General features: G+C 73.2%; 205 protein-coding genes, 3 tRNA genes, 1 pseudogene and 1 riboswitch (1 of these 210 cut by a window edge). Of the genes and pseudogenes, 115 read left to right on the forward strand and 94 right to left on the reverse strand.

What is annotated here, in order from left to right:
• Positions 1-71 precede the first annotated feature (71 nt).
• The 5 genes from sigE to CP977_RS22660 all read left to right on the forward strand — a co-directional run bounded on the left by sigE (position 72) and on the right by CP977_RS22660 (position 4,838).
• On the forward strand, positions 72-830 hold the full coding sequence (sigE, locus tag CP977_RS22640) for an RNA polymerase sigma factor SigE (protein WP_079131043.1): 759 nt from the start codon (positions 72-74) through the stop codon (positions 828-830).
• Positions 827-1,759, forward strand: a complete 933-nt coding sequence (locus CP977_RS22645) for an anti-sigma factor family protein (RefSeq protein WP_062756882.1) — start codon at positions 827-829, stop codon at positions 1,757-1,759. Before sigE ends, CP977_RS22645 begins: the two co-directional genes overlap by 4 nt.
• A 76-nt stretch (positions 1,760-1,835) precedes the next feature.
• A complete protein-coding gene (locus CP977_RS22650) occupies positions 1,836-3,560 on the forward strand; it encodes a S1C family serine protease (RefSeq protein ID WP_152370727.1) in 1,725 nt (574 codons plus the stop codon).
• Positions 3,561-3,651: 91 nt separating this feature from the next.
• A complete protein-coding gene (locus CP977_RS22655) occupies positions 3,652-4,119 on the forward strand; it encodes a sec-independent translocase (protein WP_062752381.1) in 468 nt (155 codons plus the stop codon).
• 74 nt (positions 4,120-4,193) lie between these two features.
• A complete protein-coding gene (locus tag CP977_RS22660) occupies positions 4,194-4,838 on the forward strand; it encodes a hypothetical protein (RefSeq protein WP_062752380.1) in 645 nt (214 codons plus the stop codon).
• 55 nt (positions 4,839-4,893) lie between these two features.
• Here the strand turns inward: CP977_RS22660 and CP977_RS22665 are convergent, their stop codons facing one another.
• The 3 genes from CP977_RS22665 to CP977_RS22675 are packed head-to-tail and all read right to left on the reverse strand — an operon-like array spanning position 4,894 to position 7,926.
• Positions 4,894-6,027, reverse strand: coding sequence for an Mrp/NBP35 family ATP-binding protein (locus tag CP977_RS22665; protein WP_062752379.1), 1,134 nt, complete (start codon positions 6,025-6,027; stop codon positions 4,894-4,896).
• A gap of 44 nt (positions 6,028-6,071) precedes the next feature.
• Entirely contained in the window at positions 6,072-6,641 is a 570-nt protein-coding gene (locus CP977_RS22670; RefSeq protein WP_062752378.1) for a DUF1003 domain-containing protein, read from the reverse strand.
• On the reverse strand, positions 6,631-7,926 hold the full coding sequence (locus tag CP977_RS22675) for a magnesium transporter MgtE N-terminal domain-containing protein (protein ID WP_062752377.1): 1,296 nt from the start codon (positions 7,924-7,926) through the stop codon (positions 6,631-6,633). The genes CP977_RS22670 and CP977_RS22675 overlap by 11 nt, the downstream gene beginning before the upstream one ends.
• Positions 7,927-8,212: 286 nt before the next feature.
• Between CP977_RS22675 and CP977_RS22680 the strand changes: the two genes are divergently transcribed.
• Positions 8,213-8,968, forward strand: coding sequence for a hypothetical protein (locus tag CP977_RS22680; protein ID WP_062752376.1), 756 nt, complete (start codon positions 8,213-8,215; stop codon positions 8,966-8,968).
• Between the two features lie 20 nt (positions 8,969-8,988).
• On the opposite strand, the gene CP977_RS22685 is transcribed toward CP977_RS22680, so the two are convergent.
• Positions 8,989-9,498, reverse strand: a complete 510-nt coding sequence (locus tag CP977_RS22685) for a hypothetical protein (RefSeq protein WP_030207133.1) — start codon at positions 9,496-9,498, stop codon at positions 8,989-8,991.
• Between the two features lie 28 nt (positions 9,499-9,526).
• Complete coding sequence (locus CP977_RS22690) at positions 9,527-10,654, reverse strand: magnesium and cobalt transport protein CorA (RefSeq protein ID WP_030207137.1); 1,128 nt, start codon at positions 10,652-10,654, stop codon at positions 9,527-9,529.
• 471 nt (positions 10,655-11,125) lie between these two features.
• On the opposite strand from CP977_RS22690, the gene CP977_RS22700 reads away from it, so the two are divergent.
• Entirely contained in the window at positions 11,126-11,710 is a 585-nt protein-coding gene (locus CP977_RS22700; RefSeq protein WP_062752375.1) for a suppressor of fused domain protein, read from the forward strand.
• 79 nt (positions 11,711-11,789) lie between these two features.
• Here the strand turns inward: CP977_RS22700 and CP977_RS22705 are convergent, their stop codons facing one another.
• Entirely contained in the window at positions 11,790-12,065 is a 276-nt protein-coding gene (locus CP977_RS22705) for a hypothetical protein (protein ID WP_152370728.1), read from the reverse strand.
• A 197-nt stretch (positions 12,066-12,262) separates the two neighbouring features.
• Here CP977_RS22705 and CP977_RS22710 point away from each other — a divergent pair, with 197 nt between their 5' ends.
• The 3 genes from CP977_RS22710 to CP977_RS22720 all read left to right on the forward strand — a co-directional run bounded on the left by CP977_RS22710 (position 12,263) and on the right by CP977_RS22720 (position 14,990).
• Entirely contained in the window at positions 12,263-12,901 is a 639-nt protein-coding gene (locus tag CP977_RS22710; protein WP_109185318.1) for a DUF6758 family protein, read from the forward strand.
• A 400-nt stretch (positions 12,902-13,301) separates the two neighbouring features.
• Complete coding sequence (locus tag CP977_RS22715; RefSeq protein WP_062756881.1) at positions 13,302-14,168, forward strand: PHP domain-containing protein; 867 nt, start codon at positions 13,302-13,304, stop codon at positions 14,166-14,168.
• A 216-nt stretch (positions 14,169-14,384) separates the two neighbouring features.
• Positions 14,385-14,990 (forward strand): MarC family protein, encoded by a 606-nt coding sequence (locus CP977_RS22720; protein ID WP_062752370.1) that lies wholly within the window; start codon positions 14,385-14,387, stop codon positions 14,988-14,990.
• Positions 14,991-15,089: 99 nt separating this feature from the next.
• Here the strand turns inward: CP977_RS22720 and CP977_RS22725 are convergent, their stop codons facing one another.
• Positions 15,090-15,242 (reverse strand): hypothetical protein, encoded by a 153-nt coding sequence (locus CP977_RS22725; RefSeq protein ID WP_104860408.1) that lies wholly within the window; start codon positions 15,240-15,242, stop codon positions 15,090-15,092.
• A gap of 175 nt (positions 15,243-15,417) precedes the next feature.
• Between CP977_RS22725 and CP977_RS22730 the strand changes: the two genes are divergently transcribed.
• The gene (locus CP977_RS22730; protein WP_152370729.1) at positions 15,418-16,347 is read left to right on the forward strand and encodes an NYN domain-containing protein; all 930 of its coding nucleotides are present in this window, start codon (positions 15,418-15,420) and stop codon (positions 16,345-16,347) included.
• Here the strand turns inward: CP977_RS22730 and CP977_RS22735 are convergent.
• Positions 16,331-17,218 (reverse strand): alpha/beta fold hydrolase, encoded by an 888-nt coding sequence (locus tag CP977_RS22735; RefSeq protein WP_109185319.1) that lies wholly within the window; start codon positions 17,216-17,218, stop codon positions 16,331-16,333. The genes CP977_RS22730 and CP977_RS22735 overlap by 17 nt on opposite strands.
• Before the next feature lie 109 nt (positions 17,219-17,327).
• On the reverse strand, positions 17,328-19,946 hold the full coding sequence (locus tag CP977_RS22740; protein ID WP_208420828.1) for a DEAD/DEAH box helicase: 2,619 nt from the start codon (positions 19,944-19,946) through the stop codon (positions 17,328-17,330).
• Between the two features lie 487 nt (positions 19,947-20,433).
• Here CP977_RS22740 and CP977_RS22745 point away from each other — a divergent pair, with 487 nt between their 5' ends.
• Complete coding sequence (locus CP977_RS22745) at positions 20,434-21,156, forward strand: ferritin-like fold-containing protein (protein WP_062752367.1); 723 nt, start codon at positions 20,434-20,436, stop codon at positions 21,154-21,156.
• A gap of 81 nt (positions 21,157-21,237) precedes the next feature.
• Here the strand turns inward: CP977_RS22745 and CP977_RS22750 are convergent, their stop codons facing one another.
• From CP977_RS22750 to CP977_RS22765, 4 genes are all read right to left on the reverse strand, one after another.
• Positions 21,238-21,510, reverse strand: a complete 273-nt coding sequence (locus tag CP977_RS22750) for a hypothetical protein (RefSeq protein WP_062752366.1) — start codon at positions 21,508-21,510, stop codon at positions 21,238-21,240.
• A gap of 169 nt (positions 21,511-21,679) precedes the next feature.
• On the reverse strand, positions 21,680-21,907 hold the full coding sequence (locus CP977_RS22755; RefSeq protein WP_062752365.1) for a DUF3107 domain-containing protein: 228 nt from the start codon (positions 21,905-21,907) through the stop codon (positions 21,680-21,682).
• Between the two features lie 145 nt (positions 21,908-22,052).
• Complete coding sequence (locus CP977_RS22760; protein WP_062752364.1) at positions 22,053-22,712, reverse strand: TetR/AcrR family transcriptional regulator; 660 nt, start codon at positions 22,710-22,712, stop codon at positions 22,053-22,055.
• A gap of 219 nt (positions 22,713-22,931) precedes the next feature.
• Positions 22,932-23,147: a hypothetical protein gene (locus CP977_RS22765; protein ID WP_062752363.1), complete on the reverse strand. Its 216-nt coding sequence runs from the start codon at positions 23,145-23,147 to the stop codon at positions 22,932-22,934.
• Positions 23,148-23,286: 139 nt separating this feature from the next.
• Here CP977_RS22765 and CP977_RS22770 point away from each other — a divergent pair, with 139 nt between their 5' ends.
• The 12 genes from CP977_RS22770 (at position 23,287) to moeZ (ending at position 37,813) form a co-directional block, all read left to right on the forward strand.
• Positions 23,287-24,249 carry an alpha/beta fold hydrolase gene (locus CP977_RS22770; RefSeq protein WP_062752362.1) on the forward strand — a complete coding sequence of 321 codons (963 nt, stop codon included), beginning with the start codon at positions 23,287-23,289 and terminating at the stop codon, positions 24,247-24,249.
• Positions 24,250-24,257: 8 nt separating this feature from the next.
• Positions 24,258-25,637 (forward strand): DUF3152 domain-containing protein, encoded by a 1,380-nt coding sequence (locus CP977_RS22775; RefSeq protein ID WP_152370731.1) that lies wholly within the window; start codon positions 24,258-24,260, stop codon positions 25,635-25,637.
• A gap of 113 nt (positions 25,638-25,750) precedes the next feature.
• Complete coding sequence (locus CP977_RS35360; RefSeq protein ID WP_311736874.1) at positions 25,751-25,846, forward strand: Ms4533A family Cys-rich leader peptide; 96 nt, start codon at positions 25,751-25,753, stop codon at positions 25,844-25,846.
• 214 nt (positions 25,847-26,060) lie between these two features.
• On the forward strand, positions 26,061-27,791 hold the full coding sequence (locus tag CP977_RS22780; RefSeq protein WP_152370732.1) for an ABC transporter substrate-binding protein: 1,731 nt from the start codon (positions 26,061-26,063) through the stop codon (positions 27,789-27,791).
• Complete coding sequence (locus CP977_RS22785) at positions 27,788-28,765, forward strand: ABC transporter permease (RefSeq protein WP_183953234.1); 978 nt, start codon at positions 27,788-27,790, stop codon at positions 28,763-28,765. Before CP977_RS22780 ends, CP977_RS22785 begins: the two co-directional genes overlap by 4 nt.
• The gene (locus tag CP977_RS22790) at positions 28,762-29,751 is read left to right on the forward strand and encodes an ABC transporter permease (protein ID WP_109185323.1); all 990 of its coding nucleotides are present in this window, start codon (positions 28,762-28,764) and stop codon (positions 29,749-29,751) included. The genes CP977_RS22785 and CP977_RS22790 overlap by 4 nt, the downstream gene beginning before the upstream one ends.
• A complete protein-coding gene (locus CP977_RS22795; protein ID WP_372460611.1) occupies positions 29,748-31,448 on the forward strand; it encodes an ABC transporter ATP-binding protein in 1,701 nt (566 codons plus the stop codon). Before CP977_RS22790 ends, CP977_RS22795 begins: the two co-directional genes overlap by 4 nt.
• 190 nt (positions 31,449-31,638) lie before the next feature.
• Positions 31,639-33,360, forward strand: coding sequence for a glycosyltransferase (locus tag CP977_RS22800; RefSeq protein WP_152370733.1), 1,722 nt, complete (start codon positions 31,639-31,641; stop codon positions 33,358-33,360).
• A 13-nt stretch (positions 33,361-33,373) separates the two neighbouring features.
• Positions 33,374-34,726 carry a hypothetical protein gene (locus tag CP977_RS22805; protein ID WP_229991389.1) on the forward strand — a complete coding sequence of 451 codons (1,353 nt, stop codon included), beginning with the start codon at positions 33,374-33,376 and terminating at the stop codon, positions 34,724-34,726.
• 139 nt (positions 34,727-34,865) lie between these two features.
• A complete protein-coding gene (locus tag CP977_RS22810; protein ID WP_062752357.1) occupies positions 34,866-35,837 on the forward strand; it encodes an NAD-dependent epimerase/dehydratase family protein in 972 nt (323 codons plus the stop codon).
• Positions 35,825-36,571, forward strand: coding sequence for a spherulation-specific family 4 protein (locus CP977_RS22815; RefSeq protein WP_062752356.1), 747 nt, complete (start codon positions 35,825-35,827; stop codon positions 36,569-36,571). The genes CP977_RS22810 and CP977_RS22815 overlap by 13 nt, the downstream gene beginning before the upstream one ends.
• Positions 36,572-36,634: 63 nt before the next feature.
• Positions 36,635-37,813, forward strand: coding sequence for an adenylyltransferase/sulfurtransferase MoeZ (gene moeZ / locus CP977_RS22820; protein ID WP_062752355.1), 1,179 nt, complete (start codon positions 36,635-36,637; stop codon positions 37,811-37,813).
• A gap of 140 nt (positions 37,814-37,953) precedes the next feature.
• Here the strand turns inward: moeZ and CP977_RS22825 are convergent, their stop codons facing one another.
• Complete coding sequence (locus tag CP977_RS22825) at positions 37,954-38,412, reverse strand: winged helix-turn-helix transcriptional regulator (protein ID WP_062752354.1); 459 nt, start codon at positions 38,410-38,412, stop codon at positions 37,954-37,956.
• Positions 38,413-38,498: 86 nt separating this feature from the next.
• On the opposite strand from CP977_RS22825, the gene CP977_RS22830 reads away from it, so the two are divergent.
• Positions 38,499-39,692 carry an MFS transporter gene (locus CP977_RS22830; protein ID WP_152370734.1) on the forward strand — a complete coding sequence of 398 codons (1,194 nt, stop codon included), beginning with the start codon at positions 38,499-38,501 and terminating at the stop codon, positions 39,690-39,692.
• A 314-nt stretch (positions 39,693-40,006) separates the two neighbouring features.
• Here CP977_RS22830 and CP977_RS22835 read toward each other — a convergent pair whose 3' ends face one another.
• From CP977_RS22835 to CP977_RS22850, 4 genes are all read right to left on the reverse strand, one after another.
• A complete protein-coding gene (locus CP977_RS22835; protein ID WP_062756878.1) occupies positions 40,007-41,626 on the reverse strand; it encodes an MFS transporter in 1,620 nt (539 codons plus the stop codon).
• Between the two features lie 160 nt (positions 41,627-41,786).
• On the reverse strand, positions 41,787-41,972 hold the full coding sequence (locus tag CP977_RS22840; protein WP_062752352.1) for a CsbD family protein: 186 nt from the start codon (positions 41,970-41,972) through the stop codon (positions 41,787-41,789).
• A 195-nt stretch (positions 41,973-42,167) separates the two neighbouring features.
• On the reverse strand, positions 42,168-42,593 hold the full coding sequence (locus CP977_RS22845) for a DUF7144 family membrane protein (RefSeq protein ID WP_062752351.1): 426 nt from the start codon (positions 42,591-42,593) through the stop codon (positions 42,168-42,170).
• 158 nt (positions 42,594-42,751) lie between these two features.
• Complete coding sequence (locus CP977_RS22850) at positions 42,752-43,204, reverse strand: SHOCT domain-containing protein (RefSeq protein WP_062752350.1); 453 nt, start codon at positions 43,202-43,204, stop codon at positions 42,752-42,754.
• 1,091 nt (positions 43,205-44,295) lie between these two features.
• Between CP977_RS22850 and CP977_RS22855 the strand changes: the two genes are divergently transcribed.
• A complete protein-coding gene (locus CP977_RS22855; RefSeq protein WP_062752349.1) occupies positions 44,296-44,661 on the forward strand; it encodes a PRC-barrel domain-containing protein in 366 nt (121 codons plus the stop codon).
• Positions 44,662-44,816: 155 nt separating this feature from the next.
• On the opposite strand, the gene CP977_RS22860 is transcribed toward CP977_RS22855, so the two are convergent.
• Both CP977_RS22860 and CP977_RS22865 read right to left on the reverse strand, forming a co-directional pair.
• Entirely contained in the window at positions 44,817-46,391 is a 1,575-nt protein-coding gene (locus CP977_RS22860) for an alpha/beta hydrolase (protein ID WP_062752348.1), read from the reverse strand.
• A 94-nt stretch (positions 46,392-46,485) separates the two neighbouring features.
• Entirely contained in the window at positions 46,486-49,206 is a 2,721-nt protein-coding gene (locus CP977_RS22865; RefSeq protein WP_062752347.1) for a lysylphosphatidylglycerol synthase transmembrane domain-containing protein, read from the reverse strand.
• Positions 49,207-49,463: 257 nt separating this feature from the next.
• Between CP977_RS22865 and CP977_RS22870 the strand changes: the two genes are divergently transcribed.
• The 5 genes from CP977_RS22870 (at position 49,464) to nudC (ending at position 60,084) form a co-directional block, all read left to right on the forward strand.
• Positions 49,464-49,913 (forward strand): MGMT family protein, encoded by a 450-nt coding sequence (locus CP977_RS22870; protein WP_372460610.1) that lies wholly within the window; start codon positions 49,464-49,466, stop codon positions 49,911-49,913.
• A 185-nt stretch (positions 49,914-50,098) separates the two neighbouring features.
• Positions 50,099-53,551: an ATP-dependent helicase gene (locus CP977_RS22875; protein WP_079131038.1), complete on the forward strand. Its 3,453-nt coding sequence runs from the start codon at positions 50,099-50,101 to the stop codon at positions 53,549-53,551.
• Positions 53,552-53,805: 254 nt separating this feature from the next.
• Positions 53,806-57,402: an ATP-dependent helicase gene (locus tag CP977_RS22880; protein WP_152370735.1), complete on the forward strand. Its 3,597-nt coding sequence runs from the start codon at positions 53,806-53,808 to the stop codon at positions 57,400-57,402.
• A gap of 114 nt (positions 57,403-57,516) precedes the next feature.
• On the forward strand, positions 57,517-58,935 hold the full coding sequence (locus CP977_RS22885) for a dipeptidase (protein ID WP_109185332.1): 1,419 nt from the start codon (positions 57,517-57,519) through the stop codon (positions 58,933-58,935).
• Positions 58,936-59,172: 237 nt separating this feature from the next.
• Positions 59,173-60,084, forward strand: a complete 912-nt coding sequence (nudC, locus tag CP977_RS22890; RefSeq protein ID WP_062756876.1) for an NAD(+) diphosphatase — start codon at positions 59,173-59,175, stop codon at positions 60,082-60,084.
• Between the two features lie 88 nt (positions 60,085-60,172).
• Here nudC and CP977_RS22895 read toward each other — a convergent pair whose 3' ends face one another.
• Positions 60,173-60,415: a mycoredoxin gene (locus CP977_RS22895; protein WP_062752343.1), complete on the reverse strand. Its 243-nt coding sequence runs from the start codon at positions 60,413-60,415 to the stop codon at positions 60,173-60,175.
• 237 nt (positions 60,416-60,652) lie between these two features.
• Here CP977_RS22895 and CP977_RS22900 point away from each other — a divergent pair, with 237 nt between their 5' ends.
• The 5 genes from CP977_RS22900 to CP977_RS22920 all read left to right on the forward strand — a co-directional run bounded on the left by CP977_RS22900 (position 60,653) and on the right by CP977_RS22920 (position 64,504).
• Positions 60,653-62,833 (forward strand): ATP-dependent DNA helicase UvrD2, encoded by a 2,181-nt coding sequence (locus CP977_RS22900; protein WP_062752342.1) that lies wholly within the window; start codon positions 60,653-60,655, stop codon positions 62,831-62,833.
• A gap of 172 nt (positions 62,834-63,005) precedes the next feature.
• Positions 63,006-63,353 (forward strand): hypothetical protein, encoded by a 348-nt coding sequence (locus CP977_RS22905; protein ID WP_152370736.1) that lies wholly within the window; start codon positions 63,006-63,008, stop codon positions 63,351-63,353.
• Between the two features lie 172 nt (positions 63,354-63,525).
• Positions 63,526-63,894, forward strand: a complete 369-nt coding sequence (locus CP977_RS22910) for a WhiB family transcriptional regulator (protein WP_109185334.1) — start codon at positions 63,526-63,528, stop codon at positions 63,892-63,894.
• On the forward strand, positions 63,891-64,214 hold the full coding sequence (locus CP977_RS22915) for a hypothetical protein (protein WP_062752340.1): 324 nt from the start codon (positions 63,891-63,893) through the stop codon (positions 64,212-64,214). The genes CP977_RS22910 and CP977_RS22915 overlap by 4 nt, the downstream gene beginning before the upstream one ends.
• 107 nt (positions 64,215-64,321) lie before the next feature.
• Positions 64,322-64,504 (forward strand): hypothetical protein, encoded by a 183-nt coding sequence (locus CP977_RS22920; RefSeq protein WP_152370737.1) that lies wholly within the window; start codon positions 64,322-64,324, stop codon positions 64,502-64,504.
• Positions 64,505-64,536: 32 nt separating this feature from the next.
• Here CP977_RS22920 and CP977_RS22925 read toward each other — a convergent pair whose 3' ends face one another.
• Together CP977_RS22925 and CP977_RS22930 are read right to left on the reverse strand one after the other, a co-directional pair.
• Entirely contained in the window at positions 64,537-65,910 is a 1,374-nt protein-coding gene (locus CP977_RS22925) for an ABC1 kinase family protein (protein ID WP_062752338.1), read from the reverse strand.
• Positions 65,911-65,951: 41 nt separating this feature from the next.
• On the reverse strand, positions 65,952-67,202 hold the full coding sequence (locus CP977_RS22930; RefSeq protein ID WP_152370738.1) for a TOMM precursor leader peptide-binding protein: 1,251 nt from the start codon (positions 67,200-67,202) through the stop codon (positions 65,952-65,954).
• A gap of 259 nt (positions 67,203-67,461) precedes the next feature.
• Here CP977_RS22930 and CP977_RS22935 point away from each other — a divergent pair, with 259 nt between their 5' ends.
• The 4 genes from CP977_RS22935 to CP977_RS22950 all read left to right on the forward strand — a co-directional run bounded on the left by CP977_RS22935 (position 67,462) and on the right by CP977_RS22950 (position 71,334).
• Complete coding sequence (locus CP977_RS22935) at positions 67,462-68,049, forward strand: M48 metallopeptidase family protein (RefSeq protein WP_062752336.1); 588 nt, start codon at positions 67,462-67,464, stop codon at positions 68,047-68,049.
• A gap of 132 nt (positions 68,050-68,181) precedes the next feature.
• Positions 68,182-69,864, forward strand: a complete 1,683-nt coding sequence (locus tag CP977_RS22940; RefSeq protein WP_152370739.1) for a TerD family protein — start codon at positions 68,182-68,184, stop codon at positions 69,862-69,864.
• A gap of 14 nt (positions 69,865-69,878) precedes the next feature.
• Positions 69,879-70,559, forward strand: a complete 681-nt coding sequence (locus tag CP977_RS22945; protein ID WP_062752335.1) for an AIM24 family protein — start codon at positions 69,879-69,881, stop codon at positions 70,557-70,559.
• 19 nt (positions 70,560-70,578) lie between these two features.
• The gene (locus CP977_RS22950) at positions 70,579-71,334 is read left to right on the forward strand and encodes an AIM24 family protein (protein ID WP_152370740.1); all 756 of its coding nucleotides are present in this window, start codon (positions 70,579-70,581) and stop codon (positions 71,332-71,334) included.
• Between the two features lie 76 nt (positions 71,335-71,410).
• On the opposite strand, the gene CP977_RS22955 is transcribed toward CP977_RS22950, so the two are convergent.
• Positions 71,411-71,932 (reverse strand): NUDIX hydrolase, encoded by a 522-nt coding sequence (locus tag CP977_RS22955; protein WP_062752333.1) that lies wholly within the window; start codon positions 71,930-71,932, stop codon positions 71,411-71,413.
• Positions 71,929-73,407: a zinc-dependent metalloprotease gene (locus CP977_RS22960; protein ID WP_062752332.1), complete on the reverse strand. Its 1,479-nt coding sequence runs from the start codon at positions 73,405-73,407 to the stop codon at positions 71,929-71,931. Before CP977_RS22960 ends, CP977_RS22955 begins: the two co-directional genes overlap by 4 nt.
• A 214-nt stretch (positions 73,408-73,621) precedes the next feature.
• Between CP977_RS22960 and CP977_RS22965 the strand changes: the two genes are divergently transcribed.
• The 4 genes from CP977_RS22965 to CP977_RS22980 all read left to right on the forward strand — a co-directional run bounded on the left by CP977_RS22965 (position 73,622) and on the right by CP977_RS22980 (position 76,921).
• Entirely contained in the window at positions 73,622-74,731 is a 1,110-nt protein-coding gene (locus CP977_RS22965) for an SDR family oxidoreductase (RefSeq protein ID WP_062752331.1), read from the forward strand.
• A 136-nt stretch (positions 74,732-74,867) separates the two neighbouring features.
• Positions 74,868-75,329: a molybdenum cofactor biosynthesis protein MoaE gene (locus CP977_RS22970; RefSeq protein WP_062752330.1), complete on the forward strand. Its 462-nt coding sequence runs from the start codon at positions 74,868-74,870 to the stop codon at positions 75,327-75,329.
• Positions 75,330-75,562: 233 nt separating this feature from the next.
• A complete protein-coding gene (locus CP977_RS22975) occupies positions 75,563-75,745 on the forward strand; it encodes a hypothetical protein (RefSeq protein WP_062752329.1) in 183 nt (60 codons plus the stop codon).
• 87 nt (positions 75,746-75,832) lie between these two features.
• Positions 75,833-76,921: a YlbL family protein gene (locus tag CP977_RS22980; protein ID WP_109185338.1), complete on the forward strand. Its 1,089-nt coding sequence runs from the start codon at positions 75,833-75,835 to the stop codon at positions 76,919-76,921.
• 90 nt (positions 76,922-77,011) lie between these two features.
• Here CP977_RS22980 and CP977_RS22985 read toward each other — a convergent pair whose 3' ends face one another.
• Positions 77,012-77,563 carry a PPA1309 family protein gene (locus CP977_RS22985; RefSeq protein ID WP_062752327.1) on the reverse strand — a complete coding sequence of 184 codons (552 nt, stop codon included), beginning with the start codon at positions 77,561-77,563 and terminating at the stop codon, positions 77,012-77,014.
• Between the two features lie 172 nt (positions 77,564-77,735).
• Between CP977_RS22985 and CP977_RS22990 the strand changes: the two genes are divergently transcribed.
• From CP977_RS22990 to CP977_RS23005, 4 genes are all read left to right on the forward strand, one after another.
• A complete protein-coding gene (locus tag CP977_RS22990; protein ID WP_109185339.1) occupies positions 77,736-80,642 on the forward strand; it encodes a UPF0182 family membrane protein in 2,907 nt (968 codons plus the stop codon).
• Positions 80,643-80,687: 45 nt separating this feature from the next.
• A tRNA-Met gene (locus tag CP977_RS22995) sits at positions 80,688-80,761 on the forward strand.
• Positions 80,762-80,968: 207 nt separating this feature from the next.
• Positions 80,969-82,951 carry a tetratricopeptide repeat protein gene (locus CP977_RS23000; protein ID WP_104860404.1) on the forward strand — a complete coding sequence of 661 codons (1,983 nt, stop codon included), beginning with the start codon at positions 80,969-80,971 and terminating at the stop codon, positions 82,949-82,951.
• 75 nt (positions 82,952-83,026) lie between these two features.
• Positions 83,027-83,100, forward strand: a tRNA-Met gene (locus tag CP977_RS23005).
• A 109-nt stretch (positions 83,101-83,209) separates the two neighbouring features.
• Here CP977_RS23005 and CP977_RS23010 read toward each other — a convergent pair.
• On the reverse strand, positions 83,210-83,629 hold the full coding sequence (locus CP977_RS23010) for a Fur family transcriptional regulator (RefSeq protein ID WP_079131036.1): 420 nt from the start codon (positions 83,627-83,629) through the stop codon (positions 83,210-83,212).
• A 142-nt stretch (positions 83,630-83,771) separates the two neighbouring features.
• Between CP977_RS23010 and CP977_RS23015 the strand changes: the two genes are divergently transcribed.
• Complete coding sequence (locus CP977_RS23015; protein WP_062752324.1) at positions 83,772-85,241, forward strand: catalase; 1,470 nt, start codon at positions 83,772-83,774, stop codon at positions 85,239-85,241.
• 73 nt (positions 85,242-85,314) lie between these two features.
• On the opposite strand, the gene CP977_RS23020 is transcribed toward CP977_RS23015, so the two are convergent.
• Positions 85,315-85,704: a CBS domain-containing protein gene (locus tag CP977_RS23020; RefSeq protein WP_062752323.1), complete on the reverse strand. Its 390-nt coding sequence runs from the start codon at positions 85,702-85,704 to the stop codon at positions 85,315-85,317.
• A gap of 146 nt (positions 85,705-85,850) precedes the next feature.
• Complete coding sequence (gene hisN / locus CP977_RS23025; RefSeq protein ID WP_109185341.1) at positions 85,851-86,663, reverse strand: histidinol-phosphatase; 813 nt, start codon at positions 86,661-86,663, stop codon at positions 85,851-85,853.
• 157 nt (positions 86,664-86,820) lie between these two features.
• On the opposite strand from hisN, the gene CP977_RS23030 reads away from it, so the two are divergent.
• Entirely contained in the window at positions 86,821-87,471 is a 651-nt protein-coding gene (locus CP977_RS23030) for a TetR/AcrR family transcriptional regulator (protein ID WP_062752321.1), read from the forward strand.
• Here the strand turns inward: CP977_RS23030 and CP977_RS23035 are convergent.
• The 4 genes from CP977_RS23035 to CP977_RS23050 form a co-directional block, all read right to left on the reverse strand.
• Entirely contained in the window at positions 87,363-87,686 is a 324-nt protein-coding gene (locus CP977_RS23035) for a DMT family transporter (RefSeq protein ID WP_062752320.1), read from the reverse strand. The two genes, CP977_RS23030 and CP977_RS23035, sit on opposite strands and share 109 nt — an antisense overlap.
• A 129-nt stretch (positions 87,687-87,815) precedes the next feature.
• Positions 87,816-88,829, reverse strand: a complete 1,014-nt coding sequence (gene rsgA, locus CP977_RS23040) for a ribosome small subunit-dependent GTPase A (protein WP_062752319.1) — start codon at positions 88,827-88,829, stop codon at positions 87,816-87,818.
• A gap of 3 nt (positions 88,830-88,832) precedes the next feature.
• The gene (gene aroA / locus CP977_RS23045) at positions 88,833-90,164 is read right to left on the reverse strand and encodes a 3-phosphoshikimate 1-carboxyvinyltransferase (RefSeq protein WP_104860403.1); all 1,332 of its coding nucleotides are present in this window, start codon (positions 90,162-90,164) and stop codon (positions 88,833-88,835) included.
• Between the two features lie 21 nt (positions 90,165-90,185).
• A complete protein-coding gene (locus CP977_RS23050) occupies positions 90,186-90,872 on the reverse strand; it encodes a M50 family metallopeptidase (RefSeq protein WP_062752318.1) in 687 nt (228 codons plus the stop codon).
• A gap of 50 nt (positions 90,873-90,922) precedes the next feature.
• Between CP977_RS23050 and CP977_RS23055 the strand changes: the two genes are divergently transcribed.
• The 8 genes from CP977_RS23055 to def all read left to right on the forward strand — a co-directional run bounded on the left by CP977_RS23055 (position 90,923) and on the right by def (position 98,442).
• Positions 90,923-91,738, forward strand: a complete 816-nt coding sequence (locus CP977_RS23055) for an SOS response-associated peptidase (protein WP_062752317.1) — start codon at positions 90,923-90,925, stop codon at positions 91,736-91,738.
• A 78-nt stretch (positions 91,739-91,816) separates the two neighbouring features.
• Entirely contained in the window at positions 91,817-92,482 is a 666-nt protein-coding gene (locus CP977_RS23060; RefSeq protein ID WP_109185343.1) for an alpha/beta hydrolase family protein, read from the forward strand.
• Between the two features lie 271 nt (positions 92,483-92,753).
• Entirely contained in the window at positions 92,754-93,410 is a 657-nt protein-coding gene (locus tag CP977_RS23065; protein WP_030207302.1) for a sigma-70 family RNA polymerase sigma factor, read from the forward strand.
• The gene (gene rsrA / locus CP977_RS23070) at positions 93,407-93,724 is read left to right on the forward strand and encodes a mycothiol system anti-sigma-R factor (protein WP_062752315.1); all 318 of its coding nucleotides are present in this window, start codon (positions 93,407-93,409) and stop codon (positions 93,722-93,724) included. The genes CP977_RS23065 and rsrA overlap by 4 nt, the downstream gene beginning before the upstream one ends.
• A gap of 156 nt (positions 93,725-93,880) precedes the next feature.
• Positions 93,881-95,389, forward strand: coding sequence for an HD-GYP domain-containing protein (locus CP977_RS23075; RefSeq protein ID WP_311736876.1), 1,509 nt, complete (start codon positions 93,881-93,883; stop codon positions 95,387-95,389).
• Positions 95,386-96,678, forward strand: a complete 1,293-nt coding sequence (locus CP977_RS23080) for an HD-GYP domain-containing protein (RefSeq protein WP_062752314.1) — start codon at positions 95,386-95,388, stop codon at positions 96,676-96,678. The genes CP977_RS23075 and CP977_RS23080 overlap by 4 nt, the downstream gene beginning before the upstream one ends.
• A 79-nt stretch (positions 96,679-96,757) precedes the next feature.
• Entirely contained in the window at positions 96,758-97,738 is a 981-nt protein-coding gene (locus CP977_RS23085) for a tetratricopeptide repeat protein (protein WP_104860402.1), read from the forward strand.
• Positions 97,739-97,806: 68 nt separating this feature from the next.
• Entirely contained in the window at positions 97,807-98,442 is a 636-nt protein-coding gene (def, locus tag CP977_RS23090; protein ID WP_062752313.1) for a peptide deformylase, read from the forward strand.
• Here the strand turns inward: def and CP977_RS23095 are convergent.
• The 19 genes from CP977_RS23095 to CP977_RS23185 all read right to left on the reverse strand — a co-directional run bounded on the left by CP977_RS23095 (position 98,418) and on the right by CP977_RS23185 (position 119,379).
• Complete coding sequence (locus CP977_RS23095) at positions 98,418-98,846, reverse strand: ribosomal maturation YjgA family protein (protein ID WP_152370741.1); 429 nt, start codon at positions 98,844-98,846, stop codon at positions 98,418-98,420. The genes def and CP977_RS23095 overlap by 25 nt on opposite strands.
• 136 nt (positions 98,847-98,982) lie before the next feature.
• Complete coding sequence (locus CP977_RS23100; protein ID WP_062752311.1) at positions 98,983-100,002, reverse strand: ribonucleotide-diphosphate reductase subunit beta; 1,020 nt, start codon at positions 100,000-100,002, stop codon at positions 98,983-98,985.
• Positions 100,002-102,377: a ribonucleoside-diphosphate reductase subunit alpha gene (locus CP977_RS23105; RefSeq protein ID WP_062752310.1), complete on the reverse strand. Its 2,376-nt coding sequence runs from the start codon at positions 102,375-102,377 to the stop codon at positions 100,002-100,004. Before CP977_RS23105 ends, CP977_RS23100 begins: the two co-directional genes overlap by 1 nt.
• 130 nt (positions 102,378-102,507) lie before the next feature.
• A riboswitch (cobalamin riboswitch) is annotated at positions 102,508-102,630 on the reverse strand.
• A 178-nt stretch (positions 102,631-102,808) separates the two neighbouring features.
• Positions 102,809-104,434, reverse strand: a complete 1,626-nt coding sequence (gene mctP, locus CP977_RS23110) for a monocarboxylate uptake permease MctP (RefSeq protein WP_062752309.1) — start codon at positions 104,432-104,434, stop codon at positions 102,809-102,811.
• A complete protein-coding gene (locus CP977_RS23115) occupies positions 104,431-104,685 on the reverse strand; it encodes a DUF3311 domain-containing protein (RefSeq protein ID WP_109185347.1) in 255 nt (84 codons plus the stop codon). The genes mctP and CP977_RS23115 overlap by 4 nt, the downstream gene beginning before the upstream one ends.
• Positions 104,686-104,804: 119 nt before the next feature.
• A complete protein-coding gene (locus CP977_RS23120; protein ID WP_062752307.1) occupies positions 104,805-105,785 on the reverse strand; it encodes a helix-turn-helix transcriptional regulator in 981 nt (326 codons plus the stop codon).
• An 88-nt stretch (positions 105,786-105,873) separates the two neighbouring features.
• Entirely contained in the window at positions 105,874-107,787 is a 1,914-nt protein-coding gene (locus CP977_RS23125; RefSeq protein ID WP_152370742.1) for an MMPL family transporter, read from the reverse strand.
• Positions 107,777-108,742, reverse strand: a complete 966-nt coding sequence (locus CP977_RS23130; RefSeq protein WP_062752305.1) for an aldo/keto reductase — start codon at positions 108,740-108,742, stop codon at positions 107,777-107,779. Before CP977_RS23130 ends, CP977_RS23125 begins: the two co-directional genes overlap by 11 nt.
• A complete protein-coding gene (locus CP977_RS23135; protein ID WP_062752304.1) occupies positions 108,742-109,782 on the reverse strand; it encodes an endonuclease/exonuclease/phosphatase family protein in 1,041 nt (346 codons plus the stop codon). The genes CP977_RS23130 and CP977_RS23135 overlap by 1 nt, the downstream gene beginning before the upstream one ends.
• A 4-nt stretch (positions 109,783-109,786) precedes the next feature.
• Entirely contained in the window at positions 109,787-110,950 is a 1,164-nt protein-coding gene (locus CP977_RS23140) for an endonuclease/exonuclease/phosphatase family protein (RefSeq protein WP_152370743.1), read from the reverse strand.
• On the reverse strand, positions 110,943-112,058 hold the full coding sequence (locus CP977_RS23145) for a glycosyltransferase family 2 protein (protein WP_152370744.1): 1,116 nt from the start codon (positions 112,056-112,058) through the stop codon (positions 110,943-110,945). Before CP977_RS23145 ends, CP977_RS23140 begins: the two co-directional genes overlap by 8 nt.
• An 11-nt stretch (positions 112,059-112,069) precedes the next feature.
• Complete coding sequence (locus tag CP977_RS23150) at positions 112,070-113,125, reverse strand: NAD-dependent epimerase/dehydratase family protein (protein WP_109185352.1); 1,056 nt, start codon at positions 113,123-113,125, stop codon at positions 112,070-112,072.
• The gene (locus CP977_RS23155; protein ID WP_062752301.1) at positions 113,119-114,549 is read right to left on the reverse strand and encodes an aspartate aminotransferase family protein; all 1,431 of its coding nucleotides are present in this window, start codon (positions 114,547-114,549) and stop codon (positions 113,119-113,121) included. Before CP977_RS23155 ends, CP977_RS23150 begins: the two co-directional genes overlap by 7 nt.
• An 8-nt stretch (positions 114,550-114,557) precedes the next feature.
• Complete coding sequence (locus CP977_RS23160) at positions 114,558-115,532, reverse strand: lysylphosphatidylglycerol synthase domain-containing protein (protein ID WP_159072870.1); 975 nt, start codon at positions 115,530-115,532, stop codon at positions 114,558-114,560.
• Positions 115,523-116,491, reverse strand: coding sequence for a UbiA prenyltransferase family protein (locus CP977_RS23165; RefSeq protein WP_062752299.1), 969 nt, complete (start codon positions 116,489-116,491; stop codon positions 115,523-115,525). Before CP977_RS23165 ends, CP977_RS23160 begins: the two co-directional genes overlap by 10 nt.
• 96 nt (positions 116,492-116,587) lie before the next feature.
• Positions 116,588-117,619: a glycosyltransferase family 2 protein gene (locus tag CP977_RS23170; RefSeq protein ID WP_062752298.1), complete on the reverse strand. Its 1,032-nt coding sequence runs from the start codon at positions 117,617-117,619 to the stop codon at positions 116,588-116,590.
• 66 nt (positions 117,620-117,685) lie between these two features.
• Positions 117,686-117,964 carry a hypothetical protein gene (locus CP977_RS23175; RefSeq protein WP_062752297.1) on the reverse strand — a complete coding sequence of 93 codons (279 nt, stop codon included), beginning with the start codon at positions 117,962-117,964 and terminating at the stop codon, positions 117,686-117,688.
• A gap of 26 nt (positions 117,965-117,990) precedes the next feature.
• Positions 117,991-118,194 carry a hypothetical protein gene (locus CP977_RS23180; RefSeq protein WP_152370746.1) on the reverse strand — a complete coding sequence of 68 codons (204 nt, stop codon included), beginning with the start codon at positions 118,192-118,194 and terminating at the stop codon, positions 117,991-117,993.
• Between the two features lie 420 nt (positions 118,195-118,614).
• Positions 118,615-119,379: a GntR family transcriptional regulator gene (locus CP977_RS23185; protein WP_053649500.1), complete on the reverse strand. Its 765-nt coding sequence runs from the start codon at positions 119,377-119,379 to the stop codon at positions 118,615-118,617.
• A 515-nt stretch (positions 119,380-119,894) separates the two neighbouring features.
• Here CP977_RS23185 and CP977_RS23190 point away from each other — a divergent pair.
• From CP977_RS23190 to CP977_RS23205, 4 genes are all read left to right on the forward strand, one after another.
• On the forward strand, positions 119,895-121,187 hold the full coding sequence (locus tag CP977_RS23190) for an extracellular solute-binding protein (protein WP_062752295.1): 1,293 nt from the start codon (positions 119,895-119,897) through the stop codon (positions 121,185-121,187).
• A gap of 132 nt (positions 121,188-121,319) precedes the next feature.
• On the forward strand, positions 121,320-122,342 hold the full coding sequence (locus CP977_RS23195; RefSeq protein WP_062752294.1) for a carbohydrate ABC transporter permease: 1,023 nt from the start codon (positions 121,320-121,322) through the stop codon (positions 122,340-122,342).
• Between the two features lie 26 nt (positions 122,343-122,368).
• Positions 122,369-123,205 carry a carbohydrate ABC transporter permease gene (locus tag CP977_RS23200; protein WP_079131283.1) on the forward strand — a complete coding sequence of 279 codons (837 nt, stop codon included), beginning with the start codon at positions 122,369-122,371 and terminating at the stop codon, positions 123,203-123,205.
• A gap of 8 nt (positions 123,206-123,213) precedes the next feature.
• On the forward strand, positions 123,214-124,737 hold the full coding sequence (locus CP977_RS23205) for a glycoside hydrolase family 3 protein (RefSeq protein WP_062752293.1): 1,524 nt from the start codon (positions 123,214-123,216) through the stop codon (positions 124,735-124,737).
• A gap of 97 nt (positions 124,738-124,834) precedes the next feature.
• Here the strand turns inward: CP977_RS23205 and nagB are convergent, their stop codons facing one another.
• Complete coding sequence (gene nagB, locus CP977_RS23210) at positions 124,835-125,620, reverse strand: glucosamine-6-phosphate deaminase (RefSeq protein ID WP_062752292.1); 786 nt, start codon at positions 125,618-125,620, stop codon at positions 124,835-124,837.
• A gap of 469 nt (positions 125,621-126,089) precedes the next feature.
• Positions 126,090-126,881, reverse strand: a complete 792-nt coding sequence (locus CP977_RS23215) for an SDR family oxidoreductase (protein WP_062752291.1) — start codon at positions 126,879-126,881, stop codon at positions 126,090-126,092.
• Between the two features lie 82 nt (positions 126,882-126,963).
• Between CP977_RS23215 and CP977_RS23220 the strand changes: the two genes are divergently transcribed.
• Positions 126,964-127,572, forward strand: a complete 609-nt coding sequence (locus tag CP977_RS23220) for a TetR/AcrR family transcriptional regulator (protein ID WP_062752290.1) — start codon at positions 126,964-126,966, stop codon at positions 127,570-127,572.
• A gap of 359 nt (positions 127,573-127,931) precedes the next feature.
• A complete protein-coding gene (locus CP977_RS23225) occupies positions 127,932-129,398 on the forward strand; it encodes a sensor histidine kinase (RefSeq protein ID WP_062752289.1) in 1,467 nt (488 codons plus the stop codon).
• 195 nt (positions 129,399-129,593) lie between these two features.
• Here the strand turns inward: CP977_RS23225 and CP977_RS23230 are convergent, their stop codons facing one another.
• Together CP977_RS23230 and CP977_RS23235 are read right to left on the reverse strand one after the other, a co-directional pair.
• Positions 129,594-129,851 carry a WhiB family transcriptional regulator gene (locus CP977_RS23230; protein ID WP_003953983.1) on the reverse strand — a complete coding sequence of 86 codons (258 nt, stop codon included), beginning with the start codon at positions 129,849-129,851 and terminating at the stop codon, positions 129,594-129,596.
• Positions 129,852-130,168: 317 nt separating this feature from the next.
• Complete coding sequence (locus CP977_RS23235) at positions 130,169-131,137, reverse strand: diacylglycerol/lipid kinase family protein (protein ID WP_062752288.1); 969 nt, start codon at positions 131,135-131,137, stop codon at positions 130,169-130,171.
• Positions 131,138-131,332: 195 nt separating this feature from the next.
• Here CP977_RS23235 and CP977_RS23240 point away from each other — a divergent pair, with 195 nt between their 5' ends.
• On the forward strand, positions 131,333-131,803 hold the full coding sequence (locus tag CP977_RS23240) for a hypothetical protein (protein WP_208420654.1): 471 nt from the start codon (positions 131,333-131,335) through the stop codon (positions 131,801-131,803).
• A 55-nt stretch (positions 131,804-131,858) separates the two neighbouring features.
• On the opposite strand, the gene CP977_RS23245 is transcribed toward CP977_RS23240, so the two are convergent.
• From CP977_RS23245 to CP977_RS23255, 3 genes are all read right to left on the reverse strand, one after another.
• Positions 131,859-132,854 carry an RNA polymerase sigma factor SigF gene (locus CP977_RS23245; protein ID WP_372460607.1) on the reverse strand — a complete coding sequence of 332 codons (996 nt, stop codon included), beginning with the start codon at positions 132,852-132,854 and terminating at the stop codon, positions 131,859-131,861.
• Positions 132,855-132,931: 77 nt separating this feature from the next.
• On the reverse strand, positions 132,932-133,345 hold the full coding sequence (locus tag CP977_RS23250; RefSeq protein WP_019889334.1) for an ATP-binding protein: 414 nt from the start codon (positions 133,343-133,345) through the stop codon (positions 132,932-132,934).
• A 273-nt stretch (positions 133,346-133,618) separates the two neighbouring features.
• On the reverse strand, positions 133,619-133,879 hold the full coding sequence (locus tag CP977_RS23255; protein ID WP_152370748.1) for a UBP-type zinc finger domain-containing protein: 261 nt from the start codon (positions 133,877-133,879) through the stop codon (positions 133,619-133,621).
• Between the two features lie 47 nt (positions 133,880-133,926).
• On the opposite strand from CP977_RS23255, the gene CP977_RS23260 reads away from it, so the two are divergent.
• Entirely contained in the window at positions 133,927-135,525 is a 1,599-nt protein-coding gene (locus CP977_RS23260) for a Na+/H+ antiporter (protein ID WP_062752284.1), read from the forward strand.
• On the opposite strand, the gene CP977_RS23265 is transcribed toward CP977_RS23260, so the two are convergent.
• A complete protein-coding gene (locus CP977_RS23265; RefSeq protein ID WP_062752283.1) occupies positions 135,501-136,421 on the reverse strand; it encodes a 1-aminocyclopropane-1-carboxylate deaminase/D-cysteine desulfhydrase in 921 nt (306 codons plus the stop codon). The genes CP977_RS23260 and CP977_RS23265 overlap by 25 nt on opposite strands.
• Positions 136,422-136,478: 57 nt before the next feature.
• Positions 136,479-137,069: a peptidoglycan recognition protein family protein gene (locus CP977_RS23270; RefSeq protein ID WP_183953278.1), complete on the reverse strand. Its 591-nt coding sequence runs from the start codon at positions 137,067-137,069 to the stop codon at positions 136,479-136,481.
• Between the two features lie 254 nt (positions 137,070-137,323).
• On the opposite strand from CP977_RS23270, the gene CP977_RS23275 reads away from it, so the two are divergent.
• From CP977_RS23275 to CP977_RS23295, 5 genes are all read left to right on the forward strand, one after another.
• On the forward strand, positions 137,324-138,739 hold the full coding sequence (locus tag CP977_RS23275; RefSeq protein WP_062752281.1) for a family 2B encapsulin nanocompartment shell protein: 1,416 nt from the start codon (positions 137,324-137,326) through the stop codon (positions 138,737-138,739).
• Positions 138,740-138,957: 218 nt separating this feature from the next.
• Positions 138,958-140,001, forward strand: a complete 1,044-nt coding sequence (locus CP977_RS23280; RefSeq protein WP_183953286.1) for a family 2 encapsulin nanocompartment cargo protein polyprenyl transferase — start codon at positions 138,958-138,960, stop codon at positions 139,999-140,001.
• A gap of 128 nt (positions 140,002-140,129) precedes the next feature.
• Positions 140,130-140,711: a dihydrofolate reductase family protein gene (locus CP977_RS23285; protein WP_152370750.1), complete on the forward strand. Its 582-nt coding sequence runs from the start codon at positions 140,130-140,132 to the stop codon at positions 140,709-140,711.
• Between the two features lie 48 nt (positions 140,712-140,759).
• Complete coding sequence (locus tag CP977_RS23290) at positions 140,760-140,987, forward strand: hypothetical protein (RefSeq protein ID WP_109185359.1); 228 nt, start codon at positions 140,760-140,762, stop codon at positions 140,985-140,987.
• A gap of 86 nt (positions 140,988-141,073) precedes the next feature.
• The gene (locus CP977_RS23295; protein ID WP_062752277.1) at positions 141,074-141,487 is read left to right on the forward strand and encodes a DUF6304 family protein; all 414 of its coding nucleotides are present in this window, start codon (positions 141,074-141,076) and stop codon (positions 141,485-141,487) included.
• A 101-nt stretch (positions 141,488-141,588) separates the two neighbouring features.
• Here the strand turns inward: CP977_RS23295 and snpA are convergent, their stop codons facing one another.
• Entirely contained in the window at positions 141,589-142,242 is a 654-nt protein-coding gene (gene snpA, locus CP977_RS23300; RefSeq protein WP_062752276.1) for a snapalysin, read from the reverse strand.
• 185 nt (positions 142,243-142,427) lie between these two features.
• Between snpA and CP977_RS23305 the strand changes: the two genes are divergently transcribed.
• The 3 genes from CP977_RS23305 (at position 142,428) to CP977_RS23315 (ending at position 145,739) form a co-directional block, all read left to right on the forward strand.
• Positions 142,428-143,396 carry a LysR family transcriptional regulator gene (locus CP977_RS23305; RefSeq protein WP_183953277.1) on the forward strand — a complete coding sequence of 323 codons (969 nt, stop codon included), beginning with the start codon at positions 142,428-142,430 and terminating at the stop codon, positions 143,394-143,396.
• A 211-nt stretch (positions 143,397-143,607) separates the two neighbouring features.
• Positions 143,608-144,252 carry a hypothetical protein gene (locus CP977_RS23310; protein WP_062752274.1) on the forward strand — a complete coding sequence of 215 codons (645 nt, stop codon included), beginning with the start codon at positions 143,608-143,610 and terminating at the stop codon, positions 144,250-144,252.
• 59 nt (positions 144,253-144,311) lie between these two features.
• On the forward strand, positions 144,312-145,739 hold the full coding sequence (locus CP977_RS23315) for a serine/threonine-protein kinase (protein WP_152370751.1): 1,428 nt from the start codon (positions 144,312-144,314) through the stop codon (positions 145,737-145,739).
• A gap of 106 nt (positions 145,740-145,845) precedes the next feature.
• On the opposite strand, the gene sodN is transcribed toward CP977_RS23315, so the two are convergent.
• Positions 145,846-146,241 (reverse strand): superoxide dismutase, Ni, encoded by a 396-nt coding sequence (gene sodN, locus CP977_RS23320; RefSeq protein WP_053640538.1) that lies wholly within the window; start codon positions 146,239-146,241, stop codon positions 145,846-145,848.
• A 174-nt stretch (positions 146,242-146,415) separates the two neighbouring features.
• Here sodN and sodX point away from each other — a divergent pair, with 174 nt between their 5' ends.
• Positions 146,416-146,841, forward strand: coding sequence for a nickel-type superoxide dismutase maturation protease (gene sodX / locus CP977_RS23325; RefSeq protein WP_152370752.1), 426 nt, complete (start codon positions 146,416-146,418; stop codon positions 146,839-146,841).
• On the opposite strand, the gene CP977_RS23330 is transcribed toward sodX, so the two are convergent.
• Positions 146,754-147,374, reverse strand: a complete 621-nt coding sequence (locus CP977_RS23330; protein ID WP_152370753.1) for a CGNR zinc finger domain-containing protein — start codon at positions 147,372-147,374, stop codon at positions 146,754-146,756. The genes sodX and CP977_RS23330 overlap by 88 nt on opposite strands.
• Positions 147,375-147,468: 94 nt before the next feature.
• Between CP977_RS23330 and CP977_RS23335 the strand changes: the two genes are divergently transcribed.
• Positions 147,469-148,218, forward strand: coding sequence for a class I SAM-dependent methyltransferase (locus CP977_RS23335; protein WP_152370754.1), 750 nt, complete (start codon positions 147,469-147,471; stop codon positions 148,216-148,218).
• Between the two features lie 62 nt (positions 148,219-148,280).
• Here CP977_RS23335 and CP977_RS23340 read toward each other — a convergent pair whose 3' ends face one another.
• From CP977_RS23340 to CP977_RS23350, 3 genes are read right to left on the reverse strand one after another with little or no spacing between them, the layout of a single operon-like run.
• Complete coding sequence (locus CP977_RS23340; protein ID WP_152370755.1) at positions 148,281-149,048, reverse strand: amino acid ABC transporter ATP-binding protein; 768 nt, start codon at positions 149,046-149,048, stop codon at positions 148,281-148,283.
• Complete coding sequence (locus CP977_RS23345; protein ID WP_062752269.1) at positions 149,045-149,995, reverse strand: amino acid ABC transporter permease; 951 nt, start codon at positions 149,993-149,995, stop codon at positions 149,045-149,047. Before CP977_RS23345 ends, CP977_RS23340 begins: the two co-directional genes overlap by 4 nt.
• A 29-nt stretch (positions 149,996-150,024) precedes the next feature.
• Positions 150,025-150,993 (reverse strand): ABC transporter substrate-binding protein, encoded by a 969-nt coding sequence (locus tag CP977_RS23350; protein ID WP_062752267.1) that lies wholly within the window; start codon positions 150,991-150,993, stop codon positions 150,025-150,027.
• 537 nt (positions 150,994-151,530) lie between these two features.
• Between CP977_RS23350 and CP977_RS23355 the strand changes: the two genes are divergently transcribed.
• From CP977_RS23355 to CP977_RS23365, 3 genes are all read left to right on the forward strand, one after another.
• Positions 151,531-152,739, forward strand: a complete 1,209-nt coding sequence (locus CP977_RS23355; RefSeq protein ID WP_062752265.1) for an NAD(P)-dependent malic enzyme — start codon at positions 151,531-151,533, stop codon at positions 152,737-152,739.
• Positions 152,740-152,966: 227 nt separating this feature from the next.
• Positions 152,967-153,932 (forward strand): zinc-binding dehydrogenase, encoded by a 966-nt coding sequence (locus CP977_RS23360; RefSeq protein ID WP_152370756.1) that lies wholly within the window; start codon positions 152,967-152,969, stop codon positions 153,930-153,932.
• Between the two features lie 105 nt (positions 153,933-154,037).
• Positions 154,038-155,453, forward strand: a complete 1,416-nt coding sequence (locus tag CP977_RS23365; protein WP_183953276.1) for a cellulase family glycosylhydrolase — start codon at positions 154,038-154,040, stop codon at positions 155,451-155,453.
• A 160-nt stretch (positions 155,454-155,613) separates the two neighbouring features.
• Here CP977_RS23365 and CP977_RS23370 read toward each other — a convergent pair whose 3' ends face one another.
• Entirely contained in the window at positions 155,614-156,522 is a 909-nt protein-coding gene (locus tag CP977_RS23370) for a PadR family transcriptional regulator (RefSeq protein WP_062752261.1), read from the reverse strand.
• A gap of 1 nt (position 156,523) precedes the next feature.
• The gene (locus tag CP977_RS23375) at positions 156,524-157,399 is read right to left on the reverse strand and encodes a DUF4097 family beta strand repeat-containing protein (protein ID WP_109185363.1); all 876 of its coding nucleotides are present in this window, start codon (positions 157,397-157,399) and stop codon (positions 156,524-156,526) included.
• 150 nt (positions 157,400-157,549) lie between these two features.
• Between CP977_RS23375 and CP977_RS23380 the strand changes: the two genes are divergently transcribed.
• Positions 157,550-158,365 carry a hypothetical protein gene (locus CP977_RS23380; RefSeq protein ID WP_152370757.1) on the forward strand — a complete coding sequence of 272 codons (816 nt, stop codon included), beginning with the start codon at positions 157,550-157,552 and terminating at the stop codon, positions 158,363-158,365.
• Between the two features lie 30 nt (positions 158,366-158,395).
• Here the strand turns inward: CP977_RS23380 and CP977_RS23385 are convergent, their stop codons facing one another.
• Positions 158,396-158,578 carry a DUF6104 family protein gene (locus CP977_RS23385; RefSeq protein ID WP_005312030.1) on the reverse strand — a complete coding sequence of 61 codons (183 nt, stop codon included), beginning with the start codon at positions 158,576-158,578 and terminating at the stop codon, positions 158,396-158,398.
• Between the two features lie 120 nt (positions 158,579-158,698).
• On the opposite strand from CP977_RS23385, the gene CP977_RS35250 reads away from it, so the two are divergent.
• The 7 genes from CP977_RS35250 to fxsT all read left to right on the forward strand — a co-directional run bounded on the left by CP977_RS35250 (position 158,699) and on the right by fxsT (position 170,804).
• A complete protein-coding gene (locus CP977_RS35250) occupies positions 158,699-159,373 on the forward strand; it encodes a CU044_2847 family protein (protein WP_269145149.1) in 675 nt (224 codons plus the stop codon).
• Entirely contained in the window at positions 159,370-161,415 is a 2,046-nt protein-coding gene (locus tag CP977_RS23395) for a VMAP-C domain-containing protein (protein ID WP_062752255.1), read from the forward strand. Before CP977_RS35250 ends, CP977_RS23395 begins: the two co-directional genes overlap by 4 nt.
• A 121-nt stretch (positions 161,416-161,536) precedes the next feature.
• Positions 161,537-162,553, forward strand: a complete 1,017-nt coding sequence (locus CP977_RS23400) for an AAA family ATPase (protein ID WP_062752253.1) — start codon at positions 161,537-161,539, stop codon at positions 162,551-162,553.
• A 7-nt stretch (positions 162,554-162,560) separates the two neighbouring features.
• A complete protein-coding gene (locus CP977_RS23405; RefSeq protein ID WP_152370758.1) occupies positions 162,561-165,743 on the forward strand; it encodes an SAV_2336 N-terminal domain-related protein in 3,183 nt (1,060 codons plus the stop codon).
• Between the two features lie 128 nt (positions 165,744-165,871).
• Complete coding sequence (locus CP977_RS23410) at positions 165,872-166,153, forward strand: hypothetical protein (RefSeq protein WP_229991438.1); 282 nt, start codon at positions 165,872-165,874, stop codon at positions 166,151-166,153.
• A gap of 138 nt (positions 166,154-166,291) precedes the next feature.
• Positions 166,292-167,722, forward strand: coding sequence for an aKG-HExxH-type peptide beta-hydroxylase (locus CP977_RS23415; protein ID WP_152370759.1), 1,431 nt, complete (start codon positions 166,292-166,294; stop codon positions 167,720-167,722).
• 58 nt (positions 167,723-167,780) lie between these two features.
• Entirely contained in the window at positions 167,781-170,804 is a 3,024-nt protein-coding gene (gene fxsT, locus CP977_RS23420) for an FxSxx-COOH system tetratricopeptide repeat protein (RefSeq protein ID WP_062752247.1), read from the forward strand.
• 89 nt (positions 170,805-170,893) lie between these two features.
• Here fxsT and CP977_RS23425 read toward each other — a convergent pair whose 3' ends face one another.
• The 5 genes from CP977_RS23425 to CP977_RS23445 form a co-directional block, all read right to left on the reverse strand.
• Positions 170,894-174,718, reverse strand: coding sequence for a multifunctional oxoglutarate decarboxylase/oxoglutarate dehydrogenase thiamine pyrophosphate-binding subunit/dihydrolipoyllysine-residue succinyltransferase subunit (locus CP977_RS23425; protein ID WP_152370760.1), 3,825 nt, complete (start codon positions 174,716-174,718; stop codon positions 170,894-170,896).
• A 290-nt stretch (positions 174,719-175,008) separates the two neighbouring features.
• Positions 175,009-176,058: a HAMP domain-containing sensor histidine kinase gene (locus CP977_RS23430; protein WP_372460604.1), complete on the reverse strand. Its 1,050-nt coding sequence runs from the start codon at positions 176,056-176,058 to the stop codon at positions 175,009-175,011.
• Between the two features lie 272 nt (positions 176,059-176,330).
• Positions 176,331-177,068 carry a response regulator transcription factor gene (locus CP977_RS23435; RefSeq protein ID WP_062752240.1) on the reverse strand — a complete coding sequence of 246 codons (738 nt, stop codon included), beginning with the start codon at positions 177,066-177,068 and terminating at the stop codon, positions 176,331-176,333.
• A gap of 71 nt (positions 177,069-177,139) precedes the next feature.
• Positions 177,140-177,811 (reverse strand): spermidine synthase family protein, encoded by a 672-nt coding sequence (locus tag CP977_RS23440; RefSeq protein WP_062752238.1) that lies wholly within the window; start codon positions 177,809-177,811, stop codon positions 177,140-177,142.
• 250 nt (positions 177,812-178,061) lie between these two features.
• Complete coding sequence (locus tag CP977_RS23445) at positions 178,062-179,027, reverse strand: helix-turn-helix domain-containing protein (RefSeq protein ID WP_152370761.1); 966 nt, start codon at positions 179,025-179,027, stop codon at positions 178,062-178,064.
• An 84-nt stretch (positions 179,028-179,111) separates the two neighbouring features.
• Here CP977_RS23445 and CP977_RS23450 point away from each other — a divergent pair, with 84 nt between their 5' ends.
• Positions 179,112-180,191 (forward strand): alpha/beta hydrolase family protein, encoded by a 1,080-nt coding sequence (locus CP977_RS23450; protein ID WP_152370762.1) that lies wholly within the window; start codon positions 179,112-179,114, stop codon positions 180,189-180,191.
• 176 nt (positions 180,192-180,367) lie between these two features.
• Here CP977_RS23450 and CP977_RS23455 read toward each other — a convergent pair whose 3' ends face one another.
• Positions 180,368-180,940 carry a hypothetical protein gene (locus CP977_RS23455; protein ID WP_152370763.1) on the reverse strand — a complete coding sequence of 191 codons (573 nt, stop codon included), beginning with the start codon at positions 180,938-180,940 and terminating at the stop codon, positions 180,368-180,370.
• Positions 180,941-181,034: 94 nt separating this feature from the next.
• A complete protein-coding gene (locus CP977_RS23460; RefSeq protein WP_109185372.1) occupies positions 181,035-181,673 on the reverse strand; it encodes a GNAT family N-acetyltransferase in 639 nt (212 codons plus the stop codon).
• A gap of 131 nt (positions 181,674-181,804) precedes the next feature.
• Here CP977_RS23460 and lon point away from each other — a divergent pair, with 131 nt between their 5' ends.
• Positions 181,805-184,216, forward strand: a complete 2,412-nt coding sequence (gene lon, locus CP977_RS23465) for an endopeptidase La (RefSeq protein ID WP_152370764.1) — start codon at positions 181,805-181,807, stop codon at positions 184,214-184,216.
• Between the two features lie 110 nt (positions 184,217-184,326).
• Positions 184,327-184,923, forward strand: a complete 597-nt coding sequence (locus tag CP977_RS23470; RefSeq protein ID WP_229991387.1) for a DUF4240 domain-containing protein — start codon at positions 184,327-184,329, stop codon at positions 184,921-184,923.
• Between the two features lie 79 nt (positions 184,924-185,002).
• Here CP977_RS23470 and CP977_RS23475 read toward each other — a convergent pair whose 3' ends face one another.
• Both CP977_RS23475 and CP977_RS23480 read right to left on the reverse strand, forming a co-directional pair.
• Positions 185,003-185,887 carry a lytic polysaccharide monooxygenase auxiliary activity family 9 protein gene (locus CP977_RS23475; RefSeq protein WP_109185627.1) on the reverse strand — a complete coding sequence of 295 codons (885 nt, stop codon included), beginning with the start codon at positions 185,885-185,887 and terminating at the stop codon, positions 185,003-185,005.
• A 217-nt stretch (positions 185,888-186,104) separates the two neighbouring features.
• Positions 186,105-186,935 carry a lysozyme gene (locus tag CP977_RS23480; RefSeq protein WP_152370766.1) on the reverse strand — a complete coding sequence of 277 codons (831 nt, stop codon included), beginning with the start codon at positions 186,933-186,935 and terminating at the stop codon, positions 186,105-186,107.
• A 585-nt stretch (positions 186,936-187,520) separates the two neighbouring features.
• Here CP977_RS23480 and CP977_RS23485 point away from each other — a divergent pair.
• Entirely contained in the window at positions 187,521-187,952 is a 432-nt protein-coding gene (locus CP977_RS23485; RefSeq protein ID WP_062752216.1) for a MarR family winged helix-turn-helix transcriptional regulator, read from the forward strand.
• 4 nt (positions 187,953-187,956) lie between these two features.
• Here the strand turns inward: CP977_RS23485 and CP977_RS23490 are convergent, their stop codons facing one another.
• Positions 187,957-188,754, reverse strand: a complete 798-nt coding sequence (locus CP977_RS23490; RefSeq protein ID WP_152370767.1) for a hypothetical protein — start codon at positions 188,752-188,754, stop codon at positions 187,957-187,959.
• 371 nt (positions 188,755-189,125) lie between these two features.
• Between CP977_RS23490 and CP977_RS23495 the strand changes: the two genes are divergently transcribed.
• The 5 genes from CP977_RS23495 (at position 189,126) to CP977_RS23520 (ending at position 195,135) form a co-directional block, all read left to right on the forward strand.
• Positions 189,126-192,167, forward strand: coding sequence for a sensor histidine kinase (locus tag CP977_RS23495; RefSeq protein WP_229991386.1), 3,042 nt, complete (start codon positions 189,126-189,128; stop codon positions 192,165-192,167).
• Entirely contained in the window at positions 192,164-192,655 is a 492-nt protein-coding gene (locus tag CP977_RS23500) for a roadblock/LC7 domain-containing protein (protein ID WP_062752214.1), read from the forward strand. Before CP977_RS23495 ends, CP977_RS23500 begins: the two co-directional genes overlap by 4 nt.
• A 5-nt stretch (positions 192,656-192,660) precedes the next feature.
• Positions 192,661-193,092: a DUF742 domain-containing protein gene (locus tag CP977_RS23505; RefSeq protein ID WP_062756869.1), complete on the forward strand. Its 432-nt coding sequence runs from the start codon at positions 192,661-192,663 to the stop codon at positions 193,090-193,092.
• Positions 193,093-193,213: 121 nt separating this feature from the next.
• The gene (locus CP977_RS23515; RefSeq protein WP_062756868.1) at positions 193,214-193,858 is read left to right on the forward strand and encodes a GTP-binding protein; all 645 of its coding nucleotides are present in this window, start codon (positions 193,214-193,216) and stop codon (positions 193,856-193,858) included.
• 41 nt (positions 193,859-193,899) lie between these two features.
• Positions 193,900-195,135: a styrene monooxygenase/indole monooxygenase family protein gene (locus tag CP977_RS23520; protein WP_062752212.1), complete on the forward strand. Its 1,236-nt coding sequence runs from the start codon at positions 193,900-193,902 to the stop codon at positions 195,133-195,135.
• Between the two features lie 7 nt (positions 195,136-195,142).
• On the opposite strand, the gene CP977_RS23525 is transcribed toward CP977_RS23520, so the two are convergent.
• The 5 genes from CP977_RS23525 to CP977_RS23545 all read right to left on the reverse strand — a co-directional run bounded on the left by CP977_RS23525 (position 195,143) and on the right by CP977_RS23545 (position 198,983).
• Complete coding sequence (locus tag CP977_RS23525; protein ID WP_062752210.1) at positions 195,143-195,568, reverse strand: hypothetical protein; 426 nt, start codon at positions 195,566-195,568, stop codon at positions 195,143-195,145.
• Positions 195,569-195,616: 48 nt separating this feature from the next.
• Positions 195,617-196,903 carry a C40 family peptidase gene (locus tag CP977_RS23530; protein ID WP_062752208.1) on the reverse strand — a complete coding sequence of 429 codons (1,287 nt, stop codon included), beginning with the start codon at positions 196,901-196,903 and terminating at the stop codon, positions 195,617-195,619.
• 77 nt (positions 196,904-196,980) lie between these two features.
• Positions 196,981-197,277: a hypothetical protein gene (locus tag CP977_RS23535; RefSeq protein WP_152370768.1), complete on the reverse strand. Its 297-nt coding sequence runs from the start codon at positions 197,275-197,277 to the stop codon at positions 196,981-196,983.
• A gap of 25 nt (positions 197,278-197,302) precedes the next feature.
• Positions 197,303-198,025, reverse strand: a complete 723-nt coding sequence (locus CP977_RS23540) for a TetR/AcrR family transcriptional regulator (RefSeq protein ID WP_062752206.1) — start codon at positions 198,023-198,025, stop codon at positions 197,303-197,305.
• Between the two features lie 193 nt (positions 198,026-198,218).
• Positions 198,219-198,983 carry a MerR family transcriptional regulator gene (locus tag CP977_RS23545; RefSeq protein ID WP_109185378.1) on the reverse strand — a complete coding sequence of 255 codons (765 nt, stop codon included), beginning with the start codon at positions 198,981-198,983 and terminating at the stop codon, positions 198,219-198,221.
• Positions 198,984-199,255: 272 nt separating this feature from the next.
• Between CP977_RS23545 and CP977_RS23550 the strand changes: the two genes are divergently transcribed.
• On the forward strand, positions 199,256-200,374 hold the full coding sequence (locus CP977_RS23550) for a ferritin-like domain-containing protein (RefSeq protein WP_062752204.1): 1,119 nt from the start codon (positions 199,256-199,258) through the stop codon (positions 200,372-200,374).
• 36 nt (positions 200,375-200,410) lie between these two features.
• Here CP977_RS23550 and CP977_RS23555 read toward each other — a convergent pair whose 3' ends face one another.
• The 5 genes from CP977_RS23555 to CP977_RS23575 all read right to left on the reverse strand — a co-directional run bounded on the left by CP977_RS23555 (position 200,411) and on the right by CP977_RS23575 (position 207,807).
• Complete coding sequence (locus tag CP977_RS23555) at positions 200,411-201,886, reverse strand: penicillin-binding transpeptidase domain-containing protein (RefSeq protein WP_062752203.1); 1,476 nt, start codon at positions 201,884-201,886, stop codon at positions 200,411-200,413.
• Between the two features lie 31 nt (positions 201,887-201,917).
• The gene (locus tag CP977_RS23560) at positions 201,918-203,297 is read right to left on the reverse strand and encodes an FtsW/RodA/SpoVE family cell cycle protein (RefSeq protein WP_062752202.1); all 1,380 of its coding nucleotides are present in this window, start codon (positions 203,295-203,297) and stop codon (positions 201,918-201,920) included.
• Positions 203,298-203,410: 113 nt separating this feature from the next.
• Positions 203,411-204,688 (reverse strand): sensor histidine kinase, encoded by a 1,278-nt coding sequence (locus CP977_RS23565; RefSeq protein WP_109185382.1) that lies wholly within the window; start codon positions 204,686-204,688, stop codon positions 203,411-203,413.
• Positions 204,685-205,482 (reverse strand): hypothetical protein, encoded by a 798-nt coding sequence (locus CP977_RS23570; protein WP_152370769.1) that lies wholly within the window; start codon positions 205,480-205,482, stop codon positions 204,685-204,687. The genes CP977_RS23565 and CP977_RS23570 overlap by 4 nt, the downstream gene beginning before the upstream one ends.
• A gap of 102 nt (positions 205,483-205,584) precedes the next feature.
• Positions 205,585-207,807, reverse strand: a complete 2,223-nt coding sequence (locus tag CP977_RS23575) for a HEAT repeat domain-containing protein (protein ID WP_152370770.1) — start codon at positions 207,805-207,807, stop codon at positions 205,585-205,587.
• Positions 207,808-208,293: 486 nt separating this feature from the next.
• Between CP977_RS23575 and CP977_RS23580 the strand changes: the two genes are divergently transcribed.
• Positions 208,294-208,725: a PPOX class F420-dependent oxidoreductase gene (locus CP977_RS23580; protein WP_062752199.1), complete on the forward strand. Its 432-nt coding sequence runs from the start codon at positions 208,294-208,296 to the stop codon at positions 208,723-208,725.
• Between the two features lie 44 nt (positions 208,726-208,769).
• On the opposite strand, the gene CP977_RS23585 is transcribed toward CP977_RS23580, so the two are convergent.
• From CP977_RS23585 to CP977_RS23600, 4 genes are all read right to left on the reverse strand, one after another.
• Entirely contained in the window at positions 208,770-209,534 is a 765-nt protein-coding gene (locus tag CP977_RS23585; RefSeq protein ID WP_152371626.1) for a thioesterase II family protein, read from the reverse strand.
• Between the two features lie 151 nt (positions 209,535-209,685).
• Positions 209,686-210,099 carry a PIN domain-containing protein gene (locus tag CP977_RS23590; protein ID WP_152370771.1) on the reverse strand — a complete coding sequence of 138 codons (414 nt, stop codon included), beginning with the start codon at positions 210,097-210,099 and terminating at the stop codon, positions 209,686-209,688.
• Positions 210,096-210,359: a hypothetical protein gene (locus CP977_RS23595; protein ID WP_062752197.1), complete on the reverse strand. Its 264-nt coding sequence runs from the start codon at positions 210,357-210,359 to the stop codon at positions 210,096-210,098. The genes CP977_RS23590 and CP977_RS23595 overlap by 4 nt, the downstream gene beginning before the upstream one ends.
• A gap of 278 nt (positions 210,360-210,637) precedes the next feature.
• A tRNA-Arg gene (locus CP977_RS23600) sits at positions 210,638-210,709 on the reverse strand.
• Between the two features lie 160 nt (positions 210,710-210,869).
• Here CP977_RS23600 and CP977_RS23605 point away from each other — a divergent pair.
• The 17 genes and pseudogenes from CP977_RS23605 to atpB all read left to right on the forward strand — a co-directional run.
• Positions 210,870-211,442: a response regulator gene (locus tag CP977_RS23605; RefSeq protein ID WP_229991384.1), complete on the forward strand. Its 573-nt coding sequence runs from the start codon at positions 210,870-210,872 to the stop codon at positions 211,440-211,442.
• Between the two features lie 43 nt (positions 211,443-211,485).
• A pseudogene (locus CP977_RS35555) lies at positions 211,486-211,752 on the forward strand (hypothetical protein); the annotation flags it as partial.
• 834 nt (positions 211,753-212,586) lie between these two features.
• A complete protein-coding gene (lysA, locus tag CP977_RS23615; protein ID WP_109185386.1) occupies positions 212,587-213,978 on the forward strand; it encodes a diaminopimelate decarboxylase in 1,392 nt (463 codons plus the stop codon).
• Positions 213,979-214,121: 143 nt separating this feature from the next.
• Complete coding sequence (locus tag CP977_RS23620; protein WP_183953275.1) at positions 214,122-215,423, forward strand: homoserine dehydrogenase; 1,302 nt, start codon at positions 214,122-214,124, stop codon at positions 215,421-215,423.
• A gap of 6 nt (positions 215,424-215,429) precedes the next feature.
• Entirely contained in the window at positions 215,430-216,500 is a 1,071-nt protein-coding gene (gene thrC / locus CP977_RS23625; RefSeq protein ID WP_062752196.1) for a threonine synthase, read from the forward strand.
• Between the two features lie 313 nt (positions 216,501-216,813).
• Positions 216,814-217,731 (forward strand): homoserine kinase, encoded by a 918-nt coding sequence (gene thrB / locus CP977_RS23630; protein WP_062752195.1) that lies wholly within the window; start codon positions 216,814-216,816, stop codon positions 217,729-217,731.
• 412 nt (positions 217,732-218,143) lie between these two features.
• Entirely contained in the window at positions 218,144-220,228 is a 2,085-nt protein-coding gene (rho, locus tag CP977_RS23635) for a transcription termination factor Rho (protein WP_275431378.1), read from the forward strand.
• A gap of 172 nt (positions 220,229-220,400) precedes the next feature.
• Entirely contained in the window at positions 220,401-221,465 is a 1,065-nt protein-coding gene (locus tag CP977_RS23640; protein WP_062752194.1) for an LCP family protein, read from the forward strand.
• 196 nt (positions 221,466-221,661) lie between these two features.
• Positions 221,662-221,886 (forward strand): 50S ribosomal protein L31, encoded by a 225-nt coding sequence (rpmE, locus tag CP977_RS23645; protein ID WP_030218896.1) that lies wholly within the window; start codon positions 221,662-221,664, stop codon positions 221,884-221,886.
• A gap of 95 nt (positions 221,887-221,981) precedes the next feature.
• Positions 221,982-223,058 carry a peptide chain release factor 1 gene (gene prfA / locus CP977_RS23650; RefSeq protein WP_062752193.1) on the forward strand — a complete coding sequence of 359 codons (1,077 nt, stop codon included), beginning with the start codon at positions 221,982-221,984 and terminating at the stop codon, positions 223,056-223,058.
• A gap of 75 nt (positions 223,059-223,133) precedes the next feature.
• A complete protein-coding gene (gene prmC / locus CP977_RS23655) occupies positions 223,134-224,015 on the forward strand; it encodes a peptide chain release factor N(5)-glutamine methyltransferase (RefSeq protein WP_062752192.1) in 882 nt (293 codons plus the stop codon).
• Positions 224,016-224,073: 58 nt separating this feature from the next.
• Positions 224,074-224,721, forward strand: a complete 648-nt coding sequence (locus tag CP977_RS23660; RefSeq protein ID WP_062752191.1) for an L-threonylcarbamoyladenylate synthase — start codon at positions 224,074-224,076, stop codon at positions 224,719-224,721.
• Entirely contained in the window at positions 224,718-225,365 is a 648-nt protein-coding gene (locus CP977_RS23665; protein ID WP_062752190.1) for an arsenate reductase/protein-tyrosine-phosphatase family protein, read from the forward strand. The genes CP977_RS23660 and CP977_RS23665 overlap by 4 nt, the downstream gene beginning before the upstream one ends.
• Positions 225,366-225,583: 218 nt before the next feature.
• On the forward strand, positions 225,584-226,831 hold the full coding sequence (locus tag CP977_RS23670; protein WP_062752189.1) for a serine hydroxymethyltransferase: 1,248 nt from the start codon (positions 225,584-225,586) through the stop codon (positions 226,829-226,831).
• Positions 226,832-226,938: 107 nt separating this feature from the next.
• Positions 226,939-228,258, forward strand: coding sequence for an MraY family glycosyltransferase (locus CP977_RS23675; RefSeq protein WP_062752188.1), 1,320 nt, complete (start codon positions 226,939-226,941; stop codon positions 228,256-228,258).
• A gap of 262 nt (positions 228,259-228,520) precedes the next feature.
• Positions 228,521-228,934, forward strand: coding sequence for a Cg1360 family ATP-synthase-associated protein (locus CP977_RS23680; RefSeq protein WP_062752187.1), 414 nt, complete (start codon positions 228,521-228,523; stop codon positions 228,932-228,934).
• A gap of 222 nt (positions 228,935-229,156) precedes the next feature.
• Positions 229,157-229,775 carry the 5' portion of a F0F1 ATP synthase subunit A gene (gene atpB, locus CP977_RS23685; RefSeq protein WP_030218874.1) on the forward strand. The gene runs 191 nt beyond the window's last position, so the window shows 619 of its 810 coding nt (coding positions 1-619); the start codon lies at positions 229,157-229,159; the stop codon falls past the right edge of the window.

Genomic DNA, 229,775 nt, shown 5'->3' on the forward strand with positions numbered 1-229,775 from the left:
GGAGGCAGCCGGGCGAGCCGGTTCCAAATTCGCGTAAAGATTCTTATCCGGAACTAACGGGCGAGGTGGCTATGGTAGGGGCTCCACTGGACACCACCAGAGCCGACAGGGGAGGTGCGGCTGCGCCTGTGGATCGGGGAGGAGTGCTTCGGCGTCTTCTCAGGTCGGCGGGTGAGCCGAAATCCGTGACCGACACCGCTGACCGTTCTCGCACCGCCGACTCCGCACCCACCACCGCGACCTTCGCATCGGATGCGGAATCGCAGGCGTGGACGCCTCCCACGTGGGAGGAGATCGTCAGCACGCACAGTGGCCGGGTCTACCGCCTCGCCTACCGCCTCACGGGCAACCAGCACGACGCCGAGGACCTCACCCAGGAGGTCTTCGTCCGCGTCTTCCGCTCGCTGTCGACGTACACTCCCGGCACCTTCGAGGGCTGGCTCCACCGCATCACCACCAACCTCTTCCTCGACATGGTCCGCCGCAAGCAGCGCATCCGCTTCGACGCGCTCGCCGACGACGCCGCCGAGCGGCTGCCCAGCCGCGAGCCCTCGCCGCAGCAGGTCTTCAACGACACGCACTTCGACGCCGACGTGCAGCAGGCCCTCGACACCCTCGCGCCCGAGTTCCGCGCGGCCGTCGTCCTCTGCGACATCGAGGGGCTGTCCTACGAGGAGATCGCCGCGACCCTCGGCGTGAAGCTCGGCACCGTCCGCAGCCGCATCCACCGCGGGCGCTCCCACCTCCGCAAGGCCCTCAAGCACCGCTCCCCCGAGGCCCGGGCGGAGCGTGCGCTCGCCTCCGTCGGATGGGAGGCGGGCACAGCGTGAGCGGCACACTCCCCACGTCACCGACCCCCGCGGAGCACCACCTCGGGGACCGGCTCGCCGCGCTCGTCGACGGCGAGCTGGGCCACGACGCCCGCGAGCGGGTCCTCGCGCACCTCGCGACCTGCGCCCGCTGCAAGGCCGAGGCCGACGCGCAGCGCACCCTCAAGAGCGTCTTCGCCTCCGCCGCGCCCCCGCCGCCCTCCGAGGGCTTCCTCGCACGGCTCCAGGGCCTCCCCGGAGGGCCCGGTGGACCGTCGGGAGATCCCGGGGGGCCGGAAGGTCCCGGAGGACGGAAAAGCCCCCTGGAAGAGCTCCTCGGCGCCCGGGGGGTGAAGTCGGACGGTTTCGCCACGGCGGCGGTCGTCACCCCGCACCCGGTGCGGCCCGCCTCCGGCTTCCGCATACACGAGGTCGGTGACCGCGCGCCGGGCTCCGGCGGGCGCGGCCGGCGCTTCGCCTTCGCGGCGGCCAGCGCCGTCTCGTTCGCGGCCATCGCCCTCGGCGGCACGCTGCCGCTGGACGCGTCGGTGAACGCGGGCGGGCGCGGGTCCCAGGGCACGGGCAGCGCCGTCACCCCGCTGCGCACCACCGCCGCGGGCGGCACCGGCACCGGCACGTCCCTCGGCCGCGGCACGCGCTCCGGCGAGCGCACGGGTGCCCAGGCCGTCGCAGCCCAGCCGCTCGGGCCCGGCGCGGTCGTCCCGGTGGCGGTCCCGCAGGGGCCGGTGGCGGCCGTGGTCCCGCTGACGGTCGGGCACTCCTTCGCCCCGCCCCGGGTGGCCGTGGGCCTCTCGTACCCGCCTTCCCGTTCCCTACTCCCCTTCTCGCCGTTCGTCCGGGCGACGAGACCGGCCCTCCCGCCGGCCTTCGCTCCCGGGCCCAGCCCGGCGCCGAGCCCGACGACCACGCCGCTCGGCTCCCCCCGTTGAGCCACTACCTGGTTGAATCCAGGGACAGTGGCGTCCGCTCCAGGGGCGCGGACGGGTCAGCGGTTGCGGGGAGAGCATGAACAACGGGAAGCCGAACTGGTGGAGCCGTCCTTCGAGCGCACCGGAGGCGGCGCGGATACCCGCGCCGCCTCCGTCCGGTGACGGCGACGGCGACTTCCCCCTGCCCGCGCCGCACCCGCCGACGACACCCCCGGCCCAGGCTCCCGAGCCCGCCGGGACCGACCTCCGGGCCGCCGGGCCCGCAGGAGCCGACGCCCGGGCCGCCGAAGCCGAAGCCGAAACCACCGGCACCGGCCCCCAGGCCCCCGAGCCCGTCGCGGCCGGTTCTCCGGACCCCGCACCCTGCGTCGTCCTGACCAAGGGCGAGCCCCGGGACCCGGCCCCGGAAGAGGTACCGCACGTCCAGGACCCGGCTCCCGTCCCCGCGCCGCAGGCACAGACGCAGGCACAGCCCCTGCACGCCCCCGACGAGTACCGGACGCCGCCCTACGGCGAGCCCGGGCCGTGGGCGCCCGCGCCGCCCGTGCAGCGGCCCCCGGCCCCCGTACCGCCCCACCAGCAGGGGCCCGTGCCGCCGCACCCGCAGGGGCCCGCGCCCTGGACGCAGTACGACCCCTGGGGCGTCGGCGGTCCCGCGCTGCCGCCCCCGCCCGCGAAGAGGTCCCGCAAGGGGCTCGCCGTCGCCGGGGCGCTCGTCTTCGCGCTGATCACCGGCGTCATCGGCGGCGGGATCGGCGCGTACGTCGAGCGCAACGGCGGACTCACCACCGTCGAGCTGCCCCAGTCCGACGCCAAGGACACCGGCCGCGCCCCGGAGAGCGTGGCCGGGATCGCCGCCAGCGCCCTGCCCGGCGTGGTCACCCTGCACGTCAGGGGCGGCGGCTCGTCCGGCACCGGCACCGGCTTCGTCCTGGACACCAAGGGCCACATCCTCACCAACAACCACGTCGTGGACGGGGCCCGGTCCTCCGCGGACATCTCGGTGACCTTCTCCAGCGGCGAGACCGCCCGCGCCAAGCTCGTCGGCAAGGACACCGGCTACGACCTGGCCGTCGTCCAGGTCACCGGCGTCTCCGGCCTCAAGCCCCTGCCGCTCGGCAACTCCGACGGCGTCCGCGTCGGCGACCCCGTCGTCGCCATCGGCGCCCCCTTCGACCTCTCCAACACGGTCACCTCCGGCATCATCAGCGCCAAGGAGCGCCCGATCACCGCCGGCGGCGAGAAGGGCGACGGCAGCGACGTCAGCTACGTCGACGCCCTCCAGACCGACGCCCCCATCAACCCCGGCAACTCCGGCGGCCCCCTCCTCGACTCCAAGGCCCGGGTCATCGGCATCAACAGCGCGATCCGCGCGGCCGGCGGCTCCGGCGGCGACGGCGAGGGCGGCGGCGCCAGCCAGCCCGGCTCCATCGGCCTCGGCTTCGCCATACCGATCAACCAGGGCAAGCGGGTCGCCGAGGAGCTCATCAACACGGGCAAGGCCACCCACCCGGTCATCGGCGTCAGCCTCGACATGCAGTACAACGGCGACGGCGCCCGCGTCGGCCAGAAGGGCAAGGACGGCACCGCCTCCGTCACGCCCGGCGGCCCGGCCGCCAAGGCGGGGCTCCGGCCCGGCGACGTCATCACCAAGGTCGACGGCCAGCGGGTGCACAACGGCGAGGAGCTGATCGTGAAGATCCGCGCCCACCGTCCCGGCGACCGCCTGGAGCTCACCCTGGAGCGCGACGGCAAAGAGCTGACAAAGACGTTGACGCTCGGCTCCTCGCAGGGCACCTGAGCGCCATGCGGCGGACATCGCGAGGTACCCGCCCGGAGGTTTCGGCGGGTACCGTGGACCGGGCCCCGGACCGGCGTGAAGGAGCGACAAGGTGTTCACCGACATAGGCGCACTCGAGCTGGTGACGCTCGTGGTCCTCGCCGTGCTCGTCTTCGGGCCGGACAAGCTCCCGAAGGTGATCCAGGACGTCTCGCGCTTCATCCGGAAGATCCGCGAGTTCTCCGACAGCGCGAAGAGCGACATCCGCAGCGAGCTGGGCCCGGAGTTCAAGGACTTCGAGTTCGAGGACCTCAACCCCAAGACGTTCCTCCGCAAGCAGCTGGAGAACAACGAGGACCTCAAGGAGCTCAAGGACCTGCGCAGCACCTTCGACCTCAAGAAGGAGATGAACGAGGTCGCCGACGCGGTCCACGGCCGCGAGACCCTGCCCGCCGTCAACGGCTCGGCGGGCGCCGGGACGACGGCGAACGGCTCCCCGGCCGGCACCCCCGACCTCCTCAAGAAGCAGGACGGGCCGGCCGCCGCCGAGCGCCCGCCGTACGACTCCGACGCGACCTGACGACGGGCCGTCACCGATCCGGCGCGCCCCGGTGGCTATCCTCGCTCTGTCGACGGAACGAGGAGGCGGCCGAGATGGAGACCACGAGCCGGGTGGAGACCACCAGCCGGGCGGAGGGCAGACCCGCGGCCCGGCGGGCCGACGAGGACTACCTGCGGGCGCCCTTCGCCTGGTACGGCCTCGACGAGGCGTTCACCGGACCGCGCCGGCTGATGCAGGTCGGCACGGCCGCGGACGGCAGCGTGCAGCACGGATCGACCGGGCACGGCGAGGCGCCGTCGATAAAGTCCGACGCGAGCGGCACGGAGAAGGAGCGTTTCGCCGTCGTCGTGACGGTCGCGGCGAGCCCCGTGCGGCGGACCGGCGACGGGACGGGCGTCCTCGAGGCCACCACGGTCTCCACCGCGGCCTGGCTGGCCGGATCCGGACTGCTCGTCCACACCTGGCCGGCCTCGCTCGACCACATGACGCGCGACAACTGGCTGGACCAGCAGACCGAGACGGCCTTCGAGCTGGCCGACGACCTCGACGGGCCCGCCTGGACGACGCTCTCGCTGCCAGTGGACGGGGTGCCGGTGCCGTTCCACTACCGCGAGACCGAGTTCGGCTGGGTCCTGGCCGGCTCGGCGGCGGGCGTGCACCTGGGGGCGTACGGGCGGGGGATGAGCGCGTACGGGCTCGGCTTCTCGCAGATCAAGGACCTCGGCGCGTACGCCTGAGGACATGAGGAAGGGGCGCCCCTCGTAGGGGCGCCCCTTCTCCGTGCGTCAGGACTCAGAACTTGTTCCGCGGCGTGATGCCCAGGCTCATGCCCGACAGGCCGCGCTGGCGGCCGCCCAGCTTGCCCGCGATGGCGCGGAGCGCCGCGCCGGCGGGGGAGTCCGGGTCGGACAGGACGACCGGCCTGCCGTCGTCGCCGCCCTCGCGCAGCCGCACGTCGATCGGGATCGAGCCGAGGACCGGGACCGTCGCGCCCGTGGTCTGCGTCAGACCGTCCGCGACCTTCTGGCCGCCGCCGGTGCCGAACACGTCCACCATCTCGTCGCAGTGCGGACACGGCAGGCCCGCCATGTTCTCCACGACGCCGACGATCTTCTGGTGCGTCTGGACGGCGATCGAGCCGGCCCGCTCGGCGACCTCGGCCGCCGCCTGCTGCGGGGTGGTGACGACCAGGATCTCGGCGTTCGGCACGAGCTGCGCGACCGAGATCGCGATGTCACCGGTGCCCGGGGGCAGGTCGAGCAGGAGGACGTCCAGGTCGCCCCAGTACACGTCCGCGAGGAACTGCTGGAGCGCGCGGTGCAGCATCGGGCCGCGCCACACCACCGGCGCGTTGCCCGGGGTGAACATGCCGATGGAGATGACCTTCACGCCGTTCGCCGACGGCGGCATGATCATGTTCTCGACCTGGGTCGGAAGACCGTCCGCGCCCAGCATCCGGGGCACGCTGTGGCCGTAGATGTCGGCGTCCACGACGCCGACCTTCAGACCGTCGGCGGCCATCGCGGCCGCCAGGTTCACGGTCACGGAGGACTTGCCGACGCCGCCCTTGCCGGACGCCACCGCGTACACCCGGGTCAGCGAGCCGGGCTTCGCGAAGGGCACCTCGCGCTCGGCGGTCGTGCCGCGCAGCGCCGCCGCCAGCTCCTTGCGCTGCTCGTCGCCCATCACGTCCAGCGTCACGTCGACGGCGGTGACGCCCTCGACCCGGGACACGGCCTCGGTCACCCGCTGGGTGATGGTGTCGCGCATGGGGCAGCCGGCGACGGTCAGGTAGACCGTGACGGCGACCCTGCCGTCCGGTTCGATCTCCACCGACTTGACCATGCCGAGCTCAGTGATCGGCTTGTTGATCTCAGGGTCGTTCACCGTCGCCAGTGCTTCGAGCACCGCGTCTTCCGTAGCCATACCGACGATGGTACGGCGCCGACCACCGGCCCATGAAAGAGCTGTCAACGGTCGGGTACGTCACGTCCCCGGGTGTCGCCGGACGGGAATAGATCCCGGCGCTCCTCCATCTCCTTGAGGAGGTCCTGGAGCTCGGAGCGGATCCAGTCGCGCGTGGCGACCTCGCCGAGCCCCATGCGCAGCGCCGCGATCTCCCGCGTCAGGTACTCGGTGTCCGCGATCGACCGCTCGTTCTGCTTCCGGTCCTGTTCGAGGTTGACCCGGTCCCGGTCGTCCTGCCGGTTCTGCGCGAGCAGGATCAGCGGCGCCGCGTACGAGGCCTGGAGGGACAGGGCGAGGGTCAGGAAGATGAACGGGTACTCGTCGAACTTCAGCGGCCCCGGCGCGAAGATGTTCCACAGCACCCAGACGACGATCGTCAGCGTCATCCAGACCAGGAACCGGCCCGTCCCCAGGAAGCGGGCGATCCGCTCCGACATGCGCCCGAAGGCCTCCGGGTCGTACTCCGGCAGCAGTCTGGCCCGGCGCTCGCGCGGCAGGTCGAGCCGGATCCGGGGCACGGCCCGCTCCCGGTCCCGCTCGCGCTCCCGGTCCTGCGTGCGTTCAGCGGCCATGCCCCGCCCCCTCCTCCTCGTGCTCCTCGTGGAACTCGGTCTCGCGCCAGTCGTCCGGCAGCAGGTGGTCCAGTACGTCGTCGACGGTCACCGCGCCGAGCAGGGAGCCGCTCTCGTCCACGACGGGCGCGGCCACCATGTTGTACGCGGCGAGGTAGCTGGTGACGGCCGGCAGCGGGGTGTCCGGGCCGAGCGGCGGCAGGTCGCTGTCCACGATCGAGCTGACCAGGGTGAACGGCGGGTCCCGCAGGAGCCGCTGGAAGTGCACCGTGCCCAGGTACTTCCCCGTCGGCGTCTCGTCCGGCGGCCGGCACACGTACACCTGCGCGGCGAGCGCCGGGGACAGGTCCTGCTGGCGGACCCGGGCGAGCGCGTCCGCGACGGTCGCGTCCGGCCGCAGCACGATCGGCTCCGTCGTCATCAGACCGCCCGCCGTGCGCTCCTCGTACGCCAGGAGGCGCCGCACGTCCGCCGCGTCGTCCGGCTGCATCAGGGTCAGCAGCCGCTCCTGGTCCTCCTCGGGCAGCTCGGACAGCAGGTCGGCCGCGTCGTCCGGGTCCATCGCCTCCAGGACGTCGGCCGCGCGCTCCTCCTTCAGCTTGCCGATGATCTCGATCTGGTCGTCCTCCGGCAGCTCTTCGAGGACGTCCGCGAGCCGGTCGTCGTCGAGGGCCGCGGCCACCTCGGCGCGCCGCTTGGGGGAGAGGTGGTGCAGGGCGTTGGCCAGGTCGGCCGGGCGCAGCTTCTCGAAGGTGGCGAGCAGGTTCTCGGCGCCCTGACCGTGCTCCTCCAGGGAGAAGCCGGTGACGGCCGACCACTCGACGGTCAGCGTCTCGCCCTTGCGGCGCAGCGCCCCGCCCTTGCCCTTGCGGACGAAGACCTTGTCGATCTCCCAGTCGCGGCGGGCGGGCAGCTGCTGGATGGCGATGTCGAGGACGGTGACCTCCTCGCCCTCCCGGCCGTCGGCCTCCACGAGCCGGACCCGCCGGTCCAGGAGCTCGCCGAGGACGAGCCGCTCGGTGGGGCGCTGTTCGAAGCGGCGCATGTTGACCACGCCGGTGGTGATGACCTGGCCGGACTCGACGCCGGTGATCCGGGTCATGGGCACGAAGACCCGGCGGCGGCTCAGCACCTCCACGACCATGCCGAGCAGGCGCGGCGGGCGGCGGCCGACCCGGAGCATGGCCACCAGGTCGCTGACCCGGCCGACCTGGTCGCCGACGGGGTCGAAGACGGGGACCCCCGCCAGGTGGGAGACGAAGATCCGGGGGGCGCCTGCCGCCATGCCACGCGCCTCCTCGGTGTCGCACGATTCCAGTCCTCGCAGCGCCCCGCCGGTGATCACGGAGCCCTACCGGTTCAGGCTAGCCCGTGCCGGTACGGGCCGCCCCGGCAGTGCCTCCGTACGGCTGCCCGTGAGGGCCGCCGGCCGGCCCGGGTACGCTGCGGTCTGCTGTTACCCCGGTACCGGAGCCGGAACCCCCGGTACCGGTACGGGTGCAGGATCCCGCCCTTCCGCCCGGCCGGGTCCCGGCGCCCGTACGCCCGCACGATCACGAGAGGCAGCGCAGATGACCGTCCGCACCCCGGCATCGCGTATCCGCGGGGCCGTCGTGCCCCTGGCGCTCTGCGCCGGACTGGTGGCGGGGCTCGCGGCCTGCGCCGAGGACCCGGACGAGGGGACCAACGGGGTCGGGAGGCTCGCCGCCCCCGAGATCGAGCGCGAGGCGCGGACGGTGGCGGACGGGGCGACGTCGGTGCGCCTGGCCGGCACCCTGGTCAGCAAGGGCGGCACCTTCAAGCTGAACATGCGCCTCAAGCAGGACGGCGCCATCGGCTCGGTGACGACGAAGAACAGCACCTTCGAGCTGATGCGGGTCGGCGACGTGCTCTACCTGAAGGCCGACGCCGGCTTCTGGTCCCACGACAAGGGGGACGCCAAGCCGACGAAGGAGGACGTCGAGGCCGCCGAGAAGCTCGACGGCAAGTACGTGAAGGTGCCGCAGGACGACCCCTCGTACAAGCAGCTGCGCGGCTTCACCGACATGAAGCCGCTGCTCGACGGGCTGATCGGGCTGCACGGCGAGAAGGTCAAGGGGGACCGCACGCGGGTCGGCGCGGTCCGCACCATCAAGGTCAAGGGCGGCGCGGACGGCGGGGGCGGCGTCCTCGACGTGTCCCTGGACGGCTCCCCGTACCCCGTGCAGTTCGCGCGCGGCGGCGGCGGGGGCGTGGTGACGCTCTCCGACTGGAACAAGGACTTCCCGCTCGCCGCGCCGACGAAGGACGAGATCGTGGACTACGGGAAGCAGCTGCCCCGCGGCTGAGGACCCCGGGGGCCCGCCGCTCAGCGGCGCTTGCGGCGCTTCAGGAGCAGCCGCGGGAGCGCGGCCGGCACGGGGCGGCGGGTCGTGGCCGCCGTGGGCAGCGGTACGGCCGCCAGGGAGCCGTCCGGCAGCCCGGCGGCGACCTCGCGCGGGTCGAGCCGCAGCACCCGGCATTCGCGCGCCCAGCGCTCCGGCATCGCCTCGCCGTCGGGCGCGTTGAGCCGCTTGCCCTTCAGCTCCGCGACGGCCGCGTCCCACTCCTCCGTACCGGCGGCGAGCTCGCGCACGGCGGCCGTCCAGGCGACGATCCGGCCGCCCTTGTCCTTGCTGCGGACGGTCACCTCGGCCGTCCCGCCGTCCACCAGGCCCGGCAGCGGCTGCTCGCCGGGGCCGTCGCCGACGACGAGCGCGGCGCCGTCGTGCCAGACGTGCCAGAGCGCGCGGGCGGGCCCGGTGCCGCGCACCCACACCAGGCCGGACTTCTTGGTGGCCTCCTCGACGAGGGCGGGCCCGAGCGACTGATCGGTCATGCCCGCAGCCTATCGATCCGGGCCGGGGCTACAGCCAGCCGTTGCGCTTGAGGGTGCGGTGGATGGTGAGGCAGACCAGGACGATGCCGGTGAGCACCATCGGGTAGCCGTACTTCCAGTGCAGCTCCGGCATGTGGTCGAAGTTCATGCCGTACACCCCGCAGACCGCCGTGGGGACGGCGACGATCGCCGCCCACGAGGTGATCTTGCGCATGTCCTCGTTCTGCGCGACGGTCGCCTGCGCCAGGTTGGCCTGGAGGATCGAGTTGAGGAGTTCGTCGAAGCCGACGACCTGCTCCTGGACGCGGGCGAGGTGGTCGGCGACGTCCCGGAAGTACTTCTGGATGTCGGGGTCCACGAGCCGCATCGGCCGCTCGCTGAGCAGCTGCATCGGCCGGAGCAGCGGGGTGACGGCCCGCTTGAACTCCAGTACCTCGCGCTTGAGCTGATAGATCCGGCCGGTGTCCGTGCCGCGCGTGGAGCCCTTCACGGCCGGCGAGAAGACGTCGATCTCCAGCTGGTCGATGTCCAGCTCGACGGCGTCGGCGACCGCGATGTAGCCGTCCACGACGTGGTCCGCGATGGCGTGCAGGACGGCCGAGGGGCCCTTGGAGAGCAGTTCGGGCTCGCCCTGGAGGCGGTGGCGGAGGTTGCGCAGGGAGCCCTGGCCGCCGTGCCGGACGGTGATGACGAAGTCGGGGCCGGTGAAGCACATGACCTCGCCGGTCTCCACGACCTCGCTGGTCGCGGTGAGTTCGGTGTGCTCGACGTAGTGGATCGTCTTGAAGACGGTGAAGAGGGTGTCGTCGTACCGCTCCAGCTTGGGCCGCTGGTGGGCGTGGACGGCGTCCTCGACGGCGAGCGGGTGCAGCCCGAACTCGGCGGCGATACCGGCGAATTCGGCCTCGGTCGGCTCGTGCAGGCCGATCCAGGCGAAGCCGCCCTTCTCCCTCACGCGCCGCATCGCGCCGCGCGGGGTCAGGCACGCGTCGTCCTCGACCCGCCGCCCGTCGCGGTAGACGGCGCAGTCCACGACGGCGGTGGACGCCGAGTGGTCGCGGGTGGGGTCGTACGCGGTGTACGTGGTGGGGGTCTTGCGCAGGGGGTGCCGCAGGCTCGGACGGACGGCGGCACGCAGGTCACGGATCATCGACATGGGCATGCTCCTTCACGGAGAGGCCGTCGGCGAGCGTGGCACAGCCCGGAATGGGGACGTGGAGCTACGTCGTCCACAAAGCGGGCGGCACCGGAGGGATCGCGGTGACGGCGTTCGCTACAGACATTCGCTACAGACAGGCAAGGACGAAGTGCTCTTCCGTCGTGCGAGATGCCGGGGAAGGAGGGCCGCGCGGTCCGTACGGGCTGTCGGACCGGGGAGATCACGCGGACCCGGGATCACCGGGAGGAGAAGCGCACCGGGCTCGGGTGCGGGGCGGAAGAGCCGCTGGTACTGCCCGACCGACTTCGGTCCATCGCAGCCCCACCTCCTCCGGCCGGTCCCTCGTGAGGGATGACGTGTGACGAGTGGTCGGGGGATACCACGCTCCCGGCCAGCGCCCCACACTATCAGCCGACAGAGGGTCAATCCCTTCCTTTGCCCGTTCCGTACGCGCTTTATGCTCAAGTCATGGGAGAAGTTCTTGCTCTGGTCGAGGCCCGGTTGCGAACGGCCCTCGGGGAACCGGACGCGCGCGCCGCGGTGACGTTTCTCGGCACGGACCGGATCGAGGTGCTCCGCTTCGTCGAGGGCGATCTCGTGCGGTACGCGACCCTCGGGATGTCCGCGCAGCCGATGGCCGATCCGACCGCCGTCCTCGCCGATCCGGTGAAGGGCCCGCGCGCGGAGCTCGTCCTCACCGTACGGGCCGGTCTCGCCGACACCGACAAGGTGCTGCGCCCGCTCGCGGTGCTCGCCTCCACCCCGCAGGTCGAGGGCGTGGTCGTGGCCCCGGGCGCCTCGCTCGACGTGGGCGAGCCGCTCTGGCCGGGCGCCCCCTTCAGCTCGGTCCTGGTCGCCGGGTCGGGAGGCCTGGTGGAGGACCTGGAGCTGGACGAGCCGCTGGACCCGGTGCGCTTCCTGCCGCTGCTGCCGATGACCTCGAACGAGGCGGCGTGGAAGCGGGTGCACGGGGCGCAGGCCCTGGAGGAGCGCTGGCTGGCCCGGGGGACGGACCTGCGCGATCCCCTGCGCAGGTCGGTGGAGCTGGACTGAGGACGCGTACGGTCCGGGGCCCGGTCCCGGCTTCGGGCCCGGTCCCGGCTTCGGTCCCGGTTGTGGGGCTCGGTCCCGTTCACCGGATCCGGGGCGAGGCCGCGCGGGCGATCAGGCCGGCGATCACCACGTACACGACGGCGGGGACGCCGTAGTCGAGCAGCACCTGAAGGGTGTGCCCGGAGACGTCGAACAGCCCGATCGACCAGGCGGCGAGCCAGTCGGCGGCGCTGTGGAACCAGCCGACGACCGTGTTGCCCCGGTTGGCGTCGAGCAGGTCGAGGGCGATCCACACGACGAGGATGCCCGCGAGCACGTTGGCCACGGTTCTTATGACGGAGTCGATGCCTCTCATGGAATCCGTTTTGCCCGTGCCCGCCAAGGCAAACGGGCACCCGCGCCACCCGGCTGATACGTGCAAACTACACCTATATGCGGAGGTGCTGCGCGGGTATAGCGGAAGGGATGTGCGAGTGGGCGGCCCGTGCCGGACGGGTGATCGTTCGGGGTCGTCCTTGACGCGGGACGGAAGGGGTAGGACCGTTGAGCCCTATGAGGGGCGAACCCAGTTGCCCGAAGTGCGGTGGCCGGGTCAGAGCGCCCGGTCTCTTCGCCGACTCCTGGCAGTGTGACGTGCACGGCTCGGTGCACCCGCTCCAGCCCGTCGTCCCGCCCAGCGTCGAAGCCCTCGGCGTCGTGGTGCACCGCTCCCAGGTGCCCGTGTGGATGCCGTGGCCCCTGCCGGTCGGCTGGCTCTTCACCGGCGTCGCGTACGCGGGCGACGACCGCAGCGGCGGACGCGCGACCGCCGTCGCCTGCTCGGGCCCCGGCCCCCTCGGCGGGATCGGGGAGCTGCTCCTGGTCGCAGAGGAGCTCGGCGTCGGCCTCGGCGCCCGGTACGCCGGCATCGACGGGCTCGACCCCGGCGCCGGGATGGCCATCGAGAAGCCGCCCCAGACGAAGGTGCTCGCCGCCGGGCGCCCCACCCCGCTCTGGCACGTCAACGGCGCCCCGCACGACCGCGCGGTCTTCGCGGGCGAGGCGCGCGGCCTGTGGCTGTGGGCGATCGTCTGGCCCGAGCAGTCCGGCCTCCTGATGTACGACGAGCTGGTCCTGACGGACCTGCGCGACGCCGGCGCCGAGGTCGAACTGCTGCCGTGCGGGGCGCTCACACCGAGACTGCTGGGCTGAGACGGCCACCGGGCGCGGGGCTTCACCACCCCGAGGCCCCGCCCGGCCCGGGGTTCCACCGCGCTTGGGGCGTGTCCGGCGGATCATGGCCGGGGCCGCGACGCCCGGCACGGCTCCCCCGTAACCCTTCGGGCACGGGAGGTGCCCCCGCGCCGCGTTGCCGAAACGCCCCGACAGCTCCGCCATCGAGGCGCTCCGGCGCCTTGCGAGCCTTCCCCTGGGCCCTTGCGGGCCCGGGAAGACCCCATGCACCGGACGTCGCGTACTACCCGCCCCCGATCCGCCGGACACGCCCTGGGTCCCGCCGGACACAGCGCGTTCCTTCCGTACGGGCGTGTTCGATTCGCCCGTTATGCTGAAGCGTCCCTACGTCCGTCCCGAGCCCCCGGAGTACCGCGTCGTGCGCATCGACCTGCACACCCACTCCACGGCCTCCGACGGCACGGACTCCCCGGCCGAGCTCGTCCGGAACGCGGCCGCCGCCGGGCTCGACGTCGTCGCCCTCACGGACCACGACACCACCCGCGGCCACGCCGAGGCGATCGCCGCGCTGCCCGAGGGGCTGACCCTCGTCACCGGGGCCGAGCTGTCCTGCCGGATCGACGGCATCGGCCTGCACATGCTCGCGTACCTCTTCGACCCGGAGGAGCCCGCGCTCCTCGCCGAGCGCGAACTCGTCCGCGACGACCGCGTGCCCCGCGCCCGCGCCATGGTCGGCAAGCTCCAGGAACTCGGCGTCCCCGTCACCTGGGAGCAGGTCGCCCGGATCGCCGGCGACGGCTCCGTGGGCCGCCCGCACGTCGCCGAGGCGCTCGTCGAACTCGGGGTCGTACCCGACGTGTCCGGCGCCTTCACGCCCGACTGGCTCGCCGACGGCGGCCGGGCGTACGTCGGCAAGCACGAGCTGGACCCGGTCGAGGCGATCCGCCTCGTCAAGGCGGCCGGCGGCGTCACCGTCTTCGCGCACCCCCTCGCCGTCAAGCGCGGCCAGGTGCTCCCCGAGGCCTCGATCGCCCGGCTCGCCGAGGCCGGTCTCGACGGCATCGAGGTCGACCACATGGACCACGACGAGGCGACGCGGGCGCGCCTGCGCGGCCTCGCCAAGGAGCTGGGGCTGCTGACCACCGGCTCCAGCGACTACCACGGCAGCCGCAAGACCTGCCGCCTCGGCGAGTACACCACCGACCCCGAGATCTACGGCGAGATCACCCGCCGCGCGGCGGGCGCCTTCCCGGTCCCCGGCGCCGGGGGACCCGTCACCGCCTAGGCCCCCTCTCCGCCACGGAACCCGGCGGTCCGCCGGGGCGCGTCCGCGCGCCCGTGCCGCGGAGGCGCCCGCAGGCCTTCCCGCTCCTGGTCCACCCCCGTACGGCCGCGTGCCGCGCGCGGGGCGGCACACCCCCTGCCCCGGTGACGGAATCCCTCATTCCGAACCCCGTGGGCGACACCCCACCGTTCCACCTCTCCCGCAAGGCACCCCACCGTGTTCGACGTCGCCGTCTTCGGCTCGCTGTTCCTGACCCTCTTCGTGATCATGGATCCCCCCGGGATCACCCCGATCTTCCTCGCCCTCACCTCCGGCCGCGCGGCCAAGGTGCAGCGCCGCATGGCCTGGCAGGCCGTCGCCGTCGCCTTCGGCGTCATCACCGTCTTCGGCATCCTGGGCCAGCAGATCCTGGCGTACCTGCACGTCTCCGTCCCCGCCCTGATGATCGCGGGCGGACTGCTCCTGCTGCTCATCGCGCTCGACCTGCTCACCGGCAAGACCGACGAGCCCAAACAGACCAAGGACGTCAACGTCGCCCTGGTCCCGCTCGGCATGCCGCTGCTCGCCGGGCCCGGCGCGATCGTCTCGGTCATCCTCGCCGTGCAGCACGCCGACAGCGCGGCCGCGCAGGTCTCCGTCTGGGCCGCCATCGCCGCCATGCACGTCGTCCTCTGGCTGACCATGCGGTACTCGCTCGTGATCATCCGGATCATCAAGGACGGCGGCGTGGTCCTGGTGACCCGGCTCGCCGGCATGATGCTCTCCGCCATCGCGGTGCAGCAGATCATCAACGGCGTCACCCAGGTCGTCCAGGGCTCCTGACCCCTCCCGGGGCGGGCCCGGACACCACTGCGCCCCCGTACGGATTCCGCTGTCGCGAAGTCCGTGCGGGGGCGCGGTGCGTGGTGTGGACCGGGCCTGTTACGAGGCCGAGGTCTCGGCGGGGCGGATCCAGATGCGCTGGCCGATCGAGGCGGCCTGCTGCACGATCCGGTTGACGGAGGCGGCGTCCACGACCGTCCGGTCGACGGGCGTGCCGTCGACGTCGTCGAGTCGCAGGATTTCGAAGCGCACGGGCTTCTCCCTTCGTCTGAGTTGATCCTCCTGGTGGAGAACTGCGTTACGTACCTCTACAACGACATGCATCCTGCAAACATTCCTTACGCTAAGGAAAATTTTCGGATGACTAAATACTGGCGAGTAAGGGGGTGTGGCGGCCGGACCGACGTCGGCGGACAATGAGCCGCGTATGAACGACGCAGACACCCCACAGGTGACCGAGACCGACACCCGCCTCCGCGCGCTCGACGCACGCCTGGAGCACACCAACGAACTCCTCCGGCGGATGCTGGCCGAGGTCGCCAGGACCCCTTCCACCCACGCCATCTTCGTCGACGCCGGTTACGTCCATGCTGCGGCCGGGTTGCTGGTAGCCGGCACCGAGGACCGGCGCTCCTTCGACCTCGACGCGGAAGGGCTCATCGAGGCCTTCATCGACAAGGCCCGCACGATCTTCGCGGACAGCCGCCTGCTGCGCGTCTACTGGTACGACGGCGCCCGCCGCCGCATCCACACCCCCGAGCAGCAGGCCATCGCCGAACTCCCCGACGTCAAGGTCCGCCTCGGCAACCTCAACGCCAACAACCAGCAGAAGGGCGTCGACTCCCTCATCCGCACGGACCTGGAGTCCCTGGCCCGCCACCGCGCCATCAGCGACGCCGCCCTCGTCGGCGGCGACGAGGACCTGGTCTCCGCCGTCGAGGCCGCCCAGGGCTACGGCGCCCGTGTCCACCTCTGGGGCATCGAGGCCGCCGAGGGCCGCAACCAGGCCGAGGCCCTCCTCTGGGAGGTCGACAGCCAGCGCACCTTCGACCTGGACTTCTGCCGCCCGTACGTCACCCGCCGCCCCGTCACCACGTACGAGAACGAGGGCGAGCCGCCGCCCTCCCGCGAGGAGGTGCGCTTCGTCGGCGCGCAGATCGCGGCGACCTGGCTCGCCGAGCGCGGCCGGGACCGGCTCGCCGAGCTGCTGCCGGGCGCGCCCTACCTGCCCGGATCGTTCGACCAGGACCTGCTGGTCGAGGCCGAGCGCCTGCTCGGCCGCTCCCTGCGCGGCCACGCCGCGCTCCGGCGCTCCCTGCGGGACGGCTTCTGGCAGCACCTCAAGGCGCAGTACTGACCTCCGGGGACGCGACCACGCGTTCCCAGAAGCCGAGGAGACGGGCCGTCAGCTCCTCGGGGTGCGACACGTTGGGGGAGTGGCCCGCGCCCGCGAGCACCGTGTGGTGCGCGCCGGTCCGGGCCGCCGCCGCGGCGAGGTCCGCCGTCGACCAGACCATCTCGTCCGTCCCGTACGCGAAGTGCAGCGGCGTCCGCAGCGCCAGCAGCTCCTCCGTACCGTCCCTCCGGTCGAGCAGCAGCCGCCCGGCGCCCCGCAGCTGGGCGATCCGGGTGCGGTTCCAGCGCCGCAGCAGGAAGTCCGCGAGCCCCGGCACGTCGGACGTGTCCGGCTCCTCGCCCCGGCTGTCCAGCCAGCACATCGTCCGCCAGACGTGCTCCTTCGACAGCAGCGCGAGCCCGGCCCGCAGCGCCCGCACCCGGACCCGCTGCGGCCGGGAGACCCGGCCGACGCCCGAGGAGAGCAGGGTGAGCGAGCGGAAGGCGTCCGGCGCGACCGCCACCGCCGCCCGGGCCACCAGACCGCCGAACGAATGCCCCACCAGGTGCACCGGACCGTCCCCGAGCGCGGCGGCCTGCGCCACCGCGTCGAGCGCGAGCGCCCGGCGGCGGTAGGCGGCCCGGCCCCGGGGGCCCGGGGAGTCGTGCTGCCCGCGCCCGTCCACGGCCACCGCCCGGTACCCGGCGTCGGTCAGCGGACCGAGGAGGGCCAGGAAGTCCTCCTTGCTGCCGGTGTACCCGGGCAGCAGCAGCACCGTCCCCCGCCGCTCCCCGTCCGGCTCCGCGTCGAGCACGGCGAACGGCCCGCGCGCGGTGTCGAGACGGCGGGCACGGGTGCGCGGCGGCAGGACCAGGGACCTGGGCTTACTCATACCCGGACTGTAATCCCCGGGCGGCGGGACGGCGCGGCCCGGGGACGCCACGGCGGCCCGCCCCGGGAAGGGGACGGGCCGCCGTGGTGGTACGGGGCGGGGCCGGGCCTCAGCTCTCGGCCGGGGCCGCCGCCGTCTTCTTGGTGGTGCGGCGGCGCGGGGCCGCCTTCTTCGGCTCCTCGGCCCCGGCAGCGGCCTCGGCGGCCGGCTCGGCGACGGCCTTCTTGACCGTACGGCGCCGGGGGGCCTTCGGGGCCTCCTCGGCGACGGGAGCGGCCTCGGCGACCGGTTCGGCCACGGCCTTCTTCGTGGTGCGGCGGCGCGGGGCGGCCTTCTTGGGGGCCTCCTCGACCGCCGGAGCGGCGACCGGCTCCGCGACCTGCTCGGCCGGGGCCTCGGCGGCCACCGGCTCGGCGGCCTTGCGGACGGTACGGCGGCGGCGCGGGGAGGGCTCGGGAGCCTCCTCGGCCACCGGCGCGGGCGTCACGGCCGGTACGACGATGATCGCGGCCTCGGCGGACACCGGGGAACCGGCGGCGCGCGTGGCGGCACGGCGACGGCGCGGGGCCGGCGCCTCCTCGACGACCGGAGCCACGACCGGCTCGGCCACCGGCTCGACGGCCGGCGCCTCGGCGGTCACCGGCGAACCGGCGGGCCTGCGGGCCGTACGGCGGCGGCGCGGGGCCGGAACCTCGGCCGGGGCCTCGGCGGCGACCGGCTCGGCCGTCACCGGGGCGGCCACGGTCTCGACGGGCTTGACGGTCTCGACGGGCGTCCGGACGGCCTCGGGGGCCTCGACGGCCTTGGCGGCCGTACGGCGGCGCGGGGCCTTCTTCGGCTCCTCGACCGCGGCCGGGGCCTCGGTCTTGGGCGCCTCGACGGCCGACTGCGCCCGCAGGGCGGCCGCGGCGGTCTCGGGCGTCTGGAAGGAGACGGTCTCCTCGACCGGGCGCACCCGGGCACGGCGACGACGCACGACCGGAGCGGGCTCCTGGACGGCGGGGGCCGCAGGGGTACGGACCGCCGGAGCGGCCTGGACGGCCTCCGGGCGGGCGGCGCGGGTACGGCGACGGGGGGCCTTCGGCTCCTCGGCCTTCGGCTCCTCGGCCTTCCGCTCCTCGGCCTTCCGCTCCTCGACCTTCGGGGCCTCAGCCTTCGGCGTCTCGGTGACGACCGGAGCCGGGGCCGGGGCCTCGGTCTTCGGCGTCTCGGCCGCCTTCGGCGCCTCGACGACGGCGACCGGAGCCGCCTGGGCCACCGGAGCCGCCGGGGTCGTCTGCGCGACCGGCGCGGAGCCCTGGGCGCCGACCCGGGTGCGGCGGCGACGGCGCGGGGTGCGCGGGCCGGACTCGGTCCGGGCCTCGTCGCCCGCCGGCACGGCGGCCGGAGCGGCCTGGTCGGCGCGCTCCACCACCGCCGGGGCGTCGGCGGCGTCACCGCCACCGCGGGTGCGCCGGCGCTGGCGCGGGGTCCGGGTGCGCTCCGGGCGCTCCTCGGTCTTCTCAGCCGCCTTCGGGCCGCGACCACGGCGTCCGCCGGGCTCGCCCAGGTCCTCCAGCTCCTCCGCGCCCAGACCCGCGCGGGTCCGCTCGGCGCGGGGCAGGATGCCCTTGGTGCCCGCCGGGATGTCCAGCTCCTCGTACAGGTGCGGGGAGCTGGAGTAGGTCTCGACCGGGTCGTGGAAGTCCAGGCCGAGCGCCTTGTTGATCAGCTGCCAGCGCGGGATGTCGTCCCAGTCGACCAGGGTCACCGCCGTACCCTTCGCGCCCGCGCGGCCGGTGCGGCCCACGCGGTGGAGGAAGGTCTTCTCGTCCTCCGGCGACTGGTAGTTGATGACGTGGGTGACGCCCTCGACGTCGATGCCGCGCGCGGCGACGTCGGTGCAGACGAGCACGTCGACCTTGCCGTTGCGGAAGGCGCGCAGCGCCTGCTCGCGGGCGCCCTGGCCCAGGTCGCCGTGGACGGCGCCGGAGGCGAAGCCGCGGCGCTCCAGCTGCTCGGCGATGTCGGCCGCCGTGCGCTTCGTGCGGCAGAAGATCATCGCGAGCCCGCGGCCGTTGGCCTGCAGGATGCGGGAGACCATCTCCGGCTTGTCCATCGAGTGCGCGCGGTAGACGTGCTGCTTGATGTTGGCGACGGTGACGCCCTCGCCGTCGGGCGAGGTGGCGCGGATGTGCGTCGGCTGCGACATGTAGCGGCGGGCGAGACCGATGACCGCGCCCGGCATGGTGGCCGAGAACAGCATGGTCTGGCGCTTCGCCGGAAGCATGTTCATGATCTTCTCGACGTCGGGCAGGAAGCCCAGGTCGAGCATCTCGTCGGCCTCGTCCAGGACGAGGACCTTGACGTGGGAGAGGTCGAGCTTGCGCTGGCCGGCCAGGTCGAGCAGGCGGCCGGGGGTGCCGACGACCACGTCGACGCCCTTCTGCAGCGCCTCGACCTGCGGCTCGTACGCCCGGCCGCCGTAGATGGCGAGGACGCGCACGTTCCGCACCTTGCCGGCGGTCAGCAGGTCGTTGGTGACCTGGGTGCACAGCTCGCGGGTGGGCACGACGACGAGCGCCTGCGGGGCGTCGGTCAGCTGCTCGGGCTTCGCCCGGCCGGCCTCGACGTCCATGGGGACGGTCACGCGCTCCAGGATCGGGAGGCCGAAACCGAGGGTCTTGCCCGTACCGGTCTTGGCCTGGCCGATGACGTCGGTGCCGGTGAGGGCGACCGGAAGGGTCATCTCCTGGATGGGGAAGGGGGTCACGATGCCGACGGCCTCCAGGGCCTCGGCCGTCTCGGAAAGGATTCCGAGCTCTCGGAAAGTCGTAGTCAGGGTGCTGCCTCTTCTGTGAGACGCGGCGCGAGGCGAACGAAGGGGGTCGTACCGTGCCGGATCACTGTCGGCGCGATCGGTGAAGACCGCCGCCGGGTGGCACGGGACCACTGCCGTCGCTCGAGCGTCGTACCGCTGAGGGTGACCCTTCCGCGGGTCCGCCGGAAGGGCTGTCGGGCCGGAGCCGATCGGGCCACCGACCGGGCATCCTCATTCATGAGTCGGCCCACCGGATACGTCCGAACGTGCGAAAGCATGTCCGCATACTCAGCAGGCGCCTTACCACTGTACCCCGGAATCGCGCATGTGTGTCGGGGGAAAACGTGATGAGGGCACGGTCACACTGACTGACCAGGGCCTTCCCGGGCCCTGCGGGCGGGCTATTGTGCGCTGCATGGAGACGCCTGACAACGCCACACCCACCGGGATCGCCGCCAAGGACTGGGCGACGGCTTCCGCCGAGCCGCAGTACCGCGCCGCCGTGATCGACCTCCTCGGCGCCCTCGCCTACGGAGAGCTGGCGGCCTTCGAGCGGCTCGCCGAGGACGCCAAGCTGGCGCCGACCCTCGCGGACAAGGCGGAGCTGGCGAAGATGGCCTCGGCCGAGTTCCACCACTTCGAGCAGCTGAGGGACCGTCTCGCGACCGTCGAGGCGGAGCCGACGGCGGCCATGGAGCCCTTCGCGAAGGCGCTCGACGACTTCCACCGCCAGACCGCGCCGTCGGACTGGCTGGAGGGCCTGGTCAAGGCGTACGTGGGCGACTCGATCGCCAGCGACTTCTACCGGGAGGTCGCGACCCGGCTCGACTCCGACACCCGCGCCCTGGTGCTCTCCGTCCTCGACGACACCGGCCACGGCAACTTTGCCGTGGAGAAGGTCCGCGCCGCGATCGACGCCGACCCGCGCGTCGGCGGCCGCCTCGCGCTCTGGGCGCGCCGCCTGATGGGCGAGGCGCTGTCCCAGGCCCAGCGCGTGGTCGCCGAGCGGGACGCGCTCTCCACGATGCTGGTCGGCGGCGTCGCGGACGGCTTCGACCTCGCGGAGGTCGGCCGGATGTTCTCCCGGATCACCGAGGCGCACACCAAGCGCATGGCCGCGCTGGGCCTCGCCGCCTGATCAAGCGGGGCCCGATCGCACGGGCCTGATCAAGCGGGTTTGATCACGCGGGGCGGCGTCGCCCGCTCGGACCGCCGCCGCTCAGACCGTCGCCGATCGGCGCAGCCGGCGCGCGGCGCGGGGGCGGATCAGGAGCGAGAGCAGGACCGCCGCCACCGCCACCGCGCCCACCAGGGTCGCGAAGGGGTGGCCGGGGCCGATCGCCCCGTGGGTGACGAGCGCGCCGAACACCCCGCCGAGCGCGCCGGTGACGAGGACGAGCCCCCGGCCGGGCAGACGGTCGGGCAGCCGGCGGACGGCGGCCCAGGCCAGAACGAGACCGAGCAGGGCGGAGCCGAGGGCTTCCAGGTACATCGGGGGATCACCTCGCGAGGGGTGCGGGGCGGGTGGTGCGGTCGAGGTCGTACCTACCCGTGGCGCCCGGCGCGCAATCCTCCCGTACCGCCCGACGAGGGCATACGGGCACACGAAGGGCCCGGTGGACCGAAGCCGGTCCACCGGGCCCTTCCCGTAGATCCTGGGCTCAGAGCGCGCCGAAACCCACGCGGCGGACGGCGGGCTCGCCGAGCTCCACGTACGCGATCCTGTCGGCCGGAACGAGGACCTTGCGGCCCTTCTCGTCCGAGAGGCTGAGCAGCTGCGCCTTGCCGGCCAGCGCGTCGGCAACCGCGCGCTCGACCTCCTCGGCGGACTGCCCGCTCTCCAGAACGATCTCCCGGGGCGCGTGCTGCACGCCGATCTTGACCTCCACGGCTATGTCCCTCCGAACGGTCAGCGTTGCGCGATTCATCCGCGCCGTACGCAGCACACATTAGCCCGGTGAGGGGACGATCACGGTGCGGCCGCCGCACGCCAGGAGCGAACACGCGCCGGGACCGGGCGACCGCCCGGACGGGTCAGTGGCCCTCGGCGCTCAGCTGCCCGTCGACCGGGTGCAGCGGGAAGCCCGCGATGCCGCGCCAGGCGAGCGAGGTCAGCAGCCCCACCGCCTTGTCGCGCGGGATGGCGGACCCGCTCGACAGCCAGTAGCGGGCCACGACCTGCGAGACGCCGCCGAGGCCCACGGCGAGGAGCATCGACTCGTCCTCGGACAGGCCGGTGTCCTCGGCGATCACCTGGGAGATCGCCTCGGCGCACTGGAGGCTGACCCGGTCCACGCGCTCGCGCACGGCCGGCTCGTTGGTCAGGTCGGACTCGAAGACCAGCCGGAACGCGCCGCCCTCGTCCTCGACGTAGGCGAAGTACGCGTCCATGGTCGCCGCCACCCGGAGCTTGTTGTCCGTGGTGGAGGCCAGGGCCGTGCGCACGGCCAGGAGGAGGGACTCGCAGTGCTGGTCGAGGAGGGCCAGGTAGAGCTCCAGCTTCCCCGGGAAGTGCTGGTACAGCACCGGCTTGCTGACGCCCGCCCGCTCGGCGATGTCGTCCATGGCGGCGGAGTGGTACCCCTGGGCGACGAAGACCTCCTGGGCCGCGCCGAGCAGCTGGTTCCGTCGGGCACGTCGCGGCAGGCGCGTGCCCCGAGGGCGTGCTGCCTCTGTCTGCTCGATGGCGCTCACGCGGCCTCCCAAGTTTCGATCCATGCGCGCTGTAGCGACGCGCCGCCATCGTACTTTTGGGTAACCCGGCTGTGCGCGGTGCGGACGCAGAATTTCACGGACCGGACACCGGGGTCGACAGGCGGTTCGGGACGGAACCGGACGGATCGGCGGGGGCGCGGCCCGGCGGGGCCGTTTCCGCCGTCCCCGCGGCCGCTCACCCGCGCCCCCGCCGGTCCCTCAGCGGTAGTCGTCCTCGTCCAGGGTGACGACGCGCGCCTGCTCGGACGCGTCGGCCTCGTTCGCCGACTCGCGTTCGACGTGGGTCAGCGGCTCGTCCTCGCGCGGCCGGAGTTCCGCGTGCTGCTCGGCGGCGTCGGCCTCGGGCGTCTCCTCGTCCAGCTCGACGACCTCCTCCTCGGCGAACGTGTCCGGCTCGGTCGGATCGACAGTCATGCGGTTCCTTCCGGTACGCGGGTCGAGGTCCTTCCCGACGGCTTCCCTTCGAGCCTAGGAGTACACGTGTCCCGCCGCACACGGACTTGTGACCGCACCCACACGCGGGGGCGCGTGATCGTCTCGTAATATTGCGGCCATGTCCTCGACCGAGCTGCCGGAAACCCGGACCGCCGCGCCACCCGCGTCGCGGAACCGCCCCGTACGGGTCGCCGACGGCGAGGAGCTCCGCTCCGTCGCCCTGCCCGGCCTCAGCCTGACCGTCCGCTCCCGGCCGGGGACCCGGCCCGGCCTGCCGCCCGCGCTGTACGTCCACGGCCTCGGCGGCTCCTCGCAGAACTGGTCCGCCCTGATGCCGCTGCTCGCGGACGTCGTCGACGGCGAGGCGGTCGACCTGCCCGGCTTCGGCGTCTCCCCGCCGCCCGAGGACGGCAACTACTCGGTCACCGGGCACGCCCGCGCCGTCATCCGGCTCCTCGACTCCGGGGGACGCGGACCGGTCCACCTCTTCGGCAACTCGCTGGGCGGCGCCGTCGCCACCCGCGTCGCCGCCGTCCGGCCCGACCTGGTCCGCACCCTCACCCTGGTCTCGCCGGCCCTGCCCGAGCTGCGCGCCCAGCGCACCGCCTGGCCGACCGCGCTCCTCGCGCTGCCCGGCGTCTCCTCCTTCTTCGCGCGGCTCACCCGGGACTGGACGGCCGAGCAGCGGGTCCGCGGAGTCATGGCGCTCTGCTACGGCGACCCCGGCCAGGTCACCGACGAGGGCTTCCTGCACGCGGTCGAGGAGATGGAACGGCGCCTGGAGCTCCCGTACTTCTGGGACGCGATGGCCCGTTCCTCGCGCGGCATCGTCGACGCGTACACCCTCGGCGGGCAGCACGGACTGTGGCGCCAGGCCGAACGGGTCCTCGCCCCGACGCTGCTCGTCTACGGCGCGCGCGACCGGCTCGTCTCGTTCCGGATGGCCCGGAGGGCGGCCACCGCCTTCCGCGGCTCGCGCCTGCTGACCCTGCCCGACGCGGGGCACGTGGCGATGATGGAGTACCCCGAGACGGTCGCCCAGGCCGCCCGGGAACTGATCGCCGACCACGGCGGGAGCTGATCCGGGGCGTGGGACGACACAGCCGCAAGGGCTCCGCGCCCTCGCCGGCCGACACCGGCCGGCCGACGTCCGCCGAGCAGCGGCGGACCGCACCGGAACCGGGCGCGGCCGGGCCGGGCGCCGGCACGGGCCGCCGCCGCAGGACCACGGCCGGGGACGGCCAGGACCCGACGGGCACACCGTCCGGCGGGACGCCACGGTACGGCGCACCCCCGCAGGGCGGCGCACCGCCGTACGGGACACCCGCGCACGGCGTCCCCGCGTACGGGGGCCAGGGGTACGGCACGCCCGCGCACGGCACCCCGATGTACGGGACTCCCGCGCACGGCACCCCGGCGTACGGGGCCCCCGGCACCCCCGCCCACGGCATCCCCGTCCACCGGACCGGCGCCGTGCGGGGCGGGCACCCGCAGCACGACGAGGGCGGCGCGCGCCCCGCGCCGTACGACGGCCGGCGCGGCCGCACCCTGACCGCCGAGCCCGAACAGGGCGACGAGCAGGGGACGTTCGTCCCAGCCCCCCGTCACGACGACGACGATCCCGACGCCGAGGCCCCGGCCGCCCGGGGCGGGCTCGGCCGCACCCTCGCCGGGGTCGGCGCCGCGGCCGTCGCCACCGTCCTCGCCGTCGTCGTCACCGGACAGGTCACCGGCGAGGAGGCGCCCGAGGCGGCCCCGCGCGCCGCCGGGGAACCGGCCGAGCGGGCCGTGGACGACTCCTCCGCCTCCCGCTCCGAGGGCCGGACCACCCCGTCGCTCCCGACGGCGCCCCCGGAGCCCCCGGCGCCCACGTATGAACAGTTGATGAACCGTCAGTTCCCCATCGATCCGAAGCTGAAGGGGTCCGGTGCCTTCGAGGCCGTCCAGGGCTTCCAGAAGGCGCCGGGGAAGGGGAAGCTCATCCGCTACCGCGTCGACGTCGAGAAGGGGCTCGGGCTCGACCCGAAGCTCTTCGCCGACGCCGTGCAGAAGACCCTCAACGACCCGCGCAGCTGGGCCGGCAACGGCGCGATGACCTTCGAGCGGATCTCCGGCGGAGAAGCGCAGTTCGTCATCACGCTCGCCAGTCCCGGCACCACCGGCGTCTGGTGCCGGAAGTCCGGGCTCGACACGACGGTCGACAACGTCTCCTGCGACTCCGCCTCCACCGAGCGCGTGATGATCAACGCGTTCCGCTGGGCCCAGGGCGCCGACACCTTCGGCCCCAAGGCCATCCACGCCTACCGCCAGATGCTCATCAACCACGAGATCGGCCACCGGCTCGGGCACAACCACGTGAACTGCCGCACCCCCGGCGCGCTCGCCCCCGTGATGCAGCAGCAGACGAAGTCCCTGGACATCGACGGCGTTCGCTGCCGTCCCAATCCCTGGGTGCACCCCGGAAGTTGAGACGGCACCCGGCCGGCGGCCCGTTCCGTGGCCGATCGCATGTCGAGACGCATGTCTCAAAAGCAAGGCGCATCGCGTTGACATCGCTCGCGCGTTCGTCCATATTTCTCGGCATGTCGCACCGACACGCCACCACCGAGCGCGCCGCCATCGAGCTGGCGCTCATCGGCGTGTCCGGACATGCCGTGTCCGACGTTCTCTGTCGCTGACCCCTGCCCGAGCGCACGTCGGCCCCTTCGCGTTTCCCGCACCAGCCGACGCCTTTCCGCGCCCGGGTTCCCGCCCCGTGGGCGCGGCTCCTCCGTGCGTCAGGAATGCTCGGCACTTCCCCTGCTCGGCACCTCCCCGGAAACGCCGTCTCTTGCCGCTGCCCGCGCGGAACTCCCCTTCCTTCCGCCGCAGTTCTCCGAGAGGTCTTCTCCGATGCGTCAACCGTCCGTCATTTCCCGCCGCGTGGCAGCGGCCGCCGTCAGTGTCGTCCTGGCCTCGGGCACCGCCGCCTGCGCGGGACCCGAGGACGCCGGCGCCGAGAGCGGCACCTCCGGCAAGGGCTCGGCCGCCCCGCAGAAGGGCGGCACCCTCACCGTCCTCAACGCCGAGGCCCAGACCGACTTCGACCCCGCCCGCCTCTACACCTCCGGCGGCGGCAACGTCCCCTCCCTCGTCTTCCGCACGCTCACCACCCGCAACCGCGAGGCGGGCGCCGCCGGCACCCAGGTCGTCCCCGACCTCGCCACCGACATCGGGCGTCCCAACAAGGACGCCACCGAGTGGACGTACACCCTCAAGGACGGGCTGAAGTTCGAGGACGGCACGCCCATCACCAGCGCCGACGTCAAGTACGGCATCGAGCGCTCCTTCGCCGCCGAGCTCTCCGGCGGCGCGCCCTACCTGCGCGACTGGCTGGTCGGCGGCGACACCTACCAGGGCCCCTACAAGGACCCCGAGGGCCTCGCGTCCATCGTCACCCCCGACCCGAAGACCATCGTCTTCAAGCTGCGGAAGCCCGAGGGCGAGTTCCCCTTCGTCGCCACCCAGACGCAGTTCGCCCCCGTGCCCAAGGCCACGGACAAGGGCGCCAAGTACGAGGAGCACCCCGTCTCCTCCGGCCCGTACAAGGTCGTGAGCAACGAGAACGACGGCGAGCGCCTCGTCCTGGAGCGCAACGAGCACTGGGACCCGAAGACCGACGAGGAGCGCAAGGCCTACCCGGACAGGATCGACGTCCGGTCCGGGCTCGACGAGGCCGTCATCAACCAGCGCCTCGCCACCTCCTCCGGCGCCGACGCCGCCGCCGTCACCACCGACACCAACCTGGGCCCGGCCGAACTCGCCCAGATCGGCTCGGACAAGGCGCTCGCCGCCCGCGTCGGCACCGGCCACTTCGGCTTCACCAACTACATCGCCTTCAACCCGAAGGTGAAGCCCTTCGACAACCCGAAGGTCCGCCAGGCCATCGCGTACGCGGTCAACCGCACCAGCGTCGTCAACGCCGCCGGCGGCTCCGCGCTCGCCGAGCCCGCCACCACCTTCCTGCCCGAGCAGAAGGCCTTCGGCTTCACGCCGTACGACCACTTCCCGGCCGGCAGGACGGGCAACCCGGAGAAGGCCGAGCAGCTCCTCGAGGAGGCCGGGTTCCCGAACGGGCTGACCGTCACCCTGCTGCACTCCACCGCCCAGAACCGCACCACCAGCCCCGAGATCGCCACCGCCGTCCAGGAGGCCCTGGGCAAGGCCGGCATCACCGTGAAGCTCGACGGCCAGGAGCCCAACTCCTTCAACGAGAAGCGCTGGAGCGTCAAGGACGCGCCCGGCTTCTTCCTCTCCCGCTGGGGCGCCGACTGGCCGGCCGGCGGCCCGTTCCTCGCGCCGATCTTCGACGGGCGCCAGATCGTCACCAACGGCTCCAACTACAACCACGCGCAGCTGAACGACCCGGCGGTCAACAAGGAGATCGACGAGATCAACAAGCTGACCGACCTCAAGGCCGCCGCCGCGCGCTGGGGCGCCCTCGACAAGAAGATCGGCGAGCAGGCCCTCGACGTCCCGCTCTTCCACCCGGTCTACAAGCGGCTCGTCGGCAAGGACGTCAAGAACGTCGTCATCAGCGACTGGACCGGCGTCCTCGACGTCTCGCAGGTCGCGGTCAAGTGACCACCCCGACCGACGCACCGGCGCCCGTGGCGGGCATCCCCGTCACGGGCGCCGCCCGGCGGGTGTGGCGACGGCTGCGCACCCGCCCGGCCGCCCTCGCCTCCCTCGCCGTCCTGCTCCTGCTCGTCCTCCTCGCCCTGGCCGCGCCGCTGCTCGCCGCCCTGGAGGGCCAGGACGCGTACGCGTACCACGACGACCTCGTGGACTCGGCGCGCGGCGGCGTCCCGTACGGCTCCTTCGGCGGCGCGAGCGCCGACCACTGGCTCGGCGTCGAACCGGGCACCGGCCGCGACCTGTTCGTCCGGCTCCTGTACGGCGCCCGGATCTCGCTGCTCGTCGGCATCGGCGCCACCGTCGTCCAGATCCTCATCGGCGTCCTCGTCGGCCTCGCCGCCGGGCTCGGCAACCGCTGGGTCGACACCGTCCTCGGCCGCGCCACCGACGTCCTCGTCGCCCTGCCGATGCTGGTCCTCGCCATCGCGCTGACCGCCGTCGTCCCCCGCGACTTCCCCCGGCCGCTGCTCCTGATCCTCGTCATCGGGTTCCTCGGCTGGGCCGGCACCTCCCGGATCGTGCGCGCCCAGACGCTCACCCTCAAGAGCCTCGACTTCGTCGCCGCCTCCCGTCTCGCCGGCTCCGGGCGGTGGCGCACCGCCCGCCGGGAGCTGCTGCCCGCCCTCGCCGCCCCCGTCATCACCTACGCGGCGATCCTCGTCCCCACCAACATCGTCGTCGAGGCCTCCCTGTCCTTCCTCGGCGTCGGCGTCACCCCGCCCACCCCGTCCTGGGGGCAGATGCTGTCGACCGCGCAGACCTGGTTCCGCGCCGACCCGGCGTACGTCCTGCTGCCCGCCGGACTGCTCTTCACCACCGTGCTCGCCTTCACCGTCCTCGGCGACGCGGTCCGCACGGCCCTCGACCCGCGCGAGGCGAGCCGGCTGCGCGTGGGCACCCGTAAGGAGTCCTCCCGATGACCCGCTTCGTCCTCAAGCGGCTCGCGGGTGCCGCGCTCGTCCTCCTGGCGCTCTCGGTCCTCGTGTACGGCCTCTTCTACCTGGCCCCCGGCGACCCCGCCCGGCTGGCCTGCGGCGAGCGCTGCAACCCGCAGCAGATCGCCCAGGTCCGTGAACAACTCGGCCTGAACGAAAGCGTGTTCGCCCAGTACCTGCACTTCCTCCAGGGCGTCTTCACCGGCCGCGACTACTCCACCGGCACCTCCGTCGTGCACTGCGACGCGCCCTGCCTCGGCCTCTCGTACCAGAGCGACCAACAGGTGACCCGGCTCGTCCTGGAGCGCCTGCCCGCGACCGCCTCCCTGGCCCTCGGCGCCATGGTGGTCTGGCTGCTCGTCGGCATCGGCACCGGACTGCTCTCCGCCCTGCGCCGGGGCGGGATCACCGAGCGCGCCCTGACCGTCCTCACCCTCGCCGGCACCGGCACGCCCGTCTTCATCCTGGGCCTGCTCCTCCTCATGGCCGTCTGCGCCCACCTCCAGTGGCTGCCCTTCCCCAGCTACGTGCCGCTGGGCGAGGACCCCGAGCAGTGGGCCTGGAACATGCTGCTGCCCTGGATCACCCTCGGCCTCTTCGAATCCGCCAAGTACGCCCGGCTCACCCGCAGTTCCACCCTGGAGACGCTCGCCGAGGACCACATCCGCACCTTCCGCGCGTACGGCGTGGGGGAGCGGACCGTCGTCACCCGGCACGCCCTGCGCGGCGCCGTCCCGCCCGTGATCGCGATCAGCGCCGTGGACCTCGGCTCGATGTTCGGCGGGGCCGTCCTCACCGAATCCCTCTTCGGCATCCCCGGCCTCGGCAAGACCCTCATCGACGGCGTGCGCGAGATCGACCTGCCCGTGGTGGTCGGCGTGGTCATGGTGATGGGCACGGCCGTCGTCCTCGCCAACGTCCTCGCGGACCTGCTGTACGCGGCCGCCGACCGAAGGGTGGTCCTGACGTGACGACGGAGAAGGGTGGTCCTGACGTGACCGCGCCCGAGACCGAAGCCCCCCTGGTCGACGTACGGGACCTGTCCGTCTCCTTCGACCGCGACGGAGACCCCGTACGGGCCGTCGACGGGCTCTCCCTCACCCTCGCCGAGGGGCGGGCGCTCGCCCTCGTCGGGGAGTCGGGCAGCGGCAAGTCCACCGTCGCCGGCGCCCTCCTCGGCCTCCACCGGGGCACCGGCGCGCGGGTCACCGGCACCGTGCGCGTCGGCGGCGTCGACGTCGCCACCGCCGGCCCCGCCGACCTGCGGCGGCTGCGCGGCGGGATCGCCGCCATGGTCTTCCAGGACCCGCTGTCCTCCCTCGACCCCTACTACGCCGTCGGCGACCAGATCGCAGAGGTGTACCGGATCCACGCCGGGGGCACGCGGAAGGCCGCCCGCGCCCGCGCCGTGGACGTCCTCGACCGGGTCGGCATCCCCGACGCGGCCCGCCGCTCCCGCTCCCGCCCGCACGAGTTCAGCGGCGGCATGCGGCAGCGCGCCCTCATCGCGATGGCCCTCGCCTGCGAGCCCCGGCTCCTCGTCGCCGACGAGCCGACCACCGCCCTCGACGTCACCGTGCAGGCCCAGATCCTCGACCTGCTGCACGAGCTGCGCCGCGAGACCGGCACCGCGCTGCTCCTCGTCACCCACGACGTGGGCGTGGCCGCCGAGAGCGCCGACGAGGTACTCGTCATGCGCGACGGGCGCGAGGTCGAACGCGGCCCCGTCGCCGGCCTCCTGGGCGCGCCCTCGGAGCCGTACACGCGCAGGCTCCTCTCCGCCGTGCCCCGGCTCGACGGGCCGGTCAGGGCCCCTTCGGAGGAAGGGGAGATGCTGCTCGAAGCGGTCGGCCTGCGGCGCGAGTTCGGGCGCGGCGGGCGGACCGTGACCGCCGTCGACGACGTCTCGCTCACCGTCCGCGCGGGCGAGACCCTCGGCCTCGTCGGGGAGTCCGGCAGCGGCAAGACCACCCTCGGCCGGATGCTCGTACGGCTCCTCGACCCGACCGGCGGTCGACTCCGCTACGGAGGCGTGGAGATCGGCGCCCTGTCGGAGCGGGAGCTGCGCCCGTACCGCCGCGAACTCCAGATGGTCTTCCAGGACCCCGTCGCCTCCCTCAACCCGCGCCGCTCCGTCGGCGAGTCGATCGCCGACCCGCTGCGGACGGCGGGGGAGCGCGACGAGAAGCGGATCCGGGACCGGGTGGGGGAACTCCTCGACCGGGTGGGGCTCGACCCCGACCGGTACGAGGCCTACCCGCACGAGTTCAGCGGCGGCCAGCGCCAGCGCGTCGGCATCGCCCGCGCGCTCGCCGCCGAACCCCGCCTGATCGTCTGCGACGAACCCGTCTCCGCGCTCGACGTCACCACCCAGGCCCAGGTCACCGCACTGCTCGCCGAACTCCAGGCCGAACTCGGCCTCGGGCTCGTCTTCATCGCCCACGACCTCGCGGTCGTCCGGCAGGTCAGCGACCGGGTCGCCGTCATGCGCGGCGGCCGGATCGTGGAGCAGGGCACGGTCGAGGAGGTGTACGGGACGCCCCGGGACCCGTACACCCGGCAGCTGCTCGCCGCCGTCCCCTCCCTGGACCCGGCCCTCGCGGCGGCGCGCCGGGAGCGGCGCGGGGAACAGCGCGCGGAGCGGGACGGGGAACTGGCCGTCGCCTGACGCTCCGTGACCGTTCCGCCGCCTACCGCGACGGAACGCGACCGGGGTGGGAAAGTTACGAGCATTCACCCCTTCCGGTGGTACGACGGACAACCGTCCGTCGTACCACCGACTTCTTTGTTTACGTTCTTCCCGCTGCGAGTCACCGGACCAACGGTGGCCGCCGTCAAGGGAGATCGGGGGTGCACTCGTGCGGATCGGACTGCTCACGGAGGGTGGCTACCCGTACGCCGTCGGTGAGTCCGGGGTCTGGTGCGAGCGGCTCGTGCGCGGACTCGGGCAGCACCGCTTCGACCTGTACGCCGTCGGCCGCCCGTCCGCCGCCGGCGCCTCCCTCCCGCTGCCCCCCAACGCCCGGCTCGTCCGCGCCGCCGACCCCGAGGGCGCCTCCGGGAACCTCCTCGAACGCGCCGCGCTCGGCACGGCCCGCGCCGCCCGCCGCGCCTACGGCCGCCGCGACCGGCGCCGCTTCACCGAGGCGTACGAGCGCCTCGCGACGGGCCTCTGCGCGGAGGAGGCGGAGGGTACGGGGGGCGCGCGGGGAGTGAGCACGGCGGGTGCCGGGGGCTCGGGCGCGGCCGACGTGGGGGAGCCGGGAGGCGCGGCCGCCTTCGCCGAAGGGCTCTACGCGCTCGCCGAACTCGCCCGCGAGCGCGGCGGACTGCCCGGCGCGCTCCGCTCCGACGACGCCGTCCGCGCCCTCGAAGCCGCCTGCCGCGCGCCCGGCGCGCGCCGGGGCGCGGCCGCCGCCGGACTCCCCGACCACCTCGCCTTCGCCGAGCACCTGGAAGGGGTCCTGCGCCCCCTCTCCCTCGACTGGTACGAGGAGGACGCCCTCGGCGCGGCCGACCTCTGCCACGCCGCCGCCGGAGGCACCACCGCCCTCCCGGGACTCCTGGCCGGACACTTCTTCGGGACCCCGCTGCTCGTCACCGAGTACGGCGTCCAGCTCCGCGCCCACTACCTCTCGGCCGCCGGCGCCGACCGCTCCGCGCCCCTGCGCACCCTGCTCGCCGCCCTCCACGGACGGCTCGCCGCCGAGGTCTACCGGCAGGCCGCCCTGCTCACCCCCGGCAACGCCCACACCCGCCGCTGGCAGGAGAGGTGCGGCGCCGACCGGGACCGCGTCCGCACCGTCCACCCCGGCATGGCCGCCGACCGCTTCGACGGGGTCGGCGAGGACGAGGAGAGCGGCGACCCGGCCACCCTGGTCTGGGTCGGCCGCGCCGAGCCCGCCAAGGACCTCGTCGCCCTGCTGCACGCCTTCGCCGAGATCAGGACGCGGCAGCCCGACGCCCGGCTGCGGATCGTCACCGTCCCCGTACGGGACCCGGGTGCCGAGCCGTACCTCGCCCAGTGCAGGGCGCTCGCGGCGCAGCTCTTCCCCGACGAGGCCGCCGGGGCGCACGCCGTCGGCGAGAACCCCGTCTCCTTCGAGGAGCTGGGCGGCCCCGAGGCGCCCACCCTGGAGGACACCTACGCCTCCGGCGCGGTCGTCGTCCTCTCCAGCGTCGTCGAGGGCTTCCCGGCCGGGCTCGTCGAGGCGATGTTCTGCGCGCGGGCCACCGTCTCGACCGACGTCGGCGCGGTCGTCGAGATCATCGGCGGCACCGGGCTCGTCGTGCCCCCGCGCAACCCCCGGGCGCTCGCCGACGCGTGCCTCGCGCTGCTGCGCGACCCCGAGCGGCGGTACCGGCTCGGGGCCGCCGCCCGCGCCCGCGCGCTCGAACTCTTCACCGTCGAGCAGAACCTGGCCGCGTTCCGCGGCATCTACCTCGAACTCCTCTCCCACGCGCCGGTCCGCCACCGGCCCGGGGACGGAGCCCTCTTCGCCCACCCCGCCGAGGCGCACGTGCCGGGCAGCTGGACCCCCCGGGCCGTGACCGCGGGCACGGGAGCGCCCGATGCCTGAAGGAGACACCCCCATGCGCGGCCCCGCCGCCCCGACGAGCCCCGGAGCCCGGGACGCCCGCGCCGAGGTCCTCCTCGGCACCCCCGCCCTCACGGCCGCCGTCGAGGAACCCCCGTCCGGGATAGTCCGGGCCCCGGGGGCGGCCACGGCGACACCCCCGCGGCCCCACCCGACCGACCCCGCGCTCCAGGAGAACCGCGAGGAACGCCCCGCCGAACCGCCGCCCGCCCACGAACCCCCGATGGACCGCGCCACACCGAGCACGCCGCCCACGCCTCCGGCCGTGAAGCCCGAGGCCCCGGCTGTAAAGCCCGCGCCCCCCGCCCCCCGCCCCCGGCACGGCACCGCCGACCCCGTCAAAGTGCTTCTGCACCGGCACCGGGAGTTGTGCGAGCGGGCCGTCGATCCGCTGGAGGTGGCCGCCGGGCTCGAAGCGCAGGGGTTCACCGACCGGACCGCCGCACGCTACCGGCACCGGGACGTGTTCTCGCTCGCCGAGGAGCTGTACGCGCGCGTGCCGCGCCGCCCGGAGGAGGTCCGCGTCGCCGAGGACCGGCCCGAGCCCGTCGCCCCCTGGGCGCTCGCCGTGCTCGCGCCCGGCGCCGTCGCCGCGCTCGCCTGGCTCGGACTCGCCCTCACCCACGGGCCCGTGCGCGCCGCCGTCGGCGCCGCCGGGGCCCTCGCCCTCGGCGGGGCGCTGTTCCTCGCCGTCCGGCACGGCCCCCTGCGCGCGCCCGGCGGCCGGACCGTGCCCGCCGCCCGGCTCTGGGCCCTCTGGCTCCTGGCGTACGCGGTCGGCGGCGACGGCCTCCTCGCGGAGGTGCTCACCGGCGGCCCCGACGACCTCTGGGAGCTCACCCCCGGCCCCCTCCTGGGCCTCGCCCTCGCCGTCGCCCCCGCCGCCTGGTGCGCCCACCTCTTCGCCCGCCGGGCCCGCCGCCGGATCGCCGACAGCCGGGGTCTCGCCGACTTCGCCGCCGCCGTCCGGCCGCTGCTCCTCGGCACCGTGAGCCTCCAACTCCTCGCCCTCGCCGCCCTCCTCCTCCCCACCGGGGCCGGCCCGGGGGCCCTCGCCCTCGGCGCGCTCCTGCTGCTCGCCCGCCTCCTCACCGTCCACGGCCACCCCGAGACGGCCTCGGCCGCCCTCGCCGCGGCCTGCGCCGCCGAGGTCCTCGCCCTCGCGAGCGTCCTCTCCTCCCGCCTCCCCGTCCCCGGCTTCGACGCGCTCGCCGTCCCGGTGCGCGCCGTCACCGACGCCTGGGGTCCCGGGGCCGTCCCCACCCTCGTCTGCGGCGCCGCCGCGCTCGGCCTCCTGGCCCACGCGACCGGCTCCCTCGCCCGGGCCTCGGCCCACACCACCCCGTGAACCCCCGCACACCCGCGGAGCCGACGCCGCGGGCGTGCTCCGCCCCCTCTCCCACCACCCCTCATCACCCCGCAAGGAGAACGAAGACCATGACCCCGCAATCCCGAGGAACGGCCGGTCGGCACGAAGGGGCCGCGCGATGAGGGTCCTCCTGCTCGGAGCCAACGGCTTCATCGGCCGCTTCGTCGCCGACCGGCTGCTCGCCGACCCGGCCGTCCACCTCACCGCCCTGGGCCGGGGCGACGACGCCGACGTGCGGTTCGACCTCGCGTCCGGCAGCCCCGGCGCGCTGACCCGCTTCCTCGACGCCGTCCACCCCGGAGTCGTCGTCAACTGCGCGGGCGCCACCCGCGGCGGCGCCCGCGACCTGACCCGGCACAACACCGTCGCCGTCGCCACCGTCTGCGAGGCCCTGCGCCGCAGCGGCTGCGGCGCCCGGCTCGTCCAGGTCGGCTGCGCCTCGGAGTACGGGCCGAGCCAGCCCGGCTCCTCCACCGCCGAGGACGCCGTGCCCCGCCCCGGCGGCCCGTACGGCGTGTCCAAGCTGGCCGCGACCGAACTCGTCCTCGGCTCCGGCCTCGACGCCGTCGTCCTGCGGGTCTTCTCGCCCGTCGGCCCCGGCACCCCCGCCGGCTCCCCGCTCGGCCGCCTCGCCGAGGCGATGCGCCGGGCCATGCAGGCCGGGGACGGCGAGCTCAAGCTCAGCGGCCTCGGCGTGCAGCGGGACTTCGTGGACGTACGGGACGTGGCGCGGGCCGTCCACGCCGCCTCGCTCTCCGCCGCCCAGGGCGTCGTCAACATCGGCACCGGCCGCGCGGTCCGGCTCCGCGACGCCGCCGCCGTCCTCGCCCGGGTCGCCGGCTACGCCGGCAACCTCAACGAGCTGGACGCCCCGCACGGCATCCCGCAGCGCCCGATGATCGGCGCCCCCCGCACCGAGGGGACCATCGCCGACCAACTGGCCTCCGCCCCCTACCCGTACCCCGACGGCTGCGGGCCCTGGCAGCAGGCCGACGTGCGCACCGCCCGCGACCGGCTCGGCTGGCGCCCCCGGATCAACCTGGAGGAGTCGCTCGCCGACATCTGGATGGAGGCGGCGTGTCGCATCTGACGGGCACCACGGCCACCGGAGCGGTCCAGGCCCTGGGGGTGGGCGTCCCCGGCTACGCCCACCCGCTGCTCGCCCCCGTCGAGTGGGCCGAGCTGACCCGCCCCGGCACCCCCCTGCACTGGGCCGTGCTCAACGTCGCGGACGGGCCGGGCAGCCGCCCCGACCCGCACTGCCTGGAGGCGGCCGGGAAGCTCCGCGCCGCCGGGGTCAGGGTCCTCGGGCACCTGGACGCCGCCCACGGTTCCCGGCCCTTCGGGGAGCTGGTCACGGACGCGCACCGCTTCCTCGACTGGTACAAGGTGGACGGCTACTACCTGGACCGCTGCCCCGCCGACCGGGCCGACCTGGCCGGGGTGCGGCGGGTCTGCGCCACCCTGGAGACCGTCCTCGGCGGCGAGGCCCACCTCGTCCTCGGCCACGGCACCCACCCGCACCCCGGGTACGCCGAGACCGCGGACCAACTCGTCACCTTCTCCGGCGCCTGGTCGGACTACCGCTGGTCGCAGGTGGCCGAGTGGACCGCCGAGTACGCGGAGACGAAGTTCGTGCACCTCGTGCACGGCGTCCCCCGCACCCACCTCGACGAGGCGCTGCGGATCGCCCGCTGGCAGGGCGCCGGGACGATCTTCTTCACCGACCGTCCCGGCCGCCCGGGACAAACCGACCCGTTTCACTCGCTGCCCGGCTACTGGGACGAAATCGTCTCGCGGATCGGACCGGGTGTCTCGGAATGAGAAGGGGCGTGGCAGTGTTACGGGGAGAACAACCGTACTGACATACCGACCACCGGAGTCCCCGTGTCGCTGCCACCCCTGGTCGAGCCGGCCGCCGAGCTCACCGTAGACGAGGTCCGCAGGTACTCCCGCCACCTGATCATCCCGGACGTCGGGATGGACGGGCAGAAGCGGCTGAAGAACGCCAAGGTGCTGTGCGTCGGCGCCGGCGGCCTCGGCTCGCCGGCGCTGATGTACCTGGCCGCCGCCGGCGTGGGCACGCTCGGCATCGTGGAGTTCGACGAGGTCGACGAGTCGAACCTCCAGCGCCAGATCATCCACAGCCAGGCCGACATCGGCCGCTCCAAGGCCGCGTCGGCGCGCGACAGCGTCCTGGGCATCAACCCGTACGTGAACGTGATCCTGCACGAGGAGCGGCTCGAAGCCGACAACGTGCTGGAGATCTTCGGCCAGTACGACCTGATCGTCGACGGCACGGACAACTTCGCCACCCGCTACCTGGTGAACGACGCCTGCGTGCTGCTCAACAAGCCGTACGTGTGGGGCTCGATCTACCGCTTCGACGGCCAGGCCTCGGTCTTCTGGTCCGAGTACGGCCCCTGCTACCGCTGCCTCTACCCGGAGCCCCCGCCGCCGGGCATGGTCCCGTCCTGCGCCGAGGGCGGCGTCCTGGGCGTGCTCTGCGCGTCCATCGGCTCCATCCAGGTCACCGAGGCCATCAAGGTCCTGGCCGGCGTGGGCGACCCGCTGGTCGGCCGCCTGATGATCTACGACGCCCTGGAGATGCAGTACCGCCAGGTCAAGGTCCGCAAGGACCCGAACTGCGCGGTCTGCGGCGAGAACCCGACCGTCACCGAGCTCATCGACTACGAGGCCTTCTGCGGCGTCGTGTCCGAGGAGGCCCAGGAGGCGGCGGCCGGCGCGACGATCACTCCCAAGCAGCTCAAGGAGTGGATCGACGACGGCGAGAGCATCGACATCATCGACGTCCGCGAGCAGAACGAGTACGAGATCGTCTCGATCCCCGGCGCCCGTCTGATCCCCAAGAACGAGTTCCTGATGGGCACCGCCCTCCAGGACCTCCCGCAGGACAAGCGGATCGTCCTGCACTGCAAGACGGGTGTCCGCAGTGCGGAAGTCCTCGCCGTGCTCAAGTCCGCGGGCTTCGCGGACGCGGTGCACGTCGGCGGCGGCGTGATCGGCTGGGTCCACCAGATCGAGCCCGAGAAGCCGGTCTACTAGGACACGCCCCAAGGGCCCGCCCGAGCGTTCACGACAGCGGCCGGGGGCCGTTCACCACGAGGATCCTCGTGGTGAACGGCCCCCGGCCTTCGTCTTGTCCGGCGAGGTCGAAGGATGCCGGGGGCCGCTTCCCGCCGGTTCTACCCGGCCTTCCGCACGTGGGTGGTGTCGGCATCGAGGGAGGTGCCGTCGGCGCCGGTCGGCGCGACCTCCGGCACGGGGTCGCCGTGCCGGTCGACCAGGGTGGAGCGGGCCTCGCCCGGGGCGAAGGCGTGGCGTTCTCCCCACTGCCGCAGGGTGAGGACCACGGGGAAGAGGTCGCGGCCGGCTTCGGTGAGCACGTACTCCTGGCGGCGGCCCGACGGCGCGGTGCGCCGGGCGAGCAGTCCGTGGGCGATGAGCTTGCGGAGGCGGTCGGTGAGGATGTTGCGCGCGATGCCGGTGCGTCGCTGGAACTCGGTGAACGACCGCGCCCCGTCCATCGCGTCGCGGACGACGAGGAGGCTCCACCTGTCGCCGACGAGGTCGAGCGTACGGGCGACGGGGCATTCGGGGTCGGTCCAGCCGGCGTCCGGGGTGCGCGTGGTGGCACGCGACATGGCACCTCCCAATGAGTTGCGAATTGAAACCATCATGCCGTACGGTCGAATCGGTTGCGATCTGCTACTGATCGGGAGGGGGCACGATGGACGCATGGCGCCGGTCACTGCTGGCCGCGGTGTGCGCCGTCGCCGTGGCGAGCGTCTACGCCGCACAGCCGGTTCTGGAGTCGATGGGACGCGACCTCGGCGTGCCGGCGGGACTCGCGGGGTGGATCGTCGCGGCCGGCCAGTTCGGCTATCTGGCAGGGCTGTTGCTGCTGGTGCCGCTCGGCGACGTGGTCGACAGGCGCCGGCTCGTCGCCGCGCACCTGGCGGTCACCGCGGCGGGCACGGCGCTGACGGCCTCGGCGCCGGCCGCGTGGGTGGCGTTCGCGGGGCTCGCGACGGCCGGGGTCTTCGCGGTCGTGGTGCAGACCGCGGTGGCCTACACCGCGTCGGTCTCGCCGCCCGCCGAACGCGGACGGAACATCGGCGTCGTGACCTCGGGCGTCGTGGTCGGCATCCTGGGCGCGCGGGTCGTCACCGGCACGCTCGCCGAGGTGTGGGGCTGGCGGAGCGTCTACGCCGTGCTCGCGGTGCTCTCGCTCGTCCTCGCGGCCCTCGTCCTCGCGGCCCTGCCGCCGGAGGAGCGCCCCGGCCCGCCCGCCGGGTACCGGCAGGTCGTCGTCTCGCTCGGCGGGCTGTTCGGGCAGCGCGCCTTCCTGACGCGCGGACTCGTCGCGTTCTTCCTGTTCGCGTCGTTCGGCACCCTGTGGAGCGGCCTCGCCCTGCCGCTGGCGGACGCGCCGTGGCGGCTGAGCGAGAGCGGGATCGGGCTGTTCGGCATCGCCGGACTCGCCGGCGCGCTCGGCGCGGCACGCGCGGGACGGTGGGCGGACGCGGGGCGGGCCGGCCCGGTCACCGGTCTCGCGCTCGCCCTGCTGATCCTCTCGTGGGCGGCGATCGCGCAGCTGCCGTGGTCGCTGTGGCTCCTCGTAGCGGGAATCGTGGTCCTCGACTTCGCGGTCCAGGCCGTGCACGTGAGCAACCAGCACCTGCTCACCGCCGCGCATCCGGATCGCCTCAGCAGCGTCATCGGCGGCTACATGGTCTTCTACTCGCTCGGCTCCGCCCTCGGCGCGGCCGCGACCACCGCCCTCTTCAGCGCCTACGGCTGGGCGGGCTCCAGCCTCCTCGGGGCCGGATTCGCGGCCTGCGCGCTGCTCGTTCGGGCGACCGGCGAACGGCTTCCCGTGACGACGCGGACCTCCGTGCCGGCCGTGGATCGTGGACGATGACCTGTGGGTGCCGGTCGAGTCGCTGCTGCCGCCCCGCCCGGCCAGGCCAGGCCAGGGAAGCCTCCCGGCCCGCGGCCGGTGCCGGTGCGGCGGCACCCGCAGGGCGTCCTGCACGTGCCCACGAGGACATCGCCCGGCAACCACCGCTCCCGGAGCCCGGATCCGGCTCCGGTCGGACCTGTCGGCGGCGGCTGGAACAGTGACAGGAGGCCGGGGTCTTCGACCAGCCGCCACGAACCCCACGACACCTTCACCTCACCGGCCCACAGCCCCGACCGCCGGCGACAGCCCAAGAAGCACCGATCATGATCGCGCTACGAGCTCTTGGTGGAGCCGGGCTGGGCGGCAGGGATGCGTTGGGTGAAGAAGAGGGCGATGAGCGCGGCGAAGGCGAGAACGGCGAGTGCGGCACGCAGTCCGTCGAGTCGTGCTGCGGTATTCGCGTCCAGAGCTTCTTGTGCCAGCTCCTCGCTGACCCCGGCGTCAGCGAGAGCACTGCGCAGCTGGGTGTCGGAGAGAAAAGGGGCGCCGCTTTGGAGTTCGAGGGCGGCCTGGTTCTTGACGCCGGCCGGGACTGCCGGGTTCTGTTCGATGCTCGTCAGGAAGGAGGAGGTGAGCGAGGCGATCAGGATTGATCCGGCGAGCGCGGTGCCGATGGAGGCGCCGAGGTTGGTGACCGCGTTCTGGACGCCTCCGACTTCTGTGCTCTGTTCTTCCGGCAGTGCGGAGACGGTGATCGATCCCAGCTGGGAGGCGAGCGCGCCCATCCCGAGACCGATGAGAAGCATGGGAATCGTGATGATTTCCGCACCGGCGCTCACATCGAGTGCGGCCATCAGGATCACCGCGCCGACAAGCAGTGCGAGGACTCCGAGGCGTACGACACGGCGGGGTGAGACGTCGGGCAGGAGGCGCGGGATGAGGACCGCGGCAGCGAGCAGGGCCACCGAGAGCGGTAGGAGCCGGGCGCCGGTGGCCAGTGCGGACAGACCCAGGGCGACCGACAGGTAGAGCGGGACGACGAAGAACACTCCCATCTGGACGAGGTACTGGAAGAAGAACATCGTCAGCCCGCCGCTCAGTTGCTTGTTCTGGAGCATGGCGGGGTTGAGAAGCGGTTCCTTGTGCTGCTTCACCAGGCGGGCTTCCCAGCGGAGAAACAGCCAGGTGAGCGCGATGCCCAGCAGCATCAGCCATACGGTCGAGGAGATCCCGAACAGTACGGGCGCGTCAGGTTTGGGCCTGAACCAGCCCCACTCGTCGGAGCGGAGCACACCGTAGACGAAGCTTCCGAGTCCCAGGGCGGAGAGCAGTGTGCCGATGAGGTCGATGCGTGGGCGTTCCTCACTGACCGCATCGACGATCGGGCGGGCGAGGAGGAGGATTCCCAGGACGACGAGGACTTCGCCGGCGAACACCCATCGCCAGGAGAAGTACGTGGTGGCGACGCCGCCGACGAGCGGTCCGACCGCGATGGCGATGGCGCCGGCGGCGGCGACCATTCCGTAGGCGGCGGGTCGGCGCTTCTCGCTGAAGTTGCCCGCCACGAGCGCCACGATCGCCGGAAGGATCAGCGCGGCCCCGACACCTTCCAGAAATGCCCAGCCGATGAGCAGTACGAGAAGGTTGGGTGCGAGGGCAGTGGTGAGGGAGCCGCATCCGTAGACGACGCATCCGATCATGAACGCGCGTTTGCGGCCGATCAGCGCTCCGGTTTTACCGCCGGGGATCATGAACATCGCCATCACCAGGGTGTAGGCCGTAATGGCTCCCTGGATTCCCGCCACTGTCGTGCCGACATCCTCCGCGACTGTCGCGATGGAGACGTTCATGACAGAGCTGTCGAGCGCCATCAGGAACTGGCCGGCCGCCAGGGTCAGCAGGACGATCGACTTCTTTTCGGTACCTTCACCCGTGCCCGTTCTGGATGCCATGAGCAGCATCGTTCCAGCCGCCCGGGGAAGGCTTCGTACGACCCGCCGTCCAGGCCGGCAGGCCTATCGGGAAGGGTTCGGCTCGATCGAGGGCGGATTGTGCGACCGGGTTTCGATATCGACAGGACCGAGCGGGGCAACTCTTCCATGCCGGTCCGCATCAGGAGCGCTTCCGCTTGAACGAGTCCCTGATGCCCCGGGTGCGCTCGCGAACCTCCTCTACGGCTTCCTGGGTCTTTGCTCTCGCCTGGTCCGTTTTCCCCTCGGTCTCCAGCCGTCGGTCGCCGACGGCCTTCCCGGCGATCTCCTTGATTTTTCCCTTGAGCTTGTCCGTGGCGCTGCTCATCTTCACGCTCCCTTGTCCAGGGAATCCAACTGATTGGTCGGTTCCGGCTTCACCGCGGCGGTAAGAGAAAAACTTCAGCGGCGGGAGTCTTCCTTCTCACTCGGTGATGGTCCATACCGTTTCGCCTCGGCGGCCGACCGCGGCAGGCGCAGTGCCTGCCACGGGGTACGGCGGCACGGGAGGAGCTCTGAGCGGTCAGCGCGGGACGGTGTCGTCGCGCCTGACCGTGCACAGGGCCCAGATGACGACTGCGGACATGGCGATCATCAGGATTGACCAGGCCGGATAGTAGGGCAGTGACAGGAAGTTCGCGATGATGACGAGCCCCGCGATGCCCACGCCGGTGACGCGCGCCCATGTGGCCGCCGTGTAGAGACCGAAGCTCACCACAAGGGCGACGATGCCCAGGATCAGGTGAATCCAGCCCCATGACGTCAGGTCGAACTCGAACACGTAGTTCGGCGTCGTGAGGAAGACGTCGTCCTCGGCGATGGCCATGATTCCTCTGAAGACGCCGACGAGTCCGGTGATGCCGAGCATGACGGCGGCGAAGACGGTGAGCCCTCCCGCCCATGCCTGACGGGCGGAACCGACGGAACGTGCGGGGTGTGTGGTCGTCACAGGGTGATGCCTCGCTTCGTGATGGTACGGGTGCGGAAGCCTCGCCTTTCGTGTGGGGGGTTGTTCTGGTGGTGTGGCTGTGCAGGAGACGGGCCTCGTACCTGCTGGGCAGTTGTTCCCGTGGGGCCGCTCCTGACGGGGAGCGGATCCATGAGGGTTCAGTGGCCCGCGGCGGGCGGTGAAGGCTGTGCGGCAGCGGGTTGGTCGTCAGTCAGGATCAAGGCCTTCGCCCGGCGGAACTCCTCGTCGGTGATGGCGTCCTTCGAGCGCAGCTCGGAGAGCCTGACCAGCTCGTCCACGCTGCCGGAGCGTGCCGAACCGGTGGCTGTCTTGCGGATGTAGGAGTCGAATTCCTGCTGTTGGGCGCGTGCCTGTGCGATCTCGCGGCGGCCCATGTCCTTGCCCCGGGCGATCACGTACACCAGGATTCCCAGGAACGGGAGCAGGACGACGAAGGCCAGCCAACCCGCCTTGGCCCATCCGTTCATGTCATGATCGCGGAAGATGTCCGTGATGATCCTGAAGAGCAGAATGAACCACAGGATCCAGAGGAAGAACCAGAGCATGCTCCAGAACACGCTGAGCAGTGGAAAGTCGTAGGCCAGATACATATTCCCTCTCCGTTTCGGAACTGCGGCGGCTGCCGTTCGGGCCGAAGCGTCTGCCACCGTTCCGGCCGTTCGCGTGGCAGTACGGCTTTCAGGCCGGACTGCGGAAGCCTCCGGGGCGGGTGGTATCGGCGTTCTGCGCGAGGTCGAGTGCCGTGCCGGGACGAGTGCGGTCTCGGTCGGGCCCAGGAGGACGAACTGGGGGCCGTGCAGCCGGCCAAGCACCCGGGCGGACTCGGCGGCAGGCGCCGGCATCACAATGCCGGCGCCTGCCGCCGAGGACGGCAACCGGGCGCCGGTGCGGCAGCTCCTCCGGGCTTCTCCGGTATTCGCCGTAGCTCCGCCGAGAACGGAGTGGGCCGACTTCGGGCAAAGGCAAGGCGGGCGGCCTGCGAGCGGGAACCGGGCGATCATCCGAACGGCATTGCCCGACCTGCAGGCACCTGCTATTCAGTTCAGGAACACAATAACCGTCGAGCCCGATATGCTCCTATTGACCGTAGCCTGATCCACCCCTTTTGTCCTCCGCGTGACCGGCCGCGCAGCAGCAACCCGAAGAACTCGTGACACGATCTTGCGACCTCGGATCCTGAACCGCCGACCCGCAGTTGTCCGCTCGCTCGCGATCATGATCGGTGCTTCTTGGGCTGTCGCCGGCGGTCGGGGCTGTGGGCCGGTGAGGTGAAGGTGTCGTGGGGTTCGTGGCGGCTGGTCGAAGACCCCGGCCTCCTGTCACTGCTCCAGCCGCCGCCGACAGGCCCGACCGGAGCCGGATCCGGGCTCCGGGAGCGGTGGTTGCCGGGCGATGTCCTCGTGGGCACGTGCAGGACGCCCTGCGGGTACCGCCGCACCGGCACCGGCCGCGGGCCGGGAGGCTTCCCTGGCCTGGCCGGGCGGGGCGGCAGCAGCGACTCGACCGGCACCCACAGGTCGCCGTCTGTCACCCGATTCCCGGGCACCCCGCCAATCCCGGGCGAATCGAACCGGAAATCCGAGGGTTTGGTTCGCTGGATCCGAGGGAGGCGGAGTGCAGGGCCGGTCGGACGACCAGACCCCAAGATCCCGGAAATCGCATTCGATTCAGGAGGATTCTCGTGACCACCCCCGAGAACAACGTGTGGAATTACGGGCCGGCCTCCGGCTACGACGCCGGGACGGACCTGACGGGCTACCGCGTCGAGGCGACCGACGGCCACATCGGGAAGGTCGACAAGCACTCCAACGACGTCGACTCGCAGTACATCGTCGTCGACACCGGCGTCTGGATCTTCGGCAAGGAGGTCCTGCTGCCGGCGGGCACGGTGAAGCACGTCGACACCGCCAACGAGACCGTCCACGTCGCCCGCACGAAGGACGAGATCAAGAGCGCCCCCGAGTTCGACAAGGAAAAGCACCTCGGCAACCGGGACTACCACGACCAGCTCGGCAGCCACTACCACGGCCACGGCCCGCGGATCTGACCCCCGGGCCGAGGCCCGGTTTTCCCCGGAATTCCTGCCGGCCGGAACCCCCAAGGGTTCCGGCCGGCAGGAATTCCGCTTTCCGGGATCTTTCCCGGCGCCTTCGGAGGAACGGCCGGCGGGTATGTCCGGCGGCGGGTCCTCCGCGGGCGCCGTCACTTGCAGACGGTCCCGGACTTCGGCACCTTCCCGTCCAGCAGGTACGCGTCCACCGCCTTCTTCACGCACGCGCTGCCGCCGTTGTAGGCGCCGTGCCCCTCGCCCTCGTAGGTCAGCTCCACGCCGACGCCCTTGCCGAGCGCGTTCACCATGGCCCGGGCGCCCTCGTACGGCGTGGCCGGGTCGCCGGTGTTGCCGACGACCAGGATCGGCGCCGAGCCGGGCGCGGAGACGTCCGGGTGCTCCCAGGCCCCCTGCACCGGCCACTGCGAGCAGCCCGCGAGCGACCAGCCCATGAAGTCACCGAAGACGGGGGAGGCCTCGCGGAACTCGCCGAGCCGCTCCTTCGCCTGGCCGAGGGTGTAGCGCTCCTTGAAGTCCACGCAGTTGATGGCGGCGTTGGCGGCCTGGATGTTGCTGTACGAGCCGTTCTGGCTCCGCCCGTTCATCGAGTCGGAGAGCGAGAGCAGCAGCGCCCCGTCGCCGCCGTCGGCCGCGTCGAGCCCCTGCTCCAGATAGGTCCAGAACTCCTTCGAGTACAGGGCCTGCGCGATGCCGTTGGTGGCCTGCGTCTGGGTCAGCTTCCGGTCCCCGATGCCGGCGATCGGCTTCTTGTCGAGGGACGCCAGGAGGTCGGTGATGAAGCTCTCGATCTCGGCGACGGTGGAGCCGGGCAGCGTGCACTCGTCGCCCCGGTCCACGCAGTCCTGGGCGAAGTTGTCCAGGGCCAGCTGGAAGCCCTTCGCCTGGCCGAGGGCGCCGTCCTCGACGCCCGCCTCCGGGTCGACGACGGCGTCGAAGACGGCCCGGCCGACGTTCTTCGGGAAGAGGTGGGCGTAGACGCCGCCGAGCTCCGTGCCGTACGAGATGCCGAAGTAGTGCAGCTTCTCGTCGCCGAGGACCTGGCGCATCAGGTCCATGTCCCGGGCGGCGTTCTCGGTGCCGACGTGCGGCAGGGAGGGGCCGGAGTCCTTCTCGCAGCCGGCCGCGTACCTCTTCTGCGCGTCGGACAGCGTCCGCTCCTCGGCCGCGTCGTCGGGCGTGAAGTCCAGGGCGTAGTACGCGTCGAGCTCCTTGTCGCCGAGGCACTCGACGGGGTCGCTGCGACCCACCCCGCGCGGGTCGAAGGAGACCAGGTCGTAGCGGCCGCGCAGGGTCTCGTAGTCCTCGGCGAAGCTGGGCAGGCCGGTGACGCCGGAGCCGCCGGGGCCGCCGAAGTTGAAGACGAGCGAGCCGATCCGGCGGGAGGCGTCCCGGGCGGGGGCCCGGATGAGTGCCAGCTCGATGGTCTCGCCGTCCGGCTCCGACCAGTCGAGCGGGGTCTGGAGGAAGGAGCACTGCCAGGCGCCGCCGCCGGGCAGCGCGGACGGCGCGGGCCCGCCGCCCTCGGCCGCGGACGGCGGCGGGCAGGGCGCCCAGGACAGCTTCTGCGCCGTCAGCGCCGGGCGGCCGCTGGGCCCCGACTCCTTCGGCGGCTCCGTGGCGTCGTCCCCGCCGTCCGAGCACCCGGCGGCGAGCAGCACGGCGGTGGCGGCGAGCAGGGCGGCGCGGTGGGCTGCGGAGGTCGGCATGGAACCATGGTGGGCCGTCGGCCGCGTGTTCGCGCGAGAGGGGGGCCATGCGGGTGGCCCGGGCGTGTCGGACCGCCCGGCCCCCGCACCGCCCCTACAGCGCCTCGCGCTTCGTCAGCCAGTTGAAGCAGAGCCAGCCCGGAAGGACCGGCAGCCACAGGGTGAGCAGGCGGTAGAGGAGCACCGCCGGGGTCGCGACCTCCAGCGGGAGGCCCACCGCCACCAGACCGAAGGTGAGCGCGCCCTCGACCGCGCCGACACCGCCCGGCGTCGGCGCCGCCGAGCCGAGCGCGTTGCCCGCGAGGAAGACGACGGCCACGCTCGCGTAGCTGATCGACTGGCTGTCGTGGCCGAAGGCCCGGATCGAGGCGTCCAGGCAGAGCACGAACGCGCCGGTGAGCAGCAGCATCCCGCCGATGCCGGTGAGCAGCTTCATCGGCCGCTGGAGCACGTCCAGCATGCGCGGCACCACGCCCGCGAAGAGCGACCGCAGCCGGGTCGACACGAACTTGCGCATGAACGGGATCGCCGTCACCACCAGGACGAGCACCGCGACCGTGAGGAGCCCGGCGATGACCGTCCTCGACGGGGTGAAGGACTGCGACTTCTCCGTCCCCGTCAGATAGCCGAAGGAGAGCAGGAGCAGGATGTGCGCCCCGAGGCCGAAGAGCTGCGAGGCGCCGACACTGGCCACCGCGAGCCCCGGCCGGACCCCCGCCCGCTGGAGGAAGCGGGTGTTCAGGGCGACGCCGCCGACCGCCGCCGGGGCGACGATCTTCACGAACGAGCCGGCGACCTGCGCCACCACCGTCCGCCAGAACCCGACCCGCTCGGGCACGAAGCCCAGCAGGCTCATCGCCGCCGCGACGTAGCTCAGCGCCGAGAACAGCACCGCCGCCGCCACCCACCGCCAGTCCGCCTGGCTGATCGTCGACAGCGGGGTGCTGGCGACCTGCGAGAGCAGGAAGTACGCGGCGACCGCGCCCGCGATCAGGCTGACCAGGGTCCGCGGCTTGATCCGCTCCAGGCGCACCGGCTCCACCGGGGCCTGCGGCCGGATCAGCAGCACCTGCTGCCGGATCTGGGCGAGCAGGTCCTCCTCGCGGGCCTCGTCGAGGGCCGTGTCCAGGGCCCGCTTCTCGGCCTTCTTGTCCGCCTTCTTCTCGGCCTTCTCGGCCTTGGTCCCGGCCTTGGCTCCGGCTTTCGCACCGGCCTTGACCCCGGCTCTGGCTCCGGTGTGCGTGCCGGCCGGCACGGCCGCGCGGTCCGCGACGGTGGAGCCGCCGGCGGCCTCGGCCTTGGCGAGCTCCCGTTCGCGCTTGGCCGCCTCGGAGGCCGCGAGGACGGCCTCGCGCTCCCGGGCCGACCGCTCCCGGGCCAGTTTCCGCAGCGTCGCGCGCGTGGAGCGGCTCAGCGCGATCGGCTGGAGCAGCGGCAGACAGTCCGCCACCGTGTCCGGGCCGAGCACCTCGACGGCCGCGGCGACCGCCCGCTCGGCCCCCACCCGCAGGCCGAGGGTGGTGAGCAGCTGCGCGACGTCCATCCGCAGGACCAGGTCGCCGGCCGCGATCTCGCCGCCCCGCAGATCGGTGAGGACCACCCTGCCGGAACGATCCACCAGAATCGCGTCCCCGGTGAGCCTGCGGTGCGCGATCCGGCGCGACTGGAGCGCCTTCACCTGCCGCCAGGCGCTGCGGACCAGCTCGTCGGTGATCTCGTGGTCGTCCAGCGAGTCCAGGCTGCGCCCGCCGATGTGCTCGTACACGAGCATCACGGCGTCCGGGCCGAGCTCCGAGGTGGCGATCAGCTTCGGCGCGTTCGCCCCGGCGGCGATCGCCGCGTACGCGAGGAGCGCCTCCTGCTCCAGGGCCTGGCGCAGCGAGACGATGGACCGGCGGGTGGTGATCGTCCGCAGGGTGATCCGCCGCCACGCGCGGTAGAAGAAGCCGTGCGCCTGCTGCTCCCGGTCGACCACGGTGACGTCGAGCGGCGGCCCGTCCTCCAGGGTCACGATGTACCGGCGGCCCCGGTCCCCGCTGTCGGCGGCGTCGGGCACGCCCTCCGCACGCAGCGCCGTCACCGGCCGGAAGCCGACCCGGCGCAGACCGGCGAGGAGGGTCTGCCCGGTGGGCCGGACGTTCGGGGAGCCGACCGCGTACAGCGTGCCGTACGCCACCGTCCAGCCGATGAGGACGGTCAGGACGATCGAGAGCGCCGTGGTGTACCCGGCCACCAGCATCGTGAACGCGTCGAGCAGCAGCACCGCCCACAGCGACACCCGCCAGCGGGGTCTGCGGGCCATCCCGACCGCGGTCATGTACGCGATCACGGGGGCGAGGTAGTTGTGCACCGGGTCGGTCAGGCCGCCCCCGGACTGCGGCTGGGTCAGCGCGTCCCGGATCGTGCCGGGCGCGGCCTCGGCGACCCAGAGGTCGGTGGCGAGCGTGACGCCGTGCGCGAGGACGGCGGCGAGGACGCCGTCCGCGATCCGCAGGCCGTCGCGTTTGATCAGCCGCTCGATGGCGAAGGCGACCGGGACGAGGAGGACGGCGATCGAGGAGACGAGACCGGCGATCTTGACGAAGACGTCGGGGGCGCCGACGGCACCCTCGTTGATGTCCTTCTCCAGGCCCGAGGTGGTGGCGTGGGCGAACGCCGCCACGGCGAGGACCAGCGCGATCGCGAGCAGGCCGCCGAGCAGCCGCATCAGGTCGGAGGGCCGGTGGACACGGGCCGCGAGCAGCGGCTCGTCGCCGGAGACCCGCTCGGGCACGTCGGCCCTGCCCTCCTCGGGAGGCTGCGTGTCCTGCCCCATCACCCTGTCCGTCTCCGCCTGCGCGCCGTGTCGGTCACGTCCTCGTACGCGTTCTTCTACTTGTCGGTCTTGCCGCTCTTGACGCTTTTGTCGGCCTTGTTGCTCTTGATCTCGTATCACCAGTCACCGCCCGCACGATGGTGGCACGAAGAGCCGCCGGGCGGAGGCATCAGGGCCATGTCGGTGCTGTGAGGCAGGATGGGGCGGCCGGGCCCCGAGGGGCCCGTGGGACGGGACGGACGAGGGTGGAGGGGCCCGTGGGGAAGGCGGGAAGGAAGCCGGAGGGGCTGCCCGGGGAGGCGGCGGAGCCGGCCGGGGACGCGGCGGAGGAGTTGCCCCCGTACGCGGAGCGGGTGCTCGACGTCGCGGACGCGATCCCGCCGGGCCGCGTGATGACCTACGGCGACGTCGCCGAGTGGCTGGACGAGGGCGGACCGCGCCAAGTCGGCCGGGTGATGGCCCTGTACGGCGGGGCGGCGCCCTGGTGGCGCGTGGTCCGCGCGGACGGCACGCTGCTCCCCGGCGCCGAGCTCCGGGCGCTCGCCCACTACCGCGAGGAGGGCACGCCGCTGCGGCAGGCGGGCCCGGCGGCCGAGGGGCACGTGCCCAGGATCGACATGCGGCGGGCGCGGTGGGACGGCGTGACGGGCGCGGAGGCGAACGACGGCGGTGACGGCGCCCCCGGGGGTGCCGGAACTCACACGTGAGGGCATCGGCCCAGGAGGCGCGGGCCGGGCGGGACGGACGGCCCGGACGGCGTGCGGGAAGCGGTGCGGAGTACGGCTCGCCGCCGCCCGGCTTCGCGTAACGTCGTCGTTCGCGTCTTCCGGGACGGCCACGGCACACGGCCGCCTCACCCGCACCACCACACCCACCAGGACCGGCGATCCACGTGAGCTCCTCCTCCACCACCCGGCGTACGCCGCCGCACCAGGGACAGCCGCACCCGGGTCCGGGGCGGCAGCGGACCCCGGGCGCGTACCGACTGGTGCGCACCGCGCCGGCCCCGCTGGATCCCCCTCGACTGGACGCGGCCCAGCGGGAAGTGGTTGAGCACGACGGCGGACCGCTCCTGGTCCTCGCCGGACCCGGCACCGGCAAGACGACCACGCTCGTCGAGTCGGTCGCGGCCCGCGTGGAGAAGGGCGCCGACCCCGAGCGCCTGCTCGTCCTCACCTTCAGCCGCCGGGCCGCCGTCGAACTCCGCGACCGGATGGCCGCCCGGCTCGGCGGCCGCCGCCCGCCGCAGGCGACCACCTTCCACTCGTACTGCTACGCCCTGATCCGCGCCCACCAGGACGCCGGGCTCTTCGCGGAACCCCTCCGCCTGCTCTCCGGACCCGAACAGGACCTCGCGGTCCGCGAGCTGCTCGCCGGCCAGATCGACCTGGAGAGGAGCGGCCTCGGCGGGGTCCGCTGGCCCGACGAACTGCGCGCCTGTCTCACCACCCGGGGCTTCGCCGACGAGGTCCGGGCCGTCCTCGCGCGCTCCCGGGAACTGGGCCTCGAACCGGACGCCCTCGCCCGCTTCGCCGACCGGGTCGGCCGCCCCGACTGGAAGGCGGCGGCCGGCTTCCTCGCCGAGTACCTCGACGTCCTCGACCTCCAGGGCGTCCTCGACTACACGGAGCTGGTCCACCGGGCCGTCCTGCTCGCCGGGAGCGTGACCCTGCCCCGGTACGACGCGGTGTACGTCGACGAGTACCAGGACACCGACCCGGCGCAGGTCCGGCTCCTGCACGCGCTCGCGGGCGACGGCCGCGGCACGGTCGTCGCCTTCGGCGACCCGGACCAGTCCATCTACGCGTTCCGGGGCGCCGACGTGAACGGCATCCTCGACTTCCCCGCCTCCTTCGGCGGCGCGCCCGTCCGGGTCCTGCGCGCCTCCCGCCGCTCCGGCGCGCGGCTCCTCGCCGCGACCCGGGAGCTGGCCCGGCGGATGCCGATGCCCCGGCTCCCCGCCGACAAGGTCCGCGCCCACCGGGAGCTGACGGCGGTACGGGACGGGGGCCTGGCGGAGGCGTACACCTACCCGACGGCGTCGGCGGAGTCCGAGAACATCGCCGACCTGCTGCGCCGCGCGCACCTGGAGGGCGGCGTCCCGTGGCAGGACATGGCCGTCCTCACCCGCGCCGGCGCCTCCCTGCCCGCCCTCCGCCGCGCCCTGACCTCGGCGGGCGTTCCGGTCGAGACGGACGCGGCGGACACGCCCCTGCGCCACGAACCGGCGGTGGCCCCGCTGCTCCTCGCCCTGCGGGCGGTGTCGGGGGCGGGGGCGCCGGGCGGCTCCGCTCCGGACGCACCGGCCCCGGCACCCGGCGCCACGGGGGAGCCAGTGAGGGGTGATTCATCCGCGTATGACCGGGATGTCGTACGAGCGGAGGGCCCGGGAGGCGACGCGGCTCCGGCCGAGGCTGCTCCTGACGATGCATCAGGCGCAGGTGCTGGTCCCGGCCGTCACGGCGACGGCGGGTGGCTCGACACCGAGACCGCGCTCGCGCTGCTCGCCTCGCCGCTCGCCGGGGTCGACCCGGCCGACCTGCGACGCCTCGGACGGGCGCTGCGGGACGAGGAGCGGGCCGCCGGGAACAAGGTGCCGCCGCCCTCCGACGTCCTGCTGGCCCGCGCGCTCGCCGAGCCCGAGCGGCTCGTCGCGCACGACCCCGCGTACACCCACGGCGCGCAGCGGCTCGGCAGGCTCCTCCAGAAGGCCCGGGCGCTGCTCGCCGCCGGCGGCACCGCCGAGGAAGCCCTCTGGGAGCTCTGGCAGGGCACCCCCTGGCCCGGCCGCCTGGAGCGCGCGGCCCTGCGCGGCGGCCCCGCCGGGCGGAACGCCGACCGCGACCTCGACGCCGTCTGCGCCCTCTTCGAGACCGCCGCCCGCGCCGAGGAGCGCGTCGGCGGCCGGGGCGCCGTCAACTTCCTCGAAGAGCTCGACGCCCAGGACATCGCCGCCGACACCCTCACCCGCCGCCACACCCGCCCGGACGCCGTCCGGCTCATGACCGCGCACCGCTCCAAGGGCCTGGAGTGGGGCCTCGTCGTCGTCGCCGGGGTCCAGGAGGGCCTCTGGCCCGACCTGCGCCGCCGCGGTTCCCTCCTCGAAGCCGACCGCATCGGCCGCGACGGCCTGGCCGAACCCCTCACCCCCGGGGCCCTCCTCGCTGAGGAGCGCCGCCTCTTCTACGTGGCCGCCACGCGCGCGCGTGACCGGCTCGTCGTCACCGCCGTGAAGGCCGCCGCCGAGGACGGGGACCAGCCGTCCCGGTTCCTCACCGAGTTCGGCGCCGAGCCGAAGGACGTCCCCGGCCGCCCCCGCCGCCCCCTCGCCGTCTCCGCCCTGGTCGCGGAGCTGCGCGCCACCACCGTGGACCCGGAGGCCTCGCCCGCGCTCCGCGAGGCCGCCGCCCACCGCCTCGCCCGGCTCGCCGCCCTCACCGACGACGAGGGCCAGCCGCTGGTCCCGGCCGCGCACCCGGACCGCTGGTGGGGCCTGTTCGAACCGACCCGCAGCGCCGCCCCGCTCCGCGACCGCGACCGGCCGGTGGCGCTCTCGCCCAGCTCCCTCGACAACCTCGTCAGCACCTGCTCCCTCCAGTGGTTCCTGGGCCGCGAGGTCAAGGCCGACACCCCCGCCACCGCGGCCCAGGGCTTCGGCAACGTCGTCCACGTCCTCGCCGACGAGGTCGCCTCCGGCCGCACCCCGGCCGACCTCGACGTCCTCATGGCCCGCCTGGACTCCGTCTGGGACGCCCTCGCCTTCGACGCCCCCTGGAAGTCGGCCCAGGAGAAGCAGAACGCGCGTGTGGCGCTCGAACGCTTCCTGAACTGGCACGTCATGGACCGCGGCGGCCGCGCCCCCGCCGCCTCCGAGCACGACTTCGACGTGACCCTGGAGGCGGGGGAGTACGAGGTCCGCATCCGGGGCTCCATGGACCGCGTCGAGACCGACGCGCAGGGCCGCGCCTACGTGGTCGACTTCAAGACCGGCAAGTCGGCCCCCACCAAGGACGAGGTGGCCCGCCACCCGCAGCTCGCCGTCTACCAGCTCGCCGTCCGCGAGGGCGCCCTGGACGAGGTCTTCGACGGGCGCCGCCCCGAGCCGGGCGGCGCCGAACTCGTACAGCTGCGGCAGGCCGCCCCCAAGAAGGAGGGCGGCGACGCCCTGCCGAAGGTCCAGGCCCAGGAGTCCCTGTCCGGCGAGTGGGTCGGGGAACTGCTGGCCGGCGCCGCCGGCCGGGTCCTCGACGAACGCTTCGCCCCCACCACCGGCCAGCACTGCACCACCTGCTCCTTCCGCGCCTCGTGCAGCGCCCGGCCGGAGGGGCGGCACGTCATCGAGTAGCCACGCGCGCGTGAAGCCGCGTCGGTCCCGGACCAGCCACGCGCGCGTGACGCCCCGTCGGAAAGAGAGGTCGGTCACGCGCGCGGGCACGGCGCCCGCGGCCTCCGGTGCCCCTCGCCGGAACTCCCGACGGCGGACGCCCGTAACTCCCGGCGGCGGGCAGCCGTAACTCCCGGTACGGGGAAGCCCGGGACGCCCGGCACCGGTACCCGCTCCCGGCCCGCGCTGTCCGACCGCCCCGCTAGCCTCTTCCGGTGACCGCACGCATCAGCGACCCCGAGGAGCTCAAGGAGCTGCTCGGCATCCCGTTCACCCCGGAGCAGACGGCCTGCATCACCGCGCCGCTCGCCCCGCAGGTCGTCGTGGCCGGCGCCGGCTCCGGCAAGACGACGGTGATGGCCGCCCGCGTGGTCTGGCTCGTCGGCACGGGCCAGGTCGCTCCCGAGCAGGTCCTCGGCCTCACCTTCACCAACAAGGCCGCCGGCGAACTCGCCGAGCGCGTCCGCACCGCCCTCGTCCGCGCCGGCGTCACCGACCCCGACGTCATCGACCCCGACAACCCGCCCGGCGAGCCCCGCATCTCCACCTACCACGCCTTCGCCGGACAGCTCCTCACCGACCACGGCCTCCGCATCGGCCTGGAGCCCACCTCCCGGCTCCTCGCCGACGCCACCCGCTACCAGCTCGCCGCGCGCGTGCTCCGCGAGGCCCCCGGCCCGTACCCGGCGCTCACCCGGTCCTTCCCGACCCTCATCACCGACCTGCTCGCCCTCGACGCCGAACTCGCCGAGCACCTCGTCCCGCCCGACCGGCTCCGCGCGTACGACTCCGACCTGCTCACCGTCCTCGCGAGCGCCAAACTCGGCAACGCCGAGCTGCGCAAGGCCCCCGAGGCCGCCACCGCCCGCCGCGAACTCCTCGACCTCGTCGTCCGCTACCGCGCCGCCAAGCGCTCCCGCGACCTGCTCGACTTCGGTGACCAGATCGCCCGCTCCGCCGAACTCGCCACCACCCGGCCCGAGGTCGGCACGATCCTGCGCGACGAGTTCAAGGTCGTCCTCCTCGACGAGTACCAGGACACCTCCGTCGCCCAGCGGCTGCTGCTCTCCGGCCTCTTCGGCCAGGGCACCGGACACGCCGTGACCGCCGTCGGCGACCCCTGCCAGGCCATCTACGGCTGGCGCGGCGCCTCCGTCGCCAACCTGGACGACTTCCCCGAGCACTTCCCGCACCGCGACGGCAGCCCCGCGAGCCGCTACGCCCTCTCCGAGAACCGGCGCAGCGGCGGCCGCCTCCTGGACCTCGCCAACGGCCTCGCCGCCCCCCTGCGCGCCATGCACGCGGGCGTGGAGGCGCTGCGGCCCGCACCCGGCGCCGAGAACGACGGCACCGTACGGATCGCCCTGCTGCCCACCCACGCCGAGGAGATCGACTGGCTCGCGGACTCCCTCGCCCACCTCGTCCGCACCGGCCGCGAACCCGGCGAGATCGCCGTCCTGTGCCGCACCGCCACCGACTTCCCCGCGATCCACGCCGCCCTCGTCGCCCGGGACGTGCCCGTCGAGGTCGTCGGCCTCTCCGGCCTCCTCCACCTGCCCGAGATCGCCGACCTCGTCGCCGTCTGCGAGGTCCTCCAGGACCCGGGCGCCAACGCCTCCCTGGTACGGCTCCTCACCGGCCCCCGCTGGCGGATCGGCCCCCGCGACCTCGCCCTCCTCGGCCGTCGCGCCCGCCTCCTGGTCCACCGGGGGGGCGAGGAGACCGACCCCGAGCAGCGGCTCGCCGCCGCCGTCGAGGGCGTCGACCCGGCCGAGGTGATCTCCCTCGCCGACGCGCTCGACACCTTCCTCGACTCCAGCGGCACCCCCGACGACGGCCTCGCGTTCTCCGCCGAGGCCAAGGTCCGCTTCGCCCGCCTCGCCGCCGAACTGCGCTCCCTGCGCACCTCGCTCGCCGACCCCCTCATGGACGTACTGCACCGGGTCCTCACCACCACCGGCCTGGAGGTCGAGCTCTCCGCCTCCCCGCACGCCCTCGCCGCCCGCCGCCGCGAGACCCTCGGCCACTTCCTCGACGTCGCCGCCGGCTTCGCCTCCCTCGACGGCGAGGCCACCCTCCTCGCCTTCCTCGGCTTCCTGCGCACGGCCGTCCAGTTCGAGAAGGGCCTCGACAGCGCCCTGCCCGGCGGCGAGAACACCGTCAAGGTCCTCACCGCCCACAAGTCCAAGGGCCTGGAGTGGGACGTCGTCGCCGTCCCCGGCCTGGTCACCGGCCAGTTCCCCAGCGCACGCGCGCGCGAGGCGTGGACCTCCCAGCCGCAGGTCCTCCCGCACGCCCTGCGCGGCGACGCCGCCACGCTCCCGGCGATCGACACCTGGGACGCCAAGTCCCTCGCCGCGTTCAAGACCGACATGCGCGAGCACCAGCACACCGAGGAACTGCGCCTGGGGTACGTCACCTTCACCCGCCCCCGCTCCCTCCTCCTCGGTTCCGGCCACTGGTGGGGCCCGAGCCAGAAGAAGCCCCGCGGCCCCTCGGACTTCCTCCTCGCCCTGTACGACCACTGCGCGGCCGGCCACGGCGAGATCGAGGCCTGGGCGGACGCGCCGGAGGAGGACGCGGAGAACCCGACCCTGGCGACCGCCGACCGGGACGAGGCCTGGCCGCTGCCGCTGGACGAGGAGTCCTTCCGGCGCCGCCGGGAAGCCGCCGCACTCGTCCGGGACCGGCTGTGGACGGTCGTTCCGCAGGGCGGACCGGGGGAGCACGACCCCACGAGCGCGGAGCCCGCCTCCCGGGGCCCGCGCCCCGAGGACCCCTGGCCGGACGAGGAGGAACCCGTCTGGGACGACGAGGAACCGATCTGGGACGAGGAACCCGTCTGGGACGAGGAGGTCCTCCCCGAGGACACCCACGCGGACACGGTCCCGGGGCCGAGGACCCCGGAACCGGAGGAGCCGGAGGCCCCGGAGCAGGAGGTTCCGGAGGTGCCCGGCGCCCCCGAGCCGGCGGTGCCCCAGGAGCCCGGAGCCCCGGAAGGGACCGCCGCCCGGGAGCCGGACCCTGCCCCCGGGGCCCGGGGGCCGGAGGCGTACGAGGCCCCGGAAGACCCCGGCGCCCCGGACGCCCCCGGCGCCCTCACCCCCGAGGACGCCAGGACCATCGCCTCCTGGGACCGCGACCTCGCCTCCCTCACCACCGAGCTCCGCCGCGCCCGCGCCACCACCCGGGACGTCCTGCTGCCCGCGTACCTCTCCGCCTCCCAGGTGCTGCGCCTCGCCGCCGACCCCGACGGCTTCGCGCGCGAGCTGGCCCGGCCCCTGCCCAAGCCCCCGCAGCCCGCCGCCCGCCGCGGCACCCGCTTCCACGCGTGGGTGGAGTCCCGCCACGAGGAGCTGCCGCTGCCGTTCCTCGGCCCGGAGGAGCTGCCCGGCGGCGAGGAGTTCGCGGGCGAGCCCGAGATCCTCGACGAACGGGACCTGGACGAGCTGAAGGAGGCCTTCGCCCGCACCCCGTACGCCCGCCGCACCCCGCACCGCGTCGAGGTCCCCGTCCACCTCACCCTCGCGGGCCGGGTCGTCCGGGGCCGGATCGACGCCGTCTACCGGGACCCGGAGACCGGCGCGTACGAGATCGTCGACTGGAAGACCAGCCGCACCCGCAGCGCCGACCCGCTCCAGCTCGCGCTCTACCGGCTCGCCTGGGCCGAGCAGCACGGCCTCGCGCCCGAGGAGGTGGCCGCCGCCTTCGTGTACGTACGGACGGGCGAGGTCGCCCGGCCCGCCCGGCTGCCCGGCCGGACCGAACTGGAGGCGATCCTGCTGGGCGGGACGCCACCGGACGCCGGATAAACACACCGGGCGGGGCGCCTCCGGGCGCCGGACGGGCACACCGGACTGAGCACTCCGGACGCCGGACAGCCGCACCGGGCGGGGCACCCCCGGGCGCCGGATAGGCTCATATGTATGAGCGAGACCCCGGACAGCGCCGTCCACGCAGTGCGCGCGTACATCGAGCGGCACCGTGCCGCCTTCCTCGACGACCTCGCCGCGTGGCTGCGCATCCCGTCCGTCTCGGCGCAGCCGGAGCGGGCCGCCGACGTGCGGCGCAGCGCCGACTGGCTCGCCGCCAAGCTCACGGAGACCGGCTTCACGACCGTCGAGGTCTGGGAGACCCCCGGCGCCCCCGCCGTCTTCGCGGAGTGGCCCTCGGACGATCCGGACGCCCCGGTCGTCCTCGTCTACGGCCACCACGACGTGCAGCCCGCCGCCCGCGAGGACGGCTGGCACACGGATCCGTTCGAGCCGACCGTGGTCGACGGCCGGATGTACGCGCGCGGGGCGGCCGACGACAAGGGCCAGGTCCTCTTCCACACCCTCGGCGTCCGCGCCCACCTCGCCGTCACCGGCCGCACCGCCCCCGCCGTCCACCTCAAGCTCCTGATCGAGGGCGAGGAGGAGTCCGGCTCCCCGCACTTCCGCGAGCTGGTCGAGGCCCGCGCCGGACGGCTCGCCGCCGACGCCGTGATCGTCTCCGACACCGGCATGTGGTCCGAGACCACCCCGACCGTCTGCACCGGCATGCGCGGGGTCGCGGACTGCGAGATCGAGCTGTACGGCCCCGACCAGGACATCCACTCCGGCTCCTTCGGCGGCGCCGTGCCGAACCCGGCCACCGTCGCCGGCCGGATCGTCGCCGCCCTCCACGACGCCGACGAGCGCGTCGCGATCCCCGGCTTCTACGACGGCGTGACCGAGCTCACCGACACCGAGCGGGCCCTCGTCGCCGAGCTGCCCTTCGACGAGGCGGCCTGGCTGCGCACGGCCAAGTCCCACGGCACCCTGGGCGAGGCGGGCTTCTCCACCCTGGAGCGGGTCTGGGCCCGCCCCACCGCCGAGGTCAACGGCATCGGCGGCGGCTACCAGGGCCCCGGCGGCAAGACGATCGTCCCCGCCTCCGCCCACCTCAAGCTCTCCTTCCGGCTGGTCGCCGGCCAGGACCCCGCCAAGATCGAACTGGCGGTACGGGACTGGCTCGCCGGCCTCGTCCCGGCCGGAATCCGGTACGAGATCGTCTTCGGCGCCCCGACCCGCCCCTGCCTCACCCCCCTCGGCCACCCCGCCCTGAAGGCGGTGGCCGGGGCCATGAGCCGGGCCTTCGACGGCGCCGAGGTCCGCTACACCCGCGAGGGCGGCTCGGGTCCGGCCGCCGACCTCCAGGACGTCCTGGAGGCACCCGTCCTGTTCCTCGGCATCTCCGTCCCGTCCGACGGCTGGCACGCCCCGAACGAGAAGATCGAGCTCGATCTGCTCATGAAGGGCGTCGAGACGACCGCTCATCTCTGGGGCGACCTGCCCGTCGCCCTCCAGGCCGCCGAGCGCTGAACCCACACACCGAACCGGGGGAGTTGGAAGCAACCTGTGAGCACCTTGAAGAACGTGCCGGCCCTGAACGACCCGTCGGCCCCGGAGAACGCCCCGGACACCCCGGCTCCGGAGAGCACCCCGGCCCCGGAGGGCACCCCGGCGACCCTTCCGACGGACGCCCCGACCCCGGCGGACGTACAGGCCCCCACGGACGTACCGGCCCCCGCGGACGTACCGGCCCCCGCGGACCGCCCGATCCCGCTCACCGCCCCGAGCGGCATCGACCGCGCCGCCCACCACCGCCTCGACGAGGCGTGGCTCGCGGCGGCCTGGAGCCACCCCACCACCCGGGTCTTCGTGGTCTCCGGCGGCCAGGTGCTGATCGACGACCGGCCCGACGGCACCACCGAACTCGTCATGACCCCGGCCTTCGAGGCCCCGGTCACCGAGACCCACCGCTACTTCCTGGGCACGGACGCCGACGGGATCTCCTACTTCGCGCTCCAGAAGGACTCCCTCCCGGGCCGCATGGACCAGTCCGCCCGCCCCGCCGGGCTGCGCGAGGCCGGGATGCTGCTCTCCGACCGGGACACCGCCCTGATGGTGCACGCCGTGGCCCTGGAGAACTGGCAGCGCCTCCACCGCTTCTGCTCGCGCTGCGGCGAGCGCACGGTCATCGCCGCGGCCGGGCACATCCGCCGCTGCCAGGCCTGCGGCGCCGAGCACTACCCGCGCACCGACCCCGCCGTGATCATGCTCGTCACGGACGAGCACGACCGGGCCCTGCTCGGCCGCCAGGTGCACTGGCCGGAGGGCCGCTTCTCGACCCTGGCCGGCTTCGTCGAGCCGGGCGAGTCCATCGAGCAGGCGGTGGTCCGCGAGGTCTTCGAGGAGGCGGGCGTCACGGTCGGCGAGGTCGAGTACGTCGCCAGCCAGCCCTGGCCCTTCCCGTCCAGCCTGATGCTGGGCTTCTTCGCCCGCGCCACCTCCTCGGAGATCACCGTGGACGGCGAGGAGATCCACGAGGCCCGCTGGTTCTCCCGCGAGGAGCTGGCCGCCGCCTTCGAGAGCGGCGAGGTCGTCCCCCCGTACGGCATCTCGATCGCCTCCCGCCTGGTCGAGCGCTGGTACGGCAGACCGCTCCCGAAGCCGGGCGACGTCCTCTGACCCGAGCCGCCTCGCGCACACGACGGAGCCCCTGCCGGACAGCTGTCCGGCAGGGGCTCTTTTCGGCCACCGCGAAGGGGGCGGAGACTCAGGCGCCGATCTTCTGCTTGACCTGCGCGAGGCTCGGGTTCGTCAGGGTGGAGCCGTCCGGGAAGAGCACGGTCGGCACGGTCTGGTTGCCGCCGTTGGCCTTCTCGACGAACGCCGCCGAGTCCGGGTCCTGCTCGATGTTGATCTCCGTGTACGCGATGCCCTCGCGGTCCATCTGGCTCTTCAGCCGACGGCAGTAGCCGCACCACGTGGTGCTGTACATCGTCACAGTGCCCTGCATGGCCAGGCGCTCCTCTGGTTCTTCGTTCGCGTTCGCTGACGGGGTCCGAGAAGGAGAACGTACGCCCTCTCCGTCCCATTCCCGGACCCGGCTCCGGACCGGTCCCGCACGGGAATCCGCACCGGTCCCGCATCGGCCGGCGGCCCGGCCCCGCCGCCCCGGGATTCGTATGACCGGCGCCTTCCGCCTGTGGACAACCCGCCGCACCGACCCCACGGGACCTGGCAGCATGGCGGGGTGACAGCAGCGACGCACTCCACTCTCTTCCCCCGGGTGCCGGAGACGGCCGACGCGGTGCTCGACGGGCTCGACCCCGAGCAGCGCGAGGTCGCGCTCGCCCTGGGCGGCCCGGTGTGCGTGCTGGCGGGAGCCGGCACGGGCAAGACGCGGGCCATCACGCACAGGATCGCGTACGGGGTGCGGGCGGGAGTCCTCCAGCCCGCCACCGTCCTCGCCGTCACCTTCACCAACCGCGCCGCGGGCGAGATGCGCGGCCGGCTCCGGCAGCTCGGCGCGGGCGGCGTCCAGGCCCGCACCTTCCACTCCGCCGCCCTCCGCCAGCTCCAGTTCTTCTGGCCGAAAGCAGTCGGTGGCGACCTGCCCCGGCTCCTGGAGCGGAAGGTCCAGCTCGTCGCCGAGGCCGCCGCCCGCTGCCGGATCCGGCTCGACCGGAACGAGCTGCGGGACGTCACCGGCGAGATCGAGTGGGCCAAGGTCACCCAGACCGTCCCCGCCGACTATCCGGCCGTCGTCGCCAAGGCCCTCAGGGACGCCCCCCGCGACCCGGCCGAGATCGGCCAGATCTACGCCACGTACGAGCAGCTGAAGCGCGACCGCTCGGTGATCGACTTCGAGGACGTGCTGCTGCTCACCGTCGCGATCCTCCAGGACCGGCACGACATCGCCGACCAGGTCCGCCGCCAGTACCAGCACTTCGTGGTGGACGAGTACCAGGACGTCTCCCCGCTCCAGCAGCGCCTGCTCGACCTGTGGCTCGGCGACCGCGACAGCCTCTGCGTGGTCGGCGACGCCAGCCAGACGATCTACTCCTTCACCGGCGCCACCCCCGACCACCTGCTGAACTTCCGCACCCGGCACCCCGGCGCCACCGTGGTCAGGCTGGTCCGCGACTACCGCTCCACCCCCCAGGTCGTCCACCTGGCCAACGGACTGCTCTCCCAGGCCCGCGGCCGGGCCGCCGAGCACCGCCTGGAGCTGGTCTCCCAGCGCGACCCGGGCCCCGAGCCGGCCTACGCCGAGTACGCCGACGAGCCCGCCGAGGCCGAGGGCACCGCCCGCCGCGTCCGCGACCTGATCGCCGCCGGCGTCCCGGCCGGCGAGATCGCCGTCCTCTACCGGATCAACGCCCAGTCCGAGGTCTACGAGCAGGCCCTCGCCGACGCCGGGGTGCCCTACCAGCTCCGCGGCGCCGAGCGCTTCTTCGAGCGCCAGGAGGTCCGGGAGGCCGGCATCGCCCTGCGCGGCGCGGCCCGCGCCGGAGGCAACGACTCCCTCCTCGACGGGACCGAGGACCTGCCCGCGCAGGTCAGGGCGGTCCTGTCCACCAAGGGCTGGACCACAGAGCCGCCCGCGGGCTCCGGCGCCGTCCGCGACCGCTGGGAGTCCCTCGCCGCCCTCGTCCGGCTCGCCGAGGACTTCGCCCGCGCCAGGCCGGGGGCCACCCTCTCCGACCTGGTCGCCGAGCTCGACGAGCGGGCCGCCGCCCAGCACGCCCCGACCGTCCAGGGCGTCACCCTCGCCTCGCTGCACGCGGCCAAGGGCCTCGAATGGGACGCCGTCTTCCTGGTCGGCCTCACCGAGGGCATGATGCCGATCACCTACGCCAAGACCGACGAGCAGGTCGAGGAGGAGCGGCGCCTGCTGTACGTGGGCGTCACCCGCGCCCGGGTGCACCTCGCGCTCTCCTGGTCCCTGTCCCGCTCCCCGGGCGGGCGGCCCTCCCGACGCCCCACCCGCTTCCTCAAGGGCCTGCGCCCCGGCTCCGGCGCCCTCGGCACCACCGTCCACGGCGGCGGGCAGGGCTCCGTCGAGCGGGGGAGCGCCCCCGCCCGGCGCAGGCAGCGCGGCACCGTCCGCTGCCGGGTCTGCGGCGCGACCCTCACCGAGGCGGGCGCGATGAAGCTGATGCGCTGCGAGGACTGCCCCTCGGACATGGACGAGGGGCTGTACGAGCGGCTGCGCGACTGGCGGGCCGAGCGGGCGGGCGAACTCGGCCAGCCCGCCTACTGCGTCTTCACCGACAAGACCCTCATGGCGATCGCCGAGCGGGTCCCCGCCACCGGCGGGGAGCTCGCCTCGATCGCCGGCGTCGGCACCCGCAAGCTGAACCGCTTCGGAGCCGACGTCCTGGCCATCTGCGCAGGTGAGGAGGGAGGGGCGGGGGCAGGCGAGGACTGAGGAAAACTCGTCGGAAAAATAGTTTGCGCCCGCCCCGTCAAGCCCCATAGGTTCTTAACCACGGAAACGGCGGCTTCTTCGAAGCCCTGTCTTCGTGCTGTACTTGTCCAAATAAACATGAGGGTCCGGCTCGCACCCGAGCCCTCCGAGACGCCGAGAGGAGGCGATTCCAGTGATCAGCTACACCATTCAGACCAGCACCGCCAGCTTCGTCAGCACCGCCAAAATGACCGATCGCTCGGTCGTCTCCGCCTGCACGCTCGGCCTCTCCGCCTCGGCGTTCATCGGCACCGGTCTGCCTACCACCGGTCTCTCCGGCCTCGGCATGCCCGCCGCCGTAGAGCTTCGGGCCTCCGTGGCCCTGCGCAATGAGCGACCGACCAAGGCACTGGAAGCAGGAGCAGCCGGCAAGGCCAAGGCCTATGCCTTTGCGGCGACCGGTGCCGGCACCCAGCAGCAGATGACGCACCACACGATGTGGGCCTTCCGTGGGCTCGAACCCTGGAGTGATCCAGCCTGATCCAGGATCAGGCAGGCGCCTTCAGGGCCGCGGAACCCCACCCGGGATCCGCGGCCCTTCTGTTTGTCCCCGAACGGGGACGGACGGGAGAAGGGGCCTCGGGACAGCAACACCCGGTACCAGCCGAAACCCCGGCCAACAGGCCGGAACGACCAGACGAGGAAAGAACACCGTGCAACTCGAAGCGCACGCCCCGTCCGTACCGCTCTCCGATTCGATCCCCCAGCCCGGCCTCACGGAGGACCCCGCTTTGACCCCCCTCACCGCGCTCACCGCGCTCGACGACGCCATCGAGAACCTCGGCGTCCCCGTCCCCTGCCGCTCCTACGACCCCGAAGTCTTCTTCGCGGAGTCCCCGGCCGACGTGGAGTACGCGAAGTCCCTCTGCCGCACCTGCCCGCTCATGGCCGCCTGTCTCGCCGGCGCCAAGGAGCGGCGCGAGCCGTGGGGCGTCTGGGGCGGCGAGCTCTTCGTCCAGGGCGTGGTCGTCGCCCGCAAGCGGCCCCGTGGCCGTCCGCGCAAGAACCCGGTCGCGGCATGAACGCCACCGGAACCATCGACCGCCCCCACACGCACGATCCCCAGAAGCAGGCCCCGATGACCTCTTCCGCCAGCGAGCCCGCAGGCTCCGCGACCCCGTCTTTCTCCCCCGCCGCCGCACCCGTGGCGCGTCAGAACAGGACCCGTGAAATGCAACTCATCCCCGAAGCCCTGGCTCGTGCCCATATGCACGACCGACAGCGTGAGGCCGAGGCGGAACGCCAGGCCGCGCGCCTGGTCGCCGCCCGGCGCATGCAGCGCCGCGCCGAGCGCGTCTCGCTGCGCGCCCGCCGCGCGCTGGCCATGGCCGTCATGCACTGAGAACCCGCGCCCTCCGGGGCGCCGCCACGGGGGCCGGTCCTTCAGGACCGGCCCCCGCGGTGCGTTGTACGGGACCGCGGACGCCCCGCCGGGCTATCGTCGCAAGGGTGAACGCCCCCGACACCCCCGAGGAGCCCCTCACCTGCGCCCGCTGCGGCAGAACCACCGAAACCCTGCCGCTGACCTGGACCTTCTCGGTGGAGGACGACCGCCGGGTCTACTTCTGCGAGGACTGCTCCCGCACCAACCTCCGCGCCATCGAGGGCAGACTCGACTCCTCCTGGTGGTGACGTCTTCTAGGGCCTGATCCGCCGGACAGGCCCTAGCAGGCTTCCCCCTCGGCCTCCGGCTCCGCGAAGCCCGGGAGCCACGCGGTCAGTTCGTCGTGCAGGCGGACCGTCGCGTTCAACTGGCACAGCACCCCGATGGTGCTCAGCGTCACCCGGTGTATCAGGAGGTACGAGGGCGGCAGGTTCAGCTGCTTGCCCAGTTGGTACGCGGGGGAGCGGGGGTCGGCGACGCGGGCCGCCTGGGCGCGCATCCAGGAGCGGGTGAAGACGAAGGACTCCGCTTCGGCCGGTTCGATGATCGGCAGCAGGTACTCCAGGACCGCGTCCGGATCGAGCGAGACGGTCTCCTTGACGAAGCCCTCCGCGCGCAGCAGGTCGTGGACCGTCTCGGCCTCGCCGGCCAGCGCCATCCGCAGACAGGTGCCGATCGTCTCGGGCAGCCCGCCCGGCAGCCGGTCCACGGTGCCGAAGTCGAGGACGCCGAGCCGCCAGCTCCCCGGGTCTCCGTCCCCGTCGGCCTCCTCGTCCGCCCCCGGCAGCAGCCGGAAGTTGCCCGGGTGCGGGTCGGCGTGCAGCAGACCGGTGCGCGCCGGGCCGGAGAAGAGGAAGCGGGCCAGGAGCTGACCCGCCCGGTCCCGCTGCTCCCGCGTGCCGTCCGCGATCACCTCCGCGAGCGGGAGGCCCTCCATCCACTCGGTCACCAGGACCTGTTCCGACTGGTGCACCACCGCCGGGACCACCACGTCCGGGTCGTCGGCGAACTCCTCCGCGTGCTTCCGCTGGGCCGCCGCCTCCAGGCCGTAGTCCAGCTCCTCGGAGACCCGGTCCCGCATCTCGGCGATCAGCGGCTTGATGTCCATGCCCGGGACCAGCGGACCGAGGAGCCGGGCGAAGCGGCTCAGCTGCGTCAGGTCCGAGAGCAGCGCCTCCCCGGCACCCGGGTACTGCACCTTGACCGCGACCTCGCGCCCGTCGTGCCACACGGCCCGGTGCACCTGCCCGATCGAGGCCGCGGCCGCCGGCTTGTCCTCGAACTCCAGGAACAGCTCCCGCCAGTCGGCGCCGAGACGCTCCTCCAGGACCGCGTGCACCGTCCGCGTCGGCATCGGCGGCGCCGCGTCCTGGAGCTTCGTCAGCGCCGCCCGGTACGGCCCGGCGACCTCCTCCGGCAGGGCCGACTCGAAGACGGAGAGAGCCTGCCCGAACTTCATCGCCCCTCCCTTCAACTCTCCCAGCACCTTGAAGAGTTGGTCGGCCGTGCGCTGCTGGAGCTCGCGGGCGACGATCTCCGCCGACCGGCCGCCGATCCGCTTGCCCAGGCCCCATGTGGCCCGGCCCGCGAAGCCCAGGGGCAACGCGGCCAACTTGGCGGTCCGGGTGACCGCCTTCCGGGGAAGATCAGACATGCGCCCCTCCAAAACCCAGACTGCCGTGCCGCGCAGGACCGTTACCCCGCCATTGTGTCGTGCGCGTCCTCCGCTGCCGAGGCGAGCTCCCCCTCCCTTCCGCGCGCCGCCCCGCAGGGGCAGGCCGGATGGGGTCTCAACCGCTCCGCCCGCCACTCCAGGAACGGCAGCGACGCCTCCCAGCGGGTGCCCGTGCTCGCCGGCAGGTCCCCGTCCAGGAAGGCGAGGGCGTGCGCGGCGGCCAGTCCCGCCACCGCCGTGGCCAGCGCCAGGTCGCAGGCCGGCAGCGGATGCGGGGCGCCGGAGCGCCACTGGGCGAGCAGCCGGGGCCGGACCGGTTCCCGGTCCGTCCGCTCCTCCTGGAGGCAGCGGGCGCAGGCCGTGCCGCCCGGCAGCACGAGCGGGCCGACCGTCCCCGTCGCCTCGACGACCCCGGCGTACAGGTGGGGGACGCCGGCGGAGACCCACCGCTGGGCCGGGAGCGGATCGGGGACGTACGCGCCGAGACCGTCCCGAGGCGCCACCACCACGAGTGAAAGCCCGCCCCCACCGTTCCCGTCCCCCCACCTGTCGCTCCCGTCACCCCGCCCGTGTCTCCCCGCCTCGGCCCGTCCGCCCGGCCCCGCGCCCGCGCCGCCCTTTCGGTCACCCGGCCCGGTGCCGCCCCCGCCCCGCCCGCCCCCGCGCGGCGCGCCCCGCGACCAGCGGCCGGCCAGGCGGCGGGCGGCCGTCGCCCGGCGCTCGCCGACGGCCTCGGCCGGCAGACCGCCCGGCGCCGTCTCCCAGGGCTCGACCCGGCCCGAGTCCACCACCTCGACCCGGCCCACGCCCGCCGCGGCGAGCAGGGCCGCCACCGTCGCCCCCACCCGCCCCGCGCCCCGGACCTGGACGCGCAGGGCCCGCCGGGCCGCCAGGACCCCCGCCGCCCGCTCCGGTTCGGGATGGACCACGGACAGCGAGGCCAGGTCCGCCCGGAGCGGATCGAGGGCCGCGTCCGCCGCCCCGGCGGCCGGCCCCGCCCTCCCGGGCCGCCCCGCCGCGGCGTCCGTGAGGAGCCCGGCCGACTCCAGCCGGCCGAGGAGCGCGTCGAGCCGCCCGTCCGGCAGGCCGAGCGCCCGCGCCTCGGTCCGCAGCAGCTCGACCCCGCGCGTCCCGTCGAGCAGCCCGAGCACCGCCTCCGTCTCCGGGCCCACCGGATCGAGCACCACGGCATGGGCCGGCGTGACCCCGAACTGGACGCACCGCAGACTCCGCCAGGCCCGCCGCAGCGCCGGTTTCACCATCGGATGCATTTCCCCGCCCCCGCCCCCGTACATGATCTCCGCACATGATCCGCACGCGTGATCCACACACGAACCGCCCTCGCGATCCGCACGCACGAACCGCATTCATGATCGACAACGGATTTCCGTCGTCCCGCAGCGAGAATGCCCCCGCCGCCCCGACCGGTGCCGAAAGTTGTCCACAGGCCGGGGGATTAGTCATTCAAATGGGGCGTGGTACGGCCGGACCGTTCCCGGAACGGCCCCGGCAGCGGGTAACGTCGGGCCCGTGCCCGCCGACCCACGACGCAGCGTGACCAGCAAGCCGCCCCGCGACCCGGGGACGAGCGCGGTCGAGGTCCGCAGGAGCGCGCGGCGCAGCAGGACCGTCTCGGCCTACCGCGAGGGCGACCGGACCGTCGTGCTCATCCCCGCCCGCATGTCGGAGGCGGAGGAGCGGCGCTGGGTCGGCGTCATGCTGGACAAGCTCGCCGCCAAGGAGAGCCGGAGCGTCCTCGGCGACCGCGAGCTCACCGAACGCGCGCGACGCCTCTCCGACCAGTACTTCGGCGGCCGGGCCCGCCCCGGCTCGGTCCGCTGGGTGACCAACCAGAACACCCGCTGGGGCTCCTGCACCCCCTCCGAGGGCAGCATCCGCCTCTCCCACCGGCTCCAGGGCATGCCCGAGTACGTCGTCGACTACGTCCTCCTGCACGAGCTGGCCCATCTGCTCGTCCCCGGCCACGGCCCCCGGTTCTGGCGGCTCCTGGAGGCCTACCCCCGGACCGAGCGGGCCCGCGGCTACCTGGAGGGCGTGGTCGCCGCCGAGCGCCTCCCGAACCTTCCGGACCGCCCGGAGGACGCTCGCGAGGAGTGACGGCGCCGCCACGAGGCGGCACGCGGATTTCCCGATTCCGTACCGAAAACACCCTGGCCTGTCTCAATGTCGCACGCAGCGGTTAGCCTGGCGCGAGCATTCGCCATTCGGGATGGGGGACGGTCGTTACGCATGGCCAGGGAATTCCAACGCGGCCACAAGGCCAAGATCAGTGATCTGACCGCGGGGACCGATCTGTACGTGGGCGTGCAGATCGCGGCGCCCGGACTGACTTTCGACATCAGCTGCTTCGGTCTCGACGCCGACGAGCGGCTCTCGGACGACCGCTACTTCGTCTTCTTCAACCAGCCGAAGTCGCCCGAGGAGTCCATCCAGCTCCTCGGCGCCCAGGCCGGCGACACCGAGTCCTTCCGCATCACCCTCGACCGCATCCCCGCGCACATCCACAAGCTGTCCTTCACCGCCACGATCGACGGCGCCGGACAGATGTCCCAGATCGGCCCCGGCCACCTGCGGATCGTCGCGGGCGGCGAGGAGGTCGCCCGGTACGCGTTCACCGGGGCGGAGTTCTCCACCGAGCGCGCGGTGATGCTCGGCGACTTCTACCTCAAGGACGTCTGGCGGTTCGCCGCCGTCGGCCAGGGCTTCGACGGAGGCCTGGAGGCGCTCCTGCGCAACTTCGGCGGCGAGGTCGCCGAGGAGGAGCCCGCCGCCCCGCAGCAGCAGGCGGCCGCGCCCGGCTTCGCCCCGCCGCCCCAGGCGGCTGCGCCCCCGGCCTTCGGCGCCCCCGCGCCCGCCCCGGCTCCCGCACCCGCACCCGCGTTCGGCGCCCCCGCGGCCCCGCCCGCCCCGACCCCCGCGCCCGCCCCGCCGGCGCCGCCGGACCACACGGCGCCCACGATGGTCGCGCCCATGGCCCCGGCCCCCGTGCCCCCGCCCGCTCCGGCCCCCGCCCCCTACGGGCAGACCCCGCCCCCGTACGGGCAGACGCCGCCCCCGTACGGGCAGGTCCCCGGGCAGCCCCCGGGCCAGTACCCCGGTCACGGCCAGCCGCCGCACACCCCGGCCCACGGCCACCAGCAGCCGTACGGCCAGCAGCCCCCCTACGGGCAGACCCCGCCCCCGTACGGCCAGCAGCCGCCCGCCTTCGGGCAGCAGCACGCGGGCGTGCCCCAGGGTGCCCCCGCCACCGGCGCGGGCCTCGCCGCCGCGCTCGCGCCGTACAAGGAGACCGCCACCGGCTCCCGCTGGACCCCGCAGAACCAGCAGCTCATGCGGGTGGACCTCGCCATGGGCGGCACGCCCGTCCTGGCCCGTCAGGGCTCCATGGTCATGTACCAGGGCAAGGTCGACTTCGGGTACAAGGGCGCGGGCTTCGCCGGCCGGATCGTCGGCAACGCCACCGGCCAGGAGATGCAGCTGATGCGCTGCACCGGCCGCGGCCAGGTCTTCCTCGCCGAGGAGGGCGCCCAGCTGCACCCGATCGAGCTCCAGGGCGACGGCATCTGCGTCTCCGCCGAGAACGTCCTCGCGTTCGACGAGACCCTCCAGTACGAGGTCCGCCGCATCGAGGGCCACGGCATCCCCGGCGGCGCCCTGTTCACCATGCAGTTCCAGGGCAGCGGCACCGTCGTCGTGAAGACCCGCGGCATCCCCGTGGTCCTCCCGGTCACGCCCACGACCTTCGCCGACTGCAACGCGGTCGTCGCCTGGTCGTCCGCGTCCCAGGTCGTCCTTTCCAGCCAGGTGCGCCTGCGCCGCAACGCCTACCCGGGCCACAGCGGCGAAACCGTGAACCTGCAGTTCCGGGGCGCCCCCGGCAACTTCATCGTCGTCCAGCCCTACGAGGTCTGAGGGAGCCCGAAGCCATGAACCAGCAACTCGCGGGCTACGCCCCGACCCCCGTCGCGGCCCGGATGGAGAACCACGGCAGCGCCATGCTCAAGGTCGCCATGGCGAGCGGCCAGGATCTCTACGCCCGGTCGGGCTCGATGGTCGCCTACGAGGGCTTCATCACCTACGAGCCCAACCCGCCCGCCGTCCGGCAGTACGCCCAGCAGTGGGTCACGGGCGAGGGCGCGCCGATCATGAAGTGCTCCGGCGACGGACTGCTCTACCTCGCCGACTACGGCGCCGACGTCGTCGTGATCAACCTCAACAACGACTCCCTGTCGGTCAACGGCACCAACCTCCTGGCCTTCGACGCCCACCTCCAGTGGGGCGTCGAGCGGGTCAAGGGCCTCGCCAAGTTCGCCGGTCAGGGCCTGTTCAACGTGACGATCTCCGGCACCGGCTGGGTCGCCCTGACCTCGCGCGGCACCCCGATCGTCGTGGACTGCGGCCGCGGCGAGGACGAGACGTACGTCGACCCCGACGCGCTCGTCGCCTGGTCGCCCGCGCTCAAGGTCAAGGGCAAGCGCAGCTTCAAGGCCTCCTCCCTCATCGGGCGGGGCAGCGGCGAGGCGTACCAGATGGCCTTCTCGGGCCAGGGCATCGTCGTCGTACAGCCGAGCGAGGACAGCACCGACCGCCTGCGGGTCCGGGGCTGAGGGGGAGCGAGAACACACCATGCAGAGCCCGCTTTTCAACCACGCCGAGCAGCAGAGCCAGGAGCGGTACGTCGTCCAGAACCCGCAGCTCCTGCGGGTCAGCCTGACCGGGCAGGACGACGTCCTCGCCCGCAAGGGCGCCATGGTCGCCTACCAGGGCCTCATCGACTTCGACGGCGAGTACCAGACCGCGAACCAGCGCCGGGCCCGCGCCCGCACCGGCGAGGGCCTCGACCTGATGCGCTGCTCCGGGCAGGGCACGGTCTACTTCGCCAACCTCGCCCAGTACGTCCACGTCGTGGAGGTCGAGCAGGAGGGCCTCACCGTCGACAGCGCCTACGTCCTGGCGCTCGACTCGACCCTCCACACCGAGGTCATCGCCGTCGACAGCCAGTACGGCGTCTCCGGCTCCGGCAAGTACCAGCTCAACATCTCCGGCCGCGGCAAGGTCGCCCTGATGACCTCCGGGCAGCCGCTGATGATGCAGGTCACGCCCGACAAGTACGTCAGCGTCGACGCGGACGCGATCGTCGCCTGGTCCACCGGGCTGCGCGTCCAGATGCAGGCGCAGACGCACAACTCCAGCGTCCGCCGCCGGCGCGGCGACACCGGCGAGGGCTGGGAGCTCAGCTTCCTCGGACAGGGCTTCGCCCTCGTCCAGCCCAGCGAGGTCATGCCCCCGCAGCACGCGGCCATCGGCCAGGGCATCGCCGCCCAGTACGGCGCCGGACAGCACGGCGCCCACGGCCAGAACCAGAACAACGCCTGGAACTAGGCAGGGGTACGGAGAAGCAAGGGGTACGAAGAAGGGGGCGGGTGCCACGATCGGCGCCCGCCCCCTTCCTCCGTCCTCACAGCCGCGCCAGCGTGCCCTCCAGGAGGCGGACCACCGACGTGTCCGCCACGCCCGCCACGTCCTCGTACGCGAACCAGCGCAGGTCCAGCGACTCCTCGCTGATCCGCTCCACCGCGTCCGCCGGGGCCAGGGCCGCGTACTGCACGTCCAGGTGCCAGTGGCAGGGCGCCGGGATCGGGTGCCGGTCGAGCCGCACCGGGCCGCCCGGCAGCAGGGCGAGGCCCGGGATCCCGGACTCCTCCGTCGCCTCCCGCAGCGCGGCGCCCTCGACCGTGGTGTCACCGGGCTCGCAGTGGCCGCCCATCTGGAGCCACATGCCCAGCTTCTTGTGCAGGGTCAGCAGCACCCGGCCCCGCGCGGGATCGACCACCAGCGCGCTGGACGTCAGGTGACCGGCCGAGCAGGGCTTGTACATGCCGTCCGGGTGCGCGTCCAGGTGGTCCAGGTAGACCTGCCGCAGCTCCTCCTGGCCCCCGTACTCCTTCAGTACGAGGACCGCGTCGTCGTGCAGGGTCACTCCTTGCCGTCCCCGCCGCCGTTGCCGCCCTTGTCCCCGTCCTCCGGGGCGTCACCCTTCGGTGCGTCGCCCCGCGCCGCCTCGCCCAGCATCTTGTCCAGCTCGGAGAAGTCCAGGTGCTCGCGGTGAACGAAGCCGTCCGGGTCGTCCAGGTCGGTCGCCGTCGGCAGCATGTCCGGGTGCTCCCACAGGCCGTCCCGGCCGTCCACCCCGCGCGCGTCGGTGAGCGAGGCCCACAGGCGAGCCGCGTCCCGCAGCCGCCGCGGACGCAGCTCCAGACCGATCAGGGTCGCGAAGGTCTGCTCGGCGGGACCGCCCGAGGCCCGGCGCCGGCGCAGCGTCTCGCGCAGCGCGTCCGCCGAGGTCAGACGGGACTTGGCGGCCTCGTGGACCACCGCGTCCACCCAGCCCTCGACCAGCGCGAGCGCCGTCTCCAGACGGGCCAGGGCCGCCTTCTGCTCCGGGGTGTCCTCCGGCTGGAACATGCCCTGCTGGAGCGCCTCCTGAAGCTGCTCGGGATGCGTCGGGTCGAGCTGGCCCACCGCCTCCTCCAGCTTCGAGGTGTCCACCTTGATCCCGCGCGCGTACCCCTCGACCGCACCGAACAGGTGCGCCCGCAGCCACGGCACGTGCGCGAAGAGGCGCTGGTGGGCCGCCTCGCGCAGGGCCAGGTAGAGCCGCACCTCGTCCGAGGGCACGCCCAGGTCCTTGCCGAAGGCCTCGACGTTCAGCGGGAGCAGCGCGGCGCGCCCGGCCGGGCCCAGCGGCAGGCCCACGTCGGTCGAGCCGACGACCTCGCCGGCGAGCGCGCCCACGGCCTGCCCGATCTGCTGGCCGAACATGGCGCCGCCCATGGAGCGCATCATGCCGATCAGCGGGCCCGCCATGGCCTGCATCTCCTCCGGCAGGACGTCGCCCATCGCCGTGCCGACCCGCTCGGCGACCGGGTCCACGAGCTGCTGCCACGCCGGCAGCGTCGCCTCGACCCACTCGGCGCGGCTCCACGCCACGGCCACGTTCGCCCCGGAGGGCAGCGAGGTCGCCTGGTCCAGCCAGAGGTCGGCCAGGCGCAGCGCCTCCTGGACCGCGGACTTCTCGGCCGGGCCCACGCTGGCGTCCTTGGTGCCGTCGGGGGTGCCCTGGGCCACCACCTGGCGCGCGATCTGCTTGGCCATGTCCCAGTTGACGGGACCGCCCTCGTAGCTCAGCATCTGCCCGAGCTGCTGGAAGGCCGCGCCCAGGTCGTTGGGGTTCAGCGAGCCGAACATCGCCGCGAACGGATTGTCCGCGCCGCCCGGTCCGCCGATCCCGCCCATGCCCGGCAGTGCGCCGAAGCCGAACGGGTTCGCCCCGAAGGGGTTGCCGCCCTGGCCACCGGACCCCTGGCCACCTCCGGCGGGGTCCTTCTTCTTGCCCTCGTCGCCGTCCTCCGGCTCCTCCGGCGGAAGGCCGAATCCGAATGGGGTGTCACTCACAGGTTTCCTCGGCTCGTAGGGCCGCCGGCCTCCTGCCGACGGCGACTGCCCGACCAGAGCCTGCCCACGACAGGCTCCGCACACCACCAGCGTAGACATCCGGGCCGGAAACGGGCTCGGTGCTCCGCCGGGGCGTGCCCTGCGGCAGGATGGACGCCACCTGGTCCGTACGTCGTGCGGCGTACGTACTGAAGACAACCGCTGGAGACGCCCGGTGAGTTCCCCAGATCCACAGGTTCGCGGAGCGCGAAACCACTCGACCCGGTCCACCGCGCGCGGGCCCGTCGTCGCGGTCACCGGTGCCGCGTCCGGCGTCGGCGACCTGCTGACCAGGCGGCTCGCCGCCTCCGACGAGGTCAGGCGGGTCGTCGCCATCGACGAGCGCCGGGGCGAGGTCCCCGAGGCGCACTGGCACGTCCTCGACGTGCGCGACCCGGCCATCGCGGAGAAGCTGCGCGGCGCCGACGTCGTCGTGCACCTCGCCGTCGACCTCGACCTGGAGACCGACCCCGCCGCCCGGACGGCCTACAACGTGCGCGGCACGCAGACCGTCCTGACCGCCGCCGCTGCCGCCGGGGTCCACCGGGTGGTGCTCTGCACCTCCGCGATGGTCTACGGCGCCCTGCCCGAGAACGACGTCCCGCTCTCCGAGGACGCCGAGCTGAAGGCCACGGCGGAGGCCACCGGCGTCGGCGACCTGCTGGAGATCGAGCGCCTGGGCCGCCGGGCGCCCCGCGCGCACCCCGGCCTCAACGTCACCGTGGTCCGCCCGGCCGTCCTGGTCGGCGGTACGGACACGGCGCTGACCCGCTACTTCGAGTCGCCCCGGCTGCTCGTCGTCGCCGGCTCCCGGCCCACCTGGCAGTTCTGCCACGTCGAGGACCTGGTGAGCGCCCTGGAGTACGCGGCCCTGGAGAAGGTCGAGGGGGAGTTCGCGGTCGGCTGCGACGGCTGGCTGGAGCAGGAGGAGGTCGAGGAGCTGTCCGGGATCCGGCGCATGGAGCTGCCCTCCACCGTCGCCCTGGGCACGGCGGCCCGCCTCCACCGGATCGGCCTGACCCCGTCCCCGGCGGGCGACCTCGCGTACACCATGCACCCCTGGGTGGTGAGCGTCGGGCGCCTGCACGACGCGGGCTGGCGCCCGAAGTGGACGAACGAGGAGGTCCTCGCCGCGCTCCTGGAGGAGGTCGAGGGCCGCCACACGGTCGCGGGCCGCCGCCTGGGCCGCAAGGACGCGACGGCGGCCGGCGCGGCCGGCGCGACGGTGGCGCTGCTCGGCACGGCGGCGCTGGTCCGGCAGATGCGGAAGCGGCGCGGGATCTGACCCGCATCCGGGCGGGGTCCGACCCACACCCGGAAGGCGGCCTTCCGGCGGACTGTAGGACCCTCCTACGGAGGGTCCGGAGCGCCGGTCGAAACCGCTATTCCGGGTTGTCGGCGGCGTACGGCACGATGGGGTCATGGCACTGACGTTTGACCACCCCGGCGAGCGGGCCGCGGCCGACCCCATCAAGCTCCTCGCGATCCGGGAGACCCCGCTCTCCGTCGACGAGGTCTTCCGGGCCGTCGGCGACGACGCCTCCGGCGGCACGACCCTCTTCGTCGGCACCGTGCGCAACCACGACGGCGGCGCGGACGTCGACGGGCTCGGCTACTCCTGCCACCCCTCGGCCGGGGCGGAGCTGCGCCGCGTCGCCGAGAAGGTCGTCGCGAACCACCCGGTCCGCGCCCTGGCCGCCGTCCACCGCGTGGGCGACCTGAAGGTCGGCGACATCGCCGTCGTCGTGGCCGTCTCCTGCCCCCACCGCGCGGAGGCCTTCGAGGCCTGCCGCAGGCTCATCGACGACCTCAAGCACGAAGTACCCATTTGGAAGCACCAGACCTTCTCGGACGGAACCGAGGAGTGGGTGGGTGCCTGCTAGGAAACACCGGGAAGCAAGGCGACGCGCCGACACGGCGTAGCCGAACGCCCGATTTGCGTAACCGACCCCCGCGCGCGAGCGTTGACGACACGGATGAAACAGTCTGCTGATCAACTCACTGGGGATGGGAGGTCGGGATGGCAGCGCTGGCCTGGTTGCTGATTCCGCTTTTCGCAGTCGTCGGCGCGGCGATATGGGGAAGCTGGGCTTCGAGGAACAAGACCATAGGCGACGTGGCCGAGCTCGCCGGCTACGCCCGCTTCCGGGACGCGATGGAACGCGCCCGCCCCACGCTCTCCGAATCCGCCCGCCCCGCGCGCGAAGACTCCGCCCGTCCCGTGCTCTCCGAGCCCGCCCGCCACGAGCGCGAACCGGCCGCGGCCGCCACCGCCGTCACCCCCTCCTCCTCCGGCTGACTCCGGCTGGTTCCGGCCGCCGCGGGGCCGCCCCGTACGGCCCCGCCCCGGGGGTGCGCCCACAGGCGAGTCCCGTACTGTCGTTCCATGCCACGCCGCACCGCGACGATGCTCGCCTCCACCCTGGTCCTGATCTGCCTGCTCATCGCCGGCGTTCTGATCCCGGTGCCGTACGCGGAGATGAGCCCCGGCCCGACGGTCAACACCCTCGGTGAGGCCAGGGGGGAGCCCGTCCTCCAGATCTCCGGGCGCAAGACGTACCCGACCGACGGCCACCTCAACATGACGACGGTCCGCGTCACCAGCGCGGACTACAAGATGAACGCCGTCGAGGCCGTCTACGGCTGGCTCGCCCACGACAACGTGGTGGTGCCGCACGACACGCTCTACCCGGACGGCAAGACCGAGGAGCAGTCGAGCCAGGAGAACGCCGAGGAGTTCAGCCAGTCCCAGGAGAGCGCCAAGGTCGCGGCCCTCGGCGAGCTGGGCGTCCCGGTGGTCTCCCGGGTCGTCGTCGGCTCGGTCGTCAAGGGCGCCCCGGCCGAGGGCAAGCTGCACGCCGGGGACGTCATCAAGGCCGTCGACGGCGTGCCGATCACCGAGCAGAGCGGCGTCGCCGCGCAGGTGACGAAGCGGAAGCCCGGCCAGAAGGTCGAGTTCACGATCGTCCCCGCCAAGGAGGCGGCCGCCGCCGAGAAGGCGGGCAAGGAGCCGACCGCCACGCGGAAGGTGGTCATCACGACCACCACCTCCGAGGAGGGCGACCGGGCGGTCGTCGGCATCCAGGCCGGCACCGACCACGTCTTCCCGTTCACGATCGACATCAAGCTGGCCGACGTCGGCGGCCCCAGCGCCGGGCTGATGTTCGCGCTCGGCATCATCGACAAGCTCACCCCGGACAGCCTCACGGGCGGCCGGTTCGTCGCCGGCACCGGCACCATCGACGACAAGGGGAAGGTCGGCCCGATCGGCGGCATCGAGATGAAGCTGGTCGGCGCGCGCAACGCGGGCGCCGAGTACTTCCTCACCCCGGCCGACAACTGCGCCACGGCCGTCTCCGACATCCCCGACGGGCTCACCCTCGTCAAGGTGGACACCATCGACGACGCCACGAAGTCCCTGGAGAAGCTCCGCAAGGGCGACACGGCGTCCCTGCCCAGCTGCTCGAAGAGCTGAGCCGGAAGCCGGCGGACAGAAGGGGGCGCCCGACCGGACCGGTCGGGCGCCCCCTTTCCCGTACGGTCCTCTTCTCCGTACGTACGGTCCTCAGCCCTCGAAGGTGGCCGCCAGCGCCTCCGCGAGCCCCGGCACCAGGTCCGGGCCCGTCAGGACCTCGGTCGCCGAGTCCTTCTCGCGCAGCCGGATCGCCGCCTCGCGCGCCCCGCCCCGCAGCACCGCCACGGTCATCCGGACCTCCTGGCGGTCCGGGTGCCCGGCCACCCACTTGGCGAGCTGCTTCTCGCTCAGCCCCTGCGGCACCTGGGCCTCCGCCGACGGGGGCAGCATCAGCCGCTCCACGGTCATGGCGCAGCCGGCGACGGCGTCGGGCCAGGCGACCGTGCCGAGGAACTCGTCGAGCGGCTTCCCGCGCGGCAGCTTGTCCTGCTCGATCGGGGTGTAGGAGGCGGAGTCGTCGCCCAGGCCGAGCTGGGAGGCGAGCTTGGGTTCCCGGGCGCGCAGCCGGGCGGTGTCGACCAGGGCGAACAGGCGGGCGGGCTGGTCCCAGCCGAGGCCCGACGCGTACTCGTCGATCTCGAGCACCGCGCGGGTGAGGGGGCTCGCGGCCATCGCCGGGCCGGAGGGGGAAACGTTGGACATGACCAACATCCTGCCTCCTCTTCCCCCGAAGCCGGGAACTAGGTAAAGCCTCGGTAAGTTGCATCAGTGGGCCCTACGATCGCGGGGCCTGCTTTCAGACCCACCAAGCACGCATCGACACACGTCGACACCGAGACGCATCAACATCGAGGGGCGCACGTTGGCTTTCCAGATGCCGGACCGCGGCGGAGGCCCGTCAGGGCCAAGGATGAGAGTCGGCCGGCCGTCCCGGCGGGCCCGTACCCTGCTCATGACACTCGGGGTCCTGGCCGTCCTGGCCATGGCCTTCGTGATGTTCGCCGGGTTCTGGACGGACTGGCTCTGGTACCGCTCGGTCCACTACTCGTCCGTGTTCACCACCACCCTGTGGACCAAGATCGGCCTCTTCGCGGTCTTCGGCCTCCTGATGGGCCTGGCCGTCGGCTTCAACATCTGGCTGGCGCACCGGCTGCGGCCGCCGCTCAGCGCGATGTCGCTTGAGCAGCAGAGCCTCGACCGGTACCGGATGGGCCTCGCGCCCTTCAAGAAGTGGGTGCTGCTCGCGGTCACGGCCCTGGTGGCCCTGATCGCCGGCGCCTCCGCCTCCGGCCAGTGGCGCACCTGGCTGATGTGGATCAACGGCGTGAAGTTCGGCCAGAAGGACCCGCAGTTCGGGCTCGACGTGGCGTTCTACGCCTTCGACCTGCCCTGGTACCGCTTCCTGCTCGCGTTCGGCTTCGCCGCCGCCGTCCTGTCGCTGATCGCCGCCGCGCTCACGCACTACCTGTACGGCGGACTGCGGGTCACCAGCCCGGGCGCCCGCGCCACCGCCGCCGCCACGGGCCACCTCTCGGTGCTCCTCGGCGTCTTCGTGTCGCTGAAGGCCGTGGCGTACTGGCTCGACCGGTACGGCCTGGCCGTGAAGTCCAGCGACTTCAAGGCCACCGGCAACTGGACGGGCCTGCGGTACGTCGACGCCAACGCGTACCTGCCGGCGAAGACCATCCTCTTCTGCATCGCCGCGATCTGCGCCGTGCTGTTCTTCGCGACGCTCTGGCGCCGCACCTGGCAGCTTCCGGTGATCGGCTTCGGCCTGATGGTGCTCTCCGCCGTCCTGATCGGCGGCCTGTACCCGGCCATCGTGCAGAAGTTCCAGGTCCAGCCGAACGAGCAGGCCAAGGAAGCGCCGTACATCCGGAAGAACATCGACGCGACCCGCAAGGCGTACGCGATCGACGGGACGAAGCCCGAGAACTACTCGGGCAAGTCGACGGTCAAGAACAAGGACCGGCTGCGGACGGACGCCGACACGGCGGCCAGCTACCGGATCCTCGACCCGAACATCGTCTCGCCCACGTTCCAGCAGCTGGAGCAGAAGCGGAAGTACTACCAGTTCCCGACCACCCTGGACGTGGACCGCTACCAGGGCAAGGACACCGTCATCGGTCTCCGTGAGCTCAACATCCGGGGCATCCCGAAGCGGAACTGGATCAACGACCACTTCACCTACACCCACGGCTACGGCGCGATCATGGCCACGGGCACGCAGACCGACGCCAACGGCTCCCCGGTCTTCACCGAGTCCGGACTGCCGACCACCGGCCAGCTCCCGAAGTACGAGCAGCGGATCTACTACGGCGAGAAGACCGACCAGTACTCGATCGTGGGCGGGCCCCAGCGGGAGCTCGACTACGAGGAGAACGGCGAGAAGACCACCAGCTACACGGGGAAGAGCGGCGTCAGCCTCTCCAGCGCCTTCAACCGCGCCGCGTACGCGGTGGCCTTCAGCGAGCCGCAGATCCTCTACTCGGGGGCCATCGGCGACGGCTCGCGGATCCTCTACAACCGCACGCCCAAGGAGCGCGTCGAGGCCGTCGCGCCCTGGCTGACCATCGACGGCGACGCCTACCCGGCGGTCGTCGACGGCCGGATCCAGTGGATCGTCGACGCGTACACGACGACCAACGGCTACCCGTACGCCTCGCGCACCACGCTCGGCGACACCACGGCCGACTCGCTGACCGTCGGCAACCAGCAGCGCACGGTCGTCGCCCAGCAGAACCAGGTCAACTACATCCGCAACTCGGTGAAGGCCACCGTCGACGCCTTCGACGGCACGGTGAAGCTGTACCAGTGGGACACCCAGGACCCGGTCCTGAAGACCTGGATGAAAGCGTTCCCGGACACGGTCGAGCCGAAGTCCGCGATCAAGGGCGACCTCCTGGAACACCTGCGCTACCCGCAGGACATGTTCAAGGTCCAGCGCGAGCTGCTGACCCGCTACCACGTCACCGACCCGGCCCAGTTCTACAGCGGCTCGGACGCCTGGCAGGTGCCGGACGACCCGACCAACAAGGAGGGCAACGCGGTCCCGCCGTACTACCTGAGCATGAAGATGCCCGGGGACACGGCGCAGCGCTTCTCGCTGACGACGACGTTCACGCCGAACGGGCGGCCCAACCTGGGCGGCTTCATGGCGGTCGACGCCGACGCCACCAGCAAGGAGTACGGCCGGCTGAGGCTGCTGAGGGTCACCCAGGACGTGCCGGGCCCGGCCCAGGTGCAGAGCAAGCTCAACGGTCTGCCGTCCGTGGCCCAGTTCGTCCGGGACATGAAGGGCGCCGACTCCGACATCCAGTACGGCAACCTGCTGACCGTGCCGCTCGACGGCGGGTTCCTGTACGTGGAGCCGGTCTACGCCCAGGGACGGAACGCGCTCTACCCGCTCCTGAAGAAGGTCGCCGTCTCGTACGTGGACGCGGACCAGCCCGCGGGTGACACGACCAAGGACACCACGGTGTTCGAGGACAACCTCACCACGGCGCTCAACGCGGTCTTCGGGGTGGAGGCGCCGACCCAGCCGACGCCGGAGCAGCCGACGCCGGACCAGCCGGGCACCACGCCTCCGCCGCCCGCGTCGAACGACGCCGCGCTGAAGCAGGCGATCGCCGACGCCCAGAAGGCGTACGACGCCGGCGAGGCCGCCCTGCAGAAGGGCGACTGGACCGCGTACGGCAAGGCGCAGGAGGAGCTGCAGGCGGCCCTCCAGAAGGCCGCCGAGGCCGGGGCGAAGCTCAAGTCCTCGGGAGCAGGCGGCTGACCTGAGGTTTTCCACCTCCGCGTCGTGATACTGTTACGTCACCGACGCGGGGTGGAGCAGCTCGGTAGCTCGCTGGGCTCATAACCCAGAGGTCGCAGGTTCAAATCCTGTCCCCGCTACTCTGTGGCAAACGAGGGCCCGGATCCATAAGGATCCGGGCCCTCGTCGTGTGTCGACGTGCCAGGGGGTACCGAAGAGCGGTAGGGAAGGGGCGAGTTGGCGTGAGTCGTGTTTGACTTGTCTCTCTGTGGGCATGTCGACAAAACGCTGAGTGACCTCACTGGCTGTGGTTTACCAGGTGTGCTCGGGTGGCGGGTGGTGCGACGATGGTATTTATGGGGGACAGGGCAACTCTGTTGGAGACAGGGCGGTTTGTGCAGCGGCATGCCAGGAACGCCGCGGACGAGATCATCGAGGCGGCGGGGGCGCTCGACGCGCTCCCCGGCACCACCGCCGCGCCCGACGCCGTCACCGAGAACGAGACCGAGACCGAGACGGAGGCCCGGCACCGCCGCGCCGCCGAGCACGGCGACCTCGCTTCCATGAGCGCCCTCGGCGCGCTGCTGCTGCGTCGCGGCGACCTCGACGGCGCCGAGCCCTACCTGCGCGGCGCCACCGCCGAGGGGGACCGGGCCGCCGCCAACAACCTGGGCGTCCTGCTGCACCAGCGCGGGTACGCCGACGAGGCCGCCGGCTGGTGGCGGGTCGCCGCCGTCGCCGGCTCCGCCCCCGCCGCCCACGCGCTCGGCCGCCACCACCGCGAGCGCGGCGACGAGCCCGCCGCCGAGTACTGGCTGCGCCAGGCCGCCGAACAGGGCCACGCCCTCGGCGCGTACGCCCTCGCCGACCTCCTGGAGCACCGCGGCGACGTAGGCGCCGAGCGCTGGCTGCGCGCCGCCGCCGAGCAGGGCCACCGCGAGGCCGCCTACCGGCTCGCCATGGCCCTGGAGCGGCGCGCCACCGAGACCACCCGCGGCCCGCACGCCACCGGCACCCGGCTCCCGGTCCCCGGCGCCGCCGAGGGCCCCGCCAGGAGCGTCGCGGGCGCGCCCCCCGGCGCCCTGCTGCCCGACGGCCCCCCGGCCGCCGGGCCCGGGGGCGAACTCGCCGAGGCCGAGCAGTGGTTCCGGCAGGCCGCCGCACGCGGCCACCGGCGGGCCGCGCTCCACCTCGGCGCCATCCTGGAGCAGCGCGGCGACCTCAAGGAGGCCGGCCGCTGGTACCTCAGCTCCGCCAAGGAGGGCGAGGCCAGGGCCGCCTGCGCGCTCGGCTTCCTGCTCCGCGACGCGGGCGACGAGGAGAGCGCCGCCGTGTGGTGGCTGCGGGCCGCCCAGGACGGCGACGGCAACGCCGCCAACGCCCTGGGGGCCCTGCACGCGGCCCGGGGCGAGCAGCAGACTGCCGAGCGCTGGTACCGGGCGGCCATGGACGCGGGCGACGTCAACGGCGCCTACAACCTCGGGCTGCTCTGCGCCGCCCAGGACCGCATCCCGCAGGCCGAGCAGTGGTACCGGCGGGCCGCCTACGCGGGCCACCGCGAGGCCGCCAACGCGCTGGCCGTGCTGCTCCTCCAGGCCGGCGACGCGAACGGCGCCGAGCCGTGGTTCTCCAAGGCCGCCGAGGCCGGCAGCGTGGACGCCGCCTTCAACCTGGGCATCCTGCACGCCGGGCGCGGCGACGACCGCACGGCCCTCGTCTGGTACGAGCGGGCCGCCGCCGCCGGGCACACCGAGGCCGCCCTCCAGGTCGGCATCGCCGCCCTGCGCGACGGCGACGAGCAGACCGCCGAGCGGCACCTGCGGTGCGCGGCGGGCGGCGGCAGCGCCGAGGCCGCCTTCCGGCTCGCCTCGGTCCTCGACGCGCGCCGCCCCGAGCCCGGTCCCGCCGTGCTCGGCGCGCCCCGCGAGGAGAAGAGCGAGTGCGAGGAGTGGTACGAGCGGGCCGCCCGGCAGGGCCACCGGCGCGCCCAGGTGCGGGTCGGGATGCTCGCCGCCGCGCGCGGCGACCTGGCCGAGGCCGACCGCTGGTACCGCGAGGCCGCCGAGGCGGGCAGCCGCAACGGCGCCTTCAACCTGGGGCTGCTGCTCGCCCGCGAGGGCAGTGAGCGCGAGGCCTCCCTCTGGTGGACCCGGGCCGCCCGGGCCGGCCACGGCCGCGCCGCGCTCCGGCTCGCGCTGCTCGCGGCGCGCCGGGGCGAGCTGACCGAGGGGCGCCGCTGGTGCGCCCGCGCGGTGGAGCTGGGCCCGGCGGAGGTGGCCGAGCGGGCGGCACGGCTCAGCGAGGCACTGCACCAGGAACTCACGGCGTGACGGCCGGTCCAGGGGGCGGCGGGCGTTAACGGATTTGCGCTGGTGACGGATGAGCCGTAAGGTTGGGTTCACCGACGCGGGGTGGAGCAGCTCGGTAGCTCGCTGGGCTCATAACCCAGAGGTCGCAGGTTCAAATCCTGTCCCCGCTACTCAGTAGCAAACGAAGGCCCGGATCCGATTCGCTCGGATCCGGGCCTTCGTCGTATCGGCATGTACGAGAAGGCCCCCGCCGGAGCGGGGGCCTTTTTCATGCGCGGCTCAGGCCGTCGTGGCGCAGCTCGGGCAGATGCCCCGGTACGTGACCTCGACCTCGGAGATCGTGAAGCCGAAGCGCTCGCTGTCCGGCAGGTCCGCCAGCGGGTCGCCGCCCGGGTGCACGTCGCGGATCGCGCCGCAGCGGCCGCAGACCAGGTGCTGGTGCGGGCGGTGGGCGTTCGGGTCGTACCGCTTGGCGCGCCCGTCGGTGGCCACCTCGATGACCTCGCCGAGGGTGACCATCTCGCCCAGCGTGTTGTAGACGGTCGCGCGCGAGATCTCGGGCAGCCGCGTCACGGCGCGCGCGTGCACCTCGTCGGCGGTCAGGTGGACATGGTCCCCGTCGAGGACTTCGGCCACGACGCGCCGCTGCGCGGTCATGCGCCAGCCACGTCCGCGCAGTCGTTCCAACAGGTCGCTCATGAGGGTCAGCCTAACAGTCGGTGACAAGATCAGGAACAAGTGTGACTTTGGAGTCGAGCTTGACTTGGACTTTGTCCAATGTAGGATCGTGCTCGGCACTGGCCGCGGCCCACGAGGGGCGGGCCGGAGACAGGACACAGGCATGACGCAGGAGGCGCACGTGACGCAGGGACCGCTCACCACGGAGGCCGGGGCTCCGGTCGCCGACAACCAGAACAGCGAGACCGCGGGCGTCGGCGGGCCGGTCCTCGTCCAGGACCAGCTCCTCCTGGAGAAGCTCGCCCACTTCAACCGCGAGCGGATCCCGGAGCGCGTGGTCCACGCGCGCGGGGCGGGCGCCTACGGCACCTTCACCGTCACCCGGGACGTCTCGCGGTGGACGCGCGCCGCGTTCCTCTCCGAGGTCGGCAAGGAGACCGAGACCTTCCTGCGCTTCTCCACCGTCGCGGGCAGCCTCGGCTCGGCCGACGCGGTCCGTGACCCGCGCGGCTGGGCGCTGAAGTTCTACACCGAGGAGGGCAACTACGACCTCGTCGGCAACAACACCCCGGTGTTCTTCATCAGGGACGCCATCAAGTTCCCCGACTTCATCCACACCCAGAAGCGCGACCCGTACACCGGCTCCCAGGAGGCGGACAACGTCTGGGACTTCTGGGGCCTCTCCCCGGAGTCCACGCACCAGGTCACCTGGCTCTTCGGCGACCGCGGCATCCCCGCCTCGTACCGCCACATGAACGGCTACGGCTCGCACACGTACCAGTGGAACAACGAGGCCGGCGAGGTCTTCTGGGTCAAGTACCACTTCAAGACCGACCAGGGCATCAAGAACCTCACACAGGCCGAGGCCGACCGGCTCGCGGGCGAGGACCCCGACTCGCACCAGCGCGACCTGCGCGAGGCCGTCGAGCGCGGCGACTTCCCGAGCTGGACCGTGCAGGTCCAGATCATGCCCGCGGCCGAGGCGGCGACCTACCGCTTCAACCCCTTCGACCTCACCAAGGTGTGGCCGCACGAGGACTACCCGCCGATCGAGATCGGCAAGCTGGAGCTCAACCGCAACCCGGAGAACGTCTTCGCCGAGGTCGAGCAGTCGATCTTCAGCCCCGCGCACTTCGTGCCGGGCATCGGCCCGTCCCCCGACAAGATGCTCCAGGGCCGCCTCTTCGCCTACGGCGACGCCCACCGCTACCGCGTCGGGATCAACGCCGACCACCTGCCGGTGAACCGCCCGCACGCCACCGAGGCGCGCACGCACGCGCGTGACGGCTTCCTCTACGACGGGCGCCACGGCGGCGCGAAGAACTACGAGCCGAACAGCTTCGGCGGCCCGCACCAGACCGGCCGCCCCCTGTGGCAGCCGGTCCCGGTCGCGGGCGCCACCGGCGACCACCCCGCCCCGCTCCACGCCGAGGACGACGACTTCGTCCAGGCGGGGAACCTCTACCGCCTGATGTCCGAGGACGAGAAGGGGCGTCTCGTGGGGAACCTGGCGGGCTTCATCGCCAAGGTCTCGCGCGACGACATCGCCGAGCGGGCGATCGACAACTTCCGCAGGGCGGACGGAGACTTCGGCAAGCGGCTGGAGGCCGCGGTCCAGGCCCTGCGCGGCTGACGGCGCCTGCCGGGGAAGGAGGGGCCGGCCCCACCCGTGTCCGCACGGGCGGGACCGGCCCCTTCGCGCGTGTTCAGGCGGCGGCGCTGTGCACCGGGATCCAGCAGCGGACGATGTCGCGGACGGAGACGATGCCGACCGGCCCGTTGTCGTCGAGGACGACCAGGTGGCGGAAGCCACCGCGGGTCATCGCCTCGGCGGCCTCCGTCAGGGTCCAGGTGGGCGCGGCGAAGACGACGTCCCGGGTGGTGTGGGCGTCGGCGGTCTCGTGGTCGGGGTTCCGGTCGGCGCCGAGGGCGTCGAGGATGTCGCGTTCGGTCAGGATGCCGAAGCCGCCGGCATCGCTGTCCTGGACGACGGCGGCGCCGACGCGGCGCGCCGACATCAGCCTCGCCGCCTGGCGGAGGGTGTGGGCCGGGCCGATGGTCAGGATCACGGGACTCATGGCGTCGCGGACGAGCATGGAAGGGACCACCTCCTGTTCGAGAACTTTTTCACAAGTTCACAAGTGGGGGGAGTCTCAGAGTGGCACCGGGGGAGGGGGCCGACAAGGGGGCGCGCGAGGCGCTCCCGGGAGCGCCGGGGGGCGCGGAACCTACTGAGGGCCGGTCAGTCCTCCCCGGGTGCCCGCTGGTTCAGGTACGCCAGCAGCTCGCCGTGGAGCAGTCCGTTCGACGCCGCCGCGTTCCCGCTGTGCGGCCCGTGCCGCCCGTCCAGGCCCGTGTACGTGCCGCCGGCCTCCTGGACCACGATCGACACCGCCGCCATGTCCCACAGCGACAGCTCCGGCTCCGCGCAGATGTCCACGGAACCCTCCGCGACCATCATGTACGGCCAGAAGTCGCCGTACGCCCGCGTCCGCCAGCACGCGCGCGTGAGGTCCAGGAAGCCGTCGAGCCGCCCCCGCTCCTCCCAGCCGCTCAGCGAGGAGTACGCGAACGAGGCGTCCGCCAGGGAGGAGACCTTCGAGACCCCGATCCGGGTCGCCGAGGCCAGGCTGCGGCCCGTGTACGCCCCGAGGCCCTTCGCCGCCCACCAGCGGCGGCCGAGCGCCGGCGCCGACACCACGCCCACCACCGGCTGGAAACCGGTCTCCCCGGCCTCCATCAGCGCGATCAGGGTCGCCCAGACCGGCACCCCGCGCACGTAGTTCTTCGTCCCGTCGATCGGGTCGATCACCCAGCGGCGCGGGCCCGAGCCCTCCACGCCGTACTCCTCGCCCAGGATCGCGTCGCGCGGCCTGGCCCGCTGGAGCTGGCCGCGGATCAGCTCCTCCGCCGCCTTGTCGGCCTCGCTCACCGGCGTCATGTCCGGCTTGGTCTCGACCTCGAGGTCGAGCGCCTGGAAACGGGCCGTGGTGGCCGCGTCGGCGGCATCGGCGAGGACGTGGGCGAGACGCAGGTCATCGTGGTAATCGGCCATGGTCGGCACTCTATCGCCGGGCGATCCCGGCCGGCCGGACCGTCCACCGCGGCCCCGGGCTCCTTGACAGGGCGCGGACGCCTGCCGACGCTGTGTACGGGACCGCGCACGGAGCGTGCCGGATCCCGCACCGAAACGTACGGCCCGGGAGGCGCCGATGCCGACTGCCCGCGAGGCCCTGCTCGACGCGGCGCTCGCCGCGCTCGCGCACCGGCCCTGGTCCGCCGTGCGGATGGCCGACCTCGCCGCCGCCGCCCGGGTCTCCCGGCAGACCCTCTACAACGAGTTCGGCAGCAAGGACGGACTCGCCCGCGCCCTCGTGCGCAGGGAGGCCGACGCCTACCTCCAGGGGGTCCGGAAACTGCTCGCCGCCCCCGGCCCGCCCGCCCGGACCCTCGCCGTCCTCGCCGAGTGGATCGTGGCCCGGGCCGCCGCCCGGCCGGTCCTGCGGGCCCTGCTCACCGGCGCCTGGGACGCGCGGCTCCCGGCGCCCCGCCCGGCCAGGCCGGGCGCCCGACCCGCGGCCGTCCCCGCCCAGCGCCGCGCCGACGCCGGCCCGCCCGCCCCGGGGGAGCTGGTGGCGGCGACCGCGGCCTGCGCGGACGAGAGCTGGGCGACCGGCTGCGAACTCGCCGTCAGGATCGCCCTCAGCCACGTCGTCGCGCCCCCCGTGCCGTACGGCGGAACGGCTGCCGGGGCTCAGTGCGCGGAGCCGGAGAGCTGGAGCCCGATGACGCCCGCGATCACCAGGGTGATCGAGACGATCTTGAGGGTGGAGACCACGTCGCCCAGGAAGACCATGCCGTAGATCGCGGTCCCCGCCGCGCCGATCCCCGTCCACACCGCGTACGCCGGACCCACGTCGAGCTTCCGCAGCGCCAGCGTGAGCAGACCGAAGCTGCCCAGGGCGAAGGCCGCGAAGGCGATCGTCGGCCACAGGCGGGTGAATCCGTGCGAGAGCTTGAGGCAGACCGCGAAACCCGTCTCCAGGAATCCCGCCACCACCACCAGCAGCCACGCCATCGTCAGTGCCTCCCACGCCGTCGGTGACCGCTTCGTCGCACTCGGTGCGATTATGCACTTACCTGTACGGAACGGACAGTAGACGCGGGTGGGTCACCGGTGAACGGGGCGCCGGTGAACACGGGCGGGTCAGTCGCCCTCGCGCCGCTCCCGGGTCGCGAGCAGCCGCCGCAGCGAGACGAGCCGCGCCGGATCGGCGTGCCCCTCCGCCACGTACGCGTCGAGCGCGCAGTCCGGCTCGTCGTGGCTGCACGCGCGCGGGCAGTTCTCCGTACCCGGTACGAGGTCGGGGAAGGCGAGGATCACCCGGGAGGGGTCCACGTGGTTCAGGCCGAAGGAGCGCACGCCCGGGGTGTCGATCACCCAGCCGCCCTCCTCGTCGTCCAGCGGCAGGGCGAGCGCCGAGGTCGTGGTGTGCCGGCCCCGGCCCGTCACCGCGTTCACGACCCCGGTGGTGCGCCGCCGCTCCGGCGGCACCAGCGCGTTGACAAGCGTCGTCTTGCCGACGCCGGAGTGCCCCACGAACGCGGTGGTCCGGCCCTTGAGGTGCTCGCGCACCCGCTCGGCGGCGGCCCCGTCGACGAACTCGTCCCGGGTGGTCACCACGTGCGGCACGCCGAGCGCCCCGTACATCTCCAGGAGCGCGTCCGGCGGCGCCAGGTCCGACTTGGTGAGCACGAGCAGCGGGGAGAGGCCCCCGTCGTACGCGGCGACCAGGCAGCGGTCGATCAGCCGGGGCCGCGGCTCGGGGTCGGCGAGCGCGGTGACGATCGCCAGCTGGTCGGCGTTGGCGACGACCACCCGCTCGTACGGGTCGTCGTCGTCGGCCGTGCGCCGGAGCACCGAGGAGCGCTCCCCGATGCGCACGATCCGGGCCAGGGTGTCCTTCTCGCCGGACAGGTCGCCGACCAGCGAGACCCGGTCGCCGACCACGGCGGCCTTGCGGCCCAGCTCGCGCGCCTTCATCGCCGTCACGGGCCGGTCGTCCACCAGACAGGTCAGCCGGCCCCGGTCGACGGTGAGGACCATGCCCTCGACGGCGTCCTCGTGCTTCGGCCGGATGCTGGTCCGGGGGCGGGTCCCCTTGCGGTTGGGCCGCTGGCGGATGTCGTCCTCGTCGGTGTGCTTGCCGTAGCGCCGCATGGCTCAGACTCCGAGCATTTCGGTCCACATCGTCGGGAAGTCGGGCAAGGTCTTGGCCGTCGTCGCCACGTCCTCGATCTCCACGCCCTCGACCGCCAGGCCGATGACCGCGCCCGCCGTCGCCATCCGGTGGTCGTGGTACGTGCGGAAGACGCCGCCGTGCAGCGGGCGCGGGCGGATGTGCAGGCCGTCCTCGGTCTCCGTCACGTCCCCGCCCAGCTCGTTGATCTCCTTGGTGAGCGCCGCGAGCCGGTCCGTCTCGTGCAGCCGCAGATGGGCGACCCCGCGCAGGGTGGAGGGGGAGTCGGCGAGGGCCGCGACCGCCGCGATGCCCGGGGTCAGCTCGCCGACCTCGCCGAGGTCCACGTCGATGCCGTGGATCCGGCCCGTTCCGGTGAAGGTCAGGCCCCTGTCCGTCAGCTCGCAGGAACCACCCATCTCGGTGAAGATCTCCCGCAGCGCGTCACCGGGCTGGGTGGTCCGCGCGGGCCAGTCCGGCACCGTCACCCGGCCGCCGGTCACCAGGGCGGCGGCCAGGAACGGCTGCGCGTTCGACAGGTCCGGCTCCACGACCAGGTCGCGGCCGCGCAGCGCCGAGGGCGTCACCCGCCACACGTCCGGCTCGCCGCCGTGCTCCGGCTCGTCCACCCGGGCGCCGACCGCGCGCAGCATGTCGACCGTCATCCGGATGTGCGGCATCGAGGGCAGCCGCGACCCCACGTGCCGCACCTCCACGCCCTGGTTGAAGCGGGGCGCCGAGAGCAGCAGGGCGCTGACGAACTGGGAGGACGAGGAGGCGTCGATCTCGACCGTGCCGCCGTCCAGGCCCCCGGCGCCGTGGACGGTCATCGGCAGCGCGCCCCGGCCCTCGTCGTCGATCCGGGCGCCGAGCGCGCGCAGCGCGTCGATCACGCCGTGCAGCGGACGCTCGTGGGAGCGCGGGTCGCCGTCGAAGCGCACCGGGCCGTCGGCGAGCGCCGCGACCGGCGGCAGGAAGCGCATGACCGTGCCGGCGTTGCCGACGTCGACGGTCGCGGGGCCGCGCAGCGGCGCGGGGATGATCCGCCAGGCCTCGCCGGACCCGTCCGGACCCACCCCCTCCTCGATCCGCACGCCGAGGGTGCGCAGGGCCTCGGCCATCAGGAGGGTGTCCCGGGAGCGCAGGGGGCGGCGCAGCCAGCCGGGCTCGGCGGCGAGCGCGGCGAGCACCAGGGCGCGGTTCGTGACCGACTTCGACCCGGGCACGGTGACGGTCGCGTCGACGGCGCCACGCGCGTACGGAGCGGGCCAGAGGTCGGTGGACGGGTCGGTGTGCGGGGAAGCTGCTGCGGTCATGTCCTTCACTGTACGGGGGTGTCAGAGGCGCAGAAGCCAGCGCCCGCCGCCGATCAGGCAGCAGATCGACACCGTGTGGAAGAAGATCAGCCACACCCCGGCGGGCACGTGGGTGAGCCGCGCCAGCTGGTCCGCGTCCGAGTCCGGGGCGCCGCCCCGGCGCCGCTTCGCCTGGAGTTCGAAGGCCGGCCGGACACCGCCCAGAAGGAGGAACCAGACCGCCGCGCAGGCGAAGGCGCCCTGCACGTCGGGGCCGGTGAACAGGGAGACGAGGAGGAACGCGGCGCCCGTCAGCAGGACGGTGAGGATCCCGTACGCGTTGCGGACCATCACGAGGAGCGCGAGGAGCAGCGCGGTCGCGGCCCACAGCAGCAGCGTGGTCCGGTGCGTGCCGATCAGGGCCGCGCCGCCGAGGCCGAGCAGCGGGGCCGCCGGATAGCCGGCGGCCAGCGTGAGGACTATCCCGAGCCCGGTCGGGCGGCCCCGGGACACGGTCAGGCCGCTGGTGTCCGAGTGCAGCCGGATCCCTTCGAGGCGGCGGCCGGTGGCCAGGGCCACGATCCCGTGGCCGCCCTCGTGGGCGATGGTGATCGCGTTGCGGGCCGGCAGCCAGAGCCCGCGGACCGCGACGAGGACCAGCGCGCAGCCGGCGGTGATCCAGACGATCCACTCGTCCGGGGCGGGCTGGGTGCCGAGGATGTCGTTCATTCGGCGGAAGGCTCCTCGGTCGCGGGCGGGATCGTGGCAGTGTGGCACGTATGTGCGGACGGTTTGCATCGAGTCGACGGCCCGAGGACCTCGTGGAGGCCTTCGGGGTGGAGCAGTGGGAGCCCGAGGAGACCCTGGCCCCCGACTGGAACGTGGCCCCCACCAAACGGGTCTGGGCCGTTCTGGAGCGTCCCTTGAAGGACGCGGACTCCAAGGAACCGGTTCGCCAGCTCCGCACCCTGAAGTGGGGACTCGTCCCCTCCTGGTCGAAGAACCCGGACGGCGCCGCCCGGATGATCAACGCACGGGCCGAAACCCTCCACGAGAAGCCCTCCTTCAAGCGCGCCTTCGCCTCCCGCCGCTGCATCATTCCCGCCGACGGCTACTACGAATGGGTGACCGGGACGGCCGAACGGGACCTGGAGGTCGAGGGGAAGAAGAAGCGGCCGCGCAAGCAGCCGTACTTCGTGACCCCGGCGGACGGCTCGATCTTCGCGATGGCGGGCCTGTACGAGTTCTGGCGCGACCGGACCCTCCCCGACGACCACCCCTCCTCCTGGTGGGTGACCTGCTCGGTGATCACCACGGAGGCGGAGACCGGGCCGCTGGGCGTGGCCCCGGCCGAAGGACCCCGCTCGCTCGCCGAGATCCACCCCCGGATGCCGCTGATGCTGACGGAGGACCGCTGGGACGCCTGGCTCTCCCCGGAGAACGCCGAGCTCGAAGAGCTGCGCGGACTGCTCGCCCCGCCGCCGGAGGGCCTGATGCGGGCCTACCCGGTGCCGACGGCCGTCAGCAACGTGCGCAACAACGGCCCCGAACTCCTGACGGAGCTGGAGGGCCCGGAGGAGGGCACGCTCTTCTAGAGCCTGTCCGGCTTCTGGAGCCTGTCCGGCTTCTGGGGCCCGCCCGGCGGATCACGCCCGGGGCGGCAGGATGGGGCCGTGACCGACGAAACGACCCCCGAAGCGACGCGCCGCGAGACCGTCCCCACCGACGCCGGAGACGCCCGCGTCACCTGGTACGAGCCGGACGCGGGCCCGGAGCCGTGGGCCGTCCTCGCCCTCGGCCACGGCGCCGGCGGCGGGATCGAGGCCCGCGACCTCCGGGCCCTGGCCGGGGCCCTGCCCGCCCGGGGCGTGACCGTCGCCCTCGTGGAGCAGCCCTGGCGGGTCGCCGGCAAGAAGCTCGCGCCCGCCCCGAAGACCCTCGACACCGCCTGGCGCGGCCTCTGGCCCGCCCTCGCGAAGCCCGGCCTCCCCGTGGTCGCGGGCGGCCGCAGCGCCGGTGCCCGGGTCGCCTGCCGCACCGGACGCGAGCTGGGCGCGACGGCCGTCCTCGCCCTGAGCTTCCCCCTGCACCCGCCGGGCAAGCCCGAGAAGTCCCGCGCCGAGGAGCTCCTCGGCACCGGCCTGCCCACCCTCGTGGTCCAGGGCGGCAACGACCCCTTCGGCCGTCCCGAGGAGTACCCGGAAGGCCCGTACCGCCTCGTCGAGGTCCCGTACGGGGACCACGGCTTCGCCCTGCCCAAGCGCGCGCCCCTCGGTCAGGACGAGGCCCTCGTCCTCCTCGTGGACGGCGTCGTCGACTGGCTCGACGCCATGCGCTGACGCCCCGTCCGCCGCCTCCTCCGCCCCGGGAATGCCGAGCGGGGGGCCGCTGTTGTTCCGTACGTCGTACGACAGCAGGGAAGAGCAAGGAGAGGGAGTCCGTCGCATGGGTTCGACCATCTGCCCGGAGCGCGCGCAGGGCGCTGACCTCGCCTGGACGGTGCTGCCCGCGCCCAAGGGCGCCCCGATTCGGGCGGCGGGCGGAGCGGTTCCTCGTCTATCCTCCGAAACGAGCGGGTCCGCCCCCGGGCTCGCCGCCGCGCTGGAGGAGGTGGGTCCGGTCACTGGGACCGACACAGGGACCGACGACGGCCCCGAGGAGACGACCGAGGAGCGCAACGCGCGCTTCGAGCGGGACGCCCTCGGCTACCTCGACCAGATGTACTCGGCCGCGCTCCGCATGACGCGCAACCCCGCGGACGCGGAGGATCTGGTGCAGGAGACCTACGCCAAGGCGTACGGGTCCTTCCACCAGTTCCGCGAGGGCACCAACCTCAAGGCGTGGCTGTACCGCATCCTCACGAACACCTTCATCAACTCGTACCGCAAGAAGCAGCGCGAACCCCAGCGCAGCGCCGCCGAGGAGATCGAGGACTGGCAGCTCGCCCGCGCCGAGTCGCACATGTCGACCGGCCTGCGCTCCGCCGAGTCCCAGGCCCTCGACCACCTTCCCGACTCCGACGTGAAGGAAGCGCTGCAGGCGATCCCCGAGGAGTTCCGCATCGCCGTCTACCTCGCCGACGTCGAGGGCTTTGCGTACAAGGAGATCGCGGACATCATGGGGACACCCATCGGTACGGTGATGTCCCGACTGCACCGGGGCCGCCGCCAGCTGCGCGGCATGCTCGAGGACTACGCCCGCGACCGCGGGCTCGTTCCCGCGGGCGCCGGAGAGTCGTCGAACGATCTGAAAGGCTCGGGCTCATGAGCTGCGGAGAGCCGCACGAGACGGACTGCTCGGAGGTCCTGGACCACCTCTACGAGTTCCTCGACAACGAGATGCCCGACAGCGACTGCACCAAGTTCGAGGTGCACTTCGAGGAGTGCTCCCCGTGCCTGGAGAAGTACGGCCTGGAGCAGGCCGTGAAGAAGCTGGTCAAGCGCTGCTGCGGCAGTGACGACGTCCCCACCGACCTGCGGGCCAAGGTCATGGGCCGGATCGAGCTGATCCGCTCCGGCCTGCCGGCGCCCGAGCAGGACGTCACGGCGGGCGCGCCCGCGACGCCCGCCCCGCAGGAGTAGCACCGCTCCCGCACGGACGCACGGGCACGGAAGGCCGCCGCGACGCGATCGCGGCGGCCTCCGGCGTAAGTCGGCTTGTATCACCCGAAGGTGCGAATCGCTTCCGGCGCGCCGTCGCGGGCCGCCCGACTCGCTAGCGTGACGGGGATGATGGGCGTGAAGACCATTCCCCCGGCGGCCCGCGCGTACATCGGCTGTGCCCTGCTCGCCGCCGGCGCGTGCGTCCTGCCCGCGCTGCGCCCCGGCGCGCCCTGGGGGACGATCGCACTCCTCGCCGCCCTGTACGCGCTCTGCGAGCTGCCCGCCCGCTGCCCCCTCCTGGGCCGCGCGCTCGGCGGCTCCGTCCCCCTGGGCACCGGCTCCTTCTTCCCCGTCCTCCTCGCCGCGGCGCTGCTCCTGCCGCCCGCCGCCGCCGCGCTCACCGCCGTGCCCGGCAGCCTCCTCGCCCGCGTCGAGGAGCCCCCGGCCGCGCCCCGCCGCGCCTGGCGGGCCGCCGCCACGACCCTCGCCGTCTGGGCCGCCGCCCACGCCGCCGCGGCCCTGGGCGGCCCGGCCGCCCTCGGCCACGGCCGGGACGCCCCCGACCTGCCGTACGCGCTGCTGCCCGCCTGCGCCGCCGCCCTCGCCCTCTGCCTGGTCCTGACCGCCCTCGACGGCGGCATCCGCGCCACCGTCGACGGACTGCCCCCGCGGGCCGCCTGGCGCGGGCTCCTCGGCCGGGCGCTCGCCCCGTACCTCGTGCACGGCCTCGCCGGCCTGATGATGGGCGTCCTGTGGCGCGGCAGCCACGGACCGGTCGCGGGCCTCTTCGTGCTCCTGCCCATGTACATCTCCTGCTGGGTCTTCGCCCAGTACCACCGCGAGCGCGCCGCCCACCAGACCACCATCCGCGCCCTCGTCCAGGCCGTCGACATCAAGGACCGCTACACCCGCGGCCACAGCGAGCGCGTCGGCCACGCGTCCGTCCTCATCGCCCGCGAGCTCGGCATGCCCGAGGACCGGCTCGACGTCGTCCGCTTCGCCGGGATCCTGCACGACGTCGGCAAGCTGGGCGTGCCCACCCGGGTGCTCCGCAAGGACGGGCCCCTCACCCCCGAGGAGCGCCGGGTCATCGAGCTGCACCCCGAGTACGGGCACGAGATCGTCCGGGGCATCGGCTTCCTCGGCGAGGCGCGGGACGCGATCCTCCACCACCACGAGCGCATGGACGGCAGCGGCTACCCCTACGGGCTGCGCGGGGAGCGGATCCCCGAGTTCGCCCGGATGGTCGCCGTGGCCGACGCCTTCGACGCCATGACCTCCAACCGCTCCTACAGCCGGGCACGCCCGGTGCCGGTCGCCGTCGCCGAACTGGAGCGGTGCGCCGGCACCCACTTCGACCCCCGGATGGTCGACGCCCTCGTCCGGGCCCTGGACCGGCACGGCTGGCGACCCGCCGTCACCGCCGACGAGAGCGCGGCGCCGTCGGGCGGGAACGCGGCCCTGTCCGGTGGGACCGTGACCCCGTCCGACGGGACTGCGACCCAGTCCGGCGGGACCGCGCCCCAACCCGGCGGGGGCGTCCCCAAGGCCCGGGAGGCGTCCGCCCCGTCCCCGCCCAGGCCCTCCACCCCACCCCCATCCCCGTCCCCGTCGTCCTCCGCCCCGTCCGGGGAGCGCGCGTGAGGCCCGGCGTGCTCACCGTCGGCGCCGTCCGCGCGGCCGCCCTGCTGCTCGGCCTCGCCGCCCTCGGCGCCACCCTCCACGACGGCCTCGACCAGCCCGGCAACGCCCTCGCCTTCGGCGCCCTCGTGGCCCTCGGCGAGCTGGCCCGCCGGGGCGCCGCCCCCGGCGAGCGGGAACCCGCGCCGCTCGCCGCCGCCGGAGCCCTCGCGTACGCCCTGCTCGGGGAGAGCGCCGGGAGCCCCACCAGCCACGGAGCCCTCCAGACCGTCGCCGTCGTCACCGCCGCCGGCCTCGCCGGGAGCGTCCCCCGCCTCGCCCGGGGCCGGGGCCCGGGCCCCGACCACCTGGCCCGCCGCGTCCTCACCGTCGGCTTCGCCGCGCTCTGCTTCCAGCCCCTCCACACCTCGGGCGCCGTCGCCCGGCACCTCGGCGAGGGCCCGCCGTACGCCCTCTTCCTCGGGCTGCTGCTCGTCCTCACCGCCCTGTGCGACGCCGTCCTCGCCGCCCTCCTGCTCCGCGCCCGTACGGGCTTCCCCTACGGCTCCCTCCTCCGCGACGAGCTGCGCGCCCTCCTCGGCATCGGCTCCGCCGTCTGCGCCACCGGCGCCGTCATGGCGCTCGGCGTCGCCGCCGCCGGCCTGTGGGCCCTGCCCGTGCTCGCCGTCCCGCTGCTGCTCACCCAGGTCTCCTACCGGCGGTACGAGGCCGTCCGCACCGTCAACCGGCAGACCATCGCCTCCCTCGCCCGGGCGACCGAGGTCGCCGGCTGCACCCCGCCCGGCCACGCCCACCGGGTCGCCGCCCTCAGCGCGGCCGTCGGGCGCGAGCTGGGCCTCTCCGGGGCCGAACTGACCGTCCTCGAACACGCGGCGCTCATGCACGACATCGGCCAACTCTCCCTCGTGGACCCGGTCGAGGGCGGCGCCACCGCCCTCCTGCCGGCCGAGGAGCAGCGCCGGATCGCCCTCCTCGGCGGCGAGGTCGTCCGCAGGACCGGGGTCCCGCCGGCCGTCGCCGTGATCGTCGAGCGGCAGGCCGACCCGTACCGCGAGCAGCCGCTGCCCGCCCGGATCGTCCGGACCGTGAACGCCTACGACGACCTCACGGGCGTCGCGGCGGATGCCGGGCGGGGAACCGGGGTAGGAGGGGGTCCGGGCGCCGCCCTCGACGCCCTGGAACGGCTCCGGCTCGGCACCGCGCGCGACCACCACCCGGACGTCGTCGAGGGCCTGGCCAGGGTCCTGGCCCGGGGCGGGGCGGCCGGGATGACCCCGGTCCTCCCCGGGTAACCCATGGGTAATGAGCGCGTGTCCGACCGGGCATGGTTGGATGCGAACAAGAGGGTGAAGCGACCGGCAGGCGGGAATCGTGAAGATCTTCGGGAAGGTACGGCATCGGCCCTCCGCCTCGTGGCGGCAGGCCACCGACCGCGCGTTCACGCTGATCGGCGACGGCCGGTACGAGGACGCGGGCGCGCTCCTCACGCGCGCGGCGGACCTGGAGCCCTGGCTCTCCGAGTCCTGGTTCAACCTGGCGCTGCTGCACAAGTTCCGCCACGACTGGGAGCAGGCGCGGGCCGCCGGGCTGCGCGCGGTCGCCCTGCTCGACAAGGAGACCGGCGCCCCCGACTGGTGGAACGTCGGCATCGCCGCCACCGCCCTCCAGGACTGGCCGCTGGCCCGCCGCGCCTGGCAGGCGTACGGGCTGCGGGTGCCCGGGGCCGCCTCCGGCACGGGCGAGCCCGTCGGCATGGAGCTGGGCAGCGCCGCCGTCCGGCTCTCGCCCGAGGGCGAGGCCGAGGTCGTGTGGGGCCGCCGGCTCGACCCGGCCCGGATAGAGGTGCTCTCCATTCCCCTGCCGTCCTCCGGGCGCCGCTGGGGCGAGGTCGTCCTCCACGACGGCGTGCCGAACGGCGAGCGGACCACCACCGCCGGGCCCTCCTACCCGGTCTTCGACGAGATCGAGCTGTGGGCGCCCTCGCCCGTCCCCACCTGGGTGGTCCTCCTGGAGGCCGCCACCGAGGCCGACCGGGACGCCCTGGAGCAGCTGGCCGCCGAGGCGGGCTTCGCCGCCGAGGACTGGTCGTCCTCCGTGCGGCTGCTCTGCCGGGCCTGCTCGGAGTCGACCATGCCGAGCGCCGAGGGCGAGGGCGAGCACTCCGACCCGCACGACCACAGCGAGCCGGGGCACCCCGGGCCGCTCGGCCACCGCTCGCCCGGCGAGCTGTGGGTGCCGGAGCGGGAGTGCGGCATCGCGGCCCCGGCCGGTCTGGTGCGCGGGCTCCTCGACGGCTGGGTGGCGGACAGCCCGGACAGTCGCGAGTGGCGGGATCTCGAAGAGGTCTGCTGAGCGGCCCGTCCCTGCCCCGTAGGCTGTCCTCCGACGGAATCGGGTTTTTCAGGAAGGCGCGGCCGGACATGGCGCAGCAGGAGACGGACGAGCAGACGCAGATCAATGACGGCTTCGTCGTGGACACGGAGGACTGCGAGGCGCGTGAGCTCGCCCACCGCGAGCGCGGCAAGGCCCGCCCGATCACGGTCGTCGGCAACCCCGTGCTGCACAAGGAGTGCAAGGACGTCACCGCGTTCGACGACGAGCTCGCGGCGCTGATCGACGACATGTTCGCCAGCCAGAAGGCCGCCGAGGGCGTGGGCCTGGCCGCGAACCAGATCGGCGTGGACCTCAAGGTCTTCGTCTACGACTGCCCGGACGACGAGGGCGTCCGGCACACCGGCGTCGTGATCAACCCGGTGCTCCAGGAGCTGCCGGCGGACCGTCGCGTCCTGGACGAGTCCAACGAGGGCTGCCTCTCCGTGCCGACCGCCTACGCCGAGCTGGCCCGCCCGGACTACGCCGAGGTGCACGGGCAGGACCCGCAGGGCAACCCGATCAAGGTGCGCGGCACCGGCTACTTCGCCCGCTGCCTCCAGCACGAGACGGACCACCTGTACGGCCGCCTCTACATCGACCGCCTCTCCAAGCGCGACCGCAAGGACGCCCTGCGCCAGATGGAGGAGGGCACCCCGCGCTACGAGACGGTCCCGAACGACTGATCCACGCCTTTTCGCGTCCGTACGGCGCGGTGGACGGCCCAGCCGAACACCGCGCCGACCGCGTACCAGAACAGGTCCGGCGCGTTGAACGACGTACCGAACACGAGCCGCGCGAGCACGCTGTGCGCGGCCAGCTCCGCCGGGACGCCGCTCAGCTGGAACAGCTCCACGGCGCAGCTGAACCCGAGCGCGGTCCCTGCCGCCACCCCTGCCTTGACGCGGGGCGCGAGAAGCACCACGAGGGTCAGGACCAGCACCGTGTACAGCGCGTCTCCCGCGTACTTGGCGACGCTCCCGGGCCCCGTGGAACGGACTCCGAGTCCCGCGGCGACGACCACCAGGGCCGCACCGCCCGCCCGGAGGCGCGTCCGCACGCGATCATCCGTGCCGGAGCCCGGCGTCATCGCCCCATGCCCTTCTCGAAGTCGACCGGGACCCGGGAGATCGGTTCCCTCCGCACCTCAGTCGCCCGGCAGCTTCAGGGCCCCGCACTCTCCGGAGTGCGGGGCCCTTCCCCGTACAGAGGCACGGGCGTACGGACTAGAAGTCCTCGTCCAGGTCCACCGAGCCCTCGACCGCCACCTGGTAGGCGGACGGGCGGCGTTCGAAGAAGTTGGTCAGTTCCTGGACGCCCTGGAGCTCCATGAAGGAGAACGGGTTCTCCGAGCCGTACACCGGGGCGAAGCCGAGGCGCTGGAGGCGCTGGTCGGCGACGCACTGGAGGTACTCGCGCATCGACTCGGTGTTCATGCCCGGCAGGCCGTCGCCGCACAGGTCGCGGCCGAACTGCAGCTCCGCCTCGACGGCCTCCTTCAGCATGTCGGTGACCTGCTGCTGGAGCGCGTCGTCGAAGAGCTCCGGCTCCTCCTTGCGGACGGTGTCCACGACCTCGAAGGCGAAGTTCATGTGCATCGTCTCGTCGCGGAAGACCCAGTTGGTGCCGGTCGCCAGGCCGTGCAGCAGGCCCCGGGACCGGAACCAGTACACGTAGGCGAAGGCGCCGTAGAAGAACAGGCCCTCGATGCAGGCGGCGAAGCAGATCAGGTTCAGCAGGAACCGGCGGCGGTCGGCCTGGGTCTCCAGGCGGTCGATCTTCTCGACCGAGTCCATCCAGCGGAAGCAGAACTGCGCCTTCTCGCGGATGGAGGGGATGTTCTCGACGGCGGCGAACGCGGCGGCGCGGTCGTCCGGGTCGGGCAGGTAGGTGTCGAGCAGCGTCAGATAGAACTGGACGTGCACGGCCTCCTCGAAGAGCTGCCGGCTCAGGTAGAGCCGCGCCTCGGGGGAGTTGATGTGCTTGTAGAGCGTCAGGACCAGGTTGTTCGCCACGATCGAGTCGCCGGTCGCGAAGAAGGCGACCAGGCGTCCGATCATGTGCTGCTCACCGGGGGTGAGCTTGGCGAGGTCGGCGACGTCCGAGTGGAGGTCGACCTCCTCGACGGTCCAGGTGTTCTTGATCGCGTCCCGGTAGCGCTCGTAGAAGTCCGGGTAGCGCATGGGACGGAGGGTGAGTTCGAAGCCCGGGTCGAGCAGGTTCTTCTCGGTGTTCGGGGTGGACATTACTGGCAGGCCTCGCAGGACTCGGGGTTTTCCAGGGAGCAGGCGACCGCGTCGGGGTCGGCGACCTGCTGGACGGGGATGGGCGCGGCGGCGGCCGTCGACGCCTGGGCGGCGCGGGCGATCCGGGTGGCCGGGCGGGAGCGCAGGTAGTACGTCGTCTTGAGGCCCTGCTTCCAGGCGTACGCGTACATCGACGACAGCTTGCCGATGGTGGGCGTCTCCAGGAACAGGTTCAGCGACTGCGACTGGTCCAGGAACGGGGTGCGGGCGGCGGCCATGTCGATCAGGCCGCGCTGCGGGATCTCCCAGGCCGTGCGGTACAGGTCGCGGACCTCGGCCGGCACCCAGGTGAAGCCCTGCACCGAGCCGTTGGCGTCGCGCAGCGCCTCGCGGGTCTGCGCGTCCCACACGCCGAGCTTCTTCAGCTCGTCGACCAGGTACGAGTTGACCTGGAGGAACTCGCCCGACAGCGTCTCGCGCTTGAACAGGTTGGAGACCTGCGGCTCGATGCACTCGTACACGCCGGCGATCGAGGCGATCGTCGCGGTCGGCGCGATGGCGAGGAGGAGGCTGTTGCGCATGCCGACGGCGGCGATCCGCTCGCGCAGCGCCGTCCAGCGCTCCGGCCAGTTCAGCTCGACGTCGTAGTGGTCGGGGTGCAGCACGCCGCGGGCCGCGCGGGTCTTCTCCCAGGCCGGAAGGGGACCGTTGCGCTCGGCGAGGTCGGCGGAGGCCTCGTACGCGGCGAGCATGATCCGCTCGGCGATCCGGGTGGAGAGCGCCCGCGCCTCGGGGGAGTCGAAGGGCAGCTTCAGCTGGAAGAAGACGTCCTGGAGGCCCATGGCGCCCAGGCCGACCGGACGCCAGCGGGAGTTGGAGCGGCCCGCCTGCTCGGTCGGGTAGAAGTTGATGTCCACGACCCGGTCGAGGAAGGTGACGGCCGTGCGGACGGTCGCGTCCAGGCGCTCCCAGTCGATGTCCGAACCGACCACGAACGCGCCGAGGTTGACCGAGCCCAGGTTGCAGACCGCGGTCTCGCCGTCGTCGGTGACCTCCAGGATCTCCGTGCAGAGGTTGGAGGAGTGGACGGTGTGGCCGGGCTCGGCGGTCTGGTTGGCCGTCCGGTTCGAGGCGTCCTTGAAGGTCATCCAGCCGTTGCCGGTCTGGGCCAGGGTCCGCATCATCCGGCCGTACAGGTCGCGGGCCGGCATCGTCTTGCGGGCCAGGCCGGCCGCCTCGGCCTTGCGGTAGGCGGCGTCGAACTCCTCGCCCCACAGGTCCACCAGCTCGGGCACGTCCGAGGGGGAGAACAGCGACCACTCGGCGTCGGCGTTCACCCGGCGCATGAACTCGTCCGGGATCCAGTGCGCCAGGTTCAGGTTGTGCGTGCGGCGCTGGTCCTCGCCCGTGTTGTCGCGGAGCTCCAGGAACTCCTCGATGTCCGCGTGCCAGGTCTCCAGGTAGACGGCGGCGGCGCCCTTGCGGCGACCGCCCTGGTTCACGGCGGCGACGGAGGCGTCGAGGGTCTTCAGGAACGGCACGATGCCGTTGGAGTGCCCGTTGGTGCCCCGGATCAGCGAACCGCGGGCGCGGATGCGGGAGTACGAGAGGCCGATGCCGCCCGCGTGCTTCGAGAGGCGCGCGACCTGGTGGTAGCGGTCGTAGATGGAGTCCAGCTCGTCCTGGGGGGAGTCCAGGAGGTAGCAGGAGGACATCTGCGGGTGGCGGGTGCCGGAGTTGAAGAGCGTGGGGGAGGACGGCAGGTAGTCCAGGCGGCTCATCAGGCCGTACAGCGCGGCCACCTCGTCGAGCGCGCGGACGCTCTCGTCCTCGGCCAGACCGCAGGCGACGCGCAGCATGAAGTGCTGCGGGGTCTCGATGACCTTGCGGGTGATCGGGTGGCGCAGCAGGTAGCGCGAGTAGAGGGTGCGCAGGCCGAAGTAGCCGAAGCGGTCGTCGCCGGCGCGGTCGATGGTGGCGTCGAGGCGGTCGGCGTGCAGCGCGACGAACTCGGCGGTGCGGTCGGCGATCAGGCCCTCGCGGTGCCCGACGGCCACCGAGGAGGAGAAGTTCACCGAGCCCTGGGAGGCGGCCTCGTCGGCGATGGTGATGGTGAGGAGCCGGGCGGCGAGCCGGGAGTACGCCGGGTCCTCGGCGATCAGGCCGGCGGCCGCCTCGGTGGCCAGCTCGCGCAGCTCCGCCTCGTCCGCGGCGGCGCTGCGGCCGCGGAGCGCGGCGGCGGCGACCCGGCCGGGGTCGGTGTCGGGGAGATCGGCGGTGAGGTCGGTCAGGGTCCGCAGCAGTACGGTCCCGGGGCCGTCGCTCTCGACCGCGGAAGCCTCGGCCGAAGCCGGATCGGCGGGCGCGATGGTCACGTGGGGGCTCTCCCTCGCTCGGCTCGGGGCCTCGGCGGGGGCAGGCGGACGGGCGGGCGTCCACGCACGACGCGCCGCGTCCACCGGCCCACTCCGCGAGGCCCGGACGTCTGTGGCACCCGGAACGGAAGGACCGGGCGCACTGTCGGCAGGTGTTCGGACTCACCCCGGACGAAACCGCACGAAGTACACCGTTGCGGGACAGTTCCGGATTCGCGCCGGATTCCCCTGCGTCGACAGCGAGGACGAGCATACATGTGGTGGACGCCGCTCGTGGCACCCCCCACATGTTGTGTCGTCCCCTGGACGGGACTTGGGCGCGGAACTCCGGGGAACGGGCGCGCGGAGACCGTCCGCCGGGGGACGCGACGGGGCCCGGGGCCTCCTGGTGGAGGTCCCGGGCCCTTGCGGCGGCGGTGGCGGCGGTGGGGTCAGTGGGTGGGCGCGGTGGCCTTCTCCATCTCGGTCTTCACGCCCGGGTCGCCGGCGTCGGCCGTGTAGTCCGACGGGGAGGTCTCGTCGACGCCCTCGGGGGCCTTGACGGCCTTGAGGACGAAGGTGAGGACCACGGTGACCACGACGTTGAGGACGAAGGCGGTGAGGCCGATGTAGCCGATCTCGCCGATGCCCGGGATCTCGGCGGAGGAGCCGCCGAAGTGCTTCTGGGTCGGGCTGGCGACGCCGTACGCGGCGACCGTGCCGTACACCATGCCGACGGCCCAGCCGGCGAGCAGCGCCCAGCGGTGGAACCAGCGGGTGAACAGGCCGCCGACCAGGGCCGGGAAGGTCTGCAGGATCCAGATGCCGCCGAGCAGCTGGAAGTTGATCGCGACCGTCTTGTCCATGGTGAGGACGAAGGCGAGCGCGCCGACCTTCACCAGGAGCGAGACGATCTTGGAGACCTTGGTCTCCTGTGCCGGGGTGGCGTCCGGCCTGATGAAGTCCTTGTAGATGTTCCTCGTGAAGAGGTTGGCGGCGGCGATGGACATGATCGCGGCCGGGACGAGCGCGCCGATGCCGATCGCGGCGAACGCGACGCCCGCGAACCAGTCCGGGAACATGGTCTCGAAGAGCTGCGGGATGGCGAGCTGGCCGTTCTTCACCTGGATCCCGGCGGCGATCGCCATGAAGCCCAGCAGCGCGAGCAGGCCCAGCATCAGCGAGTACAGCGGCAGGATCGTGGTGTTGCGGCGGATGACCTCGCGGCTCCGGGACGACAGGGTCGCCGTGATGGAGTGCGGGTACATGAAGAGCGCGAGCGCGGAGCCGAGCGCGAGCGTCGCGTACGTCCACTGGCCGGCCTCGCCGGGGACGAGCGCGCCGCGCGGCTTGTCGGTCGCCGGGTTGGTCTGCGCGAAGGCCTCGCCCGCCTTGCTGAAGATCTCGTCGAAGCCGCCCAGCTTGATCGGGATGTAGATGATCGCCACCGCGATGACGATGTAGATCAGGGTGTCCTTGACGAAGGCGATGAGCGCGGGGGCGCGCAGGCCCGAGGAGTACGTGTAGGCCGCGAGGACGCCGAAGGCGATGAGCAGCGGCAGGTCCTTGACGAACCAGTGGGTGTTCTCGCCGCCGCCGACGCCCATCACGTCCAGGACGGCCTGGATGCCGACCAGCTGGAGCGCGATGTACGGCATGGTGGCGAGGATGCCGGTGAGCGCCACCGCCAGCGACAGGCCCTTGGAGCCGAAGCGGCCCCGGACGAAGTCGGAGGTGGTCACGTACCCGTGCTTGTGCGAGACCGACCACAGGCGCGGCAGGAAGGTGAAGATCAGCGGGTAGACCAGGATCGTGTACGGGACGGCGAAGAAGCCGGCCGCGCCCGCCGCGTAGATGGCCGCCGGGACGGCGACGAAGGTGTACGCGGTGTAGAGGTCGCCGCCGAGCAGGAACCAGGTCACCCAGGTGCCGAAGGACCGGCCGCCGAGGCCCCACTCGTCGAGGCTGTGCTCGTTCTCGGCCCTGCGCCAGCGCGAGGCGAGGAAGCCCATGACCGTGACGGCCAGGAAGAAGAAGATGAAGACGGCGAGTGCCACGCCGTTCACGCCGTCCTTCATCGCGCGTCACCCCCCTTGCGGGCGCGCTGGTCCCGCTGCCACAGCTTGTAAGCGATCATGGTGAGCAGGGTGGAGACCAGGACCCAGAGCATCTGGTACCAGTAGAAGAAGGGGATGCCGGCGAAGAGGGGTTCGGTCTTCGCGTAGGAGCTCACCCAGAGCATCGCCACGAACGGGGCGACGAGACAGAGCGCGATCACCACCCGCAGGGGGGTGATGGGCGGTTGTTTCCCTTGTGTCGCTTCTGACATGGCGATGTCGTCCCCTCGCTGATCACCTCGGTAGTGCTGGGGAAATCTAGGGGACGCGTCCGCTTCATGGAACCCCCGTCCGCATAACGGGTCCGATGTGGCGGGCGCGGGCGCGGGCGTCAGAGCCAGCCCTCCTTGGCGGCCCGCACCCCCGCCTCGAACCGGCTGCGCGCGCCGAGCCGGTTCATCAGTTCCGAACTCATCCGGCGGACGGTCCTCAGCGAGATGCCCAGCCGCCGGGCGGCGATGTCGTCCGTGCAGCCGATGCCCAGGAGCATGATCAGCTCCCGTTCCTGGGGGGAGAGGTCGTGCTCGTCGCGGCGCGGGCTCTCGCCGAAACCGGTGCCCGCGTCCCACAGGCGGTCGAAGAGCACCACGAGCGCGTGGATCAGGCCGGGGCTGCGCACTTCGAGGGCGCCCGCGCGTCCGTCCTCCGGGTCGAGGGGGACGAGCGCGGCCTCGCGGTCGACGATCACCATGAGCATCGGCACCACCGGCACGGTCCGCGCCTCGCCGCCGAGTTCGCAGTACCAGCGCACGTACTCGACGGTCGGCGGGTCGTTGCGGAAGCTCTCCTGGTAGATGGAGCGGATCTTCACCCCGCGCTCCAGGGCGAGTTGGTCGAGCGGCTGGCTCGCGTCCATCGTGTCGGGGAGCTGGGCCCCGCCGGGCAGCAGGGAGAGGCACTCGGTGCGGGCGTTCGCCGCGAGGCCCTCCAGCCGCTCGCGGACGTCGTCGAGGCCGGTGATGCGGTCCACGATGTCGGGCCGGACCCTCCGGGGCCGGGCCGCGTACGAGGCGAGGATGCCGTCCACCGCCCGTCCGGCCCGCTCCACCTGGCGTCTGCGCCTGCTCAGTTCGGCCTCGGCGCGGGAGAGCAGGAAGGAGAAGCCGACGTCGGGGTCGAAGGGCTCGACCTCGCCGGAGGAGTCGTCCATCAGGACGAGCTTGAGGTCCGCGAGGCGGGCGAGCGCCTCGCGGACCTCCTCCTCGGGGCGGTCCAGATGGGCCGCCATCTCCGCCGCGTCGTACTCGGGCCGCTCCAGGAGCAGGCGGTAGACGGTCTCCGTCGACTCCTTTATGCCGAGCGCCTCCAGCATCACTCTCTCCCCCTCGTCACGTTCCGTCGCGCGACCGACCGCGTTCGTGATCGCGGTCGTCGATGCTAGAGGGGGAAACGGTCTAGGTCTAGACCAATCGGGTGGCGTTTCGGTGTACGGACCACCGCCCCGCCCCCGGCCGCACCCGCACCCGGCCCGCCAGCGCGTCGCCCACCGCACCCATCGCGAACCCGGAGACCAGCAGGGCGAGTTCGACCTGGGGGCCGATCCCCACCGCGAGCACCGCGAGCGCGCCCGCGCCCGCCGCCACCGGCCCCGCCCGTCCGGGACCGCCCGCAGCCGAGGCCGTCGAACGCTCCAGGGACACGCAGAACGCGAAGGCCCCCACCACGAGCGGCACCCAGCCCGTCACCGCCCCCGTGTCCGCCGGGCCCCACTGCCACACCACCACGAGGCCTCCCGCGGAGACCCCGGCCGCGAGGAGCGCGCCGCACACCGACCGTGCCGCCGCCCCCGGCGCCCGCGTCCGGCCGACGAGCACCCCGAACGCGGCCAGGGCCGCCAGCGGGACCGCGTACGGCAGCAGCCCGTACACCCCCTCCACCAGATCGGTGTCCACCACGCCCGAACCGCCCACCAGCGCACCGGAGCCGGCGAACGCCGAACGCAGCGCCGCCACCGTCCCCGCGCCGGCCGCCGTCATCGGCTCCGCCACCGGCACGACCACGACCAGGGCGGTGCCGGAACGGCGCCACTCGGCGGCCTCCGGAGCCGCTGCCAGCAGCACCCCCGGGACCCGGGCCGCCCGCGCGGCCACCGCCTCCGCGTCCGCGTCCTCGGGGACCAGGACCTCCAGCGGGTTCAGCACCCCCGACGGCACCCCGGCCGCCCCGAGCCGCTCCAGACCGTCCAGGGACGGACCGCTCTCCACCAGGGCGCGGGCCTCCGGATTGCCCACCCGCAGCTGCGTGGCCGCGCCGGCGAGCAGGACGAGCAGGACCAGACCGGCCGCGGCGAGGGGGCACGGCACCGCGAAGACGTTCCGTGCCGGACGCGTCCCCCGTGCCGCCGGTCGCGGCACCACCGACCGCAGCACCGGCACCAGCGTCAGCGACGTCGCGATGCCCACCAGGCACACCGCCGCCCCCGCGATCCCGATCGAACGCAGGAAGGAGACCGGGAAGAGCGCCAGGACGGCGAACGCCGCCGCTCCCGCCGCACCGCCCGTCACCGCGGACCGGGCACCGGCCCCCGGCGGTTGCGTCCAGCGGTGGACCGCCACCACCAGCGCCGTCACCGGGACCAGGTACACCACGACGAAGCTCACCCCGGTGAAACCCGCCACCGCCTCCACGAGGACCATGGCCCCCACCGAGGTCACCGCCGCGAGCAGCAGCGGCGCCAGGACCCCGAGCGCCGAGCGGAACGCCAGCGCGAGCAGGACCAGCAGCCCCAGCGCGCAGGCCGCCTTCACCACCAGGGCCGCCGCGCCCGGCCCCGCCAGGGCGCTGTCGTGCTGGAGCGGCAGCACCCCCGTCACCCCGGTCCGGGCCTCGGGCAGCGCCGACCGGAGCCCCTCGCGCAGCGAGCCCGCGGCCTCCTCCACGGCCGCCAGCCCCGCCAGGTCCGGCTTCCCGGCCCCCGGGTACACCAGCGCGTACACGGTCCGGCCGTCCGCGCCGAGGAACCCCTCGTCGCCCGTGTCCGCGTACGAGACCGTCCGCGCGCCCCGGCCCGCCGAGGCGGCGAGCGCCTCCGCGAGCCGTTCCCCGGTCGCCCGGGCCCGTACGTCCGTGCCCGCCGGCCAGGTCACGACCGCGACCAGCGGGGCGACGGCGGCCCCGTTTCCGTACCGCTCGTGGACCGCCTGGTTCGCGCGGTGGCCCGGCCCGCCGGACGCGGTGAAGGACTGGTCGAGACGGCCGAGGCCGGCCACCGCCGCCACCCCGCCGAGCAGCAGCACGAGCAGCCACACCGCGCCGGCCGCCGCCCGGTGCCGCAGCGCGAACTCCCGGACCCGGTCCGCCGGTTCAGTCGACATCGTCGAGCCGCTTCCGCAGCTCCGCCGGAAGGCGCAGCCCCACCGCGCCGAGCGACTCGTCCAGCTGCGCCGTCGTGCTCGCCCCGACGATCGGCAGGACCGGCGGCTCGCCGCCCAGCGCCCAGGCCAGGACCACCTGGTTCGCGGTCGCCCCCAGCTCCGCCGCGACCTCGGCGAGCACCTTCAGGCGCCGTTCCGAACCCTGGTGGCGGTACTGCTCCGGAACCTCCTTGCCGGGATCGGTGTACGCGCCCGTCAGCTGGGTCGTGTACGCCGTGAACGTCAGCTCCGGCCGCGTCCCCAGATAGTCGATCAGCTCCTCCGAGGCGTGCGGGTTCACCCCGAAGTCCGCTCCCGGGCGCGGGCGGAGATAGGTGTAGCGCTGCTGTACGGCCGCGTAGTCCGGCACCCCGGCCGCCACCGCCGCGCCCCGCGACTCCTCGATCCGCCAGGCGGCGAAGTTCGAACAGCCGGCCCGGCCGATCTTCCCGGCCTCCACCAGCTCGCCGAACGCGCCCATGGTCTCGGCGACCGGGGTCCTCCGGTCGTCGATGTGCGCGTAGTACAGGTCGATCCGGTCCGTGCCCAGGTTCCGCAGGCTCTTCTCCACCTCGCGGCGGATCACCGGGGCCGAAAGCCCCTCCGCGCACTCCGGCCACGCCGAGCCGGGCGGGTCCGGCAGCGCGCCGACCTTGGTGGCGAGCACGAGCTCGTCCCGCACGCCCCGGCTGCGCATCCACCGGCCGATGACCAGCTCGCTCTCGGCACCGGTCGCGCCCGGCTCCCAGAAGGCGTAGGTGTTCGCGGTGTCGATGAAGGTGCCGCCCGCCTCGTGGAAGCGGTCGAGGACGGCGAAGGCCGCGGCCTCGTCGATCCGGGTGCCGAACGGCAGGGTGCCCAGGCACAGCGTGCTCACGCGGGGGCCGCCGGGACCGCCCAGGTTCGTGTACTCCATCAGTTCTTCCCTCTCTCTCGTACGGTCGGTGCGGTGACGGTCAGCTCCTGGACCAGGTGGTCCGACAGCCCTTCCGCGTCGCGGAAGCGGTACGAGCCGACCCGTGCGCCGCCACCGGTGAAGGCCCAGTCGATCCGCCACAGCCGCAACCGGGCACGGGCGTTCCAACTGGCCGGGCAGAGCGAACGGCAGGCGCCGATCGCGTCGCGCAGCGACCGGGGCATCCGGCGGATGTCCCCGATGGCCGCGCTGGTGTTGAAGTCCCCGGTCACCAGGACCGGGTGCGGGTTGTCCCGCAGGTCGGCGACGAGCGCCGCGTACTCGCGGTCGCGGGCCGCCGCCCGGCGCCGCATGTCCCGGAAGAAGGCCGGGCGCAGCGGGTTCATCACGGTCAGCTGCACCGGGATGTGCACGTTGTACGTCGACAGGACCGCGTCCCGCGCGCCCCCCGTCCGCAGGTCCACCCGCAGCGAGCAGGCGCCGACCGGCACGGGCGGGCCGGCGGGCGGGAAGCGGGACAGCGTCACGGAGTTGTTGTCCACGCAGAGGTGGTGGTCCGGGAACGCCGCCCGCAGCCGCTCCTCGTCGTCGATGTCCCACACCTCGCCGCCCTCGAAGCCGTTCAGGTACTCCTGGAGGACGTACACGTCCGCGTCCAGCGAGGTCAGGAAGGCGTAGAACCGGTCGGGGTCACCGCCCTGGTTCCAGTGCTGGGTGTTCCAGGACACCAGGCGCAGCCCGTCGCCGTCACCGCCGGCGTCGTTGTCGCCGCCGGCGTCGGCGGGCCGGGGGAGCAGTGCCCGCGCGTTGATCCCGTTCTGCCGCCAGGCCGCCAGGAGACAGACCGCGGCGAGCGCGCCCGCCCCCCGCGCCCCGGTGGCCGCCGCGGCGGCGAGCAGGGCCAGCGGGACGGCGGCGAGGAGGAGCGGCGGCAGCAGCGAGACCGCGAGCCACGGCCACCAGCGCCCGTTGAGCGCGAGGTGCAGGGCGAGGAACACCGCCCAGAGGAGGGTCGCCCAGCCGACGGCGCCGTACGGCACGGTCTCACCCGCTTCCCGGCAGCGACACCCACAGGTCCTGCACCGCGTGGTCGGACAGCTTCTCCGGCGCGCCGAACTCGTACCGCTCGGCCTTCGCCCCGTTCCCGGTGAACGCCCAGTCGGTCCGCCAGAAGGGCTTCCAGCCGCCCTCCTCCCAGCTCGTGGGGTACGGGTCGGTGCTCACCTCCGCCGCGTCCGAGAGGCGCTCCCGCAGCGGGTCGAGGTCCGACATCGCGGCCGTCGCGTTGAAGTCGCCGGCCACCACCACCGGGTTGCGGTTGGCCGCCAGGTCCGCCTCCAGACCGGCGTACTGGGCCCGGCGCGGGGCGAACCGCTCCCGCATGTGCCGGTAGAAGGCGGACGAGAGCAGGCCGTCCGGCATGCTGTTCCACACCGGCATGTGCACGTTGTAGAACGACACCGCCCGCCCCCCGACCAGGACGTCCGTCCGCAGCACCTTGTTCTCCCGGTACTCCGTCGGCCAGTCCGCGCCCGTCGGCACGTCCCGGGCCGGGCCCACGGCCGGCTGCCGCACGATCGGGAAGCGGGAGAGCGTCACCAGCTCGCCCCGGACCGCGATCCCGTACCCCGGGAACTCCCGGCGCAACCGGGCCAGGTCGTCGATCGGCAGCCTCCCCTTCCGGTCGGCGGTCACGTGCTGGTACTCGTGCAGCAGGTAGACGTCCGCGTCCTTCGACCTCAGGAAGGCGTAGAAGTGGTCCTGGGTGCCCAGGAGCTGGTTCCAGGAGTTGGTGTTCCAGGCGAAGACCCGCACGGAGTCCGGACCGGGGGCCGGTTCCGGCCGCCACGCCGCCGCCGGGTCGAACCCCGACTGCCCGAAGCCCATCAGGAGGGCGAGCACGGCGGCGGCGAGGCTCCGCCACCGGGCGGCGCCCCGGGCGAGCGGGGCGAGGACCGCGAGGCCCAGCGGGACCAGGACGAAGGCCGCCGGAGGCACGATGCCCACCAGGTGCCCCAGCCAGATCCGCCCGTCCGCCGCCCACTCCACGAGCAGCAGCGCGAGCCAGGCCAGGGCCGCTCCCAGGACGATCCCGTTCCGGCGGCGCCGGGACCGGCTCCGGTCCCGGGCCGGGGCCTCCGGCGCGGTCTCCGGGGTGGCCTCGGGGGCGGTCTCCGGGTCGGTCCCCGGGGCGAGCACGTCAGCCACGGGAGGCCACCGCCCCCGCCGTCCGCACCGGCGTCTCCGCCGCCGGCCGGTGCTCGGGGCGCGGCTGCGGGTCGTACAGGTGCCGGAACCGCTTCGAGCACAGCCACTGCACGCCCGCGACCCCGATCGCCGCGAACACCGTCAGGTTCACCAGGAAGTTGACCGCCACGAAGTACACGAGGAACGCACGCCCCCGGTGCTTCCGCACCACCCGGTACATGTCCAGGTCGCCCAGGACGCCGAGCGCGAACAGGGCGAGCGGGAGCAGCGCCCACAGCGGCCCCCACAGCACGGGCGCGGCCAGCGCGGCCACCGCCAGCGGCGCGGCGAGGCTGGCCCCGGCGCGCGGCCCGGTGACGAAACCGCCCTGGAGCGCCCGGCGGCCCAGGATCAGCGGCACCGCGAGCCGGGCCCGGGCGAAGACCTTGTCCAGGACGATCCGCAGGGTGTCGTCGTGGTCGTGCCGGCCGCGCACCTCCAGGGAGCTGAGCACCGTGTACCGCTCGGAGATCCGCCGCCCGTAGTCCTGGTCCTCGGTGTGCCGCAGGATCGGGTTGAACGGCCCGACCTCGTCGAAGACGTGCCGGGGCATCGCCAGGATCGCGGTGTGGACGGTGTCGATGACCCCTTCGGACCGCAGGAGCAGGTAGTACTGCTGGAGCGAGCGGTACTCCTCGATCAGGCTGTCCCGGATCAGCGGCTCCGGCTCGTAGGTGCCGCAGATCGCGCCGTACCCCCGCCCCGAGGCGAGGAGTTCGACCGACTTCTCGACGGCGTCCGGGTGCATGGCCACGTCGGAGTCGAGGAAGACGAGGATCTCGCCGGAGGAGAGCTCGGCCCCCAGGTTGCGGGCGACCGCGACCCCGCTGTTGACGCCGGTGGAGACCACCCGGGCGCCGGCCGCGGCGGCGATCGCCGCCGAGTCGTCGGTGGAGCAGTCGTCCACGACGACGACCTCGACGTTCGGGTACGTCTGGGTGAGGGCGGCCTCGACGCACAGGCCGATCGAACGGCCGTAGTTGTAGTTGGGGACGATGACGGAGACCAGGGGGAAGGACGGGGCGGAGGACACGGGGGAGGAAGGGGCGGGGGAGGGGGTGGAGGACATGGTGGGGGCTCCTAGAAGAGGACCTTGGCGAGGGAGAGGGCCCCCTGCCGCCACGGTTCGACACTGGTGACGCCCTCGCTCCTCTTCGCGGGGCGGGCGCCGGCGGGCGTGTGCCGCTGCTCGCGCCACCAGGCGAAGGTGCGCAGGATCGCGTCCTGGTTGGAGTGCTTCGGCCGGAAGCCGAGCACGTCCCGGGCCTTGTCGGTGGAGACGAAGCTGTCGTCGAGCAGCTTGTGCAGCAGACGCCCGTAGACCGGGGAGAGGCCGGAGCGCTGGAGCAGGCTGAGCGCGGTGAGCGCGGGCCTGGCGGGCATCGACCGGACCCGCTTGCCGTGCCCGGCCGCGTCCAGGACGGCCTGGAAGTCCTCGCGGATCGTGCCGAACTCGGTGGCGCCCAGGTTGAAGGTGTCGTCGGCCCGCTCGGCCGGCGCGTCCATGGCGGTCACCACCGCGTCGACCAGGTCGGCCACGTCGAACATCTGGATGCGGACGTCGCCCCGGCCGAGCACGGGGAAGTTCCGGCCCTCCTCCGCCCACTCGAAGAGCATTGCGAAGAGCCCCATCCGGCCGGGCCCCAGGAAGGTCTTGGGGCGCAGGATCGGCACGCACGTCCCCCGGTCCCGGAAGCGCTCCGCGACCTCCTCGGCCTCCGCCTTGGCGGCGCTGTAGGTGTCGACCGGCTCGCGCGGGTACTCCTCGGGCGTCGGCACCGTCTTCGGCAGGCCGTAGACGGCGGTCGAGGAGATGTGCACGACCCGGGGGACGGCGTTCGCCTCGGCGGCGGTCAGGACCGCCTCCGTACCGCCGACGATCACCGAGCGGATGGTGTCGGCCGGGTAGCTGGGCAGGGCGGCGGCGCAGTGCACCACCGCGGCCGCGTCGGCCGTGGCCCGCTTCATCGCCACGGCGTCCCGGACGTCCGAGACCGTGTGCGTCAGGTTCGGGTGCTCCGTGCGCGGCGCCCGCAGGTCCACGCAGTGCACCTGCCGCCCGTCGTCGAGCAGCCGCTCGATCAGGGTCGATCCGAGCATTCCGGCACCGCCGGTGACCACGATGCGCTCTACCACAGCGACGACACCTTCTCCTTGACGAAACGGGTGAGCAGACGGGGGAGACCCTGCGCGAGGGTCTTGTCGAGGCACTCCAGGAAGAACTCGGCCTCGTGCGGTTCGGCGACCAGCGAGGGCGCGACCATCAGCGGGTTGTCGCCGTTGAGGGTGTAGTACGTGTAGACGCCGTGGTCCCGGTAGAGGGCGTTGACCACCGACGAGGTGACGAGCTTGGTGAGGAAGCGCGGGTCCTTGGTCATCGCGCCCGGCACCAGCTTCGTGACCAGTTCCAGGACCTTCGGGCCCTTGTGCAGGAAGACGCCGTGCAGCGCCCCGTGCCCGCGCACCTCGGCCACCACGTCCGGGTGTTCCTTGGCGATCCGCTCCAGGCCGGGGGCGAGGATCCGTTCGAGGTCCCGGGCGCGGGCCGGGTAGTCGTCCTCGACGGCCACGTTGACGGCCTCGATGGCGGTGACCGCCTCCTCTCCGAAGCCGTAGTAGGTGGTGGAGGTGGACTGGAGCAGGGCGTCGGTGAGGTTGTCGTACGCCTTGCGGAAGACCGGCTCGCGGGCGACGAAGGCCGAGATGGAGGACTTGCCGCCGCCGAAGGACTTGGAGGTGGTGAGGATGTCGGGGACCAGGCCCTCGTACCGCATGAAGTGGAAGAGGGTGCCCGTCTTGCCCCAGCCGGTGTAGATCTCGTCGAAGAGCAGCACGATGTCCTCGGCCGTGCACAGTTCCCGCAGTCCGCGCAGGAACTCCTCGGAGCACTCGTTCATCGTGGACGCCGACAGCGGCTCGATGAGGATCGCGTACACGTCCGACCCGCCCTTCTCGGTGCGGAGTTCGGCGACCAGCTTCCGGACCGAGTCCAGGTCCCCGTACCGGAAGATCCCGACGCCCGGGATGCCCGGGAACTGGAAGGTGGACTGGTTCTGGCCGGTGAGGCTGCCCGAGCCGAGCAGCTTGCCGTGGAAGGAGATGTCGGCCCGCAGCACCCGGGAGCGCCGGCCGCCGTGGTACTTGTACGCCAGCTTGACGGCGCCCTCGACCGCCTCCGCGCCGGAGTTGGGGAAGAACGACATGCTCAGGTCGCCGGGCAGCAGCTCCGCCAGGTTGTGGCCGAGCGCCGCCACGTAGGGCGAGAAGTAGGTCTTGTGGACCTCCATGCTCCGGCGCTCCTGGAAGCGCTGCCGGGCGGCGAGGATCCGGGGGTGGTTGTGGCCGTGGTTGAGGACCCCGACGCCGCCGGTGAAGTCGAGGACGCGGCGGCCGTCGCGCTGGGTGATCCAGACGCCCTCCGCGCTCTCGACCAGCTCCTGGCCGAAGCCGAAGGAGGTCATCAGGGAGACCTGGCTCTTGTTGACGTGGTCCTTGTACAGGCGGTGGACCTGCTTGACCGTCATCGACTCGCAGTCGTCGACGGAGTACAGCGGGGGCATGGGAACTCCTAGGCGGGGGAGGGGGCGGAACGACGGGGGAGGGTCAGGAGGAGGGCGGCGCCCCCGACGAGGACCTCGCTGAGGGTGCAGACCAGCCGGCTGGCGACCGCGACGGCGGTCGCCTCCTGCCAGGGCAGGACGGCGGTCAGCGAGAGCAGCAGCAGGCCCTCCCGGGCGCCCCAGCCGTCCGGCAGCACCACCACGAGGCTGGCGGCGGCGGTGGCCAGGGCGAAGCCGCCCACGCAGACCGGCAGCGCGGTCAGCGGCGGGGCGCCGAGCATCACGGCGAGCGCCCACAGGTGCAGTCCCGAGACCGCCCAGGAGGCGGTGGCGGAGGCGAGGGCCCGGCGCATGCCCCGGTCGCTCGCCCGGGTCGCCGGGGAGGGCCTGCGGGCCAGCCGGGCGGCGAACGCGGCGAGGTGGTGGAGCAGTCCGGGCCGTACGGCCCAGGCCAGGGTCACCGCGCCCGGCAGCAGCAGCCACCAGGCCTCGGTGCCGAGCGTCCAGGGCGCGGCGAGGGGGCCGACGGCGAGGCCGGTGAGGACGGCCACGATCAGGTTGAGCAGGAAGACGGCGAGCACGACCGGCGCGGGAACCCCGGCCGCACCGCCCATCCGCAGCTGGGCGAGGACGCCCCAGACGGCACCCGGCACGTACTTGCCGAGGTAGGAGGTGAAGTAGATCCGGGTCGCGGTCCGGCCGGGCACCCCGGGCCCCAGGTCGGACAGGAGCGTCCGCCAGGTGGCCATGGAGAGCAGGACGGCCAGGGCGTTGGCGGCGAGCGCCACCAGCAGGTACGGGACGGAGGCCGGCCGCAGGACGAGGCCGGCGAGCTCGCCCGCCCGGTCGTACAGGGCGAAACCGACGCCGGTGACGATCGCGACGGGGAAGAGGACGGGCAGGGCGCGGCGCAGGGGGCCGCGCCGGGGCGGGGGAGCGGGGGCGGACTCCGGGGCGGGGGCCGCCGTGGTCGTCACCGCCACGGGCCGGTCTGGCCGAACAGCCACGCGCCGGTCAGCGGCACGATCCAGAGGAGGGCGTTGGAGACGGTCATCCGGTCGCGGAACAGGGCCCGCGAGGGGTTTCCGCCGCCCGAGTCCACCACGATGAGCTGGAGGTAGCGGGCGAGTCCGAAGAGCGCGAACGGGGCGGTCAGCACCGCGACCAGCGGGCCGTGCGTCCCGAAGGCCGGGGTGGTCTGGATCTGCAGGACGTAGCTGACGGCGGTGAGCACGGCCGTGAAGGCGAGCAGCTGGTCGAGGAAGCCGAGGGTGTAGCCGCGCAGGGCGGGCCGGTGCAGCACTCCGCCGACCGCCATCTCGTGGCGCCGCTTGCCCAGGATCAGCAGCAGGCAGAGGGAGAGGACGCAGAGCACGAGCCAGCTCGGCACCGGGTTCCCGGCGGCCAGGCACCCCTGGACGAGGCGCAGGACGAAGCCGAGGGCGACGACGAAGACGTCGAGCAGCGGGACGTGCTTGAGCCCCTTGCTGTACGCGGCGTTGAGCGCGACGTACGCGGCGACCGGCCACCAGTCGGCGGGCGCGACCGTACCGGTGAGCACGGTCAGGCCGGCCGTCGCCACGAGGAGCACGGCGAGCAGGGCGGCGAAGGAGACGGCGGTGGCGACGCTCGTGCGGCCGGCGGCGATCGGCCGGTGCCGCTTCTCCGGGTGGCGCCGGTCGCGGTCCCGGTCCCCGATGTCGTTGACCAGGTAGATCAGCGCGGACGCCAGGGTGAAGACGCCGACGGCGGCCAGGGTGCCGCCCAGTGCGCCGCCGTCGAGGCGGGGGGCGGCGAGCAGGCCGAGGGGGACGACGACCGCGTTCTTCGTCCACTGTCCCGGGCGGACGAGGGAGACGAGGTCGGCGAGGCGGCCGGGGGGTGGGGAGGCAGGCGGGCGGGCCTTCGGTGCCTCTCTGCCGGTGAGCACGGGCGTGGCCATGAACGGACTCCTGTGGGCAGGGTCGTACGGAGGGCTGGGGCGGGCGTACGGGCCGGGGCCGGGTCCGGCGCCGGGGCCGTACGGAGGGGGCGGGCGTCACGCGGAGGTCGTGGGGGAGGCCGCCGGGGCCTTCCCGGGGCGGCGCCGGACGCTCGGTCCGAAGTCCGGCTCCGTGAGCCAGCGGACGGTGCCGCGGGCCGCGCCGAGGACGATCGCCTGGTGCAGCACGAAGTGGACGGCGGTGAAGTACAGGAGGAAGCCGGGCCCCCGGGTCCGCAGCGCGAACCGGCTCAGGCCGGGGTCGGCGCAGGCGAAGACCAGCGCGCACAGGGCGGGGACGAGCAGCAGCCAGGGCGAGAGGAGACCGAGGAGGAGGGTGGGGAGCGTCAGCGCGGCCGCGAGGACGCCGAGCGGCCGGTTGGCGGTGAGGCCGCCCTCCCGCATCTGCCCGAGCGCGGCGATCAGCAGCTGGGAGCGCCGGTACTGCTCCTTGAGCATCGCGCCGAGCCGGTCGACGTCGTCGTGCCGGCCGCGGATCGCCCCGGTCATCACGATCCGGTGGGAGCGGACGAGCCGGCCGCTGTACTCGACGTCCTCCGAGTCCCGGAGGTTCTCGTCGAAGGGGCCGGTCTCCTCGAAGACCTCCTTGCGGATCGCGCCGAGGGCGAAGAAGGCGGTGCGGACCTCGCCGACGGCGCGCCGGCGCCAGAAGTGGGCGTGCAGCGCGTGGTAGCGCTCCACGGGCCCGTCGTCGAAGAGGGGTTCGGGGTCGAGGACGCCGTGGACGCAGCCGAGGCCGGGGTCGTCCCGGAGCATGTCGGCGGCGTGGGCCAGGGCCTCGGGGTGGAGCGCCGTGTCGGAGTCGAGGAAGAAGAGGACCTCGCCCCGGGCGGCGGCGGCTCCCGCGTTCCGGGCGGCGGACACCCCGCGGTTGTGGGGGTGGGCGATGAGGACGACGCCGAACTCGCGGGCGATGTCCCGGGACCGGTCGGTGCTGGCGTCGTCCACGACGATGACGTCGAGGGGGGCGTGGGTCTGGGCGAGGACCGAGGCGAGGCAGGCGCGCAGGGTCTTCTCGTAGTTGTAGTTGGGGATGATGACGGACACCGTGGGACGGGCCCTGGGCATGGGGGTTCCTTGGGGGTGGCGGGGTTTTCCGGGGAGTGTGCGGGCAAGCCGGGCGCGGTGCGGGGCTCAGAGGAGCCGGAAGTCCGCGATGCGGTGGCGGGAGAGCTCGGGGGAGTGCCCGACGAGGAGCCGGCAGAGCAGCAGCGCGTGACCGACGGCTTCGACCTCGTCGGGGCCCCGGATGTACAGGGCGAGCCGGACCGTCCGGCCGAGGACCAGGGCCCGCGCGGAGTCGAAGCGGTCCTGCGGCCGGGCGAGGCGGTGCAGCGTCTCGACGAGACGGGCGGCGGACGGGGCAGGTGGGGGGTCGTCGTCCGCCGGGGGATCGTCCTCCGGTGCCCTCATCGAGATGCCGACGAGGTAGATGGCGATCAGCCCCAGGAGAATCCGTCGCCGCCGGCCCGGGCGGTGCCGCCCGTCACCGTGATGTCCGCGGCGGTGACGGGCGCCGCGGCGGTCTCCGCCGGCTGGGCCGCGAGGACGAGGGACAGCGCGGCCGCCGCGGGGACGAGCAGGGTGAGGGCGGAGCGGACCCGAAGGCTGGCGAAAGCGGCGAACCGGGCATTGCTGGGCATGGCGGGGCTACCTTTCGGGGCGGTGCGGGACGGGGAGTCGCGGGGTTTTCCCGGGGCCGTTCCCGGGCTCTGCCGGGCGGCTTCGACGGGTCCAAGACTGGCCCGCGGAGGGGCGGCCTGTCACCGGGGAACGGCTGGCGCCAACCGCGTGGCCGTTTGGGGACAGCGCCCGCCCCCGCGCCGTACGCGCCCTCCACCAGCGCGTTTCCGGGTCGTGTCACGTTCCTGCCAGGCGGAAGGTGCCGGGCGCCGGGCAGGTCCTCCGAGGGGCCGCGCGGCGGGGGCCGGGGCGGTGCGGGCCGTACGGCCGAGCGGGCCGCGCGGCTCCGGGAACGCCGAACGGCCGCAGCCCCGGAGGGTGCGGCCGTTCGGAAGCGTGCGGTCGTACGGAAGCGTGCGGTAGTGCGGTCGTGTGGTCGCTCAGCCGTTGGGACGCTTGAGGCGGGCCACGAACTTGTACCGGTCGCCCCGGTAGACCGACCGCACCCACTCCACCGGCTCGCCCTGCGCGTCCAGCGAGTGGCGGGAGAGCATCAGCATCGGCAGGCCCACGTCCGTGCCGAGCAGCCCGGCCTCGCGCGGGGTGGCGAGGGAGGTCTCGATGGTCTCCTCGGCCTCGGCGAGGTGCACGTCGTAGACCTCGGCGAGCGCGGTGTAGAGCGAGGTGTACTTCACGAGCGAGCGGCGCAGGGCCGGGAAGCGCTTCGCCGAGAGGTGGGTGGTCTCGATCGCCATCGGCTCCCCGCTGGCCAGCCGCAGGCGCTCGATGCGGAGCACCCGGCCGCCGGCCGAGATGTCGAGCAGTCCGGCGAGGGTGTCGTCGGCGGTGACGTACCCGATGTCGAGGAGCTGCGAGGTGGGCTCCAGGCCCTGGGCGCGCATGTCCTCGGTGTACGAGGTGAGTTGGAGGGCCTGGGAGACCTTGGGCTTGGCGACGAAGGTGCCCTTGCCCTGGATGCGCTCCAGGCGCCCCTCGACGACCAGCTCCTGGAGCGCCTGGCGCACGGTGGTGCGGGAGGTGTCGAACTCGGCGGCGAGCGTCCGCTCCGGCGGGACCGGCGTGCCGGGCGGCAGGGTCTCGGTCATGTCGAGCAGGTGTCGCTTCAGCCGGTAGTACTTGGGCACGCGCGCGGTACGGGTGGGCGTCCCGCTCTCTGTCTCCGTGCTGCCCGCGTCCGTGGCCATGGCCTGCCTTCCCGACTCCTGTGCTGTTGCCGTCACCGGCTCCTCCGTCTGTCGCGGCTCACATGGTGGCACGCTTCATGTGCCACCACGGTTTCTCCTGCCGATATGTGCCGCTTCGATGGGGCGTCGGCGAGGCTTCGGCGAGGAGGAGTCGTCCTCCTGCTTCTTATACACCGTGATATCCCCCGTTGGTCTAGGCCATTCCGGCGAGAGGTGAGAGGCTTGCTCCGGCGGAACGGGAGGAGCTCTCCGGTCCGCCGGGGCGCACGCGGCGCGTTCCGGGGGGTGACGACTGGCGCGATTCCTGCGCTCGTGGCCGGACGTAGACCAGGTGTCGGTCCGATAACGGACGCCCTTACCCGTCTTGCGCACCCTTGACACCCAAAAAGGTCTAGGCCAAGCTCCGGGTACTGGTCTAAACCATTAAAGACCAGGTCCCAGTCCCACGAGCATGACCCGACGTATGTCTTCGCGCGGTGGGCAGGGGGGTTGCAGGCATCCCTGAGGAGGGTGGCGTGAAGCGCAAGCTCATCGCGGCGATCGGCGTCGCGGGCATGATGGTCTCCATCGCTGCATGTGGTTCCGACAGCGACAAGGCCAAGGATGGCGACAAGGGCACGGCCGGGGGCAACAAGACCCTGACCGTCTGGGTCATGGACGGTTCCGCTCCCCAGGAGTGGATCGACGGGATCAACAAGGAGTTCGAGGCCTCGCACCCCGGTGTCAAGGTCAAGGTCGAGACGCAGCAGTGGACCGACATCCAGACCAAGGTCACCACGGCGCTCTCCGAGAACACCCCGCCGGACGTCCTGGAGATCGGCAACACCCAGACCACGGGCTACGCCGCCTCCGGCGGTCTCGCCGACCTCACCGGTGACAAGGACAAGCTCGGCTACGCCAACTGGAGCGAGGGCATCAAGCCCTCGGCCGAGCTGGAGGGCAAGCTCTACGCCGCTCCGTGGTGGGCCGCCAACCGCGCCGTCATCTACGACAAGGCCGCCTTCAAGAAGGCCGGCGTCACCCCGCCGAAGACCCGCGCCGAGTGGATCGAGGGCCTGAAGAAGCTCAAGGCCGCCGACCCGAAGTCGCAGCCGATCTACCTGCCCGGCCAGAGCTGGTACGTCTTCGCCGGCTTCCTGTGGGACGAGGGCGGCGACCTCGCCACCAAGGACGGCGACAAGTGGAAGGGCGGTCTGGGCACCGCGCAGGCCGCCTCGGCCATGAACTTCTACAAGGAGCTGCAGTCCTTCTCGTCCGCTCCGAAGGACAAGGACGAGGCGACCCCGCAGCAGTCCACCGACATCGTCCCCAAGGGCGGCGTGGCGTCCTGGATCGGTCTCGGCTGGGAGGCCGGCGGCGCGATCGACGCCATCAAGAAGGCCGGCAAGACCGCCGACTTCGGCTACTTCCCGATCCCGGGCAAGACCGCCGACAAGCCGGGCTCCGTCTTCTTCGGCGGCTCCAACCTCGCCGTCGCCGAGCGTTCGCAGAACAAGGACCTCGCGAAGGAGTGGCTGGCCCTCGCCGCCGGCAAGAAGGGCATGCAGTCCTACGGCACGGCCGTCAAGGGCGGCATCGTCCCGAACGACCCGTCCGCGCAGATCCAGCCCGAGGCCGGCTCCTTCGCCGAGGCGATGGTGAAGTCCGCGAACAGCGGCCGCATCACCCCGATCACCGAGGGCTGGGCCAACGTCGAGACCGAGCCCAACCCGATCAAGGGCTACATGACCAAGGTCCTGAAGGGCGAGGACCCGAAGAAGGCCGGCGAAGAGGCCGACAAGGTCATCGCCGAGCGCCTCAACCAGTAGCGGTAACCACCCCCGGTGGCGCGGCCGGATCGTACCGGCCGCGCCACTCGGTCATTGCAGTGAACAGCGGCCCGCTCCCCCGGGCCGCGCCCCGGTGGGCGCGGGAGCCCCAGAACCGCGAGGAAGAAGACCATGACCGTGGACTCCCAGGGGACGGCAGGCGCCGTTCCTCAGGACGCGCCCGGGAGGGCGGCAGGGAAGTCGCAGACTCCGCCACCCCCTTCCGGCGCGAAGGAATCCCTTCGGCCTCCGCGCGGCAGGCGCTCCCTGCCCAGCGGGCTGCTGCCGTACCTGCTCGTCACGCCCGCCCTGCTCTCCATGGCGGTGCTGCTGCTCTACCCGCTTTTCCGCAATGTGATCCTCTCCTTCCAGGGGGTCAACAAGCGGGAGATGATCCGGCGCGAGACGCCCTGGGTCGGCTTCGAGAACTACACCAAGCTGCTGGGCGACCCCGACTTCTGGAACGTCGTCGTCCGGTCGCTCGTCGTCACCGCCGTCAACGTCGCCCTGGTCATGCTGTTCGGCACGCTGATCGGCATGCTGCTCAACCGCCTCGGCAAGAAGATGCGGTTCGTGCTCTCCCTGGCGCTGATGTTCGCCTGGGCCATGCCGATCGTCGCCTCGGTCACCGTCTTCAAGTGGCTCTTCGACGAGCAGTTCGGCGTCGCCAACTGGCTGATGCGCTCCATCGGCTTCTCCGGCTACGACCAGCACAACTGGTTCGAGACCGGCTTCTCCACCTTCGTCATCGTGACGATCCTCCTCGTCTGGGGCTCGATCCCCTTCGTGGCCCTCAACATGTACGCCGCCCTGACCACGGTCGGGTCCGAGCTGTACGAGGCGGCCAAGATGGACGGCGCGAGCGGCTGGCGCACCTTCTGGTCCGTGGTCTTCCCGAACCTGAAGCCGTTCTTCATGATCACCACGTTCCTGGAGATCATCTGGATCTTCAAGGCCTTCACCCAGGTCTACGCCATGAACCAGGGCGGCCCCGACCGCTCCTCCGAGACCCTGCCGGTCTTCGCCTACATCGAGGGCATGGGCCAGCAGCACTACGGCCTCGCGGCCGCCATCTCGATCCTCACCATCGTGATGCTGCTCGTGGCCATGTCCTTCTACTTCCGCCTGATCCTGAAGCAGGAGGACGAGCAGTGAGCACCACCACCCCGACCCCCCAGAAGCTGCGGACCCGCGGCCCGCTCCGGCCGGCGACGGTGGCGAAGAACCTCACCGCCCTCGTGGTCGCCGTGGTCTTCGTCTTCCCCGTCTACTGGATGTTCTCGTCCTCGCTGAAGCCGCAGAGCGAGATCCTGACGAAGGATCCCGTCTTCTTCTTCACGCCGACCTTCGAGAACTACACAACGGCCACCGGCGTCGACCTGTTCTGGTCCTACGTCACGAACAGCCTGATCGTCACCCTCGGCGCCGTCCTCCTGGCCCTCCTCGTGGCCCTCGCCGCGAGCTTCGCGATCGCCCGCATGAAGTTCAAGGGCCGCAAGGGCATCGTCCTCATCGTGATGATGGCGCAGATGGCCCCCTGGGAGGTCATGGTCATCGCGATGTACATGATCGCCCGCGACAACGACATGCTGAACAGCATCCCGCTGCTCACGGCGATCTACTTCGTGATGGTCCTGCCCTTCACCATCTGGACCCTGCGCGGCTTCATCGCCGCCGTCCCGGTCGAGCTGGAGGAGGCCGCGCAGATCGACGGCTGCACCCGCGGCCAGGCCTTCCGCAAGGTGATCTTCCCGCTGCTCGCCCCCGGTCTGATGTCGACCTCGCTCTTCGGCTTCATCACCGCCTGGAACGAGTTCGCGATGGTCCTCGTCCTGAACAAGGACAAGACGAACCAGACCCTCACGCTCTGGCTGACCCAGTTCCAGACCGCCTTCGGCAACGACTGGGGCGCCACCATGGCCGCCTCGACCCTCTTCGCGCTCCCCGTGCTCGTCGTCTTCATCTTCCTCCAGCGCAAGGCCGTCGGCGGCATGACCGCCGGCGCGGTGAAGGGATAACGGGTCTCATGACCACTCTCGTACACGGCTCGGACACGCTCACCCGCGACGCGCTCACGGTCCTCCAGCCCGGCTTCGTCGGCACCACCGCCCCCGACTGGCTGCTCCGCCGCATCGGCGAGGGCCTGTCGTCGGTCGGCCTCTTCGGCCGGAACATCGTCACCCCCGAGCAGCTCACCGCGCTCACCGCGCAGCTGCGGGCCGAGCGGGACGACGTCCTCGTCGCCATCGACGAGGAGGGCGGCGACGTCACCCGCCTGGAGGTCAAGCGGGGCTCGTCCTTCCCCGGCAACTACGCCCTCGGCAGCGTCGACGACGTCGAGCTCACCCGGGCCGTGGCCCGCGAGCTCGGCCGCCGGCTCGCGCAGTGCGGGGTGGACCTCAACTGGGCCCCCTCCGCCGACGTCAACTCCAACGCCGAGAACCCGGTCATCGGCGTCCGGTCCTTCGGGCCGGACCCGGACCTGGTCGCCCGGCACACCGTGGCGTACGTCGACGGCCTCCAGGGCGTCGGGGTCGCGGCCTGCACGAAGCACTTCCCCGGACACGGCGACACCAACGTCGACTCGCACGACGCGCTGCCCCGGATCGATGTGGACCTCGCCACACTGCACGCCCGTGAGCTGGTGCCTTTCCGCGCGGCCGTCGCCGCGGGTACCAAAGCGGTCATGAGCGCGCATATCCTTCTGTCCGCGCTCGACCCGCACCGTCCGGCCACCCTGAGCCCGCAGATCCTCACCGGTCTGCTGCGCCAGGAGCTGGGCTTCGAGGGGCTGATCGTCACCGACGGCATGGAGATGCAGGCCGTCTCGGCGACGTACGGCATCGAGCGCGGATCCGTCCTCGCCATCGCCGCGGGCGCCGACGCCATCTGCGTCGGCGGCGGGCTGTGCGACGAGGACACCGTGCTGCGGCTGCGCGACGCGCTCGTCAACGCGGTACGGACCGGTGAACTGCCCGAGGAGCGGCTGGCCGACGCCGCGGCGCGCGTGCGCGCCCTGGCGGCCTGGACCCAGGCGCACCGGGCCAGGGGGGCTGGATCGGTGCCGGGCGCGGCAGTGCAGGAGGGGACCGCGCCCGGCGCCGACATCGGACTCGTCGCCGCCCGCCGGGCCCTGCGGGTGACCCGCGGGGAGCGCCCGTACACGCCGGTCACCGGCACCCCCTACGTGGCCTCCTTCACCCCGGTCGCGAACTTCGCCGTCGGCGACGAGACCCCCTGGGGGATCGCCGCGGAGCTGGAGCGGCTGCTGCCCGGCACGGAGACCGGCTCGTACGACGAGTCCTCCGCGGACTCGGCCCTGGCCGACGCGGGGGAGCGGCGCGTCGTGGCGGTCGTACGCGACCTCCACCGGCACCCGTGGATGATCCGGGCCCTCGACGCCCTGCTCGCGGCCCGTCCCGACACCGTCGTGGTCGAGATGGGCCTCAACGAGGCGGAGCCCCGCGGGGCCCTGCACATCGCCACGCACGGCGCGGCCCGGGTCTGCGGCCGCGCCGCCGCCGAGGCCGTGATCGGCACCGGAGCCTGACGGCCGCCCGTACCCGTCCCGTACGGATACGAAGGGGCCCGGCACCTGTTCTCAGGTGCCGGGCCCCTTCGCGCTGTCACCGGGGTCGCGGGCGGTTTCAGATGCCCTGCCAGGCGGGCTTGTTCGCGAAGGTGTGGCGGAAGTAGTCCGCGAGCTTCAGCTTGGAGGCGGCGGCCTCGTCCACGACGACCGTGGCGTGCGGGTGCAGCTGGAGCGCGGAGGCCGGCACGAGCGCCGCGACCGGGCCCTCGACGGTCTGCGCCACGGCCTCGGCCTTGCCCTCGCCGGTGGCGAGCAGCACCAGGTGGCGGGCCTCCAGGATGGTGCCGATGCCCTGGGTGATGACGTGGTGCGGCACCTGCTCGATGTCGTCGTCGAAGAAGCGCGCGTTGTCCACCCGGGTCTGCTCGGTGAGCGTCTTGATCCGGGTCCGGGAGGCGAGCGAGGAGCACGGCTCGTTGAAGCCGATGTGCCCGTCGGTGCCGATGCCGAGGATCTGGAGGTCCACGCCGCCGGCCTCGCGCAGGGCCCGGTCGTAGTCCTCGCAGGCCGCCTGGACGTCCTCGGCGGAGCCGTCGGGCCCCATGAAGGCCTCCGGGGAGAGCCCGAGCGGCTCGACGACCTGCCGGAGCACGGTGGAGCGGTACGACTCCGGGTGCCCGGCGGGAAGGCCGACGTACTCGTCCAGCTGGGCGATCCGGGCCCGCGAGGCGTCCACCGAACCGGCCTTGACCTGGGCGGTCAGGGCGTCGTAGATGGGCAGCGGAGTCGAGCCGGTGGCCACGCCGAGCAGCGCGTCGGGCTTGCGGCGCAGGAGGTCGGCGATGCCGTCCGCGATGAGCTCTCCGCCCGCCTTGGCGTCCTTGACGATGACAACTTCCACGCTGTGCCTGCCGATCTGGTGAGGGGCTGGGAAGGGGTCCGGTGGTATAGACCAATCTAAGAGCAAATCTAGCAGAGGAGAGCCTTTCCTCCCATGCCGTTCCGCCCCCCGGACGCCCCCGCTCCCATCGTCTGCCGCCCCCGCCCCGCCAGCCACTCGGACCCCGGCCGTGGGGTCGGCCGTGGGCCCGGCTGCCGCCCCGGCCGCGGGCCCCGACCGTGGGGCCGGGAGCCCGCGGAAGCGGGCCGTCCGGCCGGGGCGGTGCGGGGAGGGGCGCCCCACCCCACCTCACCCCGCCCCTCCCCGTACCGCCGCACCGCTGCCCCGGCTCTCACGCCCGGACCCGGGCCCGGCCGGTCACGCTTGCCCCCGGTCCCGCCTGGCCTCCTTGCTCCCGGATCCCGCCCGGCCCCAGGCTCCGGGTCCGCCCGGCCGGGCCTCCAGGCTCCGGGCCCGCCCGGTCGGGCCGTCAGGCCAGCGAGCCCCCCGTCGCGTCGATCCAGTGGCCCGTCACCCAGCGCGCGTCGTCGGAGGCCAGGAAGGCCACCACGTCCGCTATCTCCGCCGGGGTCCCCACCCCGCCGAGCGCCGACAGGGCCGCCGAGGACGCCAGGGCCTTCTCGTTCCCCCGCAGCCAGCCCGCGTTCATGTCCGTGTCCACGATGCCCGGCGCCACCGCGTTGACCGTGATCCGGCGCGGCCCCAGGACCTTCGACAGGTACCTGGTGAACACGTCCAGCGCGCCCTTCGACATCGCGTACGCGATCGTCTCCGGCATGAGCGCCGCCTTGCTCAGGCCCGTCGAGACGTTGATGATCCGGCCCCCGTCCCGCAGCCGGTCCACGCCCTGCTGGGCCAGGAAGAACGGCGCCTTCGTGTTGACCGCGAAGACCCGGTCGTACTCCTCCTCGTCGATCGTCGCGAACGGCCGGCGCGCCCCGGTCCCGGCGTTGTTCACGAGGATGTCCAGCCCGTCCGCCGCCTCGTCGAACGCCGCCCAGAGCGCCGCCGCGTCCCCCGGCGTCCCCAGCTCCCGCCCGATCGCGAAGGCCTCCCCGCCCGCCGCCTCGATCGCGGTCACCGTCTCCTTCGCCGCCGTCTCGTTGCCCCCGTAGTGCACCGCGACCCGTGCCCCCTCGCGGGCCAGCCGCTCGGCGATCCCTCGCCCGATGCCCCGACTGCCGCCCGTGACGAGGGCCGTCTTCCCGGCCAGCCTCCCCGTCGTCCTCACCGTTGCCGTCCTTGCGTCGAGCACGCCCATGGCGGCGCCCCCTCAATTCTGTAGCGGTCGCTATGTAAAGACCGTACCCCACTTCCGTAGCGCGCGCTATAGAATTCACTCCATGGTGACGAGACAGCGTGGCCGCCCCCGCTCCTTCGACCGGCCCACGGCCCTGGAGCAGGCCACGATGGCCTTCTGGGAGCACGGCTACGAGACGACCTCCGTCTCCGACCTCACCCGCGCCATGGGCATCAGCGCGCCCAGCCTCTACGCCGCCTTCGGCGACAAGAAGACCCTCTTCGAGGAGGTCGTCGAGGCCTACGTCCTCTCGTACGGGGCCTACGGCGGCCGCGCCTTCGCCGAGGAGCCGACCGCCCGGGACGCCGTCGGGCGCATGCTGGGCGAGGCCGCCCACCTCTTCACCGAGCCCGGCCATCCCCCCGGCTGCCTGGTGATCTCCGCCGCGGTCAACTGCTCGACCCCCGAGGTCGAGGCGATCCTGCGCGACCGCCGGAACGCCAACCTGGCCTTCTTCGAGGCCCGGATCCGCCGGGACGTGGAAGCCGGCGAGCTCCCGGCCGGCACCGACCCGCGCGCCCTCGCCCGCTTCAGCGGCGCCGTCCTCCAGGGCATGTCCCAGCAGGCCCGCGACGGGGCGACGGCGGAGGAGCTCGCGGCCGTGGCCGAGGCGGCTATGCGCGCCTGGCCGACAGGGGAAGCGGGAGGGTAGGCCCGGGAGGGCGGTGGCCCGGAGCAGGAACCGGCCCCGGAAACACCCGCGGGCCGCGGCGCCCGGCGGGACCCTCAGCCCGCCCGGCACCGCAGCCCGGAGTTGCTCGGCCGGGGGTGTGCGGTCCCTCGGCCGTGTGGGAGGTCTCGACGCAGTCAGGGCAGAGAGCGTCGGGTACCTCGTTCCATCCTCCTGTGCGGGGAGGATGGAGGCTCTGTCGCGTTCATTGTGGACTAGACCATTCTTGTCTGTCCATCCACAGGAACGCGGTGCTTCCTGGCCCATACTCCAACACGCGGCCCCGGAGATCCAGGTTCACCGCCCCTGAATTCCGCGGGTACGCTCGCATCGTGCCCTCCATGAACGACCTCGTACGCCAGCACACCGCCCTGAGCGACTCCGACCTCGAGTGGCTCCACCTGCTGGTGTCGGAGTGGCAGCTGCTCTCCGACCTCTCCTTCGCCGACCTCGTCCTCTGGGTCCCGACCCTCGACGGCACGCGGTACGTCTCCGTCGCCCAGATGCGGCCGAACACCGGCCCCACCTCCTACCAGGACGACATGGTCGGCCATCTGGTCCCGCGCGGCCGCCGCCCGCTGCTCGACGCCGCCCTCGACGAGGGCCGGATCGTCCGCGAGGGCGACCCGGAGTGGCGCGAGGAGGTGCCCGTGCGGGTCGAGTCGATCCCCGTGCGGCGCGAGGGCCGGGTCCTCGGCGTCATCGCCCGCAACACCAACCTGCTCACCGTCCGCACCCCCTCCCGCCTGGAGCTCACCTACCTCCAGTCGGCCTCCGACCTCGCCCAGATGATCGCCGCCGGAACGTTTCCGTTCTCCGGTGAGCAGGTCGACATGGACTCCTCGCCCCGCGCCGGCGACGGCCTCGTCCGCCTGGACGCGGAGGGCGTCGTCCAGTACGCCTCGCCCAACGCCCTCTCCGCCTACCACCGGCTCGGCCTCGCCGCCGACCTCGTCGGCCAGCACCTCGGCCAGATCACCGCCGAACTCGCGCCCTCCCGGGGCCCGGTGGACGAGGCCCTGGTCACCCTGGCCTCCGGCTACGCGCCGCGCGAGTTCGAGGTCGAGGGCAACGGCGGGGTGATCCAGCTGCGGGCGATCCCGCTCAAGCCGAAGGGCACCCGCATCGGTTCGCTCGTCCTGCTCCGGGACGTCACCGAACTGCGCCGCCGCGAGCGCGAGTTGATCACCAAGGACGCCACCATCCGGGAGATCCACCACCGGGTGAAGAACAACCTCCAGACGGTGGCCGCCCTGCTCCGTCTCCAGGCCCGCCGGATGGACTCCGACCGGGGCCGCGAGGCCCTCAACGAGGCCGTGCGGCGCGTCGGTTCGATCGCCATCGTCCACGAGACGCTGTCCCAGAACCTGGACGAGCGCGTGGAGTTCGACGAGATCGCCGACCGCGTCATCGCGATGGTGGCGGAGATCTCACCGGGCAAGGTCACCTGCCGGCGCAACGGCCGCTTCGGCATCCTCGACGCCGAGGTCGCCACCCCGCTCTCCATGGTCCTGACCGAGGTCCTGCAGAACGCCCTGGAGCACGCCTTCGCCCAGGGGGAGCAGGGCACGGTCGAGGTCTCCGCCGTCCGCGGCGAGGCCCGGGCCGACGCGCGTCTCCTCATCACGGTCAAGGACGACGGCCGCGGCCTGCCCGAGGGCTTCGACCCGCAGCGGGCCGGAAACCTCGGCCTCCAGATCGTACGGACCCTGGTGGAAGGGGAGTTGGGCGGAACCTTCGACATGCTGCCGGGCGCCGAGCGCGGTACGAAGGTGGTCCTCGACATTCCCGTACGGTCCCAGAAGTGATCTCCGCCGCGATCGCGGCGGGGGAACACAGAGGGAACACAGAGGGAATACGGGGGAACACGGCAGCGAGCCCCGGACCGAAGGGAATTCGGTCCGGGGCTCGAATGCTGTGGGTTACTGCTGCGCGCTGCGACTCAAGGGCGGTGATTGCACACGCGATGTGTGCGCCGCTCGCCTGAGGCTGTAAGTGGGGCGTCAGGCGCTGGCGTTGCGCGCCCGGTTGCGAGCGGCACGGCGCTTCATCGCGCGGCGCTCGTCCTCGCTGAGGCCACCCCAGACGCCGGAGTCCTGGCCGGACTCGAGCGCCCACTGCAGGCACTGCTCCATGACGGGGCAGCGGCGGCAGACGGCCTTGGCTTCCTCGATCTGCAGCAGCGCAGGACCGGTGTTGCCGATGGGGAAGAACAGCTCGGGGTCTTCCTCACGACAAACGGCGTTGTGACGCCAGTCCATGGCTGCTACCTCTCTTGGTATTACGTGCAGGGTGCTTGTGAATGTGAACGCTTTCACGAATCCCCCCGCAAGGGAAGGGCCGACTGCCAGATGAACTGGTGTGGTCCTTGGATTGAGGAGGGGTTCTGGCTCTCAGTGGAGGCCGGTCCTGCGGGCCGTCCCGATCGCCAAGAAGAGACTCGCAAACCTCGGCAGCGGATACAACCCCTTCCGGAAAGTTTTTTTTGATTCCTCGGTGTCGGCTAGGTCACAGCCGTACTTCTTAGGGGTGGATGCGCGCCTAAACGTTCGAGTGAAAGGACTTTGGGCCCTTCCACTCACACAATCACACGCAGTGCACGGCGAACGCCTGTGAACGTCACGCTCGTACGCAGTCCCAGGTGGTCTCCGTCCATCTGGAGGGGGAGGGGGACCTTCGAATGCAAGGTGAAGTCGGTCAGATCGTGCAGGGACACCGCGTGCTTGCCGCGGGGCCCGCGCTCCGGGGACGAAGTGAGCAACTGGGTGGCATACCGGGCGACCGCGGGGGTGGAGAGACGCCTCAGCCCGAGCACGTCGAGCGCGGTTTCGAAGGAGGCCTCCGGGGACGCGTACACCGGGCGATTGCCCAGGTAGGTCCAGGGGGAGGTGTTGCAGATTATGGAGAGGACCAGGTCCTCGACCGGCTCCGCGCCCGGCCGCTCCAGGGTGATCGTGCCGTGCCGGCGGTTCGTCTCGCCCAGGAACTGGCGTACCACCTGGCGCAGGTACAGGGCGTGCGTGGATCTCTTTCCGCGCTCCCGCTGCTGTTCGACCCGGCCGATGACGCTCGCGTCGAAACCGAGGCCGGCGCAGAAGGTGAACCAGCGGGACGGCACCGATTCGTCCTCCGTGCCCGGCGTCCCGGACGCGAGCCCGAGGCTCACCGTGCGTGTCCGTTCCTCACGCAGTGCGTCGAGCAGGGCGCCGGTCGCCTCCACGGCGTCGTTCGGCAGTCCGAGCGCGCGGGCGAAGACGTTGGTCGACCCGCCGGGGACGACCGCGAGGTCCGGAAGGCGGTCCGGATCGGGTCCGCCGTGCAGCAGTCCGTTGACCACCTCGTTGACCGTGCCGTCCCCGCCGAGGGCCACGACCAGGTCGACGTTCCCGCTGTCGGCGGCCTGTCGGGCCAGGTCGCGCGCGTGTCCGCGGTACTCGGTGGTGACCGCCTCCAGCTTCATCTCGCTGGCAAGGGCGTGGATGAGGACGTCACGGGTGCGGGCACTGGTGGTGGTGGCTGCCGGGTTGACCACGAGAAGTGCGCGCATGGTCGCCAGCGTACCTACCCGGTGGTACCGGGCCCAGTCCGGTCCATTTCCCGGCACCCGGCCCTGCCTGCACGGCGGCATTCGGCCCTGTCGGCCCGGCGGCACCCGGTCCGGCCCGCCCCCGGCGTCGCTCCGGCCCGGCCGACCGCACCCGGCCCCGGCGGCCCCGGGGGCGTCCCCGTTACCCTGCCTTCCATGAGCAGTGCGGAGCAGACCCCCGTCAGCAGCGGTACGGAGCGGACCCCCGTCGGCGACGCGGAGCGGGCCCACCGGCCCACCCGCCTCACCGCCGCGGCGGCCGTGGCCGGCGTCGAGGCGCTCGGCCTCGTCGCGGGGGGCGTGTACATGCTGGTGAAGGCCCTGACCGGGTCGCCCGGCGACCTCACCGGAGCGCTGACGGGCGCCGTGACGCTCGTCGCACTCGGTCTGATCCCGCTCGCCGCCGCCCGCGGCCTGTGGCTGTGCCGCTCCTGGAGCCGCGGCCCGGCCGTCATCACCCAGATCCTGGCCCTGCCGGTCGCCTGGCAGATGCTCCAGGCGAACAGCGCCATGATCCCGGCGGGCGCGGTCCTCGGCGTCCTGGCCGTCACCGGGCTCGTCCTCCTGGTGAACCCCGCCACGACCGAGGCGCTCGGCATCCGGCGCCCCGGCCAGAACACCCCGTGAGCGGCGATCTCGTGAACGGCGCTCCGTGAGCGGGGCAAACGGATAGCGGCGGGTCCTACTCCTCCACCAGGAGCTTCTCCCGCAGCTGCGCGAGCGTCCGGGCGAGCAGCCGGGAGACGTGCATCTGCGAGATGCCCACCTCCTGCGCGATCTGCGACTGGGTCATGTTCCCGAAGAAGCGCAGCAGCAGGATCCGCTTCTCCCGGGGCGGCAGGTCCTCCAGGAGCGGCTTGAGCGACTCGCGGTACTCGACCCCCTCCAGGGCCTCGTCCTCCGCACCCAGCGTGTCCGCCACCGCCGGCGACTCGTCGTCGGTGTCCGGGACGTCCAGGGAGAGCGTCGAGTAGGCGTTCGCCGACTCCAGGCCCTCCAGGACCTCCTCCTCCGAGATCCCGAGCCGCTCGGCCAGCTCGTGCACCGTCGGGGAGCGTCCGTGCTGCTGGGAGAGCTCGGCGGTCGCGGTGGTCAGCGAGAGCCGCAGCTCCTGGAGCCGACGGGGCACCCGTACCGCCCAGCCCTTGTCCCGGAAGTGGCGCTTGATCTCGCCGACGACCGTGGGGGTGGCGTACGTCGAGAACTCGACCCCGCGCTCCGGGTCGAACCGGTCCACCGACTTGATCAAGCCGATCGTCGCCACCTGCGTCAGGTCGTCCAGCGGTTCGCCGCGGTTGCGGAAGCGTCGGGCCAGGTGCTCCACCAGCGGCAGGTGCATCCGCACCAGCCGGTTGCGCAGCTCCGCCTTCTCGGGGGAGCCCTCCGGCAGCTCGCGCAGCTCGACGAAGAGGGCGCGGGCGCCGCTCCGGTCCTGCGGGACGGGGGCGGGGTGGACCTCCGGCGCCCCGTCGGCCCCGTCGGCGTCCCGGGCCTCGGCGTCCCCGGACCCGCCGGTCCCGTTGACACCGCCGGCACCATTGACACCGCCGGCGCCATTGACTCCGCCGGTCCCGTTGACGCCGTCGCCCCGGACCCCGCCGGCCCCGGAAGCCTCCGCGGGGGCCTCCGGGACGCCCGGGGTCCCGGCACCCTCGTGCTGCTGCTCGTGCTCGCTCATCTGGTCCGCCCGCTCCGTAGCGACCTCATGCGGCCGCGCCTTCTGCCCGGGGATGCCGGCCGTCGCGTCCCCGCTCCTCACGCCGGGCCTGGCCCCGCGCCGCGCTGTTTGTACAGGCTGATCGAGACCGTACGGTCGTCGGCCACCGACGACTCCACCTTCCCGGCCAGCGCCGACAGCACCGTCCAGGCGAAGGTGTCCCGTTCGGGAGCACGGCCGTCCGTCGTCGGAGCGGAGACCGTCACGTCCAGCGAGTCGTCGACCAGTCGGAAGACACAGCTGAGGACGGACCCCGGTACGGCCTGCTGGAGCAGGATGGCGCAGGCCTCGTCGACCGCGATCCGCAAGTCCTCGATCTCGTCGAGGGTGAAGTCCAAGCGCGCCGCGAGGCCGGCCGTGGCCGTACGCAGCACGGACAGATAGGCACCCGCAGCGGGCAGCCGGACTTCCACGAAGTCCTGGGTCCCGGGCTCGCCTGCGATCTGGGACACCCTCACCTCCAAGGTGGCACAAACTCGTTCGGGGCTCGGGGGAGAGGCCCCCGAACCGGGCGGTACGCAGGGGGCTGCGCAGTCCGCCGTGACGCTATCGCGATCCGTCCCGCCGTGTCGCCGTGCGGTTCCCGACCCCGTCGCGACCCGTCACCCATGGTAGGTCCACGGGTGCGGACGGTGGGCGGAGGCCTGTGGACAACGGAACCGAGCGACCGGCGGAGGGGTGACGTACCCAAGCGGGAGCCCGTCGAACCGCGCGCCGCGCAACCGTCAGACGATCGCACCGTCCACGAAGCACCAGCGCCACCGCTCGCCCGGCTCGAAGGTCCGCATCACCGGGTGCCCGGTCGAGGAGAAGTGCGCCGTCGCGTGCCGCCCCACCGAGGAGTCGCAGCACCCCACGTGCCCGCAGGCCAGACAGAGCCGCAGCTGGACCGGATGCGTGCCCTCCGCCAGGCACTCGGGACAGGTGTCGGACAGCGGCGCCGGCTCGGGGCGCGGCAGTCCGGCAAGGTGCGGGCACTCACTCATGATGGCCAGGTTACGTCGCGACACGGACGAGAGAACGGACGGACGGGATGGACGCGCTGCGGCTGGTGGCACTGGTGGCGGCGAGCGCCGCGATCGCGGGAGCGGCCCGCCGGACCCCGGTGCCCGCCCCGCTGCTCCTGGTCGCCGCCGGCCTCGCCGCCTCGTACGTCCCGGGCGTCCCCGACTACACGCTCGACCCGCACGTCGTCCTGCCGCTGATCCTGCCCCCGCTCCTCTACACGGCCGCCGTCGAGTCCTCCTACCTCGACCTGCGGGCCAACGTCCGGCCCGTCGCCCTGCTCTCCGTCGGGTACGTCCTCTTCGCCACCGTGGCCGTCGGCTGGCTCGCGTACGTCCTCGTGCCCGACCTGCCGCTCACCGCCGCCCTCGTGCTCGGCGCGGTGATCGCCCCGCCGGACGCGGTCGCCGCCACGGCCATCGCCCGCAAGCTGGGCCTGCCGCACCGGATCACCACGATCCTCCAGGGCGAGTCCCTGGTGAACGACGCCACCGCGATCACCGCCTACCGGGTCGCCCTCGCGGCGGCCGTCGGCGAGGGGATCAGCTGGGCGGGCGGCGCGGGGGAGTTCGCGCTCGCGGCCGTCGGCGGCGTCGGCGTCGGCCTGGTCCTCATGGTCCCCATCCACTGGCTCCGCCTCCACCTGCGGGACTCCCTGCTCCAGAACACCCTCTCCCTCCTCATCCCCTTCACCGCCTACGCGGCCGCCGAGGAGGTCGGCGCCTCCGGGGTCCTCGCCGTCGTCGTGGTCGGCCTCTTCCTCGGCCACCGCGCCTGGCAGGTCGACTTCGCCACACGGCTCCAGGAGGAAGCCGTGTGGAAGATGGTCGCGTTCGTCCTGGAATCCGCCGTCTTCGCCCTGATCGGCCTCCAACTCCCGTACGTCGTCCAGGGGCTCGGCCGGTACGGCGTCGGCGAGGCGGCCGGGTACGCGGTCGGCGTCTTCGTCGCCGTCGTCCTCGTCCGCTTCGTCTGGGTCTACCCGGCGACCTTCCTGCCCCGGTGGCTCTCCGCCCGCGTCCGGGAGCGGGAGCCGGGGGTGGACTGGCGGGCGCCGCTCGTCGTCGGCTGGGCCGGCATGCGCGGAGTGGTCTCGCTCGCCATCGCCTTCTCCATCCCCGTCGCCGTGGACGGCGAGGAGTTCCCGGCCCGCAACCTCGTCCTCTTCCTCACCTTCACCACCGTGATCGGCACCCTGGTGGTGCAGGGCCTCACCCTGCCGCCCCTCATCCGGCTCCTGAAGCTTCCCGGCCGCGACCGGTACGCCGAGACGCTGGCCGAGGCGCAGGCCCAGAGCGAGGCCTCGCGGGCCGCCGAGGAGCGCCTCGACGCGCTCCTCGCGGACGAGCGCAACGCCCTGCCGCAGCCCCTCGCCGACCGGCTGCGCACCGTCCTCGACCGGCGCCGCAACGCGGTCTGGGAGCGGCTCGGAGCGGTCAACGAGACCACCGGGGAGACCGCCGACGACACCTACCGGCGCCTCTCGCGCGAGATGATCGAAGCCGAGCGCGAGGTCTTCGTGCGGCTCCGCGACGAGCGCCGGATCGACGACGAGATGATGCGCGTCCTGCTCCGCCGCCTCGACCTGGAGGAGGCGGCCGCCTACCGCGAGGAGACGGACGGCTGAACCCCGTCCGGGGCGCCCGTGACCACCGCCGCGATCCGGGTGCCCGGGGGGAACGCCCCCTCCTCCGCCAGGGTCACGAGGCCGTGCAGCATTTTGGCCACATACAGTCGCTCGATGGCGAGTTCATGCCGTTCCTCGAAATCCCGTGTGAACGCCTCCAGGGCCGGGGACACGCGCGCGTAGCCCCCGTCGTGGAAGCGCCCGTCCAGGGACCAGTCGCCGCGCGGGCCCCCGAACGCGGCCTCCTGGAGGGCGCGGACCTCCCCGCCCAGGAAGTCCCCCCTGAGGACCGGGAAGCCGAGGGCCCGCTGCCCGGGGGCGAGCCCGGCCGCGAGGCCCGCCAGGGTGCCGCCCGTGCCGCAGGCGACCGCGACCGCGTCCGCCGCTCCCGCGAGCTCCCGGCCCAGCTCCGCGCAGCCGCGCGCGGCGAGCGCGTTGCTGCCGCCCTCCGGGACCACGTACGCGCCCGCGTGGGCGCGGTCCAGGAGCGCGGCGAGGACGGCGGGGTCGTTCTTCGCGCGGTACGTGGCCCGGTCCACGAACTCCAGGCGCATCCCGTCCGCCGCGCACCGCGCGAGGGACGGGTTGAGCGGGCGTCCGGCCAGCTCGTCGCCCCGGACCACCCCGACCGTGGGGAAGCCGAGCAGCCGGCCGGCGGCGGCCGTCGCCCGCAGGTGGTTGGAGTACGCCCCGCCGAAAGTGAGCACGGGCCGCCCGGCCGCCGCCTCCAGGTTGAGCGCGAGCTTGCGCCACTTGTTGCCCGGCAGGTCGGGGTGGATGAGGTCCTCGCGCTTCAGGAGCAGCGTGAGACCGCGCCGGGCGAAACGTTCGTCCTCCACCGGCTCCAGGGGCGAGGGGAGCCGGGGCCGCAGCCGGGAGAGGTCGAACGCGTTCACGGCGCCATTGTGCCGCCCGCCCCGTGGGCCCCTGCGGTCGGCGGCCGTACGGTCCGGCTACCGCATGCGTTCCGCGATCCGCTCCCGCATGGAGGCCATCGTGAAGCCTCTCGGGTCCGACTTCCCCGGCTGCCACTCCAGGTGGCCGATGACCGACCGGTGGGTCCAGCCGTGCACCCGGCACACGGCCGCGGCCGCCTTCGCGATGGCGTCCAGCTGGACCTTCGGCCACGGGTCCACGCCGTCCCCGAGGTTCTCGCACTCGAAGCCGTAGAAGTGCCGGTTGCCGTCCGTGGTGGCCTCGTCGTCCCGGGGCAGGCGCCGCTCGGCGATGACCGCCCGGAGCACCTCGTCGTCGCCGAGCCCGGCGTGGTTGGCACGCCCGTAGCCGACGAGGTGGACGGTGCCGTCCTTGGCGATCACGCCGTGGCAGAGCGGCCCCGGCAGGCCCGCGTAGCCGTCCCGGCAGACGCGGACGGTGCCGGCGGTGCCCCGGGTCACGGTGTGGTGGATCATCACGCCGTGCACCGGGCCCCAGGGGCCCTTGTGGTTGCGGTTGTGGGTGGACCAGTCGCCTACCTGGACGACCGCGAGGCCCTCGGCGCGCAGTGCGGTGAGGAACCTGTTCGCGGACATGGGCGCAGCCATGGCTGACTCCTTCCGGAGGACGGATGGTCTTCCGGAGTACCGGAGTCCGCCGCTCCGCCGCCATCCGTTCGGACCGTGTGCGAGCCGATTTGGACAGGGGTGGCGAGGGACCGCCGGAGCTCGACCGTCAGGATGGAAAAACCGGTGACATGCCCCGAAGATCTTCGAACAGTCCCACTCGATTGTGTAATGGCGCCGACACGCTGCGTACTGAAAGGCTTCTCTCGCAACTCAGTCATACGAGAGGGAGTTCCATGTCCGTAGGTTCGGTTGGCGACGAGGTCCGCGCGGAGCAGCAGGCGCCGCAGCAGAGTCTCGGCACCGCCGCCGCGCGGAACCTCGCCACGACCACCAAGTCGGCCCCGCAGATGCAGGAGATCACCTCCCGGTGGCTGCTGCGCGCGCTGCCGTGGGTCCAGGTGCAGGGCGGCACGTACCGGGTGAACCGGAGGCTCAGCTACTCCGTGGGGGACGGGCGCGTCACCTTCGTCCAGACCGGCGAGCGCGTCGCGGTGATCCCCGCCGAACTCGGCGAACTCCCCGCCCTGCGCGGTTACGAGGACGAGGACGCGCTGTCCGAGCTGGCGTCCCGCTGCACCCAGCGGGAGTACGCGGCGGGCGAGGTCATCGCCACCGCGGGCGCCCCCACGGATCGGGTGTACCTCCTCGCCCACGGCCGGATCGAGCAGATCGGCGAGGGGCCGTACGGCGACGAGGCGGTCCTCGGCGTCCTCGCCGACGGCGCCTACCTCGGCGAGTCGTCCCTGATCCGCGAGGACGCCACCTGGGAGTGGACCGCCCGGGCCGCCACCGCCTGCACGGTCCTGGAGCTCACCCGGGCCGACGTGCGGAACCTCGCGGACCGGGCCGGCTCGCTCGCCGCCCACCTGGCGACCGTCGCCGCCCTGCCCGAGCAGCGCACCAACAACTACGGCGAGGCCGCCATCGACCTCTCCGCCGGCCACGTCGGCGAGGCCGTCGTCCCGCACACGTACGTCGACTACGACGCCTCCCCCCGCGAGTACGAGCTGAGCGTCGCCCAGACCGTCCTCAAGGTCCACAGCCGCGTCGCCGACCTCTACAACCAGCCGATGAACCAGACCGAGCAGCAGCTGCGGCTCACGGTCGAGGCGCTCCGCGAGCGCCAGGAGTACGAGCTCGTCAACAACAAGGAGTTCGGCCTCCTCTCCAACTGCGACTACGAGCAGCGGATCCAGCCACACGACGGCGCCCCCAGCCCGGACGACATGGACGAGCTGCTCTCCCGCCGCCGGGGCTCCAAGATGTTCCTCGCCCATCCGCGCGCCATCGCCGCCTTCGGGCGCGAGCTCAACAAGCGCGGTCTGGTGCCCGAGACCATCGACGTCAACGGCAACCGCATCCCGACCTGGCGCGGCGTGCCCATCTACCCGTGCAACAAGATCCCGGTCTCGGACGCCCGTACGACCTCGATCATCTGCATGCGTACCGGCGAGGCCGACCAGGGCGTGATCGGTCTGCACCAGACCGGCATCCCCGACGAGATCGAGCCCAGCCTCTCCGTCCGCTTCATGGGCATCGACGAGCAGGCGATCATCTCCTACCTGGTCACCGCCTACTACTCGGCCGCGGTCCTCGTCCCGGACGCGCTCGGCGTCTTGGAGAACGTCGAGGTCAGCCGCTGGCGCTGAGCCCGCGGCGCCCCGGGGCGGGGGAGTGGACCCTCCCGCCCCGGGCGCTCCCGGCCCACCGCGGCGAACGACCGCCGTACGGAGCGGTCGCCGTACGGGTCGTCGCCGCGCAGGACGTCACCGCGCGGGCGGTCGCCGCCGCGCGGGGCGTTGTCGTGCAGAGCGGTCGCCCGTGCGGGGCGACCGCCGTGAAGGACGCGAAGGAAGTGACCGTGACCATGACCAGTGCGGATGCCGCCACCGGCGGCCAGGGGGCCGCGGCGCTCCTGGACCGGACGCGGACGGCCGTCCAGCCCCAGCTCCGCTCGACCGTCGAGACCCTGCCCGGTTCCATACGCCGGGTGGCGATGTACCACTTCGGCTGGGAGCACGCCGACGGCTCCCCGGCCGCCGAGCAGGCGGGCAAGGCCATCCGGCCCGCCCTCGTCCTCGCCGCGGCCCGCGCGCTCGGCGCCGAGGAGACCGGGGCCGTGAAGGCCGCGGCCGCGGTGGAGCTCGCGCACAACTTCACCCTGCTCCACGACGACATCGTCGACGGGGACCCGACCCGGCGCCACCGGCCCACCGCCTGGACGGTCTTCGGCATCCCGGACGCGCTGATAGCGGGCGACGCGATGAGCGCGCTCGCCCTGCGGCTGCTCGCCGAGGACCCGCACCCCGCCTCGGCGGCCGCCTCCGCGCGCCTCGCCGCCTGCATCATCGAGCTCTGCGCGGGACAGCAGGCGGACTGCGCACTCGAACAGCGCGGCCCGCGCGAGGTCTCCCTCGACGAGTGCACGGCCATGGCCACCGCCAAGACCGGGGCGCTGCTCGGCTGCGCCTGCGCCCTCGGCGCGCTCTACGCGGGTGCGGACGAGGAGGAGGTCGTGGCGATGGACGCCTTCGGCCGGGAGGCGGGCCTCGCCTTCCAGCTGATCGACGACCTCATCGGCATCTGGGGGGACCCGGAGCGCACGGGCAAGCCGGCCGGGGCCGACCTGGCCGCCCACAAGAAGTCGCTGCCCGTGGTGGCGGCGCTCACCTCCGGGACCCCGGCGGCGGAGGAGCTGGCCGAGCTGTACTCCCGGCCGGTCCTCGACGTGGAGGGGGTGCGGGCGGCGGCGGACGCGGTGGAGCGGGCCGGCGGGCGCGACTGGGCCCAGGCCCAGGCGGCCGAGCGGATGGGCCGCGCCGTCGAGCACCTGGCGCGGGCGGTCCCGGACCTGGCGGCCGCGGGGGACCTGCTCGCCCTGGCGGAGTTCGTCACCCGGCGCACGCGCTGAGTGCCGTCACGGCCCGGCGGCGAAGACGGTAAAGGGCTTGCGCAACCACTACAGCCAGAGCACTATGGCTGACGTGGTCGCGGACGTGATCCGCTGCCCGGACTTCCCTTGAACGAAAGAGGACCGGTTTGCGCAAGCTCACCTACTACATCGCCTGCACCATCGACGGCTTCATAGGCGACCCCGAGGGCGACGCCACCTCCATGTACAAGTACGTGGACGAGGCGTACCTCCGGTGGATGAACGCCGAATACCCCGAGACGGTCCCCACCCAGGGCCGTGAAGCACTCGGCATCGACAACCCCGGCAAGCACTTCGACACCGTGATCCAGGGAGTGGGGTCGTACCGGATCGCCCTGGACATCGGCATCACCAGCCCCTACAACCACCTGCGCGAACTCGTCGCCACCCGCTCCCTGACCGAGTCGCCCCACCCGAACGTCGAGCTGATCCACGACGACCTCGTCGGCCGCGTCCGCGAACTCAAGGCCGAGGACGGCCCGCTGGGCATCTGGCTCTGCGGCGGCTCCACCGTCGCCGGCGAACTCGTCGACGAGATCGACGAACTGATCATCAAGACCTACCCGCAGATGTACGGCACCGGCATGCCGATGTTCGGCGCCGGTTTCGAGCCCCGGGACTTCGAGCTGGACGACGTCCGGGTCTTCGACAACGGCGTACTCGTCCGCCGGTACTCCAGGAAGCGGTAGCGCCCGCGTACGGAGGCGTGCGCGGGCGGGGCGCCCTACCCTGGAGGCATGGGCGACGAGATGTCTCGCACGACGCGGGACCCGCTGGCCGAGCACCCCTGCCCGGCCTGCGGCGGTCCGCGCACCGTGCTGGCCACCCGGCACAAGGTCCTCGGGGCCTGGGTGCCTGAGTGGGAGGTGCAGCCCTGCCGCGACCCGGAGTGCCCGCGCCACGAGCAGCCCGAGGGCGCCGGTCGTGAGGCGCACGGGGCGCGGAAGCCGCGACACCGCATGTGACCGGCAAGAACGCCGAGATCGGGAGAAGTCCGGCCACGGGGTGACCGGGCGCGCGGTGGAGCCCGTCGTACCGCTACAGTCCGCGCATGTCATCGGAGTCGACAGAAGTCTGGACCGGCTGGTACCGGGACCGCAGCGGCGCGGAAGCGATCGTCATCACGGCCGACGGGCGGCGCGTCGCCGTCCGGATCAGGGAGGCCGAGTACGCGGGCGAGAGCTTCGCCGCGCTCGCCACCGCCGACGGGCAGGCCCTCACCGGCTGCGTCCTGGAGTGGGACCTGCCGCTCCCCGTCGTCGTGGACGGTGCCTCCCAGCAGGCCACGCTGAGCTGCCTGTTGACGCTCGGCGAACGGTCCGACCTCAGCCTCGCGCTGCACTACGGCGGCGCCGCCTTCGAGGCGTGCGTCGCCGGCGGCGACTTCGAAGGGGCCCTCGACCGCGTCCGGCGCCAGCTGCCGCCCGGCGCGGACTTCGGCCGGGCCCTCCTCCAGCCGGCCTGACGGCCGAAGGGCCTGCGGGGCCGGGAACGGAGCCGAGGACAGGAACGGGGACGGCGGCGCCCGGGGAGGGACGCCGCCGCCGTACTCGTACCCCCGCTCCGTCAGTCCTTGAAGGCCGAGGCGAGGCCGTAGCGCCACAGCTGGTCGACGCGCGCCCGCTCCTGTGCGTTCGGCTGGGCGTTCCGGCAGGACGTGCCGGGGCCGCCGCCCGACATCAGCTCGCTGCACGGACCGCTGTAGTGGTCCGGGAGCCCGAGGACGTGCCCGGTCTCGTGGGTGGTCACCCGGGTCGAGTCGTACTGCTGGTTCTGCCGGTAGTCGAGGAAGATGTAGCCGCGGCCGTGCCCGTCGGTGCTGGCGTACGAGCCGCGGGAGTCGTTCCCCTCGTAGTAGCGGAAGTCGGGGTTGCTGCCCTCGACGAGCCGGACGTTCACCACCGAGCTGTTCCATATCTGGGTCGAGCGGGCGATCTGGGTGCGGAAGCTCGGCGCGTTGGCGGCGTTGTAGACGACGGTGACGGCGGCGGCGCCGGGGGCGGCGGCCCGCTTCTTCGCCACCGACTCCACGACGGCGTCGAAGAAGGCCTGGTTGGCCCTTGCCTCCTCGGCCGAACCGGCGTACGCCACGGCGGCGCCGCGGGCGGACACGGGCCGGTCGTCGGGCGCGGCGGCGGCCGGGGCCGCGCCGAGCGAGGCGGCGAGACCGAGGCCGAGGACGGCGGTCAACGCGGCGTTGAGGACCTTGGGATGACGCATGGGGGGCTCCTCCTGTGTGGGGTCGGAGAGAGTCTGGAGGGAGCCGGGGCGTACGGGGATGATGCCAACCGCCGATAGTCCCACCGCATCACCTCTCCCCTTCCGGTCAACAGCCTTGGAATGAAAGGCGATTGAAGGGTTCCGGGTATCTGGTGCGTCCCACGGTGCCGCCCTACCCTCGGGGCATGGAGTTGGAGGTGAGACATCTGCGCGCGCTCTGCGCCATCGCGGACGCGGGCAGCCTGCACAAGGCGGCGCGGCAACTGGGCATGAGCCAGCCCTCGTTGACCACGCAGCTGCGCCGGATCGAGAACTCCCTGGGCGCCGAGCTCTTCTCGCGGGGGCGCACCGGCTGCCGTCCCACCCCGCTCGGCCGCTCGCTGCTCAGCCGGGCCCGCCCCCTGGTCGCGGACATGGCCGCGCTCGTCACCGAGACCCGGGCCGCGGCCGCCCGCGCCGCCGGACCCGGGCTCCGCGTCGGTTCCACCGCCAGCCGGGCCCTCCCGGGCTGGCTGCGCCGGCTCCGCCAGCGGCTGCCCGGCACCGAGGTCGGCCTGCGGGTGGACGTCTCCGCCCACGGGCTGCTCCGCATGGTCGCCGCCGGGCAGCTCGACGTGGCCTTCGTGCACGAGGTGGAGGGCTGCCCGCTGCGGGTCCCCGAGGGCCTCGTGGAACGGGTCCTGGTCGCCCGCGAACCGCAGTTCGTCTCCATGGCCCGCGACCATCCGGCCGCCGCCCGGCCCGTCGTGGACCTCACCGACCTCGCCGACGACCACTGGATGGTCGACCCGACCGTGGACGGCGAGTGGGACGGCCTGCGGCGGGTCCTGCACGCCGCGGGCATCGACCCGCCGCTGCTGCACGGCGACTACCACACGGCCGCCTCGCTCATCGTCCTCGGCGAGGCCGTCGCCCCCTGCCAGCCGACCTCGGGCCCGCGCGACGACATGGCCGTCCGCCCCCTGCGCGGCGACCCCCTGGCCGTCCGCCTCCTCCTGTACGCGCGCCCGGGCGCGCCGCTGGACGTCCTGTACGCGGAACTCGCCGCCGCCTACCGGGAGGCGGCCCTGCGCGCGACCCCGTACCGCGAGTGGTTACGGAGCCAGGGGACGGCGGCCGGCCTGTCGGTGGGCCCGTGCCTGACGGCGGTGTGAGCGGCCGTGACGCGCCCGGGGAATCCCGGCGCGTTCCGGGACCCCGAGACGTGCTGCGGAGCCCCTGCGGAGTACCCCGTAACCCTCGTGACGCGCCCCGGAACCCCTGTGACGGGCCCTCGTAAACCCCGTGGCGCGTTCCGGGCCCCCTCCGCGACGTACCCCGGAAATCCCCTGGCGCGACCGCCGCGCGCCGCCGCACACTCACCGGATGATCGTCCTGCGCCCCGTCCTGGAGGTCTGCCCCGCCGACGGCTTCGACCTGTGGCCGGTGGCGGCCCTCGCCCCGTACGACTTCGTGCCCCTGAACGGCGACCTGTCCCCGGCCGGGGTCGGCACCGCCGTCATGAGCATCGCGAAGGCCAACGACTTCGAGCCGGAGGACGGGCCGCGCAGGCCGTCGGACCCGCTGGGGGCCTTCCTCCACGGCCTGCTCAACCTGGACGACCTCTTCGCCCCCGGCGGCCTCCGGGTGACCGACACGGCGACCGGCGCCGTCCTGTCACCGGGCTGCTGCAACGGCCTGGACGAACGTACGGACTGGTCCGAGGTCCTCGACGGCGCCGGCTGGGCGTCCTTCGGCCACGACCCCTCCCCGGCCGCCGAGCGGATCGGCGACCGGGCCCGCCTCACCGTCGACGCCGACCGCGAGGACGGCCCGGTGATCGAACTCCCCCTCACCGACCTCCGCCGTCTCCTCACCGCCGCGGAACACGACCTGACGGCCTTCCTCCACCTCACCGCCACCTGGGCGACCACCCACCTCCCCGCCCACGCGTCCCGGCTCCACGGGGCCCTCGCCAGGGCCCTCGGCCTACCGGAACACCCCGGTACGCGCGGCGCGACCCGGACGTAAAGGGGCGTCCGACGGGCCCGGGCGGTGCTGTTGTCGGAAGCGGCTGGAACACTGCGGCCGTGAACGACGAAGCGACCCCGGACCTCCCCGGCGCCCCCGCCGACTCCCTGCCGCCCGCGGCGCGGGCGGAACTCGCCGGCATCGCCTGGGAGGAGCTGCCGCACGTCTGTACGGGCCGGCACGGGGTGCCCGACACCCCGGACGTCCTCGGGGCTCTGCTCGCGGCCGACCCGGCCCGGCGGGTGCGGGCGGTGGAGGATCTGTACCGGCTGCTCCTCCACCGGGAGCGGGTGTTTCCGGCGACCGCCCCGGCGGCCCTGGTCGTCGCCCGTCTGCTCGACGACCCGCGCACCCTCGCCGAGGACCGGTGGGAGGGCAGGGCGGGCCGGCGGCCGCTGCGTGCCGAACTGCTCAACTGGCTCGCCTCGTTCGCCGACCTCACCCGCCCGGAAGCCCCTCCGGACATCGAGGGCGGTGTAGGTACGGTGCGGGATCCGGCCGCCCGTGCGGTACGGCCGGTGCTCCACGACCGCATCGTGGTTTTCTGCGACGCCGACGATCCACGAGTGAGGGAGGCCGCGCTCGCGGCCACCGCACTGCTCCTGGACGACCCCGCCCTCGCCCCGTCCGTGCCCCGGTACGCACCCGCCGTCCGCACGGCCCTGGCCGTGAGCGCGGACTCGTCCTACCGGTGGATCGCCCGGGAGCGGCTGGCGGCCTGGGGCGAGGACGTCACCGGTCTCGTCGTAGCGGAGGAGGAGCGCCGCGCGGCCCTGGAGCAGATACGCGTCCTGGCGGACGACCCGTTCGCGGAGGGGCAGGAGGAGGCGATCCGCCGGCTGGCGGAACAGCCCGAGGACACCGCGGCTCCGGGATGGTTCGACCGCCGGCGCGAGGCCCGGACCGCGCCCGTACGGCCGACTTCGCGCGGCCCGGCCCCCGAGCCGCCCGTGGTCGCCCCGGGGAGCGGGGCGGGGCACCGCGGCCCGTGGCGGATCGCCCGGGAGGAGGAACGCGCCGAGTGGACGTTCACGCCGTACGTGGGAGTCGGGCCCCTGCACTTCGGAATGGCCCCGGAGGAGATCGCCGACGCCCTCGGCGAACGCCCGTCCCCCTCCCGCCCCGGCGAGGACCGGCAACCGCGCTGCGTCGACTTCACCGGGAGCGGGGTCAGGGCCCTCTTCCGGGACGGCCGCCTGGGGTGCGTGGCCGTGGACGCCCTCACCGGCCCCCAGGTGAGACTGGACGGAGCCCCGTTGACCGGCTGCGCGCCGTCCCGGGTGGAGGACTGGCTCGTCCACCGCACGGCACCGCGCCCCGGCAGCCTGACGTACAGCCCCGCCGCCGACCCGGTCTTCGCCGACCTCGGCCTGGCGATCCGGCCCCAACGCGCCGGCGACGCCGTCCTGACCCGGCCCCTCTTCCTGCTCCCCGACCGGCTCGACCTGTGGCACGCGCTGCCCGCCGAGGAGTGGAACCTCTCCTGAGGGGGCCGCCCCGGTCCACGCGGTCGCGGACCGGGGTGTAAAAAACCGGTCGGCCCGCCCCACGCGCGTGCGGGACGGGCCGACCGGAAGGAGATCCGGAAGAAGGTCAGGCCTTCTTCGTCTCCCAGAAGATGCGGTCGATCTCGGCGATGAGTTCCAGCGCCTTCTCGCCCGTCTTCGGGTCCGTCGACGCCTTGGCGGCCGAGAGGGCCTTCAGGGTGTCGTTGACCAGCTGGTTGAGCTCGGGGTACTTCTCGAAGTGCGGGGGCTTGAAGTAGTCGCTCCAGAGCACCGAGACGTGGTGCTTGGCGAGCTCCGCGCGCTGCTCCTTGATGACCGTGGCGCGGGCCCGGAAGTGCGGGTCCTCGTTGGCCTGGTACTTCTCCTGGACAGCCTTGACGGACTCGGCCTCGATGCGGGCCTGGGCCGGGTCGTACACGCCGCACGGGAGGTCGCAGTGGGCGCTGACCTTCACCTTGGGGGCAAACAGGCGGGAGAGCATTGAGCCGTCCTTCCTCGTGATCGTCTTCTCAGGTGGGACATTACTCGGTGAGAAGGGCGTTTTCTCGGGCGCCCCCGGGGGCTTAGGTCAAAAGTCCAGGGTCACCATGGGACTCGTGTACGAGTGGACGAGTGGATCAGAGGGTTCGCGCGCGTGCGGATCGGGAGGTGCCGGATGAGCGGGTCGGGGCGGGAGCGGGCGGGGGAGGCCGGGGCTCCGTTCGGGATCGCCGAGGTGACGGGCGTGTCGATGGTGCCCACGCTGCTGCACGGGGACCGGCTGCTCGTGCACTACGGCGGGCGGCTGCGGCCCGGGTGCGTGGCCGTGCTGCGCCATCCGCTCCAGCAGGACCTGCTCGTCGTGAAGCGTCTGATCGAGCGGCGCGACGGCGGCTGGTGGGTGCTCGGCGACAACCCGGACGCCGAGGGGGACAGCCGGGTCTTCGGGGCCGTACCGCCCGAACTCGTGCTCGGGCGGGTGCGGGCGCGGTACCGGCCGGTGACGCCGGGGCGTCAGCGTTCGGCCGGGGTGGTGCTCTCCTGGCTCGTCTCGTGCGTCAGGCCCGTGCGCTCCGCCTCCAGGCGCTTGCGGGCCCGGTAGGCGGCCACGTTCGCGCGGGTCGCGCAGCGGTCCGAGCAGTAGCGCCGTGAGCGGTTGGTGGAGGTGTCCAGGTAGGCGTTGCGGCAGGGCGGCGCCTGGCACAGGCCCAGCCGGTCCGCGCCGAACTCGGTGAGGTGGAAGGCGAGGCCCATCGCGCAGATGGCCGCGTACCCCGTCGTCGCGTTCGAGGAGTGGTCCGCGAGGTGCATGTGCCAGCGCGGCCGGCCCTCCTCGTCCAGGAAGTCGTGGCCCGAGATCTGGGGGCTGACCGGGAACTCCAGGAGCAGGGAGTTCAGGAGGTCCACGGCCCCCGTCTGGTCGCCCTCGTCGGCCGCCGTGAAGACCGCCCGCAGCCGCGTCCGGATCGCGCGGAAGCGGGGCACGTCCGCCTCGGTGACCCGCCGGGCCATCTGGGAGGCCTCGCCGAAGAGGTCCCGCACCACCTCGACGGAGGTGAGGGAGTCCTTGCCGCGGACCGGCTCCTCGGTGTTGACCAGACGCACGGCGAAATCCGAGTAATGGGCCAGTTCCACTTGTAGTCCTTACTTCGGCGGGCTAGTGTCTCGGTCGAAGGGGGTAACGGCTGTTTCCCCTTCGAGGGTATTACGAAGTGGGGAGGGCGCGGCGATGACCGGAACCGACTGGGCGGGCTGGCAGCAGAGCTGGGACCGTCAGCAGGAGTGGTACATGCCGGACCGCGAGGAGCGGTTCCGCGTGATGCTCGACATGGTCGAGGCGCTGGTGGGGCCGGAGCCCCGCGTCCTCGACCTCGCGTGCGGTACGGGAAGTATCACGGATCGGCTCCTCAAGAGGTTCCCGAAGGCGACCAGTACCGGCGTCGATCTCGATCCCGCCCTCCTCGCCATCGCCGAGGGGCACTTCGCCGGGGACGAGCGCGTCACCTTCGTGACCGCCGACCTCAAGGACCCCGCGTGGGCTGCGAGGCTGCCGTACGACGCGTACGACGCCGTCCTCACCGCCACCGCCCTGCACTGGTTCCACAGCGAGCCCCTCGCCGCCCTCTACGGGCAGCTCGCCGGGCTCGTCCGGGACGGCGGCGTCCTCATGAACGCCGACCACATGATCGACGAGACCACCCCGCGCATCAACGCCGCCGAGCGGGCCCTGCGGCACGCGCGCATGGACCGCGAGAAGGCCGCCGGGGTCCTCGACTGGACCGACTGGTGGGCCCTCGCCGCCAAGGACCCCGTCCTCGCCGGGCCCACCGCCCGCCGCTTCGAGATCTACGGCGAGCACGCCGACGGCGACATGCCCTCCCCGCGCTGGCACGCCGACACCCTGCGCACCGCCGGCTTCGGCGAGGCCCGGACCGTCTGGGCCTCGCCCTCCGACACCCTGCTCCTCGCCGTGAAGTAGCCGGGGCGGAGACGGACGAAGGGGCGGTACGGGAGATCCCGTACCGCCCCTTCCCGTACGCGCTACAGCACCTTGGACAGGAACGCCTTCGTCCGGTCGTGCTGCGGGTTGCCCAGGACGTCGCGCGGGTTGCCCGACTCGACCACCACGCCGCCGTCCATGAAGACCAGCGAGTCGCCGACCTCGCGGGCGAAGCCCATCTCGTGCGTGACGACGACCATCGTCATGCCCGACTCGGCCAGGTCCCGCATGACGTCGAGGACGTCACCGACCAGCTCCGGGTCGAGCGCCGAGGTCGGCTCGTCGAAGAGCATCAGCTTCGGCTCCATCGCCAGCGCGCGGGCGATCGCCACGCGCTGCTGCTGGCCGCCGGAGAGCTGCGTGGGGTAGTTCCCCATCTTGTCCCGCAGGCCGACCCGGTCGAGCAGGCGCTCGGCGCGCTCGCGCGCCACCGCCTTCGACTCGCCCTTCACCTGGATGGGCGCCTCCATGACGTTGCCCAGGGCCGTCATGTGCGGGAAGAGGTTGAAGCGCTGGAAGACCATGCCGATGTCGCGGCGCTGGAGCGCGACCTCGCTGTCCTTCAGCTCGTAGAGCTTGTCGCCCTTCTGGCGGTAGCCCACCAGGTGCCCGTCGACCGAGAGCCGGCCGGCGTCGATGCGCTCCAGGTGGTTGATGCAGCGCAGGAAGGTCGACTTGCCGGAGCCGGACGGACCGACCAGGCAGAAGACCTCGCCGTTGCGGACCTCCAGGTCGATGCCCCGGAGGATGTGGGCGGCGCCGTAGGACTTGTGGACGCCTTCGGCCTTGACCATGGGCTCGCCGGTCATCCGGACACCGCCGATCGCTTGAAGGTGGTCAGGTTCGCCTTGACCCGCTGCCAGGGGGTGGGCGGCAGGTTGCGGGTCGAACCGCGGGAGAAGCGACGCTCCAGGTAGTACTGGCCGACGCTGAACACGCTGGTCAGCGCCAGGTACCAGATGGAGGCGACGAACAGCATCTCCATCACGGCGCCGGCCGTGCTGCCGATGTTCGACGAGGCCCGCAGCAGCTCGGTGTACTGCACGGCCGAGACCAGCGACGAGGTCTTCAGCATGTTGATGAACTCGTTGCCCGTCGGCGGCACGATCACCCGCATGGCCTGCGGAAGGACGATCCGCCCCATGGTCTTCGTCTGGGACATGCCGAGCGCGTGCGCCGCCTCGGTCTGGCCCTCGTCGACGGACTGGATGCCGGCCCGGACGATCTCCGCCATGTAGGCGCCCTCGTTCAGGCCGAGGCCGAGCAGGGCCACCATGAACGGCGTCATGACGTCCACGGTCTCGTTCTTGTAGATCGGCCCGAGGTCGATGTACTGGAAGATCAGCGACAGGTTGAACCAGACGAGCAGCTGCACGTAGACCGGCGTGCCGCGGAAGAACCAGATGTAGAGCCAGGCCACCGCGCCGGTGACCGGGTTCTTGGACAGCCGCATCACGGCGAAGAGGACGCCGAGGACGAGGCCGAGCGCCATCGAGGCGACGCTGATGAGGATGGTGTTCCACAGGCCGCTGATGATCGACGGGTCGAACACCTTGTCCCACACCGTGTCCCAGATGACGTTGCCCTGGGAGAAGGCGTAGACCAGCCAACCGAGGAGGACCACGACCACCACGGCGCTGACCCAGCGGCCGTAGTGCCGCACGGGGACGGCCTTGATCGCCTCGTACGGGGTGGAGCCCGAGGGGCCGGACCCGGCCGGAGCGGCGGCCGGGTCCTTGTGGATCTTGTCAGTCATGACGACTGCCCTTCAGTGGTGCGACGAGGTCACTTGCCGGCGTTGACGGTGGCCGACTTGACCGCGCTGTCCTCGACGTCCCACTTCTTCAGGACCTCGGCGTAGGAGCCGTCCTTGATGATGGCGTCGAGCGCTTCCTTGATCGCGTCACGCAGCTGGGGCTTGTCCTTGGAGACGCCGATGCCGAAGAGGCCGACGTCGCTCTGGCTGCCGACGACCTCGAAGTCGTTGCCGCCGCCCGAGGTCTTCGCGATGTACGCGGCCACCGGGTAGTCGTTCAGGTCGGCGACCGCGCCGCCGGCCTTGACGCGGGTCTGCGCCTCGGCGTCGGTGTCGAAGGCCTGGATCGTCAGCTTCTTGTCGCCGCACTTGGCGGCCTGCGCCTTGAAGGTGTCCTCGTAGATCGTGCCGCGCTGGACGGCCACGGTCTTGCCGCAGAGGTCGTCGAGGGAATTGATGCCCTGCGGGTTGCCCTTCTTGACCAGCAGGGAGACGCCGGAGCTGAAGTAGTCGACGAAGTCGATGCCCTTGCCGATCTTCTTCCCGTTGTCGTCCAGGCCCTCCTGGCGCTTCTTGTTGTCCGTCATCGAGGACATGATCAGGTCCTGGCGACCGGTGTAGATCGAGGTGATCAGACCGTCGAAGGTGCCCGAGACGAACTCCAGCTTGACGCCGAGCTGCTTGCTGAGGGCCTGCGCGATGTCGGGGTCGACGCCGACGATCTTGCCGCCCTCGGTGAACTCCATCGGGGCGTACGAGGCGTCCGTGCCGACCTTGATGACACCGGACTTCTGGATGTCGGCCGGCAGCTTCGAGAAGAGCGGCGCGTTGGAGGCCGGCTTCTGGGAGGGTGAGGTGCCCTCCGCCGAACCGCCCTCGGTCTGGTCGCCACAGGCGGTCAGCAGCATGGAGCCGGCGACCGCGATGGCGGCGACCGCGGCAAGACGGGAGGTGCGGGTCTTGGCGGCGGTCGTACAGCGCGTGGAGCGTGCGGTCATGGTCGGGTTCCTCCGGCGTATCAGGGAGATGCCAGGTGGCCACGTACGCATCTTCGAGTGTCGCGGCCTTGTGTGATTACGGCATCTTGCCATTCGGACTGCCTCAAACCGACGGCCACGGATGTCAAAATCGGGTAACGGGCGACCCCCGAATCGCGACAGACCGCTCCATCAAGGCCGGACCTTCTGCGGAATCACCTCCGAGACACCGAAAAATCTCCGGTCGATCTCGCCATCCGGACGACACCAAGACCGCCAATCGGGTGCCCTGGGCATCTATGCGGACATCGTGTGACGTGTCATCACCCGACCGTGCCCGGATGCTCTCGGTATGAGTCGTGTCACCGAACGGTTATGGACTCGTCTGCGGTGCCGTCCGTCCGGTAAGAAGGATCCTTACACCCCTCATCCGGGGCTCAGGGCGCGTTGTGCGGCGCGCCCGAGCGGCTGCCCGACCAGGCGGCCGCGGTGCCTCCCCACCCCTCCCGAACCGGGAGTGGCCACCCTCAAATGAAACAGACTCAAGGGGTCAACCCAATGGCAGCGGAGATCGTCAACCCTCACAACGACAGCGGTACGGAAGCTCCCGAGGAGCCCTTCGATCCTGTCTTCGCCCTCCACCGGGGCGGCAAGATGGCCGTGCAGGCCACCGTTCCCGTCCGGAACAAGGACGACCTGTCCCTCGCGTACACGCCCGGTGTCGCCAAGGTGTGCACCGCGATCGCCGAGCAGCCCGAGCTGGTCAACGACTACACCTGGAAGTCCCAGGTCGTCGCGGTCGTCACCGACGGTACGGCCGTGCTCGGCCTCGGCGACATCGGCCCGGAGGCCTCCCTCCCGGTCATGGAGGGGAAGGCCATCCTCTTCAAGCAGTTCGGCGGCGTGGACGCGGTCCCGATCGCCCTCGCCACCACCGACACCGACGAGATCGTCGAGACCGTCGTCCGGCTCGCCCCCTCCTTCGGCGGCGTGAACCTGGAGGACATCTCGGCCCCGCGGTGCTTCGAGATCGAGCGCAAGCTCCAGGAGCGCCTCGACATCCCGGTCTTCCACGACGACCAGCACGGCACCGCGATCGTCACCCTCGCGGCCCTGCGCAACGCGGCGAAGCTGACCGACCGGAACCTCGGCAACCTGCGCGCGGTCATCTCCGGCGCCGGCGCGGCCGGAGTCGCGATCGCGAAGTTCCTCCTGGAGGCCGGCCTCGGCGACGTCGCCGTCGCCGACCGCAAGGGCATCGTCAGCCGCGACCGCGAGGACCTCACGGACGTCAAGCGCGAGCTGGCCGAGATCACCAACAAGGCCGGCCTGACGGGCTCCCTGGAGAGCGCCCTGGCCGGCGCCGACGTCTTCATCGGCGTCTCCGGCGGCACCGTCCCCGAGGCGGCCGTCGCCACCATGGCCCCGAACGCCTTCGTGTTCGCCATGGCGAACCCGAACCCCGAGGTCCACCCCGACGTCGCGCACAAGTACGCGGCCGTCGTGGCGACCGGCCGTTCGGACTACCCGAACCAGATCAACAACGTCCTCGCGTTCCCCGGCATCTTCGCCGGCGCGCTCCAGGTCCGGGCCTCCCGGATCACCGAGGGCATGAAGATCGCCGCGGCGAACGCGCTCGCGGACGTGGTCGGCGACCAGCTCGCCGCCGACTACGTGATCCCGTCGCCGTTCGACGAGCGGGTCGCCCCGGCCGTCACGGCCGCGGTCGCCGCCGCCGCCCGCGCCGAGGGCGTCGCCCGCCGCTGACGCGCCTCCGGCACCGCCGAAGGGCCCCGTTCCGCACCGCCGGGACGGGGCCCTTCGGCGTACGGGGAGGGTCCGCGAGCGGGCGTTTGCATACGGGCGCGTACGGGGACGCCCCCGGTGCGCAGGTGCTCGTACGGGACGGTCCCGGTGTCCAGGGGCCGCCGGGCGACACGGGTCACACCGGGGTGTGGTTCCCCCGCCCGCCCGCGCGCCCTAGGGTCGGGGCCATGTTCGCTGCCTACGCCGCCCGAATCGACCGTGACCAGCCGCTGAACGGCCTTGAGTTGGGCGAACGCCCCGAACCCGAGGCGCGGGCCGGCTGGACCACCGTGACCGTCAAGGCCGCCTCGCTCAACCACCACGACCTGTGGTCGCTGCGCGGAGTGGGCCTGCCCGAGGAGAAGCTGCCGATGATCCTCGGCTGCGACGCCGCCGGCATCGACGAGGACGGCAACGAGGTCGTCCTGCACTCCGTGATCGGCCAGACGGGTCACGGCGTCGGCCCGGACGAGCCCCGGTCCATCCTCACCGAGCGCTACCAGGGCACCTTCGCCGAGCGGGTCACCGTCCCCCGCTGGAACGTGCTGCCCAAGCCGAAGGAGCTCTCCTTCGAGGAGGCCGCCTGCCTGCCCACCGCCTGGCTGACCGCCTACCGCATGCTCTTCACCAACGCCGGCGTACGGCCCGGGGACTCGGTCCTCGTGCAGGGCGCCGGCGGCGGCGTGGCCACCGCCGCGATCGCCCTCGGCAAGGCGGCAGGCCTGCGGGTCTTCGCCACCAGCCGCGACGAGGAGAAGCGCAAGCGGGCCGTCGAACTGGGCGCCGTCGAGGCGTACGAGCCGGGCGCGCGGCTCCCGGGGCGGGTGGACGCGGTCATCGAGACCGTCGGCGCCGCGACCTGGTCCCACTCGGTCAAGTCGCTGCGGCCGGGCGGCACGCTCGTCATCTCGGGCGCCACCAGCGGCGACCGTCCCTCGTACGCCGAGCTGACCCGGATCTTCTTCCTGGAGCTGAAGGTCGTCGGCTCCACGATGGGCTCCAAGGACGAGCTGGAGGACCTGCTGTCCTTCTGCGCGGCCACCGGCGTCCGCCCGGTCATCGACGACGTCCTGCCCCTCGACCGGGCGCGGGAGGGCTTCGAGAAGATGGCCGCGGGCGACCTCTTCGGCAAGGTCGTCCTGACGACCTCCTGACGACCGCCCGAAGATCTTCCGACGACCTCTTGATGACTCGTCAGTAATGCTGATGGGATCTCCGGCACGCGCACCCCGAACACACCGACGTGCCGGAGGTCCCCCTTGCCGCGAACCACCTGGTCCACCACCTGGCGAACCGCTCTCCTCGCGAGCGCCGTCGCCGCCGCGCTGCTCGCCCCGACGGCCGCCCGTGCGGAGACCGGGGACGGGGCCGGACGCACGGCCGGCGCCGGCATCCCCGCCCTCACCGACGAGCACGGCCGCGTCCTCACCCTGCGCGGCTGGAACGTCGAGGACAAGGCGAACCGAGGCGACGCCGCCCTCTCGGCCGTCACCGAGAAGCACTTCCGCGACATGCGGGCCAAGGGCTTCAACTTCGCCCGGCTCCTGGTCTTCTGGGACGACCTGGAGCCCCGGCCCGGCCAGTACAGCCAGGCCTACCTGCGGAAGATCGAACGCATCCTGGACTGGGCGGAGAAGCACGACGTCAAGGTCCTCGTCGATGCCCACCAGGACGTCTTCGGCCCCGCGTTCGGCCACCGGGGCATCCCCGCGTGGGCGACCAGGACCGACGGGCTGCCCTTCACCCCGCGCCCGGACGACTGGTTCTCCGAGTACTTCGAGCCCGCCGTCCAGCGGGCCTTCACCCACCTGTACGAGGACGAGGACCTGCGGCGCGCCCAGGCCCGCATGTGGCGGGTGCTCGCCGACCGCCTCGACGACCACCCGGCCCTCCTCGGCTACGACCTGATCAACGAGCCGATGGGCGAGGTCCGGGAGGGCGAGGACCTGGCCACGGCGGCCCGGCGCATCGAACGGGACCAGCTCACCCCCCTCTACAACCGGCTCGCGGACGCCGTCCGCACGGTCGACCGGGACGCCTGGATCTTCGTCGAGCCGACCCCCATCGTGGGCGAGGGCGTGCCCACCGGGCTCGGCCGGATCCACGACCCGAAGGTCGTCTACGCCCCGCACTTCTACAACACCGGCATGGAGGCCGGCGCCGACTACGACCCCGCCGCCGGCTGGATCGAGAGCTACGAGCGGGCCGTCACCCGCTACCCCGAGCAGTACAAGGTGCCCGTGGTGGTGGGGGAGTGGGGGCCGCTCAACAACTCCCTGCCGAACATGAACCGCTTCTACCGCGACGCGATGTCCTCCCTCGGCCGGTACGGCTCCGGCTGGGCCGGTTACGTGTGGTGCTACGGCGGCGGCTACTGCGCGGTCGACGGCACCGGCGCCTTCCGCACCAACAAGGAGCTGACCGCCGAGCCGTACGCGGAGGCGGTCGCGGGACGGGTCCGCTCCACCACGTACGACTCCGGGACCGGGGTCTACCGCCTCACCTACGACGCCGCCGGGCGCCGCGGCTCCCGGGTCACCGAGCTCTCCCTGCCGCCCGGCGACTGGCGGGTGACGGCCCGGGGCGCGGCCCTCGTCCTCCGCAAGGACCGGGGCCGGGCCTGGATCCTCGCGGCCCCCGACGCCCGCGTGACGGTCACGGCGACCCGTAGCTGACGGCGGACAGCTGACGCCGGGCAGTTGACGGCGGGTCGGTGTCGACGGGCCGCCGGTGCCGCCGGCCTGGTACCGACGGGCCGCCGGTGCCTGCGGCCCGTCCCGCGTCGGCCGTCCGCCCCGTCCTGCCGCCGCCCCGGCGCCCCTCGCTTCCGGTCGTTCACCCCTTCCGTTCGGGGTGCAGCAGGTCCGTGATGCGGTGGGCCGCCGTCGAGAGGTGGCGGCGGGCCTCGGCCAGCTGCTCCGAGGTCACCCCGTGGTCCCGGGCCGCGTCCCGGACCTCGTCGCGGAAGCGGTCGAGGAGCCGGTCGAGGTCACGGGCCGGGTCGCCCGAACCCTCCACGTCCCGCGCCCACTCCGGCGTCCCGTCGGCCGGGGCCGCCGCGAAGGGCGGCTCCCGGTCGGCGGCGCCGGCGGCCTTCGGATGGGTCGTGCCCGTCACCAGGTCACCGAGCTGGGCCGTGATGCCGGAGATCCCTTCCCAGACACCCTTGGGCCAGTCGCCCCGCGAGAAGCGGTCCTGGACCTCCTCCTGGACCTGCTGGGCGATCCGCTGGAACTCCTTCGCCTGGCGGCGCGCCGACCGGGCCTCCGCGCGGGCCTCGCGGGCCTGCTGCTTCCACTCCTGCCCGACCCGGCGCAGCTCCTCCTTGGCGTCGGCGAACGAGGGGGACTCCGCCGCGCGGGCCCGGCCCGCCGCCGCGCGCATCTCGCTGCGGACCCGGCCGGCCGCGCCGCGCACGTCGTCGCGTATCTCCGCCGCCAGCTCCGACACCGACTCGCGGATCTCCCGCTCCAGGTCGTCCAGTTCGGCGCCGCGCCCGGCCAGTTCGGCACGGCCCGCCTCGGTGATCGAGTAGACCTTCCGGCCCCCCTCGCTGGCGTGGGTGACGAGCCCCTCGGCCTCCAGCTTGGCCAGGCGGGGGTAGACCGTGCCGGCCGAGGGCGCGTAGAGACCCTGGAAGCGCTCCTCCAGGAGTCTGATCACCTCGTAGCCGTGGCGCGGGGCCTCGTCGAGCAGCTTGAGCAGGTAGAGGCGGAGGCGGCCGTGGGCGAAGACGGGCGGCATGTCAGAGCACCTTTCCGGTCGCGGAGGGGGTGGAGGAAGGGCCGGCGCCGGGATCCTCGTCCGCCTCGGGGCGGCGGAGCAGGGCGATGGAGCCGGAGACGGTGGTGGCCTTGAGCGTGCCCCGGCCGGAGCCGAGGGTGCCGGTGACGGTCTTGGCGCCCCACTGGCCCCCCACCCGGAGGTCCTCGAAGGCGTTCGACACGGAGCCGCTCGTGGTGCTCGCCTCGACCCGGGCGTCGGCCGGGTGCGGGAGGCGGATGGCGACCTCGCCGGAGACGCTGGAGAGCCGGATGTCGGCGGGCAGGCCGTCGAGCCCGGCCGGATCGAGGTCGACGACCATGTCGCCGCTGATCGTCTCGGCCCGCACGGAGCCGCCGGCGCCCTCGATCACCGTCACGTCCCCGGTCATGGAGTTCGCGTGCAGGGCGCCCGTGACCGACTGGGCCTCCAGGCTCCCCGAGACGCTCTCGGCGCGGACCGGGCCGGAGAGCCCCAGGAGGGTGGTGTCGCCGCTGACGCCGCGCACCTCCGTACGCCCCCTGATGCCGGAGACGACGGCCTCGGCACCGACCACGCCCACCTCGACGTCGACCCCCGCGGGGACGGCGACGGAGACGACGGCGCGGCGCCGGTACTCCTTGCGGTCGAACAGCTTGAGGACGTGCTTCCACTGGAGGTCCTCGTAGCCCACGGTCAGGGTCGAGCCGTCCTGCGACACGAGCAGCGGCGGGCCGTCGACCTCGGAGATCTCCACACGGGCGGAGTCCTCGTCCGTCCCCACCACGTTCACCGCGCCGTTGACGATGCGGATCCGCAGGCGCGTCACGGGGTCGGCCGGCGCCAGCTTCGTCGGCTCGGTGACGGACCACTCTGTCATGGTGCTGACCTCCCGTGTCGGCAACGCAACATATCGCGTCTCTCGAAGCAACACGATATATCGCGGTCGAGTGAAGTCAACCCTGACTCTTCCCTGAGGCAGGGTGTGCAATGACCCCCTTAAGCGGACAAATTGGCCTAGCGTAGGGGCATGAACGCGACATCCGGACCGAAGTCCGTCGGGGCGCTGCTGCTCTGCCGCGCCGATCCCCCGGCGGTCCGGCCGCCGGCCCGGCTGCTCGGAGAGCACCTGCTCCTCGCCCCCGCCGGCCCCGACTGGAGCGTCCTCGTACCGGAGGGGAAGCCCTGGCTGCACGGCGGGGAGCCCGTCGAGCAGGTCGTCACCGGCTGGGCCACCGCCCTCGCCGTCCCGGCCGCCACCTGGCCCGTCGTCGCGCTGTGGTGGGACCGCGACCGGGCCGGACTCACCCTGGCCTCCGGCTTCCGCCGCACGGTCGGCTACACCTGGCTCGCGGACGGCACCCCCGTCGGCGAGGACGAGGCCATGCGCACCTTCGCCGTCCGGCTCGCCCTCGACCCCGTCCTCGACGTGCAGGCCCTCGAACCGCTCACCGCCCCCGACCCGGAGGCCGACGCCCACAGCCGGCTCGTCGGGATCGTCGCGGTCCTCGCCCGCGCCGGCCTCGCACTGCCCACCGGACTCGTCCCCGGGGACCACGCCGACCGGCTCCGCTCCGTCGCCCTCGCGCAGGGCGCCGAACAGATCGAAGGAGCCGCCTGGAGGGACGCGGTGCGCGCCGAGCTCGACGCGGTGGAGGGCGGCCCCCTCGGCCCGTACCTGCGCGGCCCCCGGGCGCGCGTGCTGGGCGGGGCACAGCTCCTGGCGGGGGTGCCGCTGCTGCTCTGGGGCGCCGGACGGCGCAGCGGCGGCTGGGCGACGGCCGGGGCCCTGCTCGTCGCGCACGGCGCGCTCGGACTCGCCTACGACCGGCTCAGGGAGCGGTGACCGTACGGCGGCCAGGGGTGCGGCGGCGCCCTACTCCTCGTCGTCCTCGTCGTCCAGACGGGCCAGCCAGGTCGCGAGGCGCTCGACCGGCACCTCGAAGTCGGGGTTGAGGTCGACGAACGTCCGCAGCTGCTCGGCGAGCCACTCGAAGGTGACCTCCTCCTCGCCGCGCCGCTTCTCCAGTTCCTCGATGCCACGGTCGGTGAAGTACATGCGATCAGGATAGGTCGTGCCCCCGCCGTGTTTACGCCGTCCTCCTCCGTCCCCTGTCGCCCGTCAGTCCCACCCATTAGCCTTCTGGATCCAACATCGCTTCGGGGAGCGGGGGCCGCTGTGGCACGGGGGATCGCGCGGATTCGGCTGGACGACGGCACGCCCGTGTGGGCGCGGGTCGGCGACGCGGAGGAGCTCGGCGGGGGCGGCGGGTTCCAGGACACCGGCGTCAGGGACCGGGTGGTCTCCATGGCCGGGGGACTCACGGACGTCGTGCGCGGCGTGGTCGGCTCGCTGCGCGCCGGGCTCGACCCCCAAGGGCCCGTGGAGGTCGCCGTCAGCTTCGGCATCGAACTGACGGCGCAGTCGGGCAAGGTGATCGGGATCCTCGCGGACGGGTCGGGCACGGCCTCCGTGAACGTCTCCCTCACCTGGACCGAACCCGGGCCCGAATCAGGACCCGAACCAGGGCCAGGACTTGAAGCGGGAACCGGAGCCGAAGCGGGAAGTGGATCCGGACCCGGACCCGGACCCGTACCAAGGCCCGGATCCGTACCCGTCCCGGACGAGGGCTCCGTCCCGGCCACCGCCCACGCGCCCGCGTACCGCCCGCCGGCCGTCCCGCCGGTCCCGGCCGCGCCTCCCACCCCTCCCGCGCCCCCGGCACCCCCCGAGCCCCCCGCGCCGCCCGTCCCCCCGGCGCGCGCCCCGCACGCGGAGGACCACGCGGAGGACACCGCCCCGTCCCCCGGGAACGGCCCCCACGCGCGTCCGGCGGCCGACGGAGCCGCATGAGCGCCTTCGACGCTCTCGTGCGCCCCGCACTCGTACGCATCGCCGCTCCCGGCAGCGGGTATGACCCGCACGGCGACCGGTACTGGGGCACCGGGTTCTTCATCGCCCCCGGCTGGGTGCTGACCTGCGCCCATGTGGTGGCCGAGGGGGGAAGCGCGGTGTGGAGGAGCGAGCCGGTCGTCGGCGTGACCTGGGAGGACGGCAAGACCACCCGTGAGGCCACGGGCACCGTCGTGCTCGCCCTGCCGCGCCCCGAGCGGCCCGGGGACCCGCCCGACCGGTGGGCCTTCCCCGACGTCGCCCTGCTGCGCGTGCCCGGCACGCAGAAGGCGTCCTGCGTGCGCCTCGGCGAGCGCCCGCCCGTCCCGCCGACCGCCGTCGGGCTGCACGGCTGGTCCCGCGAGACCGGCGAGCTCGGCGTCCGGCACGTACAGGGCAATCTGATCGGCAGCGACGGACAGGCCCTGATCACCGACTGGGTCATGCCCGTCGAGGGCTGCTCCGGCGGCCCCGTCGTCGACCTCGCCCAGGGGGCCGTCGTCGGCCTCAACAAGGGACGCGGACGCGACGGCGGCGCCGTCGTCCCCGTCACCGCCCTGCGCCGGCTCCACGACCTCCCCGGCGGCGGGGCGATGGGCGAGGCGCTGCGCGCCCACGACCGCCACCACCTCGCCCGCTACCGCTCCCTCGACGACCGGCCCGACTGGACCCGCGCCCAGCGGCTGCTGTCCGCCGCCCACGGCGTCGGCCCCGGCCTGCGCACCCAGCTGTACGGGCACTTCGCCGAACTCCCCGCGCCCACCGCGCCCGGCGAGGTCATGGACCTCGTCGACCAGGTCAAGGCCTGGATCAGGGACGACGACCTGCCGGACGCCCTGGAGGACGACCCGCGCACCTGGAGCGAGGGCGCCGGACTCCTCCGGGGCCTGCGCGCGCCCCGCCGGGACGGCGTCCGCGACCTCGACCTCGACGCCGTCCTCCTGTACGCGGCCCACGTCGTCCGGCACGTCTCCGAGCGGTACGGCGAGCGGGCCGACACCGCCGCCCTCACCCACTGGATCGTCGACGAGTCGGGCGACGCCGACCGGCACCTGAGGCGCGCGATCGACCGGCTCGTCGGCCCCGGCCGGCCCGCGTCCCTCTCCGTGCGCGAACCCCGTGCGCGTGCCGACGTCCTCCTGGAGATCGACACCCCCCGCTACGACCGGCGCTACCCCTGGCGGGTCAAGCTCCTCCTCGACGGGCACACGGTCAGCCCGCTCCACTGCGACGACCGGGGCGTCGAGCGGGCCAGGCTCCGGGAGACCCTGCGCGAACCGCTCGCGGACGCCCTGCGGCGCGGCGACAGCGGACCGCACCTCGCCGCCGTGGAGGCGGTCCTGCCGCGCGAGCTCTTCGACGAACCCCTCGACACCTGGCGGCTCGAACCGCCCCAGGGCCCCGAGGACGCCTGGGGGACCACCCTCGGCCAGCGCCGGATCGTCGTCATCCGCGACGCCCGCCGCCACGCCCGCGAACCGGCCCCCGAATGGCGCGAGCGCTGGGCGGCGGGGGAGCGCGGCCCGCTGCGCGCCGTCCCGCTGCGCGCCGAGGTGCCCGGCGCGGGCCCGGACGCCCACACCGCGCGCGTGCGCCGGGAGACCTGGGCGGAGGCCTACGACCGGCTGCGCGACGCCGAGGGCGGCGCCGTCCCCGTCCACTGCGGCCCGGTCGGCAGCGGCGACGGGCTCATGGCGATGAACGCCGCCCTCGCCGCGGGCCACCCGCTGGCCCTCTGGCGGACCGGCGCCCACGACCACACCGACTGCGCGGAGTTCCACGAGCGGGCCGACCGGCTGCTCGCGGACGCCGCCACCGCCTGGGACGTGCGCGGCCCGGTCCGCTCCCTGCGCACCCGCGCCCCCGACCGGGCGGCGGGACCCGAGGCGCGGGCCGCCTACGCGTGGGCCGAGACCATCGCCGTACTCCTCGACCCGCCCGACCGGCCCCCGCACGGCGGGCGCCTGGAGGCCCCGCCCCTGCTCGGGGAGGGGGAGCAGTGACCGGAGCGACCACCGGGACGACACCGCCGCGATCCGGCCGGAACGGGCATCGGCAGCCCCCGCCCCCGGGCGGTATTTTCGACGGGCCCGGCACCGACACCGCAGCCAGGAGGAGTCCATCGTGAGCGATTGGCGGATCTACCGTGGTGCCGGTCTCCCGCACGACGAGATACGGCGGCTGCCCGCCCCGCCGCCCTGGCGCGACTTCTCGGCCGGCGGCACGGACGACACCCTGGCCGGCTCCGACCGGAGGCTCGGCGTCCGCCGCCGGCTCGTGCAGAACCACCACCCCCGGCCCGCCGAGACCGACGCCGTCAACGCCGCCCTGTACCTGCGGCGTCCGCTCCTCGTCACCGGGAACCCCGGCACCGGCAAGTCCACCCTCGCCCACGCCGTCGCCCACGAACTGGGCCTCGGGCGCGTGCTGCGCTGGCCCATCGTCAGCCGCACCACCCTCCAGGACGGCCTCTACCGGTACGACGCCATCGGACGCCTCCAGGACGTGCAGCTGGAGCGCGCCCGCACCGACGCGTCAGGCCCCTCCGCCGCCGCCCCGGCCGGCATCGGCTCGTACATCCGGCTCGGCCCGCTCGGCACCGCGCTGCTCCCCTCCGAACAGCCCCGCGTGCTGCTCATCGACGAGCTCGACAAGAGCGACCTCGACCTGCCGAACGACCTCCTGAACGCCCTGGAGGAGGGCGAGTTCGCCATCCCCGAGCTGGAGCGGCTGGCCGACCGGGAGCCCGTCGTGGAGGTCCTCGGCGACGACGGGCGCAAGGTGCGGATCTTCGGCGGCCGGGTCCGCTGCACCACCTTCCCCTTCATCGTCCTCACCTCCAACGGCGAACGGGACTTCCCCGCCGCCCTGCTGCGCCGCTGCATCCGCCTGGAGCTCGAACCGCCCGGCGAGGAGCAGCTCGGCGCCATGATCGAGGCCCACCTCGGGGCCGGGGCCGCCACCGGCGAGGGCGAACGGGACCTCGTCCAGCGGTTCCTGAACCGCGAGCCCGGCGAGGTGATCGCCACCGACCAGCTCCTCAACGCCCTCTACCTCACCCAGCACGCCTCCCGCGCCGAGCGGGTCACCAGGGAGCGCATCGCGGACATGCTCATGCAACCGCTCGACCAGCCGAGGTGAGGACCGGATGCACCGGCCGGACCGGCCGCACCTGGTGGAACTCGCCCGCAGACTGAGGGCCGGCGGCCAGGACCCGACCGCCGAGGACCTCGCGGACGCCCTCTGGCTGGCCCGCTGGCTCCCCGGCCCCGAGCCGGAGACCGGGTCCGGGTCCGGATCGGGGTCCGGTCCGGGGGAGAGCGCAGGCCCGCTCTCCGGGACGGCCGGGGACGGCCGGAAGGGGGAGCGGGACGGGGGCGACCGGGACGCGGACGGTTCCGTGCGGACGGAGGACGGTTCCGTACGGGACGGAGTGGTACGGGACGGGGACGGGCTCGTGCGCGGCGCGGGCGACGCGGCCGGGGGCGCGGGGCCCGACGGAGCCGCCCGGGAGTCCGTCTCCATCCACCTGCGCGCCGGAGCCACCGGCGCGCGCGGCGGCGCGGGGCGCACGGAGCGGGGCGCCGGGCTGCCCGTCCGCGCCCCCGGAGCCAACGCCCTCCCCGGGCTCCTCGGCCTCCAGAAGGCCCTCCGCCCCCTGCGCGACTACGCCCCCGCCCCGCCCCGGCCCGGCGAGGGCGTCCTCGACGAGGAGGCCACCGCCGAACGCAGCGCCGCCGCCGGCATCCTCACCCCCGTCCTGCGTCCCGCCGCCGGCCACCGCCCCGACATCCAGCTCCTCATGGACACCGGCCCCGCCATGGGCGTCTGGAGCCGGATGGTCGAGGAACTGCGCCAGGCCTGCCAGCAGTCCGGCGCCTTCCGGGACGTCCAGGTGCACCGCCTGTACGACACCGGCGACGGGCCCCCGCTCGTCACCACCACCTCCGGCGCCGACGGCCGGCCCCGGCTGCGCCCCGTCGACCAGCTCCACGACCCCACGGGCCGCCGCCTCACCCTCGTCGTCAGCGACTGCGTCGGACCCCTCTGGCAGCGCGGCGCCGCCCAGCGCTTCCTGCGCCAGTGGCCCCGGCACTCCCCGCTCGCCCTCGTCCAGCCGCTGCCGCCGCGCCTCTGGCCCCGTACCGCGCTCCCCGCCGAACCCGGCACCTTCCAGCGCTCCGCCGCCCCCGGCGGACACACCGCCTTCCGCTCCGACGACGAGCCCTGGGGACCCCCCGTCCCCGGCCACCAGGCCGTCCCCGTCCTCACCCCGACCCCCGAGGCCTTCGCCTCCTGGGCCCGGCTCCACACCGGCCACGGCGGCGACGCCGTACGCGGCTGGGCCGCCCGGCTCGCCCCCGGACCGGCCGGACCGCACGCCCCCCGGCCGCCCCGTGCCCCGCGCGGCGACGAGGAACTCCTCCGCGCCTTCCGCGCGGGCGCCTCGCCCGGCGCGCTCCGGCTCGCCGTCCACCTCGCGGCCGCGCCCCTGACCCTGCCCGTCATGCAGCTCGTCCAGCGCGCCATGCTCCCCGACACCGGCCCCATGGAGCTGGCCGAGGTCCTGCTCAGCGGACTCCTGCGGTGCCTCCCGGGGCCCACCCCGTACCCCTGCTTCAGCTATCCGCCGGGCGTCCAGCAGCACTTCCTCGGCTCGCTCGACCCCAGCGCCGCCGCCCTCGTCCTCAAACACTGCTCCGCCTACGTGGAGCGCAATTTCGGCCAGGGCATGCGCAACTTCCCGGCGCTCGCCGCCGCCCGCCTGGCCGGTACGGGGAGCGGGGACGAGGCTGGGAACGGTGCCGCACCGGCCGACGCGACCGACGAACCCCTCGGGCCCGACAGCGCCGAGGCCGAACTCTTCGCCCGCATCCCCGCGCGCGTACTCCGCTTCTACCACCCCGACCTCGTCACCCCCGACCCGCTCACCGAGGCCCGCCGCCTCCTCGCCCAGGGCCGCGGCCAGTCCGACCCGGCCCTCCTCGCCGGCGCCCGCGAACGCGCCGAGGCCGCCCTCGACGCCGAACCCGTCGAGGCCCGGATCGTCCTCGCCCGCGCCCTCCACGCCGAGGCCGGCACCGCGGCCGCCCGGCGCTCCGCCCGGCGCGCGGAACTCCTCGCCCGGGCCGCCGACACCCTCGTACGCGCCGGGGAACTGGCCGGGACCGGCGGCGAGGCGTGGGCCGAGGCACGGCTGGAACTCGCCGTCGTCCACCACGCCCTGTGGCGCGACACCGGCGACCCCGGCCACCTCGACGCCGCCCTCGGCGCGCTCGCCGAACCCCCGGAGCGCTGGCCGGAGACCGTTCGCCACACCCTCCACCTGCGCCGCGGCCGCCTGCTCCTGGCCCGGGGCGACGGCACCGCCGCGGCCGGGGAACTCACCACCGCCCTCGGCCTCCGGGAGAGCGCCGCCGTCCTCCTCGACCTCGCCGACGCCCTCCACCTCGCCGGGGCCGGACCCGACCGGATCGGCCCCGTCCTCGACCGCGCCGAACCCCTCCTCGGCGACGGCCGCGCCCTGCGGCTCCGCTTCACCACCGCCCGCGCCCGGCTGTACGACACGGCCGGCGACGGGGCCGCCGCCGACGCGGCCTACGAGGAGGCCACCCTGCTCGCCCCCGCCGACAGCGAACAGCGCGGCCGGACCCTGCTGACCTGGGGCGGGTCCCTGCTGCGCCGCGCCGCCGCCGGCACCGGCACGGCCCCCGTCGACCGGGCCGAGGGGGTCCTGCGCGAGGCCCTCACCCGACTGCCCGCCGACGCGCCCGAACGGGCCGGGGCCCGCACCCTCGTCGGCAGCGTCCTCGCGCTCCGCTTCCACCGCGCCGGGTTCCTGCCCGACCTCTTCGAGAGCCGCCACCTCCTGGAACAGGCCGTCCGCGGCACCGACGAGCCCGGCGCACGGGCCGAGGCGTGGCTGCAACTGGCCCGGGTGCGCCTGGAGTTGTCCGAGGTGGCCAGGGACGGCCTGATCGGCGCCGCGCTCACCGCCTACCGCAACGCCGAGGAGGACGCCCGTGCCGCCCACGGCGACGCCCCCGGCTCGGTCACCGCGGCCCGCGCCCTGCACGGCCAGGGCGCCGTCCTGCTCCTGATGGGGCGCCCCGGCCGCGCCGGGACCGCGCTGCGCGCCGCGGCCGAACGGTGGCGGCGGCTCACGGGCGAACTGGTGGAGGTGGACTGGGCCGACGTGGAGCGGACCAGGACGCTGCTCGCGAGGGCGGAGGCGGAGGCCGAGGACGGCCCGCCGCCCGGCGGACCGTCCGAACGGGAGCGGCGGGGCATCGCGCCCCCCTGGTGGACCTTGGCCGAATCGTCCGGGTGAGCGGCGTGACGACGGGGGGCGCACATGGGCGCAGTTGAGTCGAACGTGTTTCCGGCTTCCCGGCCTCGGGAAGAACCGCTCCGCCGCTACGACTGCGGGGGACGGGCGCCGGTGAGGAGGAGCCGAGGGTGTTCGAGCACACGGGGTGGACGAGTGGCGCCGGCCGGGTCGCCGACCGCACGGCACACCCGCCCGACCGCGCGGCACGTCTGCCGGACCGCGTGGCACCCCTGCCGGACCGCACGGCACACCCGCCCGACCGCGCGGCACGCCTTCCGGATCTCGCGGCCGTCGACCTGCGCACCCTGCGCGTCCTGGAGGACCCGGCGCTCGTGGCCGAGGTCGACCGCGTCCTCGGACGCGCTTCGGAGCTGGGCGAGTCGTGGTTCTCCGACGAGGGCGCCGAATGACCCGACCGGGTCCTCCGCTCCTCGGGGCTTAGACCGCCTGGGCTCGGCCGACGAGACCCGGGCCGGCCGGGCCCCGGCCCGTCGAGCCTCCGCACGTCTGCCGGGAACCCCGCTCCACCCGCCGGCGGGGAGGCCGTCATGACCCCCGCGCCCCCCTCCGCCGCGCTCCTCGGGCTGTTCGCCCGGACGCGGTCCACGCGCGACGGGGCCGCCCTGCTCCGTTCCGCGCTCCACGCGCGCCGGCTCGTCCTGCTCAAGGCGCTGCTCGTCCGGGTCCGCCGGCACCGGGCGGAGCTCGGCGACGGGGTGGAGGAACGGTTCGAGGCCGCCTGGCACCTGCTCGAACGGGCGGAACGGCGCGCGCCCGCCGCCGTCCGCGACCTCCTCGACTACCCCACCACCGGCGGCTGGCTCGCCGCCGCGCTCACCGCCCCGCCCGGGCCGGAACTCGACGCGCGGCTCGCCCACTTCGACGCCCTCGCCCTCACCGCCGCCCTGCGCGCCGGCTGTGCCCTGGACCTCACCGTGGCGACCCCGCACGGCACCCTGTCCCTCACCGGCCTCGGACGGCTGCTGACCGGGGCGGACCGGGCCGCCGTGCGGACCGAGGGCCACCACGCGCGGATCACCCCCGAGGGCGCGGGGCCCGACCGGGCCGTCCTGCTCCCGCGCGACCCGGGCGACCTGAACGACCTGGGAGACCCGCGCGCCCTGAACGACCCGGGAGACCCGGGAGACCCACGCGAACTACGCGACCCGGACGACCCGCGCGGCCCAGGCGACCCCCGCGTCCCGCTCCACCCCCACCCCGGCCGACCAGCCGACGCGGACCCCGGCCGATCGCCCGCCGCAGCCCCCCACTGGAGCCCCCTCCTCCGGCTCCCCGGCGGGGCCGCCGTCCTCGACGACCTGGACCCCTACCGGGTGCCGCGCGGCGGGATCGGCACCCCGCCCCGTACCGGCGTGGAGGCCGGACCCGCCGGGCGGGCCGTCTGGGCCGAGCGCTGGCGTGCGGCCCTCCGCCTCCTCGACGCCACCGACCCGGGCCGCGCCGAGGAGGTGCGCCGCCTCGTCCGCGTCCTGGTGCCCGTCGCCCACGCCGACCGGGGGACCGGCCCGTTCGGGGCCACCCTCCGCGCCGCCCCCGGCGCCGTCCTCGCCACCCTGCCCGACGGCCCCCGCGAGATGGCCGAGGTCCTCGTCCACGAGACCCAGCACACCAAACTGGCCGCCGTCCACGAACTCGTACCGCTCTACACCGCCGGACCGGCCACCGTGCACAAGGTCGGCTGGCGCACCGACGCCCGCCCGATCGCCGGCGTCCTCCAGGGCGCCTACGCCCATCTCGCCCTCACCGACCTGTGGCGGCGCGCGGCCCGTTCGTCCGGGCTGCCCGCGCCCTGGCGCACGAGGGCCGGGCAGCAGTTCGAGAGATTCCACCATCAGGTGGGCCGGGCCCTCTCGGTCCTGCTTGAATCCGATGAACTGACCAATACGGGGAGGGAGTTCGCCCGCCACATGCGTCAGCACCACGCGCGTCTCGGCGCCACACCCCGAGCACTTCGGTGACATTATGCACGCGCGTGACCACACGCCGTGGCGTGCGAGCGGACAGGGAGAGGTACACATGGCGGAACAGGCGCGGCCGACCGGGGGCGGAGCCCCGCGCGGAAGCACGGCACCCGAACACGTCCTGGTGGTCTTCCCCGGCTACCACCGGCCCTGGGCCACCTGGATCGCCCAGCGCCTCGACCTGCACGGGGTCCGCGCCACCCCGCACCGCTGGGACCCGCCCCGCGAGGTGCCCCTGGAGGACTCCCTCGGCGACCTGCTGCTCGCCCGCGGGCAGGTCCTCCTCGTCCTCAACGACTGGTTCTTCGAACTCGGCCCGCGCCCCGCCGGGGAGTGGAACGACGTCCTGCGCGGCTTCGTCGCCGCCCACGCCGACCGGTTCGCCGCCGTCAACCTCACCAACCGGCCCCTGCTCCCGGCCACCGCCGTCCTCGAACCGGTCGGCCTCTGGGGCGTCGGCGAGGAGGAGGCGGAGGCCCGCCTCCTCAGCCGCCTCGGCGTCGAACCCCGCCGCTCCGCCGGCCGCCGCATCCCGCCCGGCGCCCTTGTCCGCTACCCCGACACCCCGCCCGAGGTCTGGGGCGAGGTCCCGCGCCGCAACCCCCGGTTCACCGGCCGCGACGACCTCCTCACCGAGCTGCAGGAACGGCTCATGGACGCCGAGCGCGGCAACGCGGCCTGCACCCTCCTCGGCATGTCCGGCATCGGCAAGACCCAGATCGCCGCCGAGTACGCCCACCGCTTCAGCCCCGACTACGACGCCGTCTGGTGGGTCAGCTCCGACGACCGCAACGTCCAGCGCGACCGCTTCGGCGAACTCGCCGTCGAACTGGGCCTCCCCGTCGGCAACGAACCCGGCGAACGCATCCGCGCCGTCCGCGAGGCCCTGCGCCGCGGCGACCCGCAGAGCCGCTGGCTGGTCGTCTTCGACGGCTGGGACGACATCAGGGACGTCGGCGTGATGCTCCCGCACGGCCCCGGCCACGTCCTGATCACCTCCCGCAACCGCCTCTGGGGCGAGCACACCGACCTCCTGGAGGTCGGCGGCTTCGCCCGCGCCGAGTCCACCGGCTACCTCATGCGCCGGGCCCCGCACATCACCGCCGCCGAGGCCGACGAGGTCGCCCACGAGTTCGGCGACGTCCCCCTGCCCCTCGTCCAGGCCGCCGCCTGGCTCGGCGAGTCCGGCATGGAGGCGCCCGAGTACCTCCGCATGGTCCGCGAGGGCCGCCTCTCCACCGTCGACGACCCGACGGGCGGCGAGGGCATGCCCAACGCCTCCCTCACCTCCTGGTCGATACTGATCAACCGGCTCCGCCGTGCCCAGCCGCAGGCCGTCGAGATCCTCAGCTTCTGCGCCTCCTTCGCCCCCGGCCGCATCCCCCTCGGCCTCGTCCGCGCCTACCCGCAGGCCGAACTCCCCGAGGACCTGCACTGGATGGCCAACGACCTGCCGGCCTGGACCCGGGCCCTCGACACCCTGGTCAACTACTCCGTCCTCACCCGGGAGACCCGCGGCCCCGTCAGCACCGACATGGGGCCGCACCAGGAGTCGGTCCACATGCACCGGCTCGTGCACGACATCGTCTCCCGGCTCACCGACGGCACCCACCGCGCCGCCCACCGCAAGGCCGTCCGCACCCTGCTCGCCGAGGCCGACCCCGGCAACCCCATGGACAGCCGCAACTGGCCCCGGTACGCCGAACTCCTGCCGCACCTCGAACCCTCCGGCGCCCTGGAGAGCCGCAGCCCCCGCATCCAGAACGCCGTCCTCAACTGCCTGCGCTACTGCTACCGCAGCGGCGAGTTCAAGGCCGGCACCCGGCTCGCCGAACGCATCCGGCTCAGCTGGAGCGGGTTCATGGACCCGGTGGCCCCGCCGATGCTCACCCTCACCAGCCAGGAGGGCAACATCCTGCGCGCCGGCGGCCGGTTCCGCGAGGCCCACGTCCTCGACTCGGCCGCCCTCGAACGGCTCCACGCCCAGACCCCGCGCAACGAACACGCCGAACTCATCGCCCGCAGCGCCGCCGCGAGCAACCTCCGCTACCTCGGCCAGTACACCGAGGCGGAGGAGCTCCAGCGCCGGCTCCTCGCCGAATCCCAGCGGATCCTGGGCGAGAACGAGTTCATGACCCTCCTCGCCCGCCACAACCTCGGCGTCAGCCTCCGCCTCCTCGGCCGCTACCAGGAGGCGTACGACCTCGACGCCGAGAACCTCGCCCGCCGCGAGACCGTCCTGCGCGCCCGCCACGCCAACACCCTCAACTCGGGCAGCGCCCTCGCCCACGACCTGCGCCTCCTCGGCCGCTACCGGGACGCCCTCGTACGCCAGGAGGCCAGTGTCCGGCTGCACGTCCAGGTCCTCGGGGCGCAGCACCCGCAGACCCTCTCGGCCCGCGCCCAGCTCGCGCTCTGCCGGCGCCGCGAGGGAGGCGCCCAGCAGGACATCGGCGCCCAGATGGCGAGCCTCCTGGAACAGATCGAGCAGGTGCACGGCCGCGAGCACCACACGACCCTCACCTTCATCAACAACTACGCCAACTACCTGCGCGAGCACGGGGACCTCGCCCACGCCCGCGAGCTGACCGCCGAGGCGGAGGCCGGGTTCCGTGCCATCCTCGGCCCCGCCCACCCCGTGGCCACCGGCATGGTCGCCAACACCGGACTCGTCCTGCAGGCCGCGGGCGACCGCTCCGGCGCCCTCGCCCTCCTGGAGTCCGCCCTCGGCGGCTTCACCGCCACCCTCGGCCCCGACCATCCCTGGGTCCTGGGCTGTGCGCTCAACGCCGCCGCCGCCCGCAACTTCAACGGGCGCGTCGGCGACGCCGTCGAGCTGAGCCGGGAGACCCTGCGCCGCGCCCGCCGGGCCCTCGGCGACGAGCACCCGCTCACCCTCTCGTGCCGGATCGCGCTCGCGGCCGACCTCCGGGGCGTGCGCGAGGTCGAGGAGGCGGGGAAGGTCGAGGAGGACGGCCTCCTGGCCCTCACCCGTACCCTCGGCGCGCAGCACCCGCACACCCTCTCCGCCCGCCAGCGCAACCGCCCCTACTGGGACTTCGAGGCCTACCTCGGCTGAGAGCCCGGCGAGGGCACGCGGAAACACCGGAGGCCCGGCACCCCCAAGGGGCGCCGGGCCTCCGCCCGTCCCGCGCGAGCGGTCCGGGATCAGGCGTCGAAGACCTCGTCGACGAGCTGCTGCTGCTCCGCCTGGTGGCGCTTGGCCGAGCCGACCGCCGGGGAGGAGGAGTGCGGACGCGAGATCCGGCGCAGGCGCTCGCCCGCCGGGATGTCCGCGCCGACCGCCAGGTCGAGGTGGTCGATCAGGTTGAGCGCGATGAACGGCCAGGCACCCTGGTTCGCCGGCTCCTCCTGGGCCCACAGGTACTTCTCGGCGTTCGGGTACTTGGCGATCTCGGCCTGGAGCTCGGCACCCGGCAGCGGGTACAGGCGCTCCAGTCGGATGATCGCCGTGTCCGTGACACCGCGCTTCTGACGCTCGGCCTCCAGGTCGTAGTAGACCTTGCCCGCGCAGAAGACGACCTTGCGGACGGCGGCCGGGTCGACCGTGTCGTCGCCGATCACCGGGCGGAAGCCGCCGGTGGTGAACTCCTCCACCTTGGACGCCGCGGCCTTCAGGCGCAGCATCGACTTCGGGGTGAAGACGATGAGCGGCTTGTGGTGCGGGTTGTGCACCTGCCAGCGCAGGAGGTGGAAGTAGTTCGACGGCAGCGTCGGCATGGCGACCGTCATGTTGTCCTGGGCGCACATCTGGAGGAAGCGCTCCGGGCGCGCGGACGAGTGGTCCGGGCCCTGGCCCTCGTAGCCGTGCGGCAGGAGCAGCGTGACGCCGGAGGTCTGGCCCCACTTCTGCTCGGCGGAGGAGATGAACTCGTCGACGACGGTCTGCGCGCCGTTGACGAAGTCGCCGAACTGGGCCTCCCAGACGACCAGGGCGTCCGGGCGGGCCAGCGAGTAGCCGTACTCGAAGCCCATCGCCGCGTACTCGCTGAGCAGCGAGTCGTAGACGTTGTAGTGGGCCTGGTCCTCGGCCAGGTAGAGCAGCGGGGTGTGGTCCTCGCCGGTCTCCTGGTCCACCAGGACCGCGTGGCGCTGGCCGAAGGTGCCGCGGCGGGAGTCCTGGCCGGAGAGCCGGACCGGGGTGCCCTCCATCAGCAGGGAGCCGATGGCGAGGGTCTCGCCGAAGCCCCAGTCGATGGTGCCGTCGTCGATGGACGCGGCGCGGCGCTGCATCTGCGGGAGCAGACGCGGGTGGACCGTGATCCGGTCCGGGACGTTGACCTGGGACTCGGCGATCCGCTTCACGACCTCCTGGGAGACCGCGGTGGTGACGGAGACCGGGAACTCGGCCTGGGCGTCCGGGACGTGCACCGGAGCCGAGGAGGCGGTGGTGGCCTCGCGGACCTCCGCGAACACCTTCTCCAGCTGGCCCTGGAAGTCCTGGAGCGACTGCTCCGCCTCCTCCAGGGTGATGTCCCCGCGACCGATGAGCGACTCGGTGTACAGCTTGCGCACCGAACGCTTCTTGTCGATCAGGTTGTACATCTGCGGGTTGGTGAACGAGGGGTTGTCGCCCTCGTTGTGGCCGCGGCGGCGGTAGCAGATGAGGTCGATCACGACGTCCTTGTTGAACGTCTGGCGGAACTCGAAGGCGAGCCGCGCGACGCGGACCACGGCCTCCGGGTCGTCGCCGTTCACGTGGAAGATCGGCGCCTCGATCATGCGGGCCACGTCGGTCGCGTACATCGAGGAACGCGAGGACTCCGGGGCGGCGGTGAAGCCGACCTGGTTGTTGATGACGATGTGGACCGTGCCGCCGGTGCGGTAGCCCCGCAGCTGCGACATGTTCAGCGTCTCGGCGACGACGCCCTGGCCGGCGAAGGCCGCGTCGCCGTGGAGGGCGATCGGCAGGACGGTGAAGTCCGTGCCGCCCTTGTTGATGACGTCCTGCTTGGCGCGGACGACACCCTCCAGGACCGGGTCGACCGCCTCCAGGTGCGAGGGGTTGGCGACCAGGGAGACCTTGATCTGCTCGCCGTCCAGGCCCGTGAAGGTGCCCTCGGCGCCCAGGTGGTACTTGACGTCGCCGGAGCCGTGCATCGACTTCGGGTCGAGGTTGCCCTCGAACTCGCGGAAGATCTGCGCGTACGACTTGCCGACGATGTTCGCCAGGACGTTCAGCCGGCCGCGGTGGGCCATGCCGATGACGACCTCGTCGAGGCGCGACTCGGCGGCCGAGTCGATGACCGCGTCGAGCAGCGGGATGACGGACTCGCCGCCCTCCAGGGAGAAGCGCTTCTGGCCGACGTACTTGGTCTGCAGGAAGGTCTCGAAGGCCTCGGCTGCGTTCAGGCGGCGCAGGATCCGCAGCTGCTCCTCGCGCTCCACGCGGGAGTGCGGGCGCTCGACGCGGTCCTGGATCCACTTGCGCTGCTTCGGGTCCTGGATGTGCATGAACTCGACGCCGGTGGTGCGGCAGTACGAGTCGCGGAGCACGCCGAGGATGTCGCGGAGCTTCATCATCGACTTGCCTGCGAAGCCGCCGACCGCGAACTCGCGCTCCAGGTCCCACAGGGTGAGGCCGTGCTCGGTGATGTCCAGGTCGGGGTGCTTGCGCTGCTTGTACTCCAGCGGGTCGGTGTCGGCCATGACGTGGCCGCGGACCCGGTAGGAGTGGATCAGCTCGAAGACGCGCGCGGCCTTGGTGACGTCGTCGTCGTGGGAGGCGTCGATGTCGCGGAGCCAGCGGACCGGCTCGTAGGGGATGCGCAGGGCCTTGAAGATCTCGTCGTAGAAGCCCTCCTCGCCGAGGAGGAGGTTCGCGACGATCCGCAGGAACTCGCCGGAGGCGGCGCCCTGGATCACGCGGTGGTCGTACGTCGAGGTCAGGGTCATGACCTTGGAGATGCCCAGCTTGTTCAGGGTGTCCTGGGAGGTGCCCTGGAACTCGGCCGGGTAGTCCATCGAGCCGACGCCCATGATGACCGACTGTCCGGGCATCAGACGCGGCACGGAGTGGACCGTGCCGAGGCCGCCGGGGTTGGTCAGGGAGACGGTGACGCCGGAGAAGTCCTCCATCGTCAGCTTGCCCACGCGGGCGCGCTTGACGATGTCCTCGTACGCCTGCCAGAACTCGAAGAAGTTGAGCGTCTCGGCCTTCTTGATGCCCGCGACGACGAGCTGGCGGTCGCCGTTGGGCTTCACCAGGTCGATCGCGAGGCCGAAGTTCACGTGCTCCGGCTTGACCAGGGTCGGCTTGCCGTCCTTCTCCGCGAAGGAGTGGTTCATGGACGGCATGGCCTTGATGGCCTGCACCATCGCGTAGCCGATGAGGTGGGTGAAGGAGATCTTCCCGCCCCGGGCGCGCTTCAGGTGGTTGTTGATCACGATCCGGTTGTCGAAGAGCAGCTTCACCGGGACGGCGCGGACGGACGTGGCCGTCGGCACCTCCAGGGAGGCGTTCATGTTCTTCGCGACCGCGGCGGCGGGGCCGCGCAGCGTGACCAGCTCGGGACCGGCCGGGGTCTCGGAAGCCGGGGCGGCCTTGGCGGCGGGCTTCGCGGCGGCCGGAGCGGCCTGTGCGGCGGCCGGCTTGGCGGCCGCGGGGGCCGCCTTCACCGCGGCCGGGGCGGCGGGAGCCGCGGCCGGCTTCTGTGCGGCGGGAGCCGGAGCGGGCGCGGGCACGGAGGCCGGAGCGGCAGGCGCGGCCTGTGCGGGGCCCGTCTGCTGCGCGGCGGGGGCGCTCGGCGTGCTCTGGGTGGGCGCCGGGGCGGCCGGGGTCTCCGACGCTCCGGGCTTGTAGTCGGCGAAGAAGTCCCACCAGGCACGATCGACCGAATTCGGGTCCTGGAGGTACTGCTGGTAGATCTCGTCGACGAGCCACTCATTGGCACCGAAGGCGGTCGCAGGGTTCTGGCCCTGCCCGTCTTGGTCGGTCGGGGAGCTCGGGGTACTGGGGGACTGAGACGACACGGCGGCAACCGCCCTCTTCCGCTTCACAAGGTGATGGACAGCGGAAATAAAGGCTACGCCTGTCCGGCCGGGAGGTGCAGGCCGGGCACTCCAACGTCGCGCAAGTCACACTTGACGGGGTGTTTCGGAGCCGTGAATGGCGGGAAACAAGCGTGGTTCCGCTGGTGTGAGGGTACGGAGAAGCATCGGCACGACCGCCTTCGGCCGCACCTCTGAACGCACCCCGTTCACGTGCGCGGAGGTCTCACCCCCGTACACGCAGAACGTGTTCTTCCGGTTCGAACCCTACGTCAATCCGTCGGTGGACGACTGCCCGGAAGAGTGACTCTGATGCGGCACCCGCGTGATGATTCGGCCACACCGATCTCGCCGCCGTGCAGATCGACCGCCCAGCGGGCGATCGCGAGCCCCAGGCCCGTCCCGCCGTCGCTGGCCGGGCCCTGCCGGCGCGAGGCCGAGCCCCGGTTGAACCGCTGGAAGACCTTGTGCCGCTCCGACTCCGGGATGCCGGGTCCCTCGTCCTCGACCTCCAGCTCCAGGGAGTCCGGATACGGGCCGCGCCGGGCCCGCACGGTGACCCGGCCGTGCGGCGGGGAGTGCTTCACCGCGTTGTCGATCAGGTTCGCCATCACCTGGTGCAGCCGCTCCGTGTCCGCGTGGGCGACCAGTTCGGGCGGCGACACGTCCAGGTGCAGGTGCACGTCCGTGCGGTTGTGCAGGCCCGAGGTGGACGACAGGCCGCGCTGGGACGCGGCGAGGTTCGCCTCGCGCAGCACCCCCGAGAGGTACGGCCAGACCTCGAAACGGCTCCCCCGCAGGGCCACGACACCGTTGTCAAGGCGTGACAGGTCGAGCAGCGTCTCCACCAGTCGGCCAAGCCGCTCGGTCTGCTTGAGCGCCGACCGCATCGTCTCGGGATCGGCCTCGGACACTCCGTCCACGACGTTCTCCAGGACGGCCCGCAGCGCGGCGATCGGGGTCCGCAGCTCGTGCGAGACGTTGGCCACCAGCTCCTTGCGGTGCCGGTCCACGGCCTCCAGGTCGTCCGCCATGCGGTTGATCGTCGAGGCGAGGTCGCCCAGCTCGTCCCGCCGGTCCGCGCCCCGCACCCGGCGGCTGAAGTCGCCGCGCGAGATCGTCCCGGCCACCGTGGTCATCTCGTCCAGCGGGGCGGTCAGGGACTGGGCCACGAACTGGGTGATGAGCAGGGTCGCGATCATCGCGAAGATCGTGATGTACCGGAACTCGGTGGAGGTGCGGATCGCCACCAGGGCGAGGCAGGAGGTCAGCAGGACCGCCCCGACGACGAGCGCGCCGAGCTTGGTCTTGATGGAGATCACGATCCGGCGACGGCGGCGGCCGGCACGCCTGGCGGGGGTGTCGGGGCCACCGGGGTCGTCGGGGCCGTCGGGCCTGCCGGAGGCGTCGGGTCCACCGGGGCCGTTGCGCCCTCCGGGCCCGTCGAAGTCGCCGCACCCGCCGGGACCGACCGGCTCCCTGGGCCCGACCGGCTCCCCAGGGTCGACCGACCACTCCCCCCGCCCCGGCCCGCCCGCTCCCCCCGGCCCTCCGGCCGCCTTCGCTTCCTCCCGCGCTCCGGGCCTCCGGGGGCTCATGGCGCCGGGGTCTCCAGCGCGTAGCCGACGCCGTGGACCGTGCGGATGCGCTCGGCCCCGATCTTCCGGCGCAGCGCCTTGATGTGGCTGTCCACGGTCCGGGTGCCGGAGGCGTCCGCCCAGTCCCACACCTCGGCGAGCAGCTGCTCGCGGGAGAGGACCGCGCGGGGCGTGCTCGCCAGACAGACGAGCAGGTCGAACTCGGTCGGGGTCAGGTGCACGTCCTCGGTCCGCACCCGGACCCGCCGCTGCGCGTGGTCGATCTCCAGCTCGCCCAGGCGCAGGATGCCGCTGCGCGGGGTGACCGCCGCGAGCGCGGCCCGCTCGACCCGGCGGAGCAGCACGTGCACCCGGGCGGCCAGCTCGCGCATCGAGAACGGCTTCGTCATGTAGTCGTCGGCGCCGACGCCGAGGCCGACCAGCATGTCGGTCTCGTCGTCGCGGGCGGTCAGCATGAGGACCGGGACGGGCCGCTGCGCCTGGACCCTGCGGCACACCTCCAGGCCGTCGAAGCCGGGCAGCATGATGTCCAGGACCATCAGGTCGGGCTGCCAGGCCTCGGCGGCGTCGACGGCGGCGGGGCCGTCGGTGGCGGTCTGCACGAGGAAGCCCTCGGCGCGCAGCCGGGCGGAGATCGCCTCCACGATCGTGGCGTCGTCCTCGACCACCAGGACGCGCCGCTGGGCCCCCGGAGTGGCCGCCGCACCGTGGTGAGTGGTGTGTGTCTGCTCCATTGCCCCGCCTCGCGTCGCCGATGTCGGTGCAGCAGCCTAGAGGCACCGGTGGCGTCCCGGCTATCCAGGCGTCAGCCGGGACGGACCGCGAGGTGGACCGCGTCCGGGACGCCCCGGGCAACGGGCACCTCTTCCGTCCGTACCCCGCTGAATCCGGCATTCCGCAAGGTTGCTTCGAAATCCTCGGAGGGTCGCGCGGACCACACGGCGAGGATCCCGCCGGGGGTGAGCCGGGCCGCGCAGGCCGCCAACCCCTCGGCGGAGTACAGGGATTCGTTGCCCTCGGTGACGGTCCAGTCGGGGCCGTTGTCGATGTCGAGGCAGAGGGCGTCGTAGGTGTCGGTGGAGGCGTGGACGTGCTCCACCAGGTCCGTGTGCAGGATCACGGTCCGGGGGTCGGCGAGCGCGGCCCCGGAGATCGCGGCGAGCGGCCCCTGCCGGTGCCAGTCGATGATCGCCTCCTCGCGCTCGGCGACCACGATCCGGCCCCAGCGCGGGTCGGCGGCGGCGTGGGCGAGGGAGAAGCCGACGCCGAGCCCGCCGACGAGGACGGAGGCCCCGGCCCGGCGCTCCTCGGGGAGCGCGGCGAGGGCCGCGTCGATCAGGAGCCGCTCGGAGCGCCCGTCGGAGGTGTCCATCAGGAAGGTGCCGTTGGCGATGATCTCGTAGTGCTCGTCGCGGCGCCGCAGGACGACCTCTCCGTGGGGTCCTTCGCGCCGGTCGAGGGTCACGGTTTCCGACATCGTCGTCACTCCGCTCTCGTCGTCTCGTCGGATGGTTCCCGCCATCCTCGCCACACCGGAGCAACGACCACAAACCCGTTACGGGAACGGGCTGTCGCGCCCGCGCCCCTCCCCCCGAAAGCCCCTCCCGCGAACCCCCCACCCCACCCCCACCCCACCCCCGCCCCACTCCCGGGAGGCCACGCGCCGGGCTCCCGGGGGGCACCGCTTCAACGCCCGTCGACCCCGTGCCCTCGACCGCTTCGTCGGACTACGGTGGCCAAGCGCCCGCGACCAGCGTGCCGAGGGCCGTGCGCCGATGGGTGACCGAGCGGCCGGTGCGGGTCGTCGCCGCCATGCCCGCCGCTCTCAGCGCGGCCGCGTGGGACGAGGCCGTCGCGTTGCTGACGCGGAGAGCGCGGGCCAGGGACGTCGTGGTGTGGGGTTCGGCGAGGAGGCGCAGGGCGTCCAGCCGTGTGCGGCCCAGGACGGCGGCGAGGGCCTCGGCGGAGACGGCCGGGCCCTCCGCGGCGGGCGGGAGCCCGGGACCGGCCGGGTACGTCAGGACCGCGGGACGGTCCGGGGCGTCGTGGAGGAGCGGGCCCGCCGGGTGGTGGAAGGTGGGCAGCAGGACCAGGCCGCGCCCGTCGAGGCGGACGTCGCGGGCCGGCGCCGCGCCGGGCCATTCCCACACGCCCTCGTGGAGCCTGCTGCCCGGAGCCAGGCCGGTCAGGGCGGCGGCCACGCCGTGCCCGGCGGCCGTCAGGGCGTAGCGGGTGAATTCCTCGCGGTGGAGGTCCTGTACGACGGACCAGACCGGGGCGAGGACCGTCTCGTACGCGGCCTGCTGGGCGCGGCGCAGGGTGTGCCAGGCCGCCTCGTCGCCCCCGCGCAGGTCGTGGATCCAGCGAGGGGCGGGCGCCGCCCCGTGGACCCGCTCCAGCTCGGAGCGGACGAGAACGGGACTGGTGGCGCGGATGCGTTCGAAGCCCTCGGCGACGGTGTCGCCGAGGACGTCGAGGAAGGAAGGCGGGCGGCCCGCCGGAACCAGGTCGGCGAGCGGGCTGCTCGCGGCCGGAAGGGAACGCAGGACGCGACCGCGCCACGGCGCGAACAGCGGCCCGCCGCTCCGGGTCACGGCTGTGGTCAGGGCGGCGTGCAACTCCTGGAGCGGCGCCGGACGGGCCGCGAACCGGGTACGGGCGAAGTCCTCCGCGGTGAAGTGGACTCGCAGCACTCTCACATCTCCTCGCCCCGGTCCGGCCTTTCGGCCAGGGCCTGAACCTTCGTGTCGTGACGGCCCCGCGCCAAGGATGCCCGTATGACGTCGCGACGCACTTTTCTGAAGGGCACCCTGTTCGGGAGTGCCACCGCCCTGCTGCCCGCGGCCGAGGCCGCGGGCACGTCCGGGAGCGGCCCGGTCCTCCGGCTGCCCGCGCCCACCGGCCCGTACCCCCTGGGCGTCCGGACGGTCCATCTGGTGGACCCGTCCCGGACCGATCCGTGGGTGGGCGGTGCGCGGGAGCTGATGCTGACCGTCCTGTACCCGGCCCGATCGGCACACGGCTTCCCCCGGGCCCCGCAGCTCACTCCGGCCGAGGCGCGGGAGTTCGCCGGCCTCGCGCCCCACATCCACCCCGGACTGCCGCGACCGGGAACGGTGGACTGGGGCGCGGTCCTCACCCACGGGCGCGTGGGCGCGCCGCCGCTTCCCGGGCGGCGGCCGGTGCTGGTGTACTCGCCCGGCGGCGGTGACTCCCGCACGCTCGGCACGACCCTCGCCGAGGACCTGGCGAGCCACGGCCGGGTGGTCGTGCTCGTCGACCACCCCGGTGACGCCTCCCAGGTGGAGCTGCCCACCGGAATGCGGACGACCGTCCTGATCGGGCCTCCGGACCCGGTGACCTTCCGCACGATGGTGGACACCCGGATCGCGGACCTCCGCCTGGTCCTGGACCGGCTCGGCGACCTGCCGCTCGCACCGGTCGTGGACTCCTGCCGGATCGGGATGTACGGGCACTCCGCAGGCGGCACGGCGGTGGTGTACGCGGCCCGTGACGACCGCCGGGTCGGCGCGGTGGCGAACCTGGAGGGCTACCTCGACCCGTACCCGAAGCCGACCGGATTCGACCGGCCGCTGCTGCTGTTCCGCACCGACGGGTTCGACGGCGCCGCCCGGATCGAGTCGTCCTGGGCGGGTCTTCCCGGCCGCCGCGGGCTGCTCCCCGACGCGAACCACTGGGCGTTCACCGACTACGGCTCGCTCGTCCCCCGACTCCAGGCCTCCGGTCTCGTGCCGGCGACGGCGCGGACCGCGCTCGTCGGCGCCGGCGACCCCGCGGCGACACTCGCCCGGGTACGGCGCCGGGTGGGGGCCTTCTTCGCCCGCCGTCTGCCGTGACGGGACGGCGGGGCGGCGGCCGGCGGCCTGCTCCGGCGCCCGAAGCCCGCGCGCTCCTCGACCGCGTGGGACCCGGCGGCACCGCGCACGCCTCCGGGACGTCCCGCCTCGTCCGCGGCACCCGGCACACCGGTTTCCCGTGCGGGGCGCGACGGTCTCACCCCCCGGGGGATCCGCTACGGGCTCGTCGGCGGGCCGCCCTCGGGGAGGGCGTCGAAGACGCGCCGGAGGGCGGGCGGCCGGTCGCCGTCGCCCGCGATGATCACGCGGTGCCGGTGGGTCACCGCGTACTGGAAGCCGTCGGCGATCGGGCGACCGGTCGGCCGCGCGGGGACGAGGGCGAACGCGGGGTCCTCCAGGGCCGCGCGCAGCTCGGCGGCCTCGGCGGGGGTCTGCCGGCCGGTCCGGGGCGGCTTGTCGCCGGAGCGGATCGTCCACTCCCCGTCCCGGTGGACGACGAGTTGGTTCCGGACCCCGGCGAAGCCGCCGGTGACGACCACCTGGACGAGGACCTCGCCCGGCTGTGGGGTGCTCGTCGGGGCCGTGGAGCCGGAGGCGCCCGGCGTGCCGTCGGTCCCGGGAGTGCTCGGCCCGGTAGCGGTTCCGGGAGTGCTCGGCCCGGCCGTGGTCCCCGGCGAGCCGGGCGCCGGGGAGGCCCCGGGGTCCGACCCGCAGCCGGCCGCGCCGCCCGTCAGGACCGCCGCGAGCAGTACGGTCCCGCAACGCCTTCCCCACACGCCTCTTCTCATGGGAGGAGCATGCCCGGCGGGGCGCCCCGGCGCAGCCGGACGACCGGATTCCGCAACCGTCCGGGGCGCCCGAAGCGTCCGGGGCCTCCGGGGCTCAGACCTCCCCCCGTACGATCCCGGTCAGCGGCCCCCGGTACTCCCAGCCCAGCGCGCCGTAGAGCTGCCGGCCGTCCACGGTCGCGGAGAGGACCCCGGTCGCGGCGCCGGCCTGGGCGGCGGCGGCCTCCAGGGTGAGCATGACGTTCGCGCCGAGGCCCCGGCGCCGGTGCGCCGCGTCCGTCTCGATCTGGTCGGCGACGGCGGTGGCGCCGGTCGGGGCGATCTGCCCCCGGGCGGCGAGGGTGCCGTCCGGGGCGAGGATCCGGACCCGGACGACGCCGTCCCGGACCTCGACGGTCCGGGCGTACCCCTCGGGCGGCGCGGGGCGGACGCCGGGGTCCAGCCGCTTGACCATCATGAAGCCGGGGTCGTCGGGGATCGTCCACCCCTCGGTGATCCACGGCGCCACCTCCTCCGCGTCGGCCATCACCTTGAGCCAGCTGTACGGCTCGGTGAGCCGCTCGCAGAGCGCCCCGACGGTGTCCGCGTCGGGCGCGGGCAGCACGTGCCGCAGGACGTGCCGGGGGAGGCCCACGTCGATCCGGTACCCCCAGGGCTGGTCCACGGCGGCCGGGGTGCCCCGGGAGGCCGTCCAGCCCCTCACCCACGCCGATGTAATGGCTCGCATATCCATGAGGTCATTACATCGACTGTTCGGAGGCGTGCGCGAGGGTGATCGCTCACAGCGAACAGGCGTCCGGGAACATTCATGGGCTCACAAGCATTGAGTCCGTACAGCTCAACTTGACTGCCGAAGGGGAGATCATGGCTTCTGAGTCCATGGCGTCCGCGCCGCTCACTCTGCCTGTGCTGCCGCTCGACGACGAGGTCGTGCTGCCCGGAATGGTGGTGCCGCTGGACCTGTCCGACAACGACGTACGGGCCGCCGTCGAGGCCGCCCAGGCCGCCGCGCGGCCCGGAGGGGGGAAGCCGCGGGTGCTGCTCGTGCCCCGCGTCGACGGCACCTACGCCGGGACCGGCGTCCTCGGGACCGTCGAGCAGGTGGGACGCCTGTCCGACGGCGACCCGGGCGCGCTCGTGCGCGGCCGCGGCCGCGTCCGCATCGGCGCCGGTACGACCGGCCCCGGCGCCGCCCTGTGGGTCGAGGGCACCGCCGTCGAGGAGACCCTGCCCGACCCGCTGCCCGGCTCCGTGACCGAGCTGGTCAAGGAGTACAAGGCGCTCGCCACCACCTGGCTCAAGAAGCGCGGCGCCTGGCAGGTCGTCGACCGCGTCCAGCAGATCGACGGCGTCGGCGCCCTCGCCGACAACTCCGGCTACTCGCCCTTCCTGACCGTCGCCCAGCGGATCGAGCTCCTGGAGACCGCCGACCCGGTCGCCCGGCTGCGCCTGGCCACCGCCCAGCTCCGCGAGCACCTCGCCGAGCAGGACGTCGCCGAGACCATCGCCAAGGACGTCCAGGAGGGCGTCGACAAGCAGCAGCGCGAGTTCCTGCTCCGCCGCCAGCTCGAAGCCGTCCGCAAGGAGCTGCGCGAGCTCAACGGCGAGACGGAGGGCGACGGGTCCGACGACTACCGCGCCCGCGTGGAGGCCGCCGACCTGCCCGGGAAGGTGCGCGAGGCCGCCCTCAAGGAGGTCGAGAAGCTGGAGCGGTCCAGCGACCAGTCCCCCGAGGGCTCCTGGATCCGCACCTGGCTCGACACCGTCCTCGAACTGCCCTGGAACGAGCGGACCGAGGACCGGTACGACATCCGGGGCGCCCGCGCGGTGCTCGACGCCGAGCACGCGGGCCTGGACGACGTGAAGGAGCGGATCACCGAGTACCTGGCGGTGCGCAAGCGGCGCGCCGACCGCGGCCTCGGCGTGGTCGGCGGGCGCCGCGGCGGCGCCGTCCTCGCCCTCGTCGGCCCGCCCGGCGTCGGCAAGACCTCGCTCGGCGAGTCCGTCGCCCACGCGATGGGCCGCGAGTTCGTCCGGGTCGCCCTCGGCGGCGTCCGGGACGAGGCGGAGATCCGCGGCCACCGGCGTACGTACGTCGGCGCCCTGCCCGGCCGGATCGTCCGCGCCATCAAGGAGGCCGGGTCCATGAACCCGGTGGTCCTGCTCGACGAGATCGACAAGGTCGGCTCCGACTTCCGCGGCGACCCCGCGGCGGCCCTCCTCGAAGTCCTCGACCCGGCGCAGAACCACACCTTCCGCGACCACTACCTGGAGGTCGAGCTCGACCTCTCCGACGTGGTCTTCCTGGCCACCGCGAACGTCCTGGAGTCCATCCCCGAAGCCCTCCTCGACCGCATGGAACTGGTGCGGCTCGACGGCTACACCGAGGACGAGAAGGTCGTCATCGCCCGCGACCACCTGCTGCCCCGGCAGCTGGAGCGGGCCGGCCTGGAGCCCGGCGAGGTCGTCCTGGAGGAGGCGTCGCTGCGGAAGCTGGCCGGCGAGTACACCCGCGAGGCGGGCGTCCGCACCCTGGAGCGGTCGATCTCCCGGCTGCTGCGGAAGGTCGCGGCCCAGCACGAACTGGGCGACCGCGAGCTGCCGTTCACGGTCCGCCCCGAGGACCTGCGGGAGCTGATCGGGCGTCCGCACCACGTGCCCGAGTCGGCGCAGGACCCGGCCGAGCGCCGGACGTCCGTGCCGGGCGTCGCCACCGGCCTCGCCGTGACCGGCGCGGGCGGCGACGTCCTCTTCGTCGAGGCCTCCCTGGCCGACCCGGAGACCGGCGCCGCGGGCCTCACCCTCACCGGGCAGCTGGGCGACGTGATGAAGGAGTCGGCGCAGATCGCGCTCTCCTTCCTCCGCTCGCACGGCGCGGAGCTGGAACTGCCCGTCACCGGCCTCAAGGACCGGGGCGTGCACATCCACTTCCCGGCGGGCGCGGTCCCCAAGGACGGGCCGAGCGCGGGCGTCACCATGACGACCGCCCTCGCCTCCCTGCTGAGCGGCCGGCTCGTCCGCACGGACGTGGCCATGACCGGCGAGGTCTCCCTCACCGGCCGGGTCCTGCCGATCGGCGGCGTGAAGCAGAAGCTGCTCGCCGCGCACCGGGCGGGCATCACGACGGTCGTGATCCCCAAGCGGAACGAGGCCGACCTGGACGACGTCCCGGCCGAGATCCTGGAGAAGCTGGAGGTCCACCCCGTGACGGACGTCCGGCAGGTCCTGGAGATCGCCCTCACCCCGGCGGAGGTGCCGGTGGGCGTGGCCGCGTAACCCCTGGTCGAGAGCGGGGTGTTCCCCCGGGGACACCCCGCTCCGGCACGTCCGGACACCGGGCCGGGGGCGGGTCCGCGATGTCAGTCCCGGCTGTCATGATCGTACGCATGAACGAAGACGCCTTCTGGGCTCTCATCGACGAGTTGAGCGCTCGCCCCGGCACCCGGGACGAGCGGCTGGAGTGGCTGGAGGGGGAGCTGCTGCGGCGTCCGGCCGGGGAGAGCGTGGCGTTCCAGGTGCACCTGGAGAAGGCGTGCGGGGCGGCCGACACGCACGCGGTGTGGCGGGCGGCGGACCGGATCGAGGGCGGCGCCTGCACGGACGACGGCTTCCACTACTTCACGCTCTGGCTGGTCGGCCAGGGACGGAAGGTGTACGGGGCGGTGCTCGCCGACCCGGACGCGCTGGCCGACGTGCCCGAGGTGCGGGCGCTCGCGGGGCGGCACCACGACGAGTGGGACGACGACGAGTGGCCCGAGTGGGAGGAGCTCGACTACGTCGCCCAGGACGCGTACGACGAGCTGACCGGCCAGGAGGACGACGACGGGGAGGAGTTCCTCGACGCGGTCGAGGAGGCGGAGGAGGCCGAAGAGGCGGGGGAGGAAGAGGGGGAAGAGGACGAGGAGCGCGGGGCGTCCGGGCCGGAGGGGTTGGCCCTGCCCCGGCTCACCGCCCTCTTCCCGCTCGGGCCGTCCGGCTCCTGAGGGGTGTCCGACACCCCCCTGGGCACCGCCCGGTCGGTCTCGGGGCCGGGCGGTGCCGTCGGTGACGCGTGGGGGCGCGTCAGGAGCCGGACGTGTTCCGGCGGCGGCCCAGGAGCAGGCTGCCCGCCGCGAAGGCGGCGAGGGCGCCCGCGCCCGCGAGGGCCGGCATCAGGGGGGAGGGGGTCCCGGCGGCTTCGGCGGAGAGCGCCGGGGGCTGCTCGTCGCCGCCGTGGCCCGCGTGGCTGACGGTGGACAGGGCGGCGCCCGCCGCGATCTTCGCCTCGGTCGGGGCCTGCGCCTTCGTGCCGGTCGCCGCCGCTTGGCCCGTACCGCCGAAGGTGACGTCCGAGCAGCTGTAGAAGGCCTCGGGGCTGTCGTTGCGCTGCCACACCTTGTAGACGACGTGGCGGCCGGTGCGGGCCGGCAGGGTGCCCGTGAAGTCGTAGTAGCCGTCGGTGGCGGTGCGGGTGGTGTTGTACACCGCGACGGGGGTCTCGTCCAGGTCCGACCACTTCAGGGGCTGGGTCGGGTCGAAGCCGGCCTTGGTGATGTAGACCGTCATGGTGCCCGAGTGGGCCGCCGTCGCCCGGACCTTGAAGTCGAAGGAGCCGGCGGCGACCGCCGTCGCCGGCCAGTCGGTGCGCGCCCAGTCCAGGGCCCGGTACTTCTCGCGGTTCGCCGAGCAGAGCTTGCCGTCCGGGATGAGGGACCGGTGCTGCCCGTCCGCGTTGGCGATGTTGACCTCGTTCCAGTCGTAGAGCGGCTGGGTGCCGGAGTCGGCGACGAGGTCCTTGCACACCTGCGACTTGGGCGTCTCGGGGCCCTCGGCGTAACAGGCGGCCAACCGGCTCACGGGGTTGAAGACGGCCCCGTGGGCACTGGCCGCCGTGGGGGTGAGACCGACGAGCGCGGCGGCGGACAGGGCCGCGGCGCCGGCGGCGGTGGCGCGGCGGGCGGAGGGCAGGGAGGGCATGCGGGGGCTCTCTCTCGTGCGTGGGGGAGTACGGAACGAGCAACGCGCGCGGGGCACACGGAAGTTGAATTCCGGGCGACCGCCGTAGAGCCTCGCATTGGTCCATACCAATGGGCAAGGGGGTGGAGGGAAAAAGCCGGAGCGGCCCCCGGGGCACGCGATGTGCCCCGGGGGCCGCCGGGAAGCGGGGGGAGGGAGCGGCGGGGCGTCAGCCGTTCGCGAGCGCCTTCACGCGCGAGAGGTCCCCGTTGAAGCGGTTGTGGTCGCCGACCACCGGGCCGGTGGAGGTGTACTGCCACATCGTGTAGTACGGCCAGCCGGCCGGGAGTTCGCCCACGGAGGAGGCGTACCGCGCGATCCACAGCGGGTTGGTGGCGGCGAAGCCGGAGTAGTTGCCGGTGCACTGGGTCCACCAGCTCGTCGCCGTGTAGATGACGGCGTCCCGCCCGGTCCGGGCCTTGTAGCGGTTCAGGAAGTCGCGGATCCAGGACACCATCCCGGACTGGGACTTGCCGTAGCAGGTCGCGCCGTACGGGTTCCACTCGATGTCGAGCACGCCCGGCAGGGTCCTGCCGTCCTTCGACCAGCCGCCGCCGTTGTTCACGAAGTGGTCGGCCTGGGCCGCGCCGCTCGCCGTGTCCGGGGTGGCGAAGTGGTACGTGCCCCGGATCATGCCGACGTCGTACGAGCCGTTGTACTGCTGCGTGAAGTAGGTGTTCTTGTAGTAGGTGCCCTCCGTCGCCTTCACGTAGGCCCAGCGGACGCCGCTGTTCCACAGCGTGGCCCAGGCGACGTTCCCCTGGTGGCTGGAGACGTCCACGCCCTCCGTCTGGACGGCCTGGACCGAGGCGCCCGCGGGCGCCGTCGTGCCGCGCCCGTCGTGTTCGAGGACGCCCATGCCCATGCTGGCGGTGCCGCGGGCGGGCGTCTTCGGGGCGGCCGCGTCCGCGGCTCCGGCGGTGCCGACGAGGGGGAGCAGGAGGGCCAGGGCCGTCAGGGCGGCGCCGGCGAGGGTCGTTCCGGATCTGTGCACACGCATCGCGTGCCTCCGAAAGGCTCGTGGGGAGAGGGGGCGGCATGTCCTGTCGCGGACATGTCAGTGGGGGTGGTGGGAACGACGCTACGCACGTAGACCCACCCGTGGAAGGGGGTCCGGACACCGCCGTTGGTCTACGCCTGCGAAATACTGGAAGAGCTGCGGAAACGACCGCGACGGGAAGAAACTTTCAGCGGCGGAAGGCCGCCGGTGTGGCGGGATCACGCCACCGGGGAACGCGTGGGAGGCGCTGACGTGCACGGAAGCGGTACGGGAAGTGAGCACGGGGCCGTCCCACCGCCCCTCGGCGGGACCGGGCCCGCCACGCCCGCGCCCGACGCGGAGGGGACCGCCCTGCCGGGCTCCGGCGAGGCCGGGGCTGCGCCCCCCGCACCGACTTCCGGTGGGGCCGGGGTCACTCCGCCGGCTTCCGCCGGGACCCGAGCCGTCCCGGCGGTCTCCGGGGAGCGCGGGGCCGCCCCGCCGGTTTCCGACGGGGCCGACGCTGCTCCGCCGGCCCCCGGCGAGGCCCGGGGCGCAGTCGTCCCGTCGGCCCCCGGCGAAGCCGGAGCCGTTCCGGTCGCCCCCGTGGACCGGGAGTTCCTCGCCCTCGAACGCGAGCTGGCGGTCTTCCTGCGCCGTGCCCGCGCCCAGTCCGGCGAGATGGCCCGGGAGGTCCACCCCGAGCTGGAGCCCGCCGCCTACGGCCTCTTCGTGCGCCTCGACGACGCCGGGCCCCAGCGGGCCACCGAACTCGCCGGGTACTTCGGCGTCGGCAAGGCGACCATGAGCCGCCAGCTCCGGGCCCTCGAAGACCTCGGGCTCGTCGCCCGCGACCCCGACCCCGCCGACGGCCGCGCCTTCCTCGTCCGCCTCACCGAGGAGGGCCGGAACCGCTTCCGCCGCGTCCGCGACGCCCGGCGCGAGCGCTACGTCCGCAAGCTCGCCGACTGGGACCGCGCGGAGGTCGCCGAGCTGGCCCGGCTCCTCCACCACTTCAACGTACGGGCGGAGGGCTGAGGCCTCAGCATCCCGGCGGCCCCAGCTCCACGTACACGGCCGTCGCGTCGTCGTGCGGCTTCCAGCGCCGTGCGCCCCCCGCCTCCGCGTCCGCGAGCTCCCGCTCCCTCACCCGTCCGAGCAGGCCGGACGCGCCCTCCGTGCGCAGGACGCCGAGGCAGTCCGTCCAGTCGCCCGCCCCGAACAGGTCCACCCAGCGGCTCGCCCCGTCCGTCAGCGCCGCCAGGGACCGGACCTCCCCGCGCGGGACCGTCCCGGTCACCGCGAGCCCCGCGACCGCCGGGTCGGCCGCCGCCGTGAAGAAGCCGCCCTCCCGGTTCCGCAGCCGGTCCGTCGCCGCCACGGACCGCAGCACCTCCGCCGGCACCCGGTCGAGCCGGTCGTCGAGGACCGCCCGGACCGCCCCGTCCGGCCCCTCCAGGAGGAGGACCGAGTCGGAGAGGACGAGGTGCTCGACCACCGCCCCGTCCCAGCGGGCGAGGACCACGGTTGCCTGAGGCGTACGTACGTGAGAAAGGTCACAGGTCCCCCGATGGGAGTCCGCGGTGCGCCGGATTGCCAGGGAGAGGATCTCGGACAGGGAGGCGTCCGGACGGGAAGCGGACAGTTCGGTCAAAGCCCCGCCGAGGCGGGCGGTGAACCACGGCACGCCGTGCACACAACCGTCATCACCGGCGGGCGGCGTCACACCGTCGAGGAGGACGACCGTGCCCCTGCCCTCCACCGGGGACAGGACGGCGGTCCCCCAGTCCTCATTGGGGCGTTCGGGGCTGCCGGGGAGGGAGGCGACGTCGCTGCGCATGGAGCCCAGTGTGCCCGCCCCCGCGCCCGCCCCTGGCGGGCCCTTCACCGGACCTGCAAATGACGGGAAAAGGCCTGTACCAACGGGGCGGGTGTGACGGGAGGGGCGGAACGGGCGCCGCCGCGGAGCTGCGGGCGGGCATCCTGCCAAAGGCCGCGCGGAAGATCCAACCGGGGACGTTTCCGGGCCCCGGGGCCCCGCCCGGGGAAGTTGTTCGCCAACTACGGAGTGTTGTTCACTCGTTCGGGTGGCGGAGCGGCCGATGCCCGTCCCCTTCCCGGAAGCGCTGGAATGGTCGGAAGCCGTATCGGGGGTGGGGGCGCTCCATGTGACCGGCCGTCACCTCTGCTTTGTGGGTGGACGAGTCAAGAATGCGAGCACCGGTGCAGATGAAGCGGCCTCGGAGCAAGAACGGCACGCGGAGCCAGAACCCCGGTGTCCCGCCGGCCCCGGACGGCGCCGCCACGGCCCCCGCCGGAGGCCCGGCCGCCGACCACGCCCAGGCCCAGGCCCACATTCAGGCCCCGACACGGCCCGCCGCACCCGGCACCCCGACGCAGCCCACCGCCCCCGCCGGTCGCTCCAAGCGCGTCCGCAACCGCCTCGTCGCCGGCGTCGCCCTCGTGGGCATCACCGTCCTCGCCGCCGGGGCCCCCGCGATCCTCACCGCCTCCGCCGAGCTGACCGACTCCCAGCGCCTGGTCACCCTCGCCGAACTCGACCGCCAGGCCGTCACCCTCGCGCACTCCCTCGCCGACGAGCGCGACGAGGTCGTCGCGTACATCGCCGCCGGACGCGACGCCCAGAGCGGCGACGCGAAGAAGAAGCGCCAGGTCACCACCGTGCGCTCCACCCGCGTCGACCGGCAGATCGACGAGATCCGCCCCGCCGCCTCCCCGGAGCTCCACCGCGACCTCGCCGGCGTCCCCTCCGTCCGCCGCACCGCCCTCACCGGCAAGGGCACCGCCCTGGAGGCCCACAAGGCCTACTCGGACGTCATCGACAAGCTCCAGGCCCTCGCCGACGAACTGGCCGACCGGACCCCGGCCCGCGCCGCCGACGCCTCCCTCACCGAGGCCACCCGCGCCCCCGCCGCCCTCGGCCGCGCCGTCGAACAGGCCTCCGCCACCCGCGGCCTGCTCCTCGCCGCGCTCTCCGTGCCGCAGCCCGAGCCCACCGGCGAGTTCCGCTACGACGACACGACCGGCACCTACGTCCCCGAGGAGCCGAAGGGCGCGGCGGAGGCGAACCGGACCCGCGACCGCCTCACCGCCGCCGCCCAGCAGGCCCGCGTCCGCGAACTCGCCGCCCTCGGCGACTTCGACCAGGCCGCCGGCGCCGCCGCCCGCGACTCGCTCGCCGGCACCGTCACCGGCCCCGACGTCAAGAGCGCCGAGCGCTCCCTCGCCTCCCTCACCGACCAGCCCCGGCTGACCGCGTCCGAGCGCAAGACCGACCCGGCCGCCCTGGAGTCCGCCCTCTCCGCCCGCATCGAGCAGATGCGCGGCGTCGAGTCCGCCCTCGCCGCCCAGCGCGTCGAACGCCTCTCCGCGCTCCGCGACGACGACGTCACCGCCCTCGAACTGCGCCTCGCCTTCCTCGGCGGCTGCCTCCTCTTCGCCGTCGGCGTCTCCACCTACGTCGCCCGCAGCCTCACCCGGCCGCTCGCCGTGCTCCGCATCGGCGCCGCCCGGCTCGCCGCCGCCCCCGAGCCGCACACCGAGGAGCCGGTCCGCTTCACCGGCCGCAACGACGAGTTCGCGCAGGCCGTCCGCTCCCTCAACACCCTGCACGGCAGGCTCGCCGACCTCGCCGCGCGCACCGGGCACCTCACCGACGAGCGGGCCGACCTGGCCGCCGACAAGGAGGCCCTCGCCGCCGAGCTGGCCGCCCAGCGCGCCGAACTCCAGGGGCAGGTCGCCCTCCTCACCGCCGAGCTCGAAAAGCTCCGCGGCACCGTCCGGCACACCTTCGTCAACCTCTCCCTGCGGAACCTCGGCCTGGTCGAGCGCCAGCTCGGCGTCATCGAGAAGCTGGAGGAGCGCGAGCAGGACCCGGACCGCCTCGGCACCCTCTTCAAGCTCGACCACATGGCGACCGTCATGCGCCGCCACAGCGAGAACCTCCTCGTCCTCGCCGGCCACGAGCACGTCCACGGCCACGCCGGGGCCGTCCCCCTCGTCGACGTGCTGCGCGCCGCCGTCAGCGAGATCGAGCGGTACGAGCGGGTCACCATCCAGTCCCTGCCGCCGCACGCCCAGGTCGCCGGCTTCGCCGCCGACGACCTGAGCCACCTGGTCGCGGAACTCCTGGAGAACGCCACCTCCTTCTCGCCGCCCGACGCCGAGGTCCAGCTCTCCGGCTGGCTCCTGGAGACCGGCGAGGTGATGCTCTCCGTCCAGGACTCGGGCATCGGCATGACCCCCGCCCGCTTCGCCGAGCTGAACGCGCGCCTGGCCGAGGCCGACCCGGACGCCTTCGACGGCGAGGGCCTCGGCATGCGGGTCGTCGCCCTGCTCGCCGCCCGCCACGGCGTCCGCGTCGAGCTGCGCGAGCAGCAGCCGGGCGGTGCGGCGGCCGTCGTGGTCCTGCCGCTGTCCCTGCTGCCCACCGCCCCGCCGGCGGCCGTGACGGAGCCCGTACGGGTCGCGGGCACGGCCCCCGTGATCCAGCTCCCCGGCTCGGCCGCGGAGGCCAACTCCAACACCCTGCCGTCCCGCACCCGCGACCCCCTGGTGGAGGCGGCGGAACGCGCCTTCGCGGAGGCGGAGCCCGACGAGGGCCGGCCGGAGGAGACACACGGACCGGAGGAGCCGTACGAGGCGCAGGCCGTCTCCGAGGACCCGTACGACCCGGAACCGCGCCGGACGGCGGAGGAGCCGTACGCCCCCGAGCCGGCGCCCGCGCCCTCGGAGTCGTACGAGAGCGAGGAGTCCCACGCCCCGGAGTCCGTCTCCGAGACCACGCTCCAGGTCCGGCTGCCCGTCCCGCCGCCGGAGCCGGACGCCCACGAGCGCGCCGCCGACGGGGGCCCGGACGCCGCCCACCCCGCCCCGGCGACGCCCCCCGCTCCCGCCCCGACCCCCGACCCCGAGCCGGCCCTCGACCCGTCGGTGCCCGGGCCGCGCCCCGCGCAGTGGGAGCGGGTCACCGACAAGGGCCTGCCCAAGCGCACCCCCCAGGTGGTGCGCCAGGCCGGACCCGCCGCCGCCCCCCGCCGGGGCGGCGTGGACGCCGAGGCCCTGCGCCGCAGGCTCGGCGGCTTCCACCGGGGTGCCGAGGCCGGACGCCGCGACGTGGAGGCCGAGATGGGCACGGCGGGACCGGGTACGGGGACGGCGGGGATAGAGAACGCAAGGACTGCACGTACAGAGGAGAAGACGGGGGACACAGTCGAGGAGGCACGCAGTTGACCGCGACGGGAACGTTCGGACTGAGTACGGAAGCCCGCAACCTGCAATGGCTGCTGGGGAATCTGGTCGAGGAGGTGCCGGGGGTCCGCTCGGTGGCCGTCGTGTCCTCGGACGGCCTGATGCTGCTGTCCTCGGACCCGGAACCCCCACAGGACGCCACGCCCGCCGGGGAGCCCGGCGCCCCCCGGGGCCCGCGCGGCTCCAGCGCCGACCTGGCCACCATCGTCTCCGGCATCGGCAGCCTGACCGTCGGCGCCGCGCGCCTGATGGAGGGCGGCGGGGTCAAGCAGACCATGGTGGCGATGGACGAGGGCAGCGTCTTCGTCATGTCGATCAGCGACGGCTCGCTGCTCGGCGTGCACGCCACGCCCGACTGCGACATGAGCGTCGTGGCGTACCACATGGCGCTCTTCGTGGGCCGCGCCGGCCACGTCCTCACCCCCGAGGTCCGCAGCGAGCTGCGCAAGTCGCTGGAGGGCCCCCGGTGACGGCGATGTCCTCGACGCCCTCGATGTCCCCGCTTCCGCACGCCTTCAAGCTGCCGGTACGGGGGGAGGGGCGCCGCCCCGCGCGCGTGCGCCCGTACTCGCTGACCGGCGGCCGGACCCGCTTCGGCCACGTCCTGCTCGTCGAGACCTTCGTGGCGGCGCTCGAAGCGCCCGCCGCCCGCAAGGTCCTGACGGACGGCGGGACCGGCGCGCGCGGCCTGATGCCGGAGATGCGGGCCATCGTCGAGATCTGCCGCCGGATGCGGACGGTGGCGGAGATCTCGGCGCTTCTGAAGATGCCGTTGGGGGTCGTCCGGGTGCTGCTCAGCGACCTGGCCGACCAGGGAAAGATCCGTGTGTACGGGACCGGTCACGGCACCGGCCAGCCCGACCGCGCGCTCCTCGAAAGGGTGCTGAGTGGACTCCGCCGTCTCTGACGCCGCCGCCGTCTCCGGAACCGCCTCGGGAACGGCCTCCGCCGCCGTCTCCGGAGTCACCTCCGGAACCGCCTCCGGCACCGTCGCCGAAGCCGTCCCCGAAACGCAGACGGCCGTCGGCATCCCCGCCCAGCCCCGCCCCGGCCCGTCGGGCGCGTCCGGACCCTCCGGCCCGGAAGCCGAGGAGGGCGCCCAGGACTGGCAGCTCGACCACAGCAAGGCCCCCACGGCGACGAAGATCGTCGTCGCGGGCGGCTTCGGCGTCGGCAAGACCACCTTCGTCCGCGCGGTCTCGGAGATCACCCCGCTCCAGACCGAGGCCCTGATGACCCGGGCGAGCGAGGACACCGACGACCTCACCGCCACGCCGGACAAGCTCACCACCACGGTGGCGATGGACTTCGGCCGGATCACGCTCGACGACGACCTGGTGCTCTACGTCTTCGGCACGCCGGGACAGCAGCGCTTCTGGTTCATGTGGGACGACCTGGTGCGCGGCGCGATCGGGGCGATCGTGCTCGCCGACACCCGGCGCCTCACCGACTGCTTCCCGGCCCTCGACTACTTCGAGAGCTGCGGGATCCCGTACATCGTGGCGGTCAACCACTTCGAGGGCAGCGAGCTGTTCGAGACGGAGGACGTCAGGGAGGCGCTGACCGTGCCCCCGCGCGTCCCCGTGGTGATCATGGACGCGCGCAAGCGCTACAGCGTGGTCGAGACCCTGCTGGCCATGGTCGCGCACGCCCTGGAAGCCACCCCCGAATAGCCCGCCTCCCCCTCACTTACGCCACGCCAGGAGCACCACCCATGCGGAAGATACTCATAGTCGGGGCCGGACAGTCCGGCCTCCAGCTCGCCCTCGGACTGCAGTCGCGGGGGTACGAGGTCACCCTCATGTCGAACCGGACGGCGGACGAGATCCGCGCCGGCCGGGTCATGTCCACCCAGTGCATGTTCGACACCGCCCTCCAGCACGAGCGGGACCTCGGGCTCAACTTCTGGGAGTCCCAGGCCCCCCGGATCGAGGGCCTCGGCGTCTCGGTCGCGGGACCCGACTCCTCCCGCCTCATCGACTGGGTCGGCAGGCTCGACGGGTACGCGCAGTCCGTCGACCAGCGGGTGAAGATGGCCGGCTGGATGGAGACCTTCGCCCAGCGCGGCGGCCAGCTCGTCATCCACGGCGCGGCGGTCGGGGACCTCGACTACTTCTCCCGCAACTACGACCTGGTGCTCGTCGCGGCGGGCAAGGGCGAGCTGGTCTCGATGTTCGAGCGGGACGCCTCGCGCTCCCCGTACGACGCGCCGCAGCGGGCGCTGGCCGTCGCGTACGTCCACGGCCTCGGCCCGCGCCCCGAGCACCCGGAGTTCGACGCGGTCCGCTGCAACGTCGTCCCGGGCGTCGGCGAGCTGTTCGTCATGCCGACCCTCACCACCGGCGGCCGCGCCGACATCCTCTTCTGGGAGGGCATCCCCGGCGGCCCGCTGGACGTCTTCAAGGGCGTCAAGGACCCCTCCGAGCACCTGGCGCTCACGCTGGAGCTGATGGAACGCTTCACGCCGTGGGAGTACGCGCGGGCCACCAAGGTCGAACTGACCGACGCGGGCGGCACCCTCGCCGGCCGGTACGCCCCGACCGTCCGCCACCCCATCGGCCGGCTCCCCGGCGGCGGCCTGGTCCTCGGCGTCGCGGACGTCGTCGTAGCCAACGACCCGGTCACGGGCCAGGGCTCCAACTCGGCCTCCAAGTGCGCGGCGGCCTACCTCTCCTCGATCGTCGAACACGGCGAGGCGCCCTTCGACGAGGCCTGGATGAACGCCACCTTCGACCGCTACTGGCAGACGGCCCAGCACGTCACCAAGTGGACGAACGCGATGCTGTCCCCGCCCCCGGAGCACGTCCTGAACCTCCTCGGCGCGGCAGGCCGACTCCAGCCCGCCGCCGACCGCTTCGCCAACGGCTTCAACGACCCCTCCGACTTCGAGAACTTCTTCTACGAACCGGAGAAGACGGGGGCGTACCTGGCGTCGCTGACGCGGGGCTGACGTCCGGTCAGCTCTCCTCGGGGGCCATCTCGGCGAGCAGGGCGAGGGCCTCACGGCGGACACCGGCATCGGTGTCGGCCGTGAGGCCCCGCAACCGTGCGAGCAGCCGGTCCGTGCCTTCGTCGGTCGTCCGCGCCGGGAAGTGGACGGCGGCGGCCAGCTCGTCCGCGGTGCACTCCGAGGTGGCGCGGTCCAGGGCCAGGAGCACCTGGCGAAGACCGAACGTGTCGTCGCGCCGGAGCAGGGCGTTCGCCGTGTCCTGCGTGACGGCGGTGTCGTGGGGGTCCAGGAGCAGGCGGAGGAGCACCTCCGCTTTCTGCTCGGCCTCGTCCGACGAGGCGAGTCGCCGCCCGACGGCGGCGCGGACCGACCAGTCCGGAGAGCCCGCGCCCTCGGTGATCGTGCCGGTCCGTCGGCCGTCGGGGAGTGCCATGGGGCCAGTCTGTCAGGCCGGGTCCGGGCGTCCCGTGCTCGGGAGTGCTCAGCCGCCGTCGAAGCCCTCGTCCCCGCCGTCCCTCGCGCCCTCCGGGAGGGCCGGTGGGGTGTAGGAGGGCAGGGCCGTTCCGGTCGGGTCCGGGCGTACGGCTCCGAGCAGCGGGTTCGCCGCGACGGGGGAGACCTTCACCTTCGCGCCGGGGCGCGGGGCCTGGACCACCAGGCCCTCGCCCAGGTAGACCGCCACGTGCGTGGCGCCCGGGAAGTAGACCACCAGGTCCCCGGGGCGCAGCTCGGCGAGGGGGACCCGGGGGAGCGTCGCCCACTGCTCCTGGCTGGTGCGGGGGATCTCGCGGCCCGCCGCCGCCCACGCCCGCTGCGTAAGGCCCGAGCAGTCGTACGCGTCCGGGCCCTCCGCCCCCCACTCGTACGGCTTGCCGATCTGCCCCACCGCGAACCGCAGGGCCTCCGCGCCCGCGCGGGACGGGGTGCGCGGGCCGTCCAGGACGCCGGAGTCCAGCAGTTCGCGCTGGGCGCCCGCCGTCTGCGTCCGCTCCAGTTCCGTGAGCCGGGTGAGCTGGGTCGGGGAGAGGCCGGCGAGCGTCTTCTCGACCTCCTTCAGCTTCGTCCGGACCTCGTCGCGCCGGACGCGCTGTTCGGCTGACAGGCGTCGCTGCCGGTCCAGGGCCTTGCGGGAGGCGCTCGCGAGGGCGTCGGCCCGCCGGGCCGCCCCTTGGAGCCGGGCGACGGCGCCGGCCCGGTCCCGGCCCGCCCGGGACGCCAGCCGCTCCCGGTCCATCGCCGCCCGCGGGTCCGGGGCGAAGAGCACGTCCAGGTACGAGGAGAGCTCCGACCTGCCCTGGTACTGCTCCCGGGCGATCCGCCCGGCCTCGGCGCGGACCCGGTCGAGGTCGGCCCGCGCGGCGGCGAGCCGGGCCGTGAGCTTCTGCGCGTCGGCGGTCTGGAGCCGCAGCTTCTCCTCGGCCGCGTTGTAGCGCTCGGTGGCCTCCTCGGCCTGCTGGTAGAGCGTGCGCAGACGGGTGAGCAGGCCGGTGACGGACGTCCCGCCGGGGGGTGCGAGGGCGGCGGCGTCGTCTTCGGGTTCCGGGGCGTCCGGGAGTTCTTCGGTGGTTTCCGGAGCGGCCGGTACGGAGGCCTTCGGGTCCACCGGGCCCACCGGTTCCCGCTCCGGGTCCGGCCGGGCGATCGGGGCCGGGGCCGGAGGCTCCACCGGCGGGTCCGCCGGGTCGGCGCCCGACGGCACCGCCCCCGCGAGCACCGCGAGGGCGGCGAGCGCCCCCGTACAGACCGTGCGCAGCAGACTTCGTGACACGTCACCACCACCTCCACGGGGATGATGACGGTTCACTTCATCCGATTACCGTACGAACAGGGGCGCGTCCGGCGTGCTCACCCGGTCGGACCAGAGCCTCCGGACCCCCTGCCCGGCTTCGACCACGGCCACCTCAGCTCGCGCCGCTCCCGGCCCCCGGGGGCGTATTCGTACACCCAGCCGCGCTGGAGGCCGAGGCGCTTCGTGTACCCGGCGGGCTCGCGCCGGTAGGCGTACACCCTCGGCGGGTTCCCGCCGTGCGCCGGGACCGGGACCTCGTACCACTTCGGCGGGTGGCCGGTCGGACCGAGCAGGATCGGCAGGACCCGGCCGTCCAGGGGGCCGCCGCGGAAGGGCGTGTTCTCGCTTCTCACCCCTCCAGTCTCCCCCGCGCGCCGCTCACAGCAGGTGGGCGGCCTCGCCCACCACCGGGAGCAACCGGCGGGCCAGGTCCGCCACCGGCCCCCCGGACGTCTCCTGGGCGAGCAGCCGCCGGACGACCTCCATCGTCTCCTCGTCGCCCGCCGCCGTCGCGGTGAGCAGGGCGACCAGGTGGTCCACCATCCAGTCGCGCAGCTCCGGAGCCGGGGGCCGCTTCCCCTCGCCCAGCCAGATGAGCGAGGCGGCCTCCACGGCCGCGATCCACGTCCGGACCAGCATCCCGAGCCGGAGCCCCGGCCGCTCCACCCCCAGGTGGAGGAGGATCTGCTCGGCGCCGGCCCGCCGCACCTCGTCCACGATCGCGGTCGTCTGCGGGGTCTCCACGACGCTGCCGCCGCGCAGCAGGGCGCTGAACCCGGCGTCGTACTCGTCCACGAAGGCCAGGTAGCGGTCGAGCACCCGGCCGAGCCGTTCCGTGGGCGGCCCGGCGAGCGGCTCGGCGAAGCAGCGGTTCAGGGTGTCGGCGGAGGAGCGCAGGGCGGCCTCGTACAGCTGCTGCTTGCCGCCGGGGAAGTACCGGTAGACGAGGGGCCGCGAGACGCCGGCCGCCTCGGCGACGTCGTCCAGCGAGACGTCCTCGGGCGTCCGGTGGGCGAAGAGCCCCAGGGCCGCGTCGAGCAGCTGGCCGCGCCGCTCCTCGACGCTGAGCCTGCGGTAGGCGGGCGTGGCGGGACTCGTCATGCTCCGCAGCGTAACCGCGCGGCCTCCCGGGCGGGCGCGCGGTCCGGATCCCCGGGCGTGACCGAGGAACCGGCGGGCCGGCGGACGGCACCGTGACCGCCGCGGCCGTTCGCCTCCGGCCGCGCCCACGACCCGCCGGCCCTTGGGACCTGTCCGGCGGATCATGGCCGGACAGACCCTCGGGCGCGTGCGGTCAGCTCAGTCGGGCATCGGCGTACACGGTCATCGCGTCGCGCTGGTAGAGGGCGAGGCCTTCGGCGATCCTGTCGAAGTTCGCCCGCATCCGCGGGTCGTCGACGTAGGTCTGGCCCACTCCCTTGTACGCGGCCGCGTTCGGGGTCCAGAACCGGCAGATCTGCTGGTAGTTGGCGTCCACCTCGTCCTGTACCGCGGGGTCGGAGACCGGCGTGCCGGCCACCATGAACTCCGCCATGCGGATCATCTGCGCCGTCACCTCGCGCTGCCAGCGCTCCGTCTCCTCGGAGGTCATCGCCTCGACCGCCTGCCGGGTCTGCTCCCATGCCCGCGGCCACCGCTCCCGTACCTCGGCCTCGGTCTCCGAGGGGGTCTGGAACCCCTCGAACAGGTTCTCCGGCTTGTTGATCCCGGTCATCTTTCCCTTGTCCCCGCCTTCTTCCAGTTCGGCGATGGTGCGGCCGACCGTACGGGCCAGCGTCTCCAGCCGGTCCCGTTCCGCGAGCAGCCGCCGGTGGTGCTCGCGGAGCACGGCCACCCGGTCGAGCCGGCTGTCCAGGACCGCCCGGATCTCGCGCAGCCCCAGGCCCAGCTCCCGCATCAGCAGGATCTGCTGCAACCGCAGCAGATCGGCCTCCTCGTAGTAGCGGTGCCCGTTGCTTCCGATCCACGCGGGCGGCAGCAGGTCGATCTCGTCGTAGTGCCGCAGCGTCCGCGACGTCACCCTGGACATCCGCGCCACCTCCGCGATCGACCAGGCCATGCCGGTTCCTCCCTCGCCGGGCCGGTCTCTCCGGCCACGCACACGACCGTAGAAGTTGCCGCAACGGAAAGCGCAAGCCCGACCGAGACCCTGTCGGACAGGTCCTGGGGCGAGGCCGGGGCCGGACTCGGACTTGGGCTCGGTGAAGGCGGAGGCACCCCGCGCTCGTACCACTCCCGTACGACTTATTGACGGGCCGTCAACAGCGTGTGAGCCTGCTGGAGACGGGCCGAAGCCGATCGACCGAAGCGGGCCGGAAGAAGGAGTCGTCCATGTCGACGCACGACCTCTACACGAACGCCCCCGACGGAGCGGTCTGGGACGTGCCGGCCGCCGGCGCCGCCCGCTTCTCCTGGGACTACGACGACGGCCGCGACCGCCTCCTCGCCCTCTACCAGAAGGGCAAGGACAAGCAGTGGGACGGCGCCACCCGCATCGACTGGGACCTGGAGGTCGACCCGTACGACCCGCTCGGCACCCCGGACGAGGCCCTTGACCTGCACGGCACCCGCCACTGGGCCAAGCTGTCCGAGAAGGACCGGGGCGAACTGCGCCGCCACTACTCCTCCTGGCAGTTCAGCCAGTTCCTCCACGGCGAGCAGGGCGCCATGATCTGCGCCGCCCGGATCGTCGAGTCCGTCCCCGACCTCGACGCCAAGTTCTACTCGGCCACCCAGACCATGGACGAGGCCCGGCACGCCGAGATCTACGGCCGCTTCCTCCACGAGAAGGTCGGGATGCTCTACCCGATCGACGACAACCTCAAGGGCCTCCTCGACGACACCCTGCGCGACTCCCGCTGGGACATGCCCTACCTCGGCATGCAGGTCCTCATCGAGGGCCTCGCCCTCGCCGCCTTCGGCATGATCCGCGACACCACCGACAAGCCGCTGCCGAAGCAGATCCTCGCGTACGTGATGCAGGACGAGGCCCGGCACGTGGCCTTCGGCCGGATGGCCCTGCGCGACCACTACCGGCAGCTCTCGGACGCCGAGCTCCGCGAGCGCGAGGAGTTCGTCATCGAGGGCTGCCACCTGATGCGCGACCGGCTGCGCGCCACCGACGTCCTGGTGAACTTCGGCGTCGCCCGCAAGGAGGCCGAGGAGCTGACCGAGCGCAGCGAGTTCCTCCGGCTCTTCCGCAAGCTGCTCTTCAGCCGGATCGTCCCCTGCGTCAAGGACATCGGCCTGTGGGGGCCGCGCCTCCAGAAGGCCTACCTGGACATGGGCGTCTTCGACCTCGGCGACTCCAACCTGGACCTGCTGATGGCCCAGGACGAGGAGGTCGCGGAACGGCTCGACGCGGAGCGCTTCGCGGCGGAGGAACGGGACCGGGCGGCGGAGGTGACGGCGGCGATCGAGGCGGGGAGCCGCGCGGCGGACCCGGAGTGACCCGGCGCGGAGGCCTCCCGCGCGCAGGCCCGCGCCCTACCTCCTCCCCGCCGCCTCCAACCGCAGCGCCTCCTCCATCACCGCCTTCGCGATCGGCGCCGCGCTCCCGCCCCCGCTGATGTCCGTACGGGAGTCCTCCGCGTCCTCCACGACCACCGCCACCGCCACCGCCGGCCGGGCCGAGCCCTCGCCCTGCGCCCAGGCGATGAACCAGGCGTAGGGCGTGCCGGTGTTGCCGAAGCCGTGCTGGGCGGTGCCGGTCTTGCCGCCGACCCGGGCCCCCGGGATCGCCGCGTTCTTCCCCGTCCCGTCCTTCACGGCCCGCACCATCAGCTCCTGGAGCCGGAGCGCCGTCGAGGGGTTCATCGCCTGCCGGTGGACGCGGCGGGCGGCCCGCTCCACGGTCGCGCCGCCGGAGGTCGTCGTGCGGTCGACCAGGTGCGGACGGGCGATCTCGCCGTTGTTGGCGACCGCCGCCGCCACCATCGCCATCTGGAGCGGGGTCGCCGTCGTGTCGAACTGCCCGATCGAGGACAGCGCCAGCTGGTCCGGGCTCATGTCCCGGTCGAAGGTGGACCTCGCCACCCACGACGGCACCCGCAGCGCCGTGTCGTTGAACCCGAACCGCTCCACCGCGTCGACCATTTCCGTCAGGCCCACCTCCACCCCGAGCCCGGCCATCACCGTGTTGCACGACCACTGGAGGGCGTACGCGAGGGAGGCGTCGCCGCAGCCCTCCGCCTCGTTCGGCAGCACCTGCCGGGTGCCCGGCAGCACGAACGGGTCCGGGGTGTCCGTCGGCGCGTCCACGTCCCGCACCACGCCCGCGTCCAGGGCCGCCGCCGCCGTCACGATCTTGAACGTGGAGCCCGGCGGGTACGTCTGCCGCAGCGCCCGGTTCAGCATCGGCTTGTCCGGCGCGGAGTTCAGCCGTTCCCAGGCCTCCCGGACCCCCGGGCCCGTCCCGGACAGCTCCCCCGGGTCGTACGAGGGCGAGCTGACGAGCGCCAGGATCCGGCCGGTGGCCGGCTCGACCGCCACCACCGCGCCCCGCTTCCCGTCGAGCCCCCGGAAGGCGGTCTCCTGCATCGACGCCCTGACCGTGGTGACCACGTCGCCGCCGGGCTCACGGCCCCGGGTGAGGCCCTTCAGGAGCGGCAGCGGCGCCAGCATCGGCTCCGTGCCCGCCAGGACCGCGTCCTCGGCGTTCTCGACGAGCGTCGTGCCGTACGTCTGGGAGGCGTGGCCGGTCAGCGGCGCGTACAGCGGCCCCCGGCGATAGGTCCGCTCCCAGCGGAGCTGCTGCCCGCTGTCCCGGGAGCCCGTCACCGGCTTCCCGTCGACCAGGATCTCGCCGCGCGGCTGCGCGTACCGGCTGATCGCGATCCGCCGGTTGGCCGCGTCGTCGTTCAGCGGCCCGGCCTCGACCACCATCACGCGGCCCGCGTTCACGAGCAGCGCGGCCAGGAGGAGGAGGCAGAGCGCGGCGGCGCGCCGGATGTAGCGGATCACGGGGCGGCCCCGGGAACGGGTGTGCGTACGCTCACGCGGCCCCCTCCTTGACCCGTTCGAGCTCCCCGGTGTCGGCGGACTCCGGGCGCGGCGCGCGCGCCGAGTCGCTGACCCGGACGAGGAGGGCGACGATCACCCAGTTGGTCACCACGGACGAACCTCCCTGTGCCAGGAACGGCATCGCCATGCCGGTCAGCGGGATGAGCCCCATCACCCCGCCCGCGATCACGAAGACCTGGAGCGCCACGATCGAGGCGAGCCCGATCGCGAGGAGCCGCCCGAAGGGGTCGCGCAGCAGCAGGCCGGCGCGGTAGCCGCGGCCGACGAACAGCGCGTACAGCAGGAAGAGCGCGGTCAGGCCGACGAGCCCCAGCTCCTCGCCGGCCGTCGCCAGGATGAAGTCGGACTTGGCGGCGAAGCCGATGAGCACGGAGTGGCCGAGGCCGAGCCCCGTGCCGAGCATCCCGCCCGCCGCGAAGGAGAACAGGGACTGGGCGAGCTGCCCCGGCCCCTCGCCCGCCCGGATCGAGGCGAAGGGGTCGAGCCAGTCCTGCACCCGGCCGTGGACGTGCGGTTCGAGCGAGCCGACCAGGAAGGCGCCGGCGGAGGCGAGCACCAGGCCGACCGCGATCCAGCCGGTCCGGCCGGTCGCCACGTACAGCATGATCACGAAGAGGCCGAAGAAGAGCAGCGAGGTGCCGAGGTCCCGCTCCAGGACGAGGACGCCGACGCTCAGCAGCCAGATCGCCACGACGGGCCCGAGGACCCGCCCCGAGGGGAACTGGAACTTCCAGATCCGGCGGCCGGTGTACACGAGCGCGTTGAGGTTGGCGGAGAGGTACGCGGCGAAGAAGACCGCGAGCAGGATCTTGGCGAACTCGCCGGGCTGGAAGGAGAGCCCGCCGATCCGGATCCAGATCCGGGCACCGTTGACGGCGGGGAAGAAGACCGGCAGGAGCATCAGGGCGAGGGCGGCGGCGACGGAGACGTACGCGTACCCCTGGAGCGTGCGGTGGTCGCGCAGCAGCAGCACCACCAGGATGAAGAGCGTCACCCCGAGCGCCGACCAGATCAGCTGGGTGGGCGCCGCCAGGTCGTACGGCGTCTCCAGGTCGAGCCGGTGGATCAGGGCCAGGCCGAGGCCGTTGAGCAGGACCGCGATCGGCAGCAGCAGCGGATCGGCGTACGGGGCGCCGAAGCGGACCGCGAGGTGGGCGATGAGCGCGAGCAGGCCGAGCCCGGCGCCGTACCGGGCGGCGTCCGGCGGCACGGCGCCGCCGCGCGCGAGACCGACCGCGGCGTAGCCGTAGACGGAGATGAGGACGGCGCAGACGAGGAGGGAGAGTTCCACGCCGCGGCGCTTCGGGACGGGGGCCCCGGGCGGGGGCGCGTCCGTTCGCGGTGCGGTCATGGCCGCAACGTAGCAAGCAGCATGCGGTATGTCCCTTTTGTGGGGCGGTGTGCCGTCGTGCTCGTGCCGCGGTCCTCCGGGCGCCCCCCGGGTGAGCCCCGGGGGGGGCGCCCTCAGGAACTCTCCTCCGGCGGGGGATCGTTCAGGCGTACGTACTCCGGGAGTCGCAGCCGGGCCTCCGCGCCCCCGCCGGGCGCCTCGCCGAAGACCAGCTCGGCGCCGATCACCTCCGCCTGCCCCACCGCGATGGTCAGCCCCAGACCGTGCCCCTTGCCCCCGCTCTCGGTGCGGAAGCGCTGCGGACCGGACTCCAGCAGGTACGCGGGATACCCCGGCCCGTGGTCCCGCACGGACACCACGGGCCCGTCCACCGTGACCACCACCGGGGGCGCGCCGTGCTTGTGCGCGTTGGACACCAGGTTGCCGAGGACCCGTTCCAGGCGCCGCCGGTCCGTCTCCACGTCGGCGTCCCGGACGACCCGCACCTCCGTCTCCGTGCCCGAGGCACGGACCACCCGTCCGGCCAGCGGGCCGAGCGCGTGCACCGCCAGGTCCACGGTCTCGTTGCGGGCATCGAGCCGCGAGATCTCCAGCAGGTCCTCGGTGAGCCCGCGCATCGCCCGCACCCGGTCCCGTACGAGCTCCGAGGGGCGCCCCTCGGGCAGCAGTTCGGCCGCGGCCGTGAGCCCGGTCAGGGGGGTGCGCAGCTCGTGCGCCACGTCGGCGGTGAACCGCTGCTCGCTCTGCAGCTTCCGCTGGAGGGAGGAGGCCATGGTGTCGAGCGCGCCGGAGACGGTCGCCACCTCGTCCTGCGGGCGGGTGGGGTCCTTCGTCCTCGGGTCGTCCACGCGCGCGTCGAGGTCGCCGGCGCTGATCCGGCGGGCCACCTGCGCGGTGAGGTGCAGCCGGCGCGTGACCCGGGTGACGGCGAAGACGCCCACCAGCAGGGTCGCCCCGATCGCCAGGGCGGAGGAGCCGACCAGCGAACGGCCCAGCGCGTCGATCGTCCCGGCGCTCTGCGTGTGGTCGAGGCGCACGGCGAGGGCCCGGCCGTCGGCGGGGCCCGCCGCCCACATCGCCGACCGGCCCCCGCGGTCGACGACCATCGTGCCGCGCTCGCCGCGGAGCGCGAGCACCCGCAGGGGCGCCGGGAGGTCGGGCGGGTCGACGCCCGCGAACCGGGGGAGCGGCTCGCCCGCCTCGTACAGGTCGGTGACCTCGCCGAGCCGGACCAGCGCCTTCTCCCGGGCGTCGGCCACGGTCTGCCGGGTCACGGACACGTGCACGAGGGTGCCGAGCAGCGCGGCGAGGGCGCAGCACATCACCGCGATGAACACGGCGGCCTTCCAGGTGAGCGTCGCGGTCCAGGCGGGCCGCCGGAACGCCCTCACGGGGCCTCCTCGGGAGGCGGAGGCGGTACGGGGGAGGGCCCGGCGCCGGTGGTACCGGAGGAGCCGGTGGTACCGGAGGGTCCCGGTCCGGGCAGCCGGCCGGCGGGGGTCCGGCCGCCCGAGGGCCCCACCCGGACGATCTCGTCCCGGGTGGGCAGCATGCTGCCCTGCCGCTCGTCCCAGGACCAGGCGGTGCGGTACTCGTACCCCGGGATGCCCGCCGAGCCGACCCGCATGATCAGGTCGCGGCCGGCCAGCTCCACGCTGATGACCTGGTCGACGGTGGACATGATCCGGGTGAGCCCGCCCCTCTCGGCGCGGTAGACCCGCACGGCGACCTGCTGCTCGGGCATCCGGATGCCGACGATCAGCTCCTCCCGGCCGTCGCCGGTGAGGTCGCGGTAGTAGGGCCGCATGACCGGGCAGGAGGCCGGCTCGCTCGCGCAGGCCGCGACCGCCCGGGCGGTCTCCTCGTACAGCCCGTCCGGGCCGGTGCGCGCGTCGGGACGGGCGCGCACCTCGGCGCGGACGACCTCCACCGCGTCGGCGGAGCGGACGTCGTCGCCCGTGACGCGGATGCCGGGGACGCGCTGGATGTCGGACTCGCCGTAGTCGATCGGCGGGTTCGTGGCGGGCGGCAGATCGGACCAGAGCCGTACGGGCCCCACGGCGGGGCGCGTGGGCCCGGCGCTCTCCAGGCCGCCCGTACCGGCACTGCCGCACGCGGCGAGCAAGGGACCGGACAGGGCGCACAGGACGACGGCGGCGGCGACGTGCACTCCGCGCGGTCTCACGTGGCCACCTGCTCCCCGGTCGGTCTACGGGCTGTCCCGCTCCCCGTAGACCTTATGCGGACAGAAGCCCCTTTTGTCTCCCGCTCCGGTGCGTCCCGCCCCTCAGTACGCTCCCCGCTCCATCCGGGCGAGGGCCGCCCGGCACAGGGTGAGGAGCTTCTCGTCGAGGTGGATGTCGTACGTGCCCGAGGCGCCCTCGCGGGCGTTGTGGCGGCGTCTGCGGGTCAGCTCGGTGAGGAGGACCAGCTGGGCCTCCGAGGCGGCCGGCCCCATCTCCGCCAGGCACTCCGCGATGTCCACGCGCGCGTGCCGGTCCTCCTCCCAGGCGGCGAGCAGCACCGGAAGGGCCTCCTCCGTCTCCCCGGTCACCCGCCACAGGGCCGCCGCGGCGCGGACCCGCACCCACAGGTCCCGCGAGCCGAGGGCGGGCCGCAGGGCCGGGGCCGCCGCGACCGCCGAGGGGCCGATCCCGCCGAGGACCCGGGCGGCGGCGCACCGGTCCGCGCCCGGCAGGTCCGGCCGCAGCCACCGCTCCAGGACCGGCAGCACCTCCGCCGGGTCCTCCTCGACCGCCCACAGGGCGCCCGCCGCCGCCGTGGAGACGGCGGCCGACCCGTCGGCAAGGAGCGCCCGCAGGTCCGGTACGGCCTCCCGGGCGGCGGGCCCGAAGGCCGCGAGGGTGCGCAGGGCGGCCTCCCGCACCCGGTCGCGCCGGTTCGCGGGCGCGCCGCGCAGTATCCGCAGCACCTCGGGGAGGGCCTGGGCGCCCCGGACGGCGGCCAGGGCGTGGAGCAGCGGGGCGGCCCGGTCGTACAGCCGCTCGTCCAGCCCGACCCGTGCGAGCCGGCGCCGGAGCAAGGGGGCGAGCCCGGCCGCGGCGGGCCCGAGGCCGTCCGTGGCGTACAGCAGCTCGCGCCGCACCTCGTCCTCCTCCAGGGCGCGGGCGAGCAACGGCACCGCGCGGACGTCCCCGGCGCGGGCGAGGGCGATCAGCGCCCCGTCCCGCCCGGACCGCCCGACGGCACCGGGTCCGCCGGGTCCGCCGACGGGGCTGGTGCCGAGTCCGGTGCCGGGCCCGGCACCGATCCCGCCGACGGGTCCGCCGACAGGGCCGCCGTCGAGTCCGATGCCAGGCCCGTCGCCAAGTCCGATGTCGGATCCCTCACCGGGACCCGGGGGAGACTGCGCCAGGCGCGCCGCGAGCGCGTCGGCGGCGGGCGCGCCCAGCTCGAAGAGGCGTTCCAGGAAGGAGGCGGCGGCCTCCCGGAGCCGGGGCTCGGGGTCGTGGAGCTGGTCGCCGACGAGCCGGACGACCTCCTCGTACCGCCCGCGCCAGACCCGTATCAGTCCTCCGCACAGCCAGATCGCGTCCGAGCGCTGCCACCGGTCGGGGCTGCGGAGCTGGGCGAGGATCAGCGCGATCCGGTCGTCGACCCGGTCGTCGAGCGCGGCGTGCAGCGTCCGCAGCAGCTCCTCGGTCCAGGGGGCGGGCCGCCCGGCCGCGTGCTCCTCCAGAAGCTCCCGCACCTGCCCGATGAACGTCGGGGCGGCGCCCCGGAGGGTTTCGCCCCCCGCCCCGGAGCCGGACGTGGTCCTGATCTCCTCCAACAGTGCCGTCACCCACGGCACGACGTCGTCGGAGATCTCGCCCGGCGCGCAGCGCGCCTGCTGCGCGAGGGCCGCGAGCCGGAGCCCCGGGTCCTGGGCGGCCCGGGCGAGCCACCCGAGCCAGTCGACGGTCTCGGTGCGCAGCGACGCGTGCCGCAGGGCGATCTGCCCGACGGCGGCCACCAGGGCGAGCCGCACCTCGGTGTCCCGCTCGACGGTGAGCCGCTCCCGGAGCAGGGTCAGCACCAGGGAGGGCTCGGGGTGCAGCGAGGCGAGCGCGCAGGGCGCGGCGAGCCGCACCTCGGGGTCGGGGTCCGCGACGAGCCCGAGGAAGACGTCGGACCCGGCGGCGATGGCGGCGGCGGCCATGGCGTAGTTGGCGGCGGGAATGAAGTCCCCGTCGTCACACGGGTGTTCCGTCATCTCCTCCTCGTCGTCGAGCTCGATCCCCCCGATGCTGGTGAGGAGTTCGACGATGCAGCCCCGGTCCCGGACGCCGGGGTCGGCGACGAGTTCGAGGAGGAAGGGGATGCAGGCGAGCGTCGAGTCGTAGACGTCGCCCTGGTGGTGCACGGCCCCGTACATGCCGTCGAGGGCCGCCTCCCGCTCGGCGGGATCGGCGGAGGCGAGTCCGCGGAGCAGCTCCGGCACGTCGTCCGCGGGGCCGTACGCATGCCCCAGTGAGGCCCAGTCGACCTCCTCGATCCCCGTCAGCATGTGCCAGGCCGCCTTCCCCGTGAGCCCTGTACCAGGCAGCAAGTGTGCACCACAGGACGGACAACAAGGCCGTACCGCCGATACCCACCCCGAGGGAGGCCCGCCTTCCGCTCTCTTTGCGCCATGTACGCTGCGGAGCAGGGCAGTTGCCCTGCGTGCCCGCCTCCGCGCCTCCCGTGCCGCCCCGCCCGGACGCGCCTTCCTCCGACCTCCCCGACCGGTCCGCCGTCACCCGCGCGAGCGGCCGGCGGCCACGCCCCGCGACGCGCCCTCCCCCCCGCTCCGGCGCGTGGAACGGCGCCGGGAACCCCCACGTACCGCTCCATACGTGGCGCGATGTCGTCCCTGAGAGACGATCTTGAGGCCGCGTTCCGACAGCCATCAGGCGCCCACGGGCCGAAGGTCCGACGTCCGTACGGCCGAGTACCGCCGTTCGGAGGGCGGTTCACTTGACGTACCCGCTCCCGGGCGGCCGATGATCGGCCCATGACTGCCGCATCCTTCGACCCCAGGGCCCTGCTCGCCGAGAGCCGCCTCGGCGTCCTCGCGACCATCAAGGCGGACGGGCGTCCGCAGCTGTCCCCCGTCCAGCCCTCCTACGACGAGTCGGCGGGCGTCGTCCGCGTGTCGACCACCGCCGGAGCGGCCAAGGCGGCGAACCTGCGGCGGGACCCCCGGGCCACCCTGGAGGTCACCGCCCCCGACGGCATGTCCTGGGCCGCCGTCGAGGGGATCGCCACGCTCACCGGACCGGGAACCGACCCGCACGGACCGGAGGTCGAGGCACTGGTCGAGTACTACCGGGCCGCCGCCGGCGAGCACCCGGACTGGGACGAGTACCGGGCGGTGATGGTGTCCGACCGCCGGGTGCTCATCACCATGACGGTCGACCACGTGTACGGCGCGGACATCAGCTGACGAGGCGCCAGGCGCCGCGCACTGCTCGGCCGACCGCGCACCGCTCAGCCCGCGCGGGTCGGCAGCAGACCGCGGACCAGCTCGGCCACCGCCTCGGCGTGGTCGTCGAGGAAGAAGTGACCGCCCCCGAAGACATGCGTCCGGAAGGCGCCCGAGGTCTGCTCGCCCCAGACCTCGACCTCCTCGACGGTCACCTCGGGGTCCCGGTCGCCGGTCAGGGCGACGACGGGACAGGTCAGCGGCCGGCCCCCGGTGTCCTCGTACGAGGACAGGGCACGGTAGTCCCCGCGCAGCGCGGGCAGAACCAGCTCCAACAGCTCGGGCTCGTCGAACAGCGCGGTATCAGTACCACCCAACCGCCGTACTCTCTCCACGATTTCGTGGTCATCGACCGAAACGCACCGGTCCCGCCACCGGGCGGCGGCGGGCGCGCGGCGCCCCGACACGACGAGCAGGTCCGGCCCGCCGCCGGGCAGCCGGCCGAGCCGCACGGCGACCTCGTACGCGAGCGAGGCCCCCATGCTGTGCCCGAACAGCGCCCGGGGCCGCCCGCCGGACGGCCCCAGCACCTCCGCGATCAGATCGGCCAGCCGGTGCAGGTCCTCCACGGGCGCCTCATGCAGCCGGTCGAGCCGCCCGGGATACTGCACGGCCACCACGTCGACACCGGGAGCGAGCGCCAGGGAGAGGGGCCGCCAGTAGGCGGCGGAACCACCGGCATGCGGAAAACACACCAACTCGCACCCCGCCCCACTCCCACCCGCAGCCCCGGGAAAACGCCGCAACCAGACGTCACGCGGCTGCCCCATACCGACCCACCTCACCGAACTCGAACCGTCGCCGAAGAGCCAGGGCATCGTAGGGTCATCGTTGCTCATCCGGAACGGCATGGAACGGGCCGGAGACATGAAGGAGACGCTGCTTTCGGTTCCCTGCGGAAGACGGAGACCGCAATCGGAGTCAGACCTTGATGATGGTGGTGTGCCTGCCGCACAGGGCTGTGAGGTCCTCCGGATCTGAAGTCAGGATGGTGACCGGCCCAGGGGCCGCGAGGGCGGTGGCCGCGAGCATGGCGTCGATGGCGTGCTTGTGGCCGTGCAGGCCGGCGTCGGCGAGGAGTGCGGCGGCGTGGCGGGCGATCGGTTCGGTGATCGGCTCGATGACCAGGCGGGAGAGCGTCCACTCCAGGGCCGGGCGGTTGATGCGGGGGTGGACCACTTCGACGAGGGTGGCCGCCGAGGTGATCACGCGCAGGTCGTCGGCGCGTGCCAGGGCGAGCCAGCCAGTGACCTTACGGTCGCGCAGAACGGCCTTGGCCAGTCCTTCGCTGTCGAGGACGAGGGTGCCGCCGGGGACCGCGGGGGAGCGAGTCACGCGGTGTTCGCTCCGCGTCCGGCCTGCTCACGTCGCGCCTGGGCGAGCTGGTCGCGCAGGGACTGGATCTCTTCGTCCGTGACGGGGCCGTGTTCGGCCTCGGCCACGGCGATGAGTTCGTTGAGGTTGTCGCGCTCGATCTGGCGGGCGACGGCCGCGGCCACGTAGGCGGACAGGCCGGAGGGGCCGCTGCGGGCCTTGGCGGCTTCGGCGATGTCGCGCGGCATGGTGATCGAGTACTTGCCGGTGGGCTCGCTCATGCCACTTATCCTACCTCTCATCCTCCCTTCTCTGGGAAGGTGAGATTCCCTGTCTCTCAGGCATTGCTTCGGGGAAGCCGACATATCAACTGTCGGAGACTTTGGCACGCGAAGTGCTTCTACGGGCGCCAACTCCTCGCCAACAGGCGCATCGATGCACTCCTGAACGAGTACGCCTGGGTGCTTGTCACGTCTTCCGCGGGCGTCCTGGCATCGACAAAGAAGCCCCTGAACCGCATTCCTGCGGTTCAGGGGCTTCTTTGGCACTTCCTGCGAAGTGCCCCCGGCAGGATTCGAACCTGCGCACACGGCTCCGGAGGCCGTTGCTCTATCCCCTGAGCTACGGGGGCGTCCGCCGCGTTCGGCGGCGACGGGTAGAACCCTACCAGCTCCCGGGGCGTGCCTGTGAACAGGTATTTCCGGGGTGTCACGGAGGGCCGTGTCCCCCGCACGGGTCAGAAGTGGGTAAAACCCGGACGCGGTCGGCGGGGGCGTCCTACTCTCGTTCGTGTGTCAGGCGCGTCCGGCCGGGTGCTCGTTGTCGACGACAACAAGGTGATCCGGCAGTTGATCAGGGTCAATCTCGAACTCGAGGGGTTCGAGGTCGTGACCGCGGCCGATGGTGCCGAGTGTCTGGATGTCGTGCATCGGGTTCGGCCCGATGTCGTCACCCTCGACGTCGTCATGCCCCGTCTCGACGGGATCAGGACGGCCGAGCGGCTGCGGGCCGACCCGCGGACCCGGCATCTGCCGGTGGCCATCATCAGCGCCTGCGGCGAGGCCGCCGGCGGGGCCGCCCCCGGGGTCGACGCCTTCCTCGCCAAGCCCTTCGAGCCCACCGAGCTCGTCCGCGTCGTACGGCAGCTGATGCACCACGAGCGGCGGGAGCGTCCCGACGCGGCGGCCGGGCAGGACGGCGGCGAGGAGCCGGCGGCGGTCCGCGGGCCGAAGCCGGCCGCGGTCGACGGAGCCACGGACGCGGACGGTCTCCAGGGCGGGGGCAAGGAGGCTCCTCGGGGCGGAGACCGCGACGGCCTTCTGGACGGCGCCGGCGAGCGGCGGGGCGACCCTCTTTCCGACTGAGTCGGCCGCGCGCCGCGGATCGCGCCTGTACCCCGTTGCCCGCATGTCGAAACCGGTTCGCGTCGCTACCCCCCTCCTCCCCTACGCTTGTCCCGTGACCCCCGCGGACCTCTCCCTCACCGTGCTGCGCGCCGTGCGCCGCGCGGTCGACGACGGTGCTCTGCGGGTCGACGTCCCCTCCCGCGCCAAGGTCGAGCGGGCCCGGCCCGGAGGAGTGGGGGAGTACGCCAGCAGCATCGCCCTCTCCCTCGCCCGGCCCGCCGGGCGCAGCGCCCTCGACGTCGCCGGGATCCTCGAAGAGCGGCTCCGCGGTGTCCCCGGGCTCCGGGCCGTCGAGATCACCGGGCCCGGGTTCCTGAACTTCACCCTGCTGAGGGACGTCGACGCCGATCTCGTACGGGGGATCCTGGCCGCCGGGACCTCGTACGGGCACGGTGCCGCCCTCGCCGGGACCGTCGTCCGCTTCGCCCCGGTCGCCGAGTCCCGCGCCGTCCTCGTGGTCGAGGCCCTCGTCCGGCTGCTGCGCTCCCAAGGGGCCGACGCCGAGGTCGGGGCGGACGGCGGCGAACGGCCCCACGTGTACCCCGGGGCCTCCGGCGGGCACGGGACCGATGCCGTCCGGTGGGCCTTCCTGCGGGCCGCCCCACACGACCGGCCCCTCGACCCCGGCTCCCTCCTCGTCCCGCACGAGCGCAACCCGCTCTTCCGCGTCCAGTACGCGTACTCCCGCACCCGCCGGCTGCTCGTCAACGCCCGGCAGCTCGGGTTCACCCCCGAGCCCGGCCGGCTCGGTGAACCCGGCCGACCCGGCCAGTACGTCGAACCCGGCCACCCCGGCCACCCCGGCCCCCCCGAGCACCCCGACCACGCCTCCCCCTCCTCCGGCTCCTCCGCGACCACCCCCTCGCCCTCCTCTCCGCCGCCCGTCACCGCGCCCCCGACCGGGTCGCCCGGCAGCTCGAAGCCGTCGCCGACGCCTTGCTCGCCTTCCAGCACACGGTGCTGCCGCTCGGCGACGAGAAACCCTCGGCCGCCCACCGCTCCCGGCTCGCGCTCGCCGAAGCCGCCGGGACGGTGCTCGCCGGTGGCCTCTCCGTGCTCGGCATCAGCGCACCCGATCGGATCTGAAAGAGCAGACGCAGACATGAGCCGTTCCGCCCACCCCGCAGGGCCCCGCCACGCCGACGTCCTCCCCGAGGGCCACTACTCCGCCCCGCCCGCCGACCTCAACGCCCTCGACCCCAAGGTGTGGTCCCGGACCGTGGAGAGGGACGAGCGCGGGGTCGCCACCGTCGGGGGGATCGCCGTGACCGACCTCGCCGAGGAGTTCGGCACCCCCGCCTACTTCCTGGACGAGGCCGACTTCCGCGCCCGCTGCCGCGCCTGGGCCGACGCCTTCGGCCCGGACGCCGACGTCTTCTACGCCGGGAAGGCCTTCCTCTCCCGGGCCGTCGTGCGGTGGCTCACGGAGGAGGGGCTCAACCTCGACGTGTGCTCCGGCGGCGAGCTCACCACCGCCCTCTCCGCCGGCATGCCCGCCGAACGCATCGCCTTCCACGGCAACAACAAGAGCGAGGAGGAGATCGAGAAGGCCGTGCGCGCCGGCGTCGGGCGGATCGTGCTCGACTCCTTCCAGGAGATCGTCCGCGTCGCGCACGTCGCCCAGTCCCTCGGCAAGCGGCAGCGCGTGCAGATCCGGGTGACCGTCGGCGTCGAGGCCCACACCCACGAGTTCATCGCCACCGCCCACGAGGACCAGAAGTTCGGCATCGCGCTCGCCGGCGGGCAGGCCGCCGAGGCCGTGCGCCGGGCGCTCGAGCTCGACGGGCTCGAACTCGTCGGCATCCACTCGCACATCGGCTCGCAGATCTTCGACATGGCCGGCTTCGAGGTCTCCGCCCGCCGCGTCGTCCAGCTCCTCACCGAGGTGCGCGACGAGCACGGCGTCGAGCTGCCCGAGATCGACCTCGGCGGCGGCCTCGGCATCGCGTACACCTCCGAGGACGACCCGCGCGAGCCGCACGAGATCGCCAAGGCGCTCAACGAGATCGTGAGCAGGGAGTGCGAGGCCGCCGGGCTGCGCACCCCCCGCATCTCCGTCGAGCCCGGGCGGGCCATCGTCGGGCCCACCGCCTTCACCCTCTACCGGGTCGGCACGATCAAGCCGCTCGACGGGCTGCGGACGTACGTGAGCGTCGACGGCGGCATGTCGGACAACATCCGCACCGCCCTGTACGACGCCGAGTACAGCGTCAGCCTGGTCTCGCGGACCAGCGACGCCGAGCCGATGCTCTCCCGGGTCGTCGGCAAGCACTGCGAGAGCGGCGACATCGTCGTACGGGACGCCTTCCTGCCCTCCGACCTGGCCCCCGGCGACCTGCTCGCCGTGCCCGCCACCGGCGCGTACTGCCGCTCCATGGCCAGCAACTACAACCACGCGCTCCGCCCGCCCGTCGTCGCCGTCCGCGACGGCGAGGCGCGCGTCATCGTCCGCCGCGAGACGGAGGAAGATCTCCTGCGCCTCGACGTCGGGTGATGAAATAGTCGGGTGATGGAATTCATGTCTCACGATCCGGACAAAGGGCGGAAACCCCCGTCCGGTGAGTGAGACTGGTCCTCACCGTGGAGACGGTGAAACACGACCGTAGAAATACGAAGCAGGACGAGAAACGAGGTCGGATGATGCGTACGCGTCCGCTGAAGGTGGCGCTGCTGGGCTGTGGAGTGGTCGGCTCAGAGGTGGCGCGCATCATGACGACGCACGCCGACGACCTCGCCGCGCGCATCGGCGCCCCGGTCGAGCTCGCCGGCGTGGCGGTCCGCCGACCCGACAAGGTCCGCGAGGGCATCGCCCCCGAGCTGATCACCACCGACGCCACCGCCCTGGTCAAACGGGGCGACATCGACGTCGTCGTCGAGGTCATCGGCGGCGTCGAGCCGGCCCGCACCCTCATCACCACCGCCTTCGAGCACGGCGCCTCCGTCGTCTCCGCCAACAAGGCGCTGCTCGCCCAGGACGGCGCGACCCTCTACGAGGCCGCCGCGCGGCACGGGCAGGACCTGTACTACGAGGCCGCCGTCGCCGGCGCCATCCCGCTGATCCGGCCGCTGCGCGAGTCCCTCGCCGGCGACAAGATCAACCGGGTGATGGGCATCGTCAACGGCACGACGAACTTCATCCTCGACAAGATGGACACCTCCGGCGCCGGCTACTCCGAGGCGCTGGACGAGGCCACCGCCCTCGGGTACGCCGAGGCCGACCCGACCGCCGACGTCGAGGGCTTCGACGCCGCCGCCAAGGCCGCCATCCTCGCCGGGATCGCCTTCCACACGCGCGTGCGCCTGGACGACGTCTACCGCGAGGGCATGACCGAGGTCACCGCCGCCGACTTCGCCTCCGCCAAGGAGATGGGCTGCACCATCAAGCTGCTCGCCATCTGCGAGCGGGCCGCCGACGGCGGGTCCGTCACCGCGCGCGTGCACCCCGCGATGATCCCGCTCAGCCACCCGCTGGCCTCCGTCCGCGAGGCGTACAACGCGGTCTTCGTGGAGGCGGAGGCCGCCGGGCGGCTCATGTTCTACGGCCCCGGCGCCGGCGGCTCGCCGACCGCCTCGGCCGTGCTCGGCGACCTCGTCGCCGTGTGCCGCAACAAGCTCAACGAGGCCAACGGCCCCGGGGAGTCCGCGTACACCCAGCTGCCCGTCAGCTCCATGGGCGAGGTCGTCACGCGGTACCACATCAGCCTCGACGTGGCCGACAAGCCGGGCGTCCTCGCCCAGGTCGCGACGGTCTTCGCCGAGCACGGCGTGTCGATCGACACCGTGCGCCAGCACGGCCGACCGGACGGAGGCGGCGAGGCGTCCCTCGTCGTCGTCACCCACCGCGCGCCCGACGCCGCCCTCTCCGGGACCGTCGAGGCGCTGCGCAAGCTCGACACCGTGCGCGGTGTCGCCAGCATCATGCGTGTTGAAGGGGAGTAAGGACCCATGACCAGCAAGGGCACCCACCAGTGGCGCGGCATCATCGAGGAGTACCGGGACCGCCTTCCGGTCACGGATGCGACGCCGGTCGTCACGCTCCGTGAGGGCGGTACGCCGCTCGTTCCGGCTCAGGTCCTCTCCGAGCGCACGGGCTGCGAGGTGCACCTCAAGGTCGAGGGCGCCAACCCCACCGGCTCCTTCAAGGACCGGGGCATGACCATGGCCATCACCCGGGCCAAGGAGGAGGGCGCGCAGGCCGTCATCTGCGCCTCCACCGGCAACACCTCCGCCTCCGCCGCCGCCTACGCGGTCCGTGCCGGCATGGTGTCCGCCGTCCTCGTGCCCCAGGGCAAGATCGCGCTCGGCAAGATGGGCCAGGCCCTCGTGCACGGCGCGAAGATCCTCCAGGTCGACGGGAACTTCGACGACTGCCTGGACCTGGCCCGCGCGCTGTCCGACAACTACCCGGTCGCGCTGGTCAATTCGGTCAACCCGGTCCGCATCGAGGGCCAGAAGACCGCCGCGTTCGAGATCGTGGACATGCTGGGCGACGCCCCCGACATCCACGTCCTCCCGGTCGGCAACGCGGGCAACATCACCGCGTACTGGAAGGGGTACCGCGAGTACGCCGAGGACGGCCTTGCCACCCACCGGCCGCGCATGTGGGGCTTCCAGGCCTCCGGTTCCGCCCCGCTCGTGCGCGGTGAGGTCGTCAAGGACCCTTCGACGATCGCCACCGCGATCCGCATCGGCAACCCGGCCTCGTGGGAGTACGCGATCGCCGCGCGCGACGAGTCGGGCGGCTTCATCGACGAGGTGACGGACCGTGAGATCCTGCGCGCCTACCGCCTGTTGGCCGCTCAGGAGGGCGTCTTCGTCGAGCCCGCCTCGGCCGCCTCGGTCGCCGGCCTCCTGAAGGCCGCCGAGCAGGGCAAGGTCGATCCCGGCCAGCGGATCGTCTGCACCGTCACCGGCAACGGCCTCAAGGACCCCGACTGGGCCGTCGCGGGCGCCCCGCAGCCCGTCACCGTCCCGGTCGACGCCGCGGCCGCCGCCGAACGCCTCGGCCTGGCCTGATCCCGTTCCTCCGTACGGGGGACGGTCCGCATCGGATCGTCCCCCGTACGGGAACGCGCGCGGAGCGAAACCCGATCAGGAACCCACAGAGGGGCACAGGTCGGCCCGCGACACGCATCGTGCGCCTCCTGTGCGCCCTATGTCGCCACAGAACCTTCCTTCGATAGGCTGTACCGACCCGCCCCGACGCATATGCGCGGTGTCGTTGCCGTTGTCGCCCCCGTGGCCGAAACGGCCCGCCGGGTCCCGGTGTACTTCTCTTGAAATACCCGTCGAAACACCCGTTGTCGCAATCAAGGAGAGTCAACGAGCGATGGCCGGTCCAGCGTTCCGCGCCGCCGCCGTACGAGTGCGCGTCCCCGCCACCAGCGCCAATCTCGGTCCGGGCTTCGACGCCTTCGGCCTGTCGCTGGGGCTCTACGACGACGTGGTCGTCCGGGTGGCCGACTCCGGGCTGCACGTCGACATCGCCGGCGAGGGCGCCGAGACGCTCCCGCGCGACGAGAGCCACCTGCTCGTACGCTCCCTGCGCACGGCCTTCGACCTGCTCGGCGGGCAGCCGCGCGGCCTGGAGGTCGTCTGCGCCAACCGCATCCCGCACGGCCGCGGCCTCGGCTCCTCCTCCGCCGCCATCTGCGCCGGCATCGTCGCCGCCCGCGCCGTGACCATAGGCGGCGACGCGAAGCTCGACGAGGCCGCCCTGCTGGAGCTGGCCACCGAGATCGAGGGCCACCCCGACAACGTCGCCGCCTGTCTCCTCGGCGGATTCACGCTCGCCTGGACCGAGTCCGGCGCCGCGCGGGCCATCAGGATGGACCCCTCCGATTCCATCGTTCCGGTGGTTTTCGTCCCCGGGAAGCCCGTACTGACCGAGACCGCCCGCGGCCTCCTGCCGCGCACCGTCCCGCACGTGGACGCCGCCGCCAACGCCGGGCGCGCCGCCCTCCTCGTCGAGGCCTTGACCCGCCGCCCCGAGCTGCTGCTCGCGGCCACCGAGGACCGGCTGCACCAGGAGTACCGGGCCCCCGCGATGCCCGAGAGCGTCGCCCTGGTCAACCGGCTGCGGGCGGACGGCGTCCCCGCGGTCATCTCCGGCGCGGGCCCCACGGTGCTCGCACTGGCCGAGCGGGGGACCGCCGACAAGGTCGCCCTGCTCGCGGGCGAGGGCTGGGCCGCCAACCGGCTCGACCTCGACGCGTCCGGCGCGAGCGTCCTGCCGCTGGCGCCCTAGGTAATGGGCCGGGGCGCCGGGCAGCGTCCCGGTCGGGAGATTGCCGGTGAGTGAGAGGGGAATGTTTGTTGGAGCCGGTAGTGTTAACCTCAAGTCTGCACCCGACCTCTTTGTGGAGCGGTGCGGAGTGTCCCCTCAGGGACCACCCATTCTTCCGGGAGCCTCCCCAACTGCCTGAGCAGCCCGCCTGAGCAGTTTCGAGCACGCTCCGGAACCGGCACGACACCCCTCGCTCTTCTCTCGTGAGGGCCGAGCAGGGGGCCTCGGGCCGGACCCACAGCACGTTTCCTCTCTTCCGCCGCACCCGGCGGGACCACCGCCCCGGACTCGGTCCACACACCAGGACCCTGCCGGACAGCACAACCGGTCGCCGAGCCAGATGGCCGACGTCCGCTCCAGGGAAGGACCCTTCGTGAGCGACACCACCGATCTGATGGGCGTGACTGCCGACAACAGTGTCGACAACGCCGCGCCCGCCGCAGGTGCTGCCACCGGCGGCACCGCACGGCGCCGCCGCTCCGGCACCGGCCTCGAGGGCATGGTCCTGGCCGAGCTGCAGCAGGTCGCGTCCGGCCTCGGCATCAGGGGCACCGCGCGCATGCGCAAGAGCCAGCTGATCGAGGTCATCAAGGAGGCGCAGGCCGGAGGGGGCGCCGCCGCCCCGGCCAAGGCCGCCGACGCCGCCGAGACCAAGCCGAAGCGCCGCGCCACCTCCAAGGCCCGTACGGGCGAGACCGCCGCCGAGCCCGCGGCCGAGGCCCCCGCCCCCAAGGCGGAGAAGGCCGAGAAGGCCGCCGGCCAGCAGCAGATCGACATCCCGGGCCAGCCCTCGCCCAAGACCCCGTCGGAGCAGGGCGCCGGCGACGAGCAGCCGGCCGGCGAGCGCCGCCGGCGCCGCGCCACCGCCCCCGCCGGTTCGCCGGACGGCGCCGCCGGGACCGAGACCGCGCAGGCCGTCAAGACCGAGGCCCGTACGGAAGCCCGTACCGAGTCCCGCGAGGTCAGGGCCGAGGCGCAGACCGACACCCGGACCGAGGGCGCCGTCGACGGCGCCGAGGGCCGCGGCCGCCGGGACCGCGGCGAGCGCGGTGACCGCCGCGACCGCCGGGACCGCCAGCGCGACCGCAAGGGCGACGACCAGCAGGGCGGCGGCCAGGGCGGCCAGCGCAAGGACCGCCAGGAGCGTCAGGGCCAGGGCGGCGGCCAGGGTCAGCAGGGCGGCCAGCAGGCCGGTCCGCAGGACGACTACGACGACGAGGCCGGCGGTCGCCGGGGCCGTCGCGGGCGCTACCGCGACCGCCGCGGGCGCCGTGGCCGCGACGACTTCCAGGCCGGCGAGCCGCAGGTCGCCGACGACGACGTCCTGATCCCCGTCGCGGGCATCCTCGACATCCTCGACAACTACGCGTTCATCCGGACCTCCGGCTACCTGCCCGGCCCGAACGACGTGTACGTCTCCCTCGCCCAGGTCCGCAAGAACGGCCTGCGCAAGGGCGACCACGTCACCGGCGCCGTGCGCCAGCCGAAGGAGGGCGAGCGCCGCGAGAAGTTCAACGCGCTGGTCCGCCTGGACTCCGCGAACGGCATGGCCGCCGACTCCGGCCGCGGCCGCCCCGAGTTCAACAAGCTGACCCCGCTCTACCCGCAGGACCGGCTCCGCCTGGAGACCGACCCGGGCGTGCTGACCACGCGGATCATCGACCTCGTGTCGCCGATCGGCAAGGGCCAGCGCGGTCTGATCGTGGCCCCGCCGAAGACCGGCAAGACCATGATCATGCAGGCGATCGCCAACGCGATCACCCACAACAACCCCGAGTGCCACCTGATGGTCGTCCTGGTCGACGAGCGTCCGGAAGAGGTCACCGACATGCAGCGGTCGGTCAAGGGCGAGGTCATCTCCTCGACCTTCGACCGCCCGGCCGAGGACCACACCACCGTCGCCGAGCTGGCCATCGAGCGCGCCAAGCGCCTCGTGGAGCTGGGTCACGACGTGGTCGTCCTGCTCGACTCGATCACCCGCCTGGGCCGCGCGTACAACCTCGCCGCCCCGGCCTCCGGCCGCATCCTGTCCGGTGGTGTCGACTCGACCGCGCTCTACCCGCCGAAGCGCTTCTTCGGCGCCGCGCGCAACATCGAGGACGGCGGCTCGCTGACCATCCTGGCCACCGCGCTGGTCGACACCGGCTCGCGCATGGACGAGGTGATCTTCGAGGAGTTCAAGGGCACCGGCAACATGGAGCTCAAGCTCGACCGGAAGCTCGCCGACAAGCGCATCTTCCCGGCCGTCGACGTCGACGCCTCGGGCACGCGCAAGGAGGAGATCCTCCTCGGCAGCGACGAGCTCGCCGTCACCTGGAAGCTGCGCCGCGTGCTGCACGCGCTCGACCAGCAGCAGGCGATCGAGCTGCTCCTCGACAAGATGAAGCAGACGAAGTCGAACGGCGAGTTCCTCCTCCAGATCCAGAAGACCACTCCCGGAGCGAGCAACAACGACTGACGCGACCTGCGCCGACCACCGCGCCCACCGTGTTCACACGGTGGGCGCGGTGTTCTTCCCGCCCGGATGCCGCCCGGATCCGCCCGAATCCCGGGGAATCCGCGCGCAACCCTTTACCGCCCTCCACCGTCACAGAAGGTGAATCTAGGGCCGAAGGCCGGGGGTTGGGGCGATGACCGAGCAGACGAACAGCGGCGGCAGGGGCGGCCGGCGCCGCAAGGTGCCGCTCTTCCTCACGGGGGCCCTCGTGGTCCTCGTCCTCGGCGGAGCCGGCTTCGGCTACGCCTACTACAAGAAGCTCGACCACAACATCCAGGGCGTCGACATCAACGCCCAGCTCGGCGCCCAGCGCCCCGTCGACGTCGACGACGGCTCCATGGACATCCTCGTCCTCGGCTCCGACTCGCGCTCCGGCGACAACGGCGCCTACGGCAGGGACGAGGGCGGCGCCCGCTCCGACACCGCGATGGTCGTCCACGTCCACGAGGGCCACAAGAAGGCCAGCGTCGTCTCCATACCCCGCGACACCCTCATCACCAGGCCGGACTGCGTCGACGCGCAGGGCGCCGAGGTCCCCGGCCGGCGCCGCGCCATGTTCAACACGGCGTACGAGGTCGGCGGCCCCGCCTGCGCCGTGAAGAGCGTCGAGGCGATGTCCGGCATCCGCATGGACCACTACGTCGAGGTCGACTTCGCCGGCTTCAAGGAGATCATCGACGAGCTCGGCGGCGTCGAGATCACCACCACCCGGCCCATCAAGGACGACGACAGCCACCTCGACCTCGCGCCGGGCCCCCACACCCTCGACGGCGAGCAGGCCCTCGGCCTCGTCCGCACCCGCAAGGGCGTCGGCGACGGCAGCGACCTCGGCCGCATCCAGCTCCAGCAGGCCTTCGTCAAGGCCCTCGTGGAGCAGGTCAAGGGCCTCGGCGTCCTCACCGACCCGGCGAAGCTCCTCGGCCTCGCCGACGCCGCCACCAGGGCCATCACCCCCGACTCCGAGCTCGACTCGGTCCAGGAGCTGACGGGCTTCGCCCGGGGCCTCTCCGGCATCGACGCCGCGAACGTCCACATGGTCACCCTGCCCGTCGTGTACGACCGGATCGACCCCAACCGCGTCGTGCCCCTGGAGCGGCAGTCCGCGCAGGTCTGGGAGGCGCTCAGGGCCGACCTGCCCGTCCCCGCCACCGCGACGAAGGACACCGCCACCGGAGCGGCCGAGGGCGTCGTCGGATGACCCGGCCGGACAGCCGGTCCGAGACCCGGCCCGAGAGCCGACCGGACCGTCGGCCCGACAGCCCGGGAATACCTCCGGCCCGACCCCGGTTTGGGGAGATGCGGCCGGTCCTGGCAGACTGGTACGTCGGCCCCGGTTCACGCATGCCGCAACCCGCGGCGGCGACCCGGTGCCCTCCCGGAACATAGGAGACACCTTGAAGCGCGAGATCCACCCCGAGTACGTCGAGACCCAGGTCAGCTGCACCTGTGGCGCGTCGTTCACCACCCGTAGCACCCTCACCGACGGCACCATCCGTGCCGAGGTCTGCTCCGAGTGCCACCCGTTCTACACGGGCAAGCAGAAGATCCTCGACACCGGCGGCCGCGTCGCCCGCTTCGAGGCCCGCTTCGGCAAGGCCGCCGGCTCCGCCAACAAGTAGCGAGCCCCTGCGCCGGTCCACGGTCGCCCCGCGCGGGTGCCGGGACCGGCGCTTTGGCGTCCCCGTAGCAACTGACGAAAACCAGGAGCCCCCGCATGTTCGAGGCGGTCGAGGAACTGGTCGGCGAGCACGCCGACCTCGAGAAGAAGCTGGCGGACCCCTCGGTCCACGCCGACCAGGCGAATGCGCGCAAGCTCAACAAGCGCTACGCCGAGCTGACCCCGATCGTCGCCACCTACCGCTCCTGGAAGCAGACCGGTGACGACATCGAGACCGCCCGCGAGCTGGCGCACGACGACCCCGACTTCGCCGCCGAGGTCAAGCAGCTGGAGAAGGACCGGGAGGAGCTGACCGAACGGCTCCGCCTGCTCCTCGTCCCGCGCGACCCCAGCGACGACAAGGACGTCATCCTGGAGATCAAGGCCGGCGCCGGCGGCGACGAGTCCGCGCTCTTCGCCGGCGACCTGCTCCGCATGTACCTCCGGTACGCCGAGCGCGTCGGCTGGAAGACCGAGATCATCGACGCCACCGAGTCCGAGCTGGGCGGCTACAAGGACGTCCAGGTCGCCGTGAAGACCAAGGGCGGCAACGGCGCCACCGAGCCCGGCCAGGGCGTCTGGGCCCGGCTCAAGTACGAGGGCGGGGTGCACCGCGTCCAGCGCGTGCCCGCCACCGAGTCCCAGGGCCGCATCCACACCTCCGCCGCCGGCGTGCTCGTCACGCCCGAGGCCGAGGAGGTCGAGGTCGAGATCCACGCCAACGACCTGCGGATCGACGTCTACCGCTCGTCCGGGCCCGGCGGCCAGTCGGTCAACACCACCGACTCCGCCGTCCGCATCACCCACCTGCCGACCGGCATCGTCGCCTCCTGCCAGAACGAGAAGAGCCAGCTCCAGAACAAGGAGCAGGCCATGCGCATCCTGCGCTCCCGGCTCCTCGCCGCCGCCCAGGAGAAGGCCGAGGCCGAGGCCGCCGACGCCCGCCGCAGCCAGGTCCGCACCGTCGACCGCTCCGAGAAGATCCGGACGTACAACTTCCCGGAGAACCGCATCTCGGACCACCGCGTCGGCTTCAAGTCGTACAACCTCGACCAGGTGCTCGACGGCGAACTGGACGCGGTGATCCAGGCCTGCGTCGACGCCGACTCGGCGGCGAAGCTCGCCGCGGCGTAAGGCCCCCACAGGCCGTACGGCCCGTACGGCCGTACGGCCACCCTCAAGCCCCACCCCGCACCACGGAGGACCAGCGTGCAGTCACTTTCTGGGGGGCGACCCCCAGGCCCCCGCAGTCTGCTGCTCGCCGAGGTGGCCCAGGCCACCCGGCGGCTGGCCGACGCCGGCGTCCCCTCCCCGCGCTTCGACGCCGAGGAGCTCGCCGCGTTCGTGCACGGCGTCAAGCGGGGGGAGCTGCACAACGTCAAGGACGCGGACTTCGACGCCCGCTACTGGGAGACGGTCGCCCGCCGCGAGGCCCGCGAACCCCTCCAGCACATCACCGGGCGGGCGTTCTTCCGCTACCTGGAGCTCCAGGTGGGGCCCGGCGTCTTCGTGCCCCGCCCGGAGACCGAGTCGGTCGTCGGCTGGGCCATAGACGCCGTGCGCGCCATGGACGTCGTCGAACCGCTCGTCGTCGACCTGTGCACCGGCTCCGGGGCCATCGCCCTCGCCATGGCCCAGGAGGTGCCGCGCTCCCGCGTGCACGCCGTCGAGCTCTCCGACGACGCCCTCGTCTGGACCCGGAGGAACGCCGAGGGCTCCCGCGTCACCGTCCACCAGGGCGACGCGCTCACCGCCCTGCCCGAGCTGGACGGCCAGGTCGACCTGGTCATCTCCAACCCGCCGTACATCCCGCTCACCGAGTGGGAGTACGTGGCGCCCGAGGCCCGCGACCACGACCCGGAGATGGCCCTCTTCTCCGGCGAGGACGGCCTCGACACCATCCGCGGCATCGAGCGCACCGCCCACCGCCTGCTCCGCCCCGGCGGCCTCGTCGTCATCGAGCACGCGGACACCCAGGGCGGCCAGGTGCCCTGGATCTTCAACGAGGAGGCCGGCTGGGCGGACGCCGCCGACCACCCCGACCTGAACAACCGGCCGCGCTTCGCGACCGCCCGCAAGGCGACGCCATGACGGCCCCGACCGTCATCACCGCCATGACGAACCACGCGTACGAGGAGGCCGGGAACTGATGGCACGGCGATACGACTGCAACGAGGCGACCGACCGACTGACCGGCCTGCGCGAGGCCGCGTCCGCCGTCCGCCGGGGCGAACTGGTCGTGCTGCCCACCGACACCGTGTACGGGATCGGGGCGGACGCCTTCAGCAGCGAGGCCGTGGCGGACCTGCTGGCAGCCAAGGGGCGCGGCCGCAACATGCCCACGCCCGTGCTCATCGGCTCCCCGAACACCCTCCACGGCCTGGTCACCGACTTCTCCGAGCAGGCCTGGGAGCTCGTCGACGCCTTCTGGCCCGGCGCGCTCACCCTGGTCGCCAAGCACCAGCCGTCCCTCCAGTGGGACCTCGGCGACACCCGGGGCACCGTCGCCGTCCGGATGCCGCTGCACCCGGTCGCGATCGAGCTGCTCACCGAGGTCGGCCCGATGGCCGTCTCCTCGGCCAACCTCACCGGCCACCCGTCGCCGGAGGACTGCGACGCCGCGCAGAACATGCTCGGCGACTCCGTCTCCGTGTACCTCGACGGCGGCCCGACGCCCGGCAACGTCCCCTCGTCCATCGTCGACGTGACGGGACCGGTGCCGGTGCTGCTGCGCGCGGGGGCGCTCTCCCCGGAGGAGCTCCGGAAGGTCGTACCCGACCTCGAGGTGGCCAGTTGACCGCCCCTGAGGGGCGTGGCATAGCGGGGCACGACGACAGCGACACCTTCCGCATCCTCCACGTCAGCACCGGCAACGTCTGCCGCTCGCCGATCACCGAGCGGCTGACCCGCCACGCCCTGAGCGACCGGCTCGGGGACCCCCTCGGCGGCGGCCTGATCGTGGAGAGCGCGGGCACCTGGGGCCACGAGGGGGCCCCGATGGAGGCCAACGCGGAGCTGGTCCTCGCCGACTTCGGCGCGGACCACACCGGCTTCGTGGGCCGCGAGCTCCTCGACGAGCACGTCATCCGCGCGGACCTCGTCCTGACGGCGACCCGCGACCACCGGGCGCAGGTCATCTCGATGGGCCACTCGGCGGGCCTGCGCACCTTCACCCTGAAGGAGTTCACCCGCCTGGTCCGCGCCATCGACCCGGCCACGCTCCCGGACCCGCGCGACGAGGGCATGGTCGAACGCGCCCGGGCCCTGGTCCGCGCGGCCGCGGCTCTACGCGGGTGGCTCCTGGCCCCGTCCCCGGACGCGGACGAGGTCAACGACCCGTACGGCGCCCCCATCACCTTCTTCCGCTCGATCGGCGACGAGATCAACCAGGCCCTGGACCCGGTGGTCACGGCGCTGACGGGAGTGGCGGCGCGGCGCTGAGCCGGTCGGCCCCGGCCCCGTCCGGCGGACGGAGTCCGGCGCAGCGGCCCGGAGCCCGGGAGGCCCCCCGGGGCCGAGCGGCGCGAGGGGCGCGTCGGAGGAGGGGCTCAACCAGGTGCTGGACCCCGTGGTGACGGCCCTGACGGGAGTGGCGGCGCGGCGCCGAGCGCTCCGGTGCTCGGCGCGCGCGTCCGGCGCGGGGTACCTACATTGGTGCCATGCCGGTCACCGCGCCCCCTCACGACGCCCTCGACGTCCTGCGCCGGCAGGACCCGGAGGTCGCCGACGTGCTGCTCGGCGAGGAGCGGCGGCAGGCCGACAGCCTCCAGCTGATCGCGGCGGAGAACTTCACCTCGCCCGCCGTCCTCGCCGCCCTCGGCTCCCCGCTCGCCAACAAGTACGCCGAGGGCTACCCCGGCGCCCGGCACCACGGCGGCTGCGAGTACGCCGACGCCGTCGAGCGGATCGCCGTACGGCGGGCCACCGCGCTCTTCGGAGCCGACCACGCGAACGTCCAGGCCCACTCCGGCTCCTCGGCCGTCCTGGCGGCGTACGCGGCCCTTCTCAGGCCCGGTGACACGGTCCTCGCCATGGGCCTGGAGCACGGCGGGCACCTCACCCACGGCTCGCCCGCCAACTTCTCCGGCCGCTGGTTCGACTTCGTCCCGTACGGCGTCGACGCCGAGACCGGGCTCGTCGACTACGAGCAGGTCGCCGCCCTCGCCCGCCACCACCGCCCCAAGGCGATCGTCTGCGGCTCCATCTCCTACCCCCGCCACCTCGACTACGCCCTCTTCCGCGAGATCGCCGACGAGACCGGCGCCTACCTGATCGCCGACGCGGCCCACACCCTCGGCCTGGTCGCCGGGGGAGCGGCCCCCAGCCCCGTCCCGTACGCCGACGTCGTCTGCGCCACCACCCACAAGGTGCTGCGCGGCCCGCGCGGCGGGATGATCCTGTGCGGGGAGGAGCTCGCGGGCCGGATCGACCGGGCGGTGTTCCCGTTCAGCCAGGGCGGCGCCCAGATGCACACGATCGCGGCCAAGGCGGTGGCCTTCGGCGAGGCGGAGGCGCCCGCGTTCACCGCGTACGCCCATCGGGTGGTCGAGCACGCCCGGGTCCTCGCCGCCGCCCTCGCCGCCGAGGGCTTCGCCCCGACCACCGGCGGCACCGACACCCACCTGATCACCGCCGACCCCGCCCCCCTCGGCGTCGACGGGCGCACCGCCCGCACCCGGCTCGCCGCCGCCGGCATCGTCCTCGACACCTGCGCCCTGCCGTACGGGGAGGCGCGCGGCATCCGGCTCGGCACGGCCGCCGTCACCACCCAGGGCATGGGCGCCCCCGAAATGGCCAGGATCGCCGGCCTGTTCACCGCCGCGCTCCGCGACGACCCCGAGGAGACGGCCCGCGTACGGGCGGAGGTCCGCGCGCTGACCGGCCTGTTTCCGCCGTACGGACGCTGAGCGGACGCCCGCTGCAACCGTCCGGGCGCCCCGCGTGTCTCCCAGCACATGGACGGCACGGCTAGGGTGTGGGGCTGAGATGGCCAGCGATTCCTGTGGGGCAGCCCGTGCGTGATTACCTGCTGACGCTCTGTGTCACGGCCGCGGTGACCTACCTGCTCACCGGTCCGGTGCGCAAGTTCGCCATCGCGACCGGGGCGATGCCGGAGATCCGCGCCCGCGACGTGCACCGAGAACCGACTCCGCGGCTCGGTGGCATCGCCATGTTCTTCGGGCTGTGCGCGGGACTGCTCGTCGCCGCCAACCTGCAGAACCTCGGCAGCGTCTTCGACCTGTCCAACGAGCCCCGCGCACTGCTCTCCGGCGCCGCCCTGATCTGGCTGATCGGCGTCCTGGACGACAAGTTCGAGCTGGACGCGCTCATCAAGCTGGGCGCGCAGATGATCTCGGCCGGCGTCATGGTCGCGCAGGGCCTGACGATCCTGTGGCTGCCGATCCCCGGCGTCGGCGTCGTCTCCCTGACCCCCGGGCAGGGCACGCTCCTCACCGTCGCCCTGGTGGTCCTCACCATCAACGCGGTGAACTTCGTCGACGGCCTCGACGGCCTCGCCGCCGGCATGGTCTGCATCGCCGCCACCGCCTTCTTCCTGTACGCCTACCGCCTCTGGTACGGCTACACGATCGAGGCCGCCGCCCCCGCCACGCTCTTCACCGCCATCCTCATGGGCATGTGCCTGGGCTTCCTGCCGCACAACATGCACCCGGCGCGGATCTTCATGGGCGACTCCGGCTCGATGCTGATCGGCCTGATCCTGGCCGCCTCCGCCATCTCGATCACCGGTCAGGTCGACCCCGACGTGCTGAAGCTCTTCGAGGGCTCGACCCGCGAGGCCACCCACGCCGCCCTGCCGGTCTTCATCCCGCTCCTGCTGCCGCTGACGATCATCGCGATCCCGATGGCGGACCTGGTCCTGGCGATCGTGCGCCGCACCTGGAAGGGCCAGTCGCCGTTCGCGGCCGACCGCGGCCACCTGCACCACCGGCTCCTGGAGATCGGCCACTCGCACAGCCGCGCGGTGCTGATCATGTACTTCTGGTCGGCCCTGATCGCCTTCGGGACGCTGGCGTACTCGGTCCACTCGACCTCGATGTGGATCGTCCTCGGGGTCGTCGCGCTCAGCGCGATCGGCCTGGTGCTGCTCCTGATGCCGCGCTTCACGCCGCGCGCGCCCCGCTGGGCCGAGTCCGTCGTGCCGCCCCGCTACCGGCGCCGCAAGCCGGCCCCGGCCGCGGAGGCGGAGACGGTCCCGGAGCCGGTCGCGGCCGGGACGGAGCGGGTCCCGGTGCCCGCCGGCATCAACGGCGCCACCGCCATCGGCAACCGCGCGCGCTTCACCGACCGGCGGAAGGCCGGAACGCCGAGTTGACGAAGGGCGCGGCAGCGGTCATTACCAGACAAGCCGCACCGCTGTCGCGCACACACGCGCGGTGTAGCCCTCATGTGTGACAACTGGCACACCTTATGGGTAAAGACCTATTCAAATAGTTTGTGATACCGTTCACGAGACCCGGCGACAGTGCCGAAAGACCGTAGTGCGACGGTCCGTTGGCCCCGAGACCCACCTCGGACCGGGCTTACGCTCGTCCATGACGACACCATCGCCCCCTCCATCAAGCGGAGACACCGCCATGCCGTCCAACGACGCACGCATCCTTCTGCACACCGTCATCCCCACCGCAGCCGTCGGCGCCGTCGCCACGGTCGTCAGCGGGGTGGTCGCCGGTGGCAAGGGAGCACTCGGCGGAGTCGTCGGCACCCTGGTGGTCATCCTCTTCATGGGGATCGGACAGCTGGTCCTCCAGCGCACGGCGAAGTCGCTGCCGCACCTGTTCCAGGCGATGGGGCTGATGCTCTACACGGCCCAGCTCCTGGTGCTCTTCATCTTCCTTGCGTTGCTCAAGAACACCACGCTGTTCGACTTCAAGGCCTTCGCCTTCACGCTGCTCGCCGCGACCGTCGTGTGGGTCGCCGCGCAGGCCCGGGCCTACATGAAGGCCAAGATCAGCTACATCGACCCCGGAAACACGGGGTCGAAGTCGTGAAGGGTAGGGCCGGGATAAAGCCGCGTTCGGCTTCCTGCTATCGTCCGGTGCCAACTGCGGCACTGCGGGCGCGGGCATCCGAGACGCCTGTCCCAGCGCGAGGCTCGAAGCCGAACCGCCGCCCCCTTATCCGTAAGACCAGTCCAGTGCCGACCCGCGGCTGCGTGCCGCGCCGACACAACGAGGTTGCCGTACCTATGCGCCACGCTGAAGGAGCCCGCGGTGAGTGCTGACCAGACGCTTGCCTTCGACCCGGATTGCCACATCTTCACCGGATGTGGCTTCCCGGCGCCGGGCCTGCACACGTTCATGTACGAGCCGATCGCCACGTGGGGCAGCTTCGAGCTGACGAAGCCCATGCTGCTCGCGATCCTGAGCTCCGTCGTGGTCGTCGGGTTCTTCTGGGCCGCCTTCCGCAAGCCGAAGCTGATCCCCGGCAAGATGCAGATGGTCGGCGAGGCCGGTTACGACTTCGTGCGCCGCGGCATCGTCTACGAGATCATCGGCAAGAAGGACGGCGAGAAGTACGTCCCGCTCATGGTGACGCTGTTCTTCCTCGTCTGGATGATGAACCTCTGGTCGATCATCCCGCTGGCCCAGTTCCCGGTCACCTCGCTGATCGCGTTCCCGGTGGCCCTGGCGCTTGTCGTCTACGTCGTCTGGGTCTCGCTCACCTTCAAGAAGCACGGCTTCGTCGGTGGCTGGAAGAACATCGTCGGCTACGACAAGTCGCTCGGCCCGATCCTTCCCCTGGTCGTCGTCCTCGAGTTCTTCTCGAACCTGCTGATCCGGCCCTTCACGCACGCGGTCCGACTGTTCGCGAACATGTTCGCCGGTCACC

Source organism: Streptomyces cinereoruber (genome assembly GCF_009299385.1).
Classification (GTDB): Bacteria; Actinomycetota; Actinomycetes; order Streptomycetales; family Streptomycetaceae; genus Streptomyces; species Streptomyces bikiniensis.

Coding starts and splice junctions, on each gene's coding strand:
- CP977_RS23545 (WP_109185378.1), bottom strand. CDS start 198,983: ATGGCCTGGTCGATCGCGGAGGTGGCGCGGATGTCCAGGGTGACGTCG.
- CP977_RS22650 (WP_152370727.1), top strand. CDS start 1,836: ATGAACAACGGGAAGCCGAACTGGTGGAGCCGTCCTTCGAGCGCACCG.
- CP977_RS23260 (WP_062752284.1), top strand. CDS start 133,927: ATGGACGCGCTGCGGCTGGTGGCACTGGTGGCGGCGAGCGCCGCGATC.
- CP977_RS23560 (WP_062752202.1), bottom strand. CDS start 203,297: ATGACCGCACCGCGAACGGACGCGCCCCCGCCCGGGGCCCCCGTCCCG.
- CP977_RS22750 (WP_062752366.1), bottom strand. CDS start 21,510: ATGTACCTGGAAGCCCTCGGCTCCGCCCTGCTCGGTCTCGTTCTGGCC.
- CP977_RS23220 (WP_062752290.1), top strand. CDS start 126,964: ATGGTGACGAGACAGCGTGGCCGCCCCCGCTCCTTCGACCGGCCCACG.
- CP977_RS22770 (WP_062752362.1), top strand. CDS start 23,287: ATGTCCTCGACCGAGCTGCCGGAAACCCGGACCGCCGCGCCACCCGCG.
- CP977_RS23305 (WP_183953277.1), top strand. CDS start 142,428: ATGGAGTTGGAGGTGAGACATCTGCGCGCGCTCTGCGCCATCGCGGAC.
- CP977_RS23360 (WP_152370756.1), top strand. CDS start 152,967: ATGTTCGCTGCCTACGCCGCCCGAATCGACCGTGACCAGCCGCTGAAC.
- fxsT (WP_062752247.1), top strand. CDS start 167,781: ATGGCGGAACAGGCGCGGCCGACCGGGGGCGGAGCCCCGCGCGGAAGC.
- CP977_RS22865 (WP_062752347.1), bottom strand. CDS start 49,206: ATGGGGCAGGACACGCAGCCTCCCGAGGAGGGCAGGGCCGACGTGCCC.
- CP977_RS23050 (WP_062752318.1), bottom strand. CDS start 90,872: ATGAACGACATCCTCGGCACCCAGCCCGCCCCGGACGAGTGGATCGTC.
- CP977_RS22930 (WP_152370738.1), bottom strand. CDS start 67,202: ATGCATCCGATGGTGAAACCGGCGCTGCGGCGGGCCTGGCGGAGTCTG.
- CP977_RS22940 (WP_152370739.1), top strand. CDS start 68,182: ATGGCCAGGGAATTCCAACGCGGCCACAAGGCCAAGATCAGTGATCTG.
- CP977_RS22915 (WP_062752340.1), top strand. CDS start 63,891: ATGAACGCCACCGGAACCATCGACCGCCCCCACACGCACGATCCCCAG.
- CP977_RS22765 (WP_062752363.1), bottom strand. CDS start 23,147: ATGACTGTCGATCCGACCGAGCCGGACACGTTCGCCGAGGAGGAGGTC.
- lon (WP_152370764.1), top strand. CDS start 181,805: ATGGCTTCTGAGTCCATGGCGTCCGCGCCGCTCACTCTGCCTGTGCTG.
- CP977_RS23165 (WP_062752299.1), bottom strand. CDS start 116,491: ATGGCCACGCCCGTGCTCACCGGCAGAGAGGCACCGAAGGCCCGCCCG.
- CP977_RS23620 (WP_183953275.1), top strand. CDS start 214,122: ATGATGCGTACGCGTCCGCTGAAGGTGGCGCTGCTGGGCTGTGGAGTG.
- CP977_RS23280 (WP_183953286.1), top strand. CDS start 138,958: ATGACCAGTGCGGATGCCGCCACCGGCGGCCAGGGGGCCGCGGCGCTC.
- CP977_RS22885 (WP_109185332.1), top strand. CDS start 57,517: ATGAGCGAGACCCCGGACAGCGCCGTCCACGCAGTGCGCGCGTACATC.
- CP977_RS22700 (WP_062752375.1), top strand. CDS start 11,126: ATGGGAGAAGTTCTTGCTCTGGTCGAGGCCCGGTTGCGAACGGCCCTC.
- CP977_RS23055 (WP_062752317.1), top strand. CDS start 90,923: ATGTGCGGACGGTTTGCATCGAGTCGACGGCCCGAGGACCTCGTGGAG.
- rsrA (WP_062752315.1), top strand. CDS start 93,407: ATGAGCTGCGGAGAGCCGCACGAGACGGACTGCTCGGAGGTCCTGGAC.
- CP977_RS22675 (WP_062752377.1), bottom strand. CDS start 7,926: ATGGCGGCAGGCGCCCCCCGGATCTTCGTCTCCCACCTGGCGGGGGTC.
- CP977_RS23550 (WP_062752204.1), top strand. CDS start 199,256: ATGTCGACGCACGACCTCTACACGAACGCCCCCGACGGAGCGGTCTGG.
- CP977_RS23460 (WP_109185372.1), bottom strand. CDS start 181,673: ATGGATATGCGAGCCATTACATCGGCGTGGGTGAGGGGCTGGACGGCC.
- CP977_RS22680 (WP_062752376.1), top strand. CDS start 8,213: ATGACCGTCCGCACCCCGGCATCGCGTATCCGCGGGGCCGTCGTGCCC.
- thrC (WP_062752196.1), top strand. CDS start 215,430: ATGACCAGCAAGGGCACCCACCAGTGGCGCGGCATCATCGAGGAGTAC.
- CP977_RS23345 (WP_062752269.1), bottom strand. CDS start 149,995: ATGACTGACAAGATCCACAAGGACCCGGCCGCCGCTCCGGCCGGGTCC.
- CP977_RS22730 (WP_152370729.1), top strand. CDS start 15,418: ATGAACGACGCAGACACCCCACAGGTGACCGAGACCGACACCCGCCTC.
- CP977_RS23215 (WP_062752291.1), bottom strand. CDS start 126,881: ATGGGCGTGCTCGACGCAAGGACGGCAACGGTGAGGACGACGGGGAGG.
- prfA (WP_062752193.1), top strand. CDS start 221,982: ATGTTCGAGGCGGTCGAGGAACTGGTCGGCGAGCACGCCGACCTCGAG.
- CP977_RS22740 (WP_208420828.1), bottom strand. CDS start 19,946: ATGACCCTTCCGGTCGCCCTCACCGGCACCGACGTCATCGGCCAGGCC.
- CP977_RS23440 (WP_062752238.1), bottom strand. CDS start 177,811: ATGTCGGAAACCGTGACCCTCGACCGGCGCGAAGGACCCCACGGAGAG.
- CP977_RS23375 (WP_109185363.1), bottom strand. CDS start 157,399: ATGACAGAGTGGTCCGTCACCGAGCCGACGAAGCTGGCGCCGGCCGAC.
- CP977_RS22950 (WP_152370740.1), top strand. CDS start 70,579: ATGCAGAGCCCGCTTTTCAACCACGCCGAGCAGCAGAGCCAGGAGCGG.
- CP977_RS23240 (WP_208420654.1), top strand. CDS start 131,333: ATGAGCAGTGCGGAGCAGACCCCCGTCAGCAGCGGTACGGAGCGGACC.
- CP977_RS23525 (WP_062752210.1), bottom strand. CDS start 195,568: ATGGCACTCCCCGACGGCCGACGGACCGGCACGATCACCGAGGGCGCG.
- sodN (WP_053640538.1), bottom strand. CDS start 146,241: ATGCTCTCCCGCCTGTTTGCCCCCAAGGTGAAGGTCAGCGCCCACTGC.
- CP977_RS23115 (WP_109185347.1), bottom strand. CDS start 104,685: ATGTCAGAAGCGACACAAGGGAAACAACCGCCCATCACCCCCCTGCGG.
- CP977_RS22805 (WP_229991389.1), top strand. CDS start 33,374: ATGCGCGGCCCCGCCGCCCCGACGAGCCCCGGAGCCCGGGACGCCCGC.
- CP977_RS23480 (WP_152370766.1), bottom strand. CDS start 186,935: ATGCGTGTGCACAGATCCGGAACGACCCTCGCCGGCGCCGCCCTGACG.
- CP977_RS23415 (WP_152370759.1), top strand. CDS start 166,292: ATGACCCCCGCGCCCCCCTCCGCCGCGCTCCTCGGGCTGTTCGCCCGG.
- CP977_RS23125 (WP_152370742.1), bottom strand. CDS start 107,787: ATGTCGACTGAACCGGCGGACCGGGTCCGGGAGTTCGCGCTGCGGCAC.
- CP977_RS22690 (WP_030207137.1), bottom strand. CDS start 10,654: ATGTCGATGATCCGTGACCTGCGTGCCGCCGTCCGTCCGAGCCTGCGG.
- CP977_RS23020 (WP_062752323.1), bottom strand. CDS start 85,704: ATGCTCGTCCGCGACGCCATGAGTCCCGTGATCCTGACCATCGGCCCG.
- CP977_RS23670 (WP_062752189.1), top strand. CDS start 225,584: ATGCCGGTCACCGCGCCCCCTCACGACGCCCTCGACGTCCTGCGCCGG.
- CP977_RS22705 (WP_152370728.1), bottom strand. CDS start 12,065: ATGAGAGGCATCGACTCCGTCATAAGAACCGTGGCCAACGTGCTCGCG.
- CP977_RS23010 (WP_079131036.1), bottom strand. CDS start 83,629: ATGAGCGACCTGTTGGAACGACTGCGCGGACGTGGCTGGCGCATGACC.
- CP977_RS22825 (WP_062752354.1), bottom strand. CDS start 38,412: ATGTCGCGTGCCACCACGCGCACCCCGGACGCCGGCTGGACCGACCCC.
- def (WP_062752313.1), top strand. CDS start 97,807: ATGGCGCAGCAGGAGACGGACGAGCAGACGCAGATCAATGACGGCTTC.
- CP977_RS23490 (WP_152370767.1), bottom strand. CDS start 188,754: ATGCGCAGCGACGTCGCCTCCCTCCCCGGCAGCCCCGAACGCCCCAAT.
- CP977_RS23450 (WP_152370762.1), top strand. CDS start 179,112: ATGACGTCGCGACGCACTTTTCTGAAGGGCACCCTGTTCGGGAGTGCC.
- CP977_RS23640 (WP_062752194.1), top strand. CDS start 220,401: ATGACCGAGCAGACGAACAGCGGCGGCAGGGGCGGCCGGCGCCGCAAG.
- CP977_RS23130 (WP_062752305.1), bottom strand. CDS start 108,742: ATGGAGTACACGAACCTGGGCGGTCCCGGCGGCCCCCGCGTGAGCACG.
- CP977_RS23495 (WP_229991386.1), top strand. CDS start 189,126: ATGCGAGCACCGGTGCAGATGAAGCGGCCTCGGAGCAAGAACGGCACG.
- CP977_RS23385 (WP_005312030.1), bottom strand. CDS start 158,578: ATGTACTTCACCGACCGTGGCATCGAGGAACTGGAGAAGCGGCGCGGC.
- CP977_RS23370 (WP_062752261.1), bottom strand. CDS start 156,522: ATGCCGCCCGTCTTCGCCCACGGCCGCCTCCGCCTCTACCTGCTCAAG.
- CP977_RS22925 (WP_062752338.1), bottom strand. CDS start 65,910: ATGTCTGATCTTCCCCGGAAGGCGGTCACCCGGACCGCCAAGTTGGCC.
- CP977_RS23205 (WP_062752293.1), top strand. CDS start 123,214: ATGACCACTCTCGTACACGGCTCGGACACGCTCACCCGCGACGCGCTC.
- CP977_RS23180 (WP_152370746.1), bottom strand. CDS start 118,194: ATGCCCAGCAATGCCCGGTTCGCCGCTTTCGCCAGCCTTCGGGTCCGC.
- CP977_RS23030 (WP_062752321.1), top strand. CDS start 86,821: ATGCCGACTGCCCGCGAGGCCCTGCTCGACGCGGCGCTCGCCGCGCTC.
- CP977_RS23680 (WP_062752187.1), top strand. CDS start 228,521: ATGCCGTCCAACGACGCACGCATCCTTCTGCACACCGTCATCCCCACC.
- CP977_RS22810 (WP_062752357.1), top strand. CDS start 34,866: ATGAGGGTCCTCCTGCTCGGAGCCAACGGCTTCATCGGCCGCTTCGTC.
- CP977_RS23195 (WP_062752294.1), top strand. CDS start 121,320: ATGACCGTGGACTCCCAGGGGACGGCAGGCGCCGTTCCTCAGGACGCG.
- CP977_RS23335 (WP_152370754.1), top strand. CDS start 147,469: ATGACCGGAACCGACTGGGCGGGCTGGCAGCAGAGCTGGGACCGTCAG.
- CP977_RS22745 (WP_062752367.1), top strand. CDS start 20,434: ATGGAGACGCCTGACAACGCCACACCCACCGGGATCGCCGCCAAGGAC.
- CP977_RS22945 (WP_062752335.1), top strand. CDS start 69,879: ATGAACCAGCAACTCGCGGGCTACGCCCCGACCCCCGTCGCGGCCCGG.
- CP977_RS23235 (WP_062752288.1), bottom strand. CDS start 131,137: ATGCGCGCACTTCTCGTGGTCAACCCGGCAGCCACCACCACCAGTGCC.
- CP977_RS23520 (WP_062752212.1), top strand. CDS start 193,900: ATGCGGAAGATACTCATAGTCGGGGCCGGACAGTCCGGCCTCCAGCTC.
- aroA (WP_104860403.1), bottom strand. CDS start 90,164: ATGACCGCAGCAGCTTCCCCGCACACCGACCCGTCCACCGACCTCTGG.
- snpA (WP_062752276.1), bottom strand. CDS start 142,242: ATGCGTCATCCCAAGGTCCTCAACGCCGCGTTGACCGCCGTCCTCGGC.
- CP977_RS22670 (WP_062752378.1), bottom strand. CDS start 6,641: ATGGCCGCTGAACGCACGCAGGACCGGGAGCGCGAGCGGGACCGGGAG.
- CP977_RS22710 (WP_109185318.1), top strand. CDS start 12,263: ATGAGGGGCGAACCCAGTTGCCCGAAGTGCGGTGGCCGGGTCAGAGCG.
- CP977_RS23120 (WP_062752307.1), bottom strand. CDS start 105,785: ATGCTGGAGGCGCTCGGCATAAAGGAGTCGACGGAGACCGTCTACCGC.
- CP977_RS23660 (WP_062752191.1), top strand. CDS start 224,074: ATGGCACGGCGATACGACTGCAACGAGGCGACCGACCGACTGACCGGC.
- CP977_RS23585 (WP_152371626.1), bottom strand. CDS start 209,534: ATGGGGCAGCCGCGTGACGTCTGGTTGCGGCGTTTTCCCGGGGCTGCG.
- CP977_RS22835 (WP_062756878.1), bottom strand. CDS start 41,626: ATGGCATCCAGAACGGGCACGGGTGAAGGTACCGAAAAGAAGTCGATC.
- CP977_RS23155 (WP_062752301.1), bottom strand. CDS start 114,549: ATGCCCCCGCTGTACTCCGTCGACGACTGCGAGTCGATGACGGTCAAG.
- CP977_RS23100 (WP_062752311.1), bottom strand. CDS start 100,002: ATGTCCACCCCGAACACCGAGAAGAACCTGCTCGACCCGGGCTTCGAA.
- CP977_RS23170 (WP_062752298.1), bottom strand. CDS start 117,619: ATGCCCAGGGCCCGTCCCACGGTGTCCGTCATCATCCCCAACTACAAC.
- CP977_RS22790 (WP_109185323.1), top strand. CDS start 28,762: ATGACCCGCTTCGTCCTCAAGCGGCTCGCGGGTGCCGCGCTCGTCCTC.
- CP977_RS22970 (WP_062752330.1), top strand. CDS start 74,868: ATGGCACTGACGTTTGACCACCCCGGCGAGCGGGCCGCGGCCGACCCC.
- CP977_RS22660 (WP_062752380.1), top strand. CDS start 4,194: ATGGAGACCACGAGCCGGGTGGAGACCACCAGCCGGGCGGAGGGCAGA.
- CP977_RS23505 (WP_062756869.1), top strand. CDS start 192,661: ATGTCCTCGACGCCCTCGATGTCCCCGCTTCCGCACGCCTTCAAGCTG.
- CP977_RS22990 (WP_109185339.1), top strand. CDS start 77,736: ATGCCGGACCGCGGCGGAGGCCCGTCAGGGCCAAGGATGAGAGTCGGC.
- CP977_RS23575 (WP_152370770.1), bottom strand. CDS start 207,807: ATGCTGACGGGGATCGAGGAGGTCGACTGGGCCTCACTGGGGCATGCG.
- CP977_RS23145 (WP_152370744.1), bottom strand. CDS start 112,058: ATGTCCTCCACCCCCTCCCCCGCCCCTTCCTCCCCCGTGTCCTCCGCC.
- CP977_RS23185 (WP_053649500.1), bottom strand. CDS start 119,379: ATGGCCACGGACGCGGGCAGCACGGAGACAGAGAGCGGGACGCCCACC.
- CP977_RS23225 (WP_062752289.1), top strand. CDS start 127,932: ATGAACGACCTCGTACGCCAGCACACCGCCCTGAGCGACTCCGACCTC.
- CP977_RS22850 (WP_062752350.1), bottom strand. CDS start 43,204: ATGTATCTGGCCTACGACTTTCCACTGCTCAGCGTGTTCTGGAGCATG.
- CP977_RS22685 (WP_030207133.1), bottom strand. CDS start 9,498: ATGACCGATCAGTCGCTCGGGCCCGCCCTCGTCGAGGAGGCCACCAAG.
- CP977_RS23290 (WP_109185359.1), top strand. CDS start 140,760: ATGGGCGACGAGATGTCTCGCACGACGCGGGACCCGCTGGCCGAGCAC.
- CP977_RS23310 (WP_062752274.1), top strand. CDS start 143,608: ATGATCGTCCTGCGCCCCGTCCTGGAGGTCTGCCCCGCCGACGGCTTC.
- CP977_RS22665 (WP_062752379.1), bottom strand. CDS start 6,027: ATGGCTACGGAAGACGCGGTGCTCGAAGCACTGGCGACGGTGAACGAC.
- sigE (WP_079131043.1), top strand. CDS start 72: ATGGTAGGGGCTCCACTGGACACCACCAGAGCCGACAGGGGAGGTGCG.
- CP977_RS23035 (WP_062752320.1), bottom strand. CDS start 87,686: ATGGCGTGGCTGCTGGTGGTGGTGGCGGGATTCCTGGAGACGGGTTTC.
- CP977_RS22895 (WP_062752343.1), bottom strand. CDS start 60,415: ATGCAGGGCACTGTGACGATGTACAGCACCACGTGGTGCGGCTACTGC.
- CP977_RS23395 (WP_062752255.1), top strand. CDS start 159,370: ATGAGCGCCTTCGACGCTCTCGTGCGCCCCGCACTCGTACGCATCGCC.
- rsgA (WP_062752319.1), bottom strand. CDS start 88,829: ATGCGGCGCTACGGCAAGCACACCGACGAGGACGACATCCGCCAGCGG.
- CP977_RS23380 (WP_152370757.1), top strand. CDS start 157,550: ATGAACGCGACATCCGGACCGAAGTCCGTCGGGGCGCTGCTGCTCTGC.
- CP977_RS23405 (WP_152370758.1), top strand. CDS start 162,561: ATGCACCGGCCGGACCGGCCGCACCTGGTGGAACTCGCCCGCAGACTG.
- CP977_RS22980 (WP_109185338.1), top strand. CDS start 75,833: ATGCCACGCCGCACCGCGACGATGCTCGCCTCCACCCTGGTCCTGATC.
- lysA (WP_109185386.1), top strand. CDS start 212,587: ATGAGCCGTTCCGCCCACCCCGCAGGGCCCCGCCACGCCGACGTCCTC.
- CP977_RS23470 (WP_229991387.1), top strand. CDS start 184,327: ATGAACGAAGACGCCTTCTGGGCTCTCATCGACGAGTTGAGCGCTCGC.
- CP977_RS23000 (WP_104860404.1), top strand. CDS start 80,969: ATGGTATTTATGGGGGACAGGGCAACTCTGTTGGAGACAGGGCGGTTT.
- CP977_RS23350 (WP_062752267.1), bottom strand. CDS start 150,993: ATGACCGCACGCTCCACGCGCTGTACGACCGCCGCCAAGACCCGCACC.
- CP977_RS23255 (WP_152370748.1), bottom strand. CDS start 133,879: ATGAGTGAGTGCCCGCACCTTGCCGGACTGCCGCGCCCCGAGCCGGCG.
- CP977_RS23275 (WP_062752281.1), top strand. CDS start 137,324: ATGTCCGTAGGTTCGGTTGGCGACGAGGTCCGCGCGGAGCAGCAGGCG.
- CP977_RS23355 (WP_062752265.1), top strand. CDS start 151,531: ATGGCAGCGGAGATCGTCAACCCTCACAACGACAGCGGTACGGAAGCT.
- CP977_RS23230 (WP_003953983.1), bottom strand. CDS start 129,851: ATGGACTGGCGTCACAACGCCGTTTGTCGTGAGGAAGACCCCGAGCTG.
- CP977_RS23015 (WP_062752324.1), top strand. CDS start 83,772: ATGACGCAGGAGGCGCACGTGACGCAGGGACCGCTCACCACGGAGGCC.
- CP977_RS23595 (WP_062752197.1), bottom strand. CDS start 210,359: ATGAGCGAGCCCACCGGCAAGTACTCGATCACCATGCCGCGCGACATC.
- mctP (WP_062752309.1), bottom strand. CDS start 104,434: ATGAAGGACGGCGTGAACGGCGTGGCACTCGCCGTCTTCATCTTCTTC.
- CP977_RS23455 (WP_152370763.1), bottom strand. CDS start 180,940: ATGAGAAGAGGCGTGTGGGGAAGGCGTTGCGGGACCGTACTGCTCGCG.
- CP977_RS22860 (WP_062752348.1), bottom strand. CDS start 46,391: ATGCCGACCTCCGCAGCCCACCGCGCCGCCCTGCTCGCCGCCACCGCC.
- CP977_RS23340 (WP_152370755.1), bottom strand. CDS start 149,048: ATGACCGGCGAGCCCATGGTCAAGGCCGAAGGCGTCCACAAGTCCTAC.
- CP977_RS23540 (WP_062752206.1), bottom strand. CDS start 198,025: ATGACGAGTCCCGCCACGCCCGCCTACCGCAGGCTCAGCGTCGAGGAG.
- CP977_RS23270 (WP_183953278.1), bottom strand. CDS start 137,069: ATGGCTGCGCCCATGTCCGCGAACAGGTTCCTCACCGCACTGCGCGCC.
- hisN (WP_109185341.1), bottom strand. CDS start 86,663: ATGGCCGATTACCACGATGACCTGCGTCTCGCCCACGTCCTCGCCGAT.
- CP977_RS35360 (WP_311736874.1), top strand. CDS start 25,751: ATGTCGCACCGACACGCCACCACCGAGCGCGCCGCCATCGAGCTGGCG.
- CP977_RS23580 (WP_062752199.1), top strand. CDS start 208,294: ATGACTGCCGCATCCTTCGACCCCAGGGCCCTGCTCGCCGAGAGCCGC.
- CP977_RS23435 (WP_062752240.1), bottom strand. CDS start 177,068: ATGGAGCAGACACACACCACTCACCACGGTGCGGCGGCCACTCCGGGG.
- CP977_RS23095 (WP_152370741.1), bottom strand. CDS start 98,846: ATGACGCCGGGCTCCGGCACGGATGATCGCGTGCGGACGCGCCTCCGG.
- CP977_RS22735 (WP_109185319.1), bottom strand. CDS start 17,218: ATGAGTAAGCCCAGGTCCCTGGTCCTGCCGCCGCGCACCCGTGCCCGC.
- CP977_RS23245 (WP_372460607.1), bottom strand. CDS start 132,854: ATGAGCGAGCACGAGCAGCAGCACGAGGGTGCCGGGACCCCGGGCGTC.
- CP977_RS22830 (WP_152370734.1), top strand. CDS start 38,499: ATGGACGCATGGCGCCGGTCACTGCTGGCCGCGGTGTGCGCCGTCGCC.
- CP977_RS23175 (WP_062752297.1), bottom strand. CDS start 117,964: ATGAGGGCACCGGAGGACGATCCCCCGGCGGACGACGACCCCCCACCT.
- CP977_RS22780 (WP_152370732.1), top strand. CDS start 26,061: ATGCGTCAACCGTCCGTCATTTCCCGCCGCGTGGCAGCGGCCGCCGTC.
- CP977_RS22985 (WP_062752327.1), bottom strand. CDS start 77,563: ATGTCCAACGTTTCCCCCTCCGGCCCGGCGATGGCCGCGAGCCCCCTC.
- CP977_RS22840 (WP_062752352.1), bottom strand. CDS start 41,972: ATGAGCAGCGCCACGGACAAGCTCAAGGGAAAAATCAAGGAGATCGCC.
- CP977_RS23295 (WP_062752277.1), top strand. CDS start 141,074: ATGTCATCGGAGTCGACAGAAGTCTGGACCGGCTGGTACCGGGACCGC.
- sodX (WP_152370752.1), top strand. CDS start 146,416: ATGAGCGGGTCGGGGCGGGAGCGGGCGGGGGAGGCCGGGGCTCCGTTC.
- thrB (WP_062752195.1), top strand. CDS start 216,814: ATGGCCGGTCCAGCGTTCCGCGCCGCCGCCGTACGAGTGCGCGTCCCC.